Annotated in this window: 198 protein-coding genes and 2 tRNA genes (1 of these 200 cut by a window edge); 96 read left to right on the forward strand and 104 right to left on the reverse strand. The window is 67.2% G+C overall.

Features of this window, described 5'->3' with window-relative positions:
- The 16 genes from nuoH to thiE all read right to left on the reverse strand — a co-directional run.
- Positions 1-446, reverse strand: partial view of an NADH-quinone oxidoreductase subunit NuoH gene (gene nuoH, locus H7V21_RS02445; RefSeq protein WP_188055055.1) — the beginning only. It extends 730 nt beyond the left edge of the window; 446 of the gene's 1,176 nt are visible here — the first part of the coding sequence; its start codon is at positions 444-446; the stop codon falls past the left edge of the window.
- The gene (nuoG, locus tag H7V21_RS02450) at positions 443-2,464 is read right to left on the reverse strand and encodes an NADH-quinone oxidoreductase subunit NuoG (protein WP_188055056.1); all 2,022 of its coding nucleotides are present in this window, start codon (positions 2,462-2,464) and stop codon (positions 443-445) included. Before nuoG ends, nuoH begins: the two co-directional genes overlap by 4 nt.
- A gap of 1 nt (position 2,465) precedes the next feature.
- Entirely contained in the window at positions 2,466-3,182 is a 717-nt protein-coding gene (locus H7V21_RS02455) for a hypothetical protein (protein ID WP_188055057.1), read from the reverse strand.
- Positions 3,179-4,495 carry an NADH-quinone oxidoreductase subunit NuoF gene (gene nuoF / locus H7V21_RS02460; RefSeq protein WP_188055058.1) on the reverse strand — a complete coding sequence of 439 codons (1,317 nt, stop codon included), beginning with the start codon at positions 4,493-4,495 and terminating at the stop codon, positions 3,179-3,181. The genes H7V21_RS02455 and nuoF overlap by 4 nt, the downstream gene beginning before the upstream one ends.
- The gene (locus tag H7V21_RS02465; protein ID WP_188055059.1) at positions 4,492-4,665 is read right to left on the reverse strand and encodes a hypothetical protein; all 174 of its coding nucleotides are present in this window, start codon (positions 4,663-4,665) and stop codon (positions 4,492-4,494) included. The genes nuoF and H7V21_RS02465 overlap by 4 nt, the downstream gene beginning before the upstream one ends.
- The gene (locus tag H7V21_RS02470) at positions 4,662-5,333 is read right to left on the reverse strand and encodes a complex I 24 kDa subunit family protein (protein ID WP_188055060.1); all 672 of its coding nucleotides are present in this window, start codon (positions 5,331-5,333) and stop codon (positions 4,662-4,664) included. The genes H7V21_RS02465 and H7V21_RS02470 overlap by 4 nt, the downstream gene beginning before the upstream one ends.
- Positions 5,333-5,869, reverse strand: a complete 537-nt coding sequence (locus H7V21_RS02475; RefSeq protein ID WP_188055061.1) for a hypothetical protein — start codon at positions 5,867-5,869, stop codon at positions 5,333-5,335. The genes H7V21_RS02470 and H7V21_RS02475 overlap by 1 nt, the downstream gene beginning before the upstream one ends.
- The gene (locus tag H7V21_RS02480) at positions 5,857-7,092 is read right to left on the reverse strand and encodes an NADH-quinone oxidoreductase subunit D (protein WP_188055062.1); all 1,236 of its coding nucleotides are present in this window, start codon (positions 7,090-7,092) and stop codon (positions 5,857-5,859) included. Before H7V21_RS02480 ends, H7V21_RS02475 begins: the two co-directional genes overlap by 13 nt.
- Complete coding sequence (locus tag H7V21_RS02485; RefSeq protein WP_188055063.1) at positions 7,089-7,922, reverse strand: NADH-quinone oxidoreductase subunit C; 834 nt, start codon at positions 7,920-7,922, stop codon at positions 7,089-7,091. The genes H7V21_RS02480 and H7V21_RS02485 overlap by 4 nt, the downstream gene beginning before the upstream one ends.
- Complete coding sequence (locus H7V21_RS02490) at positions 7,919-8,479, reverse strand: NuoB/complex I 20 kDa subunit family protein (RefSeq protein ID WP_262503972.1); 561 nt, start codon at positions 8,477-8,479, stop codon at positions 7,919-7,921. The genes H7V21_RS02485 and H7V21_RS02490 overlap by 4 nt, the downstream gene beginning before the upstream one ends.
- Complete coding sequence (gene ndhC / locus H7V21_RS02495; protein ID WP_188055064.1) at positions 8,449-8,823, reverse strand: NADH-quinone oxidoreductase subunit A; 375 nt, start codon at positions 8,821-8,823, stop codon at positions 8,449-8,451. The genes H7V21_RS02490 and ndhC overlap by 31 nt, the downstream gene beginning before the upstream one ends.
- Positions 8,824-8,970: 147 nt before the next feature.
- Positions 8,971-9,792, reverse strand: coding sequence for an inositol monophosphatase family protein (locus H7V21_RS02500; protein ID WP_188055065.1), 822 nt, complete (start codon positions 9,790-9,792; stop codon positions 8,971-8,973).
- 123 nt (positions 9,793-9,915) lie between these two features.
- Positions 9,916-10,479, reverse strand: a complete 564-nt coding sequence (gene efp / locus H7V21_RS02505; protein WP_188055066.1) for an elongation factor P — start codon at positions 10,477-10,479, stop codon at positions 9,916-9,918.
- Between the two features lie 38 nt (positions 10,480-10,517).
- Complete coding sequence (locus H7V21_RS02510) at positions 10,518-11,210, reverse strand: M23 family metallopeptidase (RefSeq protein WP_262503973.1); 693 nt, start codon at positions 11,208-11,210, stop codon at positions 10,518-10,520.
- 4 nt (positions 11,211-11,214) lie between these two features.
- Positions 11,215-12,240 (reverse strand): L,D-transpeptidase, encoded by a 1,026-nt coding sequence (locus H7V21_RS02515; protein WP_262503974.1) that lies wholly within the window; start codon positions 12,238-12,240, stop codon positions 11,215-11,217.
- A 79-nt stretch (positions 12,241-12,319) separates the two neighbouring features.
- Entirely contained in the window at positions 12,320-13,021 is a 702-nt protein-coding gene (gene thiE / locus H7V21_RS02520) for a thiamine phosphate synthase (RefSeq protein ID WP_188055067.1), read from the reverse strand.
- Between thiE and H7V21_RS02525 the strand changes: the two genes are divergently transcribed.
- The gene (locus H7V21_RS02525; RefSeq protein ID WP_188055068.1) at positions 13,020-13,769 is read left to right on the forward strand and encodes a DUF72 domain-containing protein; all 750 of its coding nucleotides are present in this window, start codon (positions 13,020-13,022) and stop codon (positions 13,767-13,769) included. The two genes, thiE and H7V21_RS02525, sit on opposite strands and share 2 nt — an antisense overlap.
- Before the next feature lie 3 nt (positions 13,770-13,772).
- On the opposite strand, the gene H7V21_RS02530 is transcribed toward H7V21_RS02525, so the two are convergent.
- The 5 genes from H7V21_RS02530 to tkt are packed head-to-tail and all read right to left on the reverse strand — an operon-like array spanning position 13,773 to position 19,349.
- Positions 13,773-14,666, reverse strand: a complete 894-nt coding sequence (locus H7V21_RS02530; RefSeq protein WP_188055069.1) for a fructose bisphosphate aldolase — start codon at positions 14,664-14,666, stop codon at positions 13,773-13,775.
- A gap of 35 nt (positions 14,667-14,701) precedes the next feature.
- On the reverse strand, positions 14,702-15,895 hold the full coding sequence (locus H7V21_RS02535) for a phosphoglycerate kinase (RefSeq protein WP_188055070.1): 1,194 nt from the start codon (positions 15,893-15,895) through the stop codon (positions 14,702-14,704).
- Positions 15,892-16,347, reverse strand: coding sequence for an MOSC domain-containing protein (locus tag H7V21_RS02540; protein ID WP_188055071.1), 456 nt, complete (start codon positions 16,345-16,347; stop codon positions 15,892-15,894). The genes H7V21_RS02535 and H7V21_RS02540 overlap by 4 nt, the downstream gene beginning before the upstream one ends.
- A gap of 14 nt (positions 16,348-16,361) precedes the next feature.
- On the reverse strand, positions 16,362-17,369 hold the full coding sequence (gap, locus tag H7V21_RS02545; RefSeq protein ID WP_188055072.1) for a type I glyceraldehyde-3-phosphate dehydrogenase: 1,008 nt from the start codon (positions 17,367-17,369) through the stop codon (positions 16,362-16,364).
- Positions 17,370-17,381: 12 nt separating this feature from the next.
- Complete coding sequence (gene tkt, locus H7V21_RS02550) at positions 17,382-19,349, reverse strand: transketolase (protein ID WP_188055073.1); 1,968 nt, start codon at positions 19,347-19,349, stop codon at positions 17,382-17,384.
- A 167-nt stretch (positions 19,350-19,516) separates the two neighbouring features.
- Here tkt and H7V21_RS02555 point away from each other — a divergent pair, with 167 nt between their 5' ends.
- From H7V21_RS02555 to H7V21_RS02570, 4 genes are all read left to right on the forward strand, one after another.
- Positions 19,517-19,735 carry a hypothetical protein gene (locus tag H7V21_RS02555; protein ID WP_188055074.1) on the forward strand — a complete coding sequence of 73 codons (219 nt, stop codon included), beginning with the start codon at positions 19,517-19,519 and terminating at the stop codon, positions 19,733-19,735.
- The gene (locus H7V21_RS02560) at positions 19,735-20,037 is read left to right on the forward strand and encodes a cell division protein ZapA (protein ID WP_188055075.1); all 303 of its coding nucleotides are present in this window, start codon (positions 19,735-19,737) and stop codon (positions 20,035-20,037) included. The genes H7V21_RS02555 and H7V21_RS02560 overlap by 1 nt, the downstream gene beginning before the upstream one ends.
- A gap of 200 nt (positions 20,038-20,237) precedes the next feature.
- Complete coding sequence (locus tag H7V21_RS02565) at positions 20,238-20,777, forward strand: 5-formyltetrahydrofolate cyclo-ligase (protein ID WP_188055076.1); 540 nt, start codon at positions 20,238-20,240, stop codon at positions 20,775-20,777.
- A complete protein-coding gene (locus tag H7V21_RS02570) occupies positions 20,774-20,995 on the forward strand; it encodes a DUF2842 domain-containing protein (protein ID WP_188055077.1) in 222 nt (73 codons plus the stop codon). The genes H7V21_RS02565 and H7V21_RS02570 overlap by 4 nt, the downstream gene beginning before the upstream one ends.
- Before the next feature lie 46 nt (positions 20,996-21,041).
- Here H7V21_RS02570 and H7V21_RS02575 read toward each other — a convergent pair whose 3' ends face one another.
- The 3 genes from H7V21_RS02575 to H7V21_RS02585 all read right to left on the reverse strand — a co-directional run bounded on the left by H7V21_RS02575 (position 21,042) and on the right by H7V21_RS02585 (position 22,865).
- Positions 21,042-21,404 carry a PRC-barrel domain-containing protein gene (locus tag H7V21_RS02575; protein ID WP_188055078.1) on the reverse strand — a complete coding sequence of 121 codons (363 nt, stop codon included), beginning with the start codon at positions 21,402-21,404 and terminating at the stop codon, positions 21,042-21,044.
- Between the two features lie 120 nt (positions 21,405-21,524).
- Positions 21,525-21,601: transfer RNA gene (locus tag H7V21_RS02580), tRNA-Asp, on the reverse strand.
- A gap of 43 nt (positions 21,602-21,644) precedes the next feature.
- Positions 21,645-22,865, reverse strand: coding sequence for an AI-2E family transporter (locus H7V21_RS02585; RefSeq protein ID WP_188056307.1), 1,221 nt, complete (start codon positions 22,863-22,865; stop codon positions 21,645-21,647).
- Between the two features lie 103 nt (positions 22,866-22,968).
- Here H7V21_RS02585 and H7V21_RS02590 point away from each other — a divergent pair, with 103 nt between their 5' ends.
- Entirely contained in the window at positions 22,969-24,438 is a 1,470-nt protein-coding gene (locus tag H7V21_RS02590) for an FGGY family carbohydrate kinase (protein ID WP_188055079.1), read from the forward strand.
- Entirely contained in the window at positions 24,435-25,286 is an 852-nt protein-coding gene (locus tag H7V21_RS02595; RefSeq protein ID WP_188055080.1) for an EcsC family protein, read from the forward strand. Before H7V21_RS02590 ends, H7V21_RS02595 begins: the two co-directional genes overlap by 4 nt.
- A gap of 68 nt (positions 25,287-25,354) precedes the next feature.
- Here the strand turns inward: H7V21_RS02595 and H7V21_RS02600 are convergent, their stop codons facing one another.
- The gene (locus tag H7V21_RS02600) at positions 25,355-27,061 is read right to left on the reverse strand and encodes a class I adenylate-forming enzyme family protein (protein ID WP_188056308.1); all 1,707 of its coding nucleotides are present in this window, start codon (positions 27,059-27,061) and stop codon (positions 25,355-25,357) included.
- Between the two features lie 214 nt (positions 27,062-27,275).
- On the opposite strand from H7V21_RS02600, the gene H7V21_RS02605 reads away from it, so the two are divergent.
- The 5 genes from H7V21_RS02605 to H7V21_RS02625 all read left to right on the forward strand — a co-directional run bounded on the left by H7V21_RS02605 (position 27,276) and on the right by H7V21_RS02625 (position 34,009).
- On the forward strand, positions 27,276-28,496 hold the full coding sequence (locus tag H7V21_RS02605) for a serine hydrolase domain-containing protein (protein ID WP_188055081.1): 1,221 nt from the start codon (positions 27,276-27,278) through the stop codon (positions 28,494-28,496).
- A 35-nt stretch (positions 28,497-28,531) separates the two neighbouring features.
- Positions 28,532-30,556 carry a 3-hydroxyacyl-CoA dehydrogenase NAD-binding domain-containing protein gene (locus H7V21_RS02610; protein WP_188055082.1) on the forward strand — a complete coding sequence of 675 codons (2,025 nt, stop codon included), beginning with the start codon at positions 28,532-28,534 and terminating at the stop codon, positions 30,554-30,556.
- 149 nt (positions 30,557-30,705) lie between these two features.
- Positions 30,706-31,890 (forward strand): acyl-CoA dehydrogenase family protein, encoded by a 1,185-nt coding sequence (locus H7V21_RS02615; protein WP_188055083.1) that lies wholly within the window; start codon positions 30,706-30,708, stop codon positions 31,888-31,890.
- A 75-nt stretch (positions 31,891-31,965) separates the two neighbouring features.
- Positions 31,966-33,093, forward strand: coding sequence for an acyl-CoA dehydrogenase family protein (locus H7V21_RS02620; protein ID WP_188055084.1), 1,128 nt, complete (start codon positions 31,966-31,968; stop codon positions 33,091-33,093).
- A 37-nt stretch (positions 33,094-33,130) separates the two neighbouring features.
- Positions 33,131-34,009: an acyl-CoA thioesterase gene (locus H7V21_RS02625; RefSeq protein ID WP_188055085.1), complete on the forward strand. Its 879-nt coding sequence runs from the start codon at positions 33,131-33,133 to the stop codon at positions 34,007-34,009.
- A 5-nt stretch (positions 34,010-34,014) separates the two neighbouring features.
- On the opposite strand, the gene H7V21_RS02630 is transcribed toward H7V21_RS02625, so the two are convergent.
- The 5 genes from H7V21_RS02630 to H7V21_RS02650 are packed head-to-tail and all read right to left on the reverse strand — an operon-like array spanning position 34,015 to position 39,468.
- Complete coding sequence (locus H7V21_RS02630) at positions 34,015-35,160, reverse strand: TonB family protein (protein ID WP_188055086.1); 1,146 nt, start codon at positions 35,158-35,160, stop codon at positions 34,015-34,017.
- A 45-nt stretch (positions 35,161-35,205) separates the two neighbouring features.
- The gene (locus tag H7V21_RS02635; RefSeq protein ID WP_188055087.1) at positions 35,206-36,003 is read right to left on the reverse strand and encodes an SDR family NAD(P)-dependent oxidoreductase; all 798 of its coding nucleotides are present in this window, start codon (positions 36,001-36,003) and stop codon (positions 35,206-35,208) included.
- A 30-nt stretch (positions 36,004-36,033) separates the two neighbouring features.
- The gene (locus H7V21_RS02640) at positions 36,034-37,077 is read right to left on the reverse strand and encodes a phosphotransferase family protein (RefSeq protein WP_188055088.1); all 1,044 of its coding nucleotides are present in this window, start codon (positions 37,075-37,077) and stop codon (positions 36,034-36,036) included.
- On the reverse strand, positions 37,074-38,159 hold the full coding sequence (locus H7V21_RS02645) for a Zn-dependent alcohol dehydrogenase (protein WP_188055089.1): 1,086 nt from the start codon (positions 38,157-38,159) through the stop codon (positions 37,074-37,076). Before H7V21_RS02645 ends, H7V21_RS02640 begins: the two co-directional genes overlap by 4 nt.
- Positions 38,160-38,184: 25 nt before the next feature.
- Positions 38,185-39,468, reverse strand: a complete 1,284-nt coding sequence (locus H7V21_RS02650) for an acyl-CoA dehydrogenase family protein (protein WP_188055090.1) — start codon at positions 39,466-39,468, stop codon at positions 38,185-38,187.
- A gap of 178 nt (positions 39,469-39,646) precedes the next feature.
- Between H7V21_RS02650 and H7V21_RS02655 the strand changes: the two genes are divergently transcribed.
- Positions 39,647-40,906, forward strand: a complete 1,260-nt coding sequence (locus H7V21_RS02655; RefSeq protein ID WP_188055091.1) for a TetR/AcrR family transcriptional regulator — start codon at positions 39,647-39,649, stop codon at positions 40,904-40,906.
- Positions 40,907-40,985: 79 nt separating this feature from the next.
- Here H7V21_RS02655 and H7V21_RS02660 read toward each other — a convergent pair whose 3' ends face one another.
- From H7V21_RS02660 to H7V21_RS02675, 4 genes are all read right to left on the reverse strand, one after another.
- On the reverse strand, positions 40,986-42,290 hold the full coding sequence (locus H7V21_RS02660) for a spinster family MFS transporter (RefSeq protein ID WP_188055092.1): 1,305 nt from the start codon (positions 42,288-42,290) through the stop codon (positions 40,986-40,988).
- 62 nt (positions 42,291-42,352) lie between these two features.
- Positions 42,353-45,082 carry a TonB-dependent receptor gene (locus H7V21_RS02665; protein WP_262503976.1) on the reverse strand — a complete coding sequence of 910 codons (2,730 nt, stop codon included), beginning with the start codon at positions 45,080-45,082 and terminating at the stop codon, positions 42,353-42,355.
- A 224-nt stretch (positions 45,083-45,306) separates the two neighbouring features.
- Positions 45,307-46,377, reverse strand: coding sequence for an acyl-CoA dehydrogenase family protein (locus tag H7V21_RS02670; protein ID WP_188055093.1), 1,071 nt, complete (start codon positions 46,375-46,377; stop codon positions 45,307-45,309).
- Positions 46,378-46,466: 89 nt separating this feature from the next.
- Positions 46,467-47,687 (reverse strand): acyl-CoA dehydrogenase family protein, encoded by a 1,221-nt coding sequence (locus H7V21_RS02675; RefSeq protein ID WP_188055094.1) that lies wholly within the window; start codon positions 47,685-47,687, stop codon positions 46,467-46,469.
- A gap of 130 nt (positions 47,688-47,817) precedes the next feature.
- Here H7V21_RS02675 and H7V21_RS02680 point away from each other — a divergent pair, with 130 nt between their 5' ends.
- From H7V21_RS02680 to H7V21_RS02700, 5 genes are all read left to right on the forward strand, one after another.
- Entirely contained in the window at positions 47,818-49,362 is a 1,545-nt protein-coding gene (locus H7V21_RS02680) for a class I adenylate-forming enzyme family protein (protein ID WP_188055095.1), read from the forward strand.
- Positions 49,359-50,126: a thioesterase family protein gene (locus tag H7V21_RS02685; protein ID WP_188055096.1), complete on the forward strand. Its 768-nt coding sequence runs from the start codon at positions 49,359-49,361 to the stop codon at positions 50,124-50,126. The genes H7V21_RS02680 and H7V21_RS02685 overlap by 4 nt, the downstream gene beginning before the upstream one ends.
- 114 nt (positions 50,127-50,240) lie before the next feature.
- Positions 50,241-51,104, forward strand: coding sequence for a hypothetical protein (locus H7V21_RS02690; protein WP_188055097.1), 864 nt, complete (start codon positions 50,241-50,243; stop codon positions 51,102-51,104).
- Positions 51,105-51,184: 80 nt separating this feature from the next.
- Positions 51,185-51,904: a response regulator gene (locus H7V21_RS02695; protein WP_188056310.1), complete on the forward strand. Its 720-nt coding sequence runs from the start codon at positions 51,185-51,187 to the stop codon at positions 51,902-51,904.
- Positions 51,905-51,939: 35 nt separating this feature from the next.
- The gene (locus H7V21_RS02700; RefSeq protein ID WP_188055098.1) at positions 51,940-53,226 is read left to right on the forward strand and encodes a sensor histidine kinase; all 1,287 of its coding nucleotides are present in this window, start codon (positions 51,940-51,942) and stop codon (positions 53,224-53,226) included.
- Positions 53,227-53,257: 31 nt separating this feature from the next.
- On the opposite strand, the gene ndk is transcribed toward H7V21_RS02700, so the two are convergent.
- The gene (ndk, locus tag H7V21_RS02705; RefSeq protein ID WP_188055099.1) at positions 53,258-53,680 is read right to left on the reverse strand and encodes a nucleoside-diphosphate kinase; all 423 of its coding nucleotides are present in this window, start codon (positions 53,678-53,680) and stop codon (positions 53,258-53,260) included.
- Between the two features lie 106 nt (positions 53,681-53,786).
- A complete protein-coding gene (locus H7V21_RS02710; RefSeq protein WP_188055100.1) occupies positions 53,787-54,227 on the reverse strand; it encodes a DNA polymerase III subunit chi in 441 nt (146 codons plus the stop codon).
- On the opposite strand from H7V21_RS02710, the gene H7V21_RS15810 reads away from it, so the two are divergent.
- The 5 genes from H7V21_RS15810 to rsmA all read left to right on the forward strand — a co-directional run bounded on the left by H7V21_RS15810 (position 54,207) and on the right by rsmA (position 59,931).
- On the forward strand, positions 54,207-54,332 hold the full coding sequence (locus H7V21_RS15810; protein ID WP_262504127.1) for a hypothetical protein: 126 nt from the start codon (positions 54,207-54,209) through the stop codon (positions 54,330-54,332). The genes H7V21_RS02710 and H7V21_RS15810 overlap by 21 nt on opposite strands.
- A gap of 52 nt (positions 54,333-54,384) precedes the next feature.
- A complete protein-coding gene (locus H7V21_RS02715; protein ID WP_188056311.1) occupies positions 54,385-56,664 on the forward strand; it encodes an LPS-assembly protein LptD in 2,280 nt (759 codons plus the stop codon).
- 126 nt (positions 56,665-56,790) lie between these two features.
- Positions 56,791-58,089, forward strand: coding sequence for a peptidylprolyl isomerase (locus H7V21_RS02720; protein ID WP_316715489.1), 1,299 nt, complete (start codon positions 56,791-56,793; stop codon positions 58,087-58,089).
- Entirely contained in the window at positions 58,067-59,116 is a 1,050-nt protein-coding gene (gene pdxA / locus H7V21_RS02725) for a 4-hydroxythreonine-4-phosphate dehydrogenase PdxA (RefSeq protein WP_410482669.1), read from the forward strand. Before H7V21_RS02720 ends, pdxA begins: the two co-directional genes overlap by 23 nt.
- Complete coding sequence (rsmA, locus tag H7V21_RS02730; RefSeq protein WP_188055102.1) at positions 59,113-59,931, forward strand: 16S rRNA (adenine(1518)-N(6)/adenine(1519)-N(6))-dimethyltransferase RsmA; 819 nt, start codon at positions 59,113-59,115, stop codon at positions 59,929-59,931. The genes pdxA and rsmA overlap by 4 nt, the downstream gene beginning before the upstream one ends.
- Positions 59,932-59,938: 7 nt before the next feature.
- Here rsmA and H7V21_RS02735 read toward each other — a convergent pair whose 3' ends face one another.
- Both H7V21_RS02735 and H7V21_RS02740 read right to left on the reverse strand, forming a co-directional pair.
- Entirely contained in the window at positions 59,939-60,445 is a 507-nt protein-coding gene (locus H7V21_RS02735) for a tetratricopeptide repeat protein (RefSeq protein WP_188055103.1), read from the reverse strand.
- A 32-nt stretch (positions 60,446-60,477) separates the two neighbouring features.
- Positions 60,478-61,662: an RsmB/NOP family class I SAM-dependent RNA methyltransferase gene (locus tag H7V21_RS02740; RefSeq protein ID WP_188055104.1), complete on the reverse strand. Its 1,185-nt coding sequence runs from the start codon at positions 61,660-61,662 to the stop codon at positions 60,478-60,480.
- Between the two features lie 227 nt (positions 61,663-61,889).
- Here H7V21_RS02740 and H7V21_RS02745 point away from each other — a divergent pair, with 227 nt between their 5' ends.
- The gene (locus H7V21_RS02745; protein WP_188055105.1) at positions 61,890-63,857 is read left to right on the forward strand and encodes a serine hydrolase domain-containing protein; all 1,968 of its coding nucleotides are present in this window, start codon (positions 61,890-61,892) and stop codon (positions 63,855-63,857) included.
- Positions 63,858-63,905: 48 nt separating this feature from the next.
- On the opposite strand, the gene guaB is transcribed toward H7V21_RS02745, so the two are convergent.
- Together guaB and H7V21_RS02755 are read right to left on the reverse strand one after the other, a co-directional pair.
- Complete coding sequence (guaB, locus tag H7V21_RS02750) at positions 63,906-65,363, reverse strand: IMP dehydrogenase (RefSeq protein WP_188055106.1); 1,458 nt, start codon at positions 65,361-65,363, stop codon at positions 63,906-63,908.
- Positions 65,364-65,471: 108 nt separating this feature from the next.
- Positions 65,472-66,281 (reverse strand): HpcH/HpaI aldolase/citrate lyase family protein, encoded by an 810-nt coding sequence (locus tag H7V21_RS02755; RefSeq protein ID WP_410482670.1) that lies wholly within the window; start codon positions 66,279-66,281, stop codon positions 65,472-65,474.
- Between the two features lie 49 nt (positions 66,282-66,330).
- Between H7V21_RS02755 and H7V21_RS02760 the strand changes: the two genes are divergently transcribed.
- Genes H7V21_RS02760 through H7V21_RS02775 form a run of 4 tightly spaced genes read left to right on the forward strand, consistent with a single transcriptional unit; the run spans position 66,331 to position 70,308 of the window.
- A complete protein-coding gene (locus tag H7V21_RS02760) occupies positions 66,331-67,317 on the forward strand; it encodes an SPFH domain-containing protein (protein ID WP_188055107.1) in 987 nt (328 codons plus the stop codon).
- Positions 67,317-67,778, forward strand: a complete 462-nt coding sequence (locus tag H7V21_RS02765) for an NfeD family protein (RefSeq protein WP_188055108.1) — start codon at positions 67,317-67,319, stop codon at positions 67,776-67,778. Before H7V21_RS02760 ends, H7V21_RS02765 begins: the two co-directional genes overlap by 1 nt.
- Positions 67,779-67,804: 26 nt before the next feature.
- Entirely contained in the window at positions 67,805-69,616 is a 1,812-nt protein-coding gene (locus H7V21_RS02770; protein WP_188056314.1) for a DUF885 domain-containing protein, read from the forward strand.
- Positions 69,613-70,308 (forward strand): hypothetical protein, encoded by a 696-nt coding sequence (locus H7V21_RS02775; RefSeq protein ID WP_188055109.1) that lies wholly within the window; start codon positions 69,613-69,615, stop codon positions 70,306-70,308. Before H7V21_RS02770 ends, H7V21_RS02775 begins: the two co-directional genes overlap by 4 nt.
- 99 nt (positions 70,309-70,407) lie before the next feature.
- On the opposite strand, the gene H7V21_RS02780 is transcribed toward H7V21_RS02775, so the two are convergent.
- The gene (locus H7V21_RS02780) at positions 70,408-72,027 is read right to left on the reverse strand and encodes a phosphoenolpyruvate carboxykinase (protein ID WP_188055110.1); all 1,620 of its coding nucleotides are present in this window, start codon (positions 72,025-72,027) and stop codon (positions 70,408-70,410) included.
- 194 nt (positions 72,028-72,221) lie between these two features.
- Between H7V21_RS02780 and H7V21_RS02785 the strand changes: the two genes are divergently transcribed.
- From H7V21_RS02785 to H7V21_RS02820, 8 genes are read left to right on the forward strand one after another with little or no spacing between them, the layout of a single operon-like run.
- On the forward strand, positions 72,222-72,929 hold the full coding sequence (locus H7V21_RS02785) for a response regulator transcription factor (RefSeq protein ID WP_188055111.1): 708 nt from the start codon (positions 72,222-72,224) through the stop codon (positions 72,927-72,929).
- Positions 72,898-74,472, forward strand: a complete 1,575-nt coding sequence (locus tag H7V21_RS02790; RefSeq protein WP_188055112.1) for a sensor histidine kinase — start codon at positions 72,898-72,900, stop codon at positions 74,470-74,472. The genes H7V21_RS02785 and H7V21_RS02790 overlap by 32 nt, the downstream gene beginning before the upstream one ends.
- Before the next feature lie 14 nt (positions 74,473-74,486).
- Positions 74,487-74,915 (forward strand): HPr kinase/phosphorylase, encoded by a 429-nt coding sequence (locus H7V21_RS02795; protein ID WP_188055113.1) that lies wholly within the window; start codon positions 74,487-74,489, stop codon positions 74,913-74,915.
- A complete protein-coding gene (rapZ, locus tag H7V21_RS02800; RefSeq protein ID WP_188055114.1) occupies positions 74,912-75,829 on the forward strand; it encodes an RNase adapter RapZ in 918 nt (305 codons plus the stop codon). Before H7V21_RS02795 ends, rapZ begins: the two co-directional genes overlap by 4 nt.
- A 16-nt stretch (positions 75,830-75,845) precedes the next feature.
- Positions 75,846-76,253: a PTS sugar transporter subunit IIA gene (locus H7V21_RS02805; RefSeq protein ID WP_188055115.1), complete on the forward strand. Its 408-nt coding sequence runs from the start codon at positions 75,846-75,848 to the stop codon at positions 76,251-76,253.
- Entirely contained in the window at positions 76,250-76,522 is a 273-nt protein-coding gene (locus H7V21_RS02810) for an HPr family phosphocarrier protein (RefSeq protein WP_188055116.1), read from the forward strand. Before H7V21_RS02805 ends, H7V21_RS02810 begins: the two co-directional genes overlap by 4 nt.
- Before the next feature lie 55 nt (positions 76,523-76,577).
- Positions 76,578-77,378, forward strand: coding sequence for a TrmH family RNA methyltransferase (locus H7V21_RS02815; protein ID WP_188055117.1), 801 nt, complete (start codon positions 76,578-76,580; stop codon positions 77,376-77,378).
- Positions 77,379-77,437: 59 nt separating this feature from the next.
- Entirely contained in the window at positions 77,438-78,157 is a 720-nt protein-coding gene (locus H7V21_RS02820) for an META domain-containing protein (RefSeq protein WP_188055118.1), read from the forward strand.
- A gap of 3 nt (positions 78,158-78,160) precedes the next feature.
- Here H7V21_RS02820 and H7V21_RS02825 read toward each other — a convergent pair whose 3' ends face one another.
- Complete coding sequence (locus tag H7V21_RS02825) at positions 78,161-79,444, reverse strand: DNA recombination protein RmuC (RefSeq protein WP_262503977.1); 1,284 nt, start codon at positions 79,442-79,444, stop codon at positions 78,161-78,163.
- 202 nt (positions 79,445-79,646) lie between these two features.
- Here H7V21_RS02825 and H7V21_RS02830 point away from each other — a divergent pair, with 202 nt between their 5' ends.
- Positions 79,647-80,033 carry a four-helix bundle copper-binding protein gene (locus H7V21_RS02830; RefSeq protein ID WP_188055119.1) on the forward strand — a complete coding sequence of 129 codons (387 nt, stop codon included), beginning with the start codon at positions 79,647-79,649 and terminating at the stop codon, positions 80,031-80,033.
- 46 nt (positions 80,034-80,079) lie between these two features.
- Here H7V21_RS02830 and def read toward each other — a convergent pair whose 3' ends face one another.
- Entirely contained in the window at positions 80,080-80,607 is a 528-nt protein-coding gene (def, locus tag H7V21_RS02835; RefSeq protein WP_188055120.1) for a peptide deformylase, read from the reverse strand.
- 165 nt (positions 80,608-80,772) lie between these two features.
- A complete protein-coding gene (recR, locus tag H7V21_RS02840) occupies positions 80,773-81,369 on the reverse strand; it encodes a recombination mediator RecR (protein WP_188055121.1) in 597 nt (198 codons plus the stop codon).
- Between the two features lie 93 nt (positions 81,370-81,462).
- On the opposite strand from recR, the gene fmt reads away from it, so the two are divergent.
- Both fmt and truA read left to right on the forward strand, forming a co-directional pair.
- Positions 81,463-82,368, forward strand: a complete 906-nt coding sequence (fmt, locus tag H7V21_RS02845; RefSeq protein WP_188055122.1) for a methionyl-tRNA formyltransferase — start codon at positions 81,463-81,465, stop codon at positions 82,366-82,368.
- Positions 82,365-83,123, forward strand: coding sequence for a tRNA pseudouridine(38-40) synthase TruA (gene truA / locus H7V21_RS02850; RefSeq protein ID WP_188055123.1), 759 nt, complete (start codon positions 82,365-82,367; stop codon positions 83,121-83,123). The genes fmt and truA overlap by 4 nt, the downstream gene beginning before the upstream one ends.
- On the opposite strand, the gene H7V21_RS02855 is transcribed toward truA, so the two are convergent.
- The 9 genes from H7V21_RS02855 to H7V21_RS02895 form a co-directional block, all read right to left on the reverse strand.
- Positions 83,113-84,324 (reverse strand): class I SAM-dependent RNA methyltransferase, encoded by a 1,212-nt coding sequence (locus H7V21_RS02855; protein WP_188055124.1) that lies wholly within the window; start codon positions 84,322-84,324, stop codon positions 83,113-83,115. The two genes, truA and H7V21_RS02855, sit on opposite strands and share 11 nt — an antisense overlap.
- On the reverse strand, positions 84,315-85,718 hold the full coding sequence (locus tag H7V21_RS02860; RefSeq protein ID WP_188055125.1) for an NAD(P)H-hydrate dehydratase: 1,404 nt from the start codon (positions 85,716-85,718) through the stop codon (positions 84,315-84,317). Before H7V21_RS02860 ends, H7V21_RS02855 begins: the two co-directional genes overlap by 10 nt.
- Complete coding sequence (locus H7V21_RS02865) at positions 85,718-86,155, reverse strand: hypothetical protein (protein ID WP_316715490.1); 438 nt, start codon at positions 86,153-86,155, stop codon at positions 85,718-85,720. Before H7V21_RS02865 ends, H7V21_RS02860 begins: the two co-directional genes overlap by 1 nt.
- A 28-nt stretch (positions 86,156-86,183) precedes the next feature.
- Positions 86,184-87,905: a dihydroxy-acid dehydratase gene (gene ilvD / locus H7V21_RS02870; RefSeq protein ID WP_188055126.1), complete on the reverse strand. Its 1,722-nt coding sequence runs from the start codon at positions 87,903-87,905 to the stop codon at positions 86,184-86,186.
- Positions 87,906-87,937: 32 nt separating this feature from the next.
- Complete coding sequence (locus tag H7V21_RS02875) at positions 87,938-88,645, reverse strand: N-formylglutamate amidohydrolase (protein ID WP_188055127.1); 708 nt, start codon at positions 88,643-88,645, stop codon at positions 87,938-87,940.
- Positions 88,642-89,382: an enoyl-CoA hydratase/isomerase family protein gene (locus tag H7V21_RS02880; protein ID WP_188055128.1), complete on the reverse strand. Its 741-nt coding sequence runs from the start codon at positions 89,380-89,382 to the stop codon at positions 88,642-88,644. Before H7V21_RS02880 ends, H7V21_RS02875 begins: the two co-directional genes overlap by 4 nt.
- A gap of 159 nt (positions 89,383-89,541) precedes the next feature.
- Positions 89,542-90,369, reverse strand: coding sequence for a 4-(cytidine 5'-diphospho)-2-C-methyl-D-erythritol kinase (locus H7V21_RS02885; protein ID WP_188055129.1), 828 nt, complete (start codon positions 90,367-90,369; stop codon positions 89,542-89,544).
- 4 nt (positions 90,370-90,373) lie between these two features.
- Complete coding sequence (locus tag H7V21_RS02890) at positions 90,374-91,975, reverse strand: tetratricopeptide repeat protein (protein WP_188055130.1); 1,602 nt, start codon at positions 91,973-91,975, stop codon at positions 90,374-90,376.
- A gap of 4 nt (positions 91,976-91,979) precedes the next feature.
- Positions 91,980-93,635 carry an electron transfer flavoprotein-ubiquinone oxidoreductase gene (locus H7V21_RS02895; protein WP_188055131.1) on the reverse strand — a complete coding sequence of 552 codons (1,656 nt, stop codon included), beginning with the start codon at positions 93,633-93,635 and terminating at the stop codon, positions 91,980-91,982.
- A 117-nt stretch (positions 93,636-93,752) separates the two neighbouring features.
- On the opposite strand from H7V21_RS02895, the gene H7V21_RS02900 reads away from it, so the two are divergent.
- From H7V21_RS02900 to moaB, 3 genes are read left to right on the forward strand one after another with little or no spacing between them, the layout of a single operon-like run.
- Positions 93,753-94,496: a uracil-DNA glycosylase family protein gene (locus H7V21_RS02900; RefSeq protein ID WP_188055132.1), complete on the forward strand. Its 744-nt coding sequence runs from the start codon at positions 93,753-93,755 to the stop codon at positions 94,494-94,496.
- Positions 94,493-96,292, forward strand: a complete 1,800-nt coding sequence (locus H7V21_RS02905) for a lytic transglycosylase domain-containing protein (RefSeq protein WP_188055133.1) — start codon at positions 94,493-94,495, stop codon at positions 96,290-96,292. Before H7V21_RS02900 ends, H7V21_RS02905 begins: the two co-directional genes overlap by 4 nt.
- Entirely contained in the window at positions 96,282-96,809 is a 528-nt protein-coding gene (moaB, locus tag H7V21_RS02910; RefSeq protein ID WP_188055134.1) for a molybdenum cofactor biosynthesis protein B, read from the forward strand. The genes H7V21_RS02905 and moaB overlap by 11 nt, the downstream gene beginning before the upstream one ends.
- Positions 96,810-96,828: 19 nt before the next feature.
- Here the strand turns inward: moaB and H7V21_RS02915 are convergent, their stop codons facing one another.
- Positions 96,829-97,185 carry a VOC family protein gene (locus H7V21_RS02915; protein WP_188055135.1) on the reverse strand — a complete coding sequence of 119 codons (357 nt, stop codon included), beginning with the start codon at positions 97,183-97,185 and terminating at the stop codon, positions 96,829-96,831.
- Positions 97,186-97,359: 174 nt separating this feature from the next.
- Here H7V21_RS02915 and H7V21_RS02920 point away from each other — a divergent pair, with 174 nt between their 5' ends.
- The 3 genes from H7V21_RS02920 (at position 97,360) to H7V21_RS02930 (ending at position 102,317) form a co-directional block, all read left to right on the forward strand.
- Complete coding sequence (locus tag H7V21_RS02920) at positions 97,360-98,397, forward strand: SHOCT domain-containing protein (protein WP_188055136.1); 1,038 nt, start codon at positions 97,360-97,362, stop codon at positions 98,395-98,397.
- 88 nt (positions 98,398-98,485) lie between these two features.
- Positions 98,486-99,571: a PA0069 family radical SAM protein gene (locus H7V21_RS02925; RefSeq protein ID WP_262503978.1), complete on the forward strand. Its 1,086-nt coding sequence runs from the start codon at positions 98,486-98,488 to the stop codon at positions 99,569-99,571.
- A gap of 79 nt (positions 99,572-99,650) precedes the next feature.
- Positions 99,651-102,317 carry a M1 family metallopeptidase gene (locus tag H7V21_RS02930; RefSeq protein ID WP_188055137.1) on the forward strand — a complete coding sequence of 889 codons (2,667 nt, stop codon included), beginning with the start codon at positions 99,651-99,653 and terminating at the stop codon, positions 102,315-102,317.
- Between the two features lie 45 nt (positions 102,318-102,362).
- On the opposite strand, the gene H7V21_RS02935 is transcribed toward H7V21_RS02930, so the two are convergent.
- A complete protein-coding gene (locus tag H7V21_RS02935) occupies positions 102,363-103,958 on the reverse strand; it encodes a long-chain fatty acid--CoA ligase (RefSeq protein ID WP_188055138.1) in 1,596 nt (531 codons plus the stop codon).
- A 114-nt stretch (positions 103,959-104,072) separates the two neighbouring features.
- Complete coding sequence (gene dnaE, locus H7V21_RS02940) at positions 104,073-107,651, reverse strand: DNA polymerase III subunit alpha (protein ID WP_262503980.1); 3,579 nt, start codon at positions 107,649-107,651, stop codon at positions 104,073-104,075.
- A 332-nt stretch (positions 107,652-107,983) separates the two neighbouring features.
- On the opposite strand from dnaE, the gene H7V21_RS02945 reads away from it, so the two are divergent.
- Together H7V21_RS02945 and H7V21_RS02950 are read left to right on the forward strand one after the other, a co-directional pair.
- Positions 107,984-108,481, forward strand: a complete 498-nt coding sequence (locus H7V21_RS02945; protein WP_188055139.1) for a hypothetical protein — start codon at positions 107,984-107,986, stop codon at positions 108,479-108,481.
- 1 nt (position 108,482) lies between these two features.
- Positions 108,483-108,923 carry a hypothetical protein gene (locus tag H7V21_RS02950; RefSeq protein WP_188055140.1) on the forward strand — a complete coding sequence of 147 codons (441 nt, stop codon included), beginning with the start codon at positions 108,483-108,485 and terminating at the stop codon, positions 108,921-108,923.
- Here H7V21_RS02950 and H7V21_RS02955 read toward each other — a convergent pair.
- The 3 genes from H7V21_RS02955 to H7V21_RS02965 form a co-directional block, all read right to left on the reverse strand.
- Positions 108,920-109,396: a glutathione peroxidase gene (locus H7V21_RS02955; protein WP_188055141.1), complete on the reverse strand. Its 477-nt coding sequence runs from the start codon at positions 109,394-109,396 to the stop codon at positions 108,920-108,922. The two genes, H7V21_RS02950 and H7V21_RS02955, sit on opposite strands and share 4 nt — an antisense overlap.
- A 206-nt stretch (positions 109,397-109,602) precedes the next feature.
- A complete protein-coding gene (locus tag H7V21_RS02960) occupies positions 109,603-110,277 on the reverse strand; it encodes an ABC transporter ATP-binding protein (RefSeq protein ID WP_188055142.1) in 675 nt (224 codons plus the stop codon).
- A complete protein-coding gene (locus H7V21_RS02965; RefSeq protein WP_188055143.1) occupies positions 110,270-111,520 on the reverse strand; it encodes a lipoprotein-releasing ABC transporter permease subunit in 1,251 nt (416 codons plus the stop codon). The genes H7V21_RS02960 and H7V21_RS02965 overlap by 8 nt, the downstream gene beginning before the upstream one ends.
- Positions 111,521-112,015: 495 nt before the next feature.
- On the opposite strand from H7V21_RS02965, the gene H7V21_RS02970 reads away from it, so the two are divergent.
- Complete coding sequence (locus H7V21_RS02970; RefSeq protein WP_188055144.1) at positions 112,016-112,489, forward strand: Hsp20 family protein; 474 nt, start codon at positions 112,016-112,018, stop codon at positions 112,487-112,489.
- A gap of 152 nt (positions 112,490-112,641) precedes the next feature.
- Here H7V21_RS02970 and H7V21_RS02975 read toward each other — a convergent pair whose 3' ends face one another.
- Both H7V21_RS02975 and secG read right to left on the reverse strand, forming a co-directional pair.
- Complete coding sequence (locus H7V21_RS02975; protein WP_188055145.1) at positions 112,642-114,273, reverse strand: CTP synthase; 1,632 nt, start codon at positions 114,271-114,273, stop codon at positions 112,642-112,644.
- 98 nt (positions 114,274-114,371) lie between these two features.
- On the reverse strand, positions 114,372-114,761 hold the full coding sequence (gene secG / locus H7V21_RS02980) for a preprotein translocase subunit SecG (RefSeq protein WP_188056319.1): 390 nt from the start codon (positions 114,759-114,761) through the stop codon (positions 114,372-114,374).
- A 196-nt stretch (positions 114,762-114,957) separates the two neighbouring features.
- Here secG and H7V21_RS02985 point away from each other — a divergent pair, with 196 nt between their 5' ends.
- The 9 genes from H7V21_RS02985 (at position 114,958) to H7V21_RS03025 (ending at position 123,527) form a co-directional block, all read left to right on the forward strand.
- Positions 114,958-115,311: a MarR family transcriptional regulator gene (locus tag H7V21_RS02985; protein ID WP_188056320.1), complete on the forward strand. Its 354-nt coding sequence runs from the start codon at positions 114,958-114,960 to the stop codon at positions 115,309-115,311.
- Between the two features lie 112 nt (positions 115,312-115,423).
- A complete protein-coding gene (locus tag H7V21_RS02990; RefSeq protein WP_188055146.1) occupies positions 115,424-116,158 on the forward strand; it encodes a C40 family peptidase in 735 nt (244 codons plus the stop codon).
- On the forward strand, positions 116,155-117,099 hold the full coding sequence (gene argC / locus H7V21_RS02995) for an N-acetyl-gamma-glutamyl-phosphate reductase (RefSeq protein ID WP_188055147.1): 945 nt from the start codon (positions 116,155-116,157) through the stop codon (positions 117,097-117,099). Before H7V21_RS02990 ends, argC begins: the two co-directional genes overlap by 4 nt.
- A gap of 74 nt (positions 117,100-117,173) precedes the next feature.
- The gene (zwf, locus tag H7V21_RS03000) at positions 117,174-118,631 is read left to right on the forward strand and encodes a glucose-6-phosphate dehydrogenase (protein ID WP_188055148.1); all 1,458 of its coding nucleotides are present in this window, start codon (positions 117,174-117,176) and stop codon (positions 118,629-118,631) included.
- Positions 118,632-118,704: 73 nt separating this feature from the next.
- On the forward strand, positions 118,705-119,412 hold the full coding sequence (gene pgl / locus H7V21_RS03005; RefSeq protein WP_188055149.1) for a 6-phosphogluconolactonase: 708 nt from the start codon (positions 118,705-118,707) through the stop codon (positions 119,410-119,412).
- A gap of 33 nt (positions 119,413-119,445) precedes the next feature.
- Positions 119,446-121,269, forward strand: coding sequence for a phosphogluconate dehydratase (gene edd, locus H7V21_RS03010; RefSeq protein ID WP_188055150.1), 1,824 nt, complete (start codon positions 119,446-119,448; stop codon positions 121,267-121,269).
- Positions 121,270-121,370: 101 nt separating this feature from the next.
- Positions 121,371-122,339: a glucokinase gene (gene glk, locus H7V21_RS03015; protein WP_188055151.1), complete on the forward strand. Its 969-nt coding sequence runs from the start codon at positions 121,371-121,373 to the stop codon at positions 122,337-122,339.
- Between the two features lie 17 nt (positions 122,340-122,356).
- On the forward strand, positions 122,357-122,941 hold the full coding sequence (gene eda, locus H7V21_RS03020) for a bifunctional 4-hydroxy-2-oxoglutarate aldolase/2-dehydro-3-deoxy-phosphogluconate aldolase (RefSeq protein WP_188056321.1): 585 nt from the start codon (positions 122,357-122,359) through the stop codon (positions 122,939-122,941).
- Between the two features lie 127 nt (positions 122,942-123,068).
- The gene (locus H7V21_RS03025; RefSeq protein WP_262503981.1) at positions 123,069-123,527 is read left to right on the forward strand and encodes a DUF4126 domain-containing protein; all 459 of its coding nucleotides are present in this window, start codon (positions 123,069-123,071) and stop codon (positions 123,525-123,527) included.
- A gap of 45 nt (positions 123,528-123,572) precedes the next feature.
- Here H7V21_RS03025 and mltG read toward each other — a convergent pair whose 3' ends face one another.
- The 6 genes from mltG to fabD all read right to left on the reverse strand — a co-directional run bounded on the left by mltG (position 123,573) and on the right by fabD (position 128,779).
- Entirely contained in the window at positions 123,573-124,544 is a 972-nt protein-coding gene (mltG, locus tag H7V21_RS03030; protein ID WP_188055153.1) for an endolytic transglycosylase MltG, read from the reverse strand.
- Positions 124,545-124,587: 43 nt separating this feature from the next.
- The gene (gene fabF, locus H7V21_RS03035) at positions 124,588-125,847 is read right to left on the reverse strand and encodes a beta-ketoacyl-ACP synthase II (RefSeq protein WP_188055154.1); all 1,260 of its coding nucleotides are present in this window, start codon (positions 125,845-125,847) and stop codon (positions 124,588-124,590) included.
- A gap of 115 nt (positions 125,848-125,962) precedes the next feature.
- Positions 125,963-126,196 (reverse strand): acyl carrier protein, encoded by a 234-nt coding sequence (locus H7V21_RS03040; protein WP_410482671.1) that lies wholly within the window; start codon positions 126,194-126,196, stop codon positions 125,963-125,965.
- Positions 126,197-126,310: 114 nt separating this feature from the next.
- On the reverse strand, positions 126,311-126,904 hold the full coding sequence (locus H7V21_RS03045; RefSeq protein WP_188055155.1) for a hypothetical protein: 594 nt from the start codon (positions 126,902-126,904) through the stop codon (positions 126,311-126,313).
- Between the two features lie 85 nt (positions 126,905-126,989).
- Positions 126,990-127,727, reverse strand: a complete 738-nt coding sequence (fabG, locus tag H7V21_RS03050; RefSeq protein ID WP_188055156.1) for a 3-oxoacyl-[acyl-carrier-protein] reductase — start codon at positions 127,725-127,727, stop codon at positions 126,990-126,992.
- Positions 127,728-127,843: 116 nt separating this feature from the next.
- Positions 127,844-128,779 carry an ACP S-malonyltransferase gene (gene fabD / locus H7V21_RS03055; RefSeq protein ID WP_188055157.1) on the reverse strand — a complete coding sequence of 312 codons (936 nt, stop codon included), beginning with the start codon at positions 128,777-128,779 and terminating at the stop codon, positions 127,844-127,846.
- A gap of 215 nt (positions 128,780-128,994) precedes the next feature.
- Here fabD and H7V21_RS03060 point away from each other — a divergent pair, with 215 nt between their 5' ends.
- From H7V21_RS03060 to rplI, 4 genes are all read left to right on the forward strand, one after another.
- The gene (locus H7V21_RS03060; RefSeq protein ID WP_188055158.1) at positions 128,995-129,924 is read left to right on the forward strand and encodes a hypothetical protein; all 930 of its coding nucleotides are present in this window, start codon (positions 128,995-128,997) and stop codon (positions 129,922-129,924) included.
- Positions 129,925-130,098: 174 nt separating this feature from the next.
- Positions 130,099-130,506, forward strand: a complete 408-nt coding sequence (rpsF, locus tag H7V21_RS03065; protein ID WP_188055159.1) for a 30S ribosomal protein S6 — start codon at positions 130,099-130,101, stop codon at positions 130,504-130,506.
- Positions 130,507-130,520: 14 nt separating this feature from the next.
- Positions 130,521-130,745, forward strand: a complete 225-nt coding sequence (rpsR, locus tag H7V21_RS03070; RefSeq protein ID WP_188055160.1) for a 30S ribosomal protein S18 — start codon at positions 130,521-130,523, stop codon at positions 130,743-130,745.
- A gap of 12 nt (positions 130,746-130,757) precedes the next feature.
- The gene (rplI, locus tag H7V21_RS03075; protein ID WP_188055161.1) at positions 130,758-131,369 is read left to right on the forward strand and encodes a 50S ribosomal protein L9; all 612 of its coding nucleotides are present in this window, start codon (positions 130,758-130,760) and stop codon (positions 131,367-131,369) included.
- Positions 131,370-131,618: 249 nt separating this feature from the next.
- On the opposite strand, the gene mutL is transcribed toward rplI, so the two are convergent.
- Positions 131,619-133,412 carry a DNA mismatch repair endonuclease MutL gene (gene mutL, locus H7V21_RS03080; protein WP_188055162.1) on the reverse strand — a complete coding sequence of 598 codons (1,794 nt, stop codon included), beginning with the start codon at positions 133,410-133,412 and terminating at the stop codon, positions 131,619-131,621.
- 150 nt (positions 133,413-133,562) lie between these two features.
- Between mutL and H7V21_RS03085 the strand changes: the two genes are divergently transcribed.
- The 6 genes from H7V21_RS03085 to H7V21_RS03110 all read left to right on the forward strand — a co-directional run bounded on the left by H7V21_RS03085 (position 133,563) and on the right by H7V21_RS03110 (position 139,374).
- A complete protein-coding gene (locus H7V21_RS03085; RefSeq protein ID WP_188055163.1) occupies positions 133,563-134,603 on the forward strand; it encodes a rod shape-determining protein in 1,041 nt (346 codons plus the stop codon).
- A gap of 15 nt (positions 134,604-134,618) precedes the next feature.
- Complete coding sequence (gene mreC / locus H7V21_RS03090) at positions 134,619-135,566, forward strand: rod shape-determining protein MreC (RefSeq protein ID WP_188055164.1); 948 nt, start codon at positions 134,619-134,621, stop codon at positions 135,564-135,566.
- Positions 135,567-135,664: 98 nt separating this feature from the next.
- Positions 135,665-136,075 carry a rod shape-determining protein MreD gene (gene mreD, locus H7V21_RS03095; RefSeq protein WP_262503983.1) on the forward strand — a complete coding sequence of 137 codons (411 nt, stop codon included), beginning with the start codon at positions 135,665-135,667 and terminating at the stop codon, positions 136,073-136,075.
- Positions 136,076-136,080: 5 nt separating this feature from the next.
- Positions 136,081-138,069, forward strand: coding sequence for a penicillin-binding protein 2 (gene mrdA, locus H7V21_RS03100; RefSeq protein ID WP_188055166.1), 1,989 nt, complete (start codon positions 136,081-136,083; stop codon positions 138,067-138,069).
- Positions 138,066-139,184: a rod shape-determining protein RodA gene (rodA, locus tag H7V21_RS03105; RefSeq protein WP_188055168.1), complete on the forward strand. Its 1,119-nt coding sequence runs from the start codon at positions 138,066-138,068 to the stop codon at positions 139,182-139,184. The genes mrdA and rodA overlap by 4 nt, the downstream gene beginning before the upstream one ends.
- Before the next feature lie 114 nt (positions 139,185-139,298).
- Positions 139,299-139,374: transfer RNA gene (locus H7V21_RS03110), tRNA-Lys, on the forward strand.
- A gap of 110 nt (positions 139,375-139,484) precedes the next feature.
- Here H7V21_RS03110 and cobA read toward each other — a convergent pair.
- The 7 genes from cobA to H7V21_RS03145 all read right to left on the reverse strand — a co-directional run bounded on the left by cobA (position 139,485) and on the right by H7V21_RS03145 (position 149,167).
- Positions 139,485-140,267: a uroporphyrinogen-III C-methyltransferase gene (gene cobA / locus H7V21_RS03115; protein ID WP_188055170.1), complete on the reverse strand. Its 783-nt coding sequence runs from the start codon at positions 140,265-140,267 to the stop codon at positions 139,485-139,487.
- Positions 140,257-142,851: a nitrate reductase gene (locus tag H7V21_RS03120; RefSeq protein ID WP_188055172.1), complete on the reverse strand. Its 2,595-nt coding sequence runs from the start codon at positions 142,849-142,851 to the stop codon at positions 140,257-140,259. The genes cobA and H7V21_RS03120 overlap by 11 nt, the downstream gene beginning before the upstream one ends.
- Positions 142,851-143,189 (reverse strand): nitrite reductase small subunit NirD, encoded by a 339-nt coding sequence (gene nirD / locus H7V21_RS03125; RefSeq protein WP_188055175.1) that lies wholly within the window; start codon positions 143,187-143,189, stop codon positions 142,851-142,853. Before nirD ends, H7V21_RS03120 begins: the two co-directional genes overlap by 1 nt.
- A complete protein-coding gene (nirB, locus tag H7V21_RS03130) occupies positions 143,186-145,666 on the reverse strand; it encodes a nitrite reductase large subunit NirB (protein WP_188055177.1) in 2,481 nt (826 codons plus the stop codon). The genes nirD and nirB overlap by 4 nt, the downstream gene beginning before the upstream one ends.
- A 233-nt stretch (positions 145,667-145,899) precedes the next feature.
- A complete protein-coding gene (locus H7V21_RS03135; protein ID WP_188055178.1) occupies positions 145,900-147,138 on the reverse strand; it encodes a nitrate/nitrite transporter in 1,239 nt (412 codons plus the stop codon).
- Between the two features lie 254 nt (positions 147,139-147,392).
- Positions 147,393-148,574, reverse strand: coding sequence for a CmpA/NrtA family ABC transporter substrate-binding protein (locus H7V21_RS03140; protein WP_188056323.1), 1,182 nt, complete (start codon positions 148,572-148,574; stop codon positions 147,393-147,395).
- A gap of 11 nt (positions 148,575-148,585) precedes the next feature.
- Positions 148,586-149,167 carry an ANTAR domain-containing response regulator gene (locus tag H7V21_RS03145; RefSeq protein ID WP_188055179.1) on the reverse strand — a complete coding sequence of 194 codons (582 nt, stop codon included), beginning with the start codon at positions 149,165-149,167 and terminating at the stop codon, positions 148,586-148,588.
- A 126-nt stretch (positions 149,168-149,293) separates the two neighbouring features.
- On the opposite strand from H7V21_RS03145, the gene H7V21_RS03150 reads away from it, so the two are divergent.
- On the forward strand, positions 149,294-149,485 hold the full coding sequence (locus tag H7V21_RS03150; protein WP_188055180.1) for a hypothetical protein: 192 nt from the start codon (positions 149,294-149,296) through the stop codon (positions 149,483-149,485).
- Here the strand turns inward: H7V21_RS03150 and H7V21_RS03155 are convergent.
- Positions 149,442-165,656 carry a hypothetical protein gene (locus H7V21_RS03155; RefSeq protein ID WP_188055181.1) on the reverse strand — a complete coding sequence of 5,405 codons (16,215 nt, stop codon included), beginning with the start codon at positions 165,654-165,656 and terminating at the stop codon, positions 149,442-149,444. The two genes, H7V21_RS03150 and H7V21_RS03155, sit on opposite strands and share 44 nt — an antisense overlap.
- A gap of 249 nt (positions 165,657-165,905) precedes the next feature.
- Here H7V21_RS03155 and H7V21_RS03160 point away from each other — a divergent pair, with 249 nt between their 5' ends.
- Genes H7V21_RS03160 through H7V21_RS03175 form a run of 4 tightly spaced genes read left to right on the forward strand, consistent with a single transcriptional unit; the run spans position 165,906 to position 168,006 of the window.
- Positions 165,906-166,424: a phage tail protein gene (locus H7V21_RS03160; RefSeq protein ID WP_188055182.1), complete on the forward strand. Its 519-nt coding sequence runs from the start codon at positions 165,906-165,908 to the stop codon at positions 166,422-166,424.
- Positions 166,425-166,433: 9 nt separating this feature from the next.
- The gene (locus H7V21_RS03165) at positions 166,434-166,937 is read left to right on the forward strand and encodes a phage tail protein (RefSeq protein WP_188055183.1); all 504 of its coding nucleotides are present in this window, start codon (positions 166,434-166,436) and stop codon (positions 166,935-166,937) included.
- A 9-nt stretch (positions 166,938-166,946) separates the two neighbouring features.
- Complete coding sequence (locus H7V21_RS03170) at positions 166,947-167,474, forward strand: phage tail protein (protein WP_188055184.1); 528 nt, start codon at positions 166,947-166,949, stop codon at positions 167,472-167,474.
- 22 nt (positions 167,475-167,496) lie between these two features.
- A complete protein-coding gene (locus tag H7V21_RS03175; protein WP_188055186.1) occupies positions 167,497-168,006 on the forward strand; it encodes a GNAT family N-acetyltransferase in 510 nt (169 codons plus the stop codon).
- Between the two features lie 44 nt (positions 168,007-168,050).
- Here the strand turns inward: H7V21_RS03175 and H7V21_RS03180 are convergent, their stop codons facing one another.
- Positions 168,051-168,374, reverse strand: coding sequence for a DUF6916 family protein (locus tag H7V21_RS03180; RefSeq protein WP_188055188.1), 324 nt, complete (start codon positions 168,372-168,374; stop codon positions 168,051-168,053).
- A 166-nt stretch (positions 168,375-168,540) separates the two neighbouring features.
- Between H7V21_RS03180 and H7V21_RS03185 the strand changes: the two genes are divergently transcribed.
- The 6 genes from H7V21_RS03185 to H7V21_RS03210 all read left to right on the forward strand — a co-directional run bounded on the left by H7V21_RS03185 (position 168,541) and on the right by H7V21_RS03210 (position 177,336).
- A complete protein-coding gene (locus H7V21_RS03185; RefSeq protein WP_188055190.1) occupies positions 168,541-168,993 on the forward strand; it encodes a DUF6916 family protein in 453 nt (150 codons plus the stop codon).
- A gap of 238 nt (positions 168,994-169,231) precedes the next feature.
- Positions 169,232-170,443 (forward strand): PQQ-dependent sugar dehydrogenase, encoded by a 1,212-nt coding sequence (locus tag H7V21_RS03190; RefSeq protein ID WP_223177040.1) that lies wholly within the window; start codon positions 169,232-169,234, stop codon positions 170,441-170,443.
- A 456-nt stretch (positions 170,444-170,899) separates the two neighbouring features.
- Positions 170,900-171,322, forward strand: a complete 423-nt coding sequence (locus H7V21_RS03195; RefSeq protein ID WP_188055192.1) for a GbsR/MarR family transcriptional regulator — start codon at positions 170,900-170,902, stop codon at positions 171,320-171,322.
- The gene (locus tag H7V21_RS03200; protein WP_188055194.1) at positions 171,316-172,803 is read left to right on the forward strand and encodes an efflux transporter outer membrane subunit; all 1,488 of its coding nucleotides are present in this window, start codon (positions 171,316-171,318) and stop codon (positions 172,801-172,803) included. Before H7V21_RS03195 ends, H7V21_RS03200 begins: the two co-directional genes overlap by 7 nt.
- Positions 172,800-174,107: an efflux RND transporter periplasmic adaptor subunit gene (locus H7V21_RS03205; protein ID WP_188055196.1), complete on the forward strand. Its 1,308-nt coding sequence runs from the start codon at positions 172,800-172,802 to the stop codon at positions 174,105-174,107. The genes H7V21_RS03200 and H7V21_RS03205 overlap by 4 nt, the downstream gene beginning before the upstream one ends.
- A complete protein-coding gene (locus H7V21_RS03210) occupies positions 174,100-177,336 on the forward strand; it encodes an efflux RND transporter permease subunit (RefSeq protein WP_188055198.1) in 3,237 nt (1,078 codons plus the stop codon). The genes H7V21_RS03205 and H7V21_RS03210 overlap by 8 nt, the downstream gene beginning before the upstream one ends.
- 43 nt (positions 177,337-177,379) lie before the next feature.
- Here the strand turns inward: H7V21_RS03210 and H7V21_RS03215 are convergent, their stop codons facing one another.
- Both H7V21_RS03215 and H7V21_RS03220 read right to left on the reverse strand, forming a co-directional pair.
- Positions 177,380-179,116, reverse strand: coding sequence for a peptidase M61 (locus tag H7V21_RS03215; RefSeq protein ID WP_262503985.1), 1,737 nt, complete (start codon positions 179,114-179,116; stop codon positions 177,380-177,382).
- Between the two features lie 91 nt (positions 179,117-179,207).
- Complete coding sequence (locus tag H7V21_RS03220) at positions 179,208-179,681, reverse strand: Lrp/AsnC family transcriptional regulator (RefSeq protein WP_188055200.1); 474 nt, start codon at positions 179,679-179,681, stop codon at positions 179,208-179,210.
- A gap of 126 nt (positions 179,682-179,807) precedes the next feature.
- On the opposite strand from H7V21_RS03220, the gene H7V21_RS03225 reads away from it, so the two are divergent.
- Positions 179,808-180,773, forward strand: coding sequence for an ornithine cyclodeaminase family protein (locus tag H7V21_RS03225; protein ID WP_188055202.1), 966 nt, complete (start codon positions 179,808-179,810; stop codon positions 180,771-180,773).
- Entirely contained in the window at positions 180,770-182,848 is a 2,079-nt protein-coding gene (locus H7V21_RS03230; RefSeq protein WP_188055204.1) for an amidohydrolase family protein, read from the forward strand. Before H7V21_RS03225 ends, H7V21_RS03230 begins: the two co-directional genes overlap by 4 nt.
- A 58-nt stretch (positions 182,849-182,906) precedes the next feature.
- Here the strand turns inward: H7V21_RS03230 and H7V21_RS03235 are convergent, their stop codons facing one another.
- From H7V21_RS03235 to H7V21_RS03255, 5 genes are all read right to left on the reverse strand, one after another.
- A complete protein-coding gene (locus H7V21_RS03235; RefSeq protein ID WP_188055206.1) occupies positions 182,907-184,214 on the reverse strand; it encodes an APC family permease in 1,308 nt (435 codons plus the stop codon).
- Entirely contained in the window at positions 184,207-185,685 is a 1,479-nt protein-coding gene (locus H7V21_RS03240; RefSeq protein WP_188055208.1) for a S10 family serine carboxypeptidase-like protein, read from the reverse strand. Before H7V21_RS03240 ends, H7V21_RS03235 begins: the two co-directional genes overlap by 8 nt.
- A 16-nt stretch (positions 185,686-185,701) precedes the next feature.
- Positions 185,702-186,886 carry a pyridoxal phosphate-dependent aminotransferase gene (locus tag H7V21_RS03245; RefSeq protein ID WP_188055211.1) on the reverse strand — a complete coding sequence of 395 codons (1,185 nt, stop codon included), beginning with the start codon at positions 186,884-186,886 and terminating at the stop codon, positions 185,702-185,704.
- A gap of 171 nt (positions 186,887-187,057) precedes the next feature.
- Positions 187,058-190,078 carry a TonB-dependent receptor domain-containing protein gene (locus tag H7V21_RS03250; RefSeq protein WP_188055213.1) on the reverse strand — a complete coding sequence of 1,007 codons (3,021 nt, stop codon included), beginning with the start codon at positions 190,076-190,078 and terminating at the stop codon, positions 187,058-187,060.
- A 178-nt stretch (positions 190,079-190,256) separates the two neighbouring features.
- On the reverse strand, positions 190,257-191,732 hold the full coding sequence (locus tag H7V21_RS03255) for a S10 family serine carboxypeptidase-like protein (protein WP_262503986.1): 1,476 nt from the start codon (positions 191,730-191,732) through the stop codon (positions 190,257-190,259).
- A 206-nt stretch (positions 191,733-191,938) separates the two neighbouring features.
- Here H7V21_RS03255 and H7V21_RS03260 point away from each other — a divergent pair, with 206 nt between their 5' ends.
- The 3 genes from H7V21_RS03260 to H7V21_RS03270 are packed head-to-tail and all read left to right on the forward strand — an operon-like array spanning position 191,939 to position 195,573.
- Positions 191,939-193,162 carry an aminotransferase class V-fold PLP-dependent enzyme gene (locus tag H7V21_RS03260; protein ID WP_188055215.1) on the forward strand — a complete coding sequence of 408 codons (1,224 nt, stop codon included), beginning with the start codon at positions 191,939-191,941 and terminating at the stop codon, positions 193,160-193,162.
- A gap of 26 nt (positions 193,163-193,188) precedes the next feature.
- Positions 193,189-194,694, forward strand: a complete 1,506-nt coding sequence (locus tag H7V21_RS03265; RefSeq protein WP_262503987.1) for a S10 family serine carboxypeptidase-like protein — start codon at positions 193,189-193,191, stop codon at positions 194,692-194,694.
- Positions 194,695-194,751: 57 nt separating this feature from the next.
- A complete protein-coding gene (locus tag H7V21_RS03270) occupies positions 194,752-195,573 on the forward strand; it encodes an inositol monophosphatase family protein (RefSeq protein WP_188055217.1) in 822 nt (273 codons plus the stop codon).
- A 12-nt stretch (positions 195,574-195,585) separates the two neighbouring features.
- Here the strand turns inward: H7V21_RS03270 and kdsA are convergent, their stop codons facing one another.
- Genes kdsA through H7V21_RS03290 form a run of 4 tightly spaced genes read right to left on the reverse strand, consistent with a single transcriptional unit; the run spans position 195,586 to position 199,912 of the window.
- Positions 195,586-196,410: a 3-deoxy-8-phosphooctulonate synthase gene (gene kdsA, locus H7V21_RS03275; protein WP_188056328.1), complete on the reverse strand. Its 825-nt coding sequence runs from the start codon at positions 196,408-196,410 to the stop codon at positions 195,586-195,588.
- Positions 196,411-196,420: 10 nt separating this feature from the next.
- Positions 196,421-197,737 carry a cytidylyltransferase domain-containing protein gene (locus tag H7V21_RS03280; RefSeq protein WP_188055219.1) on the reverse strand — a complete coding sequence of 439 codons (1,317 nt, stop codon included), beginning with the start codon at positions 197,735-197,737 and terminating at the stop codon, positions 196,421-196,423.
- A 4-nt stretch (positions 197,738-197,741) separates the two neighbouring features.
- Positions 197,742-198,743 carry an SIS domain-containing protein gene (locus H7V21_RS03285; protein WP_262503988.1) on the reverse strand — a complete coding sequence of 334 codons (1,002 nt, stop codon included), beginning with the start codon at positions 198,741-198,743 and terminating at the stop codon, positions 197,742-197,744.
- Entirely contained in the window at positions 198,740-199,912 is a 1,173-nt protein-coding gene (locus H7V21_RS03290) for a hypothetical protein (RefSeq protein ID WP_188055221.1), read from the reverse strand. Before H7V21_RS03290 ends, H7V21_RS03285 begins: the two co-directional genes overlap by 4 nt.
- A gap of 239 nt (positions 199,913-200,151) precedes the next feature.
- On the opposite strand from H7V21_RS03290, the gene H7V21_RS03295 reads away from it, so the two are divergent.
- Positions 200,152-200,820, forward strand: coding sequence for a TylF/MycF/NovP-related O-methyltransferase (locus H7V21_RS03295; protein ID WP_188055223.1), 669 nt, complete (start codon positions 200,152-200,154; stop codon positions 200,818-200,820).
- Positions 200,821-200,850: 30 nt separating this feature from the next.
- Here the strand turns inward: H7V21_RS03295 and H7V21_RS03300 are convergent, their stop codons facing one another.
- From H7V21_RS03300 to H7V21_RS03325, 6 genes are all read right to left on the reverse strand, one after another.
- On the reverse strand, positions 200,851-201,123 hold the full coding sequence (locus H7V21_RS03300; RefSeq protein WP_188055225.1) for a hypothetical protein: 273 nt from the start codon (positions 201,121-201,123) through the stop codon (positions 200,851-200,853).
- Between the two features lie 72 nt (positions 201,124-201,195).
- On the reverse strand, positions 201,196-202,233 hold the full coding sequence (locus tag H7V21_RS03305; protein WP_188055228.1) for a hypothetical protein: 1,038 nt from the start codon (positions 202,231-202,233) through the stop codon (positions 201,196-201,198).
- Positions 202,230-202,730, reverse strand: a complete 501-nt coding sequence (locus H7V21_RS03310; protein WP_188055229.1) for a quinol:electron acceptor oxidoreductase subunit ActD — start codon at positions 202,728-202,730, stop codon at positions 202,230-202,232. The genes H7V21_RS03305 and H7V21_RS03310 overlap by 4 nt, the downstream gene beginning before the upstream one ends.
- Entirely contained in the window at positions 202,727-204,034 is a 1,308-nt protein-coding gene (nrfD, locus tag H7V21_RS03315; RefSeq protein ID WP_188055231.1) for an NrfD/PsrC family molybdoenzyme membrane anchor subunit, read from the reverse strand. Before nrfD ends, H7V21_RS03310 begins: the two co-directional genes overlap by 4 nt.
- Positions 204,027-206,630, reverse strand: coding sequence for a 4Fe-4S dicluster domain-containing protein (locus H7V21_RS03320; protein ID WP_188055233.1), 2,604 nt, complete (start codon positions 206,628-206,630; stop codon positions 204,027-204,029). The genes nrfD and H7V21_RS03320 overlap by 8 nt, the downstream gene beginning before the upstream one ends.
- Complete coding sequence (locus H7V21_RS03325) at positions 206,630-207,223, reverse strand: cytochrome c3 family protein (protein ID WP_188055235.1); 594 nt, start codon at positions 207,221-207,223, stop codon at positions 206,630-206,632. Before H7V21_RS03325 ends, H7V21_RS03320 begins: the two co-directional genes overlap by 1 nt.
- Positions 207,224-207,365: 142 nt before the next feature.
- Between H7V21_RS03325 and coxB the strand changes: the two genes are divergently transcribed.
- The 3 genes from coxB to H7V21_RS03340 are packed head-to-tail and all read left to right on the forward strand — an operon-like array spanning position 207,366 to position 211,155.
- The gene (coxB, locus tag H7V21_RS03330; RefSeq protein WP_188055237.1) at positions 207,366-208,283 is read left to right on the forward strand and encodes a cytochrome c oxidase subunit II; all 918 of its coding nucleotides are present in this window, start codon (positions 207,366-207,368) and stop codon (positions 208,281-208,283) included.
- Positions 208,280-210,832: a cbb3-type cytochrome c oxidase subunit I gene (locus tag H7V21_RS03335; protein ID WP_188055239.1), complete on the forward strand. Its 2,553-nt coding sequence runs from the start codon at positions 208,280-208,282 to the stop codon at positions 210,830-210,832. The genes coxB and H7V21_RS03335 overlap by 4 nt, the downstream gene beginning before the upstream one ends.
- Complete coding sequence (locus H7V21_RS03340) at positions 210,829-211,155, forward strand: hypothetical protein (RefSeq protein ID WP_188055241.1); 327 nt, start codon at positions 210,829-210,831, stop codon at positions 211,153-211,155. The genes H7V21_RS03335 and H7V21_RS03340 overlap by 4 nt, the downstream gene beginning before the upstream one ends.
- Here H7V21_RS03340 and H7V21_RS03345 read toward each other — a convergent pair.
- Both H7V21_RS03345 and H7V21_RS03350 read right to left on the reverse strand, forming a co-directional pair.
- The gene (locus H7V21_RS03345; protein ID WP_188055242.1) at positions 211,152-212,189 is read right to left on the reverse strand and encodes a sodium:calcium antiporter; all 1,038 of its coding nucleotides are present in this window, start codon (positions 212,187-212,189) and stop codon (positions 211,152-211,154) included. The genes H7V21_RS03340 and H7V21_RS03345 overlap by 4 nt on opposite strands.
- Complete coding sequence (locus tag H7V21_RS03350) at positions 212,189-212,926, reverse strand: cytochrome c oxidase assembly protein (protein ID WP_188055244.1); 738 nt, start codon at positions 212,924-212,926, stop codon at positions 212,189-212,191. The genes H7V21_RS03345 and H7V21_RS03350 overlap by 1 nt, the downstream gene beginning before the upstream one ends.
- Positions 212,927-213,169: 243 nt before the next feature.
- Between H7V21_RS03350 and ccoN the strand changes: the two genes are divergently transcribed.
- From ccoN to H7V21_RS03395, 9 genes are read left to right on the forward strand one after another with little or no spacing between them, the layout of a single operon-like run.
- Positions 213,170-214,840, forward strand: a complete 1,671-nt coding sequence (gene ccoN / locus H7V21_RS03355; protein ID WP_188055246.1) for a cytochrome-c oxidase, cbb3-type subunit I — start codon at positions 213,170-213,172, stop codon at positions 214,838-214,840.
- A gap of 13 nt (positions 214,841-214,853) precedes the next feature.
- On the forward strand, positions 214,854-215,588 hold the full coding sequence (gene ccoO, locus H7V21_RS03360; protein ID WP_188055248.1) for a cytochrome-c oxidase, cbb3-type subunit II: 735 nt from the start codon (positions 214,854-214,856) through the stop codon (positions 215,586-215,588).
- Positions 215,585-215,749 carry a cbb3-type cytochrome c oxidase subunit 3 gene (locus H7V21_RS03365; RefSeq protein ID WP_188055250.1) on the forward strand — a complete coding sequence of 55 codons (165 nt, stop codon included), beginning with the start codon at positions 215,585-215,587 and terminating at the stop codon, positions 215,747-215,749. The genes ccoO and H7V21_RS03365 overlap by 4 nt, the downstream gene beginning before the upstream one ends.
- Positions 215,746-216,696 carry a cytochrome-c oxidase, cbb3-type subunit III gene (ccoP, locus tag H7V21_RS03370; RefSeq protein WP_188055252.1) on the forward strand — a complete coding sequence of 317 codons (951 nt, stop codon included), beginning with the start codon at positions 215,746-215,748 and terminating at the stop codon, positions 216,694-216,696. Before H7V21_RS03365 ends, ccoP begins: the two co-directional genes overlap by 4 nt.
- Complete coding sequence (ccoG, locus tag H7V21_RS03375) at positions 216,696-218,156, forward strand: cytochrome c oxidase accessory protein CcoG (RefSeq protein ID WP_188055254.1); 1,461 nt, start codon at positions 216,696-216,698, stop codon at positions 218,154-218,156. The genes ccoP and ccoG overlap by 1 nt, the downstream gene beginning before the upstream one ends.
- A complete protein-coding gene (locus H7V21_RS03380) occupies positions 218,156-218,608 on the forward strand; it encodes a FixH family protein (RefSeq protein ID WP_188055256.1) in 453 nt (150 codons plus the stop codon). The genes ccoG and H7V21_RS03380 overlap by 1 nt, the downstream gene beginning before the upstream one ends.
- Positions 218,605-220,719: a heavy metal translocating P-type ATPase gene (locus tag H7V21_RS03385; protein ID WP_188055258.1), complete on the forward strand. Its 2,115-nt coding sequence runs from the start codon at positions 218,605-218,607 to the stop codon at positions 220,717-220,719. Before H7V21_RS03380 ends, H7V21_RS03385 begins: the two co-directional genes overlap by 4 nt.
- Positions 220,716-220,877: a cbb3-type cytochrome oxidase assembly protein CcoS gene (gene ccoS, locus H7V21_RS03390; protein WP_188055260.1), complete on the forward strand. Its 162-nt coding sequence runs from the start codon at positions 220,716-220,718 to the stop codon at positions 220,875-220,877. The genes H7V21_RS03385 and ccoS overlap by 4 nt, the downstream gene beginning before the upstream one ends.
- Positions 220,874-221,095, forward strand: coding sequence for a hypothetical protein (locus H7V21_RS03395; RefSeq protein WP_188055262.1), 222 nt, complete (start codon positions 220,874-220,876; stop codon positions 221,093-221,095). The genes ccoS and H7V21_RS03395 overlap by 4 nt, the downstream gene beginning before the upstream one ends.
- Positions 221,096-221,280: 185 nt before the next feature.
- Here H7V21_RS03395 and H7V21_RS03400 read toward each other — a convergent pair whose 3' ends face one another.
- The 8 genes from H7V21_RS03400 to H7V21_RS03435 all read right to left on the reverse strand — a co-directional run bounded on the left by H7V21_RS03400 (position 221,281) and on the right by H7V21_RS03435 (position 229,759).
- Positions 221,281-221,943 carry an OmpW/AlkL family protein gene (locus H7V21_RS03400; RefSeq protein WP_188055264.1) on the reverse strand — a complete coding sequence of 221 codons (663 nt, stop codon included), beginning with the start codon at positions 221,941-221,943 and terminating at the stop codon, positions 221,281-221,283.
- Between the two features lie 130 nt (positions 221,944-222,073).
- Positions 222,074-224,179 (reverse strand): acetyl/propionyl/methylcrotonyl-CoA carboxylase subunit alpha, encoded by a 2,106-nt coding sequence (locus H7V21_RS03405; protein WP_188055266.1) that lies wholly within the window; start codon positions 224,177-224,179, stop codon positions 222,074-222,076.
- A gap of 10 nt (positions 224,180-224,189) precedes the next feature.
- Entirely contained in the window at positions 224,190-224,594 is a 405-nt protein-coding gene (locus H7V21_RS03410; protein WP_188055268.1) for a lysozyme inhibitor LprI family protein, read from the reverse strand.
- Positions 224,591-225,421 carry an alpha/beta hydrolase gene (locus tag H7V21_RS03415; RefSeq protein ID WP_188055270.1) on the reverse strand — a complete coding sequence of 277 codons (831 nt, stop codon included), beginning with the start codon at positions 225,419-225,421 and terminating at the stop codon, positions 224,591-224,593. The genes H7V21_RS03410 and H7V21_RS03415 overlap by 4 nt, the downstream gene beginning before the upstream one ends.
- Before the next feature lie 2 nt (positions 225,422-225,423).
- Positions 225,424-226,431, reverse strand: coding sequence for a biotin synthase BioB (bioB, locus tag H7V21_RS03420; protein ID WP_188055272.1), 1,008 nt, complete (start codon positions 226,429-226,431; stop codon positions 225,424-225,426).
- Entirely contained in the window at positions 226,428-226,790 is a 363-nt protein-coding gene (locus H7V21_RS03425; RefSeq protein ID WP_188055274.1) for a hypothetical protein, read from the reverse strand. The genes bioB and H7V21_RS03425 overlap by 4 nt, the downstream gene beginning before the upstream one ends.
- Positions 226,787-228,919 carry a methylmalonyl-CoA mutase gene (scpA, locus tag H7V21_RS03430; RefSeq protein ID WP_188055276.1) on the reverse strand — a complete coding sequence of 711 codons (2,133 nt, stop codon included), beginning with the start codon at positions 228,917-228,919 and terminating at the stop codon, positions 226,787-226,789. Before scpA ends, H7V21_RS03425 begins: the two co-directional genes overlap by 4 nt.
- 54 nt (positions 228,920-228,973) lie before the next feature.
- The gene (locus H7V21_RS03435) at positions 228,974-229,759 is read right to left on the reverse strand and encodes an enoyl-CoA hydratase-related protein (protein WP_188055278.1); all 786 of its coding nucleotides are present in this window, start codon (positions 229,757-229,759) and stop codon (positions 228,974-228,976) included.
- Positions 229,760-229,789 lie beyond the last annotated feature (30 nt).

Here is a 229,789-nt window from a genome sequence, read left to right on the forward strand (position 1 = left end):
AAGGGGTATTTCGAGTTGGACGACCAGCCCGCGATGATCACGCCATAGACCCCCAGCGAGGAGGCGGCGAGCACGTAGAGCAGCCCGACGTTGATGTTGGCCAGCACGACGCCGGCCTGGAACGGGATTACCGCCCAGACGATCAGCGCCACCGTGAAGGTGATGATCGGCGCGAGGAGGAACAGGCCCTTGTTCGCGCTCGTCGGGATGATCGTTTCCTGGAGGAAGACCTTCAGACCATCGGCAAAGGATTGCAGTAGCCCTAGCGGGCCGACGACGTTCGGCCCCTTGCGCAGCGCAATGGCGGCCCAGATCTTGCGATCGGCATAGATGACCATCGCCACCGCCAGCATCAGCGGCAGCGCGATCACGAGGATGCCCACGATGGTCGCGACGAACCACGCCCATTCGTAGTTCATGCCCCAGGATTCGAAGAAGCTGGTCACTCTGCGGCCTCCGCGAAATCCTGCCCATGGATCAGTTCTGCGGAGCAGCGCTGCATCGTCGGGCTCGCGCGGCAGATCGCATTGGTCAGGTAGAAGTCGGCGATCGGATAGGTCACTGCCCCTTCCGCCTCGGAAGCGAGCGCCGGCGGGCTCCAGTCGAACCGCACCAGCCCCTCCTGCGCCAGCGCGGGAACCTCGGCGCTCATCTGCGCGCGCAGTTCGCCATAGCTGTCGAACGGAAGCACCTTTCCGAGCCGCTCGGAAAGCGCGCGCAGGATCGTCCAGTCCTCACGCGCGTCGCCCGGAGCCTGCGCGGCACGTTCGCTGCGCTGAACGCGCCCTTCGAGATTCACGAAGGTGCCGTGCTTCTCGGCATAGGCGGCCCCCGGCAGGATCACATCGGCATGATGTGCGCCGACATCGCCATGATGGCCGAGGAAAACCTTGAAGCTGCCCGCGAAGGCGGAGAAATCGACTTCATCGGCGCCCAGGAAGAAGGCCAGCTTCGGCTTGGCGCCGACGATGTCGGCCAGGCCGCCCTTCTGCGCATAGCCGAGCAGGAGCGCGCCCATCCGCGCCGCGGCGGTATGGATCACGCCATAGCCGTTCCAGGGCGTGCCGTCCTCGAGCGTGCGAACCAGCTTCAGCCGGTCGACCAGCGCGAGCGAGCCTCCCTGCCCCTTTGCGAGGGCGCCGGGGCCGACGATCACCAGCGGGCGCGCCGCCTTGTCGAATACGTCGGTGAGTGCGGACGGCAACCGGCCGAGAATCGCGAGATCGTCGCCCAGCCATTCGGCCTTGTAGGTGAGATCGATTTCGGGACCGATCGCGAACACCTTGGCTCCCCGCTTGATCGCCTTGCGCACGCGTGTGTTGATCAGCGGGGCTTCCCAGCGGAGATTGGTGCCGAGAAGCAGGATCGCGTCCGCGTCCTCGACGCCTGCGATCGTCGGATTGAACGCAACCGCGCCCAGGCTCGACACATCATAGGCAAGCCCGGTCTGGCGGCTCTCGAGCAGGTCCGAGCCCAGCGCCTTCACCAGCGCCTTGGCCGCGAACATCGTCTCGCAATCGACCAGATCACCCGCAATCGCTGCGACGCTGGAACCTGCGGTCTGCGCCGCGGCAGCGATCGCATCGAACGCCTCTTCCCAGCTCGCCGCCTGGAGCTTGCCGTCACGACGGACGAATGGCCGGTCGAGCCGGCGATAGCCGAGGCCGTCGACATGGTAGCGGGTCTTGTCGTGCGCCCACTCCTCGTTCACGTCCTCGTTGATGCGCGGCAATGCGCGCAGCACCGCGCGGCCGCGCCGATCGATGCGGATGTTGGTGCCGACCGCATCCATCACGTCGATCGCCATCGTCTTAGTGAGTTCCCAGGGACGGTATTCGAACGCGTAGGGCTTGTGCGTGAGCGCGCCGACCGGGCACAGATCGTTGACGTTGCCCGACAATTCGCTGGTCACTGCCTTTTCGAGATAGGAGGTGATCTGCATGTCCTCGCCGCGATAGATCGCGCCGATCTCCTCCACGCCGGCGATTTCCTCGGCGAAGCGGATGCAGCGGGTGCAGTGGATGCACCGGGTCATGATCGTCTTGACGATCGGACCCATATATTTCTCGGTCACCGCGCGCTTGTTCTCGTCGTACCGCGACCAGCCCTTGCCATAGGCCATGGTCTCGTCCTGCAGATCGCACTCACCGCCCTGATCGCAGATCGGACAATCGAGCGGATGATTGATCAGCAGAAACTCGAGCACGCCTTCGCGCGCCGCCTTCACCATCGCGGAATCGGTGCGGATCTCCTGATTGTCCGCGGCGGGGAGCGCGCAGCTTGCCTGCGGCTTGGGCGGCCCGGGCTTCACTTCGACCAGGCACATCCGGCAATTGCCGGCGATCGACAGCCGCTCATGGTAGCAGAAGCGCGGGATTTCCTTCCCCGCGGCCTCGCAGGCCTGGAGCACGGTTGCGCCCTGCGGCACTTCCACTTCGATTCCGTCGACGGTCAGTTTCGGCATATCAATTCTCTGGCTGGCCCGGCTCGGAAGCGGCAATAGCGAGACGCGCATAGCCGAGCGCTACCGATCCCCGGATCGCAAGCGGCGTCAGCCCCAGGCTAACGCCATCGGGAAGGCAGGCCTCGAGCGCGGGCATCATTTCGCCGATGACGGCACGCTCCTCGGCGAGCTCCGCCATGATCAGCCGACGGCTGTTCGGCGTGTCGAACCGGGCGACGCATTCCCCGAAGCGGGAAAGCAGAGCCGAATCGCGGTCCGCCGCAGAATCCCCGCTCACCCCCGGCGATACGGATCTGGCGCCCTCCGCTCCCTGCTGCAGCGCTACGGCAGGGTGCTCGAGCAAGGCCACATCCGAAAAATCCGTCACGGTGGCGGGCACTTGCTGCCGCACATAGGCCTCGGCAAGCGCATACCACAGGAGATGCCCCCGCATTCGGAGCGACACCTGGCCCCGCTGCAGGCAATAGCTGTCGACAAGGCCGCGATGCGCGTCGTCAAGCTGGCCTCGATCGTTCGGCGAAGGAAGTCCGCCGGGAAAACCGGAAAGCAATGCCCGCACGCGCTCGGGGCGCCGCTCCACCACACACGTGGCGAAGTTGCGGAGAACCGTTGCGCTCGGCGTACTCTGAAGGGTCGCGTCCTCCGGCTGCTGCGCCGGTGCGCCGAAGACAGGCGCCGCAACGAACATCGCCAGTGAAGCCACTGTGGCGAACATCATTCCGCCGCCTCCATCATCGGCGCGCCGCCGCCGTTGCGTTCCGCGATGCGCCGCTCCAGCTCGGGCCGGAAATGGCGGATCAATCCCTGGATCGGCCACGCCGCCGCATCGCCCAGCGCGCAGATGGTGTGGCCTTCAACCTGCTTGGTCACTTCGTAGAGGGTGTCGATCTCGCGCACATCGGCGTTGCCGGTGCGCAGCCGCTCCATCACGCGCCACATCCAGCCGGTGCCCTCGCGGCAGGGCGTGCACTGGCCGCAGCTCTCATGCTTGTAGAAATAGCTGATCCGGCTGATCGCCTTCACGATGTCGGTCGACTTGTCCATCACGATGATGGCCGCCGTGCCGAGGCCCGATCCCAGCGCCTTCAGCCCATCGAAATCCATCGGCGCATCCATGATCTCGGCGGCCGGCACGAGCGGCACCGACGAGCCGCCCGGGATCACCGCGAGCAGATTGTCCCATCCGCCGCGAATGCCGCCGCAGTGGCGATCGATCAGCTCGCGGAACGGGATCGACATCGCTTCTTCGACCACGCACGGCCGGTTCACATGGCCGCTGATCTGGAAGAGCTTGGTGCCCTTGTTGTTCTCGCGCCCGAAGCTGGCGAACCACTCGGCCCCCCGGCGCAGGATCGTCGGCACCACTGCGATCGATTCGACGTTGTTCACCGTCGTCGGACAACCGTAGAGACCCGCGCCCGCCGGGAATGGCGGCTTCAGCCGCGGCTGGCCCTTCTTCCCCTCGAGGCTCTCGAGCATCGCGGTTTCTTCGCCGCAAATATAGGCGCCGGCACCGCGATGCGCGAAAACATCGAAGTCATAGCCCGAGCCGCAGGCATTCTTGCCGAGCAGGCCCTTGTCGTACGCCTCGGCGATCGCCGCGAACAGCGTTTCGGCCTCGCGGATATATTCGCCGCGGATGTAGATGTACGCCGCCCGCGCGCGCATCGCGAAGCCGGCGACCAGCGCGCCTTCGATCAGCTTGTGCGGATCGTGGCGGATGATCTCGCGGTCCTTGCAGCTGCCCGGCTCGGACTCGTCGGCGTTGATGACGAGGAAGTTCGGCCGATCGGGCTTGGGCTCCTTGGGCATGAAGCCCCACTTCACCCCCGTGGGAAAGCCCGCGCCGCCGCGGCCGCGCAGGCCGGACGCCTTCACGCGGTCGATGATCGTGTCCTGCCCGATCTCGAGCAGCGCCTTGGTATTGTCCCAGTCGCCACGACGCATCGCGGCTTCGAGCCCCCAGGGCTGGAAACCGTAGACGTTCGTGAAGATGCGGTCCTTGTCCGCGAGGGGCGTGAATTCGGTCATCGCGGTCCCGACTTGCCCTTGAAGAATACGAAATAGACGAGCACCGCCAGGCCGATCAGCAGCAACGGCCCGAGCAGGCTGAACGTCGCCTTGAGAAGCCAGCCGATGACGACGATCGCGCCAATGATGGCCAGGATCGTGACGACGAGATTCTTGTCCTTCGCGCTCATGCCCATTCTCCCCGATAATCGTGGTTTTCATCAACCATGGCGGTCAGCGTGGTCGGCCCGCCCTCGGGCTCGCTCGTATGGCGCTGCGGGTTCTGTGAGCCGGGCTTCGGCCGCTCCCCCTTCGCGAGCGCATCAAGGATCGCGACGGTGCTGTCGTAATCGAGATCCTCGTAATTATCGTCGTTGATCTGGACCATCGGCGCGTTGGCGCAATTGCCCATGCACTCGACTTCGGTAAGCGTGAACAGCCCGTCCGGCGTGGTTCCGCCCTTGACCATGCCCTTCGACTTGCACGCCGCGAAGACTTCGTCCGAACCGCGGAGCCAGCACGGCGTCGTTCCGCACACCTGCACATGGTGGCGGCCGACCGGCACGAGATTGAACATGGTGTAGAAGGTCGCGACCTCGAGCACCCGCACATAGGGCAGGTCCAGCTCGCGCGCGACGAATTCCATCACCGGGACCGGCAGCCAGCCCTGGGTGTTCGTCTCCGCCCCGACCTGCCGCTGCGCCAGATCAAGATAGGGAATAGTGCAGCTCTGCTGGCGCCCCTCGGGATAGCGCGCGCGGATTTCCTTCGCCTTGGCGGCGTTCGCCTCGGTCCAGGCGAACCTTCCCCACCGCGCCCGGATCTCCGGAGTATCGGGAATGATCTTCGCATCCGCCATCAGTTCGGCTCGCTCGTCTGGGCCTGCGTCGCACGAACGGGCATGACCGCGGGGCCGGTACGCACCCCGGCCAGCTTTCCGTCGGCGAATTGCAGGAAAGAGATGTAGGTCACTCGGCCGTCGGCGATCCATTCGACGCGGACGACGTCGTTGGGCAAGGCATAGGGCGTGTTCGCGCGCACCTCGCCCGGAATGTCGAAGCCCGCGAACGGCACGCCCGAGCGGCAGTCGGACACGTCCTCGGCGGGGCAGAAGGTCATCGTCGCGCCCGTGCGGACGACTGCGGCAGCATCGCCGAGCGCACCCTCCTCCTCGGCCGCGATCAGCCGATCGACGGCCGCCGCGGTCGCCGGTGCGGGAGGCGAGGCCCCGGCCGCCGAGGGAAGCAGCGAGACGAGCCGCTGGTCGCCGTTCGAGGCGATCACCGGGCCCGACCACATGCCGACGAGCGGACCCGACCGGATCGCGCCTGCGTCCTGCGGCGTCGAAGCCGCCGCCACCGCCAAGAGGAGCATCGGAGCGATCACCGGTCGCACTCGCCGAACACGATATCCATCGCGCCGAGGATCGCCGTGGTGTCGGCCAGCATGTGGCCGCGGCTCATGAAGTCCATCGCCTGAAGATGGCTGAACGCGGTCGGGCGGATCTTGCAGCGGTACGGCTTGTTGGTGCCGTCGGCCACCATGTAGATGCCGAACTCGCCCTTCGGGCTCTCGGTCGCGACATACACGTCGCCGGCAGGCACGTGATAGCCCTCTGTATAGAGCTTGAAGTGGTGGATGAGCGCCTCCATCGAGTGCTTCATCTCACCGCGCTTGGGCGGCCCGACCTTGCGGTCCAGCGTCATCACCGGCCCCTCGGGCATCTCGGCGAGGCACTGTTTCATGATCCGCGCGGACTGGCGCACTTCCTCGACCCGGACCATGAACCGGTCGTAGCAGTCGCCGCGCGTGCCGACGGGGATGTCGAACTCCATCCGGTCGTACACGTCGTAGGGCTGCGACTTGCGGATGTCCCACGGAATGCCGGCGGCACGGATCATCGGCCCGGAAAAGCCCCAGCGGATCGCATCGTCGCGGCTGACCACGGCGATATCGACGTTGCGCTGCTTGAAGATCCGGTTTTCAGCGACCAGGCTGATCGCATCCTCGAACAGCCGGGGCAGCCGCGTGTCGAGCCACTCGCCGATGTCGGCCAGCAGCTTGAGCGGAGCATCCTGATGCACGCCGCCGACACGGAAATAGTTGGAGTGCATCCGCGCGCCCGAAACGCGCTCGAAGAAGTTGAGGCAATCCTCGCGCAGCTCGAACATCCACAGGTTTGGCGTCATCGCGCCGACGTCCATGACGTGCGAACCGAGGTTCAGCATGTGGTTCGAGATGCGCGTCAGCTCGGCGAAGAACACACGCAGATACTGCGCGCGCAGCGGCACCTCGAGGTCGAGCAGCTTTTCCACCGCGAGCACGAAGCTGTGCTCCATGCACATCGGCGAGCAATAATCGAGGCGGTCCATATAGGGGAGCGCCTGAGTGTAGGTCTTGTACTCGATCAGCTTTTCGGTGCCGCGATGCAGCAGTCCGACATGCGGATCGACACGCTCGACGATCTCGCCGTCCAGCTCGAGCACCAGCCGCAGCACGCCGTGCGCGGCCGGATGCTGCGGGCCGAAGTTGATCGTGTAGTTGGCGATTGCGACGTCGCCGGTCGCCGAGTCCTTCTCCGGCGCGCGCTCCATCATCTTGTCGACGGTGTCGGTCATTCGTTCTGCCCGCCTTCCTTGGTGGGCACCACATCAGGGTCCTTGGGCTTGTCCTGCGGCTGGTTGCCCGGATTGGGCTCGCCTGCGCCGGTCTGCGCCGTGCTCTCGGTGGTCTTCACTTCCCTGGCCTGTGGCTTGACGTCCCTGTCGGCCGCCTCGTCGGCCTTCACGATCGTCTCGGCCTTGAGCGGCGTCGGCGCACCCTTTGCCTCGGGAACGGCACCTTCGCTCTTCTCGTCGCCCGGCAGCACATATTGCGCGCCTTCCCACGGGCTCATGAAGTCGAAGTTGCGGAAATCCTGCGCCAGCTCGACCGGCTGATAGACGACGCGCTTGGCCTCTTCCGAATAGCGCAGCTCGACATAGCCGGTGAGCGGGAAGTCCTTGCGCTGCGGATGGCCGACGAAGCCATAATCGGTGAGGATACGCCGCAGATCGGTGTTCCCCTCGAACAGCACGCCGTACATGTCATAGACTTCGCGCTCGAGCCAGCCGGCGACGGGCCAGATGCCGGTCACGCTGGGCACGGGCTGCACCTCGTCGGTGGCGACCTTCACCTTGATGCGGTGATTGCGCGTGAGGCTGAGCAGACAATAGACCAGCTCGAACCGCTCGGGGCGATCCGGATAGTCCACCCCCGCGATTTCCATCAGTTGCTGATAGCCATGCTCCTCGCGCAGCGCTTCCATCGCAGGGATCAGCTTGTCGCGGTCGACGTGGAACGACAGCTCGCCCACCGCCGCACGGACCTCACGAACGAGACCCGCCTCGATCAGCGAGTCGAACGAAGCCACCTCGACGGCGGGATAGCGGGGTGCGGAGGCCCTCACCGTTCGATCGTCCCGACGCGGCGGATCTTCCGTTGCAGCTGCATCACGCCATAGAGCAACGCCTCGGCGGTCGGCGGGCAGCCGGGAACATAGATGTCCACCGGTACGATCCGATCGCACCCGCGCACGACGCTGTAGCTATAGTGATAATAGCCGCCGCCGTTCGCGCAGCTGCCCATCGAGATCACATAGCGCGGTGCCGACATCTGATCGTACACGCGACGCAACGCGGGCGCCATTTTGTTGCAGAGCGTCCCCGCCACGATCATCACGTCCGACTGGCGCGGAGACGCACGCGGCGCCGCGCCGAACCGCTCCATGTCGTAGCGTGGCATGTTGACGTGGATCATCTCGACCGCGCAGCAGGCCAGGCCGAAGGTCATCCACCACAGCGAGCCGGTACGCGCCCACTGGAACAGCTCTTCGGTCGAAGTGACAAGGAATCCCTTGTCGCCCAGCTCGGCGTTCAGATCATTGTAGAATTGCGGGTCGGGCGCCGTTCCCGGCGGCGGAGCCGCAGTGAGATCTACTCCCAATCCAGCGCTCCCTTCTTCCATGCATAGACGAGGCCGAGCGCGAGCTCGGCGATGAAGATCATCATCGAGATCCAGGCCACCCAGCCGAGATCGAAAACCGAGACGGCCCAGGGAAACAGGAACGCCGCCTCGAGATCGAAGACGATGAACAGGATCGCGACGAGATAGAAGCGCACGTCGAACTGGCTGCGCGAATCCTCGAACGCGGGAAAACCGCACTCATATTCGGCAAGCTTCTCGGGATAGGGCTGATGCGCCCCGGTCAGCCGCGCGACGAGCATCGGCAGAAACACGAATGCTGCCGACAGGACGAGCGCCACCCCCAGGAACAGGAGAATCGGCAGATATTGGATCAGATCGACCAAAGGGTATTCTCGCGGTTGCGGAATTTGAGTGGGCTTCTAGGCCGATGGCCGAGGGCTCGCAAGGGTTGGAACCCCTGAGAATCACTCGCAACACCCCCTCGGCAGGGCACGTCCGCGCGAACGGCAACGCTCCGAACGCGATCGCACTCAGGCGGTGCGCAGGGCTCCGGCGACCAGCTTGTGCAGCTTGGAATGAAGCGCGTCGTTCGCGGCGAGATACTGGTTGCGCTGGAGCGCCAGGTCCTGCCCGCGATAGTCAGTGACGAAGCCGCCTGCTTCCTTGACCAGCAGCATGCCCGCCTGCACGTCCCAAGGCTTCAGATCGCTTTCCCAGAAGCCGTCGAACCGGCCCGCAGCCACCCAGGCGAGATCGAGCGCCGCCGATCCGAACCGCCGGATGCCGGCGACCTCGGGCGCGACCGCGCCGAAGATCCGGCTCCACTCGGCGAAATTGCCATGGCCAAGGAACGGAATGCCGGTTGCGATCAGTGCCTCGTCGAGGTGGCGCCGAGCGGAAACGCGGAGCCGCTGGTCCTGAAGCCAAGCTCCCCGGCCTTTCTCGGCCCAGAAGCTCTCGTCGGTGATCGGCTGATAGATATAGCCGTGCGTCACCTCGGGCTTGCCCTGCGAACCGCGCGGATCTTCCACTGCGATCGACATGCAGAAGTGCGGGATGCCGTGGAGGAAGTTCGAAGTGCCGTCGAGCGGATCGATGATCCAGCGCGGCTTGTCCGGATCGCCTTCGATCTCGCCGCGCTCCTCGACGAGGAAGCCCCAATCGGGCCGCGCTTTGCGCAGTTCCTCGATCAGCGTGTCCTCTGCCCGGCGATCCGCCATCGACACGAAATCCGCAGGGCCCTTGCGGCTCACCTGGAGATGCTGGACTTCGTTGAAGTCGCGCCGCAGCCGCGGCCCCGCCTTGCGCGCAGCGCGCTCGATGACGGTGATGAGGCCGGAGTGACTTACCAAAACTGCTTCTCCCCTCCCGCGCGCGGGAATGCCCGGAGACATCGGGCCACCCGCTGACGGTGGTGTTCAGGGCGAGCGCCGGCTCGCCCGCGTTCTCCTCCCGCGCACGGGAGGAGGAATCGATCAATCCGCCCGGCGGACGTAGGTTTGCTCGTACACGTCGACGACGATGCGGGTTCCCGAGGCGATATGTGGCGGAACCATCACGCGCACGCCATTGTCGAGCACGGCCGGCTTGTAGGACGAAGACGCCGTCTGGCCCTTCACTACCGCATCGGCCTCGACCACTTCGGCTTCGATCTGGTCGGGCAGCTGCACGCTGATCGGCTTTTCGTCGTACAGCTCCATCACCACGTCCATGCCGTCCTGCAGGAAAGCGGCGGCGTCGCCCAAAAGGTCGCGCGGCAGGCTGATCTGCTCGTACGTTTCCTTGTCCATGAACGTCAGCATGTCGCCTTCGGCGAACAGGAACTGGAAATCCTTGGTGTCGAGGCGGACGCGCTCGACCGTTTCGGCCGAACGGAACCGGACGTTGTTCTTGCGGCCGTCGATGAGGTTCTTCATCTCGACCTGCATATAGGCACCGCCCTTGCCGGGCTGGGTATGCTGGATCTTCACCGCGCGCCAGATGCCGCCTTCATATTCGATGATGTTGCCGGGACGGATGTCCACGCCGCTGATCTTCATGGGTCTTGCCTGTGAGCTGGAAAGAGCGAGCGCGCGCTTTAGCCGCCGGCCGGGATGGCCGCAAGCAGAGGATAGGGATCGACCGGTGTGCCCTGATGCCAGCGCTCGCCGGGCTGCATGTGGGAAACGCCGAAGTGCAGGTGATGATTGCCCGGCGCCGCATTGCCGGTGTCTCCGACGAAGCCGAGCGGTTCGCCCGCGCGGACCCGCTGCCCCTCGGCAATCCCCGGGGCATAGCCGCCCAGATGCGCGTAGTAGAGCAGCCAGTTCCGGTCCGCGGAGCGGAGATAGAGCGTGATCCCGCCACCGCCTTCGCTCAGAAAGAGCTTCTCGATAATGCCGTCCGTCGCGGCGACCACCGGCGTTCCGCTCGGCGCCATGATGTCGAGCCCGGTATGCAGCCGCTCGCCGCCGTCGCGTGCGTCGCCCCAGTTGCTGCGCAGATCGCCGACGTCGATGCCGGCCACCGGGACCTGCAGCGGCGGCGGGGGGCCGGCGAGCAGCGGCGCCCTCTCCCCGACAATCTGACCGAGCGGCATGTCGGGAAGCGGCTCGAGCCGGCGCGACGCAGTCTCCACGATCTCCGGCTCCGTCTCCAGCAGCGGCGTCACCTGTGGCACCTGAGGCGATTTCTCCCGCGCCGATGGAGTCGTTTCGAAGCGTATCATCGAAACAAACCCCAGGCCGATGACGGCCGCGATCAGCAGAAGGGCCCAGCCGAACCTTTTCATCGAATCACTCCTGGAACACCGCCGGCGTGCCGGGAGCGACCATCAGCGCGAGACGCGCTGCATCCCAGTTGGTGAGCCGGATACAGCCGTGGCTCTGGGCGCGGCCGATCGTGGTGGGCTCGGCGGTGCCGTGGATGCCGTAATGCTCCTTGGAGAGATCGATCCACACCACACCGACGGGACCGTTCGGCCCGGGCGGCAGAGTGACTTCCGCCTCGCTGTCGCTCACGTCCCAGAACAGTTCGGGATTATAGTTGAAGGGCGGATTATAGGCTTCGCCCACGATCTCCCAACGGCCGATCGGCAAGGGATCATGCTCGCTGCCCATCGTCGCGGTGAACTGTGCGACCAGGCGGTCGCTCTCGTCGAAGACGCGCAGCACGCCATCCGATTTGTCGACGACGATCCGCGCCGCTTCGGGTTGACTGGCATCGACGTTCAGGTCGCTCAGCGTGTCGCGCCACTCCTGAGGAAGATTCGAGGGATAGTCGCGCGAGGTCGGAAGTGCGTTGGGGAACAGCACCGGCTCACCGGGCGCGAGCCGCGTGTCGGGCGAGTTGAGCTCGAGCAGCACGCGCGGCGTGGTGTGGAACATCTCGGCCAGCTTCTCCATCGGCGAGCGATAGCCCAGCCGGTCGAGCCGCGCCTGTTCCTCGGGCGATTCGGGCATGTTCGCGACATAGGGGCCGCTCAGCGCGCCCTCGGTAAGCGTCAGCCGCTTCACCGGCCGCACCGCGCGGAACGGCCGCAGCGCCCGGATCGTCGCACGATCGAGTTCGCCCGTTACTTCGATGCCCCGCGATTCCTGAAATCCCTCGAGCGCATTCACGAACGACATCCCCCGGCGCCCGTCGAGCACACCGGGGGAGTAGCCGAGGTGATCGAGGATCACCTGCGCATGGAGGACGTCGAAATCGATCCGATCCGTGCGTTGGCGGAGCGTTTGCGCAGTGGGGGCGGTGTTTTGCGTGGCGCCAGGAACGGCCACGGCAAGAGTGCTCAGCGCAGCAAGGATCGCGATCGTCCGCACGGGTGGGAAGCTCCTCTGGCTCGTTCTCGAATGAAGAACGAGGCAGTGCGGCGCTGGTTTCCTGCGCGGAACGAACCGCTCAGCTCTCCATCAGCTTGGTGAAGGCGCGCACCGCAGCCGCCTCGTCGCCGCTCCACACGCCGCCACACACCGCCAGAAAATCGGCACCGGCAGCGATCAGCGGCGGAGCGTTCTCCGGAGTGATCCCGCCGATCGCCACGCACGGCAGCTCGAACAGCGCGGACCACCAGTTGAGGATCGACGGATCGGGCCGGTGCCGGACCTCCTTGGTAGTCGTCGGGAAGAAGCTCCCGAAGGCGACATAATCGGCGCCCGCCTCGCCCGCTTCCATCGCGAGGTGGCGGCTGTCGTGACAGGTCACGCCGATCTGCGCCGCCGGGCCGAGGATCGACCGCGCCTCGCGCGGGTCGCCATCCCCCTGCCCCAGATGCACGCCGTCGGCGCCCAAGCGCTTGGCGAGGCTCACGCTGTCGTTGACGATGAAGGCCACTTCCCTCTCGGCGCAGATCGCCTGCAGCGGCTCGGCGAGCCGCGCCGCCTGGTGCTGGTCGATTCCCTTCACGCGAAACTGGAACGCCGCCACCGGGCCGGCATCGAGCGCGCGCGCGAGGCGCTCGGGAAAGCTGCCGCCGACCTCGAGCGGCGAGATCAGATAGAGCTGACACGGCGCGCGCCCGTCATCGCGCTGAAAATGGTCCGCGAACCCCTCCAGTGCGTTCGGATCGAACAGCGTGTCATCGTCTGCGGGATCAACCGTCATGCAAAACTCCGTGTGCAGCGCCGTCCGCGTCGGCTGCTCGGGCTGGATGTATCGTCACTGGCGCGGCGCCTTCTACCCCGAGGAGCTGCCGGTCAAGCGATGGTTCGACTTCTATGCCGAGCAGTTCGATACGGTCGAGATCAACAACAGCTTCTATCGCCTGCCCCGGCCGGAGGTGTTCGCCCAGTGGCGTGCGCAGGCGCCGCCCGGCTTCCGCTTCGCGGTCAAGGCGAACCGCTATCTCACCCAGGCCAAGAGGCTGAAGGATCCCGAGGAGCCGATCGCGCGGATGACCACCGCGGTGGCGCCGCTCGCCGATACGCTCGGACCGATTCTCTACCAGCTGCCGCCGCACATGTCGGTGGACCTGCCCCGGCTCGAGCAGTTTCTGAGGCAGTTGCCCGAAAACACCGCGCATGTGCTCGAATTCCGGCACAAGAGCTGGTTCACCGACTCGGCGCTGGCGCTGCTCGAGCGTTTCGGCGCTTCGTTCTGCGCGCACGACATGCCGCAATCGGAAAGTCCCCGCTGGGCTGCGGGGCCGGTCGCCTATGTCCGCTTCCACGGCGGCACGGGCAAATACAGCGGTCGGTATCCGGACGAACGGCTGCTCGACTGGGCCGACTGGATGGCGACCCAGCGCCGCGCCGGGCGCAGCGTCTGGGCCTACTTCAACAATGATGCCGAAGCAGATGCCGTGCAGGATGCGCTCACCCTGAAGGCGATGCTCCGGCAGGCATCGGCCTGACCATCAGACCTTTTGGGTCGACGCGGTGTAGATCTCGTCGATCGCCTCGCCGAGCGCCTTGTCGAACTCGGCATCGCTCATCTGCGCGCGAAGCTCCTCGAGCAGAGCGCGGCTGAAGCTCGCGATCATGCCGCGATTCTTCGCCAGTTCGGCGCATGCCTCGGACCGGCTGTAGCCGCCCGACAACGCCACCACGCGCAGCACGCGCGGATGATCGACGAGCGGATCATACAGACCCGCGTTCGCGGGCAGCGACAGCTTGAGCATCACCTGATCGTCGCCCGGCATCGAATCGAGATTCTTCATAATCTCGTCGCGCAGAATTGCGTCGGCCTCGGCGCGTTCGGGGCTCTTGATGCTCACTTCGGGCTCCAGGATCGGCATCAGACCGGCGGCGAGCACCCGACGGCCCACTTCGAACTGCTGCTTCACGATCGCGGCGATCCCCTCGGCATTGGCGAGGTTGACCACCGACCGCTCCTTGGTGCCGAACACGCCCAGCCCCTTGGCGCGGGCGAGCAACGCATCCAGCTCCGGCATCGGCTTCATCATCTGGACGCCGTTGGCTTCGGTTTCGAGGCCCTTGTCGATCTTGATGAAGGGAACGATGCCCTTGTCGATCAGCGCGGACGGCGTCGGCTTGCCCTCGACGCTTCCGTCCATCGTCTTCTCGAACAGAATCGCACCGATCACCTTGTCACCGGTAAAGGCGGGCGAGCTGATGATGCGGCTGCGCATCTTGTGGATCAACGCGAACATCTCGTCGTCGCCGGAATATTCGCTTTCCTCGATCCCATAGCCGCGCAGCGCCTTCGGGGTCGACCCGCCGCTCTGGTCGAGCGCCGCGATAAAGCCGTCGCCCTTTGCGATCTTCTGTTTCATTGCGTCGTAGTTCATCGGTTCCTCGCCTGTTCCGTATTGAATGCTGCGCTTCAGCGCGTGAGCGCCGCGACGCCGGGCAGCTCCTTGCCTTCCATCCATTCGAGGAAGGCGCCGCCGGCAGTCGAGACGAAGCTGAAATCGTCCGCCACGCCGGCCTGGTTGAGCGCCGCCACCGTGTCGCCCCCGCCGGCCACCGAAACAAGCGTCCCTTCCTTGGTCAGTGCCGCTGCGGTCTTGGCCAGAGCGATGGTCGCCGCGTCGAACGGCGGCGTCTCGAATGCGCCCAGTGGTCCGTTCCACACGAGCGTGCGGCACGTCTTGAGCACGTCCGCCAGCGCCTCGGTCGCGGCCGGGCCGACGTCGAGGATCATCTCGTCCGCGGCCACCTCGTGCACGTTGCAGGTGCGCAGCGATTGGGGGTTGGCGGCGAATTCCTTCGCGACCACCACATCATAGGGCAGGTGCACCGTGCATCCTGCCTTGTCGGCGGCATCGAGGATCGCTTCGGCGGTCCCGGTCAGGTCATGTTCGCACAGCGATTTGCCGACATCCACGCCGCGCGCGGCGAGGAAGGTATTCGCCATCCCGCCGCCGATGATGAGGTGATCGACCTTGACGACGAGATGCTCGAGCACGTCCAGCTTGGTCGAGACCTTGGCCCCGCCGACCACGGCCGCGACCGGATGCTCGGGATTGCCGAGCGCCTTGTCGAGCGCATCCAGCTCGGCTTCCATCTGCCGTCCGGCGAAGGCGGGCAGCACATGCGCCAGCCCCTCGGTCGACGCATGGGCGCGATGCGCAGCCGAAAAGGCGTCGTTGACATACAGGTCCCCGAGCGCGGCGAGCCGCTCGACCGTCTCGGTCGCATTCTTCTCCTCGCCCGGATCGAAGCGCGTATTCTCGAGTATGCCGATCTGCCCCGGTTCCATCGTTGCGATCACGTCCGCCGCGCCCTGATCGTCGATGAACCGAACCTCTCGGCCGAGCAGCACCGTATAGGGCCGCGTGAGCAGCGCGAGCGACAGTTCCGGCTGCCGCACGCCCTTCGGCCGACCGAAATGCGCGAGCAGAACGACAATCGCACCGCGATCGGCCAGTTCGGTCACGGTGGGAACCGTGGCGCGCAGGCGCGTGTCGTCGGTGACCTCGCCGTCCGCCATCGGGACGTTCAGATCCTCGCGCACCAGCACGCGCTTGCCCGCGATATCTCCCATGTCGTCGAGTGTTTTGAAACTGCGGGTCATTCTTCGATCCTGATTGAGTCGCCGATGCGGATCGTGCCGCCGACGATCACCTTCGCTAGCGCGCCGCCGCGCCAGTCGGGGGTCAGCGCCGCCTGCAGCCCGGGGACGATTTCCTCCATCCGGCTGCAAGGATCGCATTCCTGGGTGACTTCGAGCACGACGTCCGCGCCGATGCGCAGACGCGTGCCTTCGGCCTGCGGCAAATCGAAATCCGCAACCAGCAGATTGGCGCGGCGATGCCACCACGGCAGCGAATGGCCGGTTTCCGCCATGGCCTTGTCCCAGTCGCCGGCCTCGATCAGCGAGACTTGGCGTCGCCCCTTGCCGCCGGGGCGAACGACTCCGCGGAAATCGCCATCAAGCCCGCCGTCGACCGTCACCTCGACCGACTCGATCAGTTCGATCGGGCCGCGGGGACGATCGTGGCGGGCGATGCCGGCGAGCTGGGACACGCTGCGGCCTTCCGTCAGCCCAGCTTGGCCATCGCGGCGGCGGTGTCGACCATTCGGTTCGAGAAGCCCCATTCATTGTCGTACCAGCTGACGACGCGAACGAGCTTGCCGTCGATCACTGCGGTTTCGAGGCTGTCGACCGTCGAGCTGTACGGCGTGTGGACGATATCGATCGAGACGAGCGGCTCGTCGGTATAGTGCAGCACGCCCTTCAGAGGCCCGCTCTCCGCCGCTTCCTTCAGCAGCTTGTTGACTTCTTCCTTGGTCGTGTCGCGCTTCGGCGTGAACGTGAGGTCGACCAGGCTGCCATCGGGAACGGGCACGCGAACGGCCGATCCGTCGAGCTTGCCCTTCAGCTCGGGCAGAACCTCGCCCACCGCGCGCGCCGCGCCGGTGGTGGTCGGGATCATCGACATCGCGGCGGCACGTGCGCGGCGCAGGTCGTCGTGGATCTGATCGAGGATCTTCTGATCGTTCGTATAGGCGTGGATCGTCGTCATCAGGCCGCGCTCGATGCCGATCGCATCGTTCAGCACCTTGGCGACGGGCGCCAGGCAGTTGGTGGTGCACGATGCGTTCGAAACGATCTTATGCTCCGCGGTCAGCTTGTCGTGATTGACGCCATAGACGACGGTGAGATCGACTTCCTTGCCCGGCGCCGAGATCAGGACCTTCTTCGCACCGGCGTCGATATGCTTCTGCGCATCAGCACGCTTGGTGAAGAAGCCGGTGCATTCGAGCACCAGATCGACGCCGTTCTTGCCGTGCGGCAGATTCGCGGGATCGCGCTCGGCGGTCACCGTGATGCGCTTGCCGTCGATCACGAGGTCGTTGCCTTCGGCACTCACCTCGCCCGGATATTTCCCGTGAACGCTGTCGCGCGAGAACAGCCATGCATTGGACTTGGCATCGGCGAGATCGTTGATCGTGACGAGCTCCAGCCCGCAATCGGGGCGCTCCAGGATCGCACGCGCCACCAGGCGTCCGATCCGCCCGAACCCGTTGATTGCAACCTTCGTCATCGTCCCTGTCTCCTAGGCTTTGAGTCGTTCGAGGATCTGCGGCACGATCGCCGCGGCCGTGAGGCCGAAATGTTCGAAGAGCCGCAGTGCCGGCCCCGAGGCGCCGAAGCGGTCGAGCCCGAACCGCAGCCCCTCGCTCCCGGTGTAGCGCTCCCAACCCATTGTCGTTCCCGCTTCGATCGAAACCCGCAGGACGCCGGGCGGCAGGATATCGTCGCGGTAGCTCTGCGGTTGCGCGTCGAATCGCTCCCAGCAGGGCATCGAGACGACGTCGGCACCGATGCCTTGGGCTTCGAGCAAATCGCGCGCCTGCACCGCCGTTTCGACCTCGGAACCCGAGGCGATCAGCACCACCTGTCGCCCGGTTTCAGCCGAGCGCAGCCGATAGGCGCCCCGGGCGCAGCGGTTCTCCGCCGCTTCGGTGCGAAGCTGCGGCAGGTTCTGCCGCGACAGCGCGAGCAGCGAAGGCCCGTCCTTGCGCTCGAGCGCCAGCGCCCAGCACTCGGCGGTCTCCACCGTGTCGCACGGACGGTAGACGTCGAGATTGGGGATGAGGCGCAGGCTCATCAGATGTTCGATCGGCTGGTGCGTCGGCCCATCTTCGCCGAGCCCGATCGAGTCATGCGTCATCACATAGGCGACACGCGCATGCTGGAGCGCCGAAAGCCGAATCGCGGGCCGCGCATAATCGGAGAAGACAAGGAACGTGCCGCCATAGGGAATGACGCCGCCGTGCAGCGCCATGCCGTTCATCGCGGCGGCCATGCCGAACTCGCGGATGCCATAATAGAGATAGCGGCCGGAATAATCCTCGGCGGTCAGTGGCTGCAGCGCCTTGGTCTTGGTGTTGTTCGATCCGGTGAGGTCCGCAGAACCGCCGATCGTCTCGGGCACTCCGGCGTTAACCGCTTCGAGCGCCATTTCGGAAGCCTTGCGTGTGGCGACCTTCTTCGGATCGGCGAGCAGCCCGGCGACATAATCGTCCAGGCTGAAATCGGCCGGCAGGTCGCCTGCCATCCGGCGCGCGAATTCGGCACGATCCGAATGAGACGCGAGCCGCTCCTTCCACCCGGCATGCGGTTCGGCAGCGCGCTGGCCTGTTGCCAGCCAGGCCTCGCGAACCCGATCGGGGATCTCGAACGCGGGATAGGGCCACCCCAGAGCCTCGCGGGCCCCGGCGATTTCCTCGGCGCCGAGCGGTGAACCATGCGAGCCCGACGTGCCCGCCTTGGTCGGCGCGCCCTTGCCGATCACCGTACGGCAGCGAACGAGCGACGGCCGATCGTCGTCGCGTGCGGCTTCGAGTGCGCTGGCGACGCTCGCTTCGTCATGCCCATCGCATTCGACGACATGCCAGCCGGTGGCGGCATAGCGGGCGGGAATGTCCTCGCTGGTCGACAGGTGCGTTGGCCCGTCGATCGTGATGTTGTTGTCGTCCCACAGCACGATCAGCCGACCGAGCTTCAAATGGCCGGCCAGCCCGATCGCCTCATGGTTGATGCCTTCCATCAGGCAGCCGTCGCCGGCGATCACCCAAGTGCGGTGATCGACGAGCGCTTCGCCGAACGCTGCGTTCAGATGCCGCTCGGCGATCGCCATGCCGACGGCCATGGCAACGCCCTGCCCCAGCGGCCCCGTCGTGCACTCGACACCGGGAAGCTCGAAATTTTCCGGATGCCCGGCGCAGGGGCTGCCGACCTGACGGAAGTTGCGAATGTCGTCGAGAGTCGGCCGCGCGTAGCCGGAGAGATTCAGCAACGCGTAGAGCAGCATCGAGCCATGCCCCGCCGACAGGACGAACCGGTCGCGATCGGCCCAATGGGGGTCTGCGGGATCGAATTTCAGGAACCGCTCGAAAAGGACCGTGGCGACGTCCGCCATGCCCATCGGCATACCGGGGTGCCCCGAGTTCGCTGCCTCGACGGCGTCCATCGCAAGCGCGCGAATCGCGTTGGCTCGGTCGGCGAAGGAAACGGTCATCGAACTCCCTTGAAGCGGTCTGGCACCCACCGGAGGCCTCCGGGCGACTGCCGTTTAACGGATCGGAACAGGCCTTTGGAACCCGCGCGCGCGCCCGTCAACCGGCGGGGAGGTCCATTGGACGCGAGGGGGCTTGCCGCGCGCTATCGCCATGCTATCGCGACCCGATGGCGGAACCGCCCTCTCCCTCCCAAGTCTCCCCCGCGGTCGATCGCATCGAGCGCGCGGTCGCGCGGATCGAAGCCGCCGCGGCGAGCCGCGCCTTCGCAGCGGAGCGGCTGGCGCGACGCCACGACGCGCTCCGCAGCCGGATCGAGGAAGCGATCGCGTCGCTCGACGCGTTGATCGCGCGCGAGAACGGCACCAGCGGCGGCGAAGCCGACTGATGGCCGAAGTCCAGGTCAGCATCGCCGGTCGCAGCTACACCGTCTCCTGCCGGGACGGCGAGGAACCCCATCTGCGACAGCTGGAGGAAGTGCTCGCCCGCCACGCGCCGACCGCGCAGCGCGCCTCCGGAGGACTCAGCGGCGAACGGACCCTGCTCTATCTCGCGCTCATTCTCGCCGACCTGATCGACGAGGCCGAGCGCAATCCGCCCGGGGGCGTTTCGCCGGTGCTGCTCGATCGCGTCGCCGATCGGCTCGAAGCCGTTGCCGCGGCACTTGAGGAGGACGCCCCGGCATCCTAGATTGGGTGCGGCGGGTACTGCCCGGTGCGAGCTTTAGCGATTATCCCTGAGGCGATAGAACCATCCATGGGAGCTGTCCCTGCCCGGATCCTGGTCCGACGTACACGGCGCCCACCTGACGTTACTGGCGTCAGAGGATATTCAAGCAACCGGCCAGGGTGGTCCCGCCACCCGTGACACCACGCGACGCCAAACACGCGATGCGCAAGCGACTGCGCGCGCTGCGACGCGATTTCGTGCTTGCGGGCGGAGTGCCGCCGATCGAATTTCCCGAGCTGCTCGAACGGCACATCGCTCCGGGCACGATCGTAGCGAGCTACCTGCCGACCCGCTTCGAAGCCGAGCCACGGAAGATCGCGGAGCATGCCCGCGCGCTCGGTGCCAGCCTGGCCCTTCCCCATGTCGACTCATTAGCCGAGCCGATGCGGTTTCTCGCCTGGGCGCCGGGCGATCCGCTCGAGCCCAATGCGTTCGGAATCGAGCAACCGGCGAGTACGGCCGAGGAACGCGCTCCGGACATCATCCTTGCGCCACTCCTCGGTTTCGACGATGCGCTGCACCGGCTGGGACAGGGCGGCGGCTTCTACGACCGCGCCTTCGCCCGGTTCGACCGCGCGCTGCGCATCGGAATCGCCTGGTCGGTCCAGCAACTACCCGACGTCCCGCGAGAAGCGTGGGACATGCCGCTCCATGCGGTCATCACCGAGCGGGGTCTCATCGGCAGGAATTCGATAGCATGAGCACGGAAGTCGAACCGAACTGGCGCAAACCCGTGGGAATGCTCGCAGTGCTGCTGCTCATCTTCGCATGGGTCGTGATCGTGGCGAGCTTCTCGGCGGAAATCGGCGCGCTGCCGTGGCCGCTGCAGATGCTGATCTATGTGGTGCTGGGGATCGCCTGGATCTTCCCGGCGGCGCCTGTCCTGCGCTGGATGGAGACCGGCCGCTTCCGGCGGTGAAGCGCGGGCCGGAGGCGCATGCCTCCGGCCACAGGCGCCTTACAGATTACAGATAGGTATAGCCGTAATAGGTGTAGACGCGCTCGCCATAGTCGCGATCGTAGTTCGGCTCGTCGCCGCCGCGCTCGTAGTTCGGGGCGCCTTCAAGCTGCTCCTTGGTGACGTTCACGACATAGCCGTTCTTGTCGATGTCATAGGTGAGCGCCTGCCACGGCAACGGGTAATGCCGGTCGCCGATTCCGAACAGGCCGCCGAACGACATCACGGCATATTCCGCCTGTCCCGATTTCTTGTCGACCATGAAGCGCTCGACCGTGCCGAGCCGGTCGCCTTCGGGATTGTAGACGGCGGTGCCCTCTACCTTGTCGGACGCGATGATGCGGTTGGTTTCGCGGGTGTCCACATCCATGGAAAACCTCCTACTCCGATACACGGCGCCGCGAGAATCGCGACGCTGCGACCAGAACGCGCGAGCACGCGACAGGTCCTGCGAGAACAGCAAAAAATAGGAGGGAACATTCGCCGAAAATGGCGCGAGTGACGGGGCTCGAACCCGCGACCTCCGGCGTGACAGGCCGGCGCTCTAACCAACTGAGCTACACCCGCGTTCTTGCGAGAGCGCGGCTGTTAGGGGACGTCCGGAGGGCTGTCAACCCGATTGGTCGTCGCCTCCCGGCGGCCGGCTGCGCGCTGCCTTCCGATCCGCCACCAGCGTGCCGTGTTCGAACAGGAAACCGGCGATATCCGGCTTCCCCGAGGCATCGAGCACGGTCTGGATGATGATGAGGAGCGGCACCGCGAGAAGCGCGCCGGGCGTTCCCCACACCCAGCCCCAGAAGCTGAGCGAGATGAGAATCATGATCGGACTGATCGTGAGACGATGCCCCACCACGAGCGGAGTGATGAGATTCGCCTCGATCAGATGCGCGCCGATCACGATCACAGCCGGCAGCAGCGCAAGCCACATGTCGGAAAAGGTCATCAGCCCGCCCACGGCGAGCAGCAGCGCCGCCAGCACGGGACCGAAATAGGGAATATAGTTGAGCAGCGCCGTGATGCCGCCCCACATCAGCGGCGTGGGCATTCCGATCAGCGCCAGCGCGCCCGCCACGACCAGCCCCAGCGTCAGATTAATGAGCGTGATCGTGCCCAGATAGGCCGAGGTGTCGTCGACGACGTCCTGAATCACCCGCGCCGTCGCCATCGCGCCGCCGAAGCTCGTCCGGCTGGTGATCGCGCGGCGCCGCAGCCGGGTCCAGCCGGAGAGAAAGAAATAGATCAGCAGCACGGCGAAGAACATCTGCACCAGCGCATGCGGAGCCGATGTGGTGAACAGATCGAGCAACGACCGCGGCGGAGGCCCCGCGACAGCCTCCGGCTGCTGAACGATCGGGCCGGAGGCGAACTTGCGCAGCGTCTCGTCGACGAATCGCTGCAGCGTCGAATAGAGTTCGATCACCGGCGCGAGATTCGCCTGGATCTGCCCCACCCGATCGGGAAGCAGGCGGAGCCACTGCCACGCCGGCACCACGATCAGCGCCAGCGCGACATTGGCGGCGATCAGAAACATCAGCACGCACATCAGCGCCGCCAGCGGCCCGGGAATCCTATGATGCTCGAGCCATTCGAGCAGTGGGACGAGTGCGATCGCCACGACCAGCGCCGCCGTGAGCGGAAGGAAGAATTCGGCGCCGGCACGCAACGCGAAGGGTGTGGCGAGCAGCAGGCCGATGCCGGCCATCAGCGTGAGCCCCGCGAGCAGCCGATCACGGCGAAGTTCGATGCTGCCCTCGGCAGGCGCTGCGGGCGCGGGAAGCGGATCCGGCGGGCGCGAAGCGGGCGGCGGAGCCGACGGTCCCTCGCCAATCATTTCTTCCGCTTTCTGGTCGAGATCCCCGTGCACGCGCGTCCCCTGTTCGTTCCATCCTCTAGCGCGGTTTGCAGCGGTTGTAATCCCGGCTAGCGTCGCCGCCATGGGCGAATTGCTGCTGGTCATCGACGAAGGCACCACCTCGACGCGCGCGATGCTGTTCGCGCCCGACGGAAGCTGTCGCGGCAGTCACTCGGCCGCGCTGACACAGCAGTATCCCGGGCCCGGCCTCGTCGAGCATGATGCGAACGAGATCTGGCGGCATTCGCTCGAATGCGCACAAGCGATGGTCGAAGCTGCGGGCGGCGCCACTCGAATCGCGGCGATCGGCATCGCCAATCAGCGCGAGACAGTGGTGTTCTGGGATCGTGCCACCGGCGAGCCGCTGGCGCCCGCGATCGTCTGGCAGGACCGGCGCACGGCGGCAATGTGCCGCGCGCTCAAGGAGCGCGGGGAGGAAGGCGCGGTGCAGGCGCGCACCGGACTGCTGCTCGATCCCTATTTCTCCGGCACCAAGATCGGCTGGGCGCTCGAGCATTGGCCGCAACTCGCCGAAGCCGGCGACCGGCTGGCGATCGGAACGGTCGAAAGCTGGCTGGTGTGGAAGCTGACCGGCGGGCTCCACATTACCGACGCGACCAATGCATCGCGCACCTTGTTGATGGGGCTTGGCTCGGGGAGCTGGGACGACGGGCTGATCGACCTGTTCGGCGCGCCGCGCGGCAGCCTCCCCGAGATCGTCGACTCGGCCGGGCGCTTCGGCGTGACGCGGCTGTTCGGCGGCGAAATCCCGATCTGCGGCATGGCCGGCGACCAACAGGCGGCCAGCATCGGCCAATGCTGCTTCGCACGGGGTGAGGCCAAGGGCACCTTTGGCACCGGCGCATTCATCCTGGCCAACGCGGGCACCACGCCGCCGGCATCTAAAAACCGGCTGCTGGCGACGGTGCTGTGGCAGCTCGGCGGGCGGCGCGTCTATGCGCTGGAGGGCGCTGTGTTCGTCGCCGGGAGCCTGGTGCAGTGGCTGCGCGACTCGCTGGGACTGATCGAAAACGCGGAGGAGACCGAGGCGCTCGCGGGCTCGGTCGACGACAATGGCGGCACCTATCTCGTCCCCGCGCTTTCAGGTCTGGGCGCACCTTGGTGGGAGCCGGAGGCGCGTGCGGCGATCTCGGGCCTGAGCTTCGCCACTTCGCGGGCGCACATCGTGCGTGCGGCGCTCGAGGCGCAGGCGCTGCAGACGCAGGATCTCAAGACCGCATTCGCCGCCGATGGTGCGGATTGGGAGCGGCTGCGCATCGACGGCGGAATGGTGACGAACGACTGGATCGCGCAGGACATGGCCGATGTCCTCGACATTCCGGTCGAGCGGCCGCGCTTCGCGGAGACGACTGCATTGGGCGCCGCGATGCTGGCGGGGCTCGGCAGCGGCATGTTCGCCGATCTGGCGGACGCGCGCGCGATGCGCGGCAGCGTCGAGCATTTCGAACCGAGGCTGACATCCGACGATCGCGAGGCGCGCCTCGCCGGCTGGCGCCGCGCCGTAGCAGCCATCGTTGACGCCCAGCCATGACCTCTCCGCTCGACGAGGCGCGGGCAAGCAACAGCTGCAGCGGGCTCGACTCGGCCGAACTCGAGGAACTGGATGCAGTCGCTCGGCTCTATCTGAGTGCGAACGACGGCTTCATGCGGCTCGTCAATCGACTCGGCGAAAGTGTCGGCAGCGCGATTGATCGTCTGCCGCAGGACTGGCGCGCGCGAATCGATGGAGCGGCAGAGACGGCGCTGCAAATCGCATGGGAGGGTGCCGCCGCGACCCAGCCGCGGCGGGACGCCAGGCTTCGAGGCACGGCTCCGCTGCGCTGGACCACGGGCGAGCGCTGGCACCGCTATGCGACTGCCGCCACCGGCGCTCTGGGCGGTCTCGGCGGCCTGCCGACGACGCTCGCCGACCTGCCGGTCACGATCACGCTGATCCTGCGGTCGATCCAGCAGATCGCGGCCGAATATGGCGAAGATCCCGCCGCCGACGATGTGCGCAGGCAATGTGTCGCCGTGTTCGCGCTGGGAGGACCTTTGCCCGAGGACGACGAACAGGATGCGAGTTTGCTAGCGGTACGGCTTGCGCTCACCGGCAAGGCGGCCGTCGACATCATTCGGATCGTCGCGCCACGGCTGGGCATCGTCGTTTCGGAGAAACTGCTCGCGCAAGCCACGCCGCTGCTCGGTGCAGCGGCCGGCGCGGCGATCAATCCCGCCTTTACGCGCTATTATCAGCGCATGGCGCATGTTCATTTCCGGTTGCGCGCCATCGAGCAACGGCACGCACCGGAGCAGGTCCGGGCCTGTTTCGACCGGATCGTGCGCGCGAAACGCGGCCGCGCATCACCGGGCCATCCGCCGGCGGCGCCAGCCGACTGACGCCGCCGCGTTGCTTCAGCACCGGAGGTCTCCGCTGTCCGCTCCGGCAGGCGGAGCGGCGCTCGGCATCAGGCAGCCGCTTCTTCCGAAAAAAGCAGCTTCAGGTCCTTCTTCAGGATCTTGCCGTTGGCATTGCGCGGCAGCACGTCCTTGACGAAGCGGATCGCCACCGGCGTCTTGAACGCCGCAAGGCGATCGCGAACCCATTGCTGAAGCTCCGCCTCGGTCGCCTGCATCCCCGGCGCGAGATGCACCACCGCAGCCGGCTCCTCCCCCAGCGTCTTGTGGGGAATGCCGATCAGCGCGCAATCGGTTACCGCCGGGTGCGCATAGAGCACATCCTCGACTTCGGACGAGTAGATGTTCTCGCCTCCCCGGATGATGATGTCCTTGGCGCGATCGACGATGAAGCAGAAGCCTTCTTCGTCGAGCCGCGCGAGGTCGCCGGTCCGGACCCAGCCGTCGACGAACGTCTCGGCAGTCGCTTCGGGCTTGTTCCAATAGCCCTTCACGACCATCGGCCCCTTCGCCCAGAGCTCACCGACTTCGCCGACGGGAAGCTCGCGACTGCCGTCGGGCGCCATGATCTTCAGGTCGGCGACCGCGACCGCCGGGCCGCAGCTGTTCGGGCGGGTGAGATAATCCTCGGCCGAGTGCTGCGTGACCGTGGCCATGGTCTCGGTCATCCCCCAGCCATTGCCCGGGAGCGCGCCGAATTCCTGATAGATCCGCTTCACCAGTTCGGGGGCCGACGGCGCGCCGCCATAGGAGATGGTGTCGAGCGAGGAGAGATCGTAGTTGGCGCGCTCGGGATGTTCGAGCAGCTGCCAGGCGATCGTCGGGACGCCGCCGGTGAACTGCACCTTCTCGCGCTGGATGATCTCCATCGCGCTCACCGGATCCCATTTGCGCATGAAGATGACCGTAGAACCGGAGACGATTCCGGCCATCAGCGCCGCGCTGCACGCGGTGACGTGGAACAGCGGGATGACCAGCAGCGATACCTTGGGCTCGGGTGCGGCCGGCGGCACCTCACCGCGCCGGAGCATCGCGCGCGCGGCGGTATAGCCGCTCGACAGGATGTTGGTGCAGATGTTGCGGTGGGTGCCCAGCGCACCCTTGGGATTGCCGGTCGTGCCGCTGGTGTAGAAAATGGTCGCATCGTCGTCCGGATGAACCTCGACGTCGGGCAGCGGCACGTCGGGCAGCTTCGCCCAGTCGGAACGCGTGCCGATCAGCACTTCGAGCCGGCTTACCCGGGAGTCCTCGATGGGATCGCGGCCGCGCGTGACGACGACTCGTTCGAGCGCCGGCAGATCGCCGAAGTGCGGCAGCAGCCGCTCGTACCGCTGACCGTCGAGGAAGGCGATCTTCGCACCGGAATCGGCGAGACCATATTCCAGCTCGCCGCCGGTCCACCACGCGTTGAGCGGCACGACCACCGCCCCGATGCTGACCACGGCGAAGAAGATTGCCGGCCATTCGGGAAGGTTGCGCATCGCGAGCGCGACCCGGTCTCCCTTGCGGACGCCCTGATCGTGCAGCCAGTTCGCCAGATTGGCTACGGCGCGCCAATTCGCCTCATAGGTGACGCGCTCGTCCTCATAGACGGTGAACACCCGATCGCCGTGGCCCCGCACGAGCTGGGCCAGGATCCGCAGCGAGGGCGGCGCGTTCTTCCAGACACGCGTGGGGACGCCACGGATGTCGATGGTCTCCATCTCGAAGCGTTGGCCCGGCGCGGTCAGCGCGGCCTGGACCTCGCCGAGCGACATGCGGGGCCAGTCGGCATCGATTGGGACGATCGGTTCGGGTGCCACTGCGCTCTCTCTCCTATCCGGCTCGAGCCGGTGTTGAATTTCGGGTTTGGCGCCAGCGGCGCTCCAAAACGAGGTTAGTGTTGATTCGAAACGCACTCAAGGCAATAGGGGTTGTGCGTTCGCAAGCCGGCACCAACTGGAACGTTCGAATTCAGGGTATGGAGAAGGCATGACGGGGGGAAGAGGCATGGAAGACCGGTTCGACCAGGAGCGGCTGGGGCGGATCGATGCCTTCGTCCGCGAGCGCTATCTCGATTCAGGGCGCCTGCCGAACGCTCAGCTGCTGATCGCGCATCGCGGCCAGATCGTCCATTTCTCGCATCAGGGCGCTGCCCGCGAAGGCGGCGACACGATCGACGAGCGTTCGATCTTCCGTATCGCCTCGATGACCAAGCCGATCACGTCGCTCGCCTTCATGATGCTGGTCGAGGAAGGGCGAGTCGCGCTCGACACGCCGGTGCACCACGTCCTGCCCGAATTCCGCGGCCTCGGCGTCTATGACGGCGGCGGGGCCGGCGTGCCCTTCATCACCCGCCCGACCGCAGAGCCGATGCGGATGGTCGACCTGCTGCGCCACACGTCCGGCCTGACCTATGGCTTCCAGAATCGCGGCAACATCGACGCGGCCTATCGCGAAGGAAGGATCGAGAGCTGGCACGGCAATCTCGACCTCGACGGATTCGTCGCGGCGCTCGGCAAGCTCCCGCTGGAGTTTTCGCCGGGCAGTGCCTGGAATTACTCGGTCTCCACCGACGTGCTCGGCGCGGTGATCGAGCGGGTTTCAGGTCAGCCCCTCGACCGGCTCTTCGAGGAGCGCATCTTCGCGCCGCTGGGAATGGCCGACACCGGCTTCCATGTGCCGCCCGAAAAGGCCGAGCGGTTGACCGACTGCTACACGCTTCAGCCCGGCGAAGGCCGAGTGATGTATGATCGCGGCGCATCTTCGGCATGGGCGCAGCCGCCGAAGCTCCGGTCGGGCGGCGGCGGCCTGGTTTCCACCGCGCTCGACTATCATCGCTTCTGCCGGATGTGCGAGAACGGCGGCACGCTCGACGGGGTGCGGATCATCGGCCGCAAGACGCTCGAGCTGATGACGATGAACCACCTGCCGGGCCAATCCGATCTGGCCAGCATGTCGCGCTCGCTGTTCAGCGAATCGACGAACGGGGGCGCCGGTTTCGGCCTCGGCTTCGCCGTGACCACCGACGTGGCGCGATCGATGATGCCCGGATCGGCCGGCGAATATTATTGGGGCGGCATGTTCTCGACCGCTTTCTTTGTCGATCCGGTCGAGCACATCCATATGGTGTTCATGACCCAGCTGAGCCCCTCGATGGCCTATCCCATCCGGCGCGAGCTCAAGACGATGATCTACGCGGCGCTCAACTGAGCGGCCGCGCCAGCAGACGAACAGGAGACGATCGAATGTCCATAGTCACCACCGAACGCCAGGGCGACGTCCTCGTCATCATTTCGAACAACCCCCCGGTCAATGCACTGGGCGCGGCCGTTCGCCAGGGGCTGCAGGCGGGCCTCGAGGAAGCGAAGGGCGACGACGGCATCAAGGCGGTCGTGATCCGCTGCGAGGGGCGCACCTTCTTCGCGGGCGCCGACATCACCGAATTCACCAAGCCACCGGTCGAACCGCTGCTGCCCGCCCTCGTCGACATGATCGAGGCGTCGGACAAGCCGGTCGTGGCGGCGATCCACGGAACTGCGCTGGGTGGCGGCTGCGAAGTGGCGCTGGCCTGCCATTATCGTGTCGCGGTACCGTCCGCCAAGATCGGCCTGCCCGAAGTGAAGCTGGGCCTGCTGCCCGGTGCCGGCGGCACGCAGCGGCTGCCGCGCGTGGCCGGTGTCGAGCTGGCGCTGGAGATGACCGCCAAGGGCGACCCGATCTCTGCCGGCAAGGCCAAGGAGGCCGACCTGGTCGATGCGCTGGCCGGCGAGGACAACCTGGTCGCCGACGCGGTCGCCTTCGCGCGCGACGTGGCCGACAAGCGCCCGCTGCCCCGCGCGAGCGAGAAGAGCGTCGCCGCCGACCCGGGCGTCTTCCAGGCGTTCCGCGAAAAGAATGCGAAGCGCTTCCGCGGCTTCGATGCCCCCGCCGAGATCATCGACGTGATCGAAGAGACGATCTCCAAGCCCTATTCCGAAGGCGTGCAGCGCGAGCGCAACGGCTTCATGAAGCTGATGATGGGTACCCAGTCGGCGGCGCAGCGGCACATCTTCTTTGCCGAGCGCAAGGCGTCGAAGATCGACGACGTGCCCGATGACATCCAGCTGCGCGACGTGAAGAAGGTCGGCGTGATCGGCGCCGGCACGATGGGTGGCGGCATCAGCATGAACTTCCTGTCGGCCGGTATCCCCGTGACGATCGTCGAGATGCAGCAGGATGCGCTCGACCGCGGCGTCGCGACGATGCGCAAGAATTACGAGAATACCGCCAAGAAGGGCCGCATCACCCAGGATCAGGTCGAGCAGGCGATGGGGCTGCTGACCTCCACGCTGTCGATGGATGACCTTGGCGACTGCGACCTCATCATCGAAGCGGTGTATGAGTCGATGGACGTCAAGAAGGACGTGTTCGGCAAGCTCGACAAGATCGCCAAGCCGGGCGCTATCCTCGCGTCGAACACCAGCTATCTCGACATCAACGAGATCGCGGCGTCGACCAGCCGGCCGGGCGACGTGGTCGGCATGCACTTCTTCTCGCCCGCGAACGTCATGAAACTGCTCGAGGTCGTGCGCGGCGACAAGACCGACAAGGACGTGCTGGCGACCGTCATGGCGCTATCGAAGAAGATTCGGAAAGTCGCGGTCGTCGCGGGCGTCTGCTACGGCTTCATCGGCAATCGCATGCTGATCCCGCGCCAGCTGGAGGCGCAGAAATTGCTGATGGAAGGCGCCACGCCGAGCCAGGTCGACAAGGTGCATGTCGAGTTCGGCATGCCGATGGGCCCGTTCCAGATGAGCGACCTCGCCGGCGTCGACATCGGCTGGCACCGCGACCCGAGCCGGATCGAAAGCATCCGCGACGCGCTTTGCGCCGAGGACCGCTGGGGCCAGAAGAAGGGCGCGGGCTTCTACGACTATGACGAGAAGCGCCAGCCCTCGCCTTCCCCGCGCGTCGCCGAGATCATCGAGGATTTCCGCAAGAAGTCGGGCGCCGAGCAGCACGAGATCACCGATCAGGAGATCATCGAACGCACGCTCTACACCATGGTGAACGAAGGCGCGAAGATCCTTGCCGAGGGCAAGGCGCAGCGCGCGTCCGACATCGATGTTGTGTGGATCTATGGCTATGGCTGGCCGGTCTATCGCGGCGGCCCGATGTTCTGGGCGGACACCGTGGGCCTCAAGACGATCGTCGAGGGTCTCGAAAAGCACGGCTTCGACGTCGCGCCGCTGCTGAAGGAAAAGGCCGAAAAGGGCGAGCGGTTCAACTGAACCTGAGAGGAAGCGGCCGCTCCCGCTACTGCTGAGCGGCCGCCCACAACGGTTCGTGTCGAGCGAAGTCGAGACCCCTGATGCGCCGCCTGCGGCACGTCCCTCGACTTCGCTCGGGACAAACGGGCGCTTTTGGAGAGGATGAAGCGATGACCGAAGACCTCGACACCTTCCGCGCGGAAACCCGCGCCTGGCTGGAGGCGAACTGCCCGCCCGAGATGCGCGAGCCGGTGCGTTCGGACAAGGACATCAACTGGGGCGGACGCAATCCCGAGTATAAGCCGGGCCAAAAGGAATGGATGGACGCGATGGCGTCGCGCGGCTGGACCGTGCCCGACTGGCCGACCGAATATGGCGGCGGCGGGCTTTCCCCGGCACAGACCAAGATCCTGAAGGAAGAGATGGCGCGGCTGGGCTGCCGCAATCCGCTCAACAGCTTCGGCATTTCGATGCTCGGCCCGGCGCTGCTGAAGTACGGCACCGAAGAGCAGAAGAAGGAGCATCTGCCGAAGATCGCGCGCGGCGAGATCCGCTGGTGCCAGGGCTATTCGGAGCCCAATGCCGGCTCCGACCTCGCCGGGCTCCAGACCTGGGCAGAGGACGATGGCGACCATTATATCGTCAACGGCCAGAAGGTGTGGACCAGCTATGCCGACAAGGCGGACTGGATGTTCTGCCTCGTCCGCACGTCGAAGGAGTCCAAGCAGGGCGGGATCAGCTTCGTCCTGTTTGACATGGAGACGCCCGGCGTCTCGACCAAGCCGATCCTGCTGATCTCGGGCTATTCGCCGTTCTGCGAAACCTTCCTCGACAATGTGCGCGTCCCCAAGACCAATCGCATCTACGAGGAGAACAAGGGCTGGGACGTCGCCAAATATCTGCTCGGGCACGAGCGCGAGATGATCTCGGGCATGGGCCTCGGCGGAGCGGGCGGTAATCCGCTGCTGGACATGGCGATCGCCACCGTCGGACTCGACGCCGACGGTCGCCTCGCCGATCCGCTGCTGCGTGCGCAGATCGCGACTTTCGACGTGCGTGCCCGTGCCTTCGCGGCGATGTCCGAGCGGTTCATCGACGAACTCAAGGCCGGCCGCGCGCATCCCGCCCAGCCCAGCATGATGAAATATTACGGGACCGAGCTGAACAAGGCGCGCAACGAGCTGATTGTCGCCGCCGGCGGATCGGACGCGCTGGAATGGGAAAGCGAACGATCGAACAACGGTGCGGCGGCGCGCGCCTGGCTGCGCTCCAAGGGCAACTCGATCGAGGGCGGGACGAGCGAGATCCAGCTCAACATCATCGCCAAGCGCATCCTCGACCTGCCGAGCGCCTGACGCATCCGTGGCCTCGGCCGGCGCCGGGGCCTTTCGTGCACATCCCGGCCGATGCCGGATGACGAGAGAACCGACATGCCCCTCTATCTCACCGATGAACAGACGATGCTCCGCGACACCGCGCACGACTATGTCGCCGAGCAGATGCCGGTCAGCCATCTGCGCGCGCTGCGCGACGCGAAGGACGCGACCGGCTTTTCGCGCGACCATTGGAAGGCTTTCGCCGAAATGGGCTTCACCGGCATGCTGATCCCGGAAGCCGACGGCGGCCTCGGGCTCGGCCATGTCGAGGCGGGCGTGGTGCTCGAGGAGATCGGCCGCAATCTTTCGCCTTCGCCGTTCCTGGCCACCTCGGTCGCAGCGGTTTCGGCACTGAAGGGCACGGCGGCCGCGGCCCAGTGGTTTCCCGGCATCGCCGCGGGGGACACGGTGGCCGCCCTCGCGATTGACGAAACCGCCAAGCACAATGGCCGCATCGCCCTGACCGCGGAGCGCTCGGGCAACGGTTTCAGGCTGAGCGGCGCCAAGCAGTTCGTCGCGCACGGCCATGTCGCGGATCTGATCCTCGTCGCCGCCCGCACTGCGGGGGCCCCGGACGAGGCGCAGGGAATCACGCTGTTCGCGGTTCCGAAGGATGCTGCGGGACTGTCGGCCGAAGCCGAGCGGCTGGCCGACACCAGCCTCGCCGCGCGCATGCGGTTTGAGGGAGTCGAGGTCGACGCCGACGCAGTGATCGGCGAAGTCGATCAGGGCGCGGGCCCGCTCACGGCGCTGCTGAACGCGGGCCGCACCGGCGCCTCGGCCGAGCTGCTCGGCGTCGGCGGCGGCGCGATGGACAGCACCGTCGCCTATCTCAAGGAACGCAAGCAGTTCGGAGTCACCATCGGCAGCTTCCAGGCGCTGCAGCATCGCGCCGCCCATCTCTATTCCGAGATGGAAGTCGCGCGGGCCGCGGTGCTGAAGGCCCAGCAGCTGCTCGACGCAGGCGATCCGCGCGCCGCCGAGGCCGTGCATGTCGCCAAGGCGATGACCGGCCTTGCCACGACCCTGGCGGTACAGGAGGGCGTACAGCTCCACGGCGGCATCGGCATGACCGACGAATATGACATCGGCTTCTTCATGAAACGTGCGCGCGTGCTCGCGGAAATGTTTGGCGATGCGAATTTCCATGCCAATGCACTGGCGACAGCGGCGGGATATTGACCGACCGCTCCTTCGCTCACGCCAACGGAATCGCTGAATGACCGAACGCGGATCAACGCCAGACGAACTCGTCGAGCAGCTCGTCACGCTGCTCGACGTCGAGACGATCGATACCGACCTGTATCGAGGCAGCCGCCAGCCCGGCGGGGTCGGGCGCGTGTTCGGCGGCCAGGTGATCGGCCAAGCGCTGCAGGCCGCGCAGCGTTCGGTGGACGGCAAGGTCGCCCATTCGCTGCACGCCTATTTCATGCGGCCAGGCAGCGAGGATCTTCCGATCGTCTATCGCGTCGTTCGGGACTTCGACGGCGGCAGCTTCGCCAATCGCCGCGTGATCGCGCAGCAGGGCGGCGTGCCGATCCTCAACATGACCGCCTCGTTCCAGCGCGCCGAGGAGGGTTTGCACCACCAGGACGAGATGCCCGACGTCCCGCCACCCGAGGAACTCCGCTCGGAGGACGCGCTTCGCCGCGAATTCGTCGACGAGATACCAGAGAAGTTTCGCGCTTTCTTCCTCCGCCCGCGCCCGATCGAGTTGCGCCCCTGCAGTCCGCGCAACTGGCTGAGGCCGGAAAAGCAGCCGCCCGAACAGCATTGCTGGTTCCGCACGGTCGCACCGCTCCCCGATGATCCGGCGGTGCATCGCGCAGCGCTCGCCTATGCGACCGACATGACGCTGCTCGGCACTGCGACGCTGCCGCACGGCGTCACCTGGATGACGAACAAGCTCCAATCGGCAAGCCTCGACCATGCCGTGTGGCTGCACGAGCCGTTCCGCTTCGACGAATGGTTGCTCTATTCGTGCGACAGTCCGTGGGCCGGCCATGCCCGCGGCTTCAACCGCGGCCGCATCTTCGATCGCGGCGGTCGGCTCGTCGCGAGCGCCAGCCAGGAAGGGCTGATGCGGCTCAAGAGCTGAGGGCTTTAGTCCTCGTCGGCGAGCGCCTGCGCGTGGGAGTCCGGCATGACGAAGCGCACAAAATCGAGACAGCCCCTTTTCGATTCCTCTTGGGGCGCCTGCCGCGCCTGCCGGACGATCCGAACTGCCTGCTCGCCGAATGCCGCCGCCGGCTCGCTGCGGACCACTTCGATGTTGGTTGGCACCCCCTCGGGCGTCACATCGAAGCGCATCAACGCCCAACCCTCGATCTTCCGCCGCTGGAACCCACGGGGAAAGGTGAGTTGCCCCAGGTGGGCCCATTCGGTCCCGCCTTCGCAACGCGCCTCGGGTGCTTCGAAGGCGGCAAGCTCCGGCCGCGGCGGGGCTTGCAGGACCTCGCCGAGCAGATAATAGGGATAGGTGCAGCCCGTCGCCGCGCGCGGCGCGAAACGGGAGCGTGCGACCGCATCGCGCGACGCCGCCTGCATCTCGGGGCTCGCATCGGACGCAATCACGGTGACGTCATAGGGGTGGCCCGAGTCGTCGATGCTGAACCGAGTCGTCGCATAGGACCAGCCGCCGGGGCTTTCGTTCAGCTCGCTGAACGGCGGATAGGCGCGCGTGCGGGGCTCGGCACCGACGGCCAGGCAGGTCGCTTCCTCGCCGTGCAGCCGCTGGAACAACCGGCGATCCTCGGGAAGCGCGCGATGCGGCACGACGAGGTAGCGCGCGATCAGCCCCGGCGGCGCGGCGTCATAGGGGACCAGCACCGGCTCGAACCGGATGCGGCAGGAAGTGTGCGGCTGGGCGCTGGTGAACTGCCAGGCGGCGAAGGATGGCACTACGTCGTCGGCCGGCACGACGACATGGCCGGCCCGCGGCGCCTCAGGCTCGACGACCCGGATGTCCACCGGCCTGCCGTTCGCGGCGATTCCGAAGCGCAGCTCGATCGGCCTCGCCTGCGCGTCCGACGGCGCCAGCGTGGAGGTTTCGAACGGCTGCTCGATGTTCGCAGTGGCGAAATCGCCGTCCTCGCACGTCGGAACGCCCGGCTGAAAGGTGACGAGGTGCCGGACGGGCGTGCGCACCTCCGGAACGCTGATCACCGCCACCGGGCGCGTTTCCTGCGCCTGAGCGGGGAGCGCCAGAGCGAGCAGCGTGGCAACGGGAGCGAATCGGCGGATCAACATGGAAGCTGACTAACCCGATATCGTGACAGATCGAATTCGAGCGGTTCAGACCGCCGGTTTGCCATATTCCTGCCGCGTCACCGGATGGCTCGAGGAAAGCCCGCCATCGACCGCGAGCGCTTGGCCGTTCACATAGCTGGCCGCGTCCGAAGCGAGGAAAAGCGCGACCTGCGCGATCTCCTCGGGGCGGCCGCCGCGCCGCATCGGGTTGAGCCGGCCGATCTTGTCCTCGACTCCCTTCTCGCGCGCATAGTCGTAGACGCGCTGAGTCATCCCGGTCTCGATCAACCCCGGACAGATCGCGTTCACGCGGACATTCGATCCCGACAGCTGCTGCGCCGCCGACTGCACCAGATTGATGACGCCTGCCTTGGACGCCGAATAGGGCGCCCCGCCCGCCCCGGAGCGAAGCCCCGCGACACTGGCGGTGCACAGGATCGCGCCGCCGCCGCGCTCGACGATGCGTGGCGCGGCATGCTTGATCGCCAGCGCCGGCCCGATCAGGTTGACGCGCAGCACGTCGGTCCACAGCTCGACGCTGGCGTCGAGCACGCTGCTCGCGCCGCCGGAGATGCCGGCATTGGCATAGAAGACGTCGATTCCGCCGAAGTGCGTGCACGCGACTTCGACGAGGCGAACAACATCGTCTTCGTTGCCCGCATCCATCTCGACGCCAAGCGCGGTTCCGCCCGCAGCCGTAATCGCCTCTACCGTTGCGTGAACGGCGTCGCTTCGATCGGCGGCAACCACCTGACCGCCCTCGGCGGCGAAGGCGCTGGCGGTGGCGCGGCCGATTCCCGAACCCGCACCGGTGATGACGATGGACTTGCCCTGAAATCGCATCGAGTCGTCGCCCTTTCTATGCACGCGTGCTCAGGAAGCTCCCGCCGCCTGTGCGAAGCCCCAGCTGGCCGCAACCAGCCCGGGCAGCGCCGCGACGGTTTCGGCGGCCTTCGCGCTGGACGCATTGCCGTCGATCATTCGCTTCTTGATGCCCTGAACGATCCCAGCGAGGCGGAAGAGATTGTAGGAGAAGTACCAGTTCAGGTCGGGCACGCCGTCGCGGCCGGTGGCGGCGCAATAGCGGGCCACGGCCTCCTCGAGCGTCGGTATGCCGGTCTCCGGGCCGGTGAGCCCCTTGATCCCCGATCGGCGGCCGCTCGGCACGGTTTCCCAGTTCATCAGGAAATAGGAGAAATCCGCCAGCGGATCGCCGAGCGTCGACAGCTCCCAGTCGAGCACCGCGAGAATAGCCGGGCCCTCGGGAGCGAAGATCATATTGTCGACGCGATAGTCGCCATGGACGATCGAGGTGCGCGTCTGCGCCGGCACGGTCGCGGGAAGAAACGCGATCAGCTTTTCCATCTCGGGAATGTGATCGGTCTCGCTCGCGCGATACTGTTTCGACCAGCGCGCGACCTGCCGCTCGAAATAGTTGCCCGGCTTGCCATAGTCGCCAAGCCCGACCGCTTCATAATCGACCGCGTGGAGCGCCGCCAGCGTGTCAATCATCGCATGATAGTGCGCCGTCCGCTCGGCGGGGGAGAGGTCGGGCATCCCGCCGTCCCAGATCGTGCGGCCCTCGACCATCTCCATCACGTAGAAGGCCGAGCCGATCACCGAATCGTCCTCGCACAGGCCATAGGGTCGCGCGACCGGAAAGCCCGTGGGGTGCAGCGCGGCGATCAGCCGGTATTCGCGATCGACAGCATGCGCCGAAGGCAGCAGCGGACCGAAGGGCTTGCGCCGAAGCACATAGGCGCCGCTCGGCGAATCGATACGGTAGGTCGGATTGCTCTGGCCGCCGGCGAATTTCGCATAGCGAAGCGGCCCCTCGAACCCGGCGACGTTCGCCGCCATCCACTCGGAGAGGCGGGCGACGTCGAGATCGTCGGCGGGAGCCATTTCCGCGCTCATGCGAACTCGATCACCGAACGGACGCTGTCGCCCTGGCGCAGCTTGTCGAGCGCATCGTTGACATCCTCGAGCCGGATCCGCTCGGCGACCATCGTGTCGAGATCGAGCTTGCCATCGAGATAGAGCTGGACGAGCCGCGGCATGTCGATCGGAAAGCGCGTGGAGCCGAGCAGCGATCCCTGGATCTTCTTGCCGGTGAGGAAGGTCGGTCCGGGCAGGCTGACGCTGTTGCCGGGCGCGATCATCCCCAGCACCGTCGCGGTGCCGCCGCGGCGCAGGATCGTCCAGGCGAGCTCTGCGGTGTTCGGACGGCCGACCGCCTCGATCGCATAATGGACGCCGCCGTTCGTCATCTTGAGAACCGACTTGGCGAGACCCTCGTCCGCCGCGTCCAGCGCGTGGCTGGCACCCATCTTCAGCGCCAGCTCGCGCTTCGACGCCACCGGATCGATCGCGAGGATCATGCCCGCTCCCGCGATCTTCGCGGCGTTGATCGCGGCGAGACCGATGCCGCCCGCGCCGATCACCGCGACGCTCTCGCCGGGGCGCAGCTGGCAGTCGTTGAAGATCGATCCGGCGCCGGTGATCACCGCACAGCCGAGCAGCGCGGCGCGATCGAACGGCATCTCCTTCGACACCGCGACGCAGGCATTCTCGTGCACCAGCATCATCTCGGCGAACGCCGACAGATTGAGGAACGGCGCGAGCGGCGTTCCGTCCGCGAGGCTGAGCCGGGCCTCCTGATCGGGCGCCCGCCGCGTCGACGGATCGATGCACAGCGAAACCCGGCCGGTGACGCACATCTCGCACGAACCGCAGAAGACGGTGAAGAAGGTGATGACGTGATCGCCCGGCTTCAAATGCGCGACATCGCTGCCGACCGCCTCGACCACGCCCGCTGCCTCATGCCCCGGCACCGTCGGCACCGGGTGCGGAAAGGCGCCGTCGACGAAATGGAGGTCGGAACGACAGACGCCGACCGCGCGTGTGCGGATCAGCACTTCGCGCGGACCGGGCCTGGATACCTGGACCTCTTCGATCTGAAGCGGCTGCTTCGCCTCGTGGAGTACGGCTGCTTTCACTCTCATCCTCTCGTTCTCGCGGCGCTCAGCGCGTTGCTCCGACGTCTCCGCTGGACGGGCGATCGGCCTTGAACTCTGCATGTTTGCCGAATTCGTGCCGGGCGATGGTGCGGTTGTGGACTTCGTCGGGCCCGTCGGCCAGGCGCAACGTGCGTATGTTTCCCCAGGCGCTGGCGAGCGCGAAATCGCCCGAAACGCCGGCGCCGCCATGCGCCTGGATCGCGTCGTCGATGATCGAGAGCGCCATCTGGGGCGCCTGAACCTTGATCATCGAGATTTCCAGATGCGCGGCCTTGTTGCCGGCCTTGTCCATCATGTCGGCCGCCTTCAGGCACAGCAGCCGAGTCATTTCGATGTCGATCCGCGCGCGCGCGATCCGCTGTTCCCAGACCGACTGGTCCGACAGCCGCTTGCCGAAGGCCACGCGGCTGACGAGACGGCGGCCCATCGCCGCGATCGCCTCCTCGGCGACGCCGATGGTGCGCATGCAATGGTGGATGCGGCCCGGCCCGAGGCGCCCCTGCGCGATCTCGAACCCCCTGCCCTCGCCAAGCAGCATGTTTTCGGCCGGTACACGGACGTTCTCGAGCACGATCTCGGCATGGCCGTGCGGCGCATGGTCATATCCGAAGACCGTCAGCATCCGCTCGATCTTCACGCCGGGAGCATCGAGGGGAACCAGGATCATGCTCTGTTGCGCATGGCGCGAAGCGTTCGGATCGGTCTTACCCATCACGATCGCGATCTTGCAGCGCGGATCGCCCGCGCCCGAAGACCACCATTTGCGACCATTGATGACATAATGGTCGCCATCGCGCTCGATCCGCGTTTCGATGTTGGTCGCGTCGGACGAGGCGACGGCCGGCTCGGTCATCAGAAACGCGGAGCGGATTTCGCCGTTCATCAGCGGACGGAGCCACTGCTCCTTCTGCTCGCGGGTTCCGTAGCGGTGGAATACTTCCATGTTGCCGGTATCCGGCGCGGAGCAGTTGAAGACCTCGGAAGCCCAACCCAGCCGGCCCATCTCCTCGGCGCACAGGGCATATTCGAGGTTGGTCAGCTGCGTGCCTTCGAATTCGAAGCTCTCGTCGACGTGCTTCTGGCCCGAATGCGGGGGCATGAAGAAGTTCCAAAGGCCCTCGGCCTTGGCCTTCTTCTTCATCTCCTCGATGACCGGGACCACCTTCCAGCGGTCCCCTTCCGAGACCTGCGCGCGATAATCGGCGTCGCGCGGTCGGATATTCTCGTCGATGAAGGCGCGGACGCGGTCGCGGAAGTAGGTCTCGCGCTCGCTGAGCGTGAAATCCATGGCACTCTCCTCTCCGGGCGGCTCGCGCCCCTCTCTCTTCCCTGTCGGCTTAGACCGTACCCGATATTCGGTAAAGGGGACCGATCCGGATCAATGCGGGAAATTATACCCGCCTCCGCCCGTCCCGAACCTCCAAAAAACATCTTTGGCTTCGGAGCAAATGCAGTAAGCTGACGCGATGAATGCGCCGGAAGCAATCCGCGGGGGAGCGGAACAGGGCACGAAGCGGTTTCAGGCAAAGCGGGATGCCATTCTCGCCGCCGCCGCCGAAGCCATCAACCAGCAAAGTGCGAAGGGCATGACCTTCGCCGATGTCGCGCGACGAGTGGGTCTCAACACCACCAGCGTGACCTATTACTTCAGGCGCAAGGAAGATCTCGCCGCCGCCTGTTTCGAGCAGACGCTCGAACGGCTGGAAGCGATGCTCGATGCGGCGCACGAGGAGACCACGCCCGAAGCGCGCGTCGCCCGCTATCTCGCGAGCAACATGGAGCGCCTCGCGCGCATCCGCCGGGGAGAGGAACAAGACTTCGCGATTCTGTCGGACCTGCGCGCGATGGAAGGCCCGGTGAAGCACGAGCTGCTTGCCGGCTGGCGCAACGTGTTCCGAAAGACGCGGGCGCTCTGGGGACCCGCCGAAAACCGCGCCGAGACCGACCTGCACGGCGCCCGCGCGCATGTGCTGCTGGAGAACACCTTCTGGCTGCCCGCTTGGCTGGTGCGGTACGAAATCGACGAATACCCGCGGCTCGAGGCGCGGATGATGGAGGTGCTCCGCCACGGCATCGCCGCTCCGGACCAGGAGTGGCAACCCGAACTTCTCGATCTGGAATCCGCCGAGCCCGAGCCGGGGCGCGAGGCGTTCCTGCTGGCGGCGACGCGGCTGATCAACGAACTGGGGTACCGCGGCGCATCGGTTCAGAAGATCGCTTCCGAGCTGAATGTCACCAAGGGCAGCTTCTATCACCACCTTGATGCCAAGGACGATCTGGTGATCGCCTGCTACAAGCGCAGCTTCGACATTCTCGCCGACGCGCAGCGGCTGGCCGAGCTGGCGGCCGGCAGCCAGTGGCATCGGCTTGCCAGCGTCATTGCGACGCTGCTCGACGTGCAGTTCTCCGAACGCGGTCCGTTGCTTCGAACGACGGCCCTGTCGGGCCTGCCGCCGCACGTCCGGTCGACGATGATCGACCGTTCGAACCGGATCGCGCGGCGCTTTGCCGGCATGATCTCCGACGGCATCGCCGAAGGATCAATTCGGCCGATCGACCCGCTCGTCGCGAGCCAGGGGCTGATGGCCCTGCAGAACGCCGCATTCGACATGCGCAAATGGGCAAGCACCATGCCCCGCGAACGCGCGGTCGCCTTTTACGCATCGACGCTCGCGTTCGGATTGTTCGATGATCGAGTGCTGACGGAGAGCGCAGTCAGCACATAGCGGCACGCAGCGGGATCATAGAACGCCTTGTTCCTTACCCCCTCGATCCGCCGTGCGGGACACGCGGCTCGCGGAGGGGTCAGGCTGCGCGCTTGAGCAGAACGCCGGCGCGCCAATAGTGGAAGATCGCCCAGGGCGTGATCGCGCCGAACACGAACATCGCCCAGCGCAGTGCCTCCGCCTCGCCGAGCGACGGCCGGAGCGAATCGCTGATCACGCCGATCAGCGTGGGCCCGAGACCCAGTCCGATCAGGTTGATGACGAGCAATGTGATCGCCGCCCACAAGGCGCGCAGCCGAACCGGCGCGAGCCCCTGAATGAGCGCGAAGGTGGGGCCGAGATAGCTGTTCTGGAACAGCACGGCGACGAAATAGAGGCCGATCGCTACCGCCGGGATCGGCACGAGATAAAAAGCGAGCGCGAACGGCAGCGCGACGATCTTCAGCACCGCGACCATCCAGCTCTGGGCGTGGAGTCCGTGCCGTCCGGCCAACCGGTCGGCGAGCTTGCCGCCGCCCACTGCCGAGATCGTGCCGCAAATGCCGCCGATCGGCGCGACGATGAGCGAAATCGTGAGAATGTCCACTCCGAGCGTGCGGATCATGAAGCTCGGCCCCCAATGAGTGAGCCCATAGCCGATCATCGACGTCAGCGTGACTGCCGCCACCAGATGCCGCGCGGCCGGATTGCGCCACAGCGAAGCGAAGCCCACCCCCAGCGGTGGAATCGCGTCGTGCTGCTCGGCCGCACGGGCAGCGTCCGACAAGCCCCGGCGCGGCTCGACCACGAACAGCCAGACGAGAACCGCCAGCACCAGTCCCGGCAAGCCGACCGCGAACATCGCCGCGCGCCAGCCGAAATAATTCGCCACGGTTCCGCCGATGATCGTCCCGAAGGCGGCGCCCAGCACCACGCCCAGGGAATAGACCGCCATCGCCCCGGCGCGTTTTTCGGGCGGATAGAGATCGGCGATCATCGAATGGCTAGGCGGCGAGGATCCCGCCTCGCCGATCCCGACGCCGATACGGGCAAGCAGCAGTTGCAGGAAGTTCTGCGCGAGACCGGCCATCGCCGTCATCGCGCTCCACAGCGCGAGCGCGATCGCGACGAGCCGCTTGCGATTGCCGCGGTCGGCGAGCCGGGCGGCGGGAATTCCCAGTGTCGCGTAGAAAACAGCGAAGGCGAATCCGCCGAGCAGGCCCAGCTGGGTGTCGCTGAGTTGCAGGTCCGCCTTGATCAGCTCCTGGAGGATCGCCAGGATCTGGCGATCCATATAGCTGAAGAAATAGGTGAGCGTGAGCAGCGTGAGCGTGAGCGTCCGCCGCTTGAGCGCAAGTGCGTCGGCGGCACTGTGAACCGCGGCAGCGGCAGCGGAGTCGGCCATGGGCGGATGCGCTCGCTATTTGAGAAAAAACAGGGGCGGACCACCGGCCCGCCCCATTCAGATCAGAAGTTGCCGCGCAGCGTGATGCCGTATGTCCGCGGTTCGGCGAGATAGGCCGAATAGATTTGCGCCGGCGCCTGGAAAGGCGAGCTGAACCCGACCTGCGTATAGCCGACGTCGAACAGGTTCTGACCCCAGACCTCGAGCGACCAATTATCGGCGCGCACGCCGATGCGGCCGTTCACCACCGCGAAGCTGTCCTGCTCCTTCTGCGGAACCAGGTCCGAACCGGTGTTGTAGTCGTCGGCGAGGCGCGCATCGATGTAGAACAACCCGCTCAAGCCGGAATTGCCGAGCTCCGGCGTATAGGCGAACGAGCTGGTGACGACGATCTCCGGCGCATTCGAGAGATTGTCACCCGGAAGCAGCGCGAGCGCCGGATCGAGCGGATCGCCCTCGTCCGAACCGACCAGCCGGTCCGCATAGCGCGTGTCGGCGTAGGTCGCGCCCAGGCTGAACCGCACATCGCGGATCGGCACCAGCGTCGCCTCCAGCTCGACGCCCTGCGAGATGACACCGGGGGTGATATCGTCCGGATCGCAGGTGCCGCCGGTGCCCAGATTGCTGCCGCAGCCGTTGATGTTCTGGACCAGATAGACGGTGCCGTTGAAGGTGTTCAGCTGGAAGTTGCTGAACTCCTGGCGGAACGCGGCAAGATTCAGGCTGAACGGACCGGTGCTGTACTTGGCGCCGATCTCATAGGCGTCGACCGTCTCCTCATCGAACTGCAGATTGCTCACCAGCGAGGCGCCACCCGCCAGCGAGAACGGCAGGATCGGCGATTTCAGCGCCGAACGATCGAGGTTGAAACCGCCCGCCTTATAGCCGCGCGAATAGCTCGCATAGACCAGCAAATCGTCGGTCGGCTTGTACGAGAGCACGGCCGTACCGGTGATCTTGTCCTCGTTGCGCTCGTCCTCGAGCGTGAGCCCGTTGAGCTCGGCAGTCGAATTGCCCTGGCAGGCGAGCGAGATCGCTCCGCCGGTGAGCGACGTCGGAACGGTCGTCGATGCACCCCCCGTGAGATAGGGAAGCAGCAGCGCCTGCATTTGCGGACAGATGGTATTGGTATTGTTGAAGTTGGCGTCCATCCGCTTGGTTTCGTTCGTGTAACGAAGTCCCAGCGTCAGATCGAGCCGATCGGTCAGATGGATGATATTGTGCGTGAAGAACGCGAAATTCTCGCTGTTCTGGTTGAAGTTAGCCGTATCGTCGCCGACGCCGTTGACCGTGCTGAGCAGACGGAGCGCCTCGACGAAGGGTGCGGCGCCCACCGTTGGGCCCGGAATGTCGGGGAAGATCCCTGCAAGCGCGCCGGCGGTGATCGCGCCGCCGGGTCCGGCGAGGCAGCCTGCCTGATCGGGGTTGCGCGGCAGTGCCGGGCTGATCGAGGCGAGCAGGCGGCACGAGGCGAAGGCGCCATAATCGTTGCCGAACTGCAGCTCGCTGCGCGTTTCGAGATCCTCGTTCGCGTAATAGCCGCCGACGAGCCAGTCGAGCACGCCGTCGAACGCCGTCCCCTGGAAGCGCAGCTCCTGCGAGAAAGTCCGGAACTCACGACCGCTGTCCGGGCCGAAGAACAGGATGTCGGCGAGACCATAATCGGCGTCCGCCGCCTGATAGTTGGTATAGCCGCGGTAGGCAGTGATCGACGTCAGGTCGACGCCGCCCAGATTCCAGTCGACCTGAACCGAGCCGCCGTAATCCTCGGTCTCGCCATCGTAGCTGCGGTTCGGCGAGACTGCGATACGGCGACTGTAGGGATCGCCGAACGCCGGGAAATAGCCGTCGAAGGTCGTATCGCCGACACCGATCAGTACCGGGATGATGGGGTTCGACGGATCGATCAGCCCCCGGTTGGCCGGTGCGATCTCGGGCGTCGCATAGACGGCGGCGCAGCACGCCTCCTCGCGGCGGCTGTAATCGCCGATCACGCGGACCGAGAGATCGACCGTCGGCTCGTACAGCGCCTGCGCCCGCAGGAGATAGCGGTCGCGGTCATTGACCTGATAGCCGGTGTTCACGTCTTCGAAGAAACCGTCGCGCTGCACATAGATGCCGTCGAGGCGCAGCGCGAGGCTGTCGGCGACCGGCCCGGTCACCGAGGCGCCGAGGCGCCAATAATCATAGTTGCCGTAGGTGATTTCAGCGGTGCCGCCGAAATCGAATTCGGGTCCCTTGGTCACGATGTTCAGCAGGCCCGCGGACGCGTTGCGGCCGAACAGCGTGCCCTGCGGACCGCGCAACACCTCGATCCGCTCGATCTCGCCGAGTTCGTTGAGACCCACGCCGGTGCGCGAACGATAGACGCCGTCGATGAAGGTTGCGACCGAGCTCTCGAGACCGGGATTGTCCCCCACCGTGCCGACGCCGCGAATGCGAGCCGAGCTGTTCGCCTCGCTGCCGGTGTTCGACACCAGCAGCGACGGCGCGACCTGATTGAGCTGGCGGATGTCGTTGGCGCCGGTCAGTTCGAGCGCCTCCCCGGAGACGGCCGAGATCGCAAGCGGCACGTCGGCAAGCACCTGGGCGCGGCCCTGTGCGGTGACGACGATGTCACCATCCTGAATCACGGGCGCGCGCTGCGGCGCATCCGCAGTATCCTGATCGACAGCCGCCTGCGCGATGGCAGTCGGGTCGTCATTTGCCGCGGACTGCGCGGAGGCCGGAGCCGCCAGCGCGACCGTCAGCGCCGGAACGGCGCACGCCGCCATGAGACGAAAACGCATCATCTATCCTCTCCCACTTGGCCGGAGCACTTGGCGGCTCCATACCCTATCCTCGAAACTACACTCGCTTATGCCCTGCGCGTCAAGCGGAACAACCGTTGCATACCGCTACGGATACGTCGGTGTTGCTCAAATGCCATAGTCGCGGCAGGGGCAACGATTTCCCGAACGATTGTTCGAAACGTCCCGCCCCGTCGCGGGCCGCGCATGGCGACGCGCAGCCGCACTCAATAGCCGTTGAGGCGTGCGAACCGCTCGCGGTGCCAGGCGGCATTGCCCCATTGCGCCTCGAGCACACGGGCGCGCTTGAGATAGAAGCCGGCGTCATGCTCGTCGGTCATTCCGATCCCGCCGTGGAGCTGGACCGTTTCGCGACTGATGAGGTGAAGCGTCTCGCCCGCGACTGCCTTGGCGAGACTCACTGCCTGCGGCACGTCGGGCCGATCCGCCTCGATCGCCTCGAGTGCCGCCTCGACCACTGAGCGCGTCAGTTCGAGCTCGGTGAACTGCTTCGCCATGCGATGCTGCAACGCCTGGAAGGTCGACAGCGGCTGGCCGAACTGGACGCGGGTCTTGAGATACTCGTTGGTCTTTTCGAAAGCGGCCTCGGCCATGCCGAGCATTTCGGCACAGGTCGCCGCCGCTGCGCGATCGGTAACCCGCGTCGGCAACTCATCGGAACCGGCAAGCCGCTCGCCCGCCGCGCCATCGAATCGAACCTGCGCATGGCTGCGCGAGTCCACCATTTGCCGAGCGGAACGCGTGACGCCTTCGCCCTCAGGCACAAGCCAGAGCCCGTCGGTGGTCGCAACCACGAACAGCGCGGCGCCGTCGCCCTCGGCAACGAACTCCTTGGTGCCGGTCACACGCCCGCCGGCGGCTTCGGTGGTGATGCGATCCGGCGCGAAACGCGGCTCTTCGTCGATTGCGAGCGTCGCCACCACCTCTCCTGCAGCGATCCGCGGCAGCCACTCCGTTTGCTGCGCCTCCGATCCGCCGATCAGGATCGCGCTCGTGGCAGCAGCGGTCGCCGCCAGTGGCGATGCCGTCAGATTTCGGCCCAGTTGTTCGAGCACCAGTCCGAGCGAGACATAGCCCATTCCCACGCCGCCCAGCGCCTCGGGAACGAGGATTCCGGGCCAGCCCATCTCGGCCTGTGCGCGCCAGGCGCCGCTATCGTAGCGTTCGGCAGGCGCCGCATCACGCATTCGGCGAAAGGCCGTGACCGGCGCTTCATTGTCCACCCACTCGCGCGCCATATCGCGGAGCATCGTCTGTTCTTCGGTGAGTACCGCCATTTCCTCTTCCCCGTCGCTCCATCGCAATGCAGAGCCTGTGGCGTCGATGCCGCGAAGCGGAAGGGGCCCCTTCCGCAGCGGCACACGCATTATTGATGATCGAGCATGCCAAGGATGCGCTTCGCGATCACATTGTTCTGGATCTCGGTCGAACCGCCGTAGATCGAGACTGCCTTGCCGAAGAGCCAGCCGCGGGTCTGCGCCAGTTCCTCCGGCGTGAAGCCCTCGCCTTCCCAGCCGAGCCCCGCCATGCCCATGATCTCGAGCGCCAGTTCGGCACGCTCCTGCGTGATTCGCGCGCCGACATTCTTCATGATCGAAGAGGTGGCGGACGGGCCCTGACCCGCCTTCGCCTCCATCGCGGCGCGGCGCAGAGTCGCCATGAATGCCCGCAGATCCATTTCGTGGCGCACAATCCGCATCCGCAGATCCGCATCTGCGATACGCCCGCCCTCGTCGGTGCCGACATAGTGCTTTGCCAGCTCCGACAGCGGCGTGCCCGCGAAGAAGCGCCCCGCGCTGGAACCGCCGCCGGACAGGCTGGTCCGCTCATGCTGGAGCAGCCGCTTGCCGATCGTCCAGCCCTGGCCCTCCTCGCCGACCCGGTTCGCCTTCGGCACCTTCACGTCGGTGAAGAAAGTCTCGCAGAAGGGCGAGCTGCCGGAGATCAGCCGGATCGGCTTCACTTCGACTCCGGGCGCATCCATATCGACCAGCAGGAAAGTGATACCTTCATGCTTCTTCGTCTTGTCGGTGCGAACGAGCATGAAGCACTTGTCGGCCCATTGGCCGCCGCTGGTCCATGTCTTCTGGCCGTTTACGACATAATGGTCGCCGGCGTCTTCGGCGAAGGTCTGGAGCGAAGCGAGGTCCGAACCCGCTCCCGGCTCGGAATAGCCCTGGCACCAGCGGATCTCGCCGCGGGCGATCGGCGGGATATGCTCGCGCTTCTGCTCCTCGGTGCCATATTCGAGCAGCGTCGGACCGAACATCATCACGCCCATGCCGCCGATCGGATTCCACGCACCGATGCGAGCCATTTCCTCGTGGAGCACACGCACCTCGGCACGACTCAGGCCGCCGCCGCCATATTCCTTCGGCCAGGCGGGAACGCCCCACCCCTTCTCGCCCATCGCATGTTTCCAGGCCGCCTCCTCGTCGCTGAGCTCGGTCGGCCCCTCGACCGCGGACATCGCATTGTCCTTGCCCCGCAGCGACGGGGGGAAGTTCGCCGCGAGCCATTCGCGCGCATGGACGCGAAACGCCTCCAGCGGGTCGGCAAGCGCCTCAACATCGGGTGCGGTGGCCATCCTCTCTCTCCGGTATGTCTTTCGTTGATTCGAAATTGCGGTATGGACCGAGCCGCGTCAAGTCGATGCTGTACGGAGTGGTGGTTGCGCCCTAGTGGAGCGCCAAAGAAGCTGGAAGAGAGAGGAACCGATGCCGACCGCCGAGGCGTTGCTGAGCAGCGGGTTCGCGACACTGTCCGAGTTGATTCGTGCCCATGCCGGCGAGCGTCCCGAAAAGACGGCGCTGGCGATGGACGGGCGGACGCTCGGCTATGCTGCGCTCGATGCGCGGATGGACCGCGTAGCAGCGGCGCTGCAACGCGACGGCGTGGCACAAGGAACCGCAGTCGCGCTGTTGGCGGCGCCTTCGATCGCCTATGCGGAAGTCTTTCTGGGAGCGGTGCGCGCGGGCTGTGTCGCAGCGCCGCTCGCCCCCTCCGCGACGCCGGCGCAAATCGCGGCGATGGTGCGGGACAGCGGCGCGCCGCTGCTCTTCCTCGACGAAGAAGCGGCGGAAATGCTGGGCACGATCGATCTGCCGGCGAAGCGAGTCGCGCTCGACGGAAGCGGCGCGGGAGTAGCGTTCGAGACCTGGCTCGCGCCCGCATCAACGATTCCGGCTCCCGTGCGGATCGCGCCCGACGATCCGTTCAATCTTATCTATTCGTCTGGGACCACCGGGACACCCAAGGGAATCGTCCAGCCGCACGCGATGCGCTGGTCGCACATCGCCCGAAATACGGCCGCGGGTTTCGGCGACGCAGTGACGATGGTCGCCACTCCACTCTATTCGAATACCACGCTGGTGAGCTTCCTGCCCACGCTCGGCTGGGGCGGCACAGCCGTGCTGCTGCGCAAGTTCGACGCACATGCATTTCTGGAAGCTGCGCAGAAACATTGCGCTACCCATGCGATGCTGGTGCCGGTGCAGTATCGCCGCATCATGGCGCTGCCCGACTTCGGCCGGTTCGACCTTTCAAGCTTCCGCTTCAAGACCTGCACCAGCGCGCCTTTCTCGGCCGAGCTGAAGGCGGATGTGCTCGCACGCTGGCCGGGGCTGCTACTCGAGATCTATGGCATGACCGAGGGCGGCGGGACGTGCATCCTGATCGCCAACATGCATCCCGACAAGCTGCACACCGTCGGACGGCCGATCGAAGGTTGCGACATCCGGTTGATCGACGAGCGCGGGAAGGAAGTGGCGCCCGGAGAAACCGGCGAAGTCGTCGGACGGTCCGGCGGGATGATGACAGGCTATCACGGCCGGCCCGAAGCCACCCGCGAGACCGAATGGTTCGATGCCGAGGGCCGGCGCTACATCCGACACGGCGATCTCGGCCGGTTCGACGAGGACGGCTTTCTGATCCTGATGGATCGGAAGAAGGACGTCATCATCTCCGGAGGGTTCAACATCTATCCCTCCGATCTCGAAGCGGTGCTGGCGGAGCATCCCGATGTTGCCGACTGCGCGGTAGTGGGGATTCCGTCGGAAGCATGGGGCGAGACGCCGGTCGGCTTCTATGTCGCGCGCGACGCCGTGACTGACACGGCAACGATTCTGACGTGGTTCAACGATCGGGTCGGCAAGACACAGCGCTTGAGCGCACTCGAATGCGTGGCCGAACTGCCGCGCAGCAGCATCGGGAAGATACTCAAGCGCGCGCTCCGCGACCGATATCTGGAGAATGCAAAGTGACCCCCATCGCCGATATTTTGTCGCAGGCGGACCGCGTCGAGGACGGCTTTCGAACTACGGTGCCCGCGGACTGGATGCAGGGCCGTACCGCCTATGGCGGGCTGACGACCGCACTGGCGCTGCATGCCGCGCAACGGAGCGAAGCGGATCTGCCGCCGCTGCGTTCGGCGCAAGTCGCTTTCGTGGGGCCGCTCGCCGGCGCGGTCGCGATCACGGCCCAACGCCTGCGGCGCGGACGCAACGCAACCTACATCGACACCGAAGTCCGCTCGGAAGCGGGACTGGGGCTGCGCGCGACCTTTCTCTTCATGGCACCGCTGCCTTCCGCGGTCACGCACGACGCTATGTCCCGGGCAGAGCGGCACCCGCCCGAGCCCGATGCCAAGACCTACATCGGCCCGGACGAGTTCTTCACTGGCAATTTCGAGTTTCACGACGTGAAAGTGCCCGGTGCAGCGGAATGGCTGCGCTGGGCGCGGCTGCGCGGACGCGACGGTCTCGATCCAGCGGTCGAGCTGCTCGCGATCGCCGACGGACTGCCCCCCGCCGCCTTCAAGCTGTTTGACAAGCAGGTGCCGCTCAGTTCGCTGACCTGGCACGTCAATCTGCTGACGACCGATCTTTCGACGCAGGACGGCTGGTGGCTGCTCCAGGCGGCGACGGACCGGGCGGTCGATGGCTTCAGCAGCCAGCGCATGCGCATCTGGAATGCCGCCGGCGCGCCGGTGGTTGATGCGATGCAGAGTGTCGCGATCTTCGCCTAACGCGACATTTTGCGACACTTCGCCCCGGCGCTGACACACCCCTGCGACAGCGATCCGACAAAAGGCGCTCCTGCGGCGCGGCCCCTGCGCGCCGCGCTGAACTGGAGCACGCTCATGAAGACCAGACTGATCGCGGCCGCCGCACTCGGTGCTATGACCCTGACGGGCACGGTCGCCCTCGCGCAGAACGCGCCCCCCGCCCCGGCGCCTTCGCCCGGCCATTCCACGATTCGCGCCGACGCTGACCGCAACGGCGTGGTTACACGCGCCGAGCTGCTCGCCCAGGTCGAGCAGCGGTTCGCACAGCGTGATGCGAACAGCGACGGGCAACTGACGGAGGGCGAGAGCTTCCACAACCGCCGCGGCGGGCGGCTTCGCGAACGTATCCTGAGTCGCATCGACGCCGACGGGAACGGCGCGATCACGCTCGCGGAGCAAAAGGCGCAGGCCGAGCGCCGCTTCGCCCGGCTCGATGCAAATGGCGACGGCGCGATCGACCCGGCCGAGCGCGAGGCCGCGCGCGAGCGGATGCGGCAGATGCGCGAACGGCGCGGCGATCCAATCGCGCGCGCCGACACGGATCGCGACGGCATCCTTACCCGCGCCGAGATGCTCGCCCAGGTCGAGCAGCGGTTCGCACAACGCGATGCGAACAGCGACGGGCAACTGACCGGTGACGAGCGCTTGCACAATCGCCGCGGGGCGCACCACGGCCGCCGCATGGGCGAGCACGAGCGTGGCGGCGAGCGCAGCGCCCGCTTCCGGGAGCGCAGGATGAATCGTATCGACGCCGACGGGAATGGCGCGATCAGTCTCGCGGAGCAAAAGGCGCAGGCCGAACGCCGCTTCGCCCGGCTGGATAGCAACGGCGACGGCGCGATCGACCAGGCCGAGCGCGACGCCGTGCGCGAACGGATGGAGCAGATGCGGGAGCGTCGCGGCGACCGCCAAACTGGCGCCGTTCCGCCCGCCGAGTAACAGCTGCACCTTCGGACGGCGCGCTCCCCTTCGCGCCGTCCGCCCTTTCCGCCGCCTTCGGATGTGCTACCGCGATGATGATGTCAGAAATGCCGCACCTGCTGCTCGTCGACGACGAGCGTTCGATCCGTGAGCCGCTCGCACAGTACCTGACGAAGCAGGGCTTCCGAGTGACTCAGGCCGGCGACGCAGAAGGTGCGCGGGCGCGGATGACCGCCTATTCGATCGATCTCGTCATCCTCGACATAATGATGCCGGGCGAAGACGGGCTCAGCCTGTGCCGCCATATTCGCGAGACGAGCGATACCCCGGTGATCCTGCTCACCGCACGCGCGGAGGAAACCGACCGGATCGTCGGCTTGGAGATGGGCGCCGACGACTATGTGGTGAAGCCCTTTTCGCCGCGCGAGCTCGCCGCACGGGTGAAGGTCGTGCTGCGCCGGCTGGCCGCCGGGGGCACGCGCCAGCATGGCCCGGAAGCGGGCAGCTTCGCATTCGCCGGCTGGGTGCTGAAGACCGGAGAACGCACGCTGGTCGACCGGGAAGGCGTTTCGGTGCCGCTGTCGACCGGCGAGTATAATCTGCTCAACGCACTGGTGACGCGCCCCCGCCAGGTACTCACTCGGGATCAACTGCTCGACCTTACCCAAGGCCGCGAGGCGGCCGCTTTCGATCGCGCGATCGACAATCAGGTGAGCCGATTACGCAAGAAGATCGAGCCCGACCCCAGGAATCCGACCGTCATCAAGACCGTGTGGGGCGGCGGCTACACACTCGCGGCCGAAGTGACGCGGCTGTGAACGCGCGCTTCCTGCCGCGCAGCCTGGCGGGGCAAATGGCCTTGCTCCTCGCGGCGGCTCTGTTCGTTGCGCAGGCGGTCAACTTCGCTCTCGCGTTACGCAGCAGCGCGAACTTCCGTCTTGCGCAGGCGGCGCGGCCTGCCGCCACCCGCATCGCCGATGCGCTCGAACGCGAGGCCGCGGGGCGCGGCCCGATTCTCGGCGACCGCGGCCGGGTTCGTGTCGACGACGCGAACCCGATCCCGGCGTGGCGGGAGCGCCGCCCCGAAGTCGCCTCCGAAGTGCGTCGCCAGCTGGAAGAGCTCGGCGTGCCTGTCGCGCGCGTCGATACCGGCCTGCGCCCGCTCCGGCGCGATACGCGTGCGCTGCGCGAGCGGAGAAGCGAGGGCGCAATGCTGGTGATCGCCGCGGAAGTGCCGGGCCGAGGCTGGCTCAGAGTGATTGCGCCCTGGCCGCGCACCGATCGCCGTATCCTGCTCATCCTGATCGTCCAGACACTGATCCTCTATGCGATCATCCTGCTGCCGGTGCTGTGGATCACGCGGCGGATATCGCGACCGCTGAACGCGCTTGCGGAAGCCGCCCGCCGCTTCGATCCGAACGCCACTGCGGTACCGCTGCCGATGGACGGCCCGAGCGACGTTCAGTCGGTGACCGCAGCCTATAACGCGCTCAGCCGCCGCGTGAATGCGATGCTCGACGAGAAGGATAGGATGCTCGGCGCAATCGGCCACGATCTGCGGACGCCGCTGGCGGCGCTGCGGGTCCGGATCGAATCGGTCGAGGACGACGAGGATCGTGCCAAAATGGCCGACACGATCGACGAAATGAACCGCACGCTCGACGACATTCTCTCGCTGGCCCGGCTAGGCCGGCCGAGCGAGCCGCCGACCGATGTGGATCTCGCCGCGCTGATCGATGCGGTCGTGGAGGACTTCCGCGATCTCGGCGCAGACGTCACGACTGAGGAATCGCCGCGCCTGCCGATCCGGCTCCGACCTTCGCTGATGCGCCGCGCGCTGCGTAACCTGATCGAGAATGCGATAAAATACGCCGGCGGGGCCGAAGTGCGCCTGGTGCCCCGAACGGCAGATGTCGCGATCGAAGTCGCGGACCGCGGGCCGGGGATTCCGGCAGACAAGCTCGCGAAGGTCTTCGACCCGTTTACTCGGCTCGAAAGCTCGCGCAACCGCGACACCGGCGGCATCGGCCTGGGACTTGCCCTGGCCCGCGCTATCGCCCGCGAGGCGGGCGGCGACGTGTCGCTCGCCAATCGCGACGGCGGTGGCCTGGTGGCCACCATCACTCTGCCGCGACGGTGATCCCTCCCCCGCCGGGGGAGGGGCCGTATCGTCAGCCGACGATTTCTTCGGGCTTGAAGAAATAAGCGATCTCGATCGCGGCATTCTCTTCCGAATCGGAGCCATGCACGGTGTTCGCTTCGATCGATTCCGCGTGAACCTTGCGGATCGTCCCCTCGTCGGCGTTCTCCGGATTGGTCGCGCCCATCACTTCACGATTGCGCGCGACGGCGTTCTCGCCCTCGAGCACCTGCACCACGACCGGACCCGAGATCATGAACTCGACCAGATCGTTGAAGAAGGGCCGCTCCTTGTGGACGGCGTAAAAGCCTTCCGCCTGCTCGCGAGTCATCTGGATGCGCTTGGAAGCGACAACGCGCAGGCCGGCCTCCTCCAGCATCTTTGTGACCGCACCGGTGATGTTGCGGCGAGTGGCATCGGGCTTGATGATCGAAAAGGTCCGGGTCGCGGCCATGGCCGTGCGGCTCCTGTTGCTTGCGGGTTGCGGAAAAGTCGCGCTCCCCTAATCGCCGCCCGGTGCGGATGCAAGCCGAACGCGCGCGACCATCGGCTCGGCGAACTCAGGCGATCTGTTCCCAGCGCCCTGCTTCGTTCTGCTTCCAATAGCGGCGTTCCACGCCGTCGCGAGTCACCAGTTCCTTCCATGCGGCGCGCGCCTCGGTGATGCTGTCGCCATCGAAGAAAAGGACGGCGCGGTCAAATGCCAGCGCCGCATCACGCCAGATTCCGTCCGCCAGCACGATGTTGCGGGCGCCGTTGGCGGCTTGCGTCGAATCCGCGATCAGAATCGGCTGTGCCGCATCCTCTCCTGTCCCGGCAGCGGCATGAGGCAGGAAACTCTCGGGCGCATAGCTCCAGAGCAGCGCGTCCAGCTTGGCGCGCAGCGCTTCGCCTTCCGCGACGATCAACAGCCGCCCACCGCGTTCAACAACCCGCTCGGCGACTTGCGGAAGCGCGCGCTCGAGCGGCATCTGCGTCAAATGGAAGAAATCGACCTGCATGCGATCTTCTACCCTGCCGCGATCGCCGCGGCCAAGGCGTTGCGGTACGCGCGCAGCGGTGCGATAGGGCAAGCGGAGCGTGCGGGCGCGCGCATGAGTGTATGAGGTTCGGTTCCCCGTGACGCGCAAGGCACTGCTGCTCTCCGGCGCGCTTCCCATGGCGCTGTGCGTTGCGGCGCAGGCTCAGGCCCAGGATACGGCGCCGAGGCCGGTTCAGCCCGAGGAGACGCTGGAGCCACCCCTCGCGACCGATGAACTGGAGACGGCGCAACCCGATCTGCAGGATCGCAACGTCGAACCGGCCCCGCCCGCCGCGGATGTACCGGACGACCCCGACCAGATCCGGTTCGAAGCGGCGGAGATCGAATATGACACCGAGCGCGACATCGTCGTCGCTAGCGGCGACGTTCGGCTTTACCGCCGCAGCGACAGGCTCCGCGCCGATCGCGTGATCTGGAACCGCGCGACGGGGGAAGTCGTGGCGGAAGGCAACATCGTCGCGACCAGCGCCGCGGGCGACACTGCCTATGGTGACCGCATCGAACTGACCGACACGCTCCGCGACGGCGTGATCGAGAACATGCTGGTCGTGCTGGAGGACGGCGGGCGCATCGCCGCGCGCCGGGGCACGCGCGAGGACGGCGTCATCATCGTCGCCGATGCCGCCTATTCGCCGTGCGCCGTCGTCGATTCCGAGGGCTGCCCCAAGAAGCCATCGTGGAAGATCACCGCCGACCGCGTCGTCTACAATCCCGACACCGGCCGGATCCGCTATTCGGGAGCCCGGATCGCAGTCTTCGGTATCGCGTCCGTGCCGCTTCCCGTCTTCTCGCATCCGGCGGGCGGGCGCAGCGACGACGGCTTTCTCGAGCCCGACATCCGCTACAGCCGCACCAACGGCTTTCAGGTCTCGCTCCCCTATTATTTCGCACTCGCCCCTGATCGTGACCTGACGCTCACCCCCAGCGTGTACAGCGAAGTGCTCCCGATGCTGCGCGTCGATTTCCGCGAGCTCACGCCGCTCGGCGCCTATCGCGTCAGCGCCTATGGCACGTACAGCCGGCGCAGCGACGATCTGACGGGGCCGGTCACTTCAGCCACTTCGAAGAACGATTTCCGCGGCTATCTCGACAGCGTAGGCACGTTCCAGCTCGATCCGCACTGGAGCATCAGCGAGTCGATCCGAGTCACTTCGGACCGCACCTTCCTGCGCCGCTACGACATTTCGCGCGACGACCGGCTGCGCAACAACATCCGCGTCGAACGGATCGGCAGCGACAGCTATTTCTCGGTCAACGCCTGGGCGGTGCAGACGCTGCGTGTCGGCGAGCGTCAGGAGCTCCAGCCGCTGGCGCTGCCCGAAATCGACTATCGCCGCCGTATCGATGACGTTCTCGAAGGCCGGGTCGAGCTTCAGCTCAACACGCTGGCGATCAGCCGCCCCGACGGCCAGGACACGCAGCGCGGCTTCGCCTCGGCGCGCTGGGATCTGCGGCGCCTCACCCCCTGGGGCCAGGAAGTCGTGCTGACCGCCTATGGCCGCGGCGACGTCTACAATGCCGACGACATCTTCCAGACGACCGTGCCCAGCTATCGCGGCACCGAAGGCTTCGAAGCCCGCGCGATCGGGGCGCTCGCGGTCGATATTCGCTGGCCGCTGATCGGCCCGGCGTTCGGCGGCACGCAGCGGATCACGCCCCGCTTCCAGGTCGTCGCCGTGCCCGAGATCGAGAATCTGGACATCCCCAACGAAGACGCCCGCGCGGTGGACCTTGAGGATTCCAATCTCTTCGCGCTCAATCGCTTCCCCGGCTACGACCGTTTCGAGGATTCGACACGCTTCACCTGGGGGCTGGACTATGCCCTCTATCTTCCCGGCTTCTCGATCGACGCGAACGTGGGGCAGAGCTACCGACTGACGTCGCGGCCCACGCTGTTCCCGGACGGAACCGGACTGACCGATCGGGTTTCCGACGTCGTCGGGCGCACGGTCGTGCGCTGGGGCGATTTCGTGTCGTTCACCCATCGCTACCGGCTCGACAAGGACAATCTGGCGATCCGTCGCAACGAAGTGGATACCACGATCGGCTCGCGTGCGACCTATATCGAGCTCGGCTATCTGCGGCTGAACCGGAACATCGGGGAGGAACTGGAGGATTTGCAGGATCGCGAGGAAGCTCGGATCGGCGCACGGATCCAGGTTGCGCGCTTCTGGTCGCTGTCCGGCTCGGCGCTGCTCGACCTCACCGACCGCAACGAGGACGTGCTGTCGAGCGCTGACGGGTTCGAACCGGTGCGGCATCGCCTTGGCATCATGTATGAAGACGATTGTCTGCGCCTGGGGCTCACCTGGAAGCGCGACTATGAGGACACCGGCGACGCGCGGCGCGGCAACAGCTATCTGCTCACATTCGCTTTCAAGAACCTGGGCCGCTAAGCCTTGGTTCAGGCACAATTGCCGAGTAAAGGCGCGAAAATTCCGGACAGGATGAGGCTTTTGGTTACTGTGAACATCGTTGCGAAGGCGGCCCGCCTGGGTCGCAGATCCGCTCTTGCCCTGTGCATGATGACGCTGGCCTCGGCGGCGACGGCCCAGACCGTTCCCGATGCCCAAGTGCCCGCAACGGGGCTCGATCTGCCGTCCAATCTTCAGATCTTCGGCACCAGCGATCCAAATATTCGCAAGCCCACGGCGATCGTAAATGATGTTGTCATCACCGGAACGGACATCGACCATCGGGTCGCCGTCGTCAGCGCGCTCAACAATCTTCAACTGAACGACGAGGAACGGGCACAGCTTCGCTTGCAGATCCTGCGTCAGCTTATCGACGAAACGCTCCAGATCCAGGAGGCGAAGGCCAACGAGATCGAGATCTCGCAGCCGGAGATCGACCAGAGCTTCGTTCGCGTGGCGCGGAACTTCAACCGCACCCCTGAGGAGATGTCGCGCTGGCTTCGCGAGATCGGTTCGTCCGACCGTACGATCAGGCGCCAGATCGAAGGCGAACTGGCATGGAGCCGCCTGTTGCGCCGCCGCGTCGTGCCGATGATCAACGTCGGCGACGAGGAAGTGAACGCGATCATCCAGCGGCTCGAAGAGGCCCGCGGGACCGAAGAGTATCATCTCCGCGAAATCTATCTGAACGCCACCCCCGATCGGGCCCGCGAGGTGTATGCGGGCATGCAGCAGATGCTGGCGCAGATGCGCGAGGGTGCTCCGTTCGAGTATTTCGCGCGCAACTTCTCGGATGCGACCACTGCCGCCACGGGCGGCGATCTGGGCTGGGTCCGGCCTGCGATGCTTCCGGACGCGCTTGCCGAGGCCGCGCGGAGCATGCAGGTGGGCCAGGTGGTCGGTCCGATCGAAGTGCCGGGCGGCTTTTCCGTGCTGCTCCTGCAGGACAAGCGGCAGGTCCTCACGGCGGACCCGCGCGACGCGCAGCTCAGTCTGCGTCAGATGAGCATTCGCTTCCCCGCAGGTACTACCGAGGCCGAGGCGGCAAGCCGCACGGCCGCCTTCGCCACCACTACGCAGGCGATGCAGGGCTGCGGCGCCGTGAACGACACCGCGCGCGAGATCGGCGCCGATGTCGTCGACAACGACGCGGTGGTTCTTCGCCAGCTACCTCCGCAGCTTCAGGAACTCCTCATCAACATGCAGATCGGCGAGGCCACTCCGCCGTTCGGATCGGTCGAGGACGGGGTGCGCGTGCTGGTGCTGTGCGGGCGTGACGATCCGCCGAGCAACTTCCTGCCTTCCGCCGATCAGATTCGCGAGCGCGAGGAAGAGGAGCGTGTGAACCGGCGCGCCGAGCGTATGCTGCGCGATTTGCGCCGGGATGCGCTGGTCGAATATCGCTGACGCGGACGGGGAGCGGATGATGATCCCGCCGCTCGCGATCTCGATGGGAGACCCTGCCGGGATCGGGCCGGAGATCGTCGCCAAGGCATGGAAGGCTCGTGAGCTTCACTCGCTTGCGCCCTTCTTTGCAGTCGGAAGCATGAAGGCCGTCGAACTGGTCTGGGGAGGACCGATCCAGCGGATCGAAGACCCCGCCGAGGCCGGAGACGTGTTCGACCATGCCCTGCCCGTCCTGGCGATTGCCGACGGCGGCGAGATCGTTCCCGGCGCGCCCGATCTGGAAGGAGCGCGCTGTTCGCTTCAGACCCTGGAAACAGCGTCGGGTCTTGCCCGCTCGGGCGCGGCCGGCGCACTGGTGACCGGGCCGGTTTCCAAGGCACAGCTGTATCAGGTCGGATTTGCCCATCCGGGACAGACCGAGTTCGTTGCCGAGCGTTGCGGCGTTTCGGTGGAGAATGCGGTGATGATGCTGGCGGGACCGACACTGCGCGTAGTGCCGATGACCGTGCATGTTCCACTGGCGGATGTTCCGGGCTTGCTGTCGCTCGAACTCGTGCTCAACAAGGCGCGAGTGACGGCGCGCGGACTGCTCCGCAATTTCGGCATCGAGCGCCCTCGCCTGGCCTTCGCAGGGGTCAACCCCCACGCCGGCGAGAGCGGCGCGATCGGACGCGAAGAAATCGAGATCCTGAAGCCGGCGATCGAGCAGCTGCGCGAGGAAGGTATCGACGCGATCGGTCCTTTCGCAGCCGATACGATGTTCCATCCGCGGGCCCGCGCGAGGTTCGATGCTGCGCTCTGCCCCTATCACGATCAGGCGCTGGTGCCGATTAAGACGCTGCACTTCGACGAAGGGGTGAACATCACGCTCGGCCTGCCGATCGTTCGCACGTCGCCGGATCATGGGACGGCGTTCGGCATCGCGGGTAGCGATCAGGCCGAGCCCGGTGCGATGATCGCGGCGATCCGCATGGCGGCAAGCGCCGCGCAGCGGCGCGCCGAGCTGGCGGCGCAGGGAGCGGCGTGATCGATCTTCCGCCGTTGCGCGAGGTGATCCGCAGGCACGGGCTGAGCGCCAGCAAGGCGCTGGGCCAGAATTTCCTGTTCGACCAGCAGCTCCTCCGCCGCATCGCTGCCGTCCCCGGCGATCTTGTCGATGCCGAAGTGTTCGAAGTCGGTCCCGGGCCCGGCGGCCTGACCCGGGCGCTGCTGGCGGCGGGCGCTAAAGTGACAGCAGTGGAACGGGACCGGCGCTGCATCCCCGCACTGGCCGAACTCGCCGAAGCCTATCCCGAGCGGCTCCGCGTGATCGAAGGCGATGCGCTGGAAATCGACGCGCCCGTGCTATTCACCGGCAAGCCGCACATCGTAGCCAACCTGCCGTACAATGTCGGTACGGCGCTGCTGGTGCGCTGGCTTTCGGCCGAATGGCGTCCCTGGTGGGCGAGCTGCACACTGATGTTCCAGAAGGAAGTCGCCGAGCGGATCGTCGCATCGGCGGGCAGCGAGGCCTATGGCAGATTGGCGGTGCTTGCCCAATGGCGCGCACGGGCCAGTATTGCGATGTCGGTGCACCGGTCCGCCTTCACGCCGCCGCCGAAGGTTATGTCGGCGGTGGTTCACATCGTCGCGGAAGCGGCGCCCGCCTCAGTGCGGCTCGACCGACTGGAGGCACTGACCGGCGCTGCCTTCGGCCAGCGGCGCAAGATGCTGCGCCAGAGCCTGAAGCCGGTGCCTGGTGCGCTCGCAGCGATGGAGGCGCTCGGCATCGATTCGAGCCGCCGCGCCGAAACGGTCAGCGTCGCCGAATTCGTCGCGCTGGCAAAACTGCTTTCCGCCTGAGCGCGGCTCAGTCCGCCCGCGCTTCGGGCGCCGCCGTCGCAGTGGCGGCGGTCGCGGTCTCCGGCGGGCCTGCCGCGATCACTGCGGAAAGCCGCTCGGCCTCCGGACAAGCGCCTTGGCACAGCGTGCGGATCTGGGCGAGATTCGCGCGTGCACGCTCGACCGCCCCCTTCATCACCAGCGCCTCGCCTTGTCCGCGCAGCGCGGCGGTGTCGTTCGGTTCCAGCGTCAATGCCTCGCGATAATAGCGGATCGCCTGCCCGCTGAGGCCGCGGGCGCGCGCTATTTCCGCCAGGACGATAAACGCCTCTCGATTGCGGGGATCGACCACCAGCGCGGATTCGACCAGATCGATCGCCTGACTCAAGTCGCCTGCCGCCTTTTCCGCCCGGCCCTGTTCCAGCAGTGCGACCGAGCGTGCGTCGATCTGATGATCGGCGCGCTGGCCGTAAAGCGAGGTGGACAGCGTGAGGACCGTCAGCGCAACGGCCGCCGAAAGCGTGGTTACTCGCATCAACATCTCCGGAACAGGAACGCGGGAGGCTATCATGGCGCCTGCATCTTCGCGACAAAAAAGCCGTCCGTCGAGTGGGCGCCCGGTGTGAGCCGCACGCCCTGCCCGCGCGCCTCCCCGACCGGCAATGCCGGGTCGACCGCGGCCCACCCCCCGTGCTCCCGGAGAAACGCGTCGATCTGATCGGCGCCCTCCGCGTCCAGCAACGAGCACACGACATAGAGCAGCGTGCCTCCCGGCCGAACCAGGCGGGCACCGACGGCGAGCAGATGCCGCTGTGTCGCGGCCAGCCGCTCGAGCCGCGTCGGCGTGAGCCGCCAGCGCGCCTCCGGATTGCGCCGCCAGGTGCCGGTGCCGGAGCAGGGCGCATCGATCACCACAACATCGGCGCGGCCGACGAACGCGTCGAGCTGCTCCGCTTCGCGACCGGGATCGAGCAGCATCGGTGACGCGCAGCTGAGACCGGCGCGATCGGCTCGTGCGGGCAAACGGGACAGGCGGGCGCGATCGATGTCGCACGCCAGCAGGAGCCCGTTGTTGGCCATTGCAGCGCCGAGGGCGAGCGTCTTGCCTCCCGCGCCGGCGCACAGGTCGATCACAGTTGCGCCTGGCTCCACACCCGCGGCTTCGCTGACCAACTGGCTGCCGGCGTCCTGCACCTCGATTTGCCCGGTCTGAAACTCCACTGTGTCCTCGATGCGCGTGTCCGGCGGGAAACGCAGCGCATCGGGAGCGAAGGCAAGCGGCTCGGCGTCCGGAAAGCGGGCTGCAAGCGCCTCACGGCGCGCCTTCAGCCGATTGGCGCGCACATCAAGCGGAGCGCGTGCGAGCAGCGCCGCCTGCTCCGCAGCGTCGATGCCGGAAGCGGTCAGCTGCGCCGCAAGCCAATCGGGCGCGATGCCGGCGGACGCTACCGGTTCGGCAGGATCGATCGTCGCCGGGCCGTAGGACGATCCGTCGAAGGCGTTGCAGAGGTCCGGCCGGACCTGAGCGAGCGCCAGCATCGCCGCCCGCCCGCTTTCGGGGCGTTCGCCGCAGAGGCGGATCGCGTCGTACACCAGCTCGCGGATTGCGCGACGATCCTTCGAGCCCGCGTAGCGGCGACTGGCGAACCCGCGCGCGAGGATGGTGTCGGCAGCCGGCCCCTGATCGCGCGCGGCCGCGGCAATCGCATCGAGCAGCTCGATTGCGGTCTGGATCCGAGCGGCGGGAGTCACGCGGACCGCTCCGCTGCAAAACGGGGATGCACGCGCCGGGCGCCGTAGAGAGGAGCGAGCAACATTGTCGGCACGCTAAAGCAGAGGACGCTCCATATGGAAAGCGGAGCGCAGGAGGGAGACCGCAGCAGAGTGGAATAGGCCTGTTTGGGCCGATAATTCTCTCTATGGACAATCCGGTTAAAAACAGAGAAGCTGCCCTATCTGGATAATACAGGGGGATGCCCGTGAAACTGGTTCTTGCTCTTGCCCTGGCCGCCACGTGCCTGACGACGATACCCGCAGCTGCGCAACAGGCTGCCGAAGCCGACACGGCCGCCGCCACCCGGTCCGGTGTCGCCTTTACCCAGCCCAAGGACTGGACGGCGCAGGTCCGCGGACCAGCGACGCTGCTGACGGCTCCGGAAGGCACGCTGACGATCGCGGTCGTGGACGTCGGCAGTGCGGCGAACGCTCAGGCGGCGGCGGCGCAGGCCTGGGCCATGTACAATCCCGAGGCGAATCGCACCGTGCGCGTGGTGACCGCCGGCAACCCCGGTGGCGGATGGGACGAACGCGTGGGGATTTCCTACGAGACGTCGCCGAGCGAGCGCGCGACCGTCTCGGCGTCGGCCCTGCGCAAGGGCGACGACTGGACGGTCGTTATCACCGATGGCTCCGAAGCCGTTGCGAGCATGCGCATGGCCGCGACCTCGCTGATCGCGCAGAGCCTGCGCCCCGCCGGCTATCGGGAAGAGAGCTTTGCCGGAAAGACCGCGCACCGGCTGACTCCCGACCGCATTCAGGCGATGCGCGATTTCGTGGCGCAGTCGGCGGAGGCACTGGAGGTTCCGGGGGTCGGATACGCGCTGATCGACAACGGCAGCGTCGTCTATCAAGGCGGCTATGGGGTCCGCGCGCTCGGATCGACCGAACCGGTCGACGAGCACACCAAGTTCATGATCGCGTCCAACACCAAGGGCATGGCGACACTGCTGCTCTCCGTGCTGGCCGACGAGGACAAGCTGCGTTGGGAACAGCCGGTCACCGATCTCTACCCCGACTTCCGGCTGGGCAGCGACGCGACGACCGAGTCCACGCTCGTCCGGCATCTCGTTTGTGCATGCACCGGCCTTCCGCGCAAGGACTTCGCATTCATCCTGGACGATCCCGGCGCCCCGGCCATGGAAACCTTTGTCGGGCTGGCGGAAACCGAACCGACGAGCGATTTCGGCGAACTCTTTCAGTACAACAACCTGATGGCGTCGGCCGCCGGCTACCTGGGCGGGATGCTCGCCTATCCCGAGATGGAAGTCGGGGCGGCGTTCGACCGGGCGATGCAGGACCGCATCTTCGGGCCGCTGGGCATGCCCGATACCACTTTCTCGTTCGAAGAAGGCGAAAGCGGCAATTGGGCGCGGCCGCACGGATATGATCTCGACGGCCGGATGGTCCTCATGTCGAACGGCTTCAATCACCTGATCACGCCGCACCGGCCGGCGGGCGGCGCCTGGTCGACCGCCGCGGACTTTGCGCGCTACGCCCAGCTCGAACTCGGCAAGGGCCTCACGCCCGAAGGCGAGCGGCTGGTGAGCGAGGAGAACATCCTCGAGCGGCGGCGGCGCGGAGTCCCGCTCGGCGAGAACGCCTGGTATGGCATGGGGCTGATGGAGCGCATCGTCTCCGGGGTTTCGGTCATCACGCACGGCGGTACGCTGCAGGGCTTCCACAGCAATTTCTACGCGATCCCCGAAGCGGGGATCGGCGCCGTGATCCTGACCAACTCGGACTCGGGCGCGTCGATGCTCGGGCCGTTTCTGCGCCGGCTGCTCGAAATAGCCTATGACGGCGAGCCCGAAGCGGCGGCGGAAGTCGCGGCGGCGGCCGGGCGGCTGAAGGCCCAGGCCCAGGCGCGCCGCGAGCGGCTGACCTTCCCGCCCGATACCGAAGTGCTCGCAGGCCTCGCCACGACGTATCGCGACCCCGAGGTCGGATCGATCGAGTTCACCGAAAAGGACGGCGTTCCGTGGATGAAGGCGGGCTTCGTCGAGGGGCCGGTCGCGACGCGGCAGAATGCCGATGGTACGGTTTCCGTCGTCTCGGCGGGCCCGGGCATCATCAGCGTCGACGCGCTCGTCGGCGCGCTGCCTGACGGCACGCGGACACTGACCGTGCGCGAGAGCCAGCACGAATATGTCTACACCGAAGTGCCCTGACCGAAGGTAGCGCCGCACCGCGGAGCTTCCGTGGTGCGGTAGCGCCCGTCAGCGGGTGGGGTAGTTCGGCGCCTCGCGCGTGATCGTCACGTCGTGGACGTGGCTTTCGCGCAACCCGGCATTCGTGATGCGGACGAACCGCGCCTTTTCACGCAGCTCCGGCAATGTGGCGGCGCCGACATAGCCCATCGCCGCCTTCACGCCGCCGACGAGTTGGTGGATCACGTCACGCGCCGGGCCCTTGAACGGAACCTGGCCCTCGATCCCTTCGGGAACGAGCTTGAGCTGATCCTTGATGTCCTGCTGGAAATAGCGGTCGGCCGAGCCCTTGGCCATCGCGCCGACGCTACCCATGCCGCGATAGGATTTATAGGCACGGCCCTGATAGAGAAACGTCTCACCGGGAGCTTCCTCGGTCCCCGCGAGCAGCGATCCGATCATCGCGCAGCTCGCGCCCGCGGCCAGTGCCTTGGCGATATCGCCCGACGTGCGGATGCCGCCGTCGGCGATCACCGGGATGCCCGACTTCGCTGCTTCGTTCGCCGCGTCCATCACGGCGGTGAGCTGCGGCACGCCGACGCCGGCGACGACGCGAGTGGTACAGATCGATCCGGGGCCGATCCCCACCTTGATCCCGTCAGCGCCCGCGCCGATCAGCGCGCGAGTCGCTTCGCCGGTGGCGACATTGCCTGCGATGACCTGAACATTGTTCGACAGCTTCTTCACGCGCTCGACGGCGCGGCTCACGTCCTTGTTGTGGCCGTGTGCGGTGTCGATCACGATCAGATCGACTTCCGCGTCGACCAGCGCCTCGGTTCGCTCGAAGCCGCTGTCCCCGACCGTGGTGGCCGCGGCCACGCACAGCCGGCCGGCGCCGTCCTTGGTGGCGCCGGGATAGAGGACTGCCTTCTCGATATCCTTTACCGTGATGAGGCCGATGCAGCGATAGTCGGCATCGACCACCAACAGCTTCTCGATCCGGCGCTGATGGAGCAGGCGCCGTGCCTCTTCCTGCGTCACGCCGGGCGAGACGGTCGCGAGATTTTCGCGAGTCATGAGCTCGGAAACCGGCTGCTGCGGGCTCTCGGCGAAGCGAACGTCGCGGTTGGTCAGGATGCCGACGAGACGGCCATCCGCCTGAGTGATCGGAATGCCGCTGATCCGGTGCCGCGCCATCAGCGCCTGCGCCTCGGCAAGCGTGCCTTCGGGCGCCATGGTGATCGGATTGACGACCATGCCGCTTTCGAACCGCTTCACCTGACGAACGGCGTCCGCCTGTGCGTCGACATCGAGATTGCGGTGGAGGACGCCAATGCCGCCGAGCTGGGCCATGACGATCGCCATGTCGGACTCGGTGACTGTATCCATCGCCGAGGATATGATCGGGATGTTGAGCGCCAGCCCACGCGAAACATATGTCCGCGTGTCCGCGCGGCTCGGCACGATCTCGGACTCGCCCGGATAGAGGAGCACGTCGTCGAAGGTAAGACCGAGAGGGATGTCCATGGGGCGCCAGCAGTCCTGAGTCGGAGGTTGGCGGCCCATGTAACCGCGAGGCGGGAGATACGCTAGAGGGCGCTCCGCTCCGCGCGCCGCCGGAGGTGCAGGCGATGCTCAGGCGCGCGCGAGCAGCGCCCTCGCCTGTGCGACGTGCATCTCCTCGATCATGCGGTCGCGGAATCGCTCGGCGCCGCCACTCGCAGCTTCGATCAGAGCGCGCGCCTCTTCGCGCTCGGCTTCGCTGGGGGCAAACGCCTCGGCCGCGATGTCGATCTGATTCGGATGGATCAACGTCTTGCCGTCGAAGCCCATCGCCCGTCCGGCCCGGCATTCCTCGCCCAGCGCCTGCGAGTCGCCCAGCGCGTTGAACACGCCGTCGAGCGCCCAGGCGCCGCCGGCACGCGCAGCAAGCACGATCGTCTGAAGAGCGAGCGCAAGCCCGCTTCGGTCGGCCGCGGGCGGGATGCGAAGCTCGGCGCGCAGATCGTTGGTGCCGGCGATCAGGCCATGCACCATCTGCGCGGCGGCGATCTCGTGCGCGGCAAGCACGCCTGACGGCGTCTCGATCATCGCGAGCACCGGCTTGAGCATCACCGAATGAACGTCGAGCGCGGCGCGGGCCGTTTCCACTTTCGGCACGACCACGAAATCGGCCGGCGTCTCGCGGAGCAGCACCATGTCCGGACCGCAATCGGGTGTGCCCGGGGCATTGATGCGCACGGCGACCGGCTTGCCGCCCAGGCCCTCGCGGATCGCGGAGGCGGCGGCGGTGCGGGCGGCATCCTTGTCGGTGGGCTTCACTGCATCCTCGAGGTCGAGGATCACCAGATCGACGGGGAGCCCCCGCGCCTTCTCGATCGCACGCGGATTGGACGCGGGGAGGAACAGCGCAGTACGCGGAGCGAGGCGAGTTTCGATAGCCATGGGCGCCACCTATGCTAGCAAGGGAACAGGATTGCGAGGGGAGTCGAAGATGGACGTTCTATCCACCTTTCTGGTGTTCGTGGCCGTGCTCGTGGTGCTCTACCTCTTCTCCAGTGTGAAGATCGTGCGCCAGGGATATCAATATACGATCGAACACTTCGGCCGCTACACGACCACCGCGACGCCCGGCTTCAACTTCTACCCCGCCTTTTTCTATCGCGTCGGCCGCAAGGTGAACATGATGGAGCAGGTGATCGACATTCCGGGGCAGGAGATCATCACGAAAGACAATGCGATGGTCTCGACCGATGGTGTCGTCTTCTTTCAGGTCCTCGACGCACCCAAGGCCGCGTACGAGGTGTCGGATCTCACGAACGCGCTACTCAACCTCGCGACCACCAACCTGCGCACCGTGATGGGTTCGATGGATCTGGACGAGACTTTGTCGAAGCGCGACGAGATCAACGCGCGGCTGCTGAACGTCGTCGATCATGCGACGACTCCCTGGGGCGTGAAGATTACGCGCGTCGAGATCAAGGACATCCGTCCGCCGCGCGACATCGTCGATTCGATGGCACGGCAGATGAAGGCCGAGCGCGAGAAGCGGGCGAACATCCTCGACGCCGAGGGCGATCGCGCCTCGCAGATCCTGCGCGCCGAAGGTCTGAAACAATCGGCGATCCTCGAAGCCGAGGGCAAACGCGAAGCTGCGTATCGCGAGGCAGAGGCACGCGAGCGCGCCGCCGAAGCCGAAGCCAACGCGACGCTGGTGGTGAGCGAGGCGATTGCCAAGGGGGGTGCCCAGGCGATCAACTATTTCGTTGCGCAAAAATATGTCGAGGCAGTCGGCAAGTTCGCCACGTCGCCCAACGCCAAGACCATCCTGTTCCCCGTCGAAGCGACGCAGCTGATCGGAACGCTCGGCGGCATCGGCGAACTGGCGCGCGACGTGCTGGACAAGGGCGAGCAATCGGCGGACACGGCCGCCTCCCCTGCCCCAGCGCCGCGACGCTCTCCCTTCGATCGGGATCACTAATGGACTGGATGGATCAGGCAGGCGTGTGGTGGCTGCTCGCCGCTGTGCTGCTGGCGATCACCGAACTGATGATCCCGGGCGTGTTCCTGGTGTTCCTGGCGCTGGCCGCCGCGATTACCGGAGCGATCACGCTGTTCTTTCCCGAACTCAGCCTTGGCGGGCAACTGATCGGCTTTGCCGCCTGGTCGGCGGTGACGGTGGTGATCGGCAAGCGCTGGTATCGTGACTATCCGGTGGCCAGCAGCGATCCGATGCTGAACGATCGCATCGCTCGGCTAGTGGGCGAGACCGTTACGGTCAGCCAGGCGATCGAGGGTGGCGTGGGGCGCGTCCGCGTAGGCGACGGCGAGTGGCCCGCGCATGGGCCCGACGCACCGGCGGGCGGGCGCGTGCGCGTGGTGGGTGGCCGTGGCGGCGTGCTGGAAGTCGAGCCGCTGCCTGCGCTAGAGACCGACGTCTGAGCAAAATCGCCTTTTCGGAGAACATGATGCAGTCCACTCGCCGCGCCTTTCTGATGGGCACCGGATCGACGCTCGCCGCCGCCGCGCTGCCCGCGCGGGCTTGGGCGCAGCAGAGCGGCGCGGACGCCGCGGCACAGCGGCTGATCGATCAGGTGGCCGAACAGTATCTGGCGGTCTATCCGGAGAGCGCCACCTATCTGGGCATCGACCGGGGAACCCGCGCCGCGCTGAAGTCGCGGCTCACCGACCGCAGTCCGGAGGGTCAGGAAGCGATCCAGCACCAGCTCGCCGGTACGCTTGCGGAGATCGACGCGATCGACATCGACGCGCTGGGCCCGGACATGAAGATCAACGTCGATGTGGTGAAGACCAGCTATGGCCTCGGGCTGGACGGGATGCGCTTCCCCTATGGCGATGTCTCCGTCGGCGGATGGCGCAATTCGCCCTATGTGGTGATTCAGAACGTCGGCGCCTATCTCGATGTGCCGCGGATGCTCGACAGCGACCATCAGATCGAGACGGCTGCCGATGCCGAGGCCTATCTCGCGAGACTGGAATCCTACGCCCGCCAGCTCGACGGCGAGACCGAGCGGCTGCGCGCCGCCGCAGCGATGGGCGTGATCGCACCCGACTTCCTGCTCGACAAGGCGCTGCGCCAGCTCGATCTCGCGCGCAGCGGGAATCCCGCGCAATGGGGCGTGGTCGAATCGATCGAACGACGCACCGACGCCATGTCCGGCGACTATGCGGCCGCAGCGGCGGTGATCGCCGCGACGCAAGTGAAGCCCGCGCTCAACCGACAGTTCGCGGAGCTTCAGTCGCATCGTGGTCGCGCCAACAGCAACGCAGGCGTCTGGGATTTGCCGCAGGGCGACGAATATTATGCCTGGACGCTGCGCGCGGCGACCACCACCGATATGACGCCCGACGAGGTCCATGCGATGGGCCGCGAGGAGCTCGCGCAGCTCCATGCCGAGATGGACACGATCCTCAAATCGCTCGGCTACACGCGGGGGACGGTCGGCGAACGGATGATCGGCCTGGGCAATGATCCGCGCTTCCTGTTCCCCGACAATGACGAGGGACGCCAGCAGATCCTGGAAATGCTGCGCGCCCGGATCGCCGACATGCATGGCCGGATGCCCCAGGCATTCAACACGCTCGTGCGCGGCAACGTGGAAGTGAAGCGCCTGCCTCCCGAAGAGGAGCCGGGCGCGCCCGGCGCCTATGGCGGGGCGGGAACGATTGACGGATCGGTGCCCGGGCGCTTCTGGATCAACCTGCACACCACGCGGCTGCATACGAAATACAGCCTGCCGACCCTCGCCTACCACGAGTCGATTCCCGGCCATGCCTGGCAGGGCGAATATGCGTTCCGCCTGCCGCTGATCCGTTCGCTGCTGTCGTTCAACGCCTATTCGGAAGGCTGGGCGCTCTATGCCGAGCAGCTGGCGAACGAGCTGGGCGTGTATGACGAGGATCCGGTGGGGCGGCTCGGCTATCTCCAGTCGATCGCCTTCCGCGCCTGCCGGCTGGTGGTCGACACCGGGCTACACGCGAAGCGCTGGAGCCGCGAGCAGGCGATCCAGTGGTTCCATGAAACGAACGGATCGGGGATCGACGAAGTGACGAGCGAAGTCGAGCGCTACTGCTCCTGGCCGGGTCAGGCATGCGGCTACAAGGTGGGGCACAGCGAGATCAATCGCCTGCGCGCGCATGCGCAGGCGGCGATGGGCGACCGCTATGCGTTCAAGGACTTCAACGACGCGGTCGTGACCAGCGGCAACGTTCCGATGACGGTGCTCGGACGCGTGGTGGAGCGATATATCGGGGGGTGATCGTGAATTGGATCGGAGCACTTCTGTGCATCGCATTGGTTGGGGCATCCGCGCACGCGACGGTGCAGGATGCCGAGCCGGCGGCCGACGATCTGATCCACTCGGACCTTCCGCTGTTCGACGACGACTTCGAGCAAAAGTGGCCGCGTGGCTTCACCGGCGGGGACGGCGGCTTCGGCTGCGAGTCACGAGTGCAGTTCGGCGACTGGCGCCTCTCGTCCAGAGACAGCGACGACCAGGGAGAGGCCACATGGCTTGCCATCCGCAACTACGGCGTCTTCCACTGCTTCGCGGCTATCGCGACTGCCTCCGAACGCGATGAGCTTGCGCAGGCGCCATTCGATTATGGCTTCTTTGTCGAGCTCGGCAGGATCGACAGTGGAGCCGCGTGGCGAGAACTCTGGGCACTTCAGATCGGAAGCAGACCGGGAAGCGAGTACATCCTTCTGGAGCGCTCCAACCAAGGCGATGGACCAGTTGAGATGTTCACGGTTCTGCAACGCGACTGTCCCCCACAAAATGTGCGGGACGCGGGGCAGATGAGCATCCTGGTGACGCGCTACTGCGCGATCAACTCGCGCGGGGAGTTGATGCGTCTCGCGCGGCGAATGGCGGCGCGGCCGCCACTCGGCACACTACACTTTGTCGCAAACGCAGCGGCACAGACGGACCTGGACGCTGTACGCGAGTAAGGCCGCCGCATAGGGCAGGGCCAGCGTCGACGCGGGGCAGGTTCATCTCGGGTCGGATCGGGCAATGCGATCAGAGCCCGATCCCACCTGCCGTGCGAACTAGGCGGATGTTGCCGGGGCCTTGGGGGCGCTGGGTGCGGCCTGCCGCACGCCTTCGTCCACATGCTCCGCGAACTGCGCGAAATTCTCGTTGAACAGGTCGACGAGCTTCGCCGCCTGCGCGTCATAGGCTTCCTTGTCGTCCCAGGTCTGACGGGGGTCGAGGATCGTCGGATCGATGCCCGGAACCGCCACCGGCACCTTGAACCCGAAGTTGGGATCGGTGCGGAACTCGGCGGCGTTCAGGCTGCCGTCGAGCGCTGCGTTGAGCAGCGCGCGAGTCGCCTTGATCGGCATGCGCGATCCCACGCCAAACTTGCCGCCGGTCCAGCCGGTGTTGAGCAACCAGCACTGCACCCCGCCCTTGGCGATCCGCTCCTTGAGGAGATTGCCATAGACCGAGGGGTGACGCGGCATGAAGGGTGCGCCGAAGCACGTCGAGAAGGTCGCTTCCGGTTCGGTAACGCCGATCTCGGTGCCGGCGACCTTGGCGGTGTATCCCGACAGGAAATGATACATCGCCTGATCGGGCGTCAGCTTCGCGATCGGGGGCAGCACACCGAATGCATCGGCGGTGAGCATCACGACGTTGCTCGGGACCGGACCCATATTGTCGTCGGACGCGTTGGGGATGAAGTCGATCGGATAGGCCCCGCGCGTATTCTCAGCCAGGCTGTTGTCGTCGAGATCGAGAACGCGCGTGTCCTCGTCCATCACCACATTCTCGAGTACCGTGCCGAACCGCCGGGTCGTCGCATAGATCTCCGGCTCCGCGTCCTCGGACAGGCGGATCATCTTGGCATAGCAGCCGCCTTCGAAATTGAAGACCGCCGTGTCCGACCAGCCATGCTCATCGTCGCCGATCAGCGTGCGGCTTGCATCCGCCGAGAGCGTCGTCTTGCCGGTGCCCGAGAGGCCGAAGAACACCGCCGTGCCGCCATCCGGACCGATATTGGCCGAACAGTGCATCGGCATGATGCCCTGCTCGGGAAGCAGATAGTTGAGCAGGCCGAACACGCTCTTCTTCATCTCGCCGGCATAGGCCGTGCCGCCGATCAGGATCAGCTTGTCGGTCAGGCTGACTGCGATCACCGTCTCGGAGCGGCAGCCGTGGCGCTCGGGATCGGCCTTGAAGCTAGGCAGATCGATGATCGTGTATTCGGGATCGAAGCCGGCAAGCTCCTCCGCCTTGGGCCGGACCAGCATCGTGCGGATGAAGAGATTATGCCATGCGAGCTCGTTGATCACGCGTACACGGACGCGATGCTCGGGCTGCGAACCTCCGTAGAGATCCTGGACGAACAACGTGTCCCTGTCTTTCACCGCGGCGAGGAAATCTGCCTTCAGCGCAGCGAAGTGCTCGGGAGTCATGCCCTTGTTGGTCTTGCCCCACCAGATGGGCTCTTCGGTCTTCGCGTCGCGGACGATGAACTTGTCCTGCGCCGAACGGCCGGTGTGCTTGCCGGTGGAGACCACCAACGGGCCCCCGGCGGCCAGCTTGCCCTCACCACGCGCAACAGCCTGCTCGACGAGCGGCTCGGTAAGCAGGTTCCAGTGAATGTCCGCCCGCGTCTCGATCCCCTGGGCGTCCAGCCCGGTACGCGGTTTCCGCTCGGTCACGTTCTTCTCCCAAAATGGCCGTCTTGAAGGGTGCATACACGCATCTCTCCGGCGGCCCGGCGTTGCAGCAGTAGCTTGCGCATAGGCACGCCGCGGCTGCTGGGTCAAATAGGTAACCGGTGTCCATGGATTGAGCGCCCGAGCGCATTGGGCTAACCGGGAGCGATGCGCTGCACCTCTTTCCGCCTCTTCGAATGACCGCGACGATCGCCCTTGTCGACGATGACCGGAATATTCTGACATCCGTGTCGATCGCCTTGCAGACCGAGGGGTTTCTGACGCGCGTCTATTCTGACGGCGAAAGCGCGCTGAAGGCGTTGATCGAGAATCCGCCCGATCTGGCGGTGCTCGACATCAAGATGCCCAAGCTCGACGGCCTGGAGCTACTGCGCCGGCTGCGCGAGAAAAGCGCCGTTCCGGTAATCTTCCTCACCAGCAAGGATGATGAGCTGGATGAAGCGCTCGGCCTGGCCATGGGCGCGGACGACTATATCGCCAAGCCGTTCAGCCAGCGGCTGCTCATCGCGCGCATCCGCGCCATCCTGCGCCGCACCGAATCGCTGCATACCGCTGGTGACGGCAGCGAGACCGAAGCGCCGCAGACGCTGGTGCGGGGGCAACTGACGATGGACCCTGCGCGCCACCGCGTGAGCTGGGGCGGTCAGAATGTGACGCTTACGGTCACCGAGTTCCTGATCCTGGAAACGCTCGCGCAAAGGCCGGGGATCGTGAAGACGCGCAATCAGTTGATGGACGCGGCGTATCAGGACGACATCTACGTCGACGACCGAACGATCGACAGCCATATCAAACGTGTCCGCCGCAAGTTCCGCCAGGTCGATCCGGATTTCGATTCAATCGAGACGCTCTATGGCGCCGGCTACCGCTTCTCGGAGGAATGAGGAGCGCGACCTGGCGCTCAAATGGTCGAACCGGGTCAGTTTGACGCCCCGGATTCTGGCGGTGAACATCTTTGCCCTCGCGCTGCTCGCAGGCGGCTTCTCCTATCTCGACAGCTTTCGTAGCCGGATCGTCGACAGCCGCGTCGCGCAGGCAAGCCGAGAGGTGCGGCTGATCGCGCAGGCGCTCGCGTCGGCCACTCCCGAGCGTCGTGACCTGCTGGTCCTGAGCCTGGCGCGCGACACCGGCTCGCGCATCCGGCTGTTCGACGAGGAGGGACGCCTGATCTCCGACAGCAGGGCGCTCGGCCTGCGCAATGTCGTGCTGCGCGATCCCGACAAGGATCCGTGGAACCAGTCGGTCGCACGCTTTCTGGACGCGATGATCGACACTGTCGCCGGTGCCGAACGTGCGCCGCTCTATCGCGAACGCGATCCCGAACATGGGCTGGAATGGCCGGACGTGCGCACCGCGCGCGTGACGCACGGAACCCCGGCGACCGTCTGGCGCGCGCCCGACCGCACGCCGGTGATCACCGCCGCTGCGCCGATCACGCAGCTCGGCGCGGTGATGACGACAGTGAACGCGCGCGACATAACGACTACCGTACGCGCAGAGCGCTATCGGCTGGGCGTCGTTCTCGCGATCGTTTCGATCGTCTCGATCCTGCTGTCACTGTTTCTCGCACGGACGATCGTGAAGCCGCTGCGGCATCTGGCGCGCGCCGCGATCCGAGTGCGGCTGGGACGCGCGCGCGAAGTGACGGTGCCGCGGCTGCCGACGCGACGCGACGAGATCGGCCTGCTGGCCCGGGCCATATCGGACATGAGCGGTGCGCTGCGGGCCCGGATCGATGCGACAGAGGCATTCGCCGCGGACGTGACCCACGAGCTGAAGAATCCGCTCGCCTCACTGCGGTCGGCAGTCGAGGGGCTGGGCAACGTCAAGGATCCCGCGCTTCAGGAACGGCTGATCGCGATCGTCCGCGACGACGTCCATCGGCTCGACCGGCTGATCACGGATATTTCCGAAGCCTCCCGCCTAGACGCGCAGCTGAGCCGCGCGACGTTCGAGCCGGTCGATATCGACGCCTTGCTCGCAGCGCTAATCGCGCAACGCCAATCACGCAGCGTGCCGAACGATGTCCGAATTCGCTTCGATCGCGTCGGCGCCGGCGGATTCGAGGTGCTCGGCGAAGGCGCTCGTCTGGAGCGCGTGTTCGAGAATCTGGTCGAGAACGCGATCTCCTTTTCGCCGGAGGGCGGCCTCATCACGCTGTCGCTGCGCGCCGAAGGCGACATGCTGGTCGTCCGCGTCGAGGATGAAGGTCCGGGCGTCCCCGAAGAGGCGCGCGAGGCGATCTTTCGTCGCTTCCATTCGGTGCGGCCGCAGAGCGAGGCATTCGGCCAGCACTCCGGGCTGGGGCTTGCCATCGCCCGCACGATTGTCGAAGGGCACCAGGGGAGTATCGCCGTCGAATCGCGAGAGGACCGGCTGAGCGGAGCACGTTTCGTCGTCCGGCTGCCGCTCGCGAACCGGCGCTGAACCGGGAATGCCATGTGGCTGAAATATCGTCCGAAACGCTCCATGCCTCTTGCGTCGCGATCGGCGGCCGTGCTGTGCTGATCGAAGGCTCTTCGGGCGAGGGCAAATCCGATCTCGCGCTGCGTCTGATCGACCGCGGTGCGGCACTGGTGTCCGACGACTATACTCTGTGCCGGCGCGATGCGGGTATCCTGCTCGCCTCGCCGCCGCCGACGATCGCAGGGAAGATCGAAGTGCGCGGCATCGGCATCGTCGAAATGCCGCACGTCGAACACTGCCCCGTCGCCCTTCTGGTGACGATCCTCGACACGCCGCCCCGACTGCCGGAGGGCTCCAGCACGCGCCGGATCGCGGGCATCGATGTGCCCGAACTCGCCCTGCCTGCGCTCGAGGCCTCCGCGCCGATCAAGGTCGAGATCGCGCTCAGGACGTTGGCGGCATGAGCCGGCAATCCCGCAAGAGCATCCTGCTGGTGACCGGATTGTCGGGCGCGGGGAAATCAACCGTGCTGCGCACGCTGGAGGACCTCGGCTGGGAAGTCGTCGACAATCTCCCGCTGCTGCTGCTGAACCGGCTGCTCGACACGGCGCTTCCCGAGGGCAGCGATGGCGACGAGCGGCCGCTGGCGCTCGGAATCGGAACCCGCACCCGCGGCTTCGATCCGGAGAGCATCGTGCGACGCATCAAGAAGCTCCAGGAAGAGCATGGCCACGGCGTCGGCACGCTGTTCCTCGAATGCTCGGGCGCCGAGCTCGAACGCCGCTATTCGGAGACACGCCGGCGCCATCCGCTGGCGCAGGACCGCCCGGCGAGCGACGGCATCGCCCGCGAGCGCGAGCTGCTGCTGCCGCTCAGGCGGTGGTCGAACCGGCTGATCGACACTACCAACCTGACGTCCAACGAACTCGCGCAGCAGATCCGCACGACCTTTTCCGAGGATGCGATCGGCACGACGCTGTCGATCGTCTCGTTCGGCTTTGCACGGGGGCTACCGCGCAACGCCGATCTGGTGTTCGACATGCGCTTCCTGCGCAATCCGCATTGGGTCGATTCGCTGCGTCCGGGCACCGGCAAGGATGCGTCGGTCGCGGACTATGTGATCGCCGATCCCGCGTACCCGCCCGCCCTCGATCAGATCGAATCGCTGCTGCGCTTGCTGATCCCCCGCTATGATGCCGAGGGGAAGGCATATGTGACCGTGGCGTTCGGCTGTACCGGCGGGAGACATCGTTCGGTGCATGTCGCCGAGGAGATGGCGCAGCGGTTGCGCGCGGCCGGATTTTCGCCCACGGTCACGCATCGCGATCTGCAGACCGCCCCGCAGGACTCGCTCGAAGGGCGTCCGCAGGCGGGGTGAACGGGATGAATTCTGAATGATCGGATTGGTACTCGTGACCCATGGCCGGCTGGCGGAGGAATTCGTCGTCGCCATGGAACATGTGGTCGGCAAGCAGGAGGCGATCGCCACGATCTGCATCGGCCCCGAGGATGACATGGAGGAGCGGCGCAGCGACATCGCGGCAGCGATCCAGAAGGTCGACACCGGGCGCGGCGTGGTGCTGTTGACCGACCTGTTCGGCGGCACGCCTTCGAACCTTGCCATCTCGCTGATGGAGACGGGCAAGGTCGAAGTGATCGCCGGAATCAACCTGCCGATGCTGATCCGGCTGGGCGGCGCCCGTAAGACGATGAAGGTCACCGAGGCGGTCGCCGCGGCCCGCGAGGCAGGCAGGAAATATATCACCGTCGCCTCCGAAGTGCTCGGGGAAGCCGCCGCGTGACCGTCGCGCGCCGGACGGTCCGGATCGAGAACCGCAGGGGCCTGCATGCCCGCGCCAGCGCCAAGTTCGTCACGCTCGCTTCGGCCCAGCCGGTGGCGCTGACGGTCGAGAAGGACGGCACGGCCGTGACCGCGACGTCGATCATGGGGCTGATGATGCTGGGCGCTGCCAAGGGCGATTCGATCGTCATTCATGCCGAGGGCGACGGCGCCGAGGCGGCAGTGGACGCACTGGCGCAGCTCGTCCAGGATCGCTTCGGCGAGGATTGAAGCCGGCGCGGCCGCCCATTGCGGCAACCGCCCCCCCAGCCAAGAGCCATTTCCGATGCCGCGCAGCATAACCGCCTTTTCCAATCCGCTGGTCAAGCATGTCCGCCAGCTGCGCGAGAAGCGGCACCGGCGCGAGGTGGGGCAGTTCCTGGCCGAAGGGCTGCGCATCCTTACCGAAGCGCGCGAAGCCGGCCGGCTGCCCGAGCATCTCTTCTACGCCGGCGACATGGCGGGCCACCCGCTGGTGACGGCGCTGGTCGAGGCGACCGAGGCGGCGGGCGGCGAGGCAATCGAGACGACGGCCGACATCCTTTCCAAGCTCTCGGGCAAGGACAATCCGGGCGCGGTCGTCGGCGTCTATGCCGAGTTCGCGGTGGCGCTCGGGCAGATCGACCGGCATCGGGCACCGATCTGGCTGGTCGCCGAGCGGCTGCGCGATCCGGGCAACCTCGGGACGATCCTGCGGACCGCGGACGCGGTGGGCGCCGGCGGGCTGATCCTGATCGGCGAATGTGTCGATCCCTTTTCGGTCGAGGCGGTGCGGGCCAGCATGGGCGCGCTGTTCACCGTGCCGGTCGCCCGTACCGAATGGGCGGCGTTCGAGGCATGGCTGCGCTCCGGGCCGGGGCAACTCGTCGGCCTGAGCCTCGATACCGAATTCGACTATCAGGCGCCGCGCTACGAAGCCCCCACATTCCTCCTGACCGGCAACGAGGCGCAGGGCATGCCCGACGCGATGGCAGCGGCATGCGACCTGCTGGTCAAGATCCCGATGCTCGGCAAGGCCGACAGCCTGAACGCCGCGGTCGCTACCGCAGTGATGGCCTATGAGGTGCTGAACCAGCGGCGACGCTGATCCGGCAAGCCGGCGTTCAGCCGGGCGGTGCGACCAGTGGCTCGAAGGGAGACACCGTGATGCGTACCATGTTGACGATCGCCGCCGCCGCGCTGGCCTGCACCGCAGCCGTTTCGGCGCATGCCCAGGAGCGGCGCGGCGACGGCTATCGGGCACTGGGCACCGAGCCGTTCTGGTCGGTGACGATCGACGCGCGGACGATGCGGTTCGATGCGCCGGGCCGGCGTCCGGTGACGGTCGCCAAGCCGCGGCCGATCATCGGGATCAACGGCACCCGCTACGAAACCCCGCAGATGACCATCGACGTCACGCACATCCCCTGCAACGACGGGATGAGCGACCGGCGCTATCCCGACACGGTGACGGTGCGCACCGGCCGGATGCACTGGCGCGGCTGCGGCGGGACGCCGCGCGCCGGGCACGACCGCTCGGCGATCATCGACGGCACGTGGCGCGTCGAAGCGATCGACGGCCGGCCGCTGCGCGGACCCGAGGCGACGCTGCGCTTCGAGCAGGGCCGCGTCACCGGCACCGGCGGCTGCAACCGGCTTTCGGGCAGCTTCCGCTTCGACGGCGGCCGGCTGAACATCGGCCGGCTGAACCAGACCCGGATGGCCTGCCCCGGCCCGGCGATGCGGCAGGAAGCCGCGATCGTCGAGATCCTGGGCCAGTCGCTGAGCGTCACCACCAACCGCGCCGAGAAGCTGGTGATGACCGCGCGCGACGGACGCCGGATCGTGCTGGCGCCCGAGGCCCCTGCCCCGCGCCCGCGCCGCTGACTCCTACTCCGCAGCCCGCGAAGCCTCGTCGCCGTCACCAGCGGGGGCGAGCTTCGTCAGCGGGCGCGGCGTGGTTTCGACGACCGGCAGCGCCTCGATCCGCTTGGCGCCGGTCGCGACTTCCAGCGCCTCGAACCGCTGGGCCTGAGTGAACACCTGGCTCTCGAGGCTGCCGACCATCGCATTATAGGCGTTGCCGGCGAGTTCGAGATTGCGGCCCAGCTTGGTGACGTGGCTGCCCATCGTCGCCAGCCGCGAATGCAGCTCCTTGCCGAGCGCGGCGATCTCGGCGGCCTGTTCGGCGATCTTCTCCTGCCGCCAGACGCTGGCGACGGTGCGCGCGATCGCGACCAGATTGGTCGGCGTGGCGAGCAGCACGCGGCGCTCGAACGCCCATTCCCACAGCGCCTCGTCCTGCTCGAGCGCGGCGGTGAGGAAGTGTTCGCCGGGAATGTAGAGGATCACATAGTCGGCCGCGTCGCCGAACCGCTCCCAATAGCTTTTAGAGCCGAGCTGCTGGGCATGGTTGCGGATCGCGCCGGCATGCGCCTTGAGGTGTGCGCGGCGCGCCTCGTCATCGACTTCCTCGCTGGCGTCGAGATAGGCGTTGAGCGAGCATTTGGCGTCGATGATGAGCTTGCGCCCGCCGGGCAGGTTGACGACGACGTCGGGGCGCAGCCGCCCGTCCTCGGTATCTACCGAAACCTCGGTGCGGAAATCGACATGGGCGCTGAGCCCGGCATGTTCGAGGACGTTCTTGAGGCTCTGCTCGCCCCAGCGCCCGCGCGCCTTGGGGCTCGAACGGAGCGCATTGACCAGCCGCGCGGTCTCGTCGCGGACCTGGGTATGGCCGAGATGAAGCGTCTTCACGGCTTCGCGCAGCTCGCGATAGCTGCCCTCGCGCTCCTTCTCGACGCGAGTCAGCCCGTCCTCGTAGCGCTTGAGCGTCTCGCGCACCGGATCGAGCAGCGCCTTGAGCTTTTCCTCGCTCTTCTCGCCCGCCTGGTTGAACCGCTGATCGGCACGCTCGAGGAAATTCTTCTGCGCTTCGCCGAGCACGCGCGTGGCGAGTTCGGCAAAGCGCGCCTCCATGCCGGTCGTTTCCGCCTTGAGCGTCGCGAGATCGGTCTGCGCGCGGCCAAGATCGGCGGCGGCGGCGCGGAACTCGCCTTCCCATTTGTCGCGCTCGACCCGCATCTTCGCTTCGCCGCGGCTGCCGAGGAACCAGCCGAGCGCAAGGCCGAGCAGCAGCGCGCCGGCGACGATCAGGACGGTTTCAAAACCCACGCAAATCTCCCGAAGGTCTCACTAAGGTCGCACCTCCGCGCGCGGACGCGCCCCTGCGCGCGCCCGCGCGAGAGAGCACAGGATAATGGGAACATAGCTGGAACGATGCGTGTAGGACAGCCCTTTCTGCGCACACGCCGGAACTCGCCTCGGAACGCCTCCGTTGGGAGCACGACAAACCCCTGAGCAAGGAGAGAAAGCGATGTCGATCGCCGAAATGATCAAGGCCCATCCCGATGTGGCGGGCAATCTGAACGAGCCGCTAGCGACGGCGGTACGCCACGCGATGTTCTGCGCCGCCATCTGCAACAGCTGCGCCGATGCGTGCGTGGCCGAGGAAATGGACATGCGGCGGTGCATCCGCCTCTGCCTCGACTGTTCGGACGTCTGCACCGCGACCTACCGGATCGCGACCCGGCGGACAGCGAGCAACGAGGAACTCATCCAGGCGACGCTGCGCCTCTGCATCCAGGCGTGCGAGACCTGCGCGGCGGAGTGCGAGAAGCACGACAACGACCATTGCCGCCGCTGCGCGCAGATGTGCCGCGAATGCGCCCGCGACTGCAGGGCCGCGCTGGAGACGTTCTGACCGGAAATGGAGGGCCGGTGTCGGGACCGACGGCCGGCCCTTCGGCTCAAGCCGCGGCCTTGCGGGCCTTTTCGAGCTTTTTCAGGATCATCTGGCGCTTGAGGCGCGAGAGATGGTCGATGAAGACGATGCCTTCGAGATGGTCCATCTCGTGCTGGATGCAGGTGGCGAACAGGCCTTCGAAGATCTCGTCATGCGCCTCGCCCTGCGCGTCGAGCCACTTCACGCGGCAGCGGGCGGGACGATCGACGTCGGCGAACTGATCGGGGACCGAGAGGCACCCCTCGGTATAAGTCGACATCTCTTCGGCGGGATCGAGAATCTCGGGATTGATGAAGACGCGCGGGTCGCGGATCGGCTTGCCTTCCTCGTCCTCTTCCTCCTGCAGATCCATCACGACGATCCGCTTGGGCACGCCGACCTGAATCGCGGCGAGGCCGATGCCGGGCGCGGCGTACATCGTATCGAACATGTCGTCGATCAGCTTGCGGACATCGTCGTCCACCGTTTCGACGGGAGTCGAGACGGTCTTCAGACGGGGATCGGGCACTTCGAGGATGGGTAGGATCGCCATGCCCGCGATTTAAGGACTTAGTCGCGGCGAATCAATCGGTGCCGCCTGCAAGGCGGCGAGGCGGGCGCGGTCGAGTCCAGATGGCGCTATGTGTGCGGCACGTCCCTCGCCTTCGCTCGGGACGGACGAGGTTCCGCTCCGCTCCAGGCAGGGCCGCGCCTTGCCTCAGACGACCGGGCGGCGCGCGCGGAGCGCCTGGGCGAGCGTGCCTTCGTCGAGATAGTCGAGCTCGCCCCCCACCGGCAGGCCATGGGCGAGTTGCGTGACGCGCACCGGATAGCTCTCGATCCGCTCGGCGATGTAATGCGCGGTGGTCTGGCCCTCCAGCGTCGCGTTCATCGCGAGGACGACTTCGTCGATGCCGCCGGCGGCGATGCGGCGGACGAGGCCGTCGATCGCGAGATCCTCCGGCCGTACGCCGTCGAGCGCCGAGAGCCGGCCGCCGAGCACATGGAACTTGCCGGGGAACAGCCGCGAGCGATCGAGCGCCCAGAGATCGGCGACTTCCTCGACCACGCAGAGCGCCCGCCCCTCGCGCCGCGGATCGGCGCAGATGCCGCAGGGATCGGTGGTGTCGACATTGCCGCAGATCGAACAGGTGGCGAGCTTTTCCGAAACCGCCCCCAGCGCGGCGAGCAGCGGCTCGAGCGCCGTCTCGCGCTTCTTGAGCAAGTGCAGCACCGCGCGGCGCGCCGAGCGGGGGCCGAGGCCGGGCAGTCGGGAAAGCGCCTGGGTGAGCGCGTCGATTTCAGGAGAGGCCATGGCCGGGAGATAGGAGTTTCGCGCGGCGAAGGGAATTGACCACGAAGCGATGCCGGGTTGCGAACCCTCCCTTCCGCCGCATAGGCACGCGCCATGAAAATCGTCTTCATGGGAACGCCCGGCTTTGCCGTGCCGGTGCTCGACGCGCTGGTCGAGGCCGGGCACGAGATCGTCGCGGCATACAGCCAGCCGCCGCGGCGCGCGGGACGCGGCAAGGCGCTGACTCCCTCGCCGGTGCAGGCGCGCGCCGAGGCGCTGGGCATAGCGACGCGCACGCCGGTGTCGCTGAAGGATGCCGAGGCGCAGGCGGCGTTCGCCGCGCTCGGCGCCGATGCGGCGGTGGTGGCGGCCTATGGCCTGATCCTGCCGCGCGCGGTGCTCGACGCGCCGCGGCTGGGGTGCCTCAACGTCCACGCCTCGCTGCTGCCGCGCTGGCGCGGGGCGGCGCCGATCCAGCGCGCGATCCTGGCAGGCGACGCCGAGACCGGAGTCGGCATCATGCAGATGGAGGCGGGACTCGACACGGGGCCGGTGCGGCTGGAGGCGCGCACGCCGATCGACGCCAAGACGGCGGGCGAACTGACCGAGGAACTGAGCGCGATGGGCGCGCGGCTGATGCTGGAAGTGCTCGCCGAACCCGGCGCGCATCCTCCGGTGCCGCAGCCCGAGCACGGAGTCACCCATGCGCCCAAGATCGACAAGGCCGAGGCGCGGCTCGACTTCACGCAGCGCGCCGACGCAGTCGAGCGGCAAGTGCGTGCGTTCAATCCGGCGCCCGGCGCGTATTTCGAAGTCGCAGGCGAGCGCGTGCGCGTACATGCGGCGGAAGTGGTCGAGGGCAACGGCGCGCCGGGCACGGTGCTCGACGATGCGCTGACGATCGCCTGCGGCTGTGGCGCGATCCGCCCGGTGACGGTGCAGCGCGCCGGACGCGGCGTGATGAAGGCCGACGAGCTGCTGCGCGGATTCGCGATCCCGCCGGGCAGCGTGCTGGCGTGACTCGCTTCGCGCTGACGATCGAATTCGACGGGCGGCCGTTCATGGGCTGGCAGCGGCAGGATCATGGGCCGAGCGTGCAGGCGGCGATCGAGGACGCCGCCTTTGCGGTCACGGGCGAGGATGCCGTGGTGCATGGCGCGGGACGCACCGATGCGGGAGTCCATGCACTGGCGATGCGCGCGCATCTCGACATCGCCAAGCCGATCGCGGCGTTCCGGCTGATGGAAGCGCTCAACGCGCGGCTGCGGCCCGACCCGGTGGCGGTGCTGGCGTGCGAGGCGGTGGCGGACGACTGGCACGCGCGCTTTTCGTGTGTGGGCCGCGCGTATGAGTATCGGATCGTCAACCGGCGCGCGCCGCTGACCTGGGAGAAAGGGCTGGCGTGGCAGGTGGCGCGGCCGCTCGAAGTGGCGGCGATGCAGGAAGCCGCAGCGGTGCTGGTGGGACGCCATGACTTCACCACCTTCCGATCGGCGCATTGCCAGGCGCAGAGCCCCGAAAAGACGCTAGATCGGCTGGAAGTGACACGCGCGGGCGACCGCGTGTTCGTGGCGGCGGCCGCGCGCTCGTTCCTGCATCATCAGGTGCGCTCGATGGTCGGGTGCCTGGCGCTGGTGGGGCAAGGGCAATGGACGCCCGAGGACATGCGCGCGGCGCTGCAGGCGAAGGACCGCGCCGCGCTGGGGCTGAACGCGCCGCCCGACGGGCTGTTCTTCGTGCGGGCGGTGTATCCCGGAGACGGGATCAGCGACTGAACTTCGCCGCGAGCTCGACATGGGTCGACCAGCGGAACTGGCCGACGGGCTGGATCCAGTCGAGCCGGTAGCCGCCCTTGCACAGAGTCTCGGCATCGCGCGCGAAGGTACTGGGATTGCACGAAACATAGGCAACGATAGGAACTGCCGACGCGGCGATTTCGGCTATCTGCTCCTTGGCGCCGGCGCGCGGCGGATCGAGGACCACAGCGTCGAAATGGTCGAGGTCCTTCGGCGCGACCGGGCGGCGGAACAGGTCGCGATGATCCGCGAAGAGCTGGCGGCGCGCGCCCGCGGCGGCCGCCTTGAGCGCGAGGATCGGCTCGCGCGCGCCTTCGGCCGCATAGACGCGCGCTTCCGGGAAGGCCAAGGCGAAGGTGCCGAGACCGGCGAAGAGATCGGCGACCTTGCCCGCCTCCTCTGCCGCCTCGCGCACTGCGGCGACCAGCGCCGCCTCGCCCTCCGCCGTCGCCTGAAGGAAAGAACCGCCGGGGAACGGCACCGGCACGCCGCCGAGCGTCACCGTCACCGGATCGGGCTCCCAGCGCGGCTGCGCGCCATAGCCGTCGTCGATCGCGAGCCGGGCGAGGTCGTGGCGATAGGCGAAGGCAGTGATCGCTTCGGCGGCGGCGAGGCTGTCGTCAGCGATTCGGCCGATGCGCACGTCGACGCCCTGATCGGTGCAGGCGAGGTGAACGTCGGAACGGCCCGATGCGGGCAGCATCGCCGCGAGCAGCCCCCGCAGCGGCGCGATCAGCGCGAACAGCTCGGGCGCGAGGACATGGCATTCGGCGATGTCGATCAGACGGTGGCTGCCCTGCTCGGTAAAGCCAAGATGGACCTGACGGCCGCGCCGCTCGGCATGGAGCGTGGCGCGGCGGCGCGTGTGCGGGGGCGAGAGCTGCGGCGTGCGGATCGGAGCCGAGAGGCCGTGCTGGGCGAGCGCTCCGGCGATCCTGTCGACGATGAAGCCGCTCCAGCTCGCATCGTCGAGATGCTGGAGCTGACAGCCGCCGCAGTCGGGGAAATGGCGGCAGGGGGGCGTGCGATGATGCGGGCCGCGCACGATGCCGCCGTCGGCGCGCAGCCGATCGCCCGGCGCAGCGAGCGGCACATGGCGTCCGTCGCGCGTCACGCCGTCGCCGCGCGCCGCGACGCGGACGATGTCTCCAGGCTCGGGCGCGGCGTCGTTCACAGGCATTCGGCGATTGCTTCCGGGATATGGTGGATGAGCGTGTCGGCGTGAAAGGCGGGGCCGGCGCGCTGGGCGGCGCGGGCGTGGAGCCAGACCGCCGCCTCGGCCGCGGCGTCATGGCCGTGCGGCAGCCGCGCGGCAAGGAGCCCGGCGAGGACGTCACCGGTCCCGGCAGTGGACAACCAGGAAGAGGCTCCGGCGAGCACCCGCACCTGCCCCTGCGGCGTGGCGACGACCGTGTCGCCGCCCTTGTGGAGGATGGTCGCACCGCTGGCGTGCGCGGCGGCGAGAGTCCGCTCGATCTTGCTCCGCTCCCCCGAGCCGAACAGCCGGTCGAACTCGCCGCCGTGCGGCGTGAGCCAGAGCGGCGCTGCTCGTTCGCGCACCGCATCGAGACCGTCGCTGCCAACCAGGGTGAGCGCATCGCCGTCGAGCACCAGCGGATGCGGCGAACGCAGCGCCTCGGCGAGCAGCGTACGGGCCCATGAGTCGCGCCCCAGGCCGGGCCCGGCGACGAGCGCGGCGATGCGATCATCATCGAAGAGGGCGCGTAGCTCCTCGACGTTCGAGACGGTGCGGCGGACGAGCGCGTCGGGGCCGCCCTGCTCCACCTGCTTTCCCGCCAGGATGCAATAGCCCGCCCCACCCGCGAGCGCCGCCCGCGCCGCGAGCCGGGCGGCGCCGGGCATCGCGCCTTCGAGCACGACGACCAGCCCGCGCGTATATTTGTGCGCGTGCACCGCCGGCGGCGCGATGCGCGGCCGCGCGGCCGTGCGCCAGTCGCCGGTCACGGGAACGCCGATATCGGCAAGAAAGAGATGGCCGCAGCGTTCGAGCCCGTCGCCGAGCAGATGCGCTGGCTTGAGCGCGCCGAGCGCCACGGTGGCGCCGATTCCGCGGGGGGCGCCGAGGCTCGCGCCGCTGTCGGTATCGAGACCGCTCGGCAAGTCGATCGCGAGCGCGAAATCGGCAGCGGCGACGAGACGTGCGAGCGCTTCGGCGACGTCCTCGTCGAGCGGACGTGTCATGCCGGTGCCGAACAGCCCGTCGATCAGCAACCGCCGCGGCCGGGCGTCGATCAAAGCCACCGTCGGCCCGGCCCAGCGTGCGCGCATCGCGGCTGCGGCTCCCGCCTTCGGGGCTCCGAGCGCGGCAACCTCGACGTCGCAGCCGGCCTCGGCGAGATGCCGCGCGACGACATAGGCGTCCCCGCCGTTGTTGCCGGGCCCGGCGAGGACGAGCACATGGCGACCGACGGCGAAGCGCGCCGCCTCGCGCGCGACGACGGCACCGGCACGCTCCATCAGCGCTTCCTGCGACACGCCCGACGCGAACACCGCCTGTTCGGCGGCGACCATCGCCGCGGCAGTCAGGATCGGAGCGCCGGACGGAATCCGCATCACGGCAGCGCCCTGGAGTTCACAGTGGCGGGAAGCCGATAACGGGCGCCGCCGAGCGCGACTTCGATCTCGGTCTCGCTGCGCGGGATCACCAGCGCAGGCTCGGCACCATCGGCGGCGACGACGCCGCGGCCGTCGCGAGTCACGAGCAGCCGGCGGAAGCCGCCATCGGGGTGCCGCAGCGTGAGAAAAAGTCCGTCCTGCGACTGCACCCGGTCCACCGTGCAGACCGGGGCGAATTCGCTTGTGCCGAGCGGCGAACAGACGATCCTGCCCTCGTCCGACGCCATGGCGGCACGATGTTCTTTCGCCGCGGCCTGCGCCGCCTTGTCGGGCAGCGGCACTTCGCAGCCGGCCAGCAGGATGGCGCCCAGCAGAACACCGGCGCGGAGCGGATGCGCCGCCGCGCCCGCGCCCCGGCGGGCCGCCCCGGCCAATGATGACGAAAGCGTGGAATCCGGTCGTTCAGATATCCGCGTAGACATGGGTTTCGGCGCTGGCTCCCGGGTGCGTGACCGCCCCCCTATAGGCCGGGCCGACCGTTTGCGAATAGCGCCACAGGGCGCCTGCCTGATAGTCGTTGACGCGCGGGCGCCAGGCGGCGCGGCGCTGCGCGAGCACGTCGTCGGGCAGGTCGAGGTCGATCGTCCCGGCTTCGGCATCGATGCGGATGATGTCGCCATCCTCGATCAATGCGATCGGGCCGCCTTCGGCTGCCTCGGGCCCGACATGGCCGATGCAGAATCCGCGCGTGGCGCCGGAGAAGCGACCGTCGGTGATGAGCGCAACCTTCTCACCCATGCCGAGGCCATAGAGCGCGGCGGTGGTCGACAGCATCTCGCGCATGCCGGGACCGCCCCGAGGCCCCTCGTAGCGAATGACCACGACTTCGCCCTCGACGATCCGCCGCTGCTCGACCGCCGCGAACGCATCCTCCTCGCAATCGAAGACGCGCGCAGGCCCCTCGAACTGGAGCCGGTGCATCCCCGCCACCTTCACGATGGCCCCGTCGGGCGCCAGCGTGCCGCGCAGGCCCACGACGCCGCCGGTGGGCGACAGCGGGGTGCGGACATCGTGGATCACCTTCTGATCGGGATTCCACGTCACCTGATCGATGTTCTCGCCCAGCGTCTTTCCCGTGACGGTCATGCACTCGCCGTCAAGGAAGCCGCCCGCAAGCATCGTCTTCATCAGCATGTAGACGCCGCCGGCTTCATGCATGTCCTTGGCGACATAGTTGCCACCGGGCTTGAGGTCGGCGATGTAAGGGGTTGATTTGAAAGCCTCTGCAACATCGAACAAGTCGAATTCGATTCCCGCCTCATTGGCCATCGCCGGCAGGTGGAGCGCGGCGTTGGTCGAGCCGCCGGTGGCGGCGACGACGCGCGCGGCGTTGACGAAGGCCGAGCGGGTGCAGATGTCGCGCGGGCGCATATTGCGCTCGACGAGCTCCATCACCTGCGCGCCCGCGGCGACTGCGATCTGTTCACGCGTAGTATAAGGAGCGGGGACCATGTTGCTGTTTGGCAGGGACAATCCGATCGCCTCTCCGACGCACGCCATGGTGTTCGCCGTGAACTGGCCGCCGCACGCGCCATGGCCGGGACAGGCGACCTTTTCGAGCTCATGGACTTCGGACAGCGGACAGGTCCCGGCGGCATAGCGGCCGACAACTTCGAACACGTCGACGACGGTGACGTCCTTGCCGTGATAGCGGCCCGGGAGGATCGACCCGCCATAGACGAAGATAGACGGGATATTGAGCCGCAGCATCGCCATCATCATGCCGGGCAGCGACTTGTCGCACCCCGCGAAACCGACCAGCGCGTCGTAGCAATGGCCGCGCACCGAAAGCTCGACCGAATCGGCGATCACTTCGCGGCTGACGAGCGAGGATTTCATCCCCTGATGCCCCATCGCGATCCCGTCGGTGACGGTGATCGTGTTGAACCGCCGAGGCATGCCGCCGTTCTGGATCACGCCTTCGCGGGCCGCGTTCGCCTGGGCATCGAGCGTGGTGTTGCAGGGCGCGCTGTCGTTGCCGGCGCTCGCCAGCGCGACGAAGGGCTTGGCGATGTCCGCCTCGTCGATGCCCATGGCGTAGTAATAGCTGCGGTGCGGGGCGCGCTCGGGTCCGACGGAGACGTGGCGGCTCGGAAGGCGGGATTTGTCGAAGCGATTGGTCATGGCGCGACAGCCTATGTCGCGGATGATGCCTCCTACGCAAGACTATTACGCAGAAGATGTGTCGCAAGCTCGGCGAGCACCGCGCTCCAGCGCTCGGCGCCGGTATCGTCGGCGATCAGATCGTTGCGGATCTCGATCGCGATCGAAGGGATGCCCTGCGCCTCGGCATGACGGTTGAGCGTCGCGTTGAACTGACGCCCCGAATAGGGTTCGTTGTCGCCGACCGCGAACCCTTTCCCGGCCAGCCAGTCGAGCGCCGGGCGCGCGGCACGCGCATCGCGATTGTAGAGCACGCCGATTTCCCACGGCCGCTGCGTGCCGCCTGCTTCGAGCTGCGGCGTGAAACTGTGGATCGCGAGGATCAGCTTCGGGCGGACGGCGCGAATCCGCGCGGCGATCGCACGATGATAGGGCGCGTGGAAGCGCGCGATGCGGGCGAAGCGATCGGCGCCGACATTAGCGGGAATCGTATGGCCGTCGCTTTCCTCGGGCACCAGCTTCGCGTGATCGGGCTCGCGGTGGAGGTCGATCACGAGGCGCGAAATGGTGGCGAGAACCGCCGGCGCGCCGAGCCGGTGCGCGAGCAGGCGCGTGACGGCGCCAGCGCCGATATCGACGCCGATGTGTCGGGCGAGCAGATCGGGCGCGATCGGGATATCGGGGACTGTTTCCGCCGAGGCATGGTCGCAGAGCAGCAGCAGGTCGCGCGCGGCGCCGTCGAGCACTTCGGCCGCGGTCATGCGAAGCGCGGCCGGCGGCGGTTGCGGAAGGAATCGAGCCCCTCGGCGAATTCGTCGCTGCCGAAGCGCGCCTCGAACGCATCGTCGAGGGCTTCATCGGCGGGATCGGCGAGCGTGCGCTTGAGCAGGCGGATCGCCACCGGCGCATTGGCGGCGATGCGATCGGCGAAGACGCGGGCGAGCGGCTCGGCCTCCTCGGTGGCGATTTCGGCGAGGCCGATCGCCGCGGCTTCGGGCGCTTCGAGGATCTCGGCCGAATAGAGCAGTCGCGCCGCCTGCCCCTTCCCCACCTGCGCCACGAGCCGGGCGACATCTTCGCGCGGGTAGCCGAGGCCGAGCTTGGCGGGCGTCACCGCGAATTGCGCGCCCGCGCCGGCGACGCGCAGGTCACAGGCGAGCGCCAGCGCCACGCCCGCGCCGTAGCAGCCGCCGTCGATCGCGGCGATCACCGGAATGGGGAGCGCGGCGAGGCCATCGATCGCATCACGCATGGCGATGCGGAAACGCGTACGGACGATCGGGCGCTGGCGGAGCAGCTCGAACTCGCCGAGATCGGCGCCGGCAGTGAAGACCAGCGGAACCGCCGAACGCAGCAGGACGACGCGAGCGTCGCTCGCCGCGATCTCGCGCACGGCAGCGGCAAGCGATTCCCAGCCGGCGATCGACAGCGCATTGCGCGCATCGGGCCGGTGGAGCGTGACAAGGGCGAGCGGCCCTTCGCGCGTGGTTTCGATCATGCCGATGCTGTGCCGGGGATGGCGGCGCTTGTCACGGGGTGGCGCCCGCCCGAAGGCGGGGGCCACCGACGGACGTCCCGCTCCCGGCGCTCGATCCGCTGGTGCACTGACTAGTCGCGGAAGGCGAACGGGAAGTTTCGCGCAATGGTAAAGACGCGGCTAGGCGAGAATCGTCTCGGCGCACCACCAGCGCGGCCGGGCGGTGCGGATCGCGGCGGCGGCGGCGGCGCAGGCGGCGGCGCTGTCGTAAAGCGCGAAGCAGGTCGCTCCCGAGCCCGACATGCGGACGAGAAGCGCACCGGGCTGTTCGGCGAGCCGGCCGAGCACGTCGGCGATCACGGGGGCGACGGCGCAGGCAGGCGCTTCGAGGTCATTGCGGCCGCATTGCGCCGCTTCGAGCGCCTCTCCGTCGGGAAGCGGGCCGCGATCGATTCCGTCCCAGCGGCGAAACACCTCGGCAGTCGAGACGGCGACGCCCGGGTTGACCAGCAGCACGGCGCGCGGCGGGAGGCCGGCAAGCGGCTCGAGCGCCTCGCCGCGGCCGCGGCCCAGCGCGGTGCGTCCAAGCAGGCAGGCGGGCACGTCCGATCCGAGCGCGGCGGCGATTTCGAAGAGCGCCGGATCGTCGGGCGCACGGCCGCAGTGGCGGGCGAGCGCGCGCAATGTCGCCGCCGCGTCCGCCGAACCGCCACCGATGCCCGAGGCGACGGGCAGGTGCTTCACCAGTTCGATCGGCGGAATAGTGTCGAGCCCGAAACGCGAGGCGAAAGCGACGGCGGCACGCGTGACGAGATTGTCGGCGGTATCGCCAAGCGCGGGGGCGAAGGGGCCGGTGACGCGAAGACCCTCCCCCTCGCCGCCGAGCCGCACCTCGTCGCCGAGCGCCACGAAGGCGAACAGCGTTTCGAGTTCGTGATAGCCGTCGGCGCGGCGGCGGCGGACGTGGAGCGCCAGGTTGAGCTTGGCGCGCGCGGGTTCGACGATCATGGCGTCAATTGGCGGCAGCGTCGGGGCCGTTCAGCCCCCGGCGCAGCTTGCGCTCGAGCCGCGCGGTATCCTCGGCATCGGCATAGACGGCGGCGGCGCGCCAGGCGTAGCGCGCCTCGTAGCGCCGATCGACTCGCCAATAGGCGTCGCCGAGATGCTCGTTGATGAGGCTGTCCGCCGGCGCGCCGCGCGCCGCCTGTTCGAGCAGCGGCACGGCGCGTTCATAGGCGCCGGTGCGATAATAGGCCCAGCCCAGCGAATCGGTGATGCCCGGATCGTCGGGCCGCAATTCGTTGGCGCGCTCGAGCATCGCGACTGCTTCCTCGACGTTCTCGCCGCGCTCGACCTGCGCATAGCCGAGCATGTTGAGGGCGACCGGCTGGTCCGGACCGAGCGCGACCGCGCGGCGCAGCGCGGGCAGCGCCTCGCTCCAGCGGCCGGCATTTTCCAGCGCGGCGCCGTGGCGATAATAGAGCAGCCAGCTCGCATCGGCCCCTGCGCGCTCGATCGCGAGAGCATAGGCGCGGGCGGCGGCGTCATGCTGTTCCTCGGCGGCGAGGAGATCGCCATAGCTCTGCGCATCCTCGCTGCTGGCGCCGCGCCGCTCGGCGATCTGCCGGGCACGGGCGAGCGCTTCGTCGGTGCGGCCGGCGCGCGAGAGTGCGCTCACGCGGACGAGCTCCGCATCATCGGCATAGGGGCTGTCCGACGCGATCTCGCCGAGCACCTCGTGCGCAAGGGCATCCGAGCCGGCCCGCGAAAGCGCATCGCCGAGATAGAGCCGCGCGCGATCGTCGGCGGGATCGAGCCGCAGCGCCATGCGCGTGAGCACGACCGAGAGCGGTATGGTGTCCTCGCGCGCAAGATCGGCGGCGAGGCGGAGAAACAGGCGCGCGGCACCGAACTGCGCGCCGGAAGGCGCGCCGCGGCCGAGCTCGCGGCGCAGCGCGGCAAATTCGGGCCCGCCGCCGGAGAGCAGCGCGCGCGCCTCGCGGCGATCGCCGCGCAAGGCGAGCAGGCGAGCGGCGTCGATACGCAGATCCTGCGCTTCCTGCCCGCCCGCGAGCAGCGTGCGGACGGCTGCCACTCCCTCCGCGGTGCGGCCGCTCGCGATCAGCAGCAGCGCGCGATGCTCCGCGATATAGCGGCGCGCGAGCAGATTGTTGGCGGGGGCATCGAGCGGCGCGAGCGGATCCTCGCCGCGCTCCAGCGCCAGCCATCCGGCAAGCGCCGGCGCGAGGAAATCGAGCGGCCCGGCGGCCATCGCATCGACTTCGGCTTGCGCGGCCGCGAGATCGCCGGCCTCCAGAGCCGTGGCGAGACGGAAGAGCGGCAGATCGGGCGCGGCCATTTCGGCGCGCGAGAGCACCGCGGCGGCGCGGGCAGCGAGCGCGAAGTCGCCGACCTCGAGCGCCTGGCGATAGGCGCGCACCGCGACCATCTCGTCATCGGGCGCGGCATCGAGCGCCCTGGCATAGCCGGCGGCGGCGGCACGGGCGGCGCCATCGGCGTCGGCGGCGCGGGCGCGGACATAATCGGCCGCCTGCCCCTGCTGGGCCTGCGCGGCGGGCGCGAGCGCTACAAGCGCCACGCCCGCGATCAGCACGTCCCTACATGTTCGGATAATTCGGGCCTCCGCCGCCTTCGGGAACCACCCAGTTGATGTTTTGGGTAGGGTCCTTGATGTCGCACGTCTTGCAGTGCACGCAGTTCTGGGCGTTGATCTGGAACCGCGGTTCGCCCTCTTCAAGCCCGACGACTTCATAGACCCCCGCCGGGCAGTAGCGCTGCGCCGGTTCGTCATAGACCGGAAGGTTGAAGCCGATCGGGATGCTGGGATCGTGCAGCGTGAGATGGACCGGCTGGTCCTCCTCGTGATTGGTGTTCGACACGAACACCGACGAGAGGCGATCGAAGGTGAGCACGCCATCGGGCTTGGGATAGTCGATCGGCGTCGCCAGATCCTTGCGGACCAGGCTCTCGTGATCGGGCTTGTGCTTCATCGTATAGGGCATGCGCAGCCCGAGATGCTCGGACCACATGTTGACGCCCGCGAGCATCGTGCCCCAGGTGTCGCCATATTTCTTGACGAGCGGGACGACGTTGCGGACGCCCTTCAGCTCCGAATAGACCCAGCTCGATTCATAGGCTGTGCCATAGGCGGAAAGCTCGTCATGCTCGCGGCCGGCGCGGATCGCGTCGAACGCCGCTTCGGCGGCCATCATGCCGGTCTTCATCGCGGTGTGCGTGCCCTTGATCCGGGGCACGTTCACGAAGCCCGCCGAGCAGCCGATCAGCGCGCCGCCGGGGAAGGTGAGCTTGGGCACCGACTGCCAGCCGCCGTCGTTGATCGCGCGCGCGCCGTAGGAGACGCGCTTGCCGCCCTCCAGCACCTCGGCGATCGCCGGATGCGTCTTCCAGCGCTGCATCTCCTCGAACGGGCGCAGATACGGGTTCTTGTAATTGAGCCAGACGACGAAGCCGAGCGCGACCTGCCCGTCGGCCTGATGATAGAGAAAGCCGCCGCCGTTCGAATCCTCGGTAAGCGGCCAGCCCTGGGTGTGGATCACGCGGCCCGGCACATGCTTGTCGGGATCGATGTCCCACAATTCCTTGATGCCGATGCCATAGACCTGCGGCTGCGAATCCTTGCGCAGATCGAACATGCGGATCAGCTCTTTCGAGAGATGGCCGCGCACGCCTTCCGCCAGGAAGGTGTATTTCGCATGGATCTCGATCCCCGGCGTATATTCCGGCTTGTGCGTGCCGTCGCGCGCCACCCCCATGTCGCCGGTGGCGACACCCTTCACCGAGCCGTCGTCGTTGAACAGCACCTCGGCCGCCGCGAAGCCGGGGAACACCTCGACCCCCATCTCCTGCGCCTTGTCGGCAAGCCAGCGGCAGAGATTGCCGAGCGAGCCGGTGTAGGTGCCCTTGTTGTTCATGAAGGGCGGCATCAGCAGATGCGGGAATTCGGACTTGCCCGTCTTCGACAGGATCCAGTGGTGGTTCTCGGTAACCGGAACCTGCGCCATCGGGCAGCCGTCTTCGCGCCACGTCGGCAACAGCTCGTCGAGCGCGCGCGGATCGACCACCGCACCCGACAGGATGTGCGCGCCGACTTCGGAGCCCTTCTCCAGCACGCAGACGGACAGCTCGGCCTCGGCCTCGGCGGCCAGCTGCTTGAGCCGGATCGCGGCGGAGAGGCCCGCAGGGCCCGCGCCGACGATCACGACATCATAGGGCATCGACTCCCGTTCGCTCATCGCTTTCTCCATTCGGGACGCTTATGGCACACGCTCGTCGCGCGCGCGCAACGCCTTGTCCTGCCCCGGATGGAGGCAGATTGACGGTGCAGTCAACCCGCGATTCAAAAGGATGGTATGGGGGTCGAACCGAACAGCGACTGGCAGGCGGCAGCGGCAAGCGCGCTGGAATGGTGGCGCGACGCCGGTGTCGACGTGCTCACCGAAGCGGACCCGCGCGACTGGCTGGCGCGCGCGCCTTTGCCTGCCGCAGCAGCGGCCGCGGCCACTGCCGGAGCGAATGCCGAAGCCGCTGCTCCCCTGCCCGAGACGCTCGAAGCGTTCGTCGCGTGGCGGATGGGGCCCGACGCGCCCGAAGCGGCATGGCACACGCCGCGCGTGGCGCCCGGCGGGCCCGCCGACGCTACGCTGATGGTGCTGGTCGACATGCCCGAGGCCGAGGACGCGGCGGCGGGCACGTTGCTGAGCGGCGCGGCGGGGCGGTTGTTCGACCGAATGCTCGCGGCGATCGGGCTGGAGCGCGAGCAGGTCTATCTGGCGCCGCTGGCCTACGCCCGCCCGGTAACCGAACAGCTGCCCGGCGACGCGGTCTCGCGGCTCCGCGAAGTGGCGCTGCATCACCTCGGGCTGATCGCGCCGCAGAAGCTGCTGCTGCTCGGTCGGGCGACGGAGCGTGTTCTGATCGGGACGAACCAAGCCTCGGACACCAAGAGTTTACATGCTATTAACCACTCGCAGGCCACAGTGATGGCGGCGGCGTGCCATCATCCCCGCTTCCTGTTGAAGCGTCCCGCCGCAAAGGCCGATGCCTGGAAAAATCTTCAGTTATTGCTGTCCGGGGGACCCAGCCAGTGCGTATGAGTTTCGTAGCCGCCGCCATTTTGATGGCGCTTCCCGCCACCGCCCAGGCCGAGAAGGCTCCAGGAGCGCTGCCCGAGATCGGCAGCGCTACCGGCGCACTCGCCGATGCGCCGAATCGCCGCGAGGGCGACGGCATTCCCGATCAGCTCTCCGGATCGCAGCGCGAGGAATATCGCGCGATCTTTGCGGCCATCCGCGGCGAGCGCTGGGACGAGGCGAAGCAGCGGCTGGAGGCAATGCGCCCCGGGCCGCTCCACCCGATCGCGCGCGCCGAACTCTACACCGCCGCCAATTCGCCCCGCGTCGAGCTCGAGCCGCTGCAGGCGCTGCTCGCCGAGGCTCCCGAACTGCCGCAGGCCGCGCAGATCGGCCGGCTGGCGGCGCTGCGCGGCGCGATGACTCAGGCGGCCCTGCCCGTCGAGCAGCGGCTGCGCTGGTATAACGCCGCGCCGGTTCGCCAGCGGCTGCGCGGGATCAGCACCGATCCGGTCGCGACCGAAGTGATCCTGGCGATGCAGCCGTTCATCCGCGAGGATGACGGCGCCGGTGCCGAGCAGACGCTTGCGCGCTTCGCCGCTGATCTTTCGCCCGAGGCGCGGACCGAGTGGCAGCAGAAGGTCGCCTGGATCTACTACACCGCCGGCGACGACGCGAACGCCCGCCGCATGGCCCGCGAGGCGCAGGCCGGCACGGGAGAGTTCGCCGCGCAGGCGGACTGGGTGCAGGGGCTTGCCGCCTGGCGCCAGCGCGATTGCCGCGACGCGGCGAGCGCATTCGACGCGGTTTCGCGCCGCGCGAGCGATCCCGAGATGCGTTCGGCCGGGCTCTACTGGCTGTCGCGCGCGCACATGGCGTGCGAGCGGCCCGGCGACGTGACCGCGGCGCTGCGCGGCGCGGCGCAATATGACGAGACCTTCTACGGCCTGCTCGCGCGGCAGGCGCTGGGCATCGAGGAAGCCGGCGCGGCGGGCGAGCAGTATGTGACCGCCGACTGGCGCGCGCTGCAGGAGCGCAGCAACGTCCGCACCGCCGCCGCGCTGATGGAAATCGGCGAGGCCGAGCTGGCCGAGGAAGTGCTCAAGCATCAGGCGCGGATCGGCAATGCGGGCGAACATGGGGCGCTGACGCGGCTTGCCGGGCGGCTGAACCTGCCTTCGACTCAGCTCTGGCTGTCGCACAATGCACCCGCCGACGCGCCGCCGGTCGAAATGGCGCGCTATCCCGCTCCCAACTGGACGCCCGACGGCGGCTGGCGAGTCGATCGCGCGCTGGTCTTTGCCCATACGCTCCAGGAATCGCGCTTCCGCACCGAAGTGCGCAGCGCGGCCGGCGCGATGGGGCTGATGCAGGTGCGCGAAGGCGCGGCAATCGACGTAAGCCGCCGCCGCGGCGTCGACTATGCCAGCGCCGACCTGACCGATCCGTCGATCAACATGGAGATCGGGCAGAGCTATCTGGAGCAGCTGCGCGACACCGCCTTCACCCAGGGGCTGCTGCCGAAGGTGATCGCGGCCTATAACGCGGGGCCGACGCCGGTGCAGGCATGGAACAGCCTGACCAAGGACAATGGCGATCCGCTGCTCTACATCGAATCCATCCCCTATTGGGAAACGCGCGGCTATGTGATGATCGTGCTGCGCAACTACTGGATGTACGAGCGGCAGGACGGCCGCCGATCGGCGAGCCGCGCGGCGCTGGCGCAGGGACTGTGGCCGCGCTTTCCGGGGCTTCCGGGGCAGGAAGGCGTACGGCTGAGCGGCGGTGGCGGCGGGCAGGCAATCGCCGGTGCCCGCTGACGCGCAGGCGGCGTTCCGGCCGGTCCGGATCGCGGTGCTGACGGTTTCGGATACGCGCGGACCCGAGGACGACCGATCGGGCGACCTGCTGGTCGAGCGGTTGACGGGCGCGGGACACACGCTCGCCGATCGGGCGATCGTGCGCGACGATGCCGAGGCGATCGCCGATACGCTCGACGCGTGGATCGACGATCCGCAGGTGGAAGTGATCCTCACCACCGGCGGCACGGGCGTGACCGGACGCGACGTGACGCCCGAGGCGCTGGCGCGGGTGTGGGACAAGGAGATTCCCGGCTTCGGCGAGCTGTTCCGCTGGCTGAGCTATCGCACGATCGGCACGTCGACGATCCAGTCGCGCGCGACCGCGGGCGTGGCGCGCGGCACCTATATCTTCTGCCTGCCCGGTTCGACAGGCGCAGTGAAGGACGGTTGGGACGGCATTCTGCGCGACCAGCTAGATATCCGCCACAAGCCCTGCAATTTCGTCGAGCTGCTGCCGCGGCTGACCGAGCGCTGAGGAACGGCGCGGCGGTAGGCTAGGCCGCCGCCCCCTCCCCGGCGGCAGGCGTCCACACCCCCATTTCGTGCCCCTGGGGATCGCGGAAGTGAAAGCGGCGCCCGCCCGGAAAGGCGAAGATCGGCCGTGTGACGACGCCGCCCGCGGCGACCACCCGATCGCGCGCCGCTTCGAGATCCGCCACTTCGATCACCGGCAGCAGCGCCGCGGTCGCCCCCTCCGCGTCGCCTTCCAGACCGAGATCGACGTCGCCGCTCGTCGTCGCCGCATAGGACGGCCCGAAATCAGTGAATTCCCAGCCGAACGCCGCCGAATAGAAGCGCCTGCTTCCCGCGACGTCGCCGACCGGCAGCTCGACATAGTTCAGCCGCGCCATCCTGTCCCTCCCACGTTGTTCCGGTTGTGTTCTACACGGTGGTCGATGCGCCGGCAAGCGACGGACTGCGCGTGCGGCACGTGGCGATGCGTTCGACACCAACTCGCATCCCTCCTCGCGACGCGGCGAGTCCACTTTCCTCCTATAATTGATGCCGACGAGGGGGAGAAACGCGTGACGGACTGGATCGGCGGGCTCGAACGGCTCAAGCAGCTGCGCGAGCAGGGACATCTGAGCGACGAGGAATTTCAGAACGCCAAGGCGCGGTTGCTGACCAATGATCCGCCGAGCGATTCCGAAACACCACAGGTCCAGGCACCGGCAGATGGACCCGACGCGCGCTGGTCAGACGTCGGGGAACCCGGCGACGAGGGCGGCCTCGCCTGGCGCAAGCCGATCGCGATCGGCGCGGTGCTTGCCGCTGTGGCCGCAGGTGGGGTCTATGCATGGACAGCGCCGGGCAACTCCCCCCTCTCGACAGGAGAGGCAGTTCTTCAGGCCGATGTGAATTGTCGCAGCACCCCCGGACTCGACGGGGAAGTTCGGGAAGTGCTGACGGAAGGAACGAGCGTCAAGGTCGCGGAGAATCGGGACGGCTGGAGCCGTGCTTCGACCCAGGGCTGCTGGGTCAAGGACACCTATCTGTCCGCCGTCGAGCCGATCGAGTCCGATCCGGCGGCACCGGCCCCGCCGGTTTCCAACGCCCTCATCCCCGCGGTGTACGACTTCACGCGCAATCCAAGCCAGGAGGCGATCGCGGCGGCCCACCAGATCCTGGCGGACAGCACGCACTGCATCGGCAGGCCACAGTATGAGGTCGGCAACACCTACGCCGATTTCGACCTCCGCAGCGGCGAGGTCGTTTATGTGGTGAAGGCCCGTACAGGCGATCTCCTGCCCGACAATGAAGCGACTTTCGAACGCGACGGACTGACGCTGCGGTTCAGCGGCGCGGAGGGTACGCTGAAAAGCATCTCTCTCGACGTCAAAGGCCTGACACAGGAAGACAGCGAGAACGCGATCCTTCATCTGGGTGAAAGGCAGGGCGGCTCGGTCGTGCCCCAAGCCGAGCCGCGCACCTGGAGCGGCACCGATATTCCCGTCGCGCTCGGCGGCTGGTGGCTCCGCTGCGGGATACCCGGCCAAGGCTCCGCGAAATGGCAAAGCCAGTATCAGGACGTCAGCAACGTGATCAGCCTGGTCAGAGACTGACCGGGCCAGCGGCCGCCGCAATCCTCCGCGCCGAAGCGGAGGGCTCCAGCGATTGTGGACACATGCCGCTTGCGATATCGTTCGTGATATGTTCTGGTCGGTCATGTCCACGCTTTCCGGCCGAGGCGCAACCGAAAACGCTGCGAGCGCGCGCTTCAACCTGCCGCAGCGCGCCGCCGACGGCGATTGGCTCGACATGCGCGAGGAAGTCGACGGCGCCCCGCCCCCGCTGCGCACCAGCGTTACGGTGGAGAAGCCGAAGACGATCCTCACGCGCAACCAGTCGCCCGACGTGCCGTTCGAGCGATCGGTGAACCCCTATCGCGGCTGCGAGCATGGCTGCATCTATTGCTTCGCGCGGCCGAGCCATGCCTATCACGACCTGTCGCCGGGCCTGGATTTCGAGACGAAGCTGTTCGCCAAGCCCGATGCGCCCGCGCTGCTGCGTGCCGAGCTGGCCAAGCCCGGCTATGTCTGCAAGCCGATCGCGTTCGGGACGAACACCGATCCCTATCAGCCGATCGAGCGCGAGTGGCGGATCACGCGCGGCTGCATCGAAGTGCTTGCCGAGCACGACCATCCGCTGACGATCACGACCAAATCGGATCGGGTGTGCCGCGATCTCGACCTGCTGGCGCCGATGGCCGCGAAGGGGCTGGTGGGCGTGATGCTGTCGGTCACTTCGCTCGATCCGAAGGTGGCGCGGACGGTGGAACCGCGCGCGCCGCATCCCGAAAAGCGGCTGGCGGCGGTGCGGCGGCTGGCGGATGCTGGCGTGCCGGTGTTCGTGTCGATCTCGCCGGTGATCCCGATGATCACCGATCACGAGCTGGAGCATCTGATCGAGCGCGCCGCGCAAGCCGGGGCGAAGGCGGCGTTCTTCATCCCCGTGCGGCTGCCGCACGAAGTGGCGCCGCTGTTTCGCGCCTGGCTCGACACGCATTTTCCCGATCGTGCGGGCAAGGTGATGGCGACGATCCAGTCGCTGCGCGGCGGGCGCGACAATGATCCCAATTTCGGCTCGCGGATGCGCGGGCAAGGGGTGTGGGCCGACCTGCTGCGCACGCGCTTCCACATCGCGTGCAGACGCCACGGGCTCGGCGGCGAGCGATTCAATGTGCGGACCGACCTGTTCCGCCCGCCCCGCGGCGCGCAGGGCGAGCTGTTCGGCTGACGCGGGGCCGCGTGGCGCCCATTGCCGAGCGAGCGGCCGCGCCCTAAGCCGATGCGACTTGCCAGAAGGAGCTCCCGGAATGCGGCCGTTGCTGTTGCTTAGCTGTGCCTTTCTTACCCTCGCCTCCGCCCAGGCGCAGACGGCGCCGGAGCTTCCCTCCGCTGAGGCCGCTACCGAACAGGCGCTGCCGACCGGCCGGCTGCCGGACACGGTGACTCCGACCGCCTATCGGCTCGATTTCACCATCCTGCCCGAAAGCCCGACCTTTTCCGGCCATACCGAGATCGACGCCACGCTGAACGCGGCGGCGCGGACGATCTATCTCCACGGTCGCGATCTCGAGGTCGAGCGGGCGACGGTGACCGCGGGCGGCCAGAGCTATCCGGTGACGTTCGAACAGCGCAACCCGTTCGGGCTGGCGACGGTCGACTTCGGGCGCGAGCTTCCTCCCGGGCGGATCACGCTGACCTTCGACTATGAAGGCAAGCTGCAGGAAGACGTGCCCTCGGGCCTCTATCGCGTGAAGGTGGAGGACGAATGGTACAGCTGGACTCAGTTCCAGTCGATCGACGCCCGCTCCGCCTTCCCCGGCTTCGACGAGCCGGGATACAAGACGCCGTTCACCGTGAGCATCGCCACCGCGCCGGACAATCTGGCGGTGAGCAATGCTCCCGAGGTTCGCAGCGAGACCGAAGGCAATATGGTGCGCCACCATTTCGCGCCGACGCCGCCGCTGCCGACCTATCTGGTCGCGCTGGTGACCGGGCCGTTCGTGACGGCCGAGGCAGTGATCCCGCCCACCCCGCAGCGCGCCGAGCCGCTGCCGCTGCGGATCGTGGGGACGAAGCCGAACGCCGACCGGCTGCGCTATGCACTGGAGGAGACGGGGCCGATCGTGGCGCTGCTCGAATCCTACTTCGATCAGGCCTTTCCCTTCCCCAAGCTCGACCAGATCGGATCGCCGATCATGCCCGGTGCGATGGAGAATGCCGGAGCCGACATCTATGGCGACGACATCCTGTTCGTCACCGAGGACTCGAGCAAGGAGGACAAGCAGGCGTTCGGCATGATCGTCGCGCATGAGCTGTCGCACCAATGGTTCGGCGACTATGCCACACCGGCCTGGTGGGACGACATCTGGCTGAACGAGAGCTTCGCCAACTGGATGGGCTATCGCATCGGCGACGAATGGCGCCCCGAGCTCGACATCGGCACTGGCGCGCTGGCCGAGGGCTTCGAGGCGATGGAGCTGGATTCGCTGACCGTCGGGCGCCCGATCCATGAGCGCGTGACCAGCGACGCCGATATCGATTCGACCTTCGACCAGATCACCTATGGCAAGGGCGGACAGGTGGTGGCGATGATCGCCGCCTATCTGGGCGACGAGAAGTTCCGCGAAGGCGTGCGGCTGCACATGGAGCGCCATCCCTACGGCACCGCCGCGACCGACGACTTCTTCGATTCGCTGGCGACCGCGGCCGACGATCCGCGCGTACTCGCGTCGCTGCGCAGCTTCGTCGATCAGCAGGGCGTGCCGCTGGTGACGCTGACTCGCCGGGACGGCGGCTGGACGGCGACTCAGTCGCCCTATGCGCATCTGGGCACGACGCCCGAGCCACGCCAGTGGATCGTCCCGCTGTGCATGCAGCGCGGCGCGGCGACACGCGAATGCGTGCTGCTCGACCAGCCGAGCGTTGCGATCGCCGATGTGTCGGGAGCCGGGCCGCTGATGCCGAACGCAGGCGGCCAGGGCTATTATCGCTTTGCGCTGCCCCAGGCCGAATGGGATGCGTTGATCGCCGCTGCCCCGTCGCTCTCCTCGGGCGAGGCGATCGCGCTGATCGACAGCCTGTGGGCGGGTTTCCGCGCCGGCAACGTGCCGGTGGAGAAGCTGGTCGCGGCGGCGCGCGTCCTGGCGCGTCACCCCGACGCGGAAATCGCGCTCGACAGCGGCAACCGGCTCGCCGCGCTGGAAGAGGACGGCCTGATCTCCGAGGCGGCGCTCCCCGCCTTTCGCGCGACCGTGGCCTCGATCTATCGGCCGTTCCTCGACGAACTGGGCAGCGACGTCCGGGCCGGCGCCTATGCCGAGGACAACGCCGCCCGCCGCGACCTTCGATCGGCGCTGATCGAGCTGACCGCCGACACCGGCCGCGATGCCGAACTGCGCGAGTCGCTGACCGCCGCCGCCGACGCCTATCTAGCCGGCGACGCCGACGCGCTCGACCCGGCGATGCGCGGTGCCGCGTTCCGCTATGCCGCCGCCGACCGCGGCGTGCCGTTTGCGATGCAAGTGGCGCAGCGGGCGATGTCGAGCAGCGACGCCGCGTTTCAGCAGATGGCGATGGGCGCGCTGATGCAATCGGGCAACCCGGACGTCGGCAGGTTCCTGCTGGGCCTGTTGAGCAACGAGGCGGTTCCCGCCGGTCAGCGGATGTTCGCGCTCTATGGACTGCTGGGCAGCGCCGGAACCCGCGACGTGGCGTTCGACTTCCTCGCGGAGAATTTCGAGACCTTCTCCGGCGGCGGCGGCGGCATCTTCTTCGCGCGCGCGGGCCAGGCATTCGCCGGATTCTGCTCGGCCGAGCGGGCGACCGCACTCGAAGAGCGCGTCCTGCCGATCCTGGAGCAGGCGGGCGGTTCGCTGAGCCTGCGCCGAGCGATCGAACAGATCCGCAACTGCGCCACGTTCAAGCAGGCAAAGGCGGAAGACGTGAGCGCCGCCTTCCTGGCGATGCAGCGCTGAGCCGCGCGCCCGCCGCCCGAACGGATCGGGCGGCGGGCACCGCGATCAGGCGGCGGTTTCGAGCCGATAGTCGCGATAGCGTTCCCGGATCGCGGTCTTGAGCAGCTTGCCGGTCGCGGTGTGCGGCAGCTCGTCGACGAACTCGATCGCGTCGGGCAGCCACCATTTGGCGACATGCTGCTCGAGATAGGCAAGTATCTCGTCCGGTGTCACGTCGCTGCCCTCTTTGCGCACCACCAGCAGCAGCGGGCGCTCGTCCCATTTGGGGTGCGGAACGCCGATCGCGGCAGCTTCGGCAACTCCGTCGCAGCCGACGGCGGCATTTTCCAGCTCGACGGAGCTGATCCATTCGCCGCCCGACTTGATGACATCCTTCGACCGGTCGGTGATCTGCATCGTGCCGTCGGGATGCAGCACCGCGACGTCGCCGGTATCGAACCAGCCGTCGTCGGTGAGCGCGTCCTCCTCGGCCTTGAAATAGCGCTTGATGATCCAGGGCCCGCGCACCTGGAGCCGGCCCGAACTCTTGCCGTCGCGCGGCTGGCGGACGCCTTCATCGTCGACGATGCGCAGTTCGACGCCGAACGGCACCTTGCCCTGCTTCGTCACTTGCTCGACCTGCTGCTCGAAGCTCAGCTCGTCCCAATCCGGCGAGGGGGCCCCCATGGTGCCGATCGGCGAGGTTTCGGTCATCCCCCAGGCATGGTTCACTCGCGCGCCCATCTTCATGATCCGCTCGATCATCGCGCGCGGCGCGGCCGAGCCGCCGATCGTGACGATCTTGAGATGCTCGGGCGCGTTGCCGGTCGCGTCCATATATTGGAACATCGCGAACCACACGGTGGGCACGCCGGCCGTGTGGGTCACTTTCTCGCGGTTCATCAGTTCGCACAGCACCGCCGGCTCGTTGACCGCCGACATCACCAGCTTGGTGCCCACCGCAGGCGCGGCGAACGGCAGCCCCCAGCCGACGGCATGGAACATCGGCACGATCGGCATGCAGACCGCACGCTGCGACAGATCGAACACGTCGGGCTGAAGCTCGGCGATGGCATGAATCACGCTGGAGCGGTGGGTATAGATCACGCCCTTCGGATTGCCCGTCGTGCCGCTGGTGTAGCAGAGCATGCAGGGCTCCTTCTCGTCGCCCTCCACCCAGCTGTAATTGCCGTCCTCCTGCGCGATCACCGCCTCGAAACTGTCGGCGCCGTCGCCATCGAAAACGATATAATGCTCGATCGTCTTCCACTGCGGCTTCAGCTTCTCGACCAGCGGCGCGAACGCACGATCGTAGAGAAGAACCTTATCCTCGGCGTGGTTGGCGATATATTCGAGCTGATCGTGGAACAGGCGCGGATTGATCGTGTGGATGATCCCGCCCATGCCGATCGCGCCGTACCAGGCGACGAGATGGCGATGGTGGTTCATGCCGAGCGTGGCGACGCGATCGCCGGGCTTCACGCCCATCCGCTCGAGCGCCTGGGCCAGCTTCTTCGAATCGCGGGCGATACCCGCCCAGGTCGTCCGTGTCTCGCTGCCGTCGGCCCAGCGGCTGACGATCTCCCGCGACCAATGCTCGCGTTCGGCGTGATCGAGCAATCGCATCACGCGCAGCTCGAAGTCCTGCATGGCACCCAGCATCACTCTCTCCGGCTTTTCGTTTGCGCAAGCCTAGCGTGAGGCAGCGAGCCGAGTCGAGTGGCCGTGCTGTCGAAGGGACTGAATCGCGGCCGGGCCGTGCTCGGAGAGCGGGCGTCAGGCGACCGAAGCGAGCCGTGTCTCGGCAGACTTGAGCGCGGCCCAACGGATCCCGTCGAGGCGCTCGATCCGCGCGGCGAGCTCTCCGTCGAGGCGAAAGTCGCGGCCGAGCACCAGTTCGGCTTCGCCTTCGGGCTCCAGCGGTGCGCGGACATGGACTTCGCCGCGGCCGCCGCGCTGCTCCCCGACGATACAGGCAAGCAACGGCAGCACCTGGGGATCGTCGATCGCGAGATCGAGCACCAGCCGTGCGCTGTTTGCCAGTGCCTCGAACGGCTGGACGCGCTTCACGGTGACGCGGGGCGTCTCCTCGCCCGGCCGCCGGTCGAGCTCGACGGTGAGCACCGCACAGCCGCCCTCGCGGGCAGCCTCTTCGAGATCGTTCGAGGCCGCTTCGTCGAAGCAGGTCGCGACGAGCTGACCGGTAGCGTCCGAAATGCCTGCCATCAGATAGCGGTTGCCGCGCGCGGAGGTGCGCCAGCGCGCGTCCTCGACCAGCGCCGCCACCATCGCGCCGACACGCGCACCTTCGGGCACCGGCACATCGGCCAGGCTGGCGAGCGTCCGAGCGCCATGGACGCGCGCGAGATGCGCATAGCGGTCGAGCGGATGCGCCGAGAAATAGAAGCCGAACGCGTCCTTTTCCGCGGAGATCCGCTGAGTGAGCGACCAGTGCGCGCTCGTCGGAAGCTGGATGCGCGAGCCACCCGGCTCGGCATCGCCGAACAGGCCCCCCTGCCCGCTCGTGCGGCTTTCATGGGTGCGCTGCGCCACCGCCAGGATCGTTTCCGCGGCGGCGTGGACGCCGGCACGATCGGGCTCGATCGAATCGAATGCGCCCGCGCCCGCCAGCGTTTCGAGCTGCCGCTTGTTGAGCAGCCGCGGATCGACCCGCGTGGCGAGATCGTCGAGCGACTGGAACCGACCGCCCTCGGCACGCTCGGCGACCAGCAGCTCCATGGCGCGCTCGCCGAGCCCCTTGAGGGCGGCGAGACCATAGCGGACCGCGAGGCCGTCCTGCGCCTCCTCCACCGAGAATTCCGCTTCGCTTTCGTTGAGATCGGGCGGCAGGCAAGTGACGCCGAGGCGCTTCATGTCGTCGGCGAAGATCGCGAGCTTGTCGGTCTGATCGAGATCGAAGCACATCGATGCGGCGAAGAATTCGTGCGGGTGATGCGCCTTGAGCCACGCAGTCTGATAGGCGAGCAGCGCATAGGCCGCGGCGTGCGACTTGTTGAAGCCATAGCCGGCGAACTTGGCGATCAAATCGAACAGCTCGTTGGCCTTGGCCTCGCCGATCTGATTGTGCTCGGCGCACCCGGTGACGAAGATCGCGCGCTGCTTTTCCATCTCCGCGGGAATCTTCTTGCCCATCGCGCGGCGCAGCATGTCCGCACCACCGAGCGTATAGCCCGCCAGCACCTGCGCGGCCTGCATCACCTGCTCCTGATAGACGAAGATCCCGTAGGTCTCGTTCAGAATGTCCTCGAGCAGCGGGTGCGGATATTCGATCGACTCGCGGCCGTTCTTGCGCGCGCCGAACAGCGGGATGTTGTCCATCGGGCCCGGGCGGTAGAGCGAGACGAGCGCGATGATGTCGCCGAAATTGGTCGGGCGCACGGCGGACAGAGTGCGCCGCATCCCTTCCGATTCGAGCTGGAACACGCCCACCGTGTCGCCGCGCTGGAGCAGTTCGTAAACGCCCGCGTCCTCCCAGCCGAGCGCCGCGAGATCGACGGCGATGCCGCGCTTCCCGAGCAGCGCCACCGCCTTGTCGAGCACCGAAAGCGTCTTGAGGCCGAGAAAGTCGAACTTCACCAGACCCGCCGCCTCGACATATTTCATGTCGAACTGAGTGACGGGCATGTCGGAACGCGGATCGCGATAGAGCGGCACCAGCTCGGCGAGCGGTCGGTCGCCGATCACCACGCCCGCGGCATGGGTCGAGCTGTGCCGCGGCAGCCCTTCCAGCCGTGAGGCGAGATCCCACAGGTGGCGCACCTGCGGATCGCCCTCGATTTCCGAATGCAGCTCGCTGACGCCGTTATAGGCACGGTCGAGCGTCCAGGGATCGGTGGGATGATTGGGGACGAGCTTGGCCAGCCGGTCGACATGGCCATAGCTCATCTGGAGCACGCGGCCGGTGTCCTTCAGCACGGCGCGTGCCTTCATCGTACCGAAGGTGATGATCTGCGCCACGGTATCGCGGCCGTATTTCTGCTGGACGTAGCGGATCACTTCGCCGCGCCGCGTTTCACAGAAATCAATGTCGAAGTCCGGCATCGACACGCGTTCGGGATTGAGAAAGCGTTCGAACAGCAGGCCGAGCTTGATCGGATCGAGATCGGTGATGGTGAGCGCCCAGGCGACCGCCGAGCCCGCGCCCGAACCGCGGCCCGGCCCGACCGGAATGTCGTTGTCCTTCGCCCATTTGATGAAATCGGCGACGATCAGGAAATAGCCCGGAAAGCCCATGCCGACGATCACGTCGAGCTCATATTCGAGCCGCGCGAAATAATCGGGAAAGCGCTGGCGGAGCGCGTCTTCGGAGCAGTCCGGGGCGGCAGGCGCCGCTGGCGCTCCCTCCCCCGGATCGGCCGTGGTTTCGACCGCTGCCGCACCCGATTCGAGCGCGACGATCTTGGCGAGCCTGCGCAGGAGGCCGGCGCGCGCCTGCTCGCGCAGCATCGCCGCCTCACCTTCGCGGTCGCCGGCGAGGCTGGGCAGGATCGGCTTGCGCTTGGGCGCGGCAAAGGCGGTGCGCTGGGCGACGACCAGCGTGTTCGCGAGCGCCTCCGGCAAGTCGGCGAACAGGGTTTCCATCTCGCCGGCCGGCTTCATCCAAGCATGGGGCGAGCTGCGCCGGCGATCGTCGCTCGCGACATAGCTCGACCCCGCAATGCACAGCATCGCGTCGTGCGCCTCGTGAAAATCCTCCTCGGAAAAGCAGCACGGATTGGTCGCGACCAGCGGCAGGCCGCGATCATAGGCGAGATCGAGCAGTTTCGGCTCGGCCAGGGTTTCGGTCTCGTCGAAGCGGCGCGAAATCTCGAGATAGAGCCGGTCGCCGAACAGCGCCTGGAGCGCATCGGCGTATCTGCCCGCCGCGGTGTCCTGCCCCTCGGCATACAGGCGCGCGAGCGCTCCCTCGCCGCCGGCAGTGAGCGCGATCAGGCCGTCGCAGCGGCCCTGAAGCGCGTCGAACGGGATATGCGCGTCCCATTCGATCGGCCGGTCGAGATGCGCCATCGAAACGAGTGCACAAAGATTCTCATAGCCGGTCGCGTCCTGCGCATAGAGCGCGAGCCAGTCGATCGCTGGCGCGGCGCCGTCGGCCGGATCGGGCCTAGCCACAGCGAGCAGCGTGCCGACGATCGGCTGCACGCCGGCCTTGGCGCAGGCATCCGAGAAGGGCATCGCGGCATAGAGGCCGTTGCGATCCGCGACTGCCACCGCCGGGAAGCCGAGTTCGCGCGCGCGCGCGGCGATCGCCTTCGGCTCGATGGCGCCTTCCAGCATCGTGAAGGAGGAGAAGACGCGTAGCGGAACGAAGCCCGAGTGCATGCCCCCGGTCATGGCGCCGGAGCGGCCGCTTGCCAAGCCGGCGCACCGAGTTGTCCACGGATAATTAGCGCATTGTAGAAAGAGCGAAGCAGGTGCGCGTACACGTGCAAACCCTTAGCGCGTTTCCCTCATAGGGGAGTCCTCGGAATGGTTAATGGGGCGCCGGCGAAGCTAGCTAATGCAACGCCGAATCGCGGCGCAGAAATGGTTAATCGCAGGATCACCTTAGGACGATAAGATTGGCGGACGCGGGGGGTCGGTTACTTCCTCCGCGAAGAATATCGGCTGTGAGTTCGAGGGCGGACTCGCCGGAAATTTGCTCAGATCAAGAAAGAGTAGCGTCGATGACGACCCTGTTTCATGGCAGCGCACTTTGCGAGGTGGATGCGGACGGCACCCTGCCCGTCCCCGAGTTCCTCGCCGAGGCGCTGGGAGCGGCCGCACCCGGGACCGAGATCCTGGTGTCCCGACACGAAGCGGACCAGTGCCTGGTCGCCTATCCCCGCGATCATCTGCAGACGCTGCGGCGCCAGACCGAGCGGCGGCGCCGCGCGGAAGAACGCGCGGGACGCGACCCGCGCGGCCATCACCGGCGCGTGCGGCGTACGTTCGGAGCGATCGAGCCGATGCCGCGCACCGCGAGCCGCATGTGCATTCCGCCAGCGATGCGCCACCTGGGCCGGATCGACGCGCTGGCACTGTTCGTCGGCGCGGGAGAGAGCTTCGAAATCTGGAATCCCGACCTCGCGGCGGCGAGCGACGACGATCATTTCCGCGATCTGGCTGCGTGGAGCCTCGACGCCCGCGGCCGCGACACCAATTCGACTCCGGGAGAGCAGTGACATGGGCGGCCTGTGCAGCATCGTCGGCCATACGGCCGAATCGCTTCACCACCACAACCAGGGTCTGGACTTCAGCAGCTGCCATCAATGCGGCTGCGATCTGATCCGCGCAGATGGTGACTGGACCGAAGTGCCGCGCGGGTTTCGCGTGGTGTGGAAGGAGTTCGGCCGGGCGAGCGACGCCGCCTCGGTCGCTGCGCGGATGCGGCGTCCCGCCCCTCCGCCGCCGCGGCGCGAGCCGCGCAATCCCCCGCCAAAATCCCGCCGCGATCCGCGCGGGAGGCCGCTGATGGGCGCGGTTCACATGCTCGGCACGCTGGCGCAACTCGGCAAGCTGCTGCGCAACGCCGAATGCGGCGACGACGGTCGCGTCGAACCGAGCGACGACTATGTGATCCTGCTGCCGGGCGCGAAGCGCGCGAGCGGAGCCGAGCGCCGCTAGAGGAGCGCTTCGATGTCCGGCGCAATGCGAAGGGGCGGGGTGGCAGGGGCGAACCGCATCACCGCCCGGCCGCTGCGATCGACGAGGAACTTGGTGAAGTTCCATTTGACCGCGCGCGATCCCAACATCCCCGGCGCCTGTTCCTTCAGGGCGCGGAAAAGCGGCGACTGGTGCCGCCCGTTGACCGCGGTCTTGCCGAAGATCGGGAAACTGATGCCATAGGTGCCGACGCAGAAGCTCAGAATATCCTCGGACGAACCGGGCTCCTGCCCGCCGAACTGGTTGCACGGGAAGGCGAGCACCGCGAAGCCGCGGTCCTGATACCGCCGGTGCAGCTCCTCGAGCGCGGCATATTGCGGCGTGAAGCCGCATTTCGACGCCGTGTTCACGATCAGCAGCACCTGGCCGGCAAAACCGCTCAGGCTCGCAGGAGAGCCGTCCGCTCCCGTCACAGTGAGATCCGTTACCGCCATCGACGCCCCCTGTTGGCGCGCCGGCAACAGCACGAGCCGCTGTGGCGCGATCCTCCGCGGATCGCGCGCACTAGATCATCGCGGGGCGGGGCCGGCCATCCGGCATGTCCCTAGGTGCACGGCCGGTCAGCGACTCGCCTCGACCGTCCAAGGCGGTCGCAGCATCGGGAGGAAGCGCTACCGATCGGCCGCCTCCACCGTCTCGATCACTCCAGATGCCCCTCGTGCAGTCGGACCACCCGGTCCACGCGCTGCGCCAATCGCTCATTGTGAGTCGCGATCAGCGCCGCGGAGCCTTCCCCACGCACCAGCCGCAGGAACTCGGCGAGCACGACGTCCGCGGTCGCTTCGTCGAGATTGCCGGTGGGCTCGTCCGCCAGCACCAGCGCAGGGCGGTTGGCGAGCGCGCGCGCCACGGCGACACGCTGCTGCTCGCCGCCCGAAAGCTGGTTGGGCCGATGGGTGAGCCGCTCCGCCAGGCCCAGCGCACCGAGCAGCCGCTCGGCACGGGCTTCCGCATCAGCACGCGTGGCGCCCTGAATGAGCTGCGGCAGCACGACATTCTCGACCGCATTGAAGTCGGGAAGCAGATGGTGGAACTGATAGACGAAGCCGAGCTGATCGCGGCGAACCTCGGTGCGCTGCGCGCTTTCGAGCTGCGACACTTCGCGGCCTGCAATCCGGATCGAGCCTTCGAAACCGCCTTCGAGCAACCCGACTGCCTGGAGCAGAGTCGATTTGCCCGAGCCGGACGGGCCGAGCAGCGCGACGATCTCTCCCGGCGCGACGTCGAGATCGACACCCCGCAGCACATCGATCCGCGCATGCGCCTGAGTGAAGCTGCGCTTGAGGCCGCGCGTGGCGAGAACCGGCTCACTCATAGCGCAGCACCTGCACCGGATCGGTGCTCGCCGCCTTGTAGGCGGGATAGAGGGTGGCGAGAAAGCTGAAGATCAGCGCCATCACGGCGATGCCGATCACTTCGACCGGATCGGTCTTGGCGGGCAGTTCGGTAAGGAAACGCATCGAGGGATCCCAGACGTTCTGACCGGTCACCAGACCGATGAAAGCGACGACGCTCTGGCGGAAGGTGATGAACAGGAAGCCGAGCGCGAGCCCAGCACCGATCCCGAGCACGCCGATCGTGGTGCCCACCGTCACGAAGATGCGCAACAGGCTCGATCGGTTCGCGCCCATGGTCCGCAGAATGGCGATGTCCCGAGTCTTGGCACGCACCAGCATGATGAGCGACGACAGGATATTGAAGACCGCCACCAGGATGATGATCGACAGCACGGTGAAGGTGACGATCCGGTCGACCGCCAGCGCCTCGAACAGCTGGGCGTTCATCTGGCGCCAGTCGACGATCTGCCCGCGCGCGCCGACCTGTTCGGCAAGCGGCGCGAGGATCGTGTCGACGCGGTCGGCATCGACGGTCTCGAGCTCGACCATGCCGACGGCGTCGCCGAGCAGCAGCAATGTCTGCGCATCCTGCATCGGCATGATGACGAACGCCTTGTCATAGTCGTAGACGCCGACTTCGAAGATCGCGGCGACGCGATATTTCACGATGCGGAACATAGTGCCGAACGGCGTGGTCGCGCCCGCAGGATTGATGATCGAGATTTCGCTGCCGAGCGTGGCGCCCAGTGATTCGGCAAGACGCGAGCCGATTGCGATCTGTTCGCCGCCCGATTCGAGTGCCTCGAGCGACCCGAGCACTTCCCTGCCCTTCAGCGTCTCGTTGGTGCGGATGTCCTCGATCCGCATGCCGCGCACGAGCGCGAATTCGACACGGCCGTTGAAGCTGGCGAACAGCGGCTGCTCGATCAGCGGCGTGGCCGAAGTGACGCCGGGCGTCTCCTGCGCTTCGCGGACGATGTCCCGCCAGTCGCGCAACTGCCCGCCATAGCCCTGGATCACGGCATGGCCGTTGAGCCCGGTGATCTTGTCGAACAGCTCGGCACGAAAGCCGTTCATCACGCTCATCACGACCACGAGCGCCGCCACGCCCAGCATGACGGCGACGAGACTGATGGAAGCGACGAGGAAGATGAACGCCTCGCCGCGGCCTGGGAGCAGATAGCGGCGGGCGATCATGCGCTCGTAGCGCGAAAGCAGCATGTGGCGGGAAAACCCTCGATTGCGCGTGAAACGACCGCGCTGCTCTAGGGCAAGCACGGCCCCGGTGGCAAACCTCTATGCTGTTGCCGAATGAACACAGGGTGAAGTCAAACTGTTGGATGCGGCCGCATAGCCGGTGACAAAGCACGATAGGGCACGTACCAAAAGCATACGAAGCGCAGGCAAAGGCCGTGGTTCGGGGAGGCATCACGCCCCGCTTGTCGAGAGAAGCAAGCGTGCGGGCGAAGCCTGACAAAGGGGGCTGACGAGCATTCGTCACGCAGGCGCCCGGGCCGGAAACGGTCCGGGCGTTTCGCATTGCGGAAAAGCCGTGCGCGTTTTCCCTGCACATTTGTGCACATGCCCCTTGAACTGGGCACACTCCACTCCGAAATCAGCCTCGTGCGGCGCCCTCGCGGGCCGCGCAGACCCCGGCATTGCAGACGACTGGATGCCGGCTCTCGACGTTCATTTTGCTCATTGGAGGATTTGAAGATGCGTCAGATCGACCTTACCCCTTTCCGCCGCTCGACCGTCGGCTTCGACCGGCTGTTCGATATGCTGGAATCCAGCGCGCGCCAGATGGCGACGGACAATTATCCGCCGTTCAATCTCGAGCGCCTCGCCGAGGACCGCTATCGCATCACGCTCGCCGTCGCCGGCTTCAAGAGCGATGAGATCGACGTGACCGCGCAGCAGAACCTGCTGACCGTTACCGGCCGGAAGGCCGAAGCGGAGAGCGATGGCCGCGAGAGCGCCTATCTCCACCTCGGCATCGCCAACCGCAGCTTCGAGCGCAGGTTCGAACTGGCCGACTTCGTCCGCGTGGAAACCGCGAACCTCAACGATGGTCTGCTCACCATCGATCTGGTGCGCGAAGTGCCCGAGACGATGAAGCCGAAGAAAATCGCGGTGAATGCGGGCGAGCCGCAGTCCGCGATCGAACATCGCGCCGCCAACGCGGCGTAACGCCACACCACGGCTCGCGACGTCTTTCTCCCTTTGGGCGTCGCAGCAGGGACGCCCCGGCCGCGAGGTCGGGGCGTCTTTTGTTTGAATCAGGGGAACGGGTCGCTACCGGCACCAGCCTGGCGCGCCTCCCGCGCCTAGGCGAGGCGCGGCTAGACGAGCCTCCCCTGCCGCACGGCTGCCTCGATGAAGCTCGCGAACAGCGGGTGCGGATCGAAGGGCTTCGATTTCAGCTCGGGGTGGAACTGAACGCCGACGAACCAGGGATGGTCGGGCCGCTCGACGATCTCGGGCAGCGTGCCGTCGGGCGAGAGCCCCGAAAATACGAGCCCATCCTCCTCCAGCACCTGCCGATAATGGGTGTTCACTTCGTAGCGGTGCCGATGGCGCTCGCTGATCGAATCCTGGCCATAGATCGACGCGACGACGCTGTTGCCGGCAAGTTTCGCCGGATAGGCGCCGAGCCGCATCGTCCCGCCGAGATCCCCGCCCTCTTCGCGCTTCTGAAGGCCGTCGGCGCTCATCCATTCGGTGATCAGACCGACGATCGGCTCGTCGGTGTGACCGAATTCGGTAGTCGAGGCAGCGGAAAGCCCCTTGTCGCGCGCTGCCTCGATGCAGGCCATCTGCATGCCGAGGCAGATGCCGAAGAAAGGCACGCCGCGCTCGCGGGCAAAGCGCACGCTGGCGATCTTGCCCTCGCTGCCGCGCTCGCCGAACCCGCCGGGCACCAGGATGCCGTGCATCGGCTCGAGCTGGGCGGCGATCTCGTGCTCGCTCTTCTCGAACAGCTCGGCGTCGAGCCAGCGGACGTGCACTTTCACGCGATTGGCGATGCCGCCGTGGACGAGCGCCTCGTGCAGCGACTTATAGGCATCGGGCAGGCCGACATATTTGCCGACTACGCCGATGGTGACTTCGCCCTCGGGATTGTCGAGACGCTCGACGATTTCGCTCCAGCGGTCTAGGCGCGGCGGCTCGCCCGGCTCGATCCCGAACGCGCGCAGCACTTCGCCGTCGAGCCCCTCGGCATGATATTGCAGCGGCACGGCGTAAATGCTGCTGGCGTCGAGCGCCGGGATCACCGCTTCCTTGGGCACGTTGCAGAACAGTGCGATCTTGGCACGCTCGCTTTCGGGCAGGCGATGTTCGGAGCGGCAGACGAGCACGTCGGGCTGGACGCCGAGCGACGCCAGCTCGCGCACGCTGTGCTGGGTCGGCTTGGTCTTCAGCTCGCCCGCTGCCGAGATGTACGGCACCAGCGTGACGTGGACGCTGATCGACTGGCCACGGCCCAGTTCGTTGCGCAGCTGGCGGATCGCCTCGATGAACGGCAGCGATTCGATGTCGCCGACCGTGCCGCCGATCTCGCACAACACGAAGTCGAGATCCTCGGTCTCCGCCGTGGCGAACGCCTTGATCGCGTCGGTGACATGCGGAATCACCTGGACGGTGGCGCCCAGATAGTCGCCCCGCCGTTCGCGCTCGATGATAGTCTTGTAGATCCGGCCCGAGGTGATGTTGTCCGACTGGCGCGAGGCGACACCGGTGAACCGCTCGTAATGGCCGAGGTCCAGATCGGTCTCCGCGCCGTCGTCGGTCACATAGACTTCGCCGTGCTGATACGGCGACATCGTGCCGGGATCGACGTTCAGATAGGGATCGAACTTGCGAATCCGCACGCGATAGCCGCGCGCCTGGAGCAACGCCGCGAGGCTCGCTGCCATGAGACCCTTGCCGAGCGACGAGACCACGCCGCCGGTGATGAAAATATACCGCGCCATGGGAGAAGAGGCCTAACGCCAGAATTCGGGACACGGCAAGCGGACGACTCCGCTCGCGCAGAAAAAAGATGGTCAAGCGCCCGAAGGCGCCGACACCGTTATTGGACGATCGGCACGTCCGCTTCGTCGGCCGATCCGCCCTCGGCGGGCGCGGTGCCATTGCCCGGCAGCACGAAGGGAGCGGTTTCCTCGCCGGTCAGCGGCGCGGTTTGCGGCGGAGGCGCCGCGGGCTGCCGCGCCAGGCTGGTGTCGATCGTGGTCGCGCCGCGCGTCGCCGCCAACACCGCGAGCAGGATGCTCATCGCCACGAACACCGTGGCGAGCACCGCCGTCGAGCGCGTCAGGAAATCCGCCGCGCCGCGCGCCGACATCAAGCCCGACGGGCTGCCGCCGGTGGTGAGGCCGCCGCCTTCCGAGCGTTGCATCAGGATCACGGTCACCAGCAGGGCCGCGATGATCGCATGGACGACGAGCAGGAAGGTAAACAGCATGGCGGAAGCGAAGGCCCTATCGAGGAAAGGCGCGACATAGGCGAGCCGCGGCGCCCGATCAACTGCCGCGGAACGATCCTAAGCGTAACATTTACGCAAGCCACGGAAACCACACGGGACCCGGGGCGTTTGAAGCCCCGAAGACCCGGAGCGGACCGGGTTCGTAACGGGTTGAGTAAATGCTGTGAACGCTATGTCGGACCAGTCGCTGTCGTCGTGGAAGAACACGCTGGTCGACTATGTGCGTTCGGGCGAACCCGATCTCACCAACCGTCAGATGGCGCTGCTGATGCTCGTTTATCTCGAGCCGGGCCCGCATACGGTGCGCGGATTGGCCCGCGCGCTCAACGTATCCAAGCCAGTGGTGACGCGTGCCTTGAATCGGCTGGGCACGCTCGGCTATCTCCGCCGCCAGCGCGACGACACCGACAAGCGCAACATCTTCGTCGCGCGCACCGCTGAAGGGGCAGATTTTCTTGCAGAATTCGGGCATTTCCTCGCTGGCGACGATCTCAGCGAGCCACTCGCCCGCAGAGTCACGGCGTGACCGCTTCGCACTGACGGGCCGGTCCACACGCATCGATTCGCGGACTGACGCGGCACGCCGCGACTTGGCCGATGTGCGGCTCGCGGACCGTGTCTTCGCGCCACATTACGCATTGGCCATTGCGCAAAGCGCCGTCGTTCCCGCGCCGATCCTCGCCGACCGCATCGGCGACGCCGATCCGATCTCCGAGATTCTTCCCGGCGAGCGGTTCGAGATCCTCGAACTCGCGCACGACCAGGGCTGGGGCATATGCACCGCCGACGGCACCGTCGGCTATGTGCCCGACGCGGCATTCGGCGATCTCGTCGAGCCCACCCATATCGTTCAACTGATCGCAGCGCCGGTGCGCAGCGATCCGCACCCCGAGTCGCCCAAGCTCTGGACGCTGCCGATGGGCGCGCGCGTGGTGGCCGACGCCGCCGAGCACGGCTTCCACGCGCTTGCCGAGGGTGGCTTCGTGGCCGATTCCGCGCTTCGCGGCGTGGATGAACCGTTCACCGACCCGGTCGAGGTCGCGGAGATGCTGGTCGGCGTGCCGGTACGGCCCGGCGGCCGCTCGGGCGCGGGCGTCGATGCGGGCGGGCTGATCCATCTCGCGCTGGCAATGGCCGGCATCTCTGCCCCGCGCTTCTGCGACCTGCAGGCGCAGGCGCTTGGTGCGCCGCTCGAGGACGAGCGCGCCTGCACGCGCGGCGACCTGGTCTTCTTCGCCGGACACGCAGCGATCCTGGCCGATGCCGAGACCGCGATCCACGCAGGCACGGCCGAAGTGGTTCGCGAGCCGCTCGCCGCCCTGATCGAGCGCGGCGACCATGGCCCTGTGACGGCAGTGCGGCGGCTGAAGTGAGCGTGCGGGTCTTCATCGACGGTGCGGTCGGCACCACCGGCCTCGAGATCCGCGACCGGCTTGCCGGGCGGCCGGAGATCGCGCTGCTGACGCTCGCCGAAAGCGATCGCAAGGACGCCGACAAGCGCCGGGCGATGCTGAACGAAGCCGATTTCGTCATCCTTTGCCTGCCCGATGATGCAGCGCGCGAAGCGGTGGCGATGATCGAGAGCGAGCAGGTGCGCGTGATCGACGCATCCTCGGCCCACCGCGTGGCCGACGGCTGGACCTATGGCTTTCCCGAACTTGAGCCGGGGCAGCAGGCAGCGATCGCGCAGGCGGCGCGCGTCAGCAATCCGGGCTGCTGGCCCACCGCCTTTCTGGCGATGGTGCGGCCGTTGGTGCGCGCCGGGCTCGTGCCGCACGATTGGCCGCTCGCCTATTCAGGGGCTTCGGGATATTCGGGCGGCGGCAAGGCGATGATCGCGGCGTTCGAGGATCCGGGCGCGCCCGAACATACCGATACGGCCTATCGCGCGTACGGCCTCGGGCTGAACCACAAGCATCTGCCCGAGATGCAGAAGCATGCGCGGATCGCGCACCCCCCGATTTTCCAGCCGGCGGTTGCGCGCACCTATCGCGGGATGCTGGCCGAAATCGCGCTGCCCGCGCATGCGCTGCCCCGCCGCCCCTCCCCCGCCGCGATCGAGACGGCGCTGCGCGATGCCTATCGCGACTGCCCGCTCGTGCGCGTGCTGCCGATGGCCGACACCGCCGTCGTGCGCATCGAGGAAGACGCCGGCACCGACCGGCTGACGCTGCGCGTGTTCGGCAATGCCGAAACCGGACATCTCCGGCTCGTCGCGACGCTCGACAATCTCGGCAAGGGAGCGGCTGGCGCCGCCGTGCAGAACCTCAACATCATGGCGGGACTCGAGCCGACCGCCGGGCTGGTCCTCTAGCGAACGCGCGCGCCGAGCCTTGCGGGTCGACGGCGCTTTCCTCTACCGCTGCCTCTCCGGCGAAAAGGGACCGCATGACTCATTCCGTGGCCAAGCTCCTCCTGTTCGGCGCGACCGGCGATCTGGCACAGCGCATGCTGCTGCCCTCGCTCTATGGCCTCCATGCCGACGCTCTGCTTCCGCGGGGGCTGACGATCACAGGCACGGCGCGCGCCGAGCATGATGATGCCGGCTATCGCGCCTTCGCCGAACGGGCGCTTGAGGAGTTCCTGCCCGAAGATCGCAAGGACGGCGCGGCGATCGCGAGCTTTCTCGAACGGCTGCACTATCAGCCGCTCGACGCATCCTCGCTGGAGGGGTTCGGCGCGCTCGCCGAGAAGCTGGGTGACATCTCCGGCGGTCTCGCGATCTTCCTGTCGACCGCACCCTGGCTGTTCGGGCCAACGATCAAGGGCCTGCAATCAGCGGGGCTCACCGGCGAGCGCGTCCGGATCGGGCTCGAAAAACCGCTCGGTTTCGACCTGCCCTCGAGCCGCGAAGTCAATGACATTGTCGCCGAGGCCTTCCCGGAAGAGCGCACGTTCCGCATCGACCATTATCTGGGCAAGGAGACGGTGCAGAACATTCTGGCGCTGCGCTTCGGAAACTCGCTGTTCGAGCCGGTGTGGAACGCGCGCGGAATCGATCACGTCCAGATCACGGTGAGCGAGACGGTGGGGCTCGAAGGCCGCGCCGATTATTACGACGAAGTCGGCGCGCTGCGCGACATGGTGCAGAATCACATGCTCCAGCTGCTCGCGCTGATCGCAATGGAGCCGCCCGCGCGGTTCGACGCGACCGCGATCCGCGACGAGAAGGTGAAGGTGCTGCGCTCGCTGCGCCCGATCACGGAGCGCGACGTCCCGGGCCTGACCGTCACGGGACAATATGCCGCCGGTGCGGTGCAGGGCCGAATCGTTCGCAGCTACGGGGACGAGCTGGAGAAGGCCTCGGACACCGAGACGTTCGTCGCGCTGAAGGCGCATGTCGACAATTGGCGCTGGCAGGGCGTGCCTTTCTATCTGCGTACCGGCAAGCGGATGACCGAGCGCCGCAGCGAGATCACGATCCAGTTCAAGCCCGTCCCGCATTCGATCTTTTCCAATCGCGGCGGCGCGCTGCATCCCAACACGCTGGTGATCCGGCTCCAACCCGAGGAATATGTGCGGCTGCTGGTGATGGCAAAGCAGCCCGGGCTCGACCGCGAGGGCCTGCGGCTGCGCGAAGTGCCGCTCAACCTGTCGCTCGACACCGAGTTCGCGGGCACGCGGCGGCGCATCGCCTATGAACGGCTGCTGCTCGACCTGATCGAAGGGGATCCGACCCTCTTCGTTCGGCGCGACGAAGTGGAAGCGCAATGGGCCTGGATCGACGCCATCCGCCAGGGCTGGCAGCGCGATGGCATCCGGCCGAAATCCTATGCCTCGGGAAGCTGGGGCCCCTCGGCCGCGATCGCACTCACCGAACGCGACGGCGTGAGCTGGCACGAGTAGATTCCCGCGCAGCGCGAACCGTTCGACGCCGCGACCGTTGTCCAATCACCCACCCGAAGTACGAGGAGCAATTATGACGACCGAGATCGAATGGTGGGACTATGACGACGCCGATGAGATGGCCGAGGCCGTCGCCGGCGACGTGGCCTTCATCATCGGCCAGGCGATCGACGAGCGCGGTGGTGCCGTGATCGCGCTGCCGGGCGGCAAGACGCCGCTGCCGATCTACGAGAAGCTGATCGACGCCAAGATCGACTGGAAGCGGGTGACGATCGTGCCGACCGACGATCGGCTGGTGCCGATGGGCGACGATCTTTCGAACGTCACGATGCTCGGCAAGACCTTCCTGCCCAGGGGTGCCCGCGTGCTGCCGGTGACGAGCGAAGCGGCCGAGGACTATAAGGCGGCCGGCCGCGCGGCGGATGCCCGCTTGCAGGACGTGCATTGGCCGCTCGACCTGTGCCTGCTAGGCGTGGGCGCCGACGGACACACTGCGTCGATCTTCCCCGGCCCCGATCTCGACGAGGCGCTGAACGGGCCCAAGGAGCGCCGCGCGCTGGGCGTGATGCCCGATCCGATGCCGCCCGAAGCGCCGGTGGCGCGCGTGTCGCTCTCGCTCGCCGCGATCGTCTCCGCCAAGGCACTGATGATCGCAGTCACCGGGCAGGCGAAGCGCGACGTGATCGAAGCCGCGATCGCCGAGGGCGTCGGTTCGCCTGCGCCGATCGGGCGGGTGCTGGCCGAAACCGAGCTGCCGGTCGACATTCACTGGGCTGCGTGACGAGGCGTTCCACTTCCGTCTGGGGATGAGGAAATGAGCAGGCTGAACACGGAAATCGCGGCCGTCACCGATCGCGTGATCGAGCGTTCTCGCGAAAAGCGGGCGGCCTATCTCGAACTCCTCCGCCGCGAGCGCGAGAGCGGCGCCGATCGGCCGAAGCTGGGCTGCGCCAATCTCGCCCACGCCTATGCCGGTACCGACGAGCAGCGCGACCGGCTGCGCGACGGCCGGGCGATGAACATCGGGATCGTGACCGCCTACAACGACATGCTCTCGGCACATGCGACCTATTATCGCTACCCCGAGCAAATGAAGATCTGGGCGCTCGAAGCCGGCACCACCGCGCAGGTGGCGGGCGGCGTGCCCGCGATGTGCGACGGCGTGACTCAGGGCTATGCCGGCATGGAGCTGTCGCTGCTGAGCCGCGACACGATCGCGCTCTCGACCGCGGTCGCGCTCAGCCACCGCACCTTCGAAGGGGCGGCGCTGCTCGGCATCTGCGACAAGATCGTGCCCGGGCTGCTGATCGGCGCGCTGCGCTTCGGCCATCTGCCGATGGTGCTGATCCCGGGCGGCCCGATGCGGTCGGGCCTTGCCAACAAGGACAAGGCACGCGTCCGCGAACTCTACGCCGAAGGCAAGGCCAGCCGCGAGGAACTGCTCGACGCCGAGATCGCCGCCTATCACGGCAAAGGAACCTGCACCTTCTACGGCACGGCCAATTCGAACCAGATGATGATGGAGGCGATGGGGCTGCACGTACCCGGCGCCGCCTTCGCCAATCCGCAGACCAAGCTGCGCCAGGAGCTGACGCGCCGTGCCATGCATCGGCTGGCCGAGATCGGGTGGGACGGGAACGACTATCGCCCGATCGGCCATTGCGTCGACGAAAAGGCGATCGTCAACGCCGCGATCGTGCTGCTGGCCACCGGCGGATCGACCAACCATCTGATCCACCTGCCCGCCATCGCACGCTCGGCGGGGGTGACGATCGACTGGGACGATTTCGACCGGCTTTCGCGCGTGATCCCGCTGCTGACACGAGTCTATCCCAACGGATCGGCCGATGTGAACGGATTCGAGGATGCGGGCGGCCCGCCGTTCGTGATCCGCGAGCTGCTGAAGGGCGGGCTGCTCCACGGCGACATTCTGACGATCGCGGCCGGCGGCATGGCGGACTATGCGCGCAAGCCGGACGTCGAAGACGATCGGCTGGTGTGGCGCGACTTGCCCGCGAAAAGCGGCGACGACACGATCATCCGCACGCTCGACGCGCCGTTCTCGCCCGAGGGCGGCTTCCGCATCCTCAAGGGGAACATCGGACGTGCCTGCATCAAGGTCTCGGCGGTCGAGCGCGAGCGCTGGGTGATCGAAGCGCCGGCGCGGGTGTTCGAGGACCAGCTCGCGGTGCAGCAAGCATTCCGTGCCGGCGAGCTCGACCGCGACGTGGTGGTGGTCGTCCGCTTCCAGGGCCCCAGGGCGAACGGCATGCCCGAGCTGCACAAGCTCACGCCGCCGCTGGGCGTGCTGCAGAACCGCGGCTACCGTGTCGCGCTCGTCACCGACGGGCGCATGTCGGGCGCGAGCGGCAAAGTGCCCTGCGCGATCCATGTTTCGCCCGAGGCGCTGGGCGGCGGCGATATCGCACGAATCCGCGATGGCGACATCGTCCGGGTCGACGCCGAAACCGGCATGCTGGAGGCGCTGGTGGACGCCGCGGAGTGGAACGCGCGCAAGCCGGCCGAAGCGCCCCCCGTCCTGGCCGGAACCGGCCGAGAACTGTTCGGGCTGATGCGCGCGGGCGCCGACGAGGCGGAACTGGGCGCATCGGCCGTGCTGGCCGCAGGGGGACTCTAGGCCGGGTCCGGTCCTTTACTTGCAGCCATACGGCGCAGAGAAGGGCAAAGCCTCGGCAGGACGCGCGAACCCCCAGTCGCGCCGGATCGGAGAGGATCGGAATGGACGTCGTCGCAGTCGATATCGGCGGAACCCACGCACGCTTCGCCGTCGCCGAGGTGGCCGAAGGCCGCGCCGTTTCGATGGCTGAGCCCGTCACGCTGAAGACGGCAGAGCACGGCAGCCTTCAGCTCGCCTGGCAAGCCGCGGCGGCACGGCTCGACCGGCCGATGCCGAAGGCTGCCGCGATTGCGGTCGCATCGCCGATCAACGACGAACTGATCAAGCTCACCAACAATCCCTGGATCATCCGTCCGAAGCTGATCCCCGAGCGGCTGGAAGTGGACCAGTGGATCCTCGTCAACGATTTCGCGGCTGTGGGCCATGCCGTGGCGCAACTCGGCGCAGACTGTTTCCTGCACCTGTGCGGCCCGGACAAGCCGCTGCCTCCAAAGGGTGCGATCACGGTCTGCGGACCCGGCACGGGTCTCGGCGTCGCGCAGGTGTTCCGCCACGGCGCCGGCTACGACATCATTGCGACCGAGGGCGGACATCAGGACTTCGCGCCGCTCGACAGCCTTGAGGATGCGATCCTGAAGCGGCTGCGTCGGGCCTATACCCGCGTCTCGGTCGAACGGATCGTCGCGGGTCCGGGGATCGTCGCGATCTATGAGACGCTGGCGGAGATCGAAGGCCGCGCAGTGGAGAGCCGCGACGACCGCAAGATCTGGGAACTGGCGCTGGAAGGGCGGGACAGCCTGGCAGTGGCGGCGCTCGATCGCTTCTGCCTGTCCCTTGGAGCGGTCGCGGGTGACCTGGCACTCAGCCACGGCCCCACTGGCGTGGTGATCGCGGGGGGGCTGGGATATCGCCTGCGCGAACATCTGCTCGCATCGGGCTTTGCCGAGCGATTCGTCGCCAAGGGGCGCTTCCAGTCGCTGATGGCCTCGATTCCGGTCAAGCTCATTACTCATCCCCAGCCCGGCCTCTATGGCGCCGCGGCTGCCTTCGCGCAGGAGCATGCCAAGTGAAGCCCATCGAACAGATCATGCGAACCGGCCCCGTCATCCCGGTGCTCATCGTCGAAGATGTGCCACAGGCGCGCCCGCTGGCGCAGGCGCTGGTGAAGGGCGGCATCCGGGTGCTCGAAGTGACGTTGCGGACTCCTGCGGCGCTCGATGTGATCCGCGAGATGAAGACCGTGGACGGTGCGATCGTCGGCGCGGGAACGGTGGTGACGACCGACCAGTTCGAGCAGGTGATGGACGCTGGCGCCGAGTTCATCGTCTCGCCGGGGCTCAGCGAAACGCTGGCGCGGCCGATCATCGATTCGGGCGTGCCCTTCCTCCCGGGCGTCGCGACCGCAGGCGACATCATGCGCGGGCTCGATCTCGGGCTCGAGCATTTCAAATTCTTCCCGGCGGAGACTTCCGGCGGACTGAAGGCGCTCAAGGCGCTGGCCGCACCCTTCTATCAGGCCAAATTCTGTCCCACCGGCGGCATTTCGCTTACGAGCGCGCCCGAGTGGCTGGCGTTCGAGCCTGTGCTGTGCGTCGGCGGGAGCTGGCTTGCCAGCGGATCGCCGGACGCGGTGGAAGCAAAGGCACGGGAGGCTGCCGCACTGGCTGCATGACCGACTTCAACACGCGGTGAAGCGCAACGCGCCGCCGGCGCTTCACGGACGACGCGCCGGGATCACCGGCAGACCGGACCCAATCGGCCCTTCATCTGTTCGTGGAGAAACACCGATGGGGAAACCGATGCTTCGTTCGATCTTGATGGGACTGGTTGCGGGCCAGCGCTCGATGACGCCACTTGCCGCTTTGGCGGGCGCCGCCCGGCGCGGTACGCTTCCGCATGACACTGCCGAAGCGCGGCTGATGGCGCACCCGCTGATCGCCGCGGGCGGCGTGACGATGGCGGCGGCCGAAATCGCGGGCGACAAGATGAAAACCGCGCCCGATCGCACTGTGTTCCTCGGCTTGCTGGCGCGCACGATCACCAGCGGCTTCGCCGGGGCAGCGCTAGCGCCGCCCAAGCGCCAGCTCGCCGGAGCGGCCTTGGGCATCGGCGCGGCGATCGCCGCCTCCTATGTCGGGCTCGCCGCGCGCCAGCGCGCGCAGCGGCGCTGGGGGCAGACCGCGACCGGATTCGTCGAGGATGCGATCATGACCGCCTCGGCCAATGCGATCGCGCATGCGAAGCCGGCGCGCGTCTGAATCCTGAGTTTCAGCGGCCGGCAGCGCATCGCCGGCGACCGCGTCCTACATCTCGCCCCTGGCGCGCCGCAGCGCATACCAGCGCTGCACGTTGCGATTGTGCTGTTCGAGCGTGTCGGCGAAAATATGCCCGCCGGTGCCGTCCGCGACGAAATAGAGCGCGCTCGATTCGGCGGGATCGAGCACCGCATCGATCGATTCGCGGCCCGGATTGGCGATCGGCCCGATCGGAAGCCCGGGCATCGCATAGGTGTTGTAGCCGTTCTGCGCCTGAAGCTCCGAGCGCAGGATGCGACGGCCGAGCGGGCGCCCCTGCGTCACCGGATAGATGACGGTCGGGTCCGCCTGCAGCGGCATGCCGCGCTTCAGCCGGTTCGAATAGACCGCCGCCACGGTCCGGCGCTCCTCGGGCTTGCCGGTTTCCTTTTCGACGATCGAGGCGAGGATCAGTGCCTCGCGCGGCGTGGAAACGGCCGTGCGCGGGCTGCGACGGGTCCATGCCTCGGCGAGATAGTCGATCATCGCGCGCTGCATCCGTTCGAGCACCGCCTGTCGCTGGTCGCCGCGCACATAGCTGTAGCTGTCCGGCAGAACCGTGCCTTCGATCGGCACCGCGATTTCGCCTTCGAGATGTTCGGCCTCCATCAGCGCCTCGTGCACCAGCACCGAAGGCGTGCCTTCGGGGATGGTGACGAAGCGCTGCAGGGTGCGGCCGCCCTGCATCAACTTGAGGATATCCGACTGGCTGAGGCCGGCGGGGATGCGATACTCGCCTGCCTTGATCGGTTCGCCCGAGCCGAAGAGGCGCGCGTAGAGCGTGAAACGCCGTGCCTCAGCTATCGCCCCCGCCTCCTCGAGACGCTCGGCCGCGGCAGTGAGGCTCGCGCCTTCAGGAACGATCACGCTGACATTCGTGGCCGCCGGCCCCTCGCCTCCCCAATCGCGCACGACAAGGAAGGCGGCGGCGATCACCGCCAGGCCGAGAATCAGTCCGCCAAAGCCGATGAGCCGCCGCATAGCCTCTCCATGCCATTCGCGCGGAGCCGTGCGGCTCCGTGCCTCAGACCGCCTTCATCACCAGCGAAGCATTGGTCCCGCCGAAGCCGAAGCTGTTGTTCAGCACCGCCTTCACCTTGCGCTCCTTCGCCTTGTGCGGGACGAGATCGACACCGGCGCAATTGTCGCTCGGATTGTCGAGATTGAGCGTCGGGGGCACGATCTGGTCGCGCATCGCCAGGATGCAGAAGATCGCTTCGACCGCGCCCGCGCCGCCCAGCAGATGGCCGATGGCGGACTTGGTCGAGCTCATCGACATCGTCTCGACGGCGTTGCCGAACAGGCGGCGCACCGCTCCGAGCTCGAGCTCGTCGCCGAGCGGCGTAGAGGTGCCGTGCGCATTGACATAATCGATGTCGGCAAGCTCGAGCCCCGACTTCTTCATCGCCATCGCCATCGCGCGGAATGCGCCGAAGCCCTCCGGATGCGGGGCCGTGACGTGATAGGCGTCGCCCGAGAGGCCATAGCCGACCACTTCGGCGTAGATCTTCGCGCCGCGTGCCTTCGCCCGCTCATATTCCTCGAGCACGACCACGCCGGCGCCTTCGCCCATCACGAACCCGTCGCGGTCGCGATCATAGGGACGGCTCGCGCGGGTGGGATCGTCGCGGAAGCCGGTCGACAGCGCGCGCGCCTGGCCGAAGCCGGCGATGCCGATCGGACAGATCGCGCCCTCGGCACCGCCCGCGAGCATCACATCGGCATCGTCCATCGCGATCATGCGCGCGGCGTCGCCGATCGAATGCGCGCCGGTCGAGCAGGCAGTGACGACTGCGTGATTCGGGCCCATCAGCCCGTATTTGATCGAAACCTGGCCCGAGATGAGGTTGATGAGCCGCCCGTGGACGAAGTGCGGCGAAACGCGCTTCGGCCCCTTGTGCTCGAGCACCAGCGATTCGCTTTCGATCCCCGGCAGGCCACCGATTCCCGAACCGATCGAGCAGCCCGCGCGGAGCTTTTCCTCGTCGGTCATGTCGAGGAGCCCGGCATCCTCGATCGCCTGGCCGGCGGCATCGATGCCATAGACGATGAACGGATCGACCTGGCGCTGGATCTTGTGATCGACGCGCTTGTTCGGATCGAAGCCATATTCGTGGTCGGCCGGTTTGACCTCGCACGCATAGTTGGTGTGAAAATCAGTCGCGTCGAAACGCGTGATCGTGGCCGCGCCGGACTTGGCAGCGATGATGTTCTTCCAGGCGGTCTCGACGTCGCTCCCCAGCGGGGTGACGAGGCCGAGCCCGGTTACGACTACGCGGCGCATGGCGCTTCTCCGTCCTTCACAAACAAAAGGGCTCCCCGCCCCGATCGTTCACCCCGGGACGGGGAGCCGCTGGTGCCGTGCCGATCGGGGCTGGCGGGGTCTGCCGCAGCAGCGATCAGCCCTGATGTTCCTCGATATAGTCCGTCGCGTCCTTGACGGTGGTGATCTTCTCGGCTGCGTCGTCGGGGATTTCGACGCCGAATTCCTCTTCAAACGCCATCACCAGCTCGACGATGTCGAGGCTGTCGGCGCCCAGGTCATCAATGAAGCTCGCTTCGGGGACGACTTCCGATTCCTGGACCCCAAGGTGCTCGACGACGATCCTCTTCACGCGATCGGCGGTGCTCATGATCCCTGTTTTCCTTCTCTTGCTTTGGGGGTCTCGATTTGATGAACGCACGTAGAACGGTGCCGGTGCCCTGACAAGAGGGGTGGCACCCTCTCCTGCCCGCCCGGCGCGCGATCAGCGGGCGCGATAGTCCTGCACGGCCTGCTCCATCAGCAGCGTGCCGTAGATTCCCTGGCCGATCGCCGCTCCGATCGTCTGCAGCGCTTCGCCGTCCGGCGTGCCGAAGGTGGCGCCTGCGCCTTCCATCGCGCGCGCGGCCGCGGTCATCGCGCTGCCGCTCATCGCACCGGTTTCGACGAGGCGAGTGATCTCGGCTTCGGGCACCGCACGATAGGCGAGATCGAACTGCTCGCTCTCGACATTGTAATCGCGTAGCCGATACGCCGCGTTGCCGCGGATCGTGCTCCCGCGGAAATAGGTAAGAGCGGCCTCCTGACGCGGATCGCCCCACCCGTAGCTTCTCCGGCACTCCATGATCGCAGAACTGATGCTCTGGTGCAGCGCCTCTTCAGCATCCGATTCGGCAACGAAGTTCTTGCGCGCAAATGCCGCGAGCGCGTCGCTATCGACATAGCGCGGAATACGGCCGCCGATGCAGGAAACCGGGCCCCGGACGGCGACCGGCTCGGCGGCAGGCGCAGCATCCTGCGCGAGCGCGGTGCCGGGAGCGGCGGCGAGAAGAAGGGGAAGGAAGGCGGCGAATCGCATCAGGACGTGCTCCGTGACAGAAGAAGCACGCTTCTAGCGTGCCTTGCGCGGCATCTCCATGACATCGGGTTGAAATTCGCGCGGCTCAGAGCATCGCCATCCCACCGTTCACATGCAGCGTCTGACCCGTGACATAACCGGCCTCGCGGCTGGCGAGATAAACGACGGCGGCGGCGACATCGGCGCCCTCGCCCAGCGTTCCGGCCGGGATCCGACCGGTCAGCGCGTCCTTTTGCGCGTCGGGCAGCACGTCGGTCATCGCCGAGCGGATGAAGCCGGGCGCGACGCAGTTCACCGTGATGCCGCGGCTCGCAAGCTCCTGCCCCAGCGCCTTCGACATGCCGACCACACCGGCCTTCGACGCGGCATAGTTCGCCTGCCCCGGATTGCCCGTGGCGCCCACCACCGAAGTGATCGAGACGATGCGGCCGAACCGCGCCTTCATCATCGGCCGGGCAGCCGCGCGACACAGGCGGAAGGCGGCCTCGAGATTGACCGTGATGACCTGATCCCACTCCTCGTCCTTCATCCGCATCGCGAGATTGTCACGCGTCACGCCGGCATTGTTCACGAGGATGTCGAGCGTGCCGAGCGCCTCCACCGCCTGCGGCACGAGCTGGTCCACCGCGGCGCCATCCGAAAGGTCGCACGGCAGCGCGACATGATCGCCGCCCAGCTCGGCGCGAAACGCCTCCAGCTTCTCGGCATTCGATCCGGACACCGCCAGCCGCGCGCCCTGCGCCGCGAGCGCTTTGGCGATGGCGGAGCCGATGCCGCCGGACGCACCGGTCACGAGGGCATTCATTCCGGTAAGGTCAAACATTCGCGGTTCCTCTCTTCATCTCGCCCGAAATCCGTCTCAGGGCTACCGCGCCAAGGCGGCGAAATTGGTGCGCGGACAATGCGGAAACGTGCCCAGCAGGGCCGCAGGAACTTCGGTCAAAGCCCCTTCGCCAGCGTCTCGATATCGCCCATCGAGACGACGCTGACCGCATCGGCTTCGGGCACGATCCGCTTCACCATCGGCGTGAGCACCTTGCCGCCCAGCTCGACGAACTGCGTGACTCCCGCGGCATGCATCGCCCGCACCGATTCGCGCCAGCGCACCATCCCGGTCACCTGTTCGACGAGCTGGCGGCGGATTGCGTCCGGGTCGGCGCTCGGCGCCGCCGTGACGTTGGCGTAGAGCGGTACCAGCGGCGCGCGCAGCGTGGCTTCCGCAAGCGCCGCTTCCATCGCCTCGGCAGCAGGCTGCATCAGCGGGCAGTGGAAGGGAGCCGAGACCGGGAGCAGGACGGCACGCTTGGCGCCCATCTCCTTCGCGAGCGGCACGGCGCGCTCGACTGCCGCGCGATGGCCGGAGATCACGACCTGGCCCGGATCATTGTCGTTGGCAACGGTGCACACCTGCCCCTCCGCAGCGGCTTGCGCGATCGCGCGCGCCTTCTCCAGATCAGCGCCGAGCAGCGCCGCCATCGCCCCCTCGCCAACCGGCACCGCCGACTGCATCGCATCGCCGCGCTTGCGCAACAGTCGGGCGGTCGTGGCGAGATCGAAGGTCTCGGCGGCGCAAAGGGCGGTGTACTCGCCCAGGCTGTGACCAGCGACGAAATCGGCCTTGTCGGCAAGCCGCACGCCGCCTTCGCGCTCCAGCACGCGCAGCACAGCGATGGCATGCGCCATGATCGCCGGTTGGGCATTGGCGGTCAGCGTCAGCGTCTCCTCGGGCCCTTCGGCCATGATCCTCGACAGCGCCTGTTCGAGCGCGTCGTCGACTTCCTGGAAGGTCTCGCGCGCAGCCGCGCTTGCCTGCGCCAGCGCGCTGCCCATGCCGACCGATTGGCTTCCCTGACCAGGAAAGATGAAGGCGCGCATTCGTGTCTCCTCGGGCTGTCCCCATTGAAGCGCCGGGCGTTAGAACCGTTCCCGCCGGCGATGCAAGGCAGTCGCGGCGGCGCCGCCGACACCGCTGGCGCACGCCGGGCGCCGGGCACCTCTGGCGGGGCAAGGAAACCCTTGCCGTTTCCGGCACGCATTGGCGACGTCTGCCTCCGATGCTATGGTTAACGCGTCCAGGGAGAAGACCAGCGATGTTCCGCAAGATGCTGAGCACGGCAGCACTGTTCGCCGCGACGATTACCGCAGCGCAGGCACAACCGGTACAGGTGCAGCCGATCGGCGTTTCCGCCGACACCCTGCCCGACGATTTTCGCGGCAAGGTCCGCTACTTCGGCAATCACAGCGGCACGGTCACGACGATCCAACGCGCTGGCGAGCGGCGCCGGGCGAGTTCCGCGTGTCCGCGGCCCGATCAGGGCTGCCCCGAGCGAATCGGCGGTAGCCTGGAGGTCGAGCTCGAATTCGACGGTGAAGTAGTGAAGGGCGTGTTTCGCGGCACGGGAGGCCTGCGTGACAGCGGCCTCATCGGCCGCCGTCAGGGCTCCGCATGCCGGCTGTTCGACCTTGCCGACGGCTCGGTGTGGTCGGGCCGCTGCGACAGCGAAGCGTTCATCGGCACGGTCGCGAGCGTTCCGAACGCCGCGACACAGCTCGAACTCGCGTTCGAAACAGTTGGCACGCGCACGCTCGACTATGCCGAGCGCGAGCGCCGGCGCCGCGAATATCATGAGCGCCTGCGCCGAATCGAATTTCTGCAGGCTCTGGTCGACGGGACGGCACCGATCGAACAGCGGCTCGACGCGGCGGTCGAGCTCGATTCCTACTCCTGGCAATATGACGCCTATCGGCCCGGCAGCCTGCGCAACATCGAGCGGGGTCGCGAACGCGACGACCGCTATCAGATCGGCGGCGACTTCGCCCTACAGAACGGCGGCGCCGGCTGGGTGCGCGCGACCGTGGACCACGGTACGATCTCGTGCCTCGAATTCTGGGACGCGCCGGGCGTGTGCCGTCCGATCACGCCGCCACGCCTTCCCGCGCCCCCGCCCGAGGAAGGCACGCCCGAAGCGTTCCCGTCGCTGATCCTGCCGGCACAGGCGCGCGAGACACCGGGCGGCTGATCGGGCTGCGGGCGGTGCCTGACTGCTTGCGATTGCACGAACATTCCGCTAAGGGGCGCGCTTCACCGGGGCGGGCGGCCAACTGGCTTCCCGCTCCGGCGTGTTTTGAGACGACAGCCGGAGGGGCGACCGCATGGGGCGGCGTCAGCGATCGGCCAAGACAGGAAAAGAACCATGGCTCTGTACGAGCATGTGTTCCTTGCGCGCCAGGATCTGGCACAGGCGCAGGTGGACGCACTGGCGGAAACCGCCACCAAGATCGTCGAGGACAATCAGGGTAAGGTCGTGAAGACCGAGACCTGGGGACTGCGCAGCCTCGCCTATCGCATCCAGAAGAACCGCAAGGCGCATTATGTGATGCTCGAGATCGACGCCCCCGCGGGCGTGGTCGCCGAGCTGGAGCGCCAGACGAGCATCAACGAGGACGTGCTCCGCTACATGACCGTTCGTGTCGACGAGCTCGAGCAGGGCCCGTCGGTGATGATGCGCAAGGGCGACCGGGACCGCCGCGACCGTGGCGATCGCGGAGACCGTGGTGATCGCGGCGGCCGCGGCCGTGACCGCGACGGCGACAACGACTGATCGGAGCGAGACCCATGGCACGACCCTTTTTCCGCCGCCGCAAGAGCTGCCCCTTCTCCGCGAAGGACGCTCCCAAGATCGATTATAAGGACGTCCGTCTGCTTCAGGGATTCGTCTCCGAGCGTGGCAAGATCGTCCCGTCGCGCATCACTTCGGTGAGCGCGAAAAAGCAGCGCGAGCTGGCCCAGGCCATCAAGCGCGCCCGTCACCTGGGCCTGCTGCCCTACATCGTTAAGTAAGGAGCGCACCCCATGGACGTTATTCTGCTGGAACGCGTCGAAAAGCTCGGCGCCATCGGCGACGTGGTTCGGGTGAAGGACGGGTTCGCCCGCAACTACCTGCTGCCGCGCAAGAAGGCGCTGCGCGCCAACGAAGCCAACCGCAAGGTCTTCGAAGCCAATCGCGAGCGGATCGAGGCGGAGAACGCCGAACGCCGCACCGAGGCCCAGAAGGAATCGAAGACGCTCGAGGGCGTTTCGATCACGCTGATCCGTCAGGCGTCGAACACCGGCCAGCTCTACGGTTCGGTGGCGGTCCGCGACATCGTCGAGGCGCTCAACGCCGAAGGCCACAAGGTCAACAAGGCGCAGATCGTCCTCGATAAGCCGATCAAGGCGATCGGCCTGTACGAAGTCCGCGTCGCGCTGCACCCCGAAGTGTCGGTGACCGTCAAGGTCAACGTCGCCCGCTCGCCCGAAGAAGCCGAGATGCAGGCACAGGGCGTCGACGTGATGGCCGCGATGTTCGAGGAAAACCGCGACGAGGCGGGCTTCACCGAGGAGCGCGATCCCAACCTCGAAGCCGGCGAGATCGCTCGCGACGAGCCGGAAGCGAGCGACGAGGGCGAGACGCCCGAAGCCTGAGGCCGCTGCTCAAGCACAAAAAGAAAGGGGCCGTCCGGAATGCCGGGCGGCCCCTTTTTCGTCGTGTGCCGAAACCGGTTCAGGGGCAGGTAACGCAGGCGCCCACCACTGCGGCGAGCGGGATCAGGGCGAGCACGACGGGCACGATCTTGTTCATGGCGACTGCCTTCAACTAGTGTCGCCCGTTCAACGTGCACTGCGGCCAATGGTTGCCGAAAGGTCAATCGATACGCAGCGCCCGTACGGAGACTATCTCCGGCCGAACAGCTTCTCGATATCGCCATGCGCCAGTTTCACCCAGGTCGGGCGTCCGTGATTGCACTGGCCCGAATGCGGTGTCGCTTCCATTTCGCGCAGCAGCGCGTTCATCTCTGCCACGCCGAGCACGCGGCCCGCGCGGACCGATCCGTGACACGCCATCGTCGCGGCGACATGGTCGAGCCGTTCCCTGAGGCTCAGCGCCTGGTCGAAACTCGCCAGTTCGTCGGCTAGATCGGTAACCAGCCCGGTAACATCCCCCTGCCCCAGCAGTGCAGGCGTCGCACGGACCAGCATCGCCCTGGGGCCGAATCGCTCGAGCTCGAGCCCGAAATCGGCGAGTTCGGCGACGCGGGCTTCGAGCCTGTCGCACGCTGGTTCGTCGAGCTCGACTACTTCAGGCAGCAACAGCGCCTGGCTCGCGACGCCGCCGTCGCCGACGGCGCGGCGCATCCGCTCTAGCACCAGCCGCTCGTGCGCGGCATGCTGATCGACCAGCACCAGCCCGTCCTCGGCCTCGGCGACGATATAGGTCTTCGCCACCTGCCCGCGCGCCACGCCGAGCGGATAGTCGATCGCCTGCGGCACCGGCTCGCTCGCGTCCGCTGCGCGCGCCTGCGGCGGCGGCGCCAGGAAGGAAGGCCGCCGCTCCGCAACGTACCCCCGCAGCGCCGACGACTCGAAGTCGGCGCCCACACTTGGCGCGCCGAAGAAGGATGCGCCCGTCTCCCGCGCCGAGGGCAGATCGCCTTCGCGCCGCCACATGCCGAGCGCCGCCTCGCTGGGGCGCTGGACGCTGCGGTGGCCGGCAGCGTCAAGCGCCCGGCGCAGCCCGCTGACGATGAGGCCCCGCGCGAGCGCCGGATCGCGGAAGCGCACTTCGGTCTTGGCGGGGTGAACGTTCACGTCGACTGCGTCGACCGGCACTTCGAGGAAGAGCGCGACCACGGGATGCCGATCGCGCGGGAGCATCTCGGCATAGGCACCGCGCACCGCACCGGTGAGCAGCCGATCCTTCACCGGTCGCCCGTTGACAAACAGATATTGGTGATCGGCGACTCCGCGGTTGAACGTCGGCAGGCTAGCGACGCCGCCCAGCACCAGCCCCTCGCGCACGAAGTCGATTGCGACGCTGTTCTCCGCGAGCCCCCGATCGGTCAGCGCCGCCACGCGCTCGGGCCGACTCTCGCCTAGCTGCACCAGCAGCACCCGGCGCCCATCATGCTCCACCGAAAAGGCGACGTCCGGCCGTGCCAGCGCGAGGCGCCGCACGGCATCGAGGCAGGCGGCATATTCCGCACGGGCAGTACGCAGGAATTTTCGCCGCGCGGGCACCTTGCCGAACAGATCCTCGACGCGGACCCGCGTTCCGGGAGGCAGCGCCGCCGGCCCTTCGGAAACGAGCGTGCCGTTGTCGACGGTGCGCGACCAGCCCTCGTCGCCGCGGACCCGGCTCTCCAGCGTCAGCCGCGCCACGCTGGCGATCGAAGGCAACGCCTCGCCGCGAAACCCGAGCGTCTCGACCGCATCGATCGCGTCATCGGGCAACTTCGAGGTCGCATGCCGCTCCAGCGCCAGCGCCATTTCGGCAGGATGCATCCCGCAGCCGTCGTCGCTCACTTCGATCAGATCGGTGCCGCCTGCCGACAGCCGAACCGCGATCCGCGACGCGCCTGCGTCGATGGCGTTCTCGACCAGTTCCTTCAGCGCACTGGCGGGACGCTCAACGACTTCGCCCGCAGCGATCCGATTGACGAGATGTTCTGGTAAGCGGCGTATTGACATGGAACAGTCTGTAGCCCAAGCGGCGGCATCCCGCGACCCGCATCCGCCAGCAATCCGAGGTCGGAGTCGATCCGAATCCGGAGGGTCCGGGGAGATATTTTGTGCGATTCGCCGCGTATCGGGCCGGGCGCGGAATGGACGGAAACATCGATGCTATTCTCCCGCTTCTTCAAATTCATGTCCCACGACATGGCGATCGACCTGGGAACGGCGAATACCGTCGTGTATCTGCGCGGGCGCGGCGTCGTGCTGAACGAACCCTCCGTGGTTGCAGTCGAGACGATCAACGGCGTGCGCAAGGTGAAGGCGGTCGGTGACGACGCCAAGCTGATGATGGGCAAGACCCCCGGCACGATCGAAGCGATCCGGCCGCTGCGCGACGGCGTGATCGCCGACATTGACGTCGCCGAACAGATGATCAAGCACTTCATCCAGAAGGTGCACGGCCAGCGGCGCTTCATGCGCTGGCCCCAGATCGTGATCTGTGTCCCCTCCGGCTCCACTTCGGTCGAGCGCCGCGCGATCCGCGACGCCGCGTCGAACGCGGGCGCGAGCCAGGTGTGGCTGATCGAGGAGCCGATGGCCGCCGCAATCGGCGCCGAAATGCCCGTCACCGAACCGATCGGCAGCATGGTCGTCGACATCGGCGGCGGAACCACCGAAGTCGCCGTGCTCAGCCTGCGCGGTCTCGCCTATTCCACGTCGGTCCGCGTCGGCGGCGACAAGATGGACGAGGCGATCGTCTCTTATGTCCGCCGCAACCACAATCTGCTGATTGGCGAAGCCACTGCCGAGCGGATCAAGCAGGAAGTCGGCGTCGCCAAGCCGCCGGCCGACGGCATCGGCCAGACGATTCACATCAAGGGCCGCGATCTCGTGAACGGCGTGCCCAAGGAAATCCAGATCAACCAGGGCCAGATCGCCGAAGCGCTGAGCGAGCCCGTCGGCACGATCGTCGAAGGCGTGCGCATCGCGCTGGAGAATACCGCGCCCGAGCTGGCGGCCGACATCGTCGATCAAGGCATCGTGCTCACCGGCGGCGGCGCGCTCCTTTCCGGGATCGACGAAGTGCTCCGCGACGAGACCGGCCTTCCGGTCACCGTCGCCGAGGATCCGCTGACCTGTGTCGCACTGGGCACTGGGCGGGCGCTCGAAGATCCGGTATTCCGCGGCGTGCTGCTCGCGGTCTAGCAGGTTGGGGGGATCATGGCGCCGCAACGCAACCGGCGCCCGGGGTTTTCGCGGCGGGCGCAGTATGGGCTCTTCCTAGGCTATGTGGCCGCCGTCGGCGGTGCGCTGATCGGCGCGGGCCTGCTGCTGCTTTCGACGTTCAATCCTCCGGCGTTCGCCGTCGTTCGTGGCGTGTTTTCCGAGCTCACGACTCCGGTTTCGTCGGTGTTTGCCTGGGCCAGGCGCAGCGTCACTGGAGTTCCCGAAGGCGTGTCCGGCCATTTCAACGTGCGGGCGGAGAATGCGCGGCTGCGCAAGGAGCTGGAGGACCAGGCGACGCTGGTGCAGCGTGCGCGCACGCTCACCCGCGAGAACCGTCGACTCCGGGCTCTGCTCCAGTTGCGCGAAGCCAATCCGGAATCGGTGGTGGCGGCCCGACTCGTCAGTTCGACGGCATCGAGCACGCGCCGCTATGCGACTCTCAATGCCGGCAGCTGGCAGGGCGTGCGCAGCGGCCAGCCGGTGCGCGGCCCCGACGGCCTGATCGGGCAGGTGATCGAAACCAGCCCCAACACCGCGCGGGTGCTGCTGATCGTCGACCCCGAGAGCATCGTGCCGGTGCGGCGCATGAGCGACGGCTTGCCTGCGATCGCGGCGGGACGTGGCGACGGCTTGCTCGACATCCGATCGGCGAGCATCGCGAACGTGCCGTTCCGCGCTGGCGACACCTTTGTCACTTCCGGAACGGGCGGCATCTATTCGCCCAACATTCCCGTCGCCCGAGTGATTCGCGATGCGCGCGACATCGCCATCGCGCAGCCCGAAGCGAACCCCGACGGCCTCGACTATGCGCTCGTGCAGGAAACCTTCCTGCCCGCCCCTCCGGCCAGCCCGGCCGATGGCGAGGCAGAAGCTTCCAACGAATCGGAAGCGCCGGAGGAGGATAGCGCCGGGGGCAACGTCAGCGGCGCGGAAGGCCCGTGAGGCCGCCTGAATTCCTTCCGCTCGGCCGCACCGAACGGCGGCACCGATCGGATTGGCTCGCACCGCTCAGCATCGTCCTGGGCTCGCTGCTTACGCTGTTGCCGCTCGTCGCCACCTTTCCGTTTCTGCCTCCGTTCGGGCTGCTGATGCTGCTCGCCTGGCGGCTCCACCGCGCCGATGCGCTGCGCGTCTGGGCGCCGGTGCCGCTCGGCTTCGTTGACGATCTGGTGAGCGGGCAGCCGCTGGGAAGCGCGATGTTGCTGTGGACACTGTGCTTTTTGGCGATAGACGTGCTAGACACACGTCTTGTGTGGCGTGATTTTTGGCAGGACTGGCTCATGGCAGCCGGTGGGATCGGTTTTGTGCTGATCGCCGGACGGCTTCTTGCGTCTCCGTTCAGCGCGCACGTGGACACTGCCCTGCTGATGCAGATCATCGTGACCACCGCGCTGTTCCCGCTCGCCTATCAGCTCGCGTTGCGGCTCGACCGCGATTCCGCGCGACGGTAGCTGCCATGAGTCGCGTAACCGAAGCCGCCCAGACCTTCAGCTTCTCGCGCCGTGCCATGCTGCTTGGCGGAGCGCAGGCTGGTGTCGGGCTCCTGCTCGCCGGGCGGATGACCTGGCTCGCGGTGTTCGAGAACGAGCGCTATCGGCTGCTCGCCGAGAGCAATCGGATCAATCTCACGCTGACGCCGCCGCGACGCGGCTGGATCGTCGATCGCAACGGTGCGCCGATCGCGAACAACCGCACCGATTTTCGTGTCGACATCATTCCCGACCGACTGGAGGATGAGGAACAGGTACTGACGCAGCTCCGCCAGATCCTGGCGCTCGATGATGAGGATATCGAGCGGATCAAGAATGATCTGGAGCGCAACGCCGGCTTTCAGCCGGTGCAGGTGGCCGAGAATCTGGACTGGGAGCAGTTCGCTGCGGTGGGTGTGCGCCAGCCGAGCCTGCCCGGCGTCGCCCCCACGCGCGGCTTTGCGCGCAACTACCCGCTCGGCGCCGCCGTCGGCCACCTCGTCGGATATGTCGGCGCCGCTTCGGCCGAGCAGTATCAGGAGGAGCGCGACCCGCTGCTCGTCACTCCCGGCTTCAAGCTCGGCAAGGACGGCCTGGAGAAGTCGCTGGAGGATCGGCTGCGCGGCACGCCGGGCGCCAAGCGCGTCGAAGTCACGGCGCGCGGCCGGCTCGTGCGCGAGCTTGCGACGCGGCCCGACAAGCCGGGCGAGACAGTGAAGCTCACGATCGACGCAGGGCTGCAGGAATATACCGCGCGCCGCATGGCCGACAATTCAGGATCGGCGGTGGTGCTCGACACGCTCACCGGCGACGTCCTCGCGATGGTCTCGGTCCCCGCCTATGATCCGAACGCCTTTTCCGACGGCATCAGCCAGTCCGAATGGGCGATGCTGCGGGAGGACGATCACATCCCGCTGATGAACAAGGTGCTGCAGGGGCTGTATCCGCCGGGGTCGACGGTGAAGCCGATGCACGCGCTGGCAATCCTCGAAGCGGGGATCTCGCCGAACCAGACGGTCTATTGCGGCGGGGCGCTTCAGGTGGGTCGGCGCGCCTTCCACTGCCACAAGCGCGGCGGCCATGGTTCGGTGAACATGGAAGCGGCGGTCGCGCAGAGCTGCGACGTCTATTTCTACAGCATGGCGCGCGAGTTGGGCTACGATCGGTTCGCCACCGTCGTTTCGGACCTCGGGCTGGGCAAGGAATTCGACCTGCCCTTCCCCAGCCAGCGGTACGGCACCGTGCCGAACAGCGCATGGAAAAAGCGCAAGTACAACGAAGACTGGACCGTTGCCGACTCGGTCAATGCCTCGATCGGCCAGGGCTATGTGCTCGCAAACCCGATGCAGCTCGCGGTAGCGGCCGCGCGGCTCGCCGGCGGCAGGCGCGTGGTGCCGCGGCTGCTGCTCGATACGCCGCACGAGCCGGCGCCGCGGCTCGCCATCCCCGAGGATCATCTCGAAACCGTGCGCCACAGCATGTGGGCGGTGGTGAACGGCGGCGGCACCGGCGGCTGGAGCGCACGCCTGCCGCTCGACGGAATCGAAGTCTCGGGCAAGACCGGCACCGCGCAGGTGCGCCGGATCACCGCAGCCGAGCGCCGGACGGGCGTGCTGCGCGACGCGCAGCTGCCGTTCCGGTTGCGCGACCACACGCTCTACATCTGCTTCGCGCCCGCGCATAACCCGCGCTACGCCATGTCGGTGGTTCTCGAGCATCACGGCCACATCAATCCGGTCACTGACGCGAAGGTCGTGGCGCGCGACGTGATGACCTATCTGTTTGACAAGCGGAAAGCGATCGACACGCTGCTCGAACTCGAGCCGAGCTGGGGCGGCGACTATCGCACCCGCATGGCGGCACAGACCGCCGCGTTCGAAGCGGCCCGTGCCGCTCCGCCGCCGCAGGCTCCCGGAACCTCCGGCGAAGCGGCCGGCAACGCCGCTGCCGGCAACTCCGCGGAGAGCGACCAATGAGCAACCTAGGGGGCGGCTTCGTCCCTGCGCCGGTCGCGCAGCTGCCGTGGCGGATCATCCTTCTGGTTACTGCGATCGGCGTGTTCGGCCTGCTGGTGCTCTATTCTGCGGCGGGCGGTAGTATCTCGCCCTGGGCCTACCCGCAGGCAGTACGCTTCGTCGTCTTCCTCGGTCTTGCGATGATGATGTCGCGGCTGCCCGAATCGGTCTGGGCGATGGGTGCGCTGCCCCTTTATGGGGCGCTGGTACTCATGCTGGTCGGCGTCGAACTACTGGGTGCCGTGCGTGGCGGCAGCCAAAGATGGCTCGATCTCGGCTTCATCCGGCTGCAGCCTTCGGAGCTGATGAAGCCGGTGATCGTGCTGGCGCTGGCGCGCTTCTATGAAATCCTGCCGGCTGGCGAGATTCGCCGCTTCGGCGCCATCTGGCCGGCGGCATTGCTGATCGGCATCCCGGCGGGCCTCGTCATGCTGCAGCCCGATCTGGGTACCGCACTGATGATCTGCGCGAGTGGCGTGACCGTGATGTTTCTTGCCGGCGTGCCGCTCCGGCTCTTCATCGCCGGCGCTCTCGCCCTCGCAGTGACGATTCCGCTCGCGGTCAATTTCGTGCTGCACGACTATCAGCGGAATCGAGTGCTCACCTTCCTCGATCCGGAAAACGATCCGCTCGGCACCGGCTATCACATCAGCCAGTCGAAGATCGCGATCGGATCGGGCGGGTGGTTCGGCAAGGGCTTTCTCAACGGCACCCAGAGCCATCTCGATTATCTTCCCGAAGGCCATACCGATTTCGCATTGGCGACGATGATGGAAGAATGGGGGCTGATGGGCGGTCTGTTCCTGATCGTCGCCTTCCTGTTGCTCGTCCGCTGGGGGATCAACGTGGGACTGCGGGCGCAGAGCAAGTTCGCGCGTCTCGCCTCCGCAGGGATGGCGACGACGATCTTCTTCTATGTCGCGATCAACATGGCGATGGTGATGGGCCTCGCCCCGGTCGTCGGCATTCCGTTGCCGCTGGTGAGCTTCGGCGGATCGGCCCTTATGACGGTGCTGATCTGCGTGGGAATCCTCATGTCGATCGACCGGCAGAACCGGAAGGTCGTACGCTGGTGAGCCACGCCCGCGCGATCGCGCAAAATTAGCGGTTGCATGGGTCGAAACGCTTTGCTAGTCGCGCCCCTCCAAAACGCGGCAGGCACTTCCTGGAAAGTGCTCGCCACCCCGGATGGACGCATAGCTCAGTTGGTAGAGCAGCTGACTCTTAATCAGCGGGTCCTAGGTTCGAGCCCTAGTGCGTCCACCATTTTTTCAGTGACTTAGCGCAAATCTTGGGCACCCATCGGCCTCCTAGGAAGCGGTCGATATGCGATGCGGTGCGACATTTTGACTGCGGTTCGAATGCCGCATTCCAGCTTACCTGTGCGCGAAGGTACCGGACGGTGCCGCCATCGGCGTATTGTCTTCGACGCGCACCGCCTCACCGATCAGGATGAGGGTGGGCGCCCCGTCGGCGAAGGCGCGAGTGGCGATGTCGAGCAAGTCGAGCCGGGTCGACAGCCGCTTTTCGTTCGCCAGGCTAACGTTGCACGCGATCAACACCGGAGTCGCGCGGTCAAGCCCGGCCGCGATCAGGCGCTGCGCGATCTCCCCCGCCGCGCCGCGCCCCATGTAGAATGCGAGCGTCGCCCCAGGACTGGCAAGCGATGCCCAGTCGAGATCGAGCGCCGCGCCGTTGCGGCTGTGCGCTGTGACGAAGCGCACCTCGCGTGCCAGACCGCGCAGCGACAGCGATACGCCCGCCGAAGCTGCCGCCGCGCTCGCAGCCGTAACGCCGGGGCAGACCTGCACGAGGAAGCCGGCGTCGCGCAGCGCGGTCATCTCCTCCGCCGAGCGCCCGAACATCGACGGATCGCCGCCCTTAAGCCGCACCACCCGCCGACCCCGGCGCACGGCAGCGACCAGCATCGCATCGATGCTCGCCTGATCCTTCGAATGCCGTCCGGCGCGTTTGCCGACGCTCACCCGCTCGACCCCACGGGGAATCAGCGCGAGCACGCCCGGCCCGACCAGCGCATCATGATAAACGATGTCGGCCGCCTCGATCAGCCGCATCGCCTTGCGCGTCAGCAGGTCGGGGTCGCCCGGTCCCGCGCCGACCAGCCAAACACTCCCAACGGGAAAGTCGTCATGCGGCATCGGACGTCACCTCCGAAAGAATGCGGGCAAGCGCCGGGCGGCACGATCCGCAATTGGTTCCAGCCTGCAGCGCGCCGCCGATCGCGGCGACGTCCGCCAGCCCCTGGTCGCGGATCGCCGCGACGATGGCGTTGAGCCCGACATCGAAACAGGCGCAGATCACCGCTCCGCGATCGGGCTGAGTTCCCGGTGCGCGACCGGCGAGCAGGGTCGGCGCGGCGCGTTCCTCGGCGAGCTGCGCGATCAGCCAGTCGCGCGAGGGAAGCTCGCCGGTGCGAGTGACGAACAACACTGCGGCAAGCTTGCCCTTGTCGAGTATCGCGACGCGCCGCGTGCCACGGCCGACGTCGACTGCCTCGATCCGCTCGCCGCGCGGCAGCATTGCCTCGATTCGCGCCGTGTCGCCATTGCCGGCCAGCTCCCACAGACTGCCCTGCGGCACCGCCACCCGCGTCGCCCACAGGCAGCGCGGCTTGTTTGCAAGCTCACCCGCCATGATCAGAAATCCGCGCCACTCGGCCGTGACAGGCTCAAGCTTAGCTGGAGTCGATTTGAACCCCGGCTGCCCCGAATGCGGATCGGTCAGCGGGCGCGGAAGCAACCCCGTGCGCCCGCCGGTCGAAGTGCGGTCGGTCCAGTGGATCGGCGTGAACAGCTCGCCGCGCCGTTGCGCATCGGTCAGCGCGACGCGGAAGATGCTGTCCCCCTGCGGCGTCGTGACGCGTGCAAGACCGCCCTCGGCGAGGCCCAGTTCGGCTGCATCCTCGGGATGCACCTCGACCAACGGCTCCTCGCGGTGCCGCGCCAGCTTCGGCGCAAGCCCGGTGCGGGTCATCGTGTGCCACTGGTCGCGATAGCGTCCGGTGTTGAGCGTCATCGGCCAGTCGCGCAGCGGTGCGGGGATCGGCTTCTGCGCCACGCTGACCAGCCGCGCGCGCCCATCGGCTGTCGAATAGCGGCCATCGGCGAACGGCACTCCGCCCCAGCGGAACGGCGTCATCGCGTCATACGCCGCATTGCCCCCCGACCCGCCATCGGGCAGCGCGAACAGCCGCTTGCCGCCATTGCCATAGGTCGAGAGGCGGCAATGCTCGCGCCAGATCTCGGCCGGGCGGTCATAGGCAAAGGCGGTCTTCCACCCCATCCGCCGCGCGACTTCCTTGACGATCCACCAATCGGGTTTCGCCTCGCCGGGCAGCGGGAACAGCGCACGCTGGCGGCTGATCGTTCGGTCGCTGTTGGTGACCGTCCCGTCCTTCTCGCCCCAGGCGGCAGCGGGCAGGCGGACATGGGCGTAATCGACGGTGTCGGTCCGCTCCATCACGTCGCTCACCACGACGAAGGGACAGGCGGCGAGTGTATCGCGCACCCGGCCTGCGTCCGGCATCGATACCGCCGGGTTGGTCGCCATGACCCATAGCGCCTTGATCCGCCCTTCATCGATCGCGCGGAACAGGTCGACAGCCTTCAGCCCCGGCTTCTGCGCCATCGCGGGCGAGGCCCAGAAGCGCTGGACCAGTTCGCGGTTCTCAGCCGCGAAATTCATGTGCGCGGCGAGGGTGGAGGCGAGTCCGCCGACCTCGCGCCCGCCCATTGCATTGGGCTGGCCGGTAATCGAAAACGGTGCCGCACCCGGCTTGCCGATCCGCCCCGTCGCCAGATGGACGTTGAGGATGGCGTTGACCTGATCGGTGCCGCTCAGCGACTGGTTCACGCCCTGGCTGAACATGGTCACCGTTTGGGGCGTTGCGGCGAACAGCTCGTAGAAGCGCCTGAGGTCTGACGGCGCCACGTCGCAGACGCCTGCCACCGACCACAGGTCGCTCCCCTCTCCTACGTCGTCCCAGAAACTGTCGGGCGTCGCGACATGCGCGGCGAGATATGCCTCGTCGACCACGCCAGCCTCGCGGCACCAGTGCAGCAGCCCGTTCATCAACGCGACGTCGCTGCCCGGGCGGATCGGCAGATGCAGGTCAGCGTCCGCTGCGGTCTCGGTGCGGCGCGGGTCGATCACCACCAGTTTCGCCCCCGCTTCGCGCCGTGCGGAGACGCGCTGATAGACGATCGGATGGCACCAGGCGGCGTTGCTGCCCACCAGCACAATCAGGTCGGCGGAGTCGAGATCGTCATAGCTGGCAGGCACCACATCCTCGCCAAATGCGCGGTTGTGCCCGGCGACCGCGCTCGACATGCACAGCCGCGAATTGGTGTCGATGTTGGCGGTGCCGATGAACCCCTTCATCAGCTTGTTCGCGACATAATAATCCTCGGTGAGCAACTGACCCGAAACATAGAAGGCGACGCTGCCCGGCCCGTGCCGCGCGATCGTGTCGCGAAAGCGCTTCGCGACAAGCGCCAGCGCCTTGTCCCAGCTCGCACGCCTGAGGCCGATCATCGGGTGGAGCAGTCGCCCTTCCAGGCCGACGGTCTCGCCCAGATGCGTGCCCTTCGAACAGAGCCGTCCGCGATTGGCAGGATGATCAGGATCGCCCTCGATCCGCACCTGACGCTCACCCGTGACGGTCGCACGGATCCCGCAACCAACTCCGCAATAGGCGCAGGTGGTGCGGACCGCCTCGCCCATCAGGCCGCCGCCTTCAGCGTGCCGGCACGACAGATCAGCACCCGCCCGGCACTGATCTTGACGGGCACCGTCGGGGTACAGCCCTTGTCCTCGCCGAGCGCTTCGCCGGTGGTCAGCGAAATGCGCCAGTTGTGCAGCGGGCACGCCACCGCGCCGCCATGAACGATGCCCTGCGACAATCGGCCATGTTTGTGCGGGCAGCGGTCGAGCAGCGCGAACACCTCATTCTCGCCCGTCCGGAAGATCGCGATATCGTCGCCACCCTCGACCTGAACCGTGCGGCTGCCGCGGACCGGGATTTCATTGAGCCAGCCGATGTCCAACCACTCGCCGGTCATGCCATCTCTCCAACGGGGGTGAAGCGCGCCATCGGCGCGTGGTGCTCGCGCTCGGCACCCTGCGCGCGCTGCGCCCAGGGATCGTCCTGCGAGAAACTCTGCGAGTGGAAGAAGCGCGCGGCGAGGTCGGCGCGGACTCCGTCGTCGTCGAGCAGCCGCGCGCGGATATAGTCGAGCCCGACCCGCTCGATCCACGGCGCGGTGCGCTCGAGATAGCGCGCTTCTTCACGGTAGAGCTGAATGAAGGCGGCGCAATGCTCGATCGCCTCCGCCTCGGTCGCGACCTTGCAAAGCAGGTCGGTGGCACGGACATGCATGCCGCCATTGCCACCGACATGCAGCTCGTAGCCGCTGTCGACGCACACCACGCCGAAATCCTTGATCGTCGCCTCGGCGCAATTGCGCGGGCACCCGCTGACCGCGATCTTGAACTTGTGCGGCATCCACGACCCCCAGGTCGCGCGCTCGATCTTGACACCAAGCCCGGTCGAATCCTGCGTGCCGAAGCGGCACCATTCGGAGCCGACACACGTCTTCACTGTGCGCAGCGACTTGCCATAGGCATGGCCGCTGACCATTCCGGCGGCATTGAGATCGGCCCAGACCGCGGGCAAATCCTCCTTCTTGATCCCGAAGATGTCGAGCCGCTGACCGCCGGTCACCTTGACCATCGGCGCGTCGTACTTCTCGACGACATCGGCGATCGCGCGCAGCTCACGCGGGTTGGTCAGCCCGCCCCACATGCGCGGGACGACCGAATAGGTTCCGTCCTTCTGGATGTTGGCGTGCATCCGCTCATTGACGAAACGGCTTTGCTGGTCGTCCACATACTCGCCGGGCAGTGCACAGAGGAGATAGTAGTTCAGCGCGGGGCGGCACGAGGAACAGCCATCGGGCGTGCTCCAGTGCAGCTTCTGCATCACCTCCGGGATCGATCGCATGTCCTGCGCGACGATCTCGCGCCGGACATCGTCATGGCCGAAGCTGGTACATTTGCACATCGTCTTCGCGCCCGACTGCACCTCCTCGCCCAGCGTTAGCGCGAGGATGGATTCGACCAGGCCCGTGCACGAACCGCAACTTGCCGATGCCTTGCAGGTGGCGCGCACCGCGTCGAGGCTGTGCGATCCCTTGGCGATGCACGACACCACCTGTCCCTTGGTCACGCCGTTGCAGCCGCAGATTTCCGCATCGTCGGAAAGCGCCGCAACGGCCGCCTTAGGGTCCGCCGCGCCCCCTCCCCGGGCGAAGGCCTGGCCGAAGATCAGCAGGTCGCGGACATCGGCAACGCTCTCCTGCTTCCTGAGCAGGTCGAAATACCAGTTCCCATCGGTGGTATCGCCATAGAGCACCGCGCCGACGATGCGGTCGTCCTTGATCACCACGCGCTTGTACACCCCTCGTGCGCCGTCGCGCATCACGATGTCCTCGCACCCGTCCCCGCCGGAGAAATCGCCCGCGGAGAACACGTCGATTCCCGACACCTTGAGCTTGGTCGAGGTGACCGACCCGCGATAACCGCTAGGGCTGCCGGTCATATGATCGGCCAGGCTGCGGCACATGTCCCACAGCGGCGCGACCAGGCCATAGACATTGCCGTCATGCTCGACGCATTCGCCGACTGCGAGGATGTCGGGGTCGCTGGTGACCATATGGTCATCAACCTTGATCCCGCGACCGACCTCAAGTCCGGCAGCACGCGCAAGGCCCGAGGCTGGGCGGATGCCGACCGCCATGACGACCAGATCGGCGGCGATTTCGGTGCCGTCCTTGAGCCGTACTCCCTCGACCTTGCCGTCACCGATAATCTCGGCGGTTTCCGCTCCGGTCAGGATCGCCTGCCCGCGCGCTTCTAGCGCCTGTTTGAGCAGCCACCCGGCGGCCTCGTCGAGCTGCCGCTCCATCAGCGATGGCATCAAATGGAGCACGGTCACCTTCATGCCCCGAAGCGATAGGCCGTGCGCCGCCTCCAGCCCGAGCAGCCCGCCGCCGATCACCACCGCGCTCCCGCCCCTTTCTGCAGCGGACAACATCGTCGCGACATCGTCCATGTCGCGGAATGCGATCACGCCCGGCAGTTGGTGCCCTGGTACCGGAATGATGAAGGGGTCGCTGCCGGTGGCGATCAGGAGCTTGTCGTAGCCGGTGGTTACGCCGCCACGCGACGTTACGGTCTTTGCAGCCCGGTCGATCCCCACCACCGGATCTCCGGCGATCAGGTCGATGCCATGTTCGGCATACCAGTCCGCACCGTTGATGACGATGTCATCGAACGCCTTCTCACCCGCCAGCACCGGGGAAAGCATGATGCGATTGTAGTTCACCCGCGGTTCTGCGCCGAAAATGGTGAACCGATAGCGGGTCGGGTCGCGCGCGATGATTTCCTCGACCGCGCGGCACCCGGCCATGCCGTTGCCGATCACGACAAGATGCTCGCGCGTGTCCTCCTTCGCGGGGGTGACAGAGTGCATTTCCATCAAATCATCCAGTCCAGTTGCAGCCAGAATGTGCATGTGTCGGTGGCGAGGCCGTCGGCGCGGTAATCGGCGGAGTGCGACGATGCTGTGGTCTTGCCGAGCTTCGCCGAGGCGAGCAGCTTGAATTCGTCCCCATGATGCGGTCGAGGCGGCCGCTAGCGCGGCAGTGCCATCCCGCTCGCAACGTCACCCCCTCGGCCGGGCCGATGATCGGGAGTGCGGACCGCATCCGATCAGATCCGCACGCCGGCAGCGGTGCCCCAGGTCGCGCGCCACTTGGCCTTGACCAGCATCAGCCCGACGAGCGCGACGATCGCCAGCCCCGCGAAGACCAGAAAGCCGGGCGCAAAGCTGCCGGTCCACTGCTTGGCCAGCCCCAGCGACGAGGCGAGATAGAAGCCACCGATCCCGCCCGCCATCCCGACCAAACCGGTCATCACGCCGATCTCCGCCGCAAAACGCTGCGGCACCAGCTGGAACACCGAACCATTGCCGGTGCCGAGGGCGAGCATGCCGATCACGAACAGCATCAGCGCAGTGACGAAATCGTCCGCCAGCGCAATGCCGACCAGCGCGAAGGCGGCAAGGATGAACACGGCGGTCAGCGCCTTGACGCCGCCGATCGCATCGGCCAGCGCGCCGCCCATCGGCCGCACCAGCGACCCGGCGAACACGCACGCCGCGGTGGCATAGCCTGCCTGTATCGTCGTGAGCCCGAAGCGGTCGGTGAAATAGATCGGCAGGCTGGCGGCGAGCCCGACGAACCCGCCGAACGTCACCGAGTAAAAGCCCATCAGCCACCAGCTGTCCGCAGCCTTGAGCGGCTGGAAATAGTCCTTGAGCGACTTGGGCGCAGGGCGGCCCGGCGCATCCTTCGCCATGAACACATAGGCGACCAGCACGATCGAAAGCGGAATGCAGGCGAGACCCAGCACGTCGTTCCAGCCGAAGGTCTTGGCAAGGCCCGGCGCAAATAGGGCGGCGAGCACCGTGCCCGAATTGCCCATTCCGGCCAGACCCATCGCCTTGCCCTGATGCTTCGGCGGATACCAGCGGCTGGCGAGCGGGAGCGCGATCGCGAAGCTCGCCCCGGCAAAGCCAAGGATCACGCCCAGCGCGAGCGTGCCGGCAAAGCTGGTCACCCCCATCGCCCAAGCGGTGAACAGGCCTGCGATCACGATGATCTGGCTGATCGTCCCCGAGTTTTTCGGCCCGATCCGGTCGACCAGCAGGCCATTGACCACGCGGAGCAGCGCCCCGGCCAGCGTCGGGACAGCGACCATCAGCCCCTTTTCAGCGGGGGTCAGCGCCAGCGTCCTGGAAATCTCCGGCGCGAGCGGTCCAAGGATCACCCACACCATGAACGCGAGGTCAAAATAGAGGAACGCTGCGATCAGCGTCGGCCTGTGCCCGCTTGACCAGAAGCTCGATTGCGAAGTGGACGCCTCCGCGTTGAGAAAGCCTGTTGCCATCGTCTCAGTCCCCGAATGCGACCGGCACGAAAAAAGCCGCCAGAACGGCGACCATTCGGGCGCGTCCTGGCGGCTTCGTTGCCTGTTGAGGTTGAAGGAGCCTGCGCCCCGACCCGTTGCGGTCCGCTCCCTCCATTGGCAGCGACGCGCATCAATCTTTCCGGCATCTTTGCCGTACACACAGAAAGCTGAATGATTCGCTTCGCCCGCGCAAGCCGAATCTTCGCAAGTGCAATATTTTCAGGTGCGGCGTATCAAGGAAGGCTGGCGAGATATCCGGCTATGTCCTCGGGATCGAACGACTTTCCATCGAAGAAGCGATCGGCGCCAAGGGTCAGCCGCCCCTGCACTGATCCCACCCCGACCGGCGAGTCCAGCCCGCCCTCCAGCTTTGAGCTGGCCCCCGGCAAGGGTGCGCCCGATCCCAACAGCGCCTGGCGATAGAGGTCCGGGCGGAACACCTGCGTCGCGGTCGCTGCGGCTGCGTCCGAATAGCCGGTCCCGTCCCATCGCGTCATCTGGGCGTAAAGCCACGCCGCCTGGCTGCGCCAGGGGAAGTTCGCCGCTTCGCGATACTGGAACATGAAATCGGGATAATGGACCGGCGCGCCTCCCCGGGTCAGCCGCAGCCGATCGGTGATCGCGCGCAGCACTGCATCGGGTGAGGCATCGAGATAGTCCCCGCGCGCGAGGATGGCGGCATTCGGCTCGGCGTTGGCCGGATCGACGAAATGCGCCGCAGCGGCGTGGAGCGCGCGGACTAGCCGCAGCACCGCATCGCGCCGCTCCTCTACGACGGCGCTGCGCATCGCGAGGACCTTCTCCACCCCGCGCCGCCAGATCTGCGCCGTGGCGAGCGCGATCCGACCGACCCCGCGATCGACCGCGATCGAATTCCACGGCTCGCCGACACAGATGCCGTCGACCTCGCCCGCCGCCAGCGCATCGGCGGCGAAGGGTGGGCTGGTGACGACGATATCGACATCGATGTCGGGACGGATCCCCACTCCCGCCAGCCAATAGCGGAGCATATAGTTGTGGCTGGAATAGCGATGCACGACGCCGAAACGCAGCCGCCGCCCGCGCGCGACCTGCTTCAGCGCTGCACCGATCGCCACTGGATCGCCCAGCGTATCGCTCAAGCCCACTGCATCGGCCAGCGCGGTCGAGAAGGTCACGGCATTGCCGTTGAGCCCGAGCACGAACGGAACCGCCATCGGTACCGCCGGTCGCCCCCGCCCCAGCGCCGTCGCGATGGCGAGCGGCGCGACCATGTGAGCTGCATCGGTATGACCGTAGAGCAGCCGGTCGCGTACCGTCGCCCACGTCATGTCGCGGACAAGTTCGAGCCGCAGCCCCTGCGCCTCAGCAAAGCCGAGCTCGTGCGCCAGAATCGGAAGCGCCGCATCGACCAGGGGCAGGAAGCCGATCCGCATCGTCTCGTCGGTCACGGCAAGTCCCCCATCAGTGCCTCGGCCGTGACGATCGCTTCCGCAATTTCCACGATCCGGCGGCTCGTCCGCATCGCCTGTCCGCGCAGCAGCGCATAGGCGGCGGGCTCGTCGATCCCGCGCTTCTTCATCAATATCGCCTTGGCGCGGTCGATCGCCGCGCGTTCGGCCAGCGCATTCTTGGCCGCATCGAGTTCGCGCTGGAGCCGCGAAAACGCCTGGAATCGTCGTACCGCCAGATCGACCACCGGCTTGATTCGCTGCTTCGAGAGCCCATCGACGACATAGGCGCTGACCCCGGCGTCGATCGCCGCGCCGGTCGCCTCGGCATCGCTCTGGTCGACGAACATCGCGATCGGCCGGTCGAGCGCGCGCGACATGGCGAAGCAATCCTCGAGTTGGTCGCGGCTGGGGTTTTCGAGGTTGATCAGCACGACCTCGGGCTGCGCCGCCTCGATCTGCGCGGCGAGCGGCCCGTTCGGGTCGATGAGCACCAGATCGACCAGCCCCGCCTCCCGCAAGCCATCGGAGATGATCGCGGCGCGCGTTGAGCTCGTGTCGATGATCGCGATCCGCATGCCGCGCTAATATGCAAGCGCGCACGACTGCACCAGATGGCTCCTCGCACCTACGCCTGTCCTCGCGCTCGTTCGGCCTGCTCAGATGGCCTTCATCGAAGATGAGGCCGTCAACAGCCGACGGGGATGCTCGACGCGACGGCGCGCTCGCTGATCGCCGTGATTCGAGACGCGGTGGGGCGGTATCTCGCGCCCGTCACGGCACTGTTCAGCCTGCCGGTCACCTTCCTAATGTCGAACCACGCTTATTATTTCGGCTTTGTGCCCGTCCCACTCAGGGCAGCGCCGACACCGACGTCGGCAGCGGCGGCGCGGTGAAGCCTCCGGCGATCGCGCCCGAACCACCGGTGGACACGTTGATCTTGGTGGGATCGTTGAAGCCGTTCGCATCGTCGAGCTCGGACCCGTTGTTCGCGCCGGTGGCAAGCATCTGAGTCAGCTGGATTTGGCCGTCCCGCACCCGCAGGCGCATGAACTGTCCATTGCCAGCCTGGCCAAGGATGTTGGCGAAGCCGTTGCCAGTCATGTTGACGCGGATCGTCGGGAACACGCCCCCCGAGACCTGGTTATCCTGGATCTCGATCGCGCGGCTGTTGATGTCGGAAAACACGTTGTTGACGATCGTCAGGTTGGTCGTTCCGCCGCTGGTCGGGACGCCGGAAAGGCCCACGTTGACCGAGAGGCCCGGAGCGCCGGTCGCAGTCCCGCCGGAGCCTGTCCCGAGATTCCGGATCATGTTGCCGCTGATCAGATAGGTTGCGTTGACCGCACCTTCGTTGGAAATGCTGATGCCGTTCCCGGTACGCGATCCCGACCCGGCGACGCCCGCCGCGCCGATGACGTTGTTGACGATCGTGCCGTTCACCGTGCGACCGAACGGCCCGTTTCCATTCTGGAAGTCGCTGATCGCGTGCGAGCGGTGGCCGGTGAAGCTGTTCCCCGCCAGATTATAGGTCAGGCTGGACGAGCCGGGGCCGGTGGAAAGGCTGACGCCGGCATTGTTGTTGGTGAAGGTCGACCCCGTGACGATCGCGGTCGTGCTCACCCCCGTCGTATCGATGTGCAGTCCGGTGCCGGTAATCGTGGCCGGCGGCGTGGTCGGATTGAAGTTCCCGGTGAACGAGGTGTTCGTGACCGTCATTCCCATCGTTGCCGACGCGCTGCCCAGGAAATTGAAGAGATTCCCGTGCGGCGTGTTGGTGACGGCGGCCGCACTCAGCGTGCTGTCGATGACCTGGAAGTTGGTCAGCGTGCCCGCGGTGTTCGAGATCTGAACCTCGAACTCGTAATTGTTTTGGATCGTCGAGTTGAGAATGCCGGTCGGCCGGGCACCGTTCGACGCACTGCCGCTGAGATTGCTGATGTTGATGCCCGAATGATCGACGGCGGCGTTGCTGCCGTTGCCGCTGATCAACATCCGGTCGATCAGGAAACCGTCGACGAGCGTGCCGCCGATGCCGTTCCCGTTGTTCCCGGTGATGTTCATATAGGACAGCCGCACGGCCGCCGTACCCAGCAGGGCGATGCCGTCACCCGTGCTGTTCGCGATCGTGCCGCCCGAGCCCGAGGTGGTCGTGCCGGTAACGGTCAGCCCGCCCGCTGTGCCGGTGTTGTTGAGGAAGATCCCGATCGACGCGCCGTTGGACGAGATGCTCTGGAAGGTGAGTCCCGCGGCGCCGATTTCCGTATTCGACACCTCGAGCGCGCGGCCGGTGGTGCTTGTGATCGAGTTGCCACTGCCTTCGATGGCAAGCGTTCCGCCCCCCGAGGCGATCAAACCCGCGCTGGCGGTAGTGTCGATATCCAGCCCGCCGTTGATGAAGCGCATCACCGTGCCGGCGTTGGTGGTCAGCAGCACCGCATTGTTCTGGTTGCCGGTGTTGATCGCCTTGCTCGCGCCGGAGAAGGTGAATGTGCCGCCGCCGTTGTTGAGGAGGTAGATGCCTCCGCCGGAAGGACCGACAAGTCGCGTCAGATTACCGCTGAACGTAACATCGCCGCCGCTGTGCCCATTGCTCTGGACCAGCCAGCCGCCGCTGTCCTTGGTGATGCTGGCGGCAATATCGACCGCTCCGGTGCCGCCGCTGATGTTCACGCCATTGAGGGTCGGATCGTTGACGCCGCCGATCGCGCCGCCGTTGATCGAGACGCTGTTCCCCGACGAGACGAGGTTCACCCCGTGCGCGGCGGTGTTGTTGATCGTGGCGCTGCCGAAGGTCACGGCGCCGTTGCCGGTCCCGTTCACTTCGATGCCATCGTTGCCGGTATTGGCGATCGTGGTGGCGCCGAAAGCGATTGTCGCCGCCGAATTGCCGCCGATGAAGATGCCGTCGGCAGTCGCGCCGGTGGTGCCGGCGATCGTGGTCGCGCCGGTCACCCGGAACGTGTCACCGTCGAGATTGGTCAGGTTGATCGCGGTTCCGTTGGTCGCACCGCTGCTCGATAGCGTGGCGAAGGTGATGTCCGCGGCGCCTGCACTGAGCCCGGTGATATCGAGGATGCGGCCGGTCGCCGTGGCGATGCTGTTGCCGGTCCCCTGCACCGTCAACGTGCCGCCATTGGTCGCAACGATCCCGGTGCCGCTGGTGGTCGTGATCGAGAGGCCGCCGCCGCCGCCTGCCGGGGCGAAGTTGATCGCGCCGGTGTTGTTGGTCAGCGTGACCGCGGTGTTCCCGCCGGTGTTCAGAGCGAGCGTCTGGCCGGTGAAGTTGACCGTCCCCGCGCTGTTGCCGATCACAATCCCGCCGCTCGTGCCGTTCGCAGCGACGTTCCCGGCGAACGTGACGATCCCTGCCGTGCGGCCGTTCACCGCAACGACGTTGCCGGCGTTGCTCTTGCTGAGCGCCGCGCCGATCGTGACCGCACCGGTGCCTCCCGAGATCGACACGAGGTCGCCGACCGCACCGCCGATCGATCCGCTGGTGATCGAGAGGCCGTTGGCCGCGCCGGCCATCCGGACACTGCTGCTGCCGGCGGCGCTGATCGCGACCGAGTCGAATGTGATCGTGCCGGTTCCCGCGCCGGCGATATCGATGGCGTCTCCGCCGATGCCGGCTGCGGTGTAGGAGCCGAAGCTGAGGTTCGCGTCCGTTACTCCGGCGACGGAGATGCCGTCATTGGCGGCGCTGGTGCCCGCAACGCTGGTTGAACCGGTCACCGCGAAGCTGGTGCCGCCGAAGTTGTTGAATCGCAGCGCCGCCGAACCAACCGTGCCGGTGCTCGCAAGCGTGGCGAAGGTGATGCCGCCGGTTCCGGCGGCCACCGTGTCGAGATCGACGATCCCCCCGGTGCCGGTCTGGATGCTGTTGTCGCTGCCGGTGACGATGATCGTCCCGCCACCAGAGGCGCTGAAGCCGGTGCCGCTCGTGGTGAAGATGTCGAGACCCGTGCCACCGCCAAGCGGCGCGAACCGGATGGTCGAGCCGGTGTTGCGGGCCAGTGTCACCGCGGCGTTCGCCCCGGTGCTCAGGCCGATGCTCTGCCCGGTGAAAGCGACCGTGCCACCGCTGTTGTCGGTGACGCTGATGCCCTGGCTCGTGTCGGAGATGTTTCCGGACAGGGTGGCGGTGCCGCCGGTCCGGCGGATCGCCTCGACCGAACGTGCCGTCGCTCCGCTCGTCTCGATCGAGCCGCCATAGGTGAAGTTCAGCGAGTCGCCGTCCAGCAGCACACCGCGGCTGGTGGCCGTAATCGCGCCGCTGCTCACCGCGATCGATCCGGTGATCGCGCCCGTCGAGCTGCGGACGACCTGGATGCCGTTCGTCCCCGAAACATTTCCCGCGATCGCGAGGCTGAGGTCGAGCACCGCATTGTCGGCCGTGGCGTTGTTCACGGCGATCACGGTGCCGCTGCCGGTCATGATGCGGTTGTTCGCACCCAGGATGCTGACCGTTCCGCCTCCGCTGATGTTCAGTCCGACACCGCTGGTAGTGCCAAGCTCGAGTCCCGCCGCGCCGGTATCGAACACGACCGAGGAGCCGCTGTTGTCGATCAGCGACAGCGCAGCCGCCGTTCCGGTGCTGAGCGAAACGGCACCGGTGAAGCGCACTTCGCCACCATGGCTGTTCGAGATCACGATGCCGCCGTTGAGCCCGTTGGTCGCGGTGATGCTGCCGGTCTGGAACAGGACGTTCCCGGCGTCGTGATTGTCGATGTACACGGCGTTGCCGCCGGCGTTGGTGATCGACCCGCTGAAGGTGAGGTTGGCGTTGCTGTCGGCGAGATGAAGCCCGTTGCCGCTCGGCGCGGTGATCGACGTTCCCGTGCCGAAGGTGAAGCTTCCGTCCGAGCCGGAGAGGATGTCGATCCCCGCGTCGCCGCCGTTCAGCGTGCTGACGCCGGTGAAACCGTAGGTGCCGTCGGCATTGCTGAAGCGCAGGCCGCTGCCGGAGCTTGCGGAAATCGTGCCGCCAAAGAGCAGGCTGCCGCTGGTGTGGTTGCCCGTCACGTCCACGGCAAAACCGCCGACGTTCTGAGTCAGCGAGCTGGCCGCGTCGAAGGTGAAGCTGGCCGTGCCGCCGTTGATGGCAAGCCCGGCGTTCGCGCTGCCGCTGATGTCGACGTTCGTCGCGATGATCGTTCCGCCAGCGGCGACAGCGGAAAGGCCCGTCGCCGCTCCACTGATGCCGATGTCGGCCAGCGTCGTCGTTCCCGAGACGCCATTGAGCAGGAGCGCGGTCGTCGCGCCGCTGCTGGTCAGGCTCCGAAGAGTGGCATTCGTGCCGCCGACGAGGGTCAGATCGGTGGTATTGCCGCTGAAGACCAGATTCTCGATCAGCACGCCCGGCGCGTTCGTCAGGCTGATCGCCGAACCGGCGAAGCCCTGCATCGTCAGGTCGCGAAGGACCATGTTCGATGCGCCCACGACGCCCGAGATGACGCCGTTCGTGACGCTGTTGTTGCCTGCGAGGTTGAACCCGACGAGGCTGTTGCCGCCGCTGCCCAGCGTCACCACGCTCGCACCCGCCCCGCTGGTGAGCGTGGCCGCGCCGCCGCCCGGATCGGCGATCGTCAGCGACGTGCTGGCGAGCCGGATCGTCGACGGGACCGTGAGGTTCAGCGAGACCGAGCCTCCGCCGAAGCCACGGATGCTCGAACCGGCCAGAAGCGCGAAGCTGTTGTCGCCGTTGCTGCCCGCAGCGCTGATCGCGCTCCCGTTGTTGACGAGGAGAAAGGTGTCCCCGGCGAGCTGTGCCAGCTCGGCTGCGGCGAGTGTCATCGGATTTGCGGCGTCGGCGCCCGAGCCGTTACCGCCCCCGACCGAGCCGTCGGAATCGATGAACACAGTCCGCCCGATACCGAAACCACGGCCCGGGCTGGCGGTGAACACAACGTCCTGGAAGTCGTAGGTGCCGGCCAGCGGAGCGGCACTGGCATCGATACCAACCGGCGCGGAGATGATCGCTCCGCCATCGGTGGCGGCCTCGCCATCCCCATAGACGAAGTTGGCGTTGCTGCCCGCATCAAGGAAGACGCCGGTGTTGACGCCGCTGATCGAGGGCGAGGCGCCCGCGACAGCGGAGGTGCCGAGCCACACGCTTTGCCCGCCCGTGGTTCCGCGCAGATCGACGCCGATGCTGGTGCCGGGCGCCCCGGCGTTCGTCACGTCGAAATCGCCGACGCTGATCGCCGCTGCCAGCGCGGCGCCATTCAGATCGAATGCCGTCGCGCTACCGTCGCCGAGCGCAACGTCGAAATCGGCGATGTTGAGCGCAGCGCCAAGGCCGCCCTCGACGTCGATGCCGCGCGCCGTGATCCCCTGAAGCGTCACGGTGCCGAGATCGATCGTTCCGCCGCCGGTCGACAGCAGCGAGGCGAAGCGCAGACCGGTTGCTGCGCCGGTGACGCTGATGGTGGAGAAGTTGAGGCCGCCGGCCCCGATCGTCGTGCCGTCGAGCAGCATCGCCGCCCCGGTTCCGCTGACGATCCTGTTGCCGCTTCCGGCGGCGACAAGGATGCCGGCGCCGTTCCCGACGATGCCCGATCCGCTCGTCGTTTCGATGTCGAGACCGCCGCCCGTGAAAGCAAGTGTCCCGGTGCCGTTCATGACGACGGCGTTCGCGGCCCCGGTGTTGAATCGCTTCGATCCGCCGGAGAAGGTCAGCGTTCCGCTGCTCGTGCCGTTCACCGAGATTCCGGTGCCACCGGAGTGGTCGACCGCACCGGAAATCGTGTACGACCCATCGGCGTTGTCGAACGTGAACGCCCCCCCGCTGGTGGTCGACGTGATCGCGCCGGACAGCGTGATCGTGGCCGCGCTGTTCGTAACGGCGAGCACCGGGCTCGCGGCTGTGATGATCGATCCCGCATAGCTCAGCGCACCGCCCGAGGCGCCGTTCACGAGCACCGAGCTCACCGTCGATCCGGCGATGGCCGCGCTGCCGCCCCCGCCACCGATGGCGACCGTTCCACTGCCGACACCGTTGAAAGCCAGACCGACTCCTGCGCCGTCGATCGTCAGGACCGAGCCTGCCGTGTCGGCGATGTTGATCGTCCCGAGCGTTCCACCGAATTCGAAGCCGGTGCCGCCGTCGATATCGATCCTGCCGGTGAGATTTACCGAGCCGGCACCGGACAGATTTGCGAAGGCCGCGCCCCCGCCCCCGCCCGACGCAGTGAGGTCGACGATGTTCAGCGAACCGGCGAGCGACAGCGCTTGCAGCGTCATTGCGGCGTTGGTCGAGGAAGTCGTCGCGATCGAACCGAATGCCGCGCCCGCGGCGCCGATCGTCATTCCGTCAAGCGACAGCGCCTGCCCCGCACCGGTGACGATGCGGTTCGCGCCAACCGTCGGTTTGGCGATCACCAGCGTACCGCCACCGCTTGCAGAGAAGCCTGCGCCGCTGGTGGTGGCGATGTCCAACCCGCCAAGGAAGCTCACTGCCGCACCGCCATTGTTGGTGAGCATCACGCCGGCGCCACCGGTGTTCGCTACGGTGACCGCGCCCTGGAACATCACGTCGAGCGGGTCGGTCTGAGCGCTGTTGTTGCGGATCGCGATCGCCGCGGTGCTCGTCGCGCTGGCCTCCACGGCTCCGGTGACGGTGAAACGTCCCTCGACCTGGTCGAGCAGAATCCCGAACGCCCCACCCGAGGCACGCACGCTGTCGAGCGTCATGGCGATCGCGAGCGGGTCGAGATCGATTGCCGTACCGCTGGTCGTGTCGACCGTGCCGCCGGTGGTGCCGAGCAGGAAGTTGTTCGCCTTCGCATTCGCCACCAGCAGGCCGGTGCCGCTGTCGTTGGCGATGTTCAGATCGGTGAAGTTCAACGTACTCGTGACATCGGACAGGCTGAGCCCGACGCCGGTGATCCGCGCTGCGCTGGTGCCCAGATTCAAAGCGCCGGCAGAGACGGGCTGCAGCCCGGGTGCGATCGTGGGATCGGCATCGAAACGCACGCCGCTGAGTACGAACCCGCCCGTCTCGCTGCTGTGAGTCCCGGTCATGTTCGCGAATGCCGACAGAGTGAGCGACCCCGCGCCTCCGCCGACCAGGTTGAGGATGTTGCCGCCGGCCGCAGCGAGCGTAAGATTGCTCAGGCCCAGCACCGTGTTGGCGGCGCCGCTCTGGACGTTGATCGCGCCCGCCGCACCTCCGCTGATCGTGCTGTTGCGGATGATGCTGGCGCCGCCGATCGCGTTGCCCCACACACCCGCACCCGTCCCCGAGTTGGTGATCACCAGTCCGTCGAGAATGTTCGAGCCGCCCAGCGTGACGGTCGGCGAAGCGCCGCTGCCCGTCAGCGTCGGCGCGCCCGAGCCGGCGAACGGGTTGGAGAGGACCCCGGTCTGAACGTTGTACAGCGTCACATTGGCCGGCGCGCCGCCGCCGACGTTGAAGCTGTCGGTGTCGCGGAAGCTGTAGAGGAATTGGCCGCCGTCGAGGATCAGCGATCCGCCCGCACCCGTGACGTCCAGCATATCGGCGCCGCCGTTGGGATCGTTGAGCAGAACGATATAGGTCGCATTGGAGGCCATCGCCCCGGCCAGCGATCCCGGATCGCTGCGCGCGCCGCTTCCGTTCGCACCCTGTTGAACGAAATAGGCCCTCACCGAAAATCCGGTGGTGTCGCCAACCAGATTCACGTCGGCGAAATCATAGCTGCCCCGGCCGCCGTCCAGCCCGGCGATCACGAGCGGAGTCACCCCGCTGATCGTCGAAGCCGCTCCATCGGCGTCGGTGTTCGATCCGTCGCCATAGCGGAAGTTTCCTGCGATCGCGGCATTGGTGAGATCGATGCCGATGCCGACCCCGGTGATCGTTCCGCCCTGCAGCACGACAATGTTGCCGCTCGTCGAATTGCCGGTCAGGTCGATTCCGCGCGAGCCGGTGATCGAAGTGCCGGTGATATCCAGCGTCTCGAAACTGACGCTGCCGCCGACGCCGGTCAGGTCGACCGCTGTCGCGCTCGCGCCAATGCCGGTCACATCGACGTCGCCGAAGGTGAAACCGCCGGACGCGCCGTTGACGATCGCGATCCGCGCGCCGCCCGAAAGCGCCACACTCCCGAAGCGGTAGGCACCATCGGCATTATCGAATGTCAGACCGCTGCCGCCGGTCGCCGTGATCGCGGCGCCCGACAGGTCGAGCGTGCCCGTCGCATGCGTCGAAACAGCGATCGCCGCGCCGCTAGCCTGGCTGATCGTGCCGGTGTAACTGACGTTGGCCGTCGAATTCTGAACGTCGAGCGCGGCGCCCGACGCGCCGCTGATGCTCGCGCTGCCAAAGGTAAAGCTGCCGCCCGAGCCTCCGGTGATCGCGATGCGCGCGCCGCCGGAGAGCGCAGTCGTGCCGAAAGTATAGCTTCCGTCGGCATCGCTGAACGCCAGGCCGCTGCCGCCGGTCGCCGTAAGCGTCGCGCCCGAGAAATCGAGCGTACCGGTCGCATGCGCAGAGACGTCGATCGCCGCACCGCCAGCCTGGCCGATCGTGCCGGCGTAGCTGAGGCTGGCAGTCGAATTCCGCACTTCGACCGCAGCCGCGGCGGCGTCACTGATGCTTGCGTTGCCGAAGGTGAAGCTGCCGGCCGAGCCGCCCGCGACCGCGATGCCGCCGCCGCCCGAGAGCACGGTGGTGCCTGCGAAACTATAGGTGCCGTCGGCATCGGCGAAGGAGAGGCCACCCCCGCCCGTCGCCGACAGGCTGCTGCCTGCGGCGAAGGTAAGTGTGCCGGTGTGGCCGACCACGTCGAGCAGCGCAGCAGACGCTGTCTGGACGACACTGCCGCCATAGTTCAGGTCAGCGGCTCCGCCGAGGGCGATGGCCGAGGCGCTGGTGCCGCTGATCGTCGATCCCGCGCCGAAAGCGAAGCTCCCCGCGCTTGCACCGGTGATGGCTATTCCGAAGGTTCCGCCGCTTGCCGATAGCGTGCCGATGTTCATCGCACGCCCGCCGGCGCCGATCCCCACGCCGTTCGTGACGCTTACGCCGCCTCCGGCACCCGAACGGATGACCGAATCGAGAGTCAGGTCCAGGCGCGTATCCGCGATGTCGATCGCGGTGCCGTTCGACACGTCGATCGTTCCTGCCGCGCTCGCCAGATTCAGCGTCGGCGCATACGCCCGGAGCGCGGTGCCGCCGCTGTTGAAAATCGAGAGGTTCGTGAAGTTCAACGAGCCGGTCGCGCCGTCAAGATCAAGGGCGCTGCCCGTCACTCGTCCGCCCGCACTCCCGATCCGCAACGAGGAATCGACCGCCTGGAATCCGGCCGTCGCAAGATCTGCGTCGAACAGCACGGAAGCGAGCCGCGCGCCCGCGGTCTCGCCGTAGCCGCCGTCGATGGCGATGTTCGAGAACTGAGTCAGTGCGAAGCTGCCGCCGACGCCCGACACGAGCAGCGGCGTCCCGCCCGATGCGCGCAACTGGAGATTGGCCAGGGCCGCGCTCGCCGAACCGCCCCCCGCCAGCAGCTGAAGCGCACCGTTCGCGCCGGAGAGAATGCTGTTGCGGATGATGATGTTGGCAGCGCCCGATCCGAACACGCCAACGCCGGTGCCGCCGTTCGCGATCCGCACGCCATCGATCAGGTTGTTGCCGGTGACGACCAGCGTAGCCGCGTTCCCACCCGCGCTGGTGGTCAGAGTCGGCGCGCCCGATCCGGCGAAGGGATTGGTGATCATCCCGGTCGCCACGTTGTAGAGCAGCACGTTCGCCGGAGCCCCGCCGGGCACCGCCAGCGAATCGCCGTTGAGGAATCCCAGCAGTTGCTGGCCGCTGCCGAGCGTGAACGTGCCGCCGGTTCCGAAGACCAGATCGTTCGCATCGAGGATATCGTTGCCGCCGGTCGGGTCGTTGAGCAGCAGGATGATGTCGGCTCCGGCTGCCGCCGCGCCGGCAAGGCTACCCGGATCGGATCGGGTCCCCGCGCCGCTTGCGCCGGCGCGTACCCAGTAGAGCGAGGCGGAGCCGGCAAGGCCGCTCGTGTCGCCGAGGAGATTCACGTCGCTGAAATCGTACCCGCCGGTGCTGCCGCTCAGACCGGCGATCGCAAGCGGCGTGATCGCGCTGATCGTCGAGGCGGCGCCATCGGCATCGCTGCTCGATCCGTCGCCGTAGCGGAAGCTGCCGGTGATCGCCGCGTTCGTCAGGTCCACGCCCGTGCCGACGCCGGTGATCGTACCGCCCTGGATCACTGCCACGGTGCCGCCATAGGTGGCGCCGGTCAGGTCGATGCCCCGCGTCCCGCTCGTGGAAGCGCCCGCGATGTCGAGCGTGGCGAAGCGCACCGTTCCCGACGCCGAACGTGCATCCAGGCCGGTGGCGTTCGCACCTAGCGCGGTAATGCCGGTTTCGGCGAAGTCGATCGTGCCGCTGCTGCCCGCGCCGATCCGGATCCCCGCGCTACCCGGGGCGGCGACCGAGACGGAACCGGTGAAGGTCGCCGATCCGTCGATGTCGGACAACAGGATGCCGGCCGTGCCGGTGTTCGAAATCGTTGCTCCCGCGGCCTTGAAGGCGCCCTGCAGCCCCTCCACGCGCACGCCCGATCCACCCGCCCCGGCGATCGTCATTCCGCCGACCGTCACGTCGCCCGTGTTGCCGAGGATCTGAAGGCCGTCCGCGGCGGCACCGCTGATGGTGACGGTACCCAGATCGATTGCCGCGCTGTTGCCGGCGAGCGTAATGCCCGAGCCGGCGCTGGTGCCGCCCACGGTGATACCAGTGAAGCCGAGCACACCGCTGCCGCCGATGCCGCTCAGCGACACTGCGTCGCCCGCGGCGGTAGCCGTCGAGACCGCGCCGAAGGAAAGCGCACCGTGGAGCGTGACGGTGTCGATCGCCAGCGCGCGCGCGGCGCCGGTTGCCGTCAGCACGATCGCCGAACCCTGGAGTCCGAGCGATCCGCCGCCCGCACCGGAGAGCGACAGCACCGTGCCGCCGCTCGAGGTCAGCGCAAGGTTTCGCAGAGTGGCCGACGCCGCTGCGCCCCCGCCGGTGAGGCGCACCGCGCCGAGCGCGCCCGAGATCTGCGAATTGGCGATGCTGACGTTCGACACGCCCGCACCGTCGATGCCGATCCCGGCACCTCCGATCAGCAGGCCATCGAGCACGTTGTTGTTCGCCAGCCGGACCGTCACCGCGCCCGTCGAAGTGAGCAGCGGCGCGCCCGATCCGGCATAGGGATTGGTGACGAGGCCAGGCGTGACCCCATGCAGCACGAGATTTGCGGGCGCACTGCCCCCCACCGCCTGCGTGTCACCATTAAGGAAGCTGATTAGGCGCTGACCCGCAAGAAGGTCGAACGAACCGACTCCCGATACACTGAGCTGATCCTGCCCCCCGGCCGGGTTGTTCAGAAGCACGACGACCTGCGCATTGGCGGCGAGCGCGGCCGCCAGGCTGCCCGGATCGGCCTGGGTACCCGAGCCGGTACGGCCTGCCTCAACGAAGAACAGGCGCGCGCCGGTCGCCAGCGCACTGGTATCGCCGACCAGCGCCACGTCGGCGAAGTCGTACCGGCCAACGCCGGCGTTCAGCCCGGCGGCCGCGATCGGAGTGACGGCATTGATTGTCGAAACGGCGCCATCGGCATCGCTGCTCGATCCGTCGCCGTAGCGGAAGCTGCCGGTGATCGCTGCGTTGGTCAGGTCCACGCCCGTGCCGACCCCGGTGATCGTACCGCCTTGCGCGACCGTCAGGCTGCCCGCAAAACTCGCGCCGGTGAGATCGATGCCGCGCGTCCCGCTGGCGGAGCTGCCGCTGATGTTCAGCGTTCCGAACACGATTGCGCCACCCGCTCCCCGCGCATCGACACCCGTGCCGCCGGCACCAATGCCGCTGATCGAAACGTCGCCGAAAGACAGGTTGCCCGTGCTCCCGCCGGTCAACGAAATTCCCGCCGTTCCCGACCCGTTGATGCTGACCGCACCGAAGCTGGTCGTACCCGAGTTGCCCGCACCGAACGCCAGCCCGGAGCCGACGGAATTCGCGATCGTCACCGCGCCGCCGAAGCGGACCGAGCCGACGATATCAGCGAGCAGTGCACCGGTCGCATTGCCGGTCAGCGCAAGGCTGCCGAGCGAGAGCGTGGCGCCGGTGTTGACCCCCTGAATCGAAAGCCCCGCACCCGCGGAGCCGCCGATCGAACCGCTCGAAATGGAAACATCACCTCCAGCGCCCGCGATGCGCAGGCCCGTCCCGCCCGCGCTCAGGATGCTGAGCGAGCCAAGGGCGATCGGGCCGCTGTTGCCGCTCAACCACACGGCGTCGCCCGCGCTGCCGATGACGTTCACGGCGCCTGCGGAGATGCCCGCGCTGCTGCCCGCAATGCTCAGCCCCGCGCCGGTCGCGGTTCCGCCGATGGTGACGGCGCCGAGCGAGAGCGATGCGCCGGTCACTCCAGCGATCGACACCGCGGTGGTCGCCGACGCGCCGGTTGTGATCGCGTTGATCGCGATTCCGCTGCTTGCGACCGTGTCGAGCGAGAGACCCGCTGCGCCGCCGGTCGCCGCTATGCTCACGTCAGAGGCGGAGACGCTGAGCGTGCCGGCACCTGCGCCGCTGAGCGACAGGACCGTGCCACCGCTCGCCGAAAGGTCGAGGTTGCCCAGCGTCAGCGACGAAGTCGCTCCCCCGGCGGTGACGGCAATCGCGCCACCGCTGCCCGACACGGTCGAGTTGAGGATCGTCGCGCTGGTCAGTCCCTGCCCGAGAATTCCGACGCCGCCGCCGGTGTTGCCGATCTGGACGCCGTCCACCCGGCTGTCGTTGCCGAGCGTGAGCGTGGCCCCGCCCACAGCCGAACTGGTGAGAAGCGCCGCGCCGGAACCGGCGAACGGATTGGTGATCACGCCGGAGCTGACTCCGGTGACGATCAGATTCTGGGGAGCCGCCGCGCCTCGCACCGAGAAGGAATCGGTGTCGCGGAAGCTGAGCAGCGCCTGACCGGATCCGAGGGTGAAGGTGCCGCCCGTCGCGATCGCATCGATCACGTCCTGCCCGCCATCCGGATTGTTGAGCAGCACGATATACTGGGCGCCGGACGCGAGCGCCCCCGCAAGGCTGCCAGGATCGTTGCTGCCGATGCCGCTTCCGGTCGCTCCGGCCATCACATAATAGGTCGTGAAGCTGCCGCCCGAGAGATTGCTCGTGTCGCCGTTCAGCGTCGCATCGGAGAGGTCATAGATCCCCGTGCCGGTGTTCATGCCGGCGATCACGATCACCGTATTCGCGGTGATGCTGCTGCCCGTGCCGTTGCTGGCATTGCCGTCGCCGAACCGGAAGGAGCCGGTCGCCGACGCATTGGTGAGGTCGACACCAACGTCGACGCCGGAGATCGCGCTCGGTCCCGAGATGACGATCGCGCCGCCGTTGGTCGTCCCGGTCAGATCGATACCGGTCGAGCCCACGATCGACGTGCCTGAGATCTGCAGCGTGCCAAAGCTGACATTGCCCTGGGTGCCGGTGAGATCGAGCCCGGTGCCGCTTCCCAGGCCGGTAATCGTCACATTGCCGAAGCTTGCCCCTCCGGCGACACTGCCGATGCGGATTGCATCGCCCATCGGATTGCTGATGGTGATCGGTCCGGAGAAGCCGACGCTACCCATCAGATTGTTCAACGATACCGCGGGCGTGCCGGCGCCCGTTCCGGTGAGCGTGATCGGGCCGGAGAGAGTGACCGTCGACCCCGCCAGTGTGTCCTCGATCACGATCGGGCCGGTTCCGGTGATCGCGCCCGTGAAGTTGATCGCGCCGCCGGTGTTGGAAACATGGACAAGCGGGCCAGTGCCGCTGCCACTGATCGTTCCGCCGAAGTTAAGCCCGATCGTGCCGCCGCTGCCCGCGACGCCCGCTTCGCCGATCTGAACGCCAGCGCCGCCGCTTCCGGAGATCGAGCCGCCGCCAATGGTGACGAAACCGGTCGAACCCCCAGTCACGAGGAGGCCCTGCTGACCGGAACCGGTGATCGTGAGCGTCCCGATCGCCAGAGTGTTTCCGCCCGCTCCCGCGCCCGTCACATCGTCCAGCACCACGCCCGCACCCGCCGCGCCGGCCGACTGCACGGCAGTGAAGCGCAGGTCGAGAAGGAGCGGATCGAGATCGAGTGCGGTGCCCGCCGCCGTGTCGACGCTGCCGTCGCCGGTGGCGAGCGTGAAGCTGCCCGATTTGGTGTTGCGCACCAGCAGCCCGGTCCCGGTGCCGTTCGCGATGTCGAGGTCGGAGAAGCTCAATACTCCCTCGACCTCGGCCAGGCTCAACCCCGCTCCGTTCACGCGCGCATCCGCGGTGCCGATCTGCATGCGGCCCGCGTCCACGAGCTGGTTGCCCGCCGCGGTCGCATCGGCGTCGAAGCGCACCGACCGCGCAGCAAATCCGCCGCTTTCGCCGTTGCCGCCCGCGATCGTCAGCCCCGCGAACCCAGCGACCGTGACCGACCCGGCGCCCGAGCCGTCGATGTCGAGCACCGTGCCACCGGTTGCGGAAAGCGAAAGATTGGAAAGCGCCACCGTCAGCGCAGCGCCGCCATCGTCGATGTCGATGGCGCCGGCACCGCCTGCGATTGCGCTGTCGCGCAGCGTGACGCTGCTGCCGCCGCGCACCAGAACACCCGCGCCAGCCGCGCCCCGAACGGTCAGCCCGTCGAGCACCACCGGACCGAGCGTGTTGGCGAGGGTGAGGCCGACACCGCCGGTATTCTGGATGACGACTCGCTCCAGGGCGAAGGCGCCGACCCCGCTCGCCACGACGCCGGCACCGCTGCCGGAAATGGTGACGTCACGCACGACGGATCCCTGCCCGAGCGTCACCGCCGCGCCGGCAGCGTTGGTGCCCACGATCGACCCGTTGGTGCCTCCGAACGAGAATGGCGTCACCGCACCATTGGCGCGGCGGACCGTCACCGAACCCGCCCCGCCGACAAGATACTGGTCGGTCGCCAGCGTCACGCCGCCGGTAGCGATCGGTCCGCCCTCGCCAAGCGCGACGACGACGCCGTTCACGCCCGCGCGACTGACCGCGTCCTCAATCGTGGTCGGACTCACGTTCGTCCCTGCGCCGGCCGCGGTCGCCGCGCCGCTGGTGTAATAGATGCCGCCGAACTCAGCCCCGGTGCGCGCGTCGATCGCCAGAGTGGTGCTGGAGAGATCGGAAGCGCGCGTGCCGACTGCCGCCACATAGTCGCGGCGGACCCGCTCCCCCATCTGGCGCTCGAGCCGGGTCTGCGCCTGGCGCCTTCCACCGCTCGACGAACCCAGCGGGATCGTCAGCCGAACCGTCGCGCTGGCGTGCGTGCCGAAGCGATTGTCGTCCTCGATCTGCGCGCCCAGCCGGAACCGGCTGCCGGCGCCGAGCGGATCCTCGATATCGAGCTCGAGCGAACCGCGGAAGCCGTGGAACGATTCGTCCGCCCAACGATCGCGATAGTCGAAAGCGCCTGCCGCGGCGCGCACGCTCAGATTGCGGGTCAGCGGAGCACGCGCGCCGATCTCGCCGTTCACCCCGTGCAGCGGCACTTCCTCGAGCCGGAAGCCGGTGCGACGCTCGATCAGCCGGTTGTCTTCGACTGTGAGAACACCGTCGGGGGCTAGATCGGGGTCCGCGAACAGAATCGTCCGTCGGTCGGTCGTCGGAAGGCGATAGTTCACGTGCGCGTCGAACACCGACGTGAAGCCTTCGAGGCCGAACGAGACGGCGGTCTGCGCATTCGATGTGAGGTTCGACCGATAGAAGTCGGCGCCGACGTTGACGCCGATCGCAAGGTCGTCGCCCACCCGCCCGCGGCCACCGAAGGTCACCGAGCCGCTGCGATCGTACAGCTCGTCATAGGCGATCCGTCCCGCGACGAAGAGCAGATTGGCCTCGTTCTGCGCCAACGGCGCCAGCAATTCGAATGCGACCTCGGCTCCGGGCTCGCCTGCCCGCGCCTCCGCATCGGCCTGCGGCTGCCACACCGGCTGCGCATCCTGCGCGCGAACGCTGGGAGCCAGCGCGAGCGCAGCGCCGGTAAGACCCGTCGACAGCAGCAAGCGCGCACGATGCAGAGTATTCACAGAAGAGCCCCCTCTATTCCGCGTCGACGGCCCTAAGTTTCTGTGCGGGCACGACGGAAGTGACATGGCGATACTTGGATCGGCGCAAACGGACAATCCGCTTCTTGATGGCCGTCGCCGGAGACTGTCAGGCGGCGGGACGCGACAGGACGCATTCACCCGCCGCGTTCGCGGCGCGTCCGCGCCAAAGACGCTGGATCACTCCCGCGCAATAGGCTAGTCGGCGGCAACACTGGGGGAGTAAGCGGCTTGGCGGAACCGTTTCTGTCGGAAATTCGGCTGTTTTCGTTTAACTTCGCGCCCAAGGGCTGGGCGCTGTGCAACGGCCAGCTTCTGCCGATCAACCAGAATCAGGCGCTTTTCGCGCTGCTCGGCACCACCTTTGGCGGCGACGGCCGAGTCAATTTCGCGCTGCCCGACCTGCGTGGGCGGGTGCCCATTCACGTCGGCACCGGCCACACCCTGGGAGAACGCGGCGGCGAGCAGGCGCATAGGATATCGTTCAGCGAAATGCCCCAGCATACGCATAGTCTGCATGCCTCGGCGGCAACCGGGGATTCGCAATATCCGGCATTCGGGTCCGTAGAACATGTTCTCGCGGCGGAACCGGACAACCTGTACGCGCCCGGGGTGACGACAGGCGCTGTCACGATGCATGCGGAGACGGTGAGCTTCGTAGGCCAGACGCAGACGCACCTGAACATGCAGCCGTTTCTGACCACGAACTTCTGCATCGCCCTTCAGGGCATTTTCCCTTCGCCCACCTGAGGACGTTCCATGGCACAACCCTATGTCGGCGAGATCCGGATGTTCGCGGGCAACTTCGCGCCCGCCGGCTGGATGCTCTGCGAGGGGCAATTGCTTCCGATTTCGGAAAACGAGACGCTCTTTCAGCTGATCGGAACCACCTATGGCGGCGACGGCCAATCCACCTTCCAGCTGCCCGACCTGCGCGGGCGGGTGCCGATCCACATGGGCGACGGCTTCATCCTCGCAGAAACCGGCGGGGCGGAGGAAATAACGCTGACGGCGAGCCAGATCCCGATGCATACCCATAACCTGGTTGGATCCAGCGGCAACGGATCGCAGAGCAGTCCGCTCAACAACTATCTGGCGAGTTCCACGCTCATGCGGCCCTATGCGAGCGAAACGCCGGACACTTTGCTGGCGGCAACGAGCATCGGCGCCACCGGTGGCAGCCAGCCGCACACGAACATGCAGCCCTATCTCTGCATCAACTTCATCATTTCGCTGTTCGGATTATTCCCCAGCCCTACCTAGGAGTCGTCCGTGGCCGATCCCTTTGTCGCCGAGATCCGGATTTTTCCGTTCAACTTCGCACCCAAGTTCTGGGCCTGGTGCGATGGGCAGCTATTGCCGATTGCCCAGAATACCGCGCTCTTCTCGCTGCTGGGAACTACCTATGGCGGAAACGGCAAGAGCAACTTCGCCCTTCCCGATCTGCAGGGCCGGGCGCCGATGCAGCCAGGTCAGGGGCCGGGCCTCTCGCTCCACGATCTTGGCGAGGCCTCGGGCGTCGAAACCGTGACGCTGCTCGAAAGCGAAATCCCCAGGCACAACCACCGCTTGTCGGCGACGGTGGAGAACGGGACCCAGGGGACGCTCACGCCGAATACGACGCTCGCGACCGCGGTGGGCGGCACTCCCTATCAAACCAGCACGGCAAGCAATCTCACGACGATGTCGCCGTCCGCTCTCGCCACGACCGGCGGCTCCGCTCCGCACAACAACATGCAGCCCTATCTCACCTTCTACTTCTGCATTGCGCTGACGGGTGTATTCCCGCCTCGCTCCTGAAGCGGATAGCTGTCCCGCGCCGATGCCGCCGCCCCTTCGCCACGCCGCGCACCTCGATCTCTCGTATCGGCCCCTCGCCTCCGAAGATTATGGGTTCACCGAGGCGCTGTACCTGTCGACGCGCGCGGAGGAGCTTGCCCTCAGCGGCTGGCCCGAAGCACAGCGCCGCCAGTTTCTGATGCAGCAGCACCGCGCCCAGCATCTCCATTATCAGCGCCACTATCCCGATGCGGAGTGGCTGGTCGTCGAGCGCGCCGGCACACCGGTGGGCCGGCTCTACATCGAGGAATGGCGCGATCAGTTCAGGATCATCGACATTTCGCTGATGCCGGCAGCGCGCGGCGGAGGGATCGGGACCGCGATCCTGCGCGACACGCTGGACTGGGCGAAAGCGCACGCAAAAAGCGCATCGATCCACGTCGAAAAGGGGAACCCTGCGCGCGCACTGTACGAGCGGCTCGGGTTCACTCTCGTCGAGGACAAGGGCGTCTATGATCTGATGAAATGGTCTCCGCCGGCAAACAGCGCATAGCGCTATACGCTGGCGCGAGCGGCCGAACGAGCCGTGCCGCCGCCCTAGAAGAAGATCGCCTCGTACCGCATTTCCCCCTCCGGATGGTGGCCGAGCGGTACAATGAAGATGTCGTGGATCGCGCCGTCGATGGCAAAGGCATAGACCGCCTGCGGCAGGAACTGCTCGGGCGCCCCGAGGAATTCGAGCCGAAATCCGCCACCTTCGCGCACCGACCCCGGGAGCGGCTCCGCCCGCGCCAGTCGCAGTTCCTGGCTGCCGTTCGCACTCGCTACAGCGAAGCGATTCCCGATGCGGGACGAAAAGCTGTCGATCGTGAGCGGGGCGGATGTTCCCGGCGTTCCGGGATCTTCGGCGGCGTGCTGCATCGAATTCCTCTCGCGGCGCGAACTGGGCACCCGCCGGCGCCGATACTCCAACGACGCAGACTCCGGCAATCCCTCGCAAAATCCGATAGTGTTGCGCCGCCGCGAGTGATAGGCGGATGCGGTCGGGCCGCTATGGTGAGGCGACTCCTCGGGGGAAGAGATTTCGATGACCGCTCTAAGATCGCGACGTGAGTTCGTGGTGGGAGGGTGCGCCACCATCGCCGCGGCCGCGCTTGCCGGCTGCGACGGCGGCAGCAGCGCGGGAACCGTCGTTCTTCCGTCCGAACCCGCGCCCGTCCCGGCCGGCCCGGCGCTGATCATGAGCGAAGTCGACAGCTGGGAGGCGCTGGTCGGAACCAGCTTTACCATCGCTGGCGAAAAGGGCGACGTGGTCTCCACCCTGTCCGTGGTCACCCGTGCGGACGAAGACGCCAATCGCCCCGCGGATCTGGCGCGCCATCGCGGCTTCTTCGTCTTCTTCGAGATGGATCCCGCCCGAGTGCCCGAAGGCGGCAAGTCCTATCGCGTCTCGCATGCGACCAAGGGCAGCTTCGACCTGTTTCTGGGTCATCCCGGCGAAATGCTCGGCAAGGGCATTCTGCACGCCGTGCTGAATTAAGCCGATCGAATCGGCGCAGGGCGCGGAAAGGAGTCGACGCCTGCGCCCGGCGACCACCGGCATCACCAACTGCTACCCCGCCGCGTCCGCTATCGAACCGAACGTGCCGTCAGTCAGACGGTGATGCGGTGCTGCCATCGCCGAAGGAACGGTCACAGCGCTGCGGGGTTGGGTCCAAAGCAGGCTAGCTGAGCGTCGGTCGCGGCCAGCCTCTCACCGGCCAAGGACAGCAGGACCAATGACAAGCGCCCTCATGAGCAATGCTCGCAGATCGCTGCCTCTGCTCTGCATTGCGGCAGCAGCAAGCCCGGCTTTCGCACAGGCCCCCGAGCGTGCAAACCAAGTGGAATCGGTCAGTACAGGCGATGCATTCATCTCGGTGGTCGAGGTCGCCCGGGGTCTCGACACACCCTGGGGTATGGCCTTCCTGCCGGACGGTCGGCTTCTGGTGACTGAAAGACCCGGGAATCTGGTGATCGTCGCACAGGATGGCACCGTATCGGCCCCGATCGGAGGTACACCGACTGTGTATGCCCAGGGCCAGGGCGGACTGATGGACGTGGCGCTTCACCCGGCATTCGAACAGAACCGGATGATCTATTTGTCCTTTGCCGAGCCCGGACCTGCAGGTTCCGCGGGAACTGCGCTGGGGCGCGCGCGTCTGCTCGATGACCGTCTCGAGGGGTTTGAAGTCATCTGGCGGCAGGAACCGAAGATCGAGGGGCCGAACCATTTCGGCAATCGCATCGCTTTCGCACCGGACGGTACGATCTTCTTCGCGCTGGGAGAACGCTTCCAGTTCGGCCCGGCACAGGATCTCTCCAACACGCTCGGCGCGATCGTGCGGCTGAACGAGGATGGCTCCATACCGCAGGACAACCCCTTCGTGGGGCGGTCCGATGCGGAGGGCGCAATCTGGTCCTACGGCCACCGCAATATCGAGGCCGCGGCCGTGCACCCCGAGACCGGCGCGCTGTGGGTGGCCGAAATGGGGCCCTTGGGTGGCGACGAGCTGAACGAGGTCCGCGCCGGCGCCAACTACGGTTGGCCGGTCGTCAGTTGGGGGATCAACTACAACGGCGTCGATATTCCGGATCCGACGCAGCGGCCGGAGTTTGCAGACGCCATCCATGTGTGGAGCCCCGTACGCTCGCCGTCAGGAATGATCGTCTATACCGGCGACCTGTTTCCCAACTGGCGCGGCGACATTCTGTTTGGATCGCTCTCGGCCGGCGGAGTCGAACGTGTGGACATGGAGAACGGCGCGGTTGCGGGGACCCAGTTCATCCCTCTCAACACGCGCATTCGCGAGGTGGAGCAGGGGCCGAATGGCGCGATATACCTGCTGACCAATGCCGTGGGCGACGCTGCGGGAGCGGTTTGGCGCCTCGAGCCGGTCGAGGTGCGTCCCCCCTCGGGCGATGGTGGACGCAGCGGCCCCGGATCCTAATCGTGTGACGCCGCTCTACTGCAGGATCCCTCCGGCGCCTGGCGTTCCGGCGCCACCTCTTTGAGCGCTGCGTCGTCGGGAATCGCCTCCGCAGCACCCGCTTCAGCTGCGCCCTCCCCAAGCACCTTTCCCTTACGCGCCTGCGACACGTCCATGCCGCCCTTTGCCATCTTCCGTTTGGCGTCGGACTGACACCCTTCTGCGGCGCACCTTTGCCGTATCGCTTTGCAGACCCGTTGCCCCGCAATGCGCGCAAGCGAGGCTCCGCCTGCTCGCCCCCCCGCGGCGCAATGCCGATGCCGGGTGGGCGGCCCTCGCCCGACGTTCTGCTGTGAAGGAACAAATCTCAGTCTGTATCGTACGCACTGAAACAAGCGACGGCCACTGGGGCGGCGTCGTGGTTCAGGGGTCGCCATGCCGGAAAACGACGCTGCAAGGCGTGGCTTCATCGAAGCAATGGGGCACATCTTCGAGGCGGACGGACTCGCGCGGATCACTGGTCAGCTCCTCGCCCTGCTCGTGCTCGAGGAATCGCCCCTCTCCGGCAGCCGGATCGCCGAGATTCTGCAGGTCAGCCGTGCCAGCGTGAGCACCAACGTGCGCCTGCTCGAGAGCCTCGGCATCGTCGAGAAGCGCTCGAAGCCGCGCGAGAGGCAAGCCTTCTACGCAGTGCGGAAGGACGCCTATGCCAACTATATCCGCCAGACCGCCCTCCGACAGATCGGCAATGCCGAGCGCATCGCGGCAAGTGCGCGGGCGATGGAGAGCGGCCCGGCGCAGGCGCGCGTCCTCACGCTGGTGCACTTCTATCGCAGCATCGCGGATCATCTGAGCGCGGCCGCCGATCATCTGGCGGAGAACGGACCGGGCCCATGCTGAGACGGACCGCCCTCCTCGTCGCGCTGCTTCTCGGCGGCTGCACGGTCGGCACGCCCGCGGCTCCGGAACTCGGCGCGATCGTCGCCGATCCGCGCGAGCGATTCGTCGCGGCCGAGCCCGCAGATGCGGCGCCGATCGTGGATGCCTGGTGGACCCGCTTCGAAGACCCGCTCCTGAGCGAATATGTCGAGCGGGCGGGTGTTCATAACCCTTCGATCCTGCAGGCCGTGGCGCGGGTCGAACAGGCGCGCGCGCAGGCGCGAGTGGCGCGCGCCGACCTCTATCCACAGATCAGCGGCCGCTTCAACGCTTCCCGCCAGCGCCAGAACCTCGCGGGCCTCGGCTTCAGTGAGATCCTGCCGACGGCGCCCGGTGGCGGAACTCCCGATGGCGGCGGAGAAGATGAAGTCGCGAGCTTCGTTACCGACAGCTTCTCGCTGAATGCGAATGTCAGCTGGGAACTTGATCTCTGGGGCCGGATCAGCGCGCAGAGCGCGGCGGCGCGCGCCGATTTCCTCGCCAGCGCCGAGAATCTGCGAGCCGTGCGGCAATCGATCGCGGCGCAGGTGGCGCGATCCTATTTCAATCTGGTCGAAGCGCGGCAGCAGGTTGAAGTCTCGCGCGCAATGGTCGCGGCTCTGGCCGAAATCGCGCGCCAGGTCGGCAATCGAGTCGATGTCGGAGTGGCAGCGCCGGGCGACAAGGCGCTCGCCTTCGCCAATCTCGATCAGGCGCGCGCAGGTCTGTCGCAGCGGCGCGAAGCAGTCGAGCGCGCCACCCGCGGGTTCGACGCGCTGATCCGCGCCTATCCCGACGGCGAAGTGGCGACCGCCGATGCGCTTCCCGAGATTCCGCCGCCGCCGCCCGCCGGACTTCCCGCCGGGCTGCTGGCGCGCCGACCCGATATTCGCGCCGCGCGGCTGAACCTGATCGCCGCCGGATACCGCGAAGCGGCCGCCGAGCGCGCGCTGCTGCCCGGGATCAATCTCACCGGGTCGGCGGGCACCAGCAGCAGCGAGCTTTCGAACCTTCTCGACGGGAATTTCTTCGTCTGGAGCATTGCAGGCGCGATCCTCCAGCCGATCTTCCAGGGCGGACGGTTGCGCGCCCAGGTCGAGGCGGCGGAAGGGCGGCAGGCCGAGGCAGTCGAAGCCTATGCCGAAACGGTGTTGCAGGCGCTGTCGGAGGTCGAGACGGCGCTTGCCGTCGAGGAAGAGCTCGCGACCCGGCAACTGGCGCTGGGAGCCGCGGCCGAAGCGGCGGAAAGTGCCGTGGCGATCTCGTTCAATCGCTATCTGGCGGGGCTCGATCCGTTCATCACCGTGCTGCAGAGCCAGCAGACTGCGCTCGATGCGAGCAGCGCCTATCTCGCCGCGCGCCGGGCACGGATGGAGAACCGCATCGATCTGCATCTCGCCCTGGGCGGCGGGTTCGAGGATGCCGCGCCCGCCCCCACACAACCGGAGCCGTTGCCGCAATGAGACTGCATCTGATATCCGCGCTCGCGCTGTTTCTCGCCGGTTGCGGCGGCGGAAGCGACGAAGAGGAAGCGAACGAGAGCGCCACCGCGGCGGTGAGCGTGCGGGTCGTCCAGGTGCAGGAAGCGCCGGTGCAATCCTGGGTCTATGCGCAGGGAACCGCGCGCGCGGCGCGGCGCGAATTCCTCACCTTCCAGAACAGCGGCCGTGTGGCCTATGTCGCTCCCGGGCTCGAGGTCGGCCGGCCGGTCCGGCGGGGCCAGGTCATCGCCTATCTCGAGCGCGATCGCACCGAGGCCGAACTGACCGGCGCCCGCGTCGATCTTGCCAATGCTCGCGCGCAGGTCAGCGTGGCGGAAGCGGCGCTGGTCGAGGCTGCGGCGACACTGGAACTGGCGCGGGAGACCTTCGCCCGTTTCGCCACACTGCTCGAACTCAACTCGGCCTCGCAGCAGGAATATGACGAAGCCGAGGCGCAACTGGAGCAGGCCCGCGCCGCCTATGCGCGAGCGCAGGCGCAGCTCGCCGCCAACCGTGCGCAGGTGAACGCCGCCCAGGCGCAGGTCAACGTCGCGCAGGTCACGGCGTCCGAATCGCGGATCGTCGCTCCGATTTCGGGCGTGATCGCGCGCCTCAACATCGAGGAAGGGCGCTATTTCACGCCGCAGCTCGTCCAGTCGCAGAACGAGCAGACCGCGCTCGATACCGTGCCGGTCGTGATCGTCGACCCCTCCAGCTACGAGATTTCGGTCGATCTTCCATCCTACACCAGCCGCGAAGTCGATACCGGGTCCGAAGCGCTGATCCGGCCGAGCGAGGCTCCCGCGCCCGCCGCGCGCCAGCGGCCCGCGCAGGCCGGCAGCACCGGCAATGCGCCGCCGATCCCGGTCGATCAGTTCCGCATCTTCGGCAGGGTCTATGCCGTCAGCCCCGCGCTCGATCCGGAGAGCCGGACCTATGAGGCGCTGATCCGGACCACCAGCGGCGGGCGCCTGCTGCAGGATGGCGAATTCGTCTCCGCCTGGATCCGCGGGCCGCGCGCCGAAGAAGTGCCCGCGGTTCCGTTCGATGCGATCGGCTTCGCCTCGGGCGAGCCCTTCGTCTATGTCGTCGATCCCGAGACCCGGCGAGTCGAGCGCCGCGCGGTCGAGCTCGGACTGACCGGCAACGAGGTGCGTGCGGTCGTCTCCGGAGTGCGCACCGGCGAATATGTGGTTACCGACGGTAGGAGCGCCTTGAGCGACGGCGATCTGGTCCGGGTGATCGGGCGCGAGCCGCTGGGCGCGCGCGATACTGCCGATGAGTGAGTCGACGGCACCGGCCCCGGATGCGCAGGCCTCGCAGGAAAGCGAGGAAGTGCGCGGAGCATCGCGATTCCAGCGCTTCTTCTTCCTCAAGACGACCTTCGGCATCCTGCTCACGCTGCTGCTCACCGTCGGCGGGGTCATGGCCTATACCCAGCTGGTCAAGGAGGCGCTGCCCGACCTCGAAATCCCGCAGGCCACGATCACCACCCAGTGGCCGGGCGCCGATCCGGAGACGATCGAGGAGCAGATCACGACCGAGATCGAGGACGAGATCACGACGCTTTCCGGCGTGAAAGCGGTGAACAGCTCGTCATTCGACAGCTATTCGATCATCATGGTCGAGTTCGAGGCGAGCGCGAGCGCCTCTGACGCGATGCAGCGATTGCGCGCCGCCGTCAGCACTGCGGAGGCTCAGCTTCCCGCCGAGGCGGACTCGCCGGAGGTCGAGCAGATCTCGGTCGACGATCGACCGATCATCACGATCACGATGTATGGCGGCGCGGGCACGGCGGCGCTGAGCCGCCTCGGCGAGGAGGTGCAGGAGCGCCTCGAATCGATCCCCGGAGTCAATGAGGCTGAGCTCGGCGGCAATCGCGAGGAGATCATCCAGATCCTGCTGCAGCCCGAGCGGCTGCTGGCGCTCGGCCTCTCTCCCACCGAGGTTCAGGACGCGATCCGCACGGCCAATCTCGAACAGCCGTTCGGCGAGATCGACAGCGAGGAAATCGGCGCCGTCGTGCGGCTGGAGGGCCAGTTCCGCGATGTCGACGATCTACGGTCGCTGCCCGTGCGCCGTGCGGGCGGCGACCGCGCCGGGCCGCCCGTCCGGCTGGACGAGGTGGCGGTCGTCCAGCGCACGCTGGAGGCGGAGGATTCGACCACCGCCTACAGCGACGGCGGCGAGCCCTATCGCAGCTCGATCGAAGTCTCGGTGCGCAAGACCCCGGGAGCGGACACGATCGAGACGATCGGCGCGATCCGCGAGGAACTGCAGGCGATGGAAGAGAGCCCCGTCTGGGAGGAAGGGGTGCGCTACGACATCGTCCAGAACGACGCCGATCAGATCCGCGAGTCGCTGAGCGACGTCTTCGTCAACGGGCTCCAGGCGATGGCGGCGGTGTTCGTGATCCTGTTTCTCGTGCTCACCTGGCGCGAAGGACTAATCGCCGGACTCGCCATCCCGGTGACCTTCGCGGGCGCGCTGATCGTCATTCTGTTGCTCGGCTATTCGCTCAACGAGCTGGTGATCATCGGCATGGTGCTGGCGCTCGGCCTGATGGTCGACGTCTTCATCCTGATGATGGAAGGCATGCACGACGAGATTTATGTGCAGAAGAAGAGCTTCGGCCAGGCCGCGCTGGCGACGATCGGCAACTATGCGATGCCGGCCTTCGCCGGGCAGCTGACCACGATCCTCGCGATGGCGCCGCTGATGGCGATCGGCGGCGTGGCGGGCAAGTTCATCCGCGTCCTGCCGGTCACGGCGATCACGTGCCTCGTCATCGCGTTCATCGTCGCCCTGCTCGCGGCCGTGCCGCTGTCGCGATATCTGCTCGGTCCGGTCGCGCGCCATCAGGCGGAAGAGAAGAAGAACCGGGCCGATGTGCTCACCGAAAAGGCGGCGCATTGGCTCAATCGCTTCATCTGCGACAAGGTGGTGGACAGCCGCAAGCACGCCTGGACCTGGGTAGGCGGCGCGGCGGCTGGGTTCGTCCTGGCGCTCCTCGCCTTTTCGCAGATTCCGACCGTGCTATACCCGAAGACCGATGGCGAGCGGCTGGGGATCAATATCGAGCTGCCGCCGGCAACCCAGCTCGATCACACGCAGCGCGTCGCCGACGCGGTCGGCGAGATCCTGCGCGAGAAGCCCTATTTCGACAGCGTCATCAAGATTGCCGGCCGCAAGAGCCCGTTCGCGCTCGTATCGCCCGAATCGCGGCTGCAACCCACCGAAGGCGAGAATTTCATCGGCTTCTCCGCGACGTTCGTAGAGCGCGGCGAACGCGATGCCGCGGGCTATGAAATCGCGGAGGATCTGCGCGAGGAACTCGACGCATATCTCTCGGCCAACGTCGCCGGCGCCTCGCTGCTCGTGGTGCCGGAGACCAACCAGCCGAGTACCGGCGATCCAATCGAGATCACGCTTTCGGGCCCGGATATGGACCAGCTCCAGGAGATGTCGCAACAGGTACAGCGACTGCTGCAAGGCACCGAGGGCGTGGCCAACATCCGCGACAATCTGGGCAATCTGAGCGCGGAGATCGCGCTGCGCCCGAACCGCGAGGCGCTCAGCTTCTACGGCATCTCGCAGCAGAATCTGGCCGCGCAGGCCCGGTTCGCGCTCGGCGCGCAAACGATCGGAACCTATGCCATTCCGGGCCCCGAGGATGATCTCGAAATCCGCATGGGGACGAACTGGCCGAGCCGCGCGGGCGATCCGGGTGGGCCCCGACGCATCGACGAGCTCGACCTGGTTCGCGCATTCACGCCGGAAGGCGAGAGCATTCCGATGCTGTCGCTGCTCGACCCCGTTCAGGGCGAAGCCGCGCTTTCCGTCGCCCATGAGGGCGGCCGTCGCGCGCTCACCGTTCTGGCCAGTAATCGGGAGCGGCCGGTGACCGAGATCGTCGAGGAAATCCGCCCGCAACTGGAGGAGCTGCAGAGCGAATGGCCCTCAGGCTACAGCTTCGCTATCGGAGGCGAGGCCGAGGAAACCGCCGAGACGTTCGGCTCGGCCGGGATCGCGCTGGTGATCGCACTGATCATGGTCTTCGGCGTGCTGGTGATCGTGTTCGACAGCTTCCCGCAGGCGTTCATCCTGCTCGCCACCATGCCGCTGGCGTTGATCGGATCGTTCCTCGGCTTCTTCGTCTTCGGGATGCAGTTCTCCTTCTTCGCGATGATCGGGGTGATCTCGCTGATCGGGATCGTCGCCAACGACGGGATCGTCATGGTCGACACGATGAACCGCCGGCTCGCCGAAGGCATCAACAAGGCACAGGCGGCGGCACGGGGCGCGGCGGAGCGACTGCGGCCGATCCTGACCACTTCGGTCACCACCATGGCAGGTCTCATCCCGCTGGCGATCGGCAATCCGATGTACCGGCCGCTGTGCTTCATGATCATCTTCGGCCTGTTCTCCGCGACGATCATGCAGCTGTTCGTGATCCCGGCGCTCTACCACCTGCTCACGCGCAAACAGGGCGACGGACAGGAAATGCTCGACTGAGCGGGCGAGCCGGCGGGGGCGGCGCGCCGGCTCGGTCCCCGCGCTAGCCGACAGGCGTTCCGCCGTCGCAACCGGGCGCCCCGGTGCGCTCCCATTGCGGGACCAGCACGGCTTCGCCGCGCGGCAGATAGGCGATCGTGCGCGTTTCGCCGTTGCGGCGGATCTCCAGCGTGAGCACCGCCGCCTGATCGCCCTGCATCGCATCCTGCGGAAAGCGATTGAGGATCTCGTCGCCTTCGCGCAGGCCGGCTTGCGCAGCGCTGGACCCTGCGATCAGCCCGCGAACCCGTCGCGGATTCGCCAGAAGCGTCTCGGGATCGAACCCGAGCTCGAACCGCCGCAGCGGCCGCTCGATGCGCCGGAAGCACGGTCCGAACGCACCGCGAGGCAGCATGACCACCTCGCCCGCGAGCATGGCGCGAAAGCCGGCTAGGCCTTCGTCGCCGAGTTCGGCGTGGAGCAGCCGTTCCCAAAGCGCCTGGTCCATCGGCTCTCCGGCACGGCGCGCCACCAGCATCGCCCGCACGATATCATCGAGCGAGCGCGCACCGCCCGAAGCCACGCGAATCTGCGCGTCGACTTTCGCGAAATAGAGCGAGCCGCGGTCATAGGGCAGCACGCGGATCCGCGTATCGCGCCAGAAACCGCCGGGGATTTCCGCATTCGGCGTGCCGATCAGGGCGTTGGTATAGTAGCGCCCCGCAGTCGCGTTGAGATCGTCGAGGAATGCATCGGCCGAGATCAGCCCGGCGCGATAGGGCAGCAACCGCTGATAATGCACCGCCAGGCCTTCGCCGAACCAGGACGCAGCCAGCCCGCCCGGCGCGTCCATCGTCTCGCCCAGCGAGCGCACCCATGCATGCAGCATCTCATGTGCCAGCAGGCCGCGCAGATCCGCCTCGGTCGACTCGGCGTTGAAGGTGAAGGCGAAACTGTCGGTCAGGCCGATGCCGCTTCCCGGATTGAGCCGATTGGTGCGGCCGAATACGCCGAATTGCTCGGGTCGCTCGTCGAAGAAATCGCCGTAGAAGGACTGGAGCTCGGCCGCCCAGCGCATCAGCGATTCGCCGGAAAAGGGCAGCTTTCCCTGCCAGGCGCCGAAGAAGCGTCCGTCCGAAGACCGGAACAGCCCGGGGCGGCCCGCCATGTAATAGGCGCCGTTCAACCGCTCGGGGAGATAGCGCTCGCGCGTCTCCACATCGCCGACTCCGAAGCTCGAGATGCCGACCGCGCCGCTTCCCATCGCCGCCAGATCCCAGCGCACCCGCACGCGACGCGCGACCGTATCCCGCGGCAGGAGCAGGAAGGCAGTTGCAGCACCCGAAACCGTGCCGTCCTCTGTCCGCAGCTCATATTGCGGAGCGGCAAGCGGCGGCCGCGCCGGGTCGATCGGAACGCGATACGCGACGCGGAGCGCGCCCGAGATCGCTCGCGGCGCAAGCCAGAGCCGGTCGCGGTTCGCGTCGTCCTGCGCGACGTCGCGGGTCGGTGCCTCGAAGGCGCCCTGCGCGTCTCGGAAGCGCAGGCCCTCGATCCGGTCGGCCGCGGTCTCAACGGTGTTGGCGACGATCGGCAGGCGCAGCATCGGAGCCCCCGCCGCCGCCGCGATCCCGTCGATCTCCAGCGTCACGTCGATAGCGCGGACCGCGCCATCGGCATCGGGCGCTGCCGGCGCGAGCGTCACCGCGAACAGCGGCGGCCCGGGCTCCGCGGCCGCGCCGGCCGCTCCCCACAAGCCGAGCAACAGCGCCAACAGGAGCATTCGTCCGCTTCGCATCATGCCCTCGCCTCCCTCGCGTCGATCCAGTGTAGCGAGGCGCGATCGGCTAACGATTGCGCAGACGCGGGCCAACGCGCCCGACATGCATCATCTATGCGCGCGGAAGCGGAAGACGATGCGTGCACTTCATTTCCGAAAGCGTCGCGGTCGAGCGGATGTCCTCGACGCCGGGGAGGCGCAGCAGCGTACGGAAGGTGAAATTCTGATACCAGCCGATGTTGGGCGCGAGCACCTTGATCATCACGTCCATCTCGCCGAACAACGTATAGGCTTCAGTGATCTCCGGAATCTCCTCGATCGCGCGGATGAACGAATCGCGCGCCTCGTCGCTGAGCCGCGACATCTTCAGCTGGGCGAAGATGTACATGCTCTCGCCGAACTTCTCGCGGTCGAGGATCGCGACCTGTTCCTTGATATAGCCCTCGTCCTTCAGCCGCTGCATGCGGCGCCAGCAGGGCGACTGGGACAGCCCCACTCGATCGGCGATCTCGCTCGACGATTCCGATGCGTCGATTTGCAGGCGGTCGAGGATCTTCAAATCGAGCCGGTCGAGTTCAGCGGCCATTTCTATGCTCCCGGTAACGTCTTTTCGTATAGCTGATGCACAATCCTAAGCCCCCTATCGGAAATCGACAACCATCTGCCCCTGCCCTGCGCCTAGAATGGAGGCGGAAGGGCAAAAGGAACGGCCGTGCGGCGCGACGAGTTGACGATTTTCGATGGTGCGGCGGTCCGGAACAACCTGGATTATCGCAGCTGCATCGCCGTAGTCCGGATCGCGATGCAGGCGCTGTCCGCCGGAACGACACGCCAGTTGCTCCGCACGATGATCCACATGGGCGAAGGCCGCACCTTCGCACAGATGCCCGGCGCGCTGGGCGACGCCGACATGTTCGGCGCCAAGATAATCAGCGTGTTCGCCGACCCCGATCATGCCGGCACGCGCCGTCATCGGGGGCTCGTCCTGCTGTTCGAGCCGGAGGAGGGCCGCCCGGTTTGCATCGCCGACGCCGAACAGATCACGCACATCCGCACCGCCGCGGCCACTGCGGTCGCCACTGATGCGCTCGCCAAGGCCGACGCCGCGACGCTGCTGCTGATCGGGACCGGCGGCCAGGCGCGCACCCATCTTCATGCGCTGCCGCTGGTCCGCACCTTCGACCGCATCCTGATCTGGGGACGCGACCCGGCGAAGGCGCGGGCGCTCGCCGAAGAGGCGCGCGCATCGCTGGGTCTGCCCGCCGAAGCGGCGGTCGACCTTCCCGCGGCCGCGGGGCAGGCCGACGTGATCTGCACGCTCACCGGAGCGCGCGAGCCGGTGCTGCTGGGCGAGTGGGTGCGGCCGGGCACCCACGTCAATCTGGTCGGATCGAGCGGGCCGGGCCCGGTCGAGGTCGACACCGCGCTGGTGGCGCGCGCACGCTATATCGCCGACAGCCGCGCCTCCGCGCTGGACGCAGCCGCTGAGTTCCTCGTCGCGCGGGAAGAAGGCGCAGTGACCGACGCACACATCGTCGGCGAAATCGGCGAAGTTCTGCTCGGCCGGATCGAGGGACGGCGCAGCGCGGAGGAAATCACGCTCTACAAGTCGCTCGGCCATGCCGTACAGGATCTCGCCGCGGCCGCGCACCTCTATCAGAATTGCGAAGCGATATGATGCGACCGGGATGGCGCCCCGCCCTCGCCCTGCTCGCGCTGTCCGCCGCCGCGCCGGCGCTGGCGCAGACCGAGCGGATGGTGGTGATCGCCAATGGCGAGCAGGTCGGCTTCCTCGAAGCCGAACGGACCGGCGAGACCGTGGCCGTTCACTACGACGTGAAGAACAACGGGCGCGGCCCCACCACCGACGAGACGATCCGGCTCGGTCCGGAGGGGCTGCCGGTGGCGTGGACGATCAGCGGGACCGCAACGTTCGGCAGCGAAGTCGACGAACGCTTCGTCGCCGGCGGCGGAGTGGCGCGCTGGACCGATTCCACCGGAAGCCAGGAAGCGCCCGATGGCGGCGGTCGCCTCTACATCGCGCAGAACGCCAGTCCCTGGGCTTTGGGGCTCTATGCGCGCGCGTTACTGGCCGACGCAGATCGGCGGATCGAGGCACTGCCGGGCGGCGCGCTCGCGCTGGAACCGATGGATCCGGTGCATCTACCCGGCGGCGGCAGCTACTCCGCCTATCTGATCACCGGCGTCGATCTGTCGCCCGAGATGGTGCTGCTCGACGCCGACGGCGCGCTCTTCGCCACGCTCTCGCCGCGCGGCGTAACAGTGCGCGAGGGACATGCCGAGGCGGCACCCGAGCTGCAGCGGATCGCGACGGAGCGGACGAGCGCGCGCTTCGAAGCCATTCAGCGCGAAGTCGAGCATCGCTTCGACGCACCGGTGCGGCTGCGCGACGTGCGGGTGTTCGATCCCGCGTCCGGCATGCTCGGCGAGCCCGTGTCGGTGCTGGTGTTCCGCGATCGGATCGCCGCGGTCGAACCGCTCGACAGTCCGACCACCCCGGGCGAAGTCGTGATCGACGGCGCGGGCGGGATCGTGGTGCCCGGGCTGCACGACATGCACGCCCATGTCTCGCTGCAATCGGCGCTGCTCTACATCGCCTCGGGCGTCACGTCGGTGCGCGACATGGGCAACGACAATGGCTTCCTGCTCGACCTCACGCGGCGGATCGACGCGGGCGAGATCGTCGGCCCGCGGATCGTCCGCAACGGCTTCCTCGAAGGGCGCAGCGACTACAGCTCGCGCAACGGCATCATCGTCGACAGCGAGGCGGCGGCGGTGGAGGCGGTGCGCTGGTACGCCGCGCGCGGCTATTGGCAGATCAAGATCTACAACAGCATGAATCCCGTGTGGGTGCCGGCGATCGTCCGCGAGGCGCGCAGGCTCGGCATGGGCGTGACCGGGCACATCCCCGCCTTCACCAACGCCGACAGCATGATCTCCGCCGGCTATGACGAAGTGACTCACGTCAACCAGCTGATGCTCGGCTGGGTGCTGCGGCCCGACGAAGACACGCGCACGCCGTTGCGCCTCACCGCGATGCGCCGCACCGCCGGGCTAGATTTTGAGGCGCCAGAGGTTCGCCGCACGATCGATGCGATGGCCGAGCGCGACATCGCGCTCGATCCGACCGCAGTGACGCTGGAGCTGCTCATGCTCAGCCGCGACGGAGCGGTCAGTCCGGCCGTCGCCAGCTATATCGACCATTTGCCGATCGGCCTCCAGCGCCGCCGCCGCCAGGGCATCGCGCCGATCGAGAGCGCGGCTGACGACGCGGCCTATCGCGGCGCCTTCGAATCGATCAAGGCGCTGCTGCAAAAGCTCCACGCGCGCGGCGTGACGCTATTGCCCGGTACCGACGACGCGACCGGACTGTCGCTGCACCGCGAACTGCAACTCTATGGCGAGGCCGGCATTCCGCCCGCGGACGTACTGCGCATCGCCACGCTCGGCGCCGAACGCTATCTCGGCCGCGACCAGCGCCTGGGAAGCGTCGAGGGCGGCAAGCTGGCCGACTTTCTGCTGATCGACGGCAATCCGCTCGAAGACCTGCGGGCGCTGCACCGGATCCGCATGGTCGCGAAGGACGGCGCCTTCTACTTCCCCTCGGAAATCTGGGAGCGAGTGGGCGTCGCCCCCTTCGCAGCGCCTCCCGAGGTGACGCTGCCGCCCGCGCCTCGTCCCGCCGATGACGAGCCTGCCGCGCCGCACGATCACGACGGAATTCACCGATAACCCCTGGGTCGCACCACGGGATGGCCGGCGCCGCACCAGCGGCGCCGGCCTCTTTCTTTCACCGCCTGCGGAAGAAGTAATAGAGGGCGCCCAACAGGCCCCAGCCGATCAGCAGCGCATAGGGCCGCCAGTCTGCCTCGATCCCGACGAACACCAGCCCGGCCGCACAAAGCGCCCCGGTATAGGCGAGGACGAGCATCTTGCGCCGCGAGAAACGGAAACCGGCATTCTCGTAGAGATCCGGATGCTTCCGCACGACCTGCGCGGCGGCAAGACAGATGCTGCCGTATTTCACCAGGTTGGGGATGTTCACGGCGAGAAACAGAAAAGTCAGCTCCATCGGCAGGAACAGCCCGACGCAGCCGATCGCGAAGACGGCAAGCAGCGCGATGTGCGGCACTTTCCAGCGCGGATGCACGCGGGCGAGCGCGCCGGGCATCAGCCCGGCCTCGGCCATCGCGAAGAGGCTGCGGCTGAATAGGGTGAAGATCGCATTGATGCTGGTGCCGATCGCGGCCACCGCCGCCCAGACGATCAGCGGCGCGCCGAGCAGATCCATGAACCGCTGCGCCGCATCGAGGATCGGCGCCTCGCTCGTCGCCAGCGCCTCGGGACCGAGCACGCCCAGCGTGACGATTCCCACCGCAAGGTACAGCGCCGTAGCCGAGCCGATCGCGATCGCGATTCCCAGCGGGATCGTGCGCCGGCTGTCGGCGACTTCGGCGCCCGCCTCGGTTGCCGCCTCGATGCCGAAGAACAGGCCCATCAGCAACGGCGCGGCGGCGAGCACGCCCGAAACGCCCTCGGGCGCGAGCGGCGTGAACGCAGCCGGATCGAACGCAGTCGCGCCGCCCCACAGGACATAGACGAGGAACAGCAGCAGCAGAAACGCCATCAGCCACGTCTGGAGGCGCGCCGCGGTCCGCACTCCGAACAGGTTGGCGAGCAGCGCCAGCAGCAGCAGCGCGAACATCGCCGGGCGTGTGGGCAGCGGCACGACCGTCGACAGATAGCGCACCAGCACCAGCGCGAGCACGACCAGCGCGCCCATGTTCGCGATGATCCGCATCCAGGCGATGAAGAAGCCGAGCGCGGGATGCAGGAACCGCGACGGCCATACGAACGACGCGCCCGAAACCGGCACCGCCGAGCCGAGGAAGGCATAGCTGATCGCGATCAGATACATCGGAAAGGCCGCGATCAGCACCGAAACCAGCATCGCCGGGCCCGCGAGCGCGGTCGCGGGCGCGATCGCCGAGAAGATCGAAACGCCGACCGCGGTGCCGAGCCCCAGCGACACGACCCCCCACAGATCAATGCCCCGAACCAGCCGCGAATCGCCTTCGGGCACGCTGGGCTCAGTCATGCGGTGCAGCAGCAGTCAGGAACGAACGCAGGTCGCCGACCAGCTTGCGCCAGCTCGCGTCGTCCGAATAGGCGACGTGGCCCGCGGGATAGCGTTCGAGCCGGTACCGGTCGGGCGCGATGCTCGACTGGGCGATCAGATAGTCCGCCGCGCCGATCGTCGTCGTCAGATCGAAGATGCCGGTGCCGACGAACAGCCGCAGAGCCGGCTCGCGCGCCATCGCGCGTTCGACGCTCTCCATGAACGGCCAGTCGGCAAAAGGCGTGTCGCCGCCGCCATAGGCCCAACTGCCTTCGGGAATGGCGATCACATAGGCATCGGCATCGGCTAGCCCCAGATCGCGGGCTAGATAGGCGCGCATCGCCCCTTCGTAGAGCGCGGAAACCGCCGAGAAGGCGTCGGGGCCGACCACGGCGCCGGCATCGGCGGGGCGCGGCGCCACATAGCGCGCGTCGTAGCGGCCGACGACGAGACCTTCGTCGCGCAGCAGCTCGACGCGGAACCGCTCCTTGCTGATCCGCAGATCATTGGCGAGATAATAGTCCGCCGAAATGCCGCTCAGTTGCTCGAGCCGTTCCGCCATGCGGCGCTTATCGTCGGCGGCGATCGCGCTCCCCTGGAACAGCGCGCGCAGATAGTCGGTACCGGCGAACCGGGCGGCCGTGCGGCTGATCGCACCGGGCTCGCACGGCTGCACGGCCTTGCCGTGATAGCAGGCGATCGCCGCCAGGCTGGGCAGCGAGACGGCATAGCTCAGGATGTTGTCGGGCCGCTGCGAGGTTTCGATCATGTTCAGCGCCTGACCGAGCAGCACCACGCCTTCCACTCGCAATTCGGGTCGGCGCTCCGCCAGCGCATCGAGCATCGCGACGGCACGGATCGTGCCATAGCTTTCACCGAGCAGGAAGACCGGTGCCGTGGCGCGGCCATGCGCATCGAGCCACTGCGCGACCAGCTGGGCCGCGGCGTCGGCATCGCCCGATACCGAATTGTAGAAGCTGCTGTCCGCATCCGGCGCCCGCTCGGAAAAGCCGGTGCCGGGCGGGTCGATGAACACCAGATCGGCGAGGTCGAGCAGCGTCTGCGGATCGTTTTCGATCGCCGCGGCATCGGGCAGCGGCGCCCGCGGATCCTGCGGCACCCGGGCACGAACCGGACCCAGCGCGCCCATATGCAGATAGGAGGCCGACGCACCGGGGCCGCCGTTGAAGATGAACAGCACCGGCCGCTCGGAAGGCGCGTCGGCGAGGCTGTAGGAAAGATAGCCGGCGGTCGCGTCGCGAACGCCCGGCGCGCTTTCGATCGCCACCAGCCCCATCTCGGTCGTCGCCGTCACCGGCCCCTGCCCGGTCGCGACCGACCGATCGGATCGGACGAGCGGCTGGGTCTGCGCGGCAGCGGGGGCGGCGGCAAGCGCAATCGCCAACAGCGGGAGCCAGAAGCCCGGTTTCGCGCGTCCGCCGCCGTTCATCGCATCCCTTCCCTCTTCATTTCGCCGCTGCGGGGACTTCCCTGCGCGCGGGCGGCAGCTCGTGCCAACTCGTCAACCCGTCGGTAAGCGCCTGTAGCCCGTAATCGAGCTTTCCGGGCGCGATTCCGAAGCCGAGGCGAATATGCCCCGCCCGCCCGAAATACTCGCCCGGCGCCACCACGACGCCGCCGCGATCGGCAAGCCATTCCGAAAAGGCGATCGTATCGTCGATCCCCACGAGACGCGGAAACGCCACGCAGCCCGCCGCCGGAAGCGCGCCCGAAACGAGGCCCCGATCGACCCAGTGCGCGTGGTACGCGTCGATGATCGGCCGCGCCTTCTGGAGCACCTCGTTCGAGTAGCGCAGGAAGCGGTCGCTGCGCTCGAGCACCAGCGCCGCCATCGCATGCGCCAGATTGGAAATGCCGAACTCGACCTCATCGTGCAGCGCGCGAACCGTCCGCATCACCGACGGATCGCCGACGATCCAGCCGCAGCGCAACGTACTGAGCCCGAAAATCTTGGTCAGGCTGTTGACCGAGATGATGCTGGGCGACAGATGCGCGGCGGGCCCGGGCCGCGTCTCCACGTCCGCATAGCGGCCGTAGACTTCATCGACGATCACCGTAAACCCGCGTGCTTCGGCGATCCGGCCGATCGCCGTCAGCGTCTCGGTGGAAACCGGCATACCCGAGGGATTGTGGAGATTCGACAGCACGACCACGCGGGTCTTGGGCCCGATCGCCGCCGCCACTTCGTCGGGATCGATCGTGAAGCCCTCGCCGCGCCGTTCGAAGCGGTCGACGCCCAGCCCATGCGCATGGGCAAGCGTGTGGAATACGTCGAAGCAGGGATTTTCGATCAGGACCCGCTCGCCCGGCTTCACGAGCGCGCGGTATAGCAGCGACAATGCGCCGGTCGCCCCGGTCGTGCACAGGATATGCTCGGACGTGAGGCCATAGCGGTCGGCCAGATGCTGTACGACGAACGGATTGCCGTCCGAAAAGGCGCTGGTGTAGCGCGACGTGATCGGCTCGCCGAAGCCTTCCAGCAGCAGCTCGCGCATCAGCCCAGTCGGCTCGGGAACCGAGCTTTCGAACAGGCTCACCAGCAGCTGCCGGTCCGAGCGCACGCGGGCGATCACCCGTCGCACCCATTGCGCGTACGAAGCGCGTCCGGGGCTCTCGTGACCCTGCGCCATGCTGTTGCACTCCTCCGGAACCGCTGAGCCCGGATGCGCCTCTAGCTCGCGGGGAACGGCCATTTTATTCCAAGATCCTGCCGCAAGACATCGGTTTGCATAGATAATTCCCGCCGAAAGAAGCCAGGCACGCGCGCCGCGCGGTGCGACGCGCGTGCATTTCGGCCCGGCTCAGCGGAACCGCAGCTTGGCGCCGACCCAAAAGCGCCGGCCAAGAATGTCGCCATAGGCGATCTGCGGGTACGACGGCTCCTCGTCGGTGAAGTTGTCCACCCCGGCGCGGAAGGTCATCGCGCCGGCATCGACCTGCGCCGAGATGCTGTGCGTCAGGTTGCTGTCGAGGATCGGGTTCGGATTATTCTCGATCGTCGCATCGGCAGCGGCCTTGGTCTCGTCGAGATAATAGGCTTGGTAGCTGAGCCGGAACGGTCCGCTCGCATAATCGATGTTGAGCTTCCCTTCCCACTCAGGCTTCAGATAGGTGTTGTCGGTCCGGGTGAAGGTCTCGCCGGTCACCGAAGTGGTCAGCAGGTCGTTGTGCGTGGCCGAAAGGCGGATGCCGAACTGGCCGAGATTGCCCGGTTCGAAGCGATAGTCGATCATATAGACTTCGCCGCGATAGCGGACGACGCCGGCATTGAAGGTCGTCGTCGTGCCCGTCACGATCGTGCCGCCGGGGCTCACGCCGTCCGACGCGGCGAGCCGAGTAAAGGCATCGCAGACCGCCGGATCGGGATCGGTATTGTCGTAGCAGGCGGCCGTGAAATCCTCGGTCGTGAACGGCGAGAGTCCGTCCTCCAGGTCGATCTCGATGCGATCGGCACTGATCGTCAACCCCGGCACGAACGCCGGCTGGAGCACGATGCCATAGGTCCAGGTGTCCGAGATCTCGTTGCGCAGATCGGCGTTGCCGCCGGCCGTGATCGTTGCGCGGTTGAAGTTCTCGGCGGGATCCTGGAAGTTCGCGAGCCGCTGCGCCGCGCTGAGCCCGGCGTTGGTGCCGTCGGCCTCGACGCCGTAGCCCGGATTGGCTTCGAACGCGGCAAGGCAGTTGGCGTAGCGCACCTCGGGGTTGGGACCGCTGGTGATCCGGTCGGCATCGCAGGGGTCGCGTCCGACCGCACCGAGCGTGTCGCTCGCCGGCGTGAACAGCTGTGCCAGCGTCGGCGCGCGGAAGTTGCGGCTGCGCGATCCGCGCAGCGTCACGCCGTCGACGGGCTGCCAGCGCAGGCCGAGATCCCAGACATTCTCGCTGCCCGCAATCGAATTGTCGACCAGACGGCCGGCAGCGCTCAGCTCGAGCGTGCGGATCAGCGGCACGCCCATGTCGCGCCCGACGATCGGGATCAGCAGTTCGCCGGAAAGCTCGTCGGTATTATAGCCGCCCGATTGCGGCTGCTCGCGCGTGCCGCCGGCGAACAGGCCTTGCTGGTTGGCTTCGAGCGGAGTGAAGGCGACGCTCTCGTCGCGATGCTCATAGGCGATGCTGAACTTGGCCGTTCCGCCCGGCAGCATCACCACGTCGCCGCCCAGCGTGGCGAGCAGGTCGACCTGCTCGTTCACATAGTCGAGACCGGCGCGAACGCTGACATAGTCGCGCGCCTCCGCACTGACGTTGCCGTCGCCGAACGGATTGATCGGCGCGCAGGCGGGATCGTCGTTCGCGGTGCTGGCGTCGGCGTTGATCGCACAGACGATCGAGCCGCCCGAGCGGACCGCGTTGATCGCGTTGTTGTATCGCGCGTTGCTGACCTCCCAGCGGCGCTGCGCACCCTCGACCCGAGCATAGCTGCCCGAGACCGACCAGTAGAAGTTCCGCCAGCCCAGATCGAAGTCGCCGTCCAGCCCGGCGACCGCGCGATAGGTGTCGGTTCGGGTCGTCTGGGTGTTCGAGGGCGTGAGATCGTAGAAATATTTCGAGAGGAACAGCGGCGCTCCGGCGCCGAAGCCGGGATTTGCGGCGCTGAGGATCGACCGCGCCTGATCGGTGAGGAACGGATTGTTGATCGTGAAGATCACCGGCCCGGCGTAGGTGCCGAAGTTCAGGATCGTCCGGCTCTGCCCCTGCGGGATCTCCTCGCCCTCGGTGCGGGCATAGAGCAGTTCGGTCGAGAAGCGGATCCGGTCGGTCAGTTCGTAGCTGCCGATCACCGTCCCGGTGAAGCGCTCGACACCGGTCCGCAGCCCGACCAGATCGGAGTAGCGGAAGCCATCGCCACCACTCGCGAAGGGAATGCCGACGTTGGTACCCGGGTCGAAGGGAACCGGCGTGCCATCGGCCCCGAACTGGAGCGGGGTACCGTTCAGACTGGTGAGGAAGCGCGTGAACGGCGCAGGCGTGTTGAAGATCACGCCGTTGCGGTTGAACTCCCAGAAATGCGCCTCGAGCAGCTCGCGAACCGAAGGGATGCCGTCGTTCGGCCCGGTGTCGTCCGGATTGCTGACGGTAAGCCGCGCGAGGTTCGACAGCGGCCGATCCGCGAAGCGCAGCACCGGCGACTGCGACCAGCCGATATCGGCGGCGATGTTGCCGCGACCGTCGCCGAAATTGCTGCCGACGGTGGCGCGCAGGCTGTAGGTGCCATAGTCGCCGCGCGACGAGATGCCGCTCTGCGCGTCGAGCTCGATGCCTTCGAAGTCGGTCTTGAGAACATAGTTCACGACGCCTGCGATCGCATCAGAGCCATAGACCGCAGCGCCGCCGCCCTGAACTACCTCGACGCGTTCGAGCAGCCCGAGCGGAATGATATTCGCGTCGACCTGCGCGTCACCGAGCCCCGAGGAACTGGTAACCATGCGGCGTCCGTTGACCAGCGTCAGCGTGCGCCCCGAACCCAGCCCGAACAAATTGGGGAACTGCTGTCCGGACCCGCTCGATTCGCCGCTCGCATCGGCCTGGCCGAGCTGCGGCGAGTTCGAAGTGAGCTCGTTGAGTGCCTGAGCCGCGTTCAGATAGCCGCGATCCTCGACCACCTGCTCGTCGACGACGAGCCGCGGCGCCGTCTCGTCCGAAGGATCGCGGCGGATGCGCGACCCGGTCACGACGATCTCGTCGCTCGCAGGGATCGGTTCGGCCTGCGCCGGCAGTGGCTCGGCGGTCTGCGCCAGCGCCGGCGCGGCACCCGCGAACAGCGTCAGCAACGCCGTCGATGCCATCCAGCGCCCGAAGTTGCCCGTCCCCCGGTCGATCATCGCTTATCCCTTTCGCGCTCGTATTGTCGCCCTGCCGCACCCCCGGGTCCGGCACCAACCACGATAGCCGGACCTCGGGAGATATCGTTGCGAATATTCTACCGATAAGGTGGCTCTCGGCATGAATGATGCGTCACGAAGTAAATCGGCGCATTGCTGCATCATCCGGCTAGTCGGTTCACGGATCGGAGCTCTCGGGGGCCAGAAACGCCGAGAGTTCGCTGCCGAATCGTTCGGCCTGCCCTTCGGCGTCGTACATCATATGTCCGCCAGGATAGCAGCGCAGCGTGATGCGCGCCGCAATATCCGCCGGCAATGCCGCAACCGTCGCAGCGTTCGCGGCGCAGCTGTTCAGCGAATCGTACAGCCCCGCGGCGACCCAGGTCCGAAGCGCCGGCGCCTTCCGCATCGCGCGCAGCGTCCAGGGTTGCGACGGGCTGGGCGGCCCCTCTCCCGCGATTGCACGGGCGAGCGATTCCTCGGTGATCGGCGCCTGATCATAGCCCCAATCCGCGCCCACCGGCAGCGGATCGACTTCGATCCCGGCATAGGCGCCGTCGCGAACCCCCAGCGTCTCACGGTAATAGGCGATCACCGCGCGCTCCTCCGCCGCTTGCGCGGCCGCATCCTCCGCGCGCGTCTCGCGCATGTCGAAGATGTCGAGCGTCACACCGCGTTCGGCGAGGAGGCCGGTACGAAAGTCGCGCGGCGAGATCCACAGCGTCTCGGCATCGATTCGCTCGGGCGGCAGGCCGTGATAGCGCGCCAGCCCCGCGATCACTTCGGCCCGCGCGTCGCTCGAAAGCGCCGCCGGATCGCGCAGCGCCGGATACCAGACCGCGCGGGCCCAGCGTTCGGCCGCTGCCAGCGTCGCTTCGGGCTCCGCCTGCAGCGCCGGGTCGAGCCGGCCGAGCGCGAGCGCCGTCGCGGTGCGATTGGGCAGCGAAAGTGCGCGCATCAGCGGCCGGTCGCTCTCCTCGCCCAAGGGGATCCCGCCCGAGATCAGCGCCATGCCCGCCACGTCAACGCCGTCGTCGATCAGCATTTCGGCCACTCCGGCGGCGCGCCAGGTGCCGAAGCTCTCACCGATCAGATAGAGCGGCGCCGCCGCGCGGCCATAGGCCTCACGGAAGGCGCGGATGAAGGCAGCTGTCGCGGCGAGATCGCCCGTCGTCGAATAGAGCCGGGCGGCGGCGGCATCGGACGCCGGACGGCTGAAGCCTGTTCCCGCCGGGTCGAGGAATACCAGGTCGCTCGCGGCGAGCGGGCTGGCGGAATTGTCCGCAAGCGCACCGTCCTCGAGCGTCTTCGGGCCCAGCGCGTGAAAATGCAGCAACCGCGAATCCGCGCCGGGTCCGCCGTTCCAGACGAAGCTGATCGGCCGCGTGTGCCCGGCTTTCGGGGTCGCAAGATAGGCGGTGTAGAAAAGCTCGGCGAGCAGCACCCCCGCTGCGTCGCGCACCGCCAGCGTACCGGCACAGACGCGGTATGCCATTTCGCTGCCGCCGATCGCCGCGGTCTGCCGTGTGCCCACCGCCCCGGAGGTACATTCCGGGAGCGCCGCCGCTGCAGCTGCCGACTGCGGCTCGGTTCGCGCCGTGGTGCAGCCCGCCAGCGCGAGTCCCGCCGCCATCGTCAGACCCAAGCCTCGCATCGCCGTCTCCTCCGTTGCCGGCACGCAACCTAGAGGAAGGTGGAGGGCATTTTTATGCGCATGGCGCGCGCAGCCGCGTGCAGGAACCGTGCGACCCGCGCGAGACTGCAAACCAATCGCGTGCAAATGCGCAAAATCTATTCAGCGCGCTTGCGCTAGCCTGACGAAATGTCCTCGTCCGTCCTCTTCGCAATGCATCGGCCTCGATGAGCGGCGGATTCTCCCGTCGCACCCTGCTCGCGGGCGCGGGCACGCTGCCCGTCGCGCTGGGCGCAGGCGCGCGGCTCGGCGGCCAGGCGCTGCCGGACAAGACAAGCTTCGCGCCGATGCCGGGCGTATATCTCGATTCGGGCACGATGCACCCGGTGCCGCTCGGCGCGCGCCAGGCGGTCCAGGCCTATCACGACGCGCGCGCCGCAGCCCGCTCCTATCCTACCCACGAGGCGGAAGAACGCGCAAAAGCCAGCTTCGCGCAGCTGATCAATGCCACTCCCGCCGAAATCGCGTTCGTTCAGAGCACCACCGCCGGCGAGCAGCTGGTGATCGACTCGCTCGGCATTCCCGCGTCGGGCGGCCGGATCGTCACCGACACGCTGCACTTCTTCGGCTCCTTCTATCTCTATCAGGAGCTGGCGAAGCGCGGCATGGACGTCGCCTGGCTGCGCCCCGTCGACGGCCGCATCGACGTGGCGGCCTATGAGCGCGCGATCACGCACGACACGCGACTGGTGAGCCTGTCGCTGGTCTCCACCTATAACGGCTTCGAGCACGATCTCGCCGCAATCTGCGCGATCGCCCATGCGCGTGGTGCGCGCGTCTATGCCGACATCATCCATGCCGCCGGCACCGTGCCGATCGACGTGCGCGCGAGCGGCGTCGATTTCGCCGCGAGCGCCAGCTACAAATGGCTGATGGGCGATTTCGGCCTGGGCTTCCTCTATGCCCGCGCCGACCGGCTGGCCGAGATCGAGCGGCCGCGCTTCGGCTATTATCAGGTCGCGCGTTTCGAGCCGCACGTCTATCCGTTCGATCCGCCCGGCGAGACGATCGCCGACATCGCGCCGCGCGAAGACGCGCAGGGGCATTTCGCAATGGGCACCCATTCGCATGCGGTGGCGGTACAGCTCGACTGGTCGCTGCGGCACCTGCTCGCGCTGGGGATCGAGCGGATCGTGGCGCATCGCATGCCGATGCTCGCCCGGCTGCACGAAGCACTGCCGCGCAAGGGTTATCGCGTGGCGACACCGCCGGAATGCCGCGCGCCGCTGTTCACCTGCGTTCTCGAGGGAGCCCATGCCCGCCTCTCCGAGCCGCTCGAGCAGGCGGGCGTGAAGATCACGCTGTCGCGCAATCGCTTCCGCGTCTGCCCGTCGCATTTCAACGACATGGACGACATCGAACGCCTGATCGACGCGCTGCCGAACGTGTGATGGCGGACGCAACAAGGGGAGATTTCATGCCGCTTCGCATCGCCACACGCCTGTTGCCGCTCGCGCTCGCCGCAGCCGCGATCCAGCCCGCCGCCGCGCAGGACCCCAACCTGCCGATGCCGCCCGCCTTCCTGCGCGCGATGGAGCCGATGGTGCCGCGCACCGAGGCCACCGCCCGCGTCGTGACGACGCAACACCGCGGCGTCTTCAACGGAACGCCGGTCGCCTATGACGCAATCGTCACCGAACAGCCGATCGCGAACGCGCAGGGCGTGCCGGCGGCGGTGGCGGTCAGCTTCGGCTATGTCGCGCGCGACGTGCCGAACCGCGCTCGCCGCCCGGTCGTGTTCGTCTTCAACGGCGGCCCCGGCGCGTCCTCCTCGCCGCTGCACATGAACGCGTTCGGCCCGCGCCGCATCGTCGGCGAAGGCGAGGCGGCGGCGCTGGCGGACAATCCCTACAGTCTTCTCGACGTGGCCGATCTCGTCTTCATCGACCCGCCGGGCACGGGCGTCAGCATGCCGGTGGAGGGCGCGGACGCGAGCAGCCTGTTCGGCGTGAGCGGCGACGCCGCCGCGGTGACGACGATGATCAGGCAGTGGCTCGAAGCCAATGGCCGGACGCAATCGCCGGTGGTGCTGGTAGGCGAAAGCTACGGCACCGCGCGCGCCCTTGCCGTGCTCAACGCGCAGATGGAGGCGGGGCAGCCCTTGCCCCAGGGCGTCGCGCTCCTCTCGCTTGCGATCGGCGGCTCGTCAGGCCCGCTCGCGTCCGAGCTGGTGCTCTTCCCCACGCTGGCGGCGGTCGCCTGGTATCACGAGGCGATCGACCGGCGCGGCCGCACCGCGCAGGAGCATTTCGCCGAGGCGCTCGAGTTCGCGCGCACCGAATATCTCCCTGCGCTCGCGCGCGGAGTGGACCTGCCCGATGCCGAGCGGCAGCGCGTCGCCGAGGGCATGGCGGCGCTGATCGGCATTCCGGCCGAGCAGCTGGCGCAGGCGGGGCTGCAACTCGACAAGCAGCGCTTCATGCTCGAGCTGCTCGGCGAGCGCGGATTGCGCACCGGCCAGCTCGACGCCCGCGTGACCCGGGCGATCGCCGAGTCCAACTTCCACCCGCCGTTCGACGACCCGTCGATGACCCTCGGCACCGAAACCGGCCGGCTGATCGCCCGCTATCTGGAGGACGAGCTCGGCTATCCGCTTCCCAGCGAATACCGAAGCCTCAATCTCGGCATCAATTTCAAATGGGACTGGAGCGGCGTCGGCGGCTCCTACCAGTCGGCGGATTTCGCGCCGTTCCTGGTGCGCGCGATGGCGGAGAAGCCCGAGCTGCGGGTGTTCACCGGCGGCGGCATCTACGACATCACGACGCCGCCGCAAGCGGGCATCTTCGCGCTCGATCAGGCGGGCATTCCACGCGACCGGCGCAGCACGCACCTCTATGCCGCGGGACATTCGGTGTTCGAGGACGGGGCTGGGCTGGAGGCGCTGAGCACCGATCTGCGCCGCTTTCTTCGGGAGCTCGACTGACTGCGACGCACGCACGCTCTCGCCCGGCGGGGAATCCTCAGCTAGGCGCGGAGCGCCATGACGAAGCGGCTATCCGAGGAGGTTGCGGACCTGATCCGCGCAGTTGCGGCGCGCGAGATCGCGCCCCGGTACCGCGCGCTGCACGCGCACGAGATCGAGGAGAAGGGCCCGGGCGACCCGGTGACCGCGGCCGATCACGCCGTTGAAACTGCGCTTGCCGAAGGGCTGCTGGCGCTGGTGCCCGAGGCGCTGTTCGTCGGCGAGGAACGCTGCGCGCGTGCGCCCGAACTACTCGATCGGCTGGGCGAGGGATTGGTCTGGGTCGTCGATCCGGTCGACGGCACCGGCAATTTCGCCGCCGGGCGCGCGCCCTTCGCGGTGATGGTCGCGCTGCTCCGCGACGGCATCACGATCGCTTCGTGGATTCACGATCCGCTGAGCGGCCGAATGATGATCGCCGAGCGCGGCGGTGGAGCATGGTGTGACGGTCGACGGCTCGACTCCGCCGCCGCTGCCCGGTCGGACCCGGCCGAGCTCGCCGGCATCGTCAGCAGCTTCGCCATGCCCGAGGCGAAGCGAGATGCGGTAGCTGCGCTCACCGCCGGCGTCGCAGAGATCGTTCCGACGCTGCGCTGCGCAGGACACGAATACCCGCTGGTGGCGCTGGGCGAGCGGGACTTCGCGCTCTACTGGCGCACGCTCGTCTGGGATCATGCGGCCGGAGCGTTACTGCTCAAAGAAGCCGGCGGCGTGGTCGAACGGCTCGACGGAACCACCTATCGCCCGGGCTCCACCGAAACCGGCATCCTGCTCGCGCGCAGTCGCGCCGTTGCCGACGCAGTGCACCTGCTCCTGCGCCGCGGCCAGGCGGGGCGCTGAACCGAGCGGCGCTCAGGCCCTCTGCTTGACGAGGCCGTCGAACGCCTTGAGCTGGCGCAGCAGCGCCGGCATGTCGCGCAGCGGGACCATGTTCGGCCCGTCGCTCGGGGCGCTGTCGGGATCCTGATGCGTCTCGATGAACACCGCAGCCACGCCCACCGCGACGGCAGCGCGTGCGAGCGGCGCCACGAATTCCCGCTGGCCGCCCGAGCTGGTCCCCTGCCCGCCCGGCTGCTGCACCGAGTGGGTGGCGTCGAACATCACCGGATAGCCGGTTTCCGCCAGGATCGGCAGCGCCCGCATGTCGCTCACCAGCGTGTTGTAGCCGAAGCTCGCTCCCCGCTCGCACAGGATGATGTTCTCGTTGCCCGATGCGGCGATCTTGTCGGCGACATGCTTCATGTCCCGCGGCGCGAGGAACTGCCCCTTCTTGACGTTGATCGCCCGGCCGGTTTGCGCGGCCGCAACCAGCAGGTCGGTCTGGCGGCACAGGAAGGCGGGAATCTGCAGCACGTCGACCGCCTCGGCGACGGCGGCGCACTGCCCCGCCTCGTGCACGTCGGTGAGGACCGGACATCCGTAGCGCGCACGCAGTTCGGCAAACACGTCCAACGCGGGCGCCATTCCGATACCGCGCGGCGCATCGATCGACGTCCGGTTGCCCTTGTCGAACGAGCTCTTGTAGATCAGCCCGATCCCCAGCTCGGCGCACATGCCGGTCAGCGCATCGGCCATTTCGAACGCATGCGCGCGGCTTTCCATCGCGCACGGACCGGCGACGAGCACGAACGGCCTGTCGTTGGCGATTTCGATCGCGCCCAGCTTCACGGTCTTCATCATGGCTTCCTCAAAACAGCCCGCATTCGTCGAGGATCGCGTTCACGTCCCGCCCCCGCGCGGCCTGCATGCGGATGCGCGCCTCGTTCGAGAGCATCTCCCACGCGGCTTCCTCGATCGCGGGCCAGTCGGCGCGGGGAATGACGATCACGCCGTCCTCGTCGGCGAACACGACATCGTCGTTGCAGATGCGGATGCCGCCCATGGTGATCGGCCGGTTCATCGCCTTGACCGTGCCTTCATACTTGATGTCGTCGCAGGTCTGGTTGCGCGCGAAGACCGGCAGGCCCAGCGCCCGCACATCGGCTGTGTCGCGAGTCGAACCGTCGATCACCGCCCCCACCGCGCCCGAACGGATCGCGAGATTGGCGTTGAGATCGCCGAAATAGGCGTGTTCAGGAACGTCTGTGGCGACCATGATCACGTCCCCCGGCCGCACGAAGCGATAGGATTGCAGCGCATCGTAGATCCCGTTCCATGCGCCTCCGGGTGCGCGGTCGGGCCGTTGCGCGAGCGCCGTCAGCTCGAGCGTCTTGGCACGCCCCAGCAGCTTGCCGCCGCTCGTCGGCCGGAGCGCCGAGGGGAGCACCACCCGCATGCCGCGCTCCTTCGAGATGTCCGACAGGATCGACGAGCTGAGATGCGAGCGCATCGCGCGGAAACGTGTCACTTCGGCGGCGCGCAGCCCCGCAGCGACCGTCTCGGCGATCGCAAGATCGCTGTCATGGTCGATGTCGATCTGCTCGAGCGGGTCGAGATCGAACAGAATCGGTTTGGTGCCGAAGCGGCGAGTAGCGGGTGCGTTGCCGGTGCGCCGCACGATATAGAGGCTCATCGCCTCGACCACCGTGGCGGGAAGATCGACACTGTTGGGGACTCGGCCGGTGCCATAGGCGGGTGTCTGGCCGTTCCAGCAATATTGCTTCGCCCGGCTCACTCCGACGAGGCTGTCTGCCTCCGGATCGGCGAGCAGCGCCGCGATCGCGCGCGCGATGGTGTCGGCAGTGATGAAGGGAGCGGTGCACAGCAGCTGCACCCACAGATCAGCGTCGGGCCGCTGCGCGCACTCCCACGCGAACAGCGCATGGCCGTCGGTGGCGTTGGTGGCGAGCTCCGCCGGGCGAACCAGCCGCGAAACAGGCAGATCGCTAGCGAGCTCGGCCAGTGCGTCGCTTTCGGTGTCGAGGCACACTTCGCTGATCGCCGGGCAGTCGAGCGCCTGGCGCAGCTTGCGCTTGAAGAGATGCTCGCCGTCGAGGACGCGCGTGTTCTTTCCGGCGACGCGCTCGCTGGTTCCCTTGGCGGGGATGAAGGCAACGATGTTCATGGGCTCAACCGTTCAGGATGTCGTGCGCGTGGAGCATGCCGTGCAGCTGCCCCTCGGAATCGGTCACCGGCAGGACGAGGAGCCCGCCGCCGCCACGCTCGCGCAGCATCAGGATCGCGTCGCCGAGCGTCGCCCCGATGTCAATCACCTGCGGCGCGCGCTGCATCAGCGCATGGGCCTGGGTGTCGTACACGTCGTGGCGGGCCTGGAAATGGCGTCGGATGTCGCCGTCGACGACAAGACCGAGAAGTCGGTTCGCATGATCGACGACGCAGGCGGCGCCCATCCGCCGCCCCGACATCACCGCGAGCAGCTCCGCCACCGAAGCCGACGGCAGCACCGTCGGCAAGGCGGCACCGGTTCGCATCAGGGTACGCACGGGGATCATCTGCCGGCCGAGAAGGCCCGCCGGATGGTGGCGCAGAAAATCCTCGCGGGTAAACGCCCGCGCCCGGCTGGCGGCAACCGCCAGCCCGTCGCCGATCGCCATCTGGAGCGTCGTGCTGGCGGTCGGCGCCATGCCGATATGGTCCGCCTCGCGCTCGATCATTGCCGGGATCAGATGATCGACCGCGCGGCCGAGCGGCGAATCCGGCTGTCCGACGATGCCGATCAGAATGCATCCGCGCGCGCGCAGCAGCGGCAGGATGCGGCAGATCTCCTCGGTCGTTCCGCTGTTCGAGAAGAGCAGGACGACATTGCCTTCCTGCACCGCTCCCAGATCGCCGTGCGCGGCCTCGGCGGCATTGAGGAAGAAGGCCGGCGTGCCGAGGCTCGAGAAGGTCGCCGCGACCTTCGCCCCGACTAATCCCGATTTCCCTACGCCGACGCAGGTGAGCGGACGTTCCTGCGCAGCGATCAGTTCGACCGCGGCGGCGACGCTGGCCGGAACCGCGCGTTCGAGCTGCTCGAGCGCGCGCCGTTCGCCGGCGATGACTTCGGCGAACCAGTCGCAGGCGGCGTGCGCGGCGAGCGGGCTCGGCCGGACGATTGCGGGAGCGATCAATGGAGATACTCCGGCTTCACTGCGCGAATTCGCCCGATGCCAGCCTCCCAGCGCTCGGGATTCACCGGCCGCAGCGCCCGATCGATCAGCTCCGATCCCGTCAGATCGGGGTCCGGCGAATAAAAGGCTTCGTTCGCAAAGTGATAGGCAAACCAGAGCCGCGTGTCTTCCTCGGACGGGGCCCGCGCCTCTCCCGATCGAGCGGCGGCGACGAACCGGCCGAGATCGGTTTCCGCGTTGAGCCAGCTGGCGCTGGTGAAACGCGAGCGGCGCAGGATCGGGACGCCGAAAGCGGCAGCCATACCAAAGCTCTTCGAATCACCCAGCAACATGCCGTCGGCATGGACCGCAAGCGTGAGCGTGGCGGGAAAGCCCAGAATGGTCGGCTCGGCAAGAATCACGCGTTTTCCGAGTTGGGCAATCGTGTCGCGAAGGCCTCGCCGATCGAGATGCCGCGCATTCAGCGGATGATCGGTCACCACCAGCGTGCATTTGCCTGCAAGCTGCTTTGCGGTCTTCGTGACGAGCGCGCGGTTGCTGACCTGCGGAACGCGATGCTGGAGGAAGAAATTCTCCTCATGCTCATATTCGAGCGGCAGGAGCAGCATCGGCCTGTCCTCGGGGATGCCGGCCTGCCGGAACACCGCACCGCGATCGGGAATCGCGCGCTGCCAGTGAGTGCGCATCTCGGCCCAGAGCGGAGCGATCAGGGAGTCGAGCGAGGCGCGATCGGAGGCGCCCAGCTCCGGCATTGCGCCGTTGACGAACGGCTGGTCGGTGATCGTCGTCGATGCGTCGAAGTGGAACGGCGCAGCGGAACCTTCCATCAGGAACCGCACCGTCCCGGGAAATTTGCGCGCGGTCTCGAAATCGGCGGTTCGGCACAGGACGAGGTCCGGCGCCAATCCGCGCACATGCGCCACCAGCTCGGCCGCATCGCCTGATTTGGTCCTGAGGGTCGCGGGATCCGGACTGTCGATGATCTGCCAGTTAACCTCTTCAAGATCTAGGCAGTGGGCGAGCTGCTCGGGCCCGACCCCAGTGTTTCGCCAGCTGGTGGGCGCAAGCACATGCACCTCGGCCACAGTGGCGATCTTGCGCAGGATCGGAGTCACGATGTGTTCGAACCACCAAGGCGTGACGACCGGAAGATAGAACAGGACCCGCATCAAGGCCGCCCGCGCAACGTGGCGCCGATCGGGTTCTCGAACAGGGCGGACAGATCGCTCATCGGCACTCCAGAACGGGACAAACGGGTCGTTGCGGTCTTCCCTTTTATAGAAGCGCCGGGATGCGGCCGGGCCGCACTAGGAAATTATTTCCTACCCCGCGGGTCGCACGGACGGGATCTGACTAGAATGGAAGCATCGGTGCCGAGCCGGCACTGCGCCCGTTGCAAAGGTTCGCCATGTCCTATCTTCCCGCACCTGCCGAAGCGGCCGCCGAGGCCGAGAACACCTTCTACCTGCGCGGGCAGGTCGGCCGCATGGGCAAGCTGCTAGCCCATCTGGAGCTCTATCGGGAAATTCAGGGGCTTCCCGGCGCGGTGGTCGAGCTTGGCGTGTACAAGGGCGCGTCGCTGATGCGCTTCGCGATGTACCGGGCGCTGCTCGAGCATGAGGGAAGCCGCGAAATTCACGGGCTGGACGCGTTCGGAGCGTTCCCGCGCAACGGCGTTGACGACGCCAGCGACCGCGACTTCATCGAACGCTTCGAGGGGGAGCGCGGCGAGGGAATCGCACGCGCGACGCTCGCGCAGCTCTTTGCCGAGAAGGCAATCGGCAACGTGCACCTGCATGAGGGAAATGTGTTCGAAACCTTGCCTGATCTGCTCACGCGCAAGCCCGAGCTGCGCGTGGCGCTGCTGCATCTAGACATGGACGTGTACGAGCCCACCGCCTTCGCAATCGAGCAGCTTTTCCCGCACATGGCGCCGGGCGGGCTGATCTTGTTCGACGATTATGGCCTCGTTGCCGGCGCGACGCGCGCCGCGGAGGAGCTGGTCGCGCGCGAAGGCCTGAAGCTCGAGAAGCTGCCCTATCATGTGGCACCCAGCTTCGTACGTCTTCCGGGCTGACACGGCTACCGATGGCCCACGCCGGTCATTTCAGCCGGTCTGACTTCCGGCGTTCTGATTACCGCCGTCTTCGATTTCCTCGTCGCCGAGTTGCTCGGGCCCGTGATAGCCCATCGTCGACTGGCCACCATGTTTTCCGAATGGCTTGCGGTCTCCCGCACCGCCCGCGCCGCGCGGCGTCGGATAGCTGTCGCCCTGGCTCGCTCCGCCCGAGGCCGTGCTCGACACTCCATCGGGCGCACCCTTCCGGCCGTCGCGACCGTCCGCCGGCATCGGCTTCTTTGCGTCCTTTTCGTCTGACATGATCGTCTCCGCTGTTCGCATTTCTTTAGGAGCCAACGCCTTGGCGGTGCCGAGGATGCATCCGGGCGGCAGCTATTGCGGCCCCTCGGTTCGTTCGCGCGAGACGATCTTCGCGTCGTACCAGCGCGCAAGCAGCGCCAGCCAGCACGCCGCCAGCACCAGCAGCCCGGCAAACACCGCCCAGTCGGCGGGCCCATCGGGAAGCATCGGCCCCGCGATCCAGAGGCCATGCAGCAGATAGGCCCCAAGAAGCGCCACTGACGCTCCCAGCATCGTGCGCTTGCTCCGCCGGGCCAGCAACACCAGCACACCGGTGATCTGCAGGCCGATCGCCGCCGGCAGCAGCCAGGGGAGTGCGCCTCCGCGGACCTGATACCAGGCGGCCGCGGCGGGCAAATTGCCATACCAGGCGACGAGATACTGGACGAAGCCGATCCACAGCCCGAGCAGCGCCAGCGTCAGCAGCGCGGCGGCGACGCTGGCCAGCGCCGCGTGATCGGTCTTCTCGCGCTGGACGATGTTGAACACGAAGGCGAGCGCGAGCGCTCCGGTAAGCTGGTTCACCACGAAGCCGATCGGCTGCAGCGCCGTCCACCATAACGGAGCGCGCATCACGATCCAGTCGATTGCGGCGAGCGCGAACAGCGCCCCGAATGCCGGCAAGCCGAGCGCCGAGATCTTCCGCCGCGCCCGCGTCCACCAGGTCATCGCCGCCGCCAGCGCTGCTCCCGCCGCGACGAACAGCACGAGCCGCAGCGCCATCGCCCCGGGAGCGAACCACCAGGCGCGCTGGGGCGTCAGCCCCTCAGAGCCAAAGAGAGTGCCCGGGTCCGGCGCCGCAACCGAAAGGAAGGGGAGCGCCAGCACCGCAGCAAGCAGCAGCAGCGCGCCGCCCGGAAGCAACTCGTCCTCGAGCACTTCAAGCCACTCGCGCCCGAGCAACCGGCCGATCATCGCGAGCAGCACCGAGCCTCCGCCCAATCCGGCGATCACCGTGACCGCCTGCCGCCACCCGCTCAGCGGCGGCGCCACGAACCCGAGCGCAGCCGCTGCCGCCGTCGCCAGCAGCACGATGCTCCAGGCCCAGCGGGGCGGCGCGCTCCTAATCATTCCTCGACCACCACGATGCTGCTTGGTCCGGCCTCGCCGATCAGCACTTCGGCCTCGCCGTGCTCCTCCTCGGGGCACTCGACCGAAAGCAGCACACAGCCGCGATAGAGCGCATCGCGCGCTTCGCTCGCGAGAAAGGGGTGATGCAATCGGGGCAAGCCGCTCGCCACCAGAAAGGCGACGAATGCCGCCGCCGCGCTCCAGAGCATCGCGAGCGCGATCGCCGCCGGCACATAGCTGCCCCAGGCTGGGCTCGGGCGGCCGCCGATGTCGAGCGGATAGGCGATGGTGGCGGTCCACCATTGCACCGAGACGGCGATCGCCGCGCCGGCCACCGCGCCTGCCGCCGCGGCCCGGGCGATGATCCGACCGAGGCGTTGCTCCTCGCCTGAGTGCTCGAGCGGCGTTCCGCTCTGCAGCGTCGCCGGCCAGCGCCCGCCGATCCGGTTCAGGGCATGCCGCGCCGCATCCTCGCGCTCGAACACCGCAACGATCATTCGGGCACCTCTTCGCCGCGGACATGGTAGCGGGCGATCAGCGGCACGATCCGGGCGGCGAGCAGCAGCAGGAGCGCGAACAGGCCGATCGTGCCGGCCAGCAGCGCGACCTCCGCCCAATTCGGCCGATAGAGGTTCGGCGGGGCGATCAGCCGATCCTCCGACAGGCCCAGCACGATCACCACGAAATGGTCGATCCAGACGCCGGCGGCGATGCCGAGGCCGATCAGCGCGGCGAACAGGCGGCTGCGGCGCACCGGCTCGAACCAGAGGAGCTGCGGAACCAGCGTCACGAGGCCGACGCTCGCCCAGGTGAGCCAGGCACCGGTCCCGCTGGTCCACCGCCGGACGGTGCCCGAGCCTTCCGGGCCGAGCCATTCGATGAGCGTGGTCAGCGCGATAACGAAGGCGGCGATCAGGGCCGTCGCGAGGACCAGGCGACCGAGCCGGTCGAGCACGCCGTCGCGGCCACCCTCGGTCACCTGCAGGGTGCGGCCGAAGGTGGCAGAGACGAACAGCACCATGCCGAGGCCGGACGCGAAGCCGTTCACCACCATGCGCACCGGCAGCCCGGTATCGTGCCAGTCGGGAACGATGGTGACGGCGAGTTCCAGCGAGACGATCGTCTGCATCACGAACAGGAAGGGGATCACCGACAGGGCGATCACGCGGTACGCGCGCTGCTGCAGCGCCCATTGCCGCTGCGACCCATACCAGCCGAGCGCGGCAACGCCGTAGAGCCGGGCCGTCCGCCGGGTGCGTGCCTGATCGCGCAGCCGCGCCAGATCGGGCAGCATGCCGATATACCAGAACAGCGCGATGGTGCTGAGATAGGCGAGGATCGCCCAGAAATCCCAGGTGAGCGGGCTCATCGGCTGCGGCCACAGCCCCGTCTGCTGCGGCACCGGGGCCATCCACCAGGCGAGCCAGGGCTTGCCGAGATGGAAGACCGGATAGAGGCCGGCACATACCGCAGCGGCCAGCGCCAGCGTTTCGGCCAGCCGATTGGTCGCGACCCGCAGCGGCGCCCGCCAGAGCACGAGCAGCGCCGCGAACAGCGCCGCCCCGTTCGCGATGCCGATCCACCAACCGTAATTGGCGAGATCGAAGCCCCAGACGAAGGGAATGTTGTTTCCCCACACGCCGATCCCGGCGACCAGCGGCAGGCCGAGGCCAGGGATCAGCAGCAGCGTGCACAGCCCCGCGGCGGCGATGGCCAGCCGCCACCGCCACCCATAGCTGTCCGCCAGCGGCATCGACGCAAGCGCATCGGCCCTGCGCACATGGATCCGATCCTCAGTCACCGGCCTTCACGCGGGCGAGATAGGTCGTGCGCGGCTGAAGATTCAGCCCGTCCAGCAGCGCGTAATTGCGCGGACTGCGCCGCGCCTCCGCCACCGCGCTTTCGGGATCGGAGATGTCGCCGAAGACGATCGCGCGGGTCGGGCACGCCTGCTGGCACGCGGTCACCGGTGGCCCCTCCGCGTCTCCGGTGCGCACTGCTTCGATCCGCTGCACGCAATAGGTGCATTTCTCCATCACGCCCCGTTCGCGAACGTGGACGCGGGGATTCTGCCCGCGTTCGGGCATCGGCGCGTCGGCGGCATAGTCGAACCAGTTGAAGCGCCGGACTTTGTAGGGGCAGTTGTTCGAGCAGGAGCGCGTGCCGATGCAGCGCTGATAGGTCATCTGGTTGAGACCCTCGCTCGAATGAGTCGTCGCCTCCACCGGACAAACCGGCTCGCAGGGCGCCGTTTCGCAATGCATGCACGGGACCGGCTGATGCGCGCTGGCGGGGCTGCCGCCATCGCCGGATTCGTGCCGATCGACACGGATCCAGTGCATCACGCGGCCCATCGCCACTTCCTCCGGCCCTACGACGGGGATGTTGTTTTCCGCCTGACAGGCAATCGTGCAGGCGTTGCAGCCGATGCAGGCATCGAGGTCGATCGCCATTCCCCATTGCTTCGCCGCCTGCGGCCGTGGCGTCGCGAAACCGGGCGTGTCTTCGGCCGCGGCGATCGCCTCGCCCGGGGCGACCCAGCGCACCGGGTCGTTCTCGCCGGTGCGGAAGGGTTCGTTGGGATAGATCAGCCGCGCGGTGCCGCCTGCCCTGCGCAGCCGCACGCCATCGCGCACCAGCCCGTTCCCGGCGAGCGCGAAGCCGTTGACGCCGACATCCGCGCCAAGGCCGGTGAGGCGGCCATAGCCGAGCGCGAGACCGACAGTGCCGCGCGCCTGCCCTGCCAGCCGCTTGGCCGGCACGGTCACGCTGGCCGATCCGGCCGCGAGTTCGATCAGCTCGCCGTCGGCGATCCCCCACGCCTCCGCATCCTCGGGTGCCAGCGTCGCGGCATTTCCCCAGGCAAGGCCCGTGATCGGATCGGGAAGCTCCTGCGCCCAGGCATTTCCCGACAGGCTCCCGTCCCACAGATTGGTGCTCGGTCGCAGGACGAGCGCGACGGTGCCGGGCGCGGCCGGAGGCGTCGGTGCCGGAACAGGCGGCGCGGCGGCCGCTGGCGCGGGAGCGGCACCCGGGATCAGGATACCGCCCGACAGGGCATCGAGCTCGGCGCTGTCCAGGCCGTGCGTGGCACGCACCAGCGCCTCGCCATCGGGTGCGCGTCCGGCAAGCGCCGCCAGCAGCTCGATCGCGGTCAGCCCCGCCTCGCGCACGACGGGTCGCACCAGCGAGACGGTCCCGTCGAATGCACGCAGGTCACCCCACCGCCCCAGTGCGCTCTTGGACGGCAGCCGGTGGCGGCAGGCAACCGCCGTCTCGTTCGCCTCGCTGCCGAGATACAGGCTCGTTCCCGCGCGCCGCAGCCGCTCCGCAATTCGCAGGTCGGGCGGCGCATCGTAGAGCGGATTGCCGCCGAGGATGAGAAGCGTCCGGACGTTCCCGGCCGCGAGCGCCCCGGCGAGCATTGGCAAGGGCCGCAGGGCAGCGCCTTCGAGCACAGGCGCGGGGTCGCCGTCGCCGCTCGTTCGCAGCGCCGCGCGCACCGCCGCCGGCGCCTCCTGCCCCGCCACCAGCTCGACGCGTCCGGCATTTGCAAGACTGGCGCCGAGCGCGGGCGGCAGACGATCGAGCGAGCGCTCGGCCAGCGCCGCGGCGAGCGCGGTCATCTCGGACGGGCTCGCCGCGATGCGCAGATCGGCGCGCGCGCCGGTCAGCGAGGGCACGCTTTCGATCACCACCAGCCGAGATGTGCGTCCGGTGGCCCGGGCGCGGCGACGTGCGGCGATCCAGGCGGCGGCATTGGCGACCTGCGCCGGACCCGGACCCAGGAAATCGCATCCGAGCGAAACGATCACATCCGCGCCGAAATCCGGCTGCGGCGTGAGGGCAAGCGGCAGCGCGCGGTGGCCGTAGAAATGCGCACGCGGCAGCGCCGCCTGCGCCTCCCCCACCATTTGTTCGAGCGTCGGCGAGGCGGCGGGCTCGATCAGGATGTGCAGCCCCGCGCCTTCATCCCCGCGCAGCCCGGCGAGCAACCGCTGCACGGCATCCCATCCGGCCTCGCGGCCGTCGAGCACCGGCCGGCGCAGCCGCTCCGGATCATAGTGCGTCAGCAGCGCGGCCTGCGCGAAGACATTGCTGCGGCCAAGGCTCGCGGGATGCTCGGGATGGCCTTCGATCTTCACCGGATGGCCGTCGACGGTTTCGACGGTGACGCCGAAGCCGAGGCCGTTCTGCTCCAGTGTGGTCGGCACGGTCGCGCGCGATCCTCCGGCGGCAAGGGTGCGCCGCTCGCCCGGCCCGGTACAGCCGCTCGCCGCCGCCAGCGCGGCCGATGCCGCCATCAGCTTCAGCGCCATGCGCCGGTCGACCAGCGCCGCTTCCGCCAGCTCCGGATAGGCCGCCCGTGCGACGTCGAGAGCCGGGTCGCGCGCCATCAATAATGGCACACCGAACAATCGGTGAGGTCGCGATGCCATTCCGAAATCGGCCGGATCGCACTGTCGGAGGCCGGATCCTGCACCTCGCGATGACATTCGACGCACCACTGCATCGTCAGCGGCTTGGCCTTGGTCGTGGTCTCCATCGTCGCAACGTCGCCGTGGCATGCGGCGCAGGGCACGCCCGAGCGCACATGCATCCCGTGATGAAAGCGCGCGACCTCCGGCAGGTTCGTCACGGCGTTCCAGGCGATCTGCCGGTTCGACTGCGCCGCCTCGTGCAGCGGCTGGAGCGCGCGGGTGCCCCGGAACAGGTCGTCGTGGCAGGCAAGACAAGTCTCGGTCCCGGGCATGCCCGCCTCGGCGGCCGTATCCGCCGTTTCGTGGCAGGTGGCGCAATCGAGCCCCAGCGAGACATGCTGGCGATGGCTGAACGGGATCGGCTGCGCCACCGGCTTGCCGACGTCGCCTGCCGCCGCGCCGCTCGTCCGCATCATGCCCCATGCGAACAGCAGCACCGCCAGTGCCAGAACCGCCAGCGCGATCCGGCGCAGCCGACGGTCCGCGCGCTGGCTGAAGAGCTGCCCCATGCAGCCACAAACCTCCAGCGCCGCTCGCGTTCCCGAATTCCGCACGATTTTCGGAAGCGAAACGAGTTGAACCGCAACCATTGGCGGACCGAGGCATTCAGGCACTCGGGAGGAGCAGCCACATGCCAGGAGCGACCGGGCAGTGACCGAAGGCGCCGCGCTCGTGCTGGAAAGCGCAGGCCCCGCCGCGCATCCGGTGGCGGTGCTCAGCTGGGCACTGTTCATCGGCGGCGGTCTGATCCTGCTGCTCGTGCTCGCTTTCCTCTGGATTGCTCTGCGCGGCTCGGAACGACTGAAGACGCGGCTGGCCAACGAGCGCACGGTGCTGGCGCTCGGCTTCTTCTTCCCGATCGGCGTGCTCACCGTGCTGCTGGTAATCGGGCTGACCATGACAGCCTCGCTCGCGAGCAGCGAGCGGCGTCCGGGTGCGCTCGACGTGCGCATCACCGGCGAGCGCTGGTGGTGGCGCATCAACTATCCCGGTTTCGAGACGGCGAACGAGCTGGTGATCCCGGTCGGCCGCCCGGTGCACCTCGAGCTGCGTTCGACCAATGTGATCCACAGCTTCTGGGTGCCCCAGCTGGGCGGCAAGCGCGACATGGTGCCCGGCCGGATCAATCATCTGAACCTTCAGGCCGACCGTCCGGGCATCTATTTCGGGATCTGCGCCGAATATTGCGGCGGCCCGCACGCGCTGATGCAGTTCCGCGTCCGTGCGCTGCCTCCCGCCGACTATGCGGCCTGGGAAGCCAATCAGCAGCTTCCTATTCCGCCCGCGCTGGCCAATGCGCCGGGCGCCCGCCGCTTCGACGCGCTGGGCTGCGGCAGCTGCCATCGCGTGCGCGGCATGATCGCGGGCGGCATCACCGGGCCCGAACTCACCCACCTGGCCACCCGCACCACCATCGCCGCCGGCATCCTGCCGAACACGACCGAGAATCTCACGCGCTGGACGCGCCATGCCGAGGAAGTGAAGCCCGGAAACCTCATGCCCGCCTATCCCTATTTGTCCGAAGCCGAGGCGCATGAAGTCTCGCAATGGCTCTCGATGCTCGAATGACCGACGCAGAGGAATGCGAAGCCTTCGAGCGGGCGAAGGCCCGGCTGCCCGACCGCTCCGAGCGGCCCGGGGGCGAGCTCGAGCTGCTGGAGAAGGTCTGGGAGAAACCCGGCGGCTGGCGTGTGCTCACCGTCGTAAACAACGATTATGTCGGCAGTTGGTATGTCGGCGCGGCGCTGCTGTTCTTCGTGCTGGGCGGTATCCTGGCAGTGCTGATGCGGCTTCAGCTCGCGATGCCGCTGAACGAGTTCATGGGGCAGGAGACCTACAACCAGGTCTTCACCATGCATGGCACGATCATGATGTTCCTGTTCGCCGTGCCCGCGGTGGAGGCAATGGGGGTGCTGCTGCTGCCGCAGATGTTCGCGGCGCGCGACCTGCCCTTCCCGCGCCTCTCCGCCTTCGCTTTCTGGGCCTATCTGATCGGCGGCCTCGTGTTCTTCACGTCGCTGTTCTGGGGCGTGGCGCCCGATGGCGGCTGGTTCATGTATCCGCCGCACACCAGCTACACTTTTTCGCCCGACGGCAATCAGGACTGGTGGCTGCTCGGCATCGGCTTCATCGAGATCAGCGCCATCGCGGGCGCGATCGAAATCGTCGTCGGCGTGTTGCGCACCCGCTCGCCGGGGATGACGCTCGACAAGCTGCCGATCTTCGGATGGGCGATGCTGGTGTTCGCGGGCATGATCATCATCGGCTTCCCCGCGGTCATCCTCTCGACGATCCTGCTCGAACTCGAGCGCGCATTCCATTGGCCCTTCTTCCTCGCCGAGGCGGGCGGCGATCCGCTGTTGTGGCAGCATCTCTTCTGGTTCTTCGGCCATCCGGAGGTGTACATCATCTTCCTGCCGGCGGCGGGGCTGACGTCGATGATCGTGCCGGTCGTCGCGCGCAAATCGCTCGTCGGGCACCGGCTGGTCGTCTTCGCCCTGATCGCCACCGGCTTCATCAGCTTCGGCGTGTGGGCGCATCACATGTTCGCGGCGGGCATTCCCGACATTTCGGTGAGCTTCTTCTCCGCCGCATCGATGGCGGTGTCGATCCCGGCGGGGGTTCAGGTGTTCGCGTGGATCGCCACGCTGATGCTGGCGAAGAAGATCGAGCTCAACGTACCCGCGCTGTTCGTGATCGGCGCGATCGTGATCTTCGTGATGGGCGGGCTCACCGGCGTGATGGTCGCGATGGTGCCGTTCGACTGGCAGGCGCACGACAGCTATTTCGTCGTTGCCCACCTCCATTACGTGCTGATCGGCGGGATGGTGTTCCCGCTGTTCGCCGCAATCTACTACTGGACGCCGATGGTGAGCGTGAACGCGCTCTCCGAAAAGCGCGGCAAAGTGGCCTTCTGGCTGATGTTCATCGGCATGAACGGCACCTTCCTCATCATGCACTGGACGGGGCTGATGGGCATGCCGCGCCGCGTCTACACCTATCTGCCCGATCAGGGGCTCGGCTTCGTCAACATGGTCTCCACCATCGGCGCGCTGATCCTCGCCGCGGGCGTCGCGATCGTCGTCTTCGACCTGATCCAGAAGTTTCGCTTCGGCGAGCCGCCGGCTGGCAACGTGTACAAGGGCGGCACGCTCGAATGGCTCCCGCAGGGCGATTATGCCGCGCGCTCGCTGCCGGTGATCGACAGCCGGGAGCCGCTGTGGACCAACCCCGGCCTGTCGGACGAAGTCGAGAAGGGGCAGTGGTTCCTTCCGGATGCGCCGACCGGGCGCCGCGAAACGATCGTCACCAGCCCGATCAACGCGACGCCGCAATATCTGATGACGATCCCCGGCCCCAGCGTGTGGCATCTGTTCACTGCGATCGGTACCGCCGGATTCTTCCTCTCGCTGACCGTGAAGATCCTGTGGCTGGCAGCGATATTCGGCGTCGGCGCGATCTATTCCGCCTGCCGCTGGCTGTGGGAGCTGGATGGCGAGCCGGGCGAGCCGGTTCATGTCGGCGGGGGGCTGATGCTGCCGCGCTACGTCTCGGGCACGAAGAACCATGGCTTCTGGTCCACCTCGGTGCTGGTGGTCGTCTTCGGGATGATCTTCGCTTGCCTGGTGTTCGGCTGGTTCTTCCTCTGGGGCGGACGGCCGGGGGCATGGCCTCCACCGGGAATCGAACCGCCGCTGCTCTGGTCGCAGCTCGTCTCGTCCGCGCTGGTCGGCCTCAGCGCTCTGACGCTCTGGGCCTCGAGCGCCACCTTGCCCGCGCGCGGGTCGCCGAAGGGCAAATATCTGTTCTGGCTGCTGCTGTCGGTCGTGCTGCTGCTCGCCGCCTTCGCGGTCGAACTGGCGGGCAAGTGGCACATCGTGCCGAGCGCTACCAGCTATGGCGCGATGGTCTATACGTTCAGCTTCCTCAACGGCCAGCTGATCGTCGCGGTCACCATCTATGCGCTGTTCATGGCAGTGGCGGCGGTGCGCGAGCGCGTGTACCGCGAGAAGCGCGTGGGGCAGCAATGCCTGCGCCTGCTCTGGACGGCGCTGCTGACGCCGCAGATGATCGCAGCCCATGCGCTGATCGGCGGCTGGTCGAGGCTGATCGGGTGAGCGGCCCCATCCACACCCTCGCCACCTGGCTGCTGCTGCTCACGCCGCCGAGTGCCTGGTTCGCGCATTTCCTGTTCGTCTATGGCGCGGCGAGCGTCGGCATCGTGCTGAACGGCGAGGCGGGGGCGTCGTCGCGCGTCGCCATCGGCGTCGCCACGCTGGTGGTGCTGATACTGTTGTTGCTCTGCTGGTTCCTGGTCGGCAGGATCACACCGAACGACGCCGACAGCCGCAAGCTGTGGATCGTTTCGGTCCGCCTGCTGGTGATCGTTTCGGTCGCCGGCGTGCTGTACCAGACCGCCCCCGCGCTGCTGGTCCCCTAGATGAAGCGCGACAACAGGAAGAGACCTGAGCCGAACACCAGCAGGACGATTGCCGAATCATGGCCCATGCGCAGGATCGTCTTGTCGCGCCGCTCGAGAAGCCCAAGCACGAACACCCCGGTCATGATCGTCGCCATTCCCGCGGCGACGACTTCGAAGGTGCCGGCATTCGCCAGCACCGGCCCGTCACGATAGACCAGATCGGCGAGCAGCAGCAGCTGGACGTTGAACAGGTTCGTTCCGAAGATGTCGCCGATAGCCATCTCGTAGCGCCGCAGCCGCAAGGCCGCGAAGATCGAGCTCAGCTCGGGAAGCGACGTTCCCAGCCCGACAAGGGCAAAGCCGACCATCGAAGCGCCTAGTCCGGTCTTCTGCGCAATAGCGTCGCCGGTGAGCGAAAGCACCGATCCGGCCACCAGAATGGACACCGCCGCCACCACCAGCCACAGGATCACCCGGCCGGTGGGGCGCTCGTCCTTTTCGCGCTCGCCCTTACGGTTCTCGGGTTGGTTGACCACTTCCCACACATGTTCGCGCTCGAACCGCGCCGAGATGCGAAGCGCCTGGATACAGCCGAACGCCAGCACCAGCGTGCCGATCCCAGTGCCGAGATACGGCACCTCGAAATCGCCGGTCACGCAGGCGATCGCGACACCGGAAAGCAGCACCATTCCGAACGTGCCCTGCATCAGCGTCGCCGGCCGCGCCGCGCGCGAGGTGAGCGCATCCTTGCCGAACACCAGATCGGCGATCGCCAGCAGCAGGATGTTGATAGAGGCACTGCCGAGCAGATTGTTGACAGCGAGCGCCGGATTGCCGGTTGCCGAGGCGGTGCCGACCGTCGCCACTTCGGGAAGCGAAGTAATCCCGCCCAGCAATAGCATTCCGGCGAAGGCCTGGCCGAGTCCGGTCCGCTCCGCGAAGGTATCGACCAGCCGCGTCATTCGCGTTCCGGCTTGCCAGACGACCACCCCCGCGCCGACGAAGATCGCGAGGAGCAGCACCAGCGAAAGCGACGCGAGATCGACAGGCATCAGGGGGCGTGCGGCGCTGCGTCCGCAGAAAACACGGCGTCGACAGTTCGTTTCGCGGCAACCAGAAAGAAGATCAGCCCCGGCACCCACATCAGCAGTCCGCCGAGCTGCTGATCGGTGAGCGGCGAGAGCCCCCAGGCCGCGGTTGTCGCGTAATGCACGGGGAACATCGCACCCGCGCCGAAGGTGAGGATCGCGCCGAGCAGCCCCATCTGAACGCTGGTGAGGCCACCCAGCGCCAGCACCGAAAAGGTGCCGCCGACGCGGTGCTGGACCAAGTCGCGCCACAGCAGCACTGCGCTTCCGAACAGCGTGGCGTGCATCGTCCAGTAGATCAGATCGGAGCGGAAGGTGGCGGCATAGGGCGCCGGCATGTGCCACAGCCACAGCGCCGCCGCGAACGCCGCTCCGCTCGCCAGCATCGCGCCGGCCGATGCGTCGCGGCTGCGGGGAAGGCCAAGTGCGATCAGCGGCGCGGCGATCAGCGCGAGGATCATGTGCTGCCCCACGCGCGCGGAAAACAGCGAGACCGACAGCGCGCAGAGCGGCGAGAGCAGCGCTGCCGCCGTCACTGCCCATCCGGCTGCCACAGCCCCCGTCGGACCACCGCTGCGCGCCACGCGCCGCAAGTGCAGCCCCGCGATCAACAGAAGCACGGCGATCAGCACCGGATCGGCGTTGAATCGGCCGAGCAGCTCGGCGGGGACCGGCGGCGTGCCGCAATAGGGGATCTGCATTGGCGCTGCTCCTTCGCTCCCCCCGTCAACGCATCGGCGGCAAAGGGTTCCCACCCGCGGCCCATTTCTACTGCGCCGCCCTGCCTGCTCGTACCTCTACGTATTTCTGAGGACCGGGTGCTCTTCATACAGGAACGCCACGGGCCGGAAGCCGAGCATCGGCGAATTTGATCGCGATCAAATCGCTGCGGCCATCCCGCCCCGAAGAGCGCAGCCCACAAAGGGCGAAGATAGGGGCCGAACATGGACGATGTCGTCACCAGGGGTTTTGCCTGGTTATTCCTCGCGATCCTGGCGTTGCTTGCCGCCGCCGCCACAGCGGATCCTGCATTCGCCGTGCACATGGCGATCTTCGCGGGCGCAGGCCTGATCGCCGCCTATGCGGCGATGACGCACGCCGGCAAGGACGCGCCGCCCAAGCGCGTCGCTCGCGAATATGACGACGAAGTCGTGCGATGGGGCACGATCGCGACGGTCTTCTGGGGCGTTGTCGGCTTTCTGGTCGGGCTCTACATCGCGCTCCAGCTCGCCTTTCCGGCGCTCAACCTCGGCATCGAATACACCAGCTTCGGCCGCCTGCGCCCGCTCCACACCTCGGCGGTGATCTTCGCTTTCGGCGGCAATGCGCTGATCGCGACGAGCTTCTACGTGGTCCAGCGGACGTGTCGCGCGCGGCTGGCGCTCCCCGGCCTCGCCCGCTTCGTCTTCTGGGGATATCAGCTCTTCATCGTGCTCGCCGCCACCGGCTACGTCATGGGCGTCACCGCCGCGCGCGAATATGCCGAGCCCGAATGGTATGTCGATCTGTGGCTCACGATCGTCTGGGTCGCCTATCTCGCCGTCTTCGTCGCGACGATCCTGAAGCGCCACGAGCCGCACATCTACGTCGCCAACTGGTTCTATCTCGGGTTCATCGTCACCGTGGCGATGCTTCACGTCGTCAACAATCTGGCGGTCCCGGTCAGCTTCCTCGGCACGAAGAGCTATTCCGCCTTCTCGGGCGTGCAGGATGCGCTGACCCAATGGTGGTACGGCCACAACGCCGTCGGCTTCTTCCTGACCGCCGGCTTCCTGGGCATGATGTACTATTTCGTGCCCAAGCAGGCCGAGCGTCCGATCTACAGCTACCGGCTGTCGATCATCCACTTCTGGTCGCTGATCTTCCTCTACATCTGGGCGGGTCCGCACCACCTTCACTATACCGCGCTGCCCGACTGGGCGCAGACGCTGGGCATGGTCTTCTCGGTCATGCTGTGGATGCCGAGCTGGGGCGGCATGATCAACGGCCTGATGACGCTCCAGGGCGCGTGGGACAAGATCCGCACCGATCCGATCATCCGCATGATGGTGCTCGCGCTCGCCTTCTACGGCATGGCGACCTTCGAAGGCCCGCTGATGTCGATCAAGAGCGTCAACTCGCTCAGCCACTACACCGACTGGACGATCGGCCATGTCCATTCGGGCGCACTCGGCTGGAACGGAATGATCACCTTCGCCGCGGTCTATTTCATGGTCCCGCGCCTGTGGAACCGCGAACGGCTCTACTCGCTGCGCATGGTCAACTGGCACTTCTGGGCGGCGACGCTGGGCATCGTGCTCTACGCCTCCTCGATGTGGGTGGCCGGCATCATGCAGGGGCTGATGTGGCGCGAATACGGGCCCGACGGCTATCTGGTCTACAGCTTCGCCGAAGTCGTCGTCGCGATGCAGCCCTATTATCTGATCCGCGCCGCGGGCGGCGGGCTCTACCTGCTGGGCGCCCTGTTCATGGTCTACAACGTCTGGATGACCGTGCGCGGCAAGCTCCGCGACGAAAAGCCGCTCACCGACGCGCACTATGATCCGGCCGCGGACAAGCCGCTTCCCGCCGGGGCGCCGCCCGCCACCAAGCCCAAGATGCTGGCCGCCGAATAAGGACGATAGATCAATGGCAAAGCTCCTCGACCACGGCCGCATCGAGCGCAACGTCACGCTGCTGCTCGTGCTCGCCCTCATCACCGTGGCGATCGGCGGGATCGTCGAAATCGCCCCGCTCTTCTGGATCCGCTCGACCGTCGCGAAGGTGGAGGGGATACGCCCCTACACTCCGCTCGAACAGGCGGGTCGCGACATCTACATCCGCGAAGGCTGCTACAACTGCCACAGTCAGATGATCCGTCCGTTCCGCGACGAAGTGGAGCGCTACGGCCATTACAGCCTGGCTGCGGAAAGCATGTACGATCACCCGTTCCAATGGGGATCGAAGCGCACCGGGCCGGATCTCGCGCGCGTCGGCGGCCGCTATTCGGACGAATGGCACGTCCAGCATCTGATCGATCCGCGCTCGGTGGTGCCCGAATCGATCATGCCCGGCTATGCCTTCCTCGGCGAGCGCCGGCTGCGAGTCGAAGGGATCGACGCCAATCTGCGTGCGCTGCGCGCCGTCGGCGTTCCCTATAGCGACGAAGACATCGCCCAGGCCGAAGCCGACCTGATCCTTCAGGCGACGAACGACGCCGACGCCGAGGATTTCCTGCAGCGCTATCCCAAGGCGCAGGTCCGCGATTTCGACGGCAACCCCGATCAGGTGACCGAGATGGATGCCGTCGTCGCCTATCTCCAGATGCTCGGCACGCTGGTCGATACCGATGCCGTCGAGGCGCAGGAGGTGGTGACCCAATGAGCACCTACGACACGCTGCGCCACTTCGCCGACAGCTGGGGACTGCTGTTCCTGTTCGGCGTGTTCCTCTTCGCCGTCTGGCGCGCGCTGCGGCCCTCCGCCCGCGCGCACATGGAAGAGGCCCGCACCATCCCGCTCCGCGACGAGGAACCCGGTCAATGAGCACCGACCACGAAGACAAGCAGATCGACGCCGCCACCGGCACCGAGTTCAAGGGCCACGAGTGGGACGGCATCCAGGAGCTCAACACGCCGCTGCCCCGCTGGTGGCTGTGGACCTTCTATGCCACCATCATCTTCGCGATCGGCTATTGCATCGCCTATCCGGCCATTCCGCTGCTCGACCGCGCGACCGCGGGCGTGCTCAACTGGTCGAGCCGCGGCCAGCTCGAAAAGGACGTAGCGGCTGCCGAGGCCGAGCGCGCCTCGGTGACCGAGGAGCTCGCGCGCATTCCGATCGAGCGGCTCGATCCGGAATCGCCGCTGATGCGCGCCGCGATCGCCGGTGGCGCCGCCGCCTTCCGCGTGAACTGCGTCCAGTGCCACGGTTCGGGGGCGGCGGGCAGCAAGGGCTATCCCAACCTCAACGACGACGAGTGGCTATGGGGCGGCGATCTCAGCGCGATCCACTACACGATCGCGCACGGCATCCGTCAGCCGGGTGACGAGGATACGCGCATGTCGCTGATGCCGGCGTTCGGCCGCGACGGGATGCTGAGCTCGGAAGAGATCGAGGACGTCGTCTCCTATGTCCGCGTGATCTCGCATCAGGAGCAGCCGAGCCAGTCGGCCCAGCGCGGCGCAACGATTTTCGCGAACAACTGCGCCGCCTGCCATGGCGCGAACGGCACCGGCTCGCGCGCGTTCGGGGCGCCCAACCTCACCGATCCGATCTGGCTCTACGGCGGCGACCGGGCCACGCTGAACGAGACGGTCACCAACTCGCGCCGCGGCATGATGCCGGCGTGGGACGGCCGCCTCGATCCGGTCACGATCAAGATGCTCGCGGCCTATGTCCACTCGCTGGGCGGCGGCGAGCAGTCCGCCAATGTGGGCGATCCGGTCACCTCTCCCGACGCGCCCGTCGCCGGGGAAACGGAAGCCGAATAATGTCGACGCATTCCGACCGCACCGGCAAGGCACAGAAGGGCGGCGGGCTCTACGCCCGCCGTGCCGACATCTTTCCGCGTGCGGTCGACGGCTTCTACCGGCGGCTGAAGTGGGCGATCATGGGCGTGACGCTCGCGATCTACTACATCACGCCGTGGCTGCGCTGGGACCGCGGGCCCTATGCGCCGGATCAGGCGGTGCTGGTCGATCTCGCCAACCGGCGCTTCTACTTCTTCTCGATCGAGATCTGGCCGCACGAATTCTATTATGTCGCGGGCCTGCTGGTGATGGCGGGTGTCGGGCTGTTCCTGCTGACCTCCACTGTCGGCCGCGCCTGGTGCGGCTATGCCTGCCCCCAGACGGTCTGGACCGACCTCTATCTCCATATCGAGCGGTTCATCGACGGCGACCGCAACGCCCAGCTGCGTCTCAAGAAGGCGCCGCTCGGGCCGAAGAAGATCTTCAAGCGAGTCACCAAGCACGCCGCCTTCCTGATCGTCGCGGTCCTCACGGGCGGCGCCTGGGTCTTCTACTTCGCCGACGCGCCGACGCTCGCACGTGACCTCGTTGCCGGCGACGCCGCGACCGTCGCCTATCTGACGATCGGCGTGCTCACCTTCACCACCTATTGGCTGGGCGGGTGGATGCGCGAGCAGGTGTGCATCTACATGTGCCCCTGGCCGCGCATCCAGTCGGCGATGCTTGACGAGCGTTCGCTGATCGTCACCTACAAGGACTGGCGCGGCGAACCGCGCAGCCGCGGGACCAAGCGCCAGAGCGACGATCCGGTCGGCGACTGCATCGACTGCAACGCCTGTGTCGCGGTGTGCCCGACCGGAATCGACATCCGCGAGGGGCCGCAGATCGGCTGCATCACCTGCGCGCTGTGCATCGATGCCTGCGACGAGATGATGTCGAAGGTCGATCGTCCGCGCGGGCTGATCGACTATGCGACGCTCGAGGATTGCGACGCGGAGCGCAAGGGCGCCGCGCCGGTTCCGGTCCGCCGCACGATCTTCCGTTCGCGCACCTTCCTCTATTTCGGCCTTTGGGCGGCAGTGGGCCTCGGCATGTTGTTCATGCTCGGCCAGCGCACTCGGCTCGACCTTTCGGTGGGGCAGGAGCGCAATCCGCTCTACGTCCAGCTCTCGGGCGGCGAGGTGCGCAACGCCTATACGGTCAAGATCCGCAACATGGAGACGCGGCCCCGCCCGGTCCGGGTCTCGATCGAAGGGCTGCCCGGCGCGGTGATGTGGGATTCGCTGGGCAGCGACGACAGCGCCGCGGCAGCGCTCGAAATCGAAGTGGGGCCCGATCAGGTCGAACGGCGGCGCATCTACGTTCGCGCGCCGCGCCAAGGCGAAGCGCCCGCCGAATTCCGCTTCCGCCTGACCAGCCTCGACGGAATGCCGGCAGAGGACATCGACAGCGTCCGCTTCGACCGGCCGGGAGAAAACTGATGCTGCGACGCTTTACGGGCTGGCACATGCTGGCGGCGATGATCGGCTTCTTCGGCGTCATCATCGCGGTCAACGTCACGATGGCGACGTTCGCGACGCGGACGTTCGGCGGCGTGGTGGTGAAGAACAGCTATGTCGCCAGCCAGAAGTTCAACGGCTGGCTGGCCGATGCGCGCGCGCAGGAACGGCTCGGCTGGTCGACCCGGGTGCAGGTGATCGACCGGCGGCTCGTCGTCATGGCCGATGCCGCGGGACCTCTCGCGGGCGCGACGATGCGCGCGACGGCCACGCATCCGCTGGGCCGACTTCCCGAAGTGCAGCTCACCTTCCACGAGGCCGAGCCGGGGCGCTACGTCGCCAACACCCGCCTGCCCGTAGGGCGCTGGCGCCTGCGTCTCGGCGTCGAGCGCGGGCCCGATCGCGCCGCCTTCGTCGAGGAAGTGACGGCGTGACCACTGCCGAAGCCTATAGCGCCTTCAGCGTTCCTGGCATCCGCTGCGCGAGCTGCATTGCGAAGATCGAGCGCGAGCTGACGCCGCTGCCCGGCGTCCGCTCGGCGCGCGTGAACGTCACCAGCAAGCGCGTGCTCGTCAATCACGACGGCAGCATCGACGCGGGCGCGCTGCGCGAGGCGCTCGCGCGCATCGGCTTCGACGCCGAGCCGATCGGCGCCGCGGCGCCGGCACAGCTCGGCGAGACGCGCGGCCTCGTGCGGGCGCTCGCCGTCGCCGGCTTCGCGGCGATGAACGTTATGCTGCTGTCGGTCTCGGTCTGGTCGGGGGCCGAGGGTGAGACGCGCGAGCTGTTCCACTGGCTCTCCGCGCTGATCGCCATGCCCGCCATCGCCTATGCGGGGCAGCCCTTTTTCCGCTCGGCATGGGCCGCGCTCAAGCGCGGGCGCACCAATATGGACGTGCCGATCTCGATCGGCGTGGTGCTGGCCACTGCGCTCAGCCTGTTCGAGACCGCCACCGGCGGCGCGCACGCCTATTTCGACAGCGCGATCATGCTGCTGTTCTTCCTGCTGTGCGGGCGTTTCCTCGACAGCGTGATGCGCGATCGCGCGCGCACCGGCGTCGAAACGCTGCTGCGCCAGACCGCACCCGGCGGCACGGTGATCCTGCCCGACGGCGGCACTGCCTGGCTGAAGGCCGACGCGATCGAGCCGGGCATGCGGCTGATCGTCGCGGCGGGCGAACGGCTCGCGGGGGACGGCGTGGTCGAAAGCGGCAGCAGCAGCCTCGACCTCTCGCTCATCACCGGCGAGAGCCGCCCCGAGCCGGTGGCGCCCGGCGCCCGCGCGGTTGCAGGCACGCTCAATCTCGACGCGCCGATCACGGTGCGCGTCACTGCCGCGGGCGAACTCACCACGATCGCCGAAATCGCCCGGATGATGGATGCGGCGGGGCAGAGCCGATCGCGCTACGTTCGCATCGCCGATCGGGCCGCGCGCTTCTATGCGCCTGCCGTCCATGCGCTGGCGGCGCTTTCGTTCCTGGGCTGGATGCTGGCAGGCGCCGGCTGGCACGACGCGCTGCTGATCGCAGTCGCCGTGCTCATCATCACCTGCCCTTGCGCGCTCGGTCTGGCGGTCCCCGCGGCGCAGGTTGTCGCCGCCGGCGCGCTGATGCGGCGCGGCATCCTGGTGAAGGACGGTTCGGCGATCGAGCGGCTCGCCGAGGCCAATACGGCGCGCTTCGACAAGACCGGGACGCTCACGCTCGGTCGTCCCGCTGCGCAGCGGCCGCTGGCGCTCGATTCCGCGGAGGCACCGGTCGCGCTCGCACTCGCTCGCGCGAGCCGCCACCCCCTCGCCCGTGCGCTTGCGCAGGCGCTCGAAGCCGACGGCGTGCGTGCCGCCGATGTTTTGGAGCTGCACGAGCTGCCCGGGCGCGGCATCGAGGCAGTGCTCGGCGACGGACGGCGCGTCCGGCTCGGGGCTCCGGACTGGGTCGGCGTCGCCGCGCCCGAGGCGAGCCTCGCCACTGCTTTCCGCCTGGGCGATGCGCCGCCGCGCCTGTTGCGCTTCGCCGACGCGCTTCGCCCCGGCGCCGCGCAGGCGCTGGCCGAGCTGCGGGGGATCGGGATCGATTCCGCTATCCTGTCGGGTGATCGCGCCGAAGCGGTCAATTCGGTCGCCCGGGAACTCGGGATTCCCGCTGCGGCGCAGCTGACGCCGGACGCCAAGCTCGAACGGATCGAAGCGCTCCGCAGCGAGGGCCAACACGTGCTGATGGTCGGCGATGGCCTTAACGACGGCCCCGCGCTCGCCGCCGGACACGTATCGATGGCCCCCGCCTCGGCGAGCGACGTCGGCCAGACCGCGGCCGATCTCGTCTTCCTCGGAGACGGTCTCGAGCCCGTGCCGGTCGCCGTGCGCGCCGCGCGCCGAACGCTGCGGGTCGTCCGGCAGAATTTCGCGCTGGCGATCGCCTACAACGTGTTCGCCGTGCCGCTGGCGATCGCCGGGCAGGTGACTCCGCTTATCGCCGCGCTGGCGATGTCCGGGTCGTCACTGATCGTCGTCGCCAATTCGCTGCGCCTGCGGGGATCGGCGCGATGAACGGCCTCGCCTTCCTCATCCCCGCCGCGCTGCTGCTCGGCCTCGGCGGCCTGGTCGCCTTTCTCTGGTCGCTGAATTCGGGGCAGTATGACGATCTCGACGGCGCGGGAATGCGCATCCTGATCGACGAGGACGAGGGCGAGGAACCTCCGCGATGAACCGGCGGCTGTTGCTCCTGCTGCCACCGCTCGCGCTCGCGGCGCCGCCCGCCCCAGCGCAACCGGCCGACTCGTTCTCGGTCGCGATCTGCGGCGGCATCGGCAGCATCGAGATCCCGCTGAACCCCGGCAAGCCGCACCCGCGACGCGAGGGGCCCTGTGCGGTCGCCTGCCATGCGATGGTCTGCGAACGGAGGGGTGGCAAGCCGGGCCGCTGACTCGCCCACGGCGGGCTCCCGGCGTCGACCGGCAGGCGGTTTTACACCGCAGCTCCGCTCGGCGATCGCGCTCAGGCACAAAAATGGCCGGCCGGGGCAATTCCCGGTCCGGCTGCTAGCGCCAATCTCCAGCTGTCGCACGGAGGAACGGAGGGAGAGCGCCGGCAGGCGCCCTCCCCGTTCGATCAGAAGCGGATACCGAGGCCGATCGCGGCGACGACCGGATCGATGCTCACGTCCACCGTGTTCACGGCGGCGCCGGTGCGCAACGTCGCGGTGGTGTCGATGTCGATATATTTCACGTCCGCATTCACGAACACGGTGTCGGAAATATCGAAGTCGATCCCGGCCTGAAGCGCATAGCCGAAGCTGTCGTCCATCTCGATCGAGGTGGCACCGATCGCGCCTTCGAGCGCGTCGCTGGCATTGGGGGAATAGAAGATCGTGTAGTTCACGCCCGCGCCGAGATAGGGATGCACACGTCCCTCGGGCAGGAAGTGGTATTGCATCGTCAGCGTCGGCGGCAGCACCCAGGTATCGGCGAGCTCGCCCACCGGCTCGAGCGACCCCCGACCCGTCACCTCATGATTGGTGGTGGCGAGGATCAATTCGAAACCCAGGTTCGGAGTCGCCATATAGGTGAAATCGACTTCGGGCATGAAGCTGTCGCTGACGCCGACCTCGCTGCCGGGGAAGCCGGGCGTGACGGGCCCGGAGTCTTCGGTCGGCGAGACGAGAATGCCGCGGAGTCGGACGAGCCAGTCGCCCCCTTCACGGGCGGTCTGCGCCTGCGCGGGGACCGCAATGGCACTGCCGGCCAATGCTGCGAGAAGTAGAGCGGAACGCATGTTGTGCCTCCTGTTGTTCAGGAGGCCGGGCTACGCCCACGGTCGTTGCGCAGAGTTGATCCAGCGCAAACTCCGCCTGCGTATTGTACCGGAGAGGATCGTTACACAGGCGGCATGGAACGGCGGGCGATCACTCGAACTCGAGGATCGCCGCATCGACGGCCAGGCTGTCGCCGGGCGCGAAATTCGCCGCCTTTACGGTTCCGGCCCGCTCGGCGCGCAGGATGTTCTCCATCTTCATCGCCTCTACGACTGCGAGCGGCTGCCCCGCTTCCACCGTGTCGCCCGGGCCGACGTGCAGCGTCGTCAGCAACCCCGGCATCGGACAGAGCAGGAACTTGCTCATGTCCGGCGGCACCTTCTCGATCATGTGTCGCCGGTAGCGCGCGACATGCGGCGGCAGCACCTCGACGCTATGGGAGGCGCCATGCGCGGTCAGCCGCCAGCCACTGCGGGTCCGGGCGACTCCGACCGTGATCGGTTCGTCGTCGACTCTCGCCGCGAACAGCGGCTCGCCCGGGCGCCAGTGTCCCACAACATCGAGCGGCGGCTCATCCTCGTCATAGTTGACCAGAAGGCCGCCGTCATAGCCGTCGATCGAGAGCTCGAAACGATCGCCATCGACGGTCACGACACGATCGGGCGACAGAGGTGGATGATCGGTCAGCTGGCCCGAGATCCTGGCGTCGCGTTCGGCCCGCGCCAGATCGATTACCGTCGCCAGCGCGGCAAGCTTGCGCCGCAGCGTCGCGTCCGTCGGCGCGCCCTGGAATCCCTCGGGATACTCTTCGGCGATGAAGCCGGTGGTCAGCGCCCCCTCGCGAAAGCGCGGGTGCTGCATGATCGCCGACAGGAAATCGACATTGTGGCCGATGCCCTCGATGCGGAACCGGTCGAGCGCAGCGACCTGCCGTTCGGCCGCTTCGTCGCGCGTCGGCGCCCAGGTGACGAGCTTGGCGATCATCGGATCGTAGAACATCGAGATTTCCGAACCTTCGACCACGCCATCATCGACGCGGGTATATCCGCCACCGCGGCTTCCCGGCGCGTTCGAAGTCGAGACACTATCCGCACCGTCCGCGGCACGTGCCTCGGCTTCGCTCGGGACGAACGGGTGGCTATAGTCAGTCTCGCGGGACGCAGGCGGCAGATAGCGGACCAGCCGACCGGTCGACGGCAGGAAGCCGCGATACGGATCCTCGGCATAGACGCGGTTCTCGATCGCCCAGCCATTCAGCCGCACGTCTTCCTGCCCGAACGCCAGCTTCTCGCCCGCCGCGACACGGATCATCTGCTCGACGAGATCGAGCCCGGTCACGGCTTCGGTCACCGGATGCTCCACCTGGAGCCGCGTGTTCATCTCGAGGAAGTAGAAGCTCTCGCCCGTCGTATCGGCGCCCGAGACGATCAGCTCGACCGTGCCGGCGCTGTAGTAGCCGACGGCGCGGGCGAGCGCGACCGCCTGCTCGCCCATCGCCTTGCGCATGTCAGGCGTGACGAAGGGCGACGGCGCTTCCTCGACGACCTTCTGGTGGCGGCGCTGTATCGAGCATTCGCGCTCGCCCAGATAGACAATGTTGCCGTGCTGGTCGCCGAGCACCTGGATCTCGATATGCCGGGGGCTCTCGATGAACTTCTCGATGAAGACGCGATCGTCGCCGAAGCTCGCCAGCCCTTCGCGCTTGGTCGCCTCGAACCCGTCGCGGACATCCTGTTCGGACCAGGCGAGCCGCATCCCCTTGCCGCCGCCGCCCGCCGAGGCCTTCATCATCACCGGATAGCCGATGTCCCCCGCGATCTTCACCGCCGCGTCGGTATCGGCGATCTCGCCCAGGAAACCCGGGACGACGTTCACCCCCGCTTCCTTGGCGAGCTTCTTCGATTCGATCTTGTCGCCCATCGCCGCGATGGCGTTCGGCGGCGGGCCGATGAACGCCACGCCGGCATCAGCGCATGCCTTGGCGAAGCTCTCGCGCTCCGACAGGAAGCCATAGCCGGGGTGGATCGCATCGGCGCCGGTCGCCTTCGCGGCCTCAAGAATCTTGTCGGCGAGCAGATAGCTCTCGCTCGCGGGCGGCGGGCCGAGCCGCACTGCCTCATCGGCCATCTGGACGTGCGGAGCGCGCGCATCGGCATCCGAATAGACCGCGACGGTGGCGATCCCCATGCGCTTTGCGGTCCGCATGACGCGGCACGCGATTTCGCCGCGATTGGCGACCAGGATTTTCTTGAACATCAATTCGCCTTCACATCGTCATCGAGTGGAGCAGTTCGCGCAGCTGCCGGGTGCGCGTGCGCGTCAGCGTCGCCTTGCAACTGGCGACCAGCATCGGCTGCATCGATCCTGCGCGCGCGACATAGCCTTCGGTCCGGCAGTGCGTGTCGCGGAAGCGGAGCCACGCCCGCTGCGCCGCGATCAGCGCATCGGCATAGCCCGGCCCGTCGCCGGCCGAAGTCCCATGTCCGTCCGCATCGCGCGCGCGCATCGCGGCGAGCGTCTCGTTCCATTGCGCGTTCAGCGCGACGTCGGCCTGCTCGAACTCCGCGCCGGCGCAGGCGGTCATCGCGCTCTGGGTCTGCGGATCGGAACAGTCGCGCGACGGCGCATCCTGCAGGGCCACAGCGAGCGTCAGCAATAGCCAGGCCGTCATTCCGCTTCTCCTTCGGTCGGGTCGGCATAGGCCCATCGCAGCGCGTCGAGTGCCGCGCCATGGTAGATGGTCGAATGCGCTTCATCGGGCCGCGGCACATAGGTCCAGCGCAATCCCTCCGGTGCCCGCTGCCGAAGCGCGGCGACCAGCAGGTCCATGCCGAGCTGGTGCAGCCCGCCTTTGTCGGCGACGGTGAGGTAAAGCCGCCGCTCGGCGCCGTCCTGCGCGTCGAGCGCGGCCCCTGCGGTGCGGCCGACCGCCACGCGATCCCACCACAGGCTGGGGCTGATCGCGAGATAGCTGTCGAACAGATCCGGCTGCGTCAGAAAGGTGTCGACGATGAAGAGTCCCGCGAGCGACTCCCCGATCACCGCGCGCTCGCCGGTCAGACTGTAGCGCGCCTCGACGAAAGGGATCACTTCGTCGGCGAGGTGGCGGCGGAACCGCTCGGCTTGGCCTGCGGTCGGATACTCCGCCAGTATCTCCGGATCGCTGGCCGTAGGCGCAAGCTCGTTCACCCGGTCTCCGGTCTCGATCCCGACGACGACCATCGCCGGGTACATGCCGGAGAGGCCGCCGAGATGCGAGAGGCCGGCGATATGATACCAGTCCTGCGCCAGCCCGCCGTCGATAACGTACAGCGCCGGGCAGGCGCTTTCGGCATCGCATCCGGGCGGCGCCCAGACGTTCACCGTCCGCTCGGCATCCATCGCCGTCGAGGTGAGCCGATAGCTGGTCCCGAAGCCGATTTGCTGGCCAGCCGTCGCATCCTGCGCAGCGGCGGGCGTCGCCGCCACCGCTGCCGCCAGAACGAAAAGCCCGCGCATCCTCATTCCGCAGCGGCTTCCATCCGGCACGCCCGCATCGGCTCTTCGCCGGTCATCGGCTTCAACCCCAGCTTCGCCAGCATCGCGCTATCGGCGTCATCGCCCGCGTTCGCTGCGGTGAGCAGCTTGTCGCCGGTGAAGATGCTGTTCGCGCCCGCCAGGAAGCACAAAGCCTGCGTCGCCTCGCTCATGCTCTCGCGGCCAGCGGAAAGGCGCACCATGCTCATCGGCATGGTGATGCGCGCCACCGCCACCGTCCGCACGAATTCGATGTCGTCGATCTTCGCGAGCGGCGTGTCGGCCAGCATGTCGCCCAGTACGGTGCCCTTCACCGGCACCAGCGCGTTGATCGGCACGCTTTCGGGATGCCGCTCCAGCGTCGCCAGCGCATGGAGGAAACCGACGCGGTCGCCGCGCTGCTCGCCCATGCCGACGATCCCGCCCGAGCAGACGTTGATGCCGGCGTTGCGGACATTGTCCAGCGTTTCGACGCGCTCCTCGAAGCTGCGCGTCGAGATGACGTTCGCGTAATTCTCGGGCGCGGTGTCGATATTGTGGTTGTAATAGTCGAGCCCCGCATCCTTCAGCATCGCCGCCTGCTTGGGCGTCAGCATGCCGAGCGTCATGCAGGTTTCCATTCCCATCGCGCGCACGCCGCTGACGATCTCGACGATCGCGGGCATGTCGCGGTCCTTGGGATTGCGCCACGCCGCGCCCATGCAGAAGCGCTGCGAGCCATTGTCCTTCGCCTGCGCCGCGCGCTGGAGCACTTCGCGCGGGTCCATGAGCTTGGTCGCCTTCACGCCGCTGTCGGCATGCACGCTCTGCGAGCAATAGCCGCAATCCTCCGGACAGCCGCCCGTCTTGATCGACAGCAGCGTACACAGCTGAACCTCGTCCGCCGCGTGATGCGCACGATGCACCTCGGACGCGCGGAACAGCAGCTCGGTGAACGGCAGGTCGAACAGTGCGGCGATTTCCTCGCGGGTCCAGTCGGTACGCGGCGTCAAAACAATACTCCCAACCAGATAAACGAAAAGGCGCCGACGCCGGCGCCGAGCCCCGCCACCGCAGCGGTGTGCATCCACCAGGCACGCCGGGGCAGCGGCGTTTCCTTGCGGCGCGCGGTAATGACTTCGGCGATCGCCGAAATCGAGGAAAAGCCGCTGATCGCCAGCGATACCAGCACCACGACGAGGGTCGCCGGCTTGATCGCCTCCGCCTTGTCACTGCCCGACAGCGTCAGCACGCCACCGAAGGCGAGCAGCGTCGTCGTCAGCAGGAACTTGGAATAGTCATACAGCAGGATGTCCGTGTCAGGACCCGGATCGACCAGCTTCGCTGGGGTGACGGTTTCCTCGTCGCTCATTCGGCGGCCTCCTCGGCAGGTGGCATGTTGTGGCCCAGCAGCTTGAGCACCTCGGCCGCGGCGGTCACCAGATTCGTGCCGGGCCCGAAGATCGCCTGCACCCCCGCCTCGCGCAGGAACTCGTACTCCTGCGACGGGATCACGCCCCCGGCGACCACCTTGATGTCGGGCCGCCCCGCCTCCCGCAGCCGCCGGATCAGCTCGGGGACCAGCGTCTTGTGCCCTGCCGCCAGGCTCGATGCGCCGACCACGTCGACCTCGCGCTCGATCGCGAGCCGCGCGGCTTCCTCGGGCGTCTGGAACAGCGGCCCCGAGACGACATCGAAGCCCAGATCGGCGAACGCCGATGCGACCACGTTCGCGCCGCGATCATGCCCGTCCTGCCCCATCTTGGCGACCAGGATGCGCGGGCGGCGGCCAAGTCGCCGTTCGAGCGCGGCCACGCCTTCCTCGGCGCGCGCCCAGCCCGCATCCTCGGCATGGGCCGGGCCATAGACGCCGCGGATCGGGGTGACGCTCACCCCATGCCGATCGAACACCGCCTCCATCGCCGCCGACATTTCGCCGAGCGTGCAGCGCGCGCGCGCCGCCTCGACGCACAGGCCGAGGAGATTGGCGTCGCCCGCCGCCCCCTGCCGCAGTGCGCCCAGCGCGGCCTGCGCCGCCTTCTCGTCACGCTCGGCGCGGACGCGCTCGATCCGGCGAATCTGGTCGGCGCGCACCTTGGCATTGTCGATGTCGAGGATGTCGATCTCGTCGGCCTGCGCCGGGCGATATTTGTTCACGCCGACGATCACGTCCTCGCCCCGGTCGATCCGCGCCTGCCGCGCCGCCGCGGCGCGCTCGATATGCTCCTTGGGGATCCCCTTCGCGACCGCGTCGGTCATCCCGCCGGCGGCTTCGACTTCCTCGATCAGCGCCCAGGCCTTGTCCGCGAGCTCCTTGGTCAGCGCCTCGACATAATAGCTGCCGCCCAGCGGATCGACGACGTTCGTCATCCCCGTTTCTTCCTGGAGGATCAGCTGCGTGTTGCGCGCGATCCGGGCGGAGAAATCGGTGGGCAGCGCGACCGCTTCGTCCAGCGCATTGGTGTGCAGGCTCTGCGTGCCCCCGAACGTCGCCGCCATCGCCTCGATCGTGGTGCGGATGACGTTGTTGTAGGGGTCCTGCTCGGTCAGCGAGACGCCGCTCGTCTGGCAGTGCGTGCGCAGCATCTGGCTGCGCGCATTGCCGCCGAAATCGGCGATGATCCGGCTCCACAGCGTGCGCGCGGCGCGCAGCTTGGCGACTTCCATGAAGAAGTTCATGCCGATGCCGAAGAAGAAGCTCAAACGCCCTGCAAAAGCGTCAATATCCAGCCCGCGATCGAGCGCCGCGCGGACATAGGCCATGCCGTCCGCCAGCGTGAACGCCAGCTCCTGCACAGCCGTCGCCCCGGCCTCGTGCATGTGATAGCCGCTGATCGAGATCGAATTGAATCGTGGCATGTTTTCGGAGGTGTAGGCGATGATGTCCGCCACGATCCGCATCGAGGGCTCGGGCGGATAGATATAGGTATTGCGGACCATGAACTCCTTGAGGATGTCGTTCTGGATCGTCCCCGAGAGCTGGTCCTGCGATACGCCCTGCTCTTCCGCCGCGACGATATAGAAGGCCAGGCACGGCAGCACCGCGCCGTTCATCGTCATGCTGACCGACATGGTATCGAGCGGAATGCCGTCGAACAGGATCTTCATGTCCTCGAGCGTGTCGATCGCCACGCCAGCCTTGCCGACGTCGCCCGTCACGCGCGGGTGATCGCTGTCGTATCCGCGATGCGTCGCCAGATCGAACGCGACCGAAAGCCCCTTCTGCCCCGCGGCGAGATTGCGGCGATAGAAGGCGTTCGATTCCTCGGCAGTGGAGAAACCGGCATATTGGCGGATCGTCCAGGGGCGCCCCGCATACATGCTGGCCTTCACGCCGCGCGTATAGGGGGCGAAGCCCGGCAGGCCAGGATCGGCGGCATCCTGCGCGGTGTAGAGCGGCTTCACCGCGATGCCCTCGGGCGTCTCCCACCCCAGGTCGCGCCCCTTCACTTCCTTGGCGGCAAGCGCCTTCCAGTCGTCGAGCGTGGGTTTGTCAGCCATTCGCAATCTCTACTCTTTCGCACGTCCGGGTGCATCCACGCCGCTCAGCGGGAATCACGCACCCTTGAATTCCGCATCGCGCTTCTGAAGGAAGGCGGCCCCGCCCTCGGTCGCGTCCGCGGTCCGCCGCGCGGCGCGCTGGTTCTCGGCCTCGCGCTCCATCGTCTCGGCGAGGCTGTGGCTCATGCCATAGGCGACCTGCTGGCGCATCAGTCCCATCGCGACGGTGGGACCGCGCGCCAGCCGGTCGGCGAACATCCACGCCTCGTTCTCGAGCACGTCGTTGGGGACCAGGCGATAGGCGAGCCCCCATTCGAGCGCCCGCTCCGCCTTGATCCGCTCGCCCAGCAGCAGCATCTCCATCGCGCGGCCACGGCCGATCAGCCGAGGCAGCATCCAGCTCGCGCCGCCGTCCGCCACCAGCCCGATGTTGACGAACGCCTGCAGGAAATAGGCGCTTTCGCCCGCGATACAGAAATCCGCCGCCAGCGCCAGGCTGCACCCGATCCCGGCTGCGGCGCCCTGTACCGCGCTCACCACCGGCACCGGAAGATCGGCGATCGCCTGGATCGTCGGGTGATAATGGTCGGAAAGCGCTTTGTACGTCGCATCGCCGGGCTCGCCGTCGCGCGCCGCGCTCGCGCTGACGTCGGCGCCGGAGCAGAAGCCGCGTCCAGCACCGAGCAACAGCACCGCGCGGGCATCGCCGAGCGCATCGAGCGCATCGCGGATTTCGTCGAACATCTGCGGCGGCGCGGCGTTCAGCCGCTCGGGCCGGTTGAGCGTGATGCCGAGCACGTCGCCGCGCCGTTCGGTGAGGATCATTTCATAGTCGGTCATTTCAGTCGTCCCTCTCCCGCCCGCGCTACA

The organism is Sphingosinithalassobacter sp. CS137, from assembly GCF_014334115.1.
Lineage (GTDB): Bacteria > Pseudomonadota > Alphaproteobacteria > Sphingomonadales > Sphingomonadaceae > Sphingomonas.

Bases quoted from the DNA above. Each gene is read 5' to 3' on its own strand.
- H7V21_RS03345 (WP_188055242.1), bottom strand. From the start codon at position 212,189: ATGCCTGTCGATCTCGCGTCGCTTTCGCTGGTGCTGCTCCTCGCGATC.
- tkt (WP_188055073.1), bottom strand. From the start codon at position 19,349: ATGACCGTTTCCTTCGCCGACCGAGCCAACGCGATTCGCGCGCTTGCG.
- H7V21_RS02695 (WP_188056310.1), top strand. From the start codon at position 51,185: ATGTCAGAAATGCCGCACCTGCTGCTCGTCGACGACGAGCGTTCGATC.
- ccoG (WP_188055254.1), top strand. From the start codon at position 216,696: ATGTCGACGCATTCCGACCGCACCGGCAAGGCACAGAAGGGCGGCGGG.
- H7V21_RS02635 (WP_188055087.1), bottom strand. From the start codon at position 36,003: ATGCGATTTCAGGGCAAGTCCATCGTCATCACCGGTGCGGGTTCGGGA.
- H7V21_RS02950 (WP_188055140.1), top strand. From the start codon at position 108,483: ATGGGCGGCCTGTGCAGCATCGTCGGCCATACGGCCGAATCGCTTCAC.
- H7V21_RS02625 (WP_188055085.1), top strand. From the start codon at position 33,131: ATGACCGAACGCGGATCAACGCCAGACGAACTCGTCGAGCAGCTCGTC.
- H7V21_RS03415 (WP_188055270.1), bottom strand. From the start codon at position 225,421: ATGCGCGGGCTTTTCGTTCTGGCGGCAGCGGTGGCGGCGACGCCCGCC.
- H7V21_RS02690 (WP_188055097.1), top strand. From the start codon at position 50,241: ATGAAGACCAGACTGATCGCGGCCGCCGCACTCGGTGCTATGACCCTG.
- H7V21_RS03380 (WP_188055256.1), top strand. From the start codon at position 218,156: ATGCTGCGACGCTTTACGGGCTGGCACATGCTGGCGGCGATGATCGGC.
- H7V21_RS02895 (WP_188055131.1), bottom strand. From the start codon at position 93,635: ATGAGCGAACGGGAGTCGATGCCCTATGATGTCGTGATCGTCGGCGCG.
- H7V21_RS03220 (WP_188055200.1), bottom strand. From the start codon at position 179,681: ATGGCCGCTGAACTCGACCGGCTCGATTTGAAGATCCTCGACCGCCTG.
- H7V21_RS03175 (WP_188055186.1), top strand. From the start codon at position 167,497: ATGCCGCCGCCCCTTCGCCACGCCGCGCACCTCGATCTCTCGTATCGG.
- H7V21_RS02935 (WP_188055138.1), bottom strand. From the start codon at position 103,958: ATGCTGGGTGCCATGCAGGACTTCGAGCTGCGCGTGATGCGATTGCTC.
- H7V21_RS15810 (WP_262504127.1), top strand. From the start codon at position 54,207: ATGGAAGAAATCGACCTGCATGCGATCTTCTACCCTGCCGCGATCGCC.
- gap (WP_188055072.1), bottom strand. From the start codon at position 17,369: ATGACGAAGGTTGCAATCAACGGGTTCGGGCGGATCGGACGCCTGGTG.
- H7V21_RS02755 (WP_410482670.1), bottom strand. From the start codon at position 66,281: ATGGCTATCGAAACTCGCCTCGCTCCGCGTACTGCGCTGTTCCTCCCC.
- rapZ (WP_188055114.1), top strand. From the start codon at position 74,912: ATGAGCCGGCAATCCCGCAAGAGCATCCTGCTGGTGACCGGATTGTCG.
- rplI (WP_188055161.1), top strand. From the start codon at position 130,758: ATGGACGTTATTCTGCTGGAACGCGTCGAAAAGCTCGGCGCCATCGGC.
- H7V21_RS03405 (WP_188055266.1), bottom strand. From the start codon at position 224,179: ATGTTCAAGAAAATCCTGGTCGCCAATCGCGGCGAAATCGCGTGCCGC.
- fabG (WP_188055156.1), bottom strand. From the start codon at position 127,727: ATGTTTGACCTTACCGGAATGAATGCCCTCGTGACCGGTGCGTCCGGC.
- H7V21_RS02880 (WP_188055128.1), bottom strand. From the start codon at position 89,382: ATGATCGAAACCACGCGCGAAGGGCCGCTCGCCCTTGTCACGCTCCAC.
- H7V21_RS02945 (WP_188055139.1), top strand. From the start codon at position 107,984: ATGACGACCCTGTTTCATGGCAGCGCACTTTGCGAGGTGGATGCGGAC.
- H7V21_RS03240 (WP_188055208.1), bottom strand. From the start codon at position 185,685: ATGAACGGCGGCGGACGCGCGAAACCGGGCTTCTGGCTCCCGCTGTTG.
- H7V21_RS02615 (WP_188055083.1), top strand. From the start codon at position 30,706: ATGACCGAAGACCTCGACACCTTCCGCGCGGAAACCCGCGCCTGGCTG.
- glk (WP_188055151.1), top strand. From the start codon at position 121,371: ATGGACGTCGTCGCAGTCGATATCGGCGGAACCCACGCACGCTTCGCC.
- H7V21_RS03230 (WP_188055204.1), top strand. From the start codon at position 180,770: ATGATGCGACCGGGATGGCGCCCCGCCCTCGCCCTGCTCGCGCTGTCC.
- H7V21_RS02930 (WP_188055137.1), top strand. From the start codon at position 99,651: ATGCGGCCGTTGCTGTTGCTTAGCTGTGCCTTTCTTACCCTCGCCTCC.
- H7V21_RS03165 (WP_188055183.1), top strand. From the start codon at position 166,434: ATGGCACAACCCTATGTCGGCGAGATCCGGATGTTCGCGGGCAACTTC.
- H7V21_RS03300 (WP_188055225.1), bottom strand. From the start codon at position 201,123: ATGTCAGACGAAAAGGACGCAAAGAAGCCGATGCCGGCGGACGGTCGC.
- H7V21_RS02490 (WP_262503972.1), bottom strand. From the start codon at position 8,479: ATGGAAGAAGGGAGCGCTGGATTGGGAGTAGATCTCACTGCGGCTCCG.
- nirD (WP_188055175.1), bottom strand. From the start codon at position 143,189: ATGACCGGCGAGTGGTTGGACATCGGCTGGCTCAATGAAATCCCGGTC.
- H7V21_RS03120 (WP_188055172.1), bottom strand. From the start codon at position 142,851: ATGGGCGAGGCGGTCCGCACCACCTGCGCCTATTGCGGAGTTGGTTGC.
- H7V21_RS03310 (WP_188055229.1), bottom strand. From the start codon at position 202,730: ATGATCGTTGCGGTGTTCGAGCGCGAGGATGCGGCGCGGCATGCCCTG.
- H7V21_RS02595 (WP_188055080.1), top strand. From the start codon at position 24,435: ATGACCTCTCCGCTCGACGAGGCGCGGGCAAGCAACAGCTGCAGCGGG.
- H7V21_RS03325 (WP_188055235.1), bottom strand. From the start codon at position 207,223: ATGGGGCAGCTCTTCAGCCAGCGCGCGGACCGTCGGCTGCGCCGGATC.
- H7V21_RS03210 (WP_188055198.1), top strand. From the start codon at position 174,100: ATGAGTGAGTCGACGGCACCGGCCCCGGATGCGCAGGCCTCGCAGGAA.
- H7V21_RS02650 (WP_188055090.1), bottom strand. From the start codon at position 39,468: ATGGATTTCACGCTCAGCGAGCGCGAGACCTACTTCCGCGACCGCGTC.
- H7V21_RS03435 (WP_188055278.1), bottom strand. From the start codon at position 229,759: ATGACCGACTATGAAATGATCCTCACCGAACGGCGCGGCGACGTGCTC.
- H7V21_RS03040 (WP_410482671.1), bottom strand. From the start codon at position 126,196: ATGAGCACCGCCGATCGCGTGAAGAGGATCGTCGTCGAGCACCTTGGG.
- H7V21_RS02805 (WP_188055115.1), top strand. From the start codon at position 75,846: ATGATCGGATTGGTACTCGTGACCCATGGCCGGCTGGCGGAGGAATTC.
- H7V21_RS03365 (WP_188055250.1), top strand. From the start codon at position 215,585: ATGAGCACCTACGACACGCTGCGCCACTTCGCCGACAGCTGGGGACTG.
- rpsF (WP_188055159.1), top strand. From the start codon at position 130,099: ATGGCTCTGTACGAGCATGTGTTCCTTGCGCGCCAGGATCTGGCACAG.
- H7V21_RS02770 (WP_188056314.1), top strand. From the start codon at position 67,805: ATGCAGTCCACTCGCCGCGCCTTTCTGATGGGCACCGGATCGACGCTC.
- nirB (WP_188055177.1), bottom strand. From the start codon at position 145,666: ATGGAAATGCACTCTGTCACCCCCGCGAAGGAGGACACGCGCGAGCAT.
- H7V21_RS03205 (WP_188055196.1), top strand. From the start codon at position 172,800: ATGAGACTGCATCTGATATCCGCGCTCGCGCTGTTTCTCGCCGGTTGC.
- H7V21_RS02570 (WP_188055077.1), top strand. From the start codon at position 20,774: ATGAGCACGGAAGTCGAACCGAACTGGCGCAAACCCGTGGGAATGCTC.
- H7V21_RS02480 (WP_188055062.1), bottom strand. From the start codon at position 7,092: ATGACCGACACCGTCGACAAGATGATGGAGCGCGCGCCGGAGAAGGAC.
- H7V21_RS03085 (WP_188055163.1), top strand. From the start codon at position 133,563: ATGCTATTCTCCCGCTTCTTCAAATTCATGTCCCACGACATGGCGATC.
- H7V21_RS03045 (WP_188055155.1), bottom strand. From the start codon at position 126,904: ATGCGATTCGCCGCCTTCCTTCCCCTTCTTCTCGCCGCCGCTCCCGGC.
- H7V21_RS02955 (WP_188055141.1), bottom strand. From the start codon at position 109,396: ATGGCGGTAACGGATCTCACTGTGACGGGAGCGGACGGCTCTCCTGCG.
- H7V21_RS02630 (WP_188055086.1), bottom strand. From the start codon at position 35,160: ATGTTGATCCGCCGATTCGCTCCCGTTGCCACGCTGCTCGCTCTGGCG.
- H7V21_RS02720 (WP_316715489.1), top strand. From the start codon at position 56,791: ATGATGACGCTGGCCTCGGCGGCGACGGCCCAGACCGTTCCCGATGCC.
- H7V21_RS03270 (WP_188055217.1), top strand. From the start codon at position 194,752: ATGACGAAGCGGCTATCCGAGGAGGTTGCGGACCTGATCCGCGCAGTT.
- H7V21_RS02640 (WP_188055088.1), bottom strand. From the start codon at position 37,077: ATGAGCGCGGAAATGGCTCCCGCCGACGATCTCGACGTCGCCCGCCTC.
- H7V21_RS02925 (WP_262503978.1), top strand. From the start codon at position 98,486: ATGTTCTGGTCGGTCATGTCCACGCTTTCCGGCCGAGGCGCAACCGAA.
- H7V21_RS02610 (WP_188055082.1), top strand. From the start codon at position 28,532: ATGTCCATAGTCACCACCGAACGCCAGGGCGACGTCCTCGTCATCATT.
- pgl (WP_188055149.1), top strand. From the start codon at position 118,705: ATGACGACCGAGATCGAATGGTGGGACTATGACGACGCCGATGAGATG.
- H7V21_RS03215 (WP_262503985.1), bottom strand. From the start codon at position 179,116: ATGATGCGAAGCGGACGAATGCTCCTGTTGGCGCTGTTGCTCGGCTTG.
- H7V21_RS02820 (WP_188055118.1), top strand. From the start codon at position 77,438: ATGCGTACCATGTTGACGATCGCCGCCGCCGCGCTGGCCTGCACCGCA.
- H7V21_RS02905 (WP_188055133.1), top strand. From the start codon at position 94,493: ATGAGTTTCGTAGCCGCCGCCATTTTGATGGCGCTTCCCGCCACCGCC.
- dnaE (WP_262503980.1), bottom strand. From the start codon at position 107,651: ATGACCGGGGGCATGCACTCGGGCTTCGTTCCGCTACGCGTCTTCTCC.
- H7V21_RS02585 (WP_188056307.1), bottom strand. From the start codon at position 22,865: ATGATTGGCGAGGGACCGTCGGCTCCGCCGCCCGCTTCGCGCCCGCCG.
- H7V21_RS02900 (WP_188055132.1), top strand. From the start codon at position 93,753: ATGGGGGTCGAACCGAACAGCGACTGGCAGGCGGCAGCGGCAAGCGCG.
- ccoS (WP_188055260.1), top strand. From the start codon at position 220,716: ATGAACGGCCTCGCCTTCCTCATCCCCGCCGCGCTGCTGCTCGGCCTC.
- H7V21_RS02815 (WP_188055117.1), top strand. From the start codon at position 76,578: ATGCCGCGCAGCATAACCGCCTTTTCCAATCCGCTGGTCAAGCATGTC.
- H7V21_RS03290 (WP_188055221.1), bottom strand. From the start codon at position 199,912: ATGCGGGTCCTGTTCTATCTTCCGGTCGTCACGCCTTGGTGGTTCGAA.
- H7V21_RS03350 (WP_188055244.1), bottom strand. From the start codon at position 212,926: ATGCAGATCCCCTATTGCGGCACGCCGCCGGTCCCCGCCGAGCTGCTC.
- H7V21_RS02605 (WP_188055081.1), top strand. From the start codon at position 27,276: ATGACGGGGGGAAGAGGCATGGAAGACCGGTTCGACCAGGAGCGGCTG.
- H7V21_RS02465 (WP_188055059.1), bottom strand. From the start codon at position 4,665: ATGAGCGCGAAGGACAAGAATCTCGTCGTCACGATCCTGGCCATCATT.
- H7V21_RS03060 (WP_188055158.1), top strand. From the start codon at position 128,995: ATGTTCCGCAAGATGCTGAGCACGGCAGCACTGTTCGCCGCGACGATT.
- H7V21_RS02855 (WP_188055124.1), bottom strand. From the start codon at position 84,324: ATGCCTGTGAACGACGCCGCGCCCGAGCCTGGAGACATCGTCCGCGTC.
- H7V21_RS02885 (WP_188055129.1), bottom strand. From the start codon at position 90,369: ATGATCGTCGAACCCGCGCGCGCCAAGCTCAACCTGGCGCTCCACGTC.
- H7V21_RS03395 (WP_188055262.1), top strand. From the start codon at position 220,874: ATGAACCGGCGGCTGTTGCTCCTGCTGCCACCGCTCGCGCTCGCGGCG.
- H7V21_RS02565 (WP_188055076.1), top strand. From the start codon at position 20,238: ATGCGCAAGCGACTGCGCGCGCTGCGACGCGATTTCGTGCTTGCGGGC.
- H7V21_RS02970 (WP_188055144.1), top strand. From the start codon at position 112,016: ATGCGTCAGATCGACCTTACCCCTTTCCGCCGCTCGACCGTCGGCTTC.
- ilvD (WP_188055126.1), bottom strand. From the start codon at position 87,905: ATGACCAATCGCTTCGACAAATCCCGCCTTCCGAGCCGCCACGTCTCC.
- H7V21_RS03245 (WP_188055211.1), bottom strand. From the start codon at position 186,886: ATGGCGCAGGGTCACGAGAGCCCCGGACGCGCTTCGTACGCGCAATGG.
- ccoN (WP_188055246.1), top strand. From the start codon at position 213,170: ATGGACGATGTCGTCACCAGGGGTTTTGCCTGGTTATTCCTCGCGATC.
- H7V21_RS02620 (WP_188055084.1), top strand. From the start codon at position 31,966: ATGCCCCTCTATCTCACCGATGAACAGACGATGCTCCGCGACACCGCG.
- nuoF (WP_188055058.1), bottom strand. From the start codon at position 4,495: ATGACCGAATTCACGCCCCTCGCGGACAAGGACCGCATCTTCACGAAC.
- H7V21_RS02560 (WP_188055075.1), top strand. From the start codon at position 19,735: ATGGCCGAAGTCCAGGTCAGCATCGCCGGTCGCAGCTACACCGTCTCC.
- H7V21_RS03140 (WP_188056323.1), bottom strand. From the start codon at position 148,574: ATGCGGATCGGCTTCCTGCCCCTGGTCGATGCGGCGCTTCCGATTCTG.
- H7V21_RS02715 (WP_188056311.1), top strand. From the start codon at position 54,385: ATGGCGCTGTGCGTTGCGGCGCAGGCTCAGGCCCAGGATACGGCGCCG.
- kdsA (WP_188056328.1), bottom strand. From the start codon at position 196,410: ATGAAGACCGTGAAGCTGGGCGCGATCGAAATCGCCAACGACAGGCCG.
- H7V21_RS02530 (WP_188055069.1), bottom strand. From the start codon at position 14,666: ATGAACTACGACGCAATGAAACAGAAGATCGCAAAGGGCGACGGCTTT.
- H7V21_RS03025 (WP_262503981.1), top strand. From the start codon at position 123,069: ATGCTTCGTTCGATCTTGATGGGACTGGTTGCGGGCCAGCGCTCGATG.
- cobA (WP_188055170.1), bottom strand. From the start codon at position 140,267: ATGCCGCATGACGACTTTCCCGTTGGGAGTGTTTGGCTGGTCGGCGCG.
- H7V21_RS03135 (WP_188055178.1), bottom strand. From the start codon at position 147,138: ATGGCAACAGGCTTTCTCAACGCGGAGGCGTCCACTTCGCAATCGAGC.
- H7V21_RS02765 (WP_188055108.1), top strand. From the start codon at position 67,317: ATGGACTGGATGGATCAGGCAGGCGTGTGGTGGCTGCTCGCCGCTGTG.
- H7V21_RS02535 (WP_188055070.1), bottom strand. From the start codon at position 15,895: ATGACCCGCAGTTTCAAAACACTCGACGACATGGGAGATATCGCGGGC.
- H7V21_RS02975 (WP_188055145.1), bottom strand. From the start codon at position 114,273: ATGGCGCGGTATATTTTCATCACCGGCGGCGTGGTCTCGTCGCTCGGC.
- H7V21_RS02590 (WP_188055079.1), top strand. From the start codon at position 22,969: ATGGGCGAATTGCTGCTGGTCATCGACGAAGGCACCACCTCGACGCGC.
- fabF (WP_188055154.1), bottom strand. From the start codon at position 125,847: ATGCGCCGCGTAGTCGTAACCGGGCTCGGCCTCGTCACCCCGCTGGGG.
- recR (WP_188055121.1), bottom strand. From the start codon at position 81,369: ATGGCCTCTCCTGAAATCGACGCGCTCACCCAGGCGCTTTCCCGACTG.
- mreC (WP_188055164.1), top strand. From the start codon at position 134,619: ATGGCGCCGCAACGCAACCGGCGCCCGGGGTTTTCGCGGCGGGCGCAG.
- H7V21_RS03280 (WP_188055219.1), bottom strand. From the start codon at position 197,737: ATGAACATCGTTGCCTTCATCCCCGCCAAGGGAACCAGCGAGCGCGTC.
- H7V21_RS02470 (WP_188055060.1), bottom strand. From the start codon at position 5,333: ATGGCGGATGCGAAGATCATTCCCGATACTCCGGAGATCCGGGCGCGG.
- H7V21_RS03410 (WP_188055268.1), bottom strand. From the start codon at position 224,594: ATGACGGCCTGGCTATTGCTGACGCTCGCTGTGGCCCTGCAGGATGCG.
- H7V21_RS02985 (WP_188056320.1), top strand. From the start codon at position 114,958: ATGTCGGACCAGTCGCTGTCGTCGTGGAAGAACACGCTGGTCGACTAT.
- mltG (WP_188055153.1), bottom strand. From the start codon at position 124,544: ATGCGGCGGCTCATCGGCTTTGGCGGACTGATTCTCGGCCTGGCGGTG.
- H7V21_RS03265 (WP_262503987.1), top strand. From the start codon at position 193,189: ATGCCGCTTCGCATCGCCACACGCCTGTTGCCGCTCGCGCTCGCCGCA.
- H7V21_RS02700 (WP_188055098.1), top strand. From the start codon at position 51,940: ATGGCCTTGCTCCTCGCGGCGGCTCTGTTCGTTGCGCAGGCGGTCAAC.
- rpsR (WP_188055160.1), top strand. From the start codon at position 130,521: ATGGCACGACCCTTTTTCCGCCGCCGCAAGAGCTGCCCCTTCTCCGCG.
- H7V21_RS02875 (WP_188055127.1), bottom strand. From the start codon at position 88,645: ATGACCGCGGCCGAAGTGCTCGACGGCGCCGCGCGCGACCTGCTGCTG.
- H7V21_RS03195 (WP_188055192.1), top strand. From the start codon at position 170,900: ATGGGGCACATCTTCGAGGCGGACGGACTCGCGCGGATCACTGGTCAG.
- H7V21_RS03425 (WP_188055274.1), bottom strand. From the start codon at position 226,790: ATGAGCGACGAGGAAACCGTCACCCCAGCGAAGCTGGTCGATCCGGGT.
- H7V21_RS03335 (WP_188055239.1), top strand. From the start codon at position 208,280: ATGACCGACGCAGAGGAATGCGAAGCCTTCGAGCGGGCGAAGGCCCGG.
- nuoG (WP_188055056.1), bottom strand. From the start codon at position 2,464: ATGCCGAAACTGACCGTCGACGGAATCGAAGTGGAAGTGCCGCAGGGC.
- scpA (WP_188055276.1), bottom strand. From the start codon at position 228,919: ATGGCTGACAAACCCACGCTCGACGACTGGAAGGCGCTTGCCGCCAAG.
- H7V21_RS03235 (WP_188055206.1), bottom strand. From the start codon at position 184,214: ATGACTGAGCCCAGCGTGCCCGAAGGCGATTCGCGGCTGGTTCGGGGC.
- H7V21_RS02675 (WP_188055094.1), bottom strand. From the start codon at position 47,687: ATGGCCACCGCACCCGATGTTGAGGCGCTTGCCGACCCGCTGGAGGCG.
- H7V21_RS02555 (WP_188055074.1), top strand. From the start codon at position 19,517: ATGGCGGAACCGCCCTCTCCCTCCCAAGTCTCCCCCGCGGTCGATCGC.
- H7V21_RS02575 (WP_188055078.1), bottom strand. From the start codon at position 21,404: ATGGATGTGGACACCCGCGAAACCAACCGCATCATCGCGTCCGACAAG.
- guaB (WP_188055106.1), bottom strand. From the start codon at position 65,363: ATGGACATCCCTCTCGGTCTTACCTTCGACGACGTGCTCCTCTATCCG.
- H7V21_RS02960 (WP_188055142.1), bottom strand. From the start codon at position 110,277: ATGAGTGAGCCGGTTCTCGCCACGCGCGGCCTCAAGCGCAGCTTCACT.
- eda (WP_188056321.1), top strand. From the start codon at position 122,357: ATGCGAACCGGCCCCGTCATCCCGGTGCTCATCGTCGAAGATGTGCCA.
- ndk (WP_188055099.1), bottom strand. From the start codon at position 53,680: ATGGCCGCGACCCGGACCTTTTCGATCATCAAGCCCGATGCCACTCGC.
- H7V21_RS02735 (WP_188055103.1), bottom strand. From the start codon at position 60,445: ATGCGAGTAACCACGCTTTCGGCGGCCGTTGCGCTGACGGTCCTCACG.
- def (WP_188055120.1), bottom strand. From the start codon at position 80,607: ATGGCGATCCTACCCATCCTCGAAGTGCCCGATCCCCGTCTGAAGACC.
- H7V21_RS03190 (WP_223177040.1), top strand. From the start codon at position 169,232: ATGACAAGCGCCCTCATGAGCAATGCTCGCAGATCGCTGCCTCTGCTC.
- ccoP (WP_188055252.1), top strand. From the start codon at position 215,746: ATGAGCACCGACCACGAAGACAAGCAGATCGACGCCGCCACCGGCACC.
- pdxA (WP_410482669.1), top strand. From the start codon at position 58,067: ATGCGCTGGTCGAATATCGCTGACGCGGACGGGGAGCGGATGATGATC.
- H7V21_RS03200 (WP_188055194.1), top strand. From the start codon at position 171,316: ATGCTGAGACGGACCGCCCTCCTCGTCGCGCTGCTTCTCGGCGGCTGC.
- H7V21_RS02790 (WP_188055112.1), top strand. From the start codon at position 72,898: ATGGCGCCGGCTACCGCTTCTCGGAGGAATGAGGAGCGCGACCTGGCG.
- H7V21_RS02860 (WP_188055125.1), bottom strand. From the start codon at position 85,718: ATGCGGATTCCGTCCGGCGCTCCGATCCTGACTGCCGCGGCGATGGTC.
- H7V21_RS03305 (WP_188055228.1), bottom strand. From the start codon at position 202,233: ATGATTAGGAGCGCGCCGCCCCGCTGGGCCTGGAGCATCGTGCTGCTG.
- thiE (WP_188055067.1), bottom strand. From the start codon at position 13,021: ATGACGGTTGATCCCGCAGACGATGACACGCTGTTCGATCCGAACGCA.
- edd (WP_188055150.1), top strand. From the start codon at position 119,446: ATGAGCAGGCTGAACACGGAAATCGCGGCCGTCACCGATCGCGTGATC.
- mrdA (WP_188055166.1), top strand. From the start codon at position 136,081: ATGAGTCGCGTAACCGAAGCCGCCCAGACCTTCAGCTTCTCGCGCCGT.
- fmt (WP_188055122.1), top strand. From the start codon at position 81,463: ATGAAAATCGTCTTCATGGGAACGCCCGGCTTTGCCGTGCCGGTGCTC.
- H7V21_RS02660 (WP_188055092.1), bottom strand. From the start codon at position 42,290: ATGGCCGACTCCGCTGCCGCTGCCGCGGTTCACAGTGCCGCCGACGCA.
- H7V21_RS02680 (WP_188055095.1), top strand. From the start codon at position 47,818: ATGCCGACCGCCGAGGCGTTGCTGAGCAGCGGGTTCGCGACACTGTCC.
- H7V21_RS03295 (WP_188055223.1), top strand. From the start codon at position 200,152: ATGTCCTATCTTCCCGCACCTGCCGAAGCGGCCGCCGAGGCCGAGAAC.
- H7V21_RS02525 (WP_188055068.1), top strand. From the start codon at position 13,020: ATGCAAAACTCCGTGTGCAGCGCCGTCCGCGTCGGCTGCTCGGGCTGG.
- H7V21_RS03150 (WP_188055180.1), top strand. From the start codon at position 149,294: ATGCTCGACGCGACGGCGCGCTCGCTGATCGCCGTGATTCGAGACGCG.
- H7V21_RS03320 (WP_188055233.1), bottom strand. From the start codon at position 206,630: ATGGCGCGCGACCCGGCTCTCGACGTCGCACGGGCGGCCTATCCGGAG.
- H7V21_RS02655 (WP_188055091.1), top strand. From the start codon at position 39,647: ATGAATGCGCCGGAAGCAATCCGCGGGGGAGCGGAACAGGGCACGAAG.
- H7V21_RS03180 (WP_188055188.1), bottom strand. From the start codon at position 168,374: ATGCAGCACGCCGCCGAAGATCCCGGAACGCCGGGAACATCCGCCCCG.
- efp (WP_188055066.1), bottom strand. From the start codon at position 10,479: ATGAAGATCAGCGGCGTGGACATCCGTCCCGGCAACATCATCGAATAT.
- H7V21_RS03400 (WP_188055264.1), bottom strand. From the start codon at position 221,943: ATGCGTTCCGCTCTACTTCTCGCAGCATTGGCCGGCAGTGCCATTGCG.
- H7V21_RS03255 (WP_262503986.1), bottom strand. From the start codon at position 191,732: ATGCGAGGCTTGGGTCTGACGATGGCGGCGGGACTCGCGCTGGCGGGC.
- H7V21_RS02760 (WP_188055107.1), top strand. From the start codon at position 66,331: ATGGACGTTCTATCCACCTTTCTGGTGTTCGTGGCCGTGCTCGTGGTG.
- H7V21_RS02915 (WP_188055135.1), bottom strand. From the start codon at position 97,185: ATGGCGCGGCTGAACTATGTCGAGCTGCCGGTCGGCGACGTCGCGGGA.
- H7V21_RS02830 (WP_188055119.1), top strand. From the start codon at position 79,647: ATGTCGATCGCCGAAATGATCAAGGCCCATCCCGATGTGGCGGGCAAT.
- rodA (WP_188055168.1), top strand. From the start codon at position 138,066: ATGAGCAACCTAGGGGGCGGCTTCGTCCCTGCGCCGGTCGCGCAGCTG.
- mutL (WP_188055162.1), bottom strand. From the start codon at position 133,412: ATGTCAATACGCCGCTTACCAGAACATCTCGTCAATCGGATCGCTGCG.
- H7V21_RS02510 (WP_262503973.1), bottom strand. From the start codon at position 11,210: ATGAAAAGGTTCGGCTGGGCCCTTCTGCTGATCGCGGCCGTCATCGGC.
- fabD (WP_188055157.1), bottom strand. From the start codon at position 128,779: ATGCGCGCCTTCATCTTTCCTGGTCAGGGAAGCCAATCGGTCGGCATG.
- H7V21_RS02665 (WP_262503976.1), bottom strand. From the start codon at position 45,082: ATGATGCGTTTTCGTCTCATGGCGGCGTGCGCCGTTCCGGCGCTGACG.
- H7V21_RS02600 (WP_188056308.1), bottom strand. From the start codon at position 27,061: ATGTCGCTCGGCGAGGTCCAGGCCGCGCTGACCGCGCCGGGCCAACGC.
- zwf (WP_188055148.1), top strand. From the start codon at position 117,174: ATGACTCATTCCGTGGCCAAGCTCCTCCTGTTCGGCGCGACCGGCGAT.
- ccoO (WP_188055248.1), top strand. From the start codon at position 214,854: ATGGCAAAGCTCCTCGACCACGGCCGCATCGAGCGCAACGTCACGCTG.
- H7V21_RS03250 (WP_188055213.1), bottom strand. From the start codon at position 190,078: ATGATCGACCGGGGGACGGGCAACTTCGGGCGCTGGATGGCATCGACG.
- H7V21_RS03260 (WP_188055215.1), top strand. From the start codon at position 191,939: ATGAGCGGCGGATTCTCCCGTCGCACCCTGCTCGCGGGCGCGGGCACG.
- H7V21_RS02455 (WP_188055057.1), bottom strand. From the start codon at position 3,182: ATGATGTTCGCCACAGTGGCTTCACTGGCGATGTTCGTTGCGGCGCCT.
- H7V21_RS02670 (WP_188055093.1), bottom strand. From the start codon at position 46,377: ATGGCGGTACTCACCGAAGAACAGACGATGCTCCGCGATATGGCGCGC.
- H7V21_RS03145 (WP_188055179.1), bottom strand. From the start codon at position 149,167: ATGCGGATCGCGATCATCGACACGAGCTCAACGCGCGCCGCGATCATC.
- H7V21_RS02710 (WP_188055100.1), bottom strand. From the start codon at position 54,227: ATGCAGGTCGATTTCTTCCATTTGACGCAGATGCCGCTCGAGCGCGCG.
- H7V21_RS03185 (WP_188055190.1), top strand. From the start codon at position 168,541: ATGACCGCTCTAAGATCGCGACGTGAGTTCGTGGTGGGAGGGTGCGCC.
- H7V21_RS02965 (WP_188055143.1), bottom strand. From the start codon at position 111,520: ATGCTGCTTTCGCGCTACGAGCGCATGATCGCCCGCCGCTATCTGCTC.
- H7V21_RS02785 (WP_188055111.1), top strand. From the start codon at position 72,222: ATGACCGCGACGATCGCCCTTGTCGACGATGACCGGAATATTCTGACA.